The organism is Arthrobacter globiformis (assembly GCF_030817195.1).
Classification (GTDB): domain Bacteria; phylum Actinomycetota; class Actinomycetes; order Actinomycetales; family Micrococcaceae; genus Arthrobacter; species Arthrobacter globiformis_D.
Window position 1 is genome coordinate 2921249 of the sequence record NZ_JAUSYZ010000001.1, and the last position, 230686, is coordinate 3151934.

General features: G+C 65.4%; 196 protein-coding genes and 2 pseudogenes (2 of these 198 cut by a window edge). 107 read left to right on the top strand and 91 right to left on the bottom strand.

Features of this window, described 5'->3' with window-relative positions:
- The 4 genes from QF036_RS13240 to QF036_RS13255 form a co-directional block, all read left to right on the top strand.
- Nucleotides 1-5117: the 3' portion of a DUF6531 domain-containing protein gene (locus QF036_RS13240; RefSeq protein WP_307102513.1), read on the top strand. 529 nt of this gene lie to the left of the window's left edge; only the last 5117 of its 5646 coding nucleotides appear in the window; its start codon lies beyond the left edge, outside the window; the stop codon is at nucleotides 5115-5117.
- A 468-nt stretch (nucleotides 5118-5585) separates the two neighbouring features.
- Nucleotides 5586-6389 (top strand): hypothetical protein, encoded by an 804-nt coding sequence (locus QF036_RS13245; protein ID WP_307102515.1) that lies wholly within the window; start codon nucleotides 5586-5588, stop codon nucleotides 6387-6389.
- A gap of 73 nt (nucleotides 6390-6462) precedes the next feature.
- Nucleotides 6463-6792 carry a hypothetical protein gene (locus QF036_RS13250; protein WP_307102517.1) on the top strand — a complete coding sequence of 110 codons (330 nt, stop codon included), beginning with the start codon at nucleotides 6463-6465 and terminating at the stop codon, nucleotides 6790-6792.
- A gap of 796 nt (nucleotides 6793-7588) precedes the next feature.
- Nucleotides 7589-7840 (top strand): hypothetical protein, encoded by a 252-nt coding sequence (locus QF036_RS13255; RefSeq protein ID WP_307102519.1) that lies wholly within the window; start codon nucleotides 7589-7591, stop codon nucleotides 7838-7840.
- Between the two features lie 58 nt (nucleotides 7841-7898).
- Here the strand turns inward: QF036_RS13255 and arfB are convergent, their stop codons facing one another.
- Nucleotides 7899-8321, bottom strand: coding sequence for an alternative ribosome rescue aminoacyl-tRNA hydrolase ArfB (gene arfB / locus QF036_RS13260; RefSeq protein WP_307102520.1), 423 nt, complete (start codon nucleotides 8319-8321; stop codon nucleotides 7899-7901).
- A gap of 138 nt (nucleotides 8322-8459) precedes the next feature.
- Between arfB and QF036_RS13265 the strand changes: the two genes are divergently transcribed.
- The 3 genes from QF036_RS13265 to QF036_RS13275 all read left to right on the top strand — a co-directional run bounded on the left by QF036_RS13265 (nucleotide 8460) and on the right by QF036_RS13275 (nucleotide 12803).
- Nucleotides 8460-10280: a glycoside hydrolase family 15 protein gene (locus QF036_RS13265; protein ID WP_307102522.1), complete on the top strand. Its 1821-nt coding sequence runs from the start codon at nucleotides 8460-8462 to the stop codon at nucleotides 10278-10280.
- Nucleotides 10281-10557: 277 nt separating this feature from the next.
- The gene (locus tag QF036_RS13270) at nucleotides 10558-10920 is read left to right on the top strand and encodes a cupin domain-containing protein (RefSeq protein WP_307102524.1); all 363 of its coding nucleotides are present in this window, start codon (nucleotides 10558-10560) and stop codon (nucleotides 10918-10920) included.
- Nucleotides 10921-11342: 422 nt separating this feature from the next.
- Nucleotides 11343-12803 carry an MFS transporter gene (locus QF036_RS13275; RefSeq protein ID WP_307102526.1) on the top strand — a complete coding sequence of 487 codons (1461 nt, stop codon included), beginning with the start codon at nucleotides 11343-11345 and terminating at the stop codon, nucleotides 12801-12803.
- Between the two features lie 9 nt (nucleotides 12804-12812).
- Here the strand turns inward: QF036_RS13275 and ftsW are convergent, their stop codons facing one another.
- Entirely contained in the window at nucleotides 12813-14036 is a 1224-nt protein-coding gene (gene ftsW / locus QF036_RS13280; RefSeq protein WP_307102528.1) for a putative lipid II flippase FtsW, read from the bottom strand.
- A gap of 123 nt (nucleotides 14037-14159) precedes the next feature.
- Nucleotides 14160-14585: a CHAD domain-containing protein gene (locus tag QF036_RS13285; protein ID WP_307102530.1), complete on the bottom strand. Its 426-nt coding sequence runs from the start codon at nucleotides 14583-14585 to the stop codon at nucleotides 14160-14162.
- 232 nt (nucleotides 14586-14817) lie between these two features.
- Between QF036_RS13285 and QF036_RS13290 the strand changes: the two genes are divergently transcribed.
- On the top strand, nucleotides 14818-15438 hold the full coding sequence (locus tag QF036_RS13290) for a dihydrofolate reductase family protein (RefSeq protein WP_307102532.1): 621 nt from the start codon (nucleotides 14818-14820) through the stop codon (nucleotides 15436-15438).
- Between the two features lie 51 nt (nucleotides 15439-15489).
- Here QF036_RS13290 and QF036_RS13295 read toward each other — a convergent pair whose 3' ends face one another.
- The gene (locus tag QF036_RS13295; protein ID WP_307102534.1) at nucleotides 15490-16851 is read right to left on the bottom strand and encodes an aspartate aminotransferase family protein; all 1362 of its coding nucleotides are present in this window, start codon (nucleotides 16849-16851) and stop codon (nucleotides 15490-15492) included.
- Nucleotides 16852-17052: 201 nt separating this feature from the next.
- On the opposite strand from QF036_RS13295, the gene QF036_RS13300 reads away from it, so the two are divergent.
- The 4 genes from QF036_RS13300 (at nucleotide 17053) to QF036_RS13315 (ending at nucleotide 21029) form a co-directional block, all read left to right on the top strand.
- On the top strand, nucleotides 17053-17685 hold the full coding sequence (locus tag QF036_RS13300; protein ID WP_307105908.1) for a dihydrofolate reductase family protein: 633 nt from the start codon (nucleotides 17053-17055) through the stop codon (nucleotides 17683-17685).
- A 136-nt stretch (nucleotides 17686-17821) separates the two neighbouring features.
- Nucleotides 17822-18106 (top strand): DUF1876 domain-containing protein, encoded by a 285-nt coding sequence (locus QF036_RS13305; RefSeq protein ID WP_307102536.1) that lies wholly within the window; start codon nucleotides 17822-17824, stop codon nucleotides 18104-18106.
- Nucleotides 18107-18270: 164 nt separating this feature from the next.
- Complete coding sequence (locus tag QF036_RS13310; RefSeq protein WP_307102537.1) at nucleotides 18271-18864, top strand: hypothetical protein; 594 nt, start codon at nucleotides 18271-18273, stop codon at nucleotides 18862-18864.
- Nucleotides 18861-21029 carry a bifunctional polysaccharide deacetylase/glycosyltransferase family 2 protein gene (locus QF036_RS13315; protein WP_307102539.1) on the top strand — a complete coding sequence of 723 codons (2169 nt, stop codon included), beginning with the start codon at nucleotides 18861-18863 and terminating at the stop codon, nucleotides 21027-21029. Before QF036_RS13310 ends, QF036_RS13315 begins: the two co-directional genes overlap by 4 nt.
- A 1-nt stretch (nucleotide 21030) precedes the next feature.
- Here QF036_RS13315 and QF036_RS13320 read toward each other — a convergent pair whose 3' ends face one another.
- The 10 genes and pseudogenes from QF036_RS13320 to QF036_RS13365 form a co-directional block, all read right to left on the bottom strand.
- The gene (locus tag QF036_RS13320; protein WP_307102541.1) at nucleotides 21031-22113 is read right to left on the bottom strand and encodes a substrate-binding domain-containing protein; all 1083 of its coding nucleotides are present in this window, start codon (nucleotides 22111-22113) and stop codon (nucleotides 21031-21033) included.
- A gap of 161 nt (nucleotides 22114-22274) precedes the next feature.
- On the bottom strand, nucleotides 22275-23465 hold the full coding sequence (locus QF036_RS13325) for a cytochrome P450 (protein ID WP_307102543.1): 1191 nt from the start codon (nucleotides 23463-23465) through the stop codon (nucleotides 22275-22277).
- Nucleotides 23462-24136, bottom strand: a complete 675-nt coding sequence (gene bioD, locus QF036_RS13330) for a dethiobiotin synthase (protein ID WP_307102545.1) — start codon at nucleotides 24134-24136, stop codon at nucleotides 23462-23464. Before bioD ends, QF036_RS13325 begins: the two co-directional genes overlap by 4 nt.
- Nucleotides 24133-25308 carry an 8-amino-7-oxononanoate synthase gene (locus QF036_RS13335; protein WP_373460297.1) on the bottom strand — a complete coding sequence of 392 codons (1176 nt, stop codon included), beginning with the start codon at nucleotides 25306-25308 and terminating at the stop codon, nucleotides 24133-24135. Before QF036_RS13335 ends, bioD begins: the two co-directional genes overlap by 4 nt.
- An 8-nt stretch (nucleotides 25309-25316) precedes the next feature.
- A complete protein-coding gene (locus QF036_RS13340; RefSeq protein WP_373460299.1) occupies nucleotides 25317-26750 on the bottom strand; it encodes an adenosylmethionine--8-amino-7-oxononanoate transaminase in 1434 nt (477 codons plus the stop codon).
- Nucleotides 26751-26755: 5 nt separating this feature from the next.
- On the bottom strand, nucleotides 26756-26980 hold the full coding sequence (bsaP, locus tag QF036_RS13345; RefSeq protein WP_307102548.1) for a biotin synthase auxiliary protein BsaP: 225 nt from the start codon (nucleotides 26978-26980) through the stop codon (nucleotides 26756-26758).
- Nucleotides 26981-27099: 119 nt separating this feature from the next.
- Nucleotides 27100-28150: pseudogene (bioB, locus tag QF036_RS13350) on the bottom strand (biotin synthase BioB).
- A 193-nt stretch (nucleotides 28151-28343) separates the two neighbouring features.
- Nucleotides 28344-29756 carry an aldehyde dehydrogenase family protein gene (locus QF036_RS13355; RefSeq protein ID WP_307102551.1) on the bottom strand — a complete coding sequence of 471 codons (1413 nt, stop codon included), beginning with the start codon at nucleotides 29754-29756 and terminating at the stop codon, nucleotides 28344-28346.
- A 29-nt stretch (nucleotides 29757-29785) separates the two neighbouring features.
- On the bottom strand, nucleotides 29786-30586 hold the full coding sequence (locus QF036_RS13360; RefSeq protein WP_307102554.1) for a MoaF C-terminal domain-containing protein: 801 nt from the start codon (nucleotides 30584-30586) through the stop codon (nucleotides 29786-29788).
- Nucleotides 30587-30650: 64 nt separating this feature from the next.
- Nucleotides 30651-32090 carry an APC family permease gene (locus QF036_RS13365; RefSeq protein WP_307102556.1) on the bottom strand — a complete coding sequence of 480 codons (1440 nt, stop codon included), beginning with the start codon at nucleotides 32088-32090 and terminating at the stop codon, nucleotides 30651-30653.
- Between the two features lie 215 nt (nucleotides 32091-32305).
- Here QF036_RS13365 and QF036_RS13370 point away from each other — a divergent pair, with 215 nt between their 5' ends.
- On the top strand, nucleotides 32306-32923 hold the full coding sequence (locus QF036_RS13370; RefSeq protein WP_307102558.1) for a TetR/AcrR family transcriptional regulator: 618 nt from the start codon (nucleotides 32306-32308) through the stop codon (nucleotides 32921-32923).
- Nucleotides 32924-32970: 47 nt separating this feature from the next.
- On the opposite strand, the gene QF036_RS13375 is transcribed toward QF036_RS13370, so the two are convergent.
- Complete coding sequence (locus QF036_RS13375) at nucleotides 32971-34278, bottom strand: flavin monoamine oxidase family protein (RefSeq protein WP_307102560.1); 1308 nt, start codon at nucleotides 34276-34278, stop codon at nucleotides 32971-32973.
- Nucleotides 34279-34313: 35 nt separating this feature from the next.
- Complete coding sequence (locus QF036_RS13380; protein ID WP_307102562.1) at nucleotides 34314-34667, bottom strand: cupin domain-containing protein; 354 nt, start codon at nucleotides 34665-34667, stop codon at nucleotides 34314-34316.
- 118 nt (nucleotides 34668-34785) lie between these two features.
- On the opposite strand from QF036_RS13380, the gene QF036_RS13385 reads away from it, so the two are divergent.
- The 5 genes from QF036_RS13385 (at nucleotide 34786) to QF036_RS13405 (ending at nucleotide 38688) form a co-directional block, all read left to right on the top strand.
- On the top strand, nucleotides 34786-35370 hold the full coding sequence (locus QF036_RS13385) for a TetR/AcrR family transcriptional regulator (protein ID WP_307102564.1): 585 nt from the start codon (nucleotides 34786-34788) through the stop codon (nucleotides 35368-35370).
- Between the two features lie 18 nt (nucleotides 35371-35388).
- Entirely contained in the window at nucleotides 35389-35685 is a 297-nt protein-coding gene (locus QF036_RS13390) for a dihydrofolate reductase family protein (protein WP_307105912.1), read from the top strand.
- 142 nt (nucleotides 35686-35827) lie between these two features.
- A complete protein-coding gene (locus QF036_RS13395; RefSeq protein WP_307102566.1) occupies nucleotides 35828-36961 on the top strand; it encodes an amidohydrolase family protein in 1134 nt (377 codons plus the stop codon).
- Between the two features lie 38 nt (nucleotides 36962-36999).
- Nucleotides 37000-38346: a glutamine synthetase gene (locus QF036_RS13400; RefSeq protein ID WP_307102567.1), complete on the top strand. Its 1347-nt coding sequence runs from the start codon at nucleotides 37000-37002 to the stop codon at nucleotides 38344-38346.
- 126 nt (nucleotides 38347-38472) lie between these two features.
- Nucleotides 38473-38688: a hypothetical protein gene (locus QF036_RS13405; protein WP_307102569.1), complete on the top strand. Its 216-nt coding sequence runs from the start codon at nucleotides 38473-38475 to the stop codon at nucleotides 38686-38688.
- On the opposite strand, the gene QF036_RS13410 is transcribed toward QF036_RS13405, so the two are convergent.
- The 3 genes from QF036_RS13410 to QF036_RS13420 form a co-directional block, all read right to left on the bottom strand.
- Nucleotides 38685-39272, bottom strand: coding sequence for a TetR/AcrR family transcriptional regulator (locus tag QF036_RS13410; RefSeq protein ID WP_307102571.1), 588 nt, complete (start codon nucleotides 39270-39272; stop codon nucleotides 38685-38687). The genes QF036_RS13405 and QF036_RS13410 overlap by 4 nt on opposite strands.
- A gap of 242 nt (nucleotides 39273-39514) precedes the next feature.
- Nucleotides 39515-40909, bottom strand: a complete 1395-nt coding sequence (locus QF036_RS13415; RefSeq protein ID WP_307102573.1) for an NAD(P)-binding domain-containing protein — start codon at nucleotides 40907-40909, stop codon at nucleotides 39515-39517.
- A gap of 120 nt (nucleotides 40910-41029) precedes the next feature.
- A complete protein-coding gene (locus tag QF036_RS13420; RefSeq protein WP_307102575.1) occupies nucleotides 41030-41407 on the bottom strand; it encodes a cupin domain-containing protein in 378 nt (125 codons plus the stop codon).
- Nucleotides 41408-41888: 481 nt separating this feature from the next.
- Here QF036_RS13420 and QF036_RS13425 point away from each other — a divergent pair, with 481 nt between their 5' ends.
- The 4 genes from QF036_RS13425 (at nucleotide 41889) to QF036_RS13440 (ending at nucleotide 44482) form a co-directional block, all read left to right on the top strand.
- Nucleotides 41889-42299 (top strand): cupin domain-containing protein, encoded by a 411-nt coding sequence (locus QF036_RS13425; RefSeq protein ID WP_307102578.1) that lies wholly within the window; start codon nucleotides 41889-41891, stop codon nucleotides 42297-42299.
- A 58-nt stretch (nucleotides 42300-42357) separates the two neighbouring features.
- Entirely contained in the window at nucleotides 42358-42522 is a 165-nt protein-coding gene (locus tag QF036_RS13430) for a hypothetical protein (RefSeq protein ID WP_307102580.1), read from the top strand.
- Nucleotides 42519-43934: a purine-cytosine permease family protein gene (locus QF036_RS13435; protein WP_307102583.1), complete on the top strand. Its 1416-nt coding sequence runs from the start codon at nucleotides 42519-42521 to the stop codon at nucleotides 43932-43934. Before QF036_RS13430 ends, QF036_RS13435 begins: the two co-directional genes overlap by 4 nt.
- An 83-nt stretch (nucleotides 43935-44017) precedes the next feature.
- Nucleotides 44018-44482, top strand: coding sequence for a phage tail protein (locus QF036_RS13440; protein WP_307102585.1), 465 nt, complete (start codon nucleotides 44018-44020; stop codon nucleotides 44480-44482).
- 38 nt (nucleotides 44483-44520) lie between these two features.
- Here QF036_RS13440 and QF036_RS13445 read toward each other — a convergent pair whose 3' ends face one another.
- Nucleotides 44521-45108 carry an HhH-GPD-type base excision DNA repair protein gene (locus tag QF036_RS13445; protein WP_307102587.1) on the bottom strand — a complete coding sequence of 196 codons (588 nt, stop codon included), beginning with the start codon at nucleotides 45106-45108 and terminating at the stop codon, nucleotides 44521-44523.
- A 67-nt stretch (nucleotides 45109-45175) separates the two neighbouring features.
- Between QF036_RS13445 and QF036_RS13450 the strand changes: the two genes are divergently transcribed.
- Entirely contained in the window at nucleotides 45176-46114 is a 939-nt protein-coding gene (locus QF036_RS13450; protein WP_307102589.1) for a 5'-3' exonuclease, read from the top strand.
- Nucleotides 46115-46121: 7 nt separating this feature from the next.
- Here QF036_RS13450 and QF036_RS13455 read toward each other — a convergent pair whose 3' ends face one another.
- Nucleotides 46122-48278, bottom strand: coding sequence for an amylo-alpha-1,6-glucosidase (locus tag QF036_RS13455; RefSeq protein ID WP_307102591.1), 2157 nt, complete (start codon nucleotides 48276-48278; stop codon nucleotides 46122-46124).
- Between the two features lie 196 nt (nucleotides 48279-48474).
- Between QF036_RS13455 and QF036_RS13460 the strand changes: the two genes are divergently transcribed.
- Both QF036_RS13460 and ggt read left to right on the top strand, forming a co-directional pair.
- Nucleotides 48475-49716: an MFS transporter gene (locus QF036_RS13460; RefSeq protein ID WP_307105914.1), complete on the top strand. Its 1242-nt coding sequence runs from the start codon at nucleotides 48475-48477 to the stop codon at nucleotides 49714-49716.
- 67 nt (nucleotides 49717-49783) lie between these two features.
- On the top strand, nucleotides 49784-51610 hold the full coding sequence (gene ggt, locus QF036_RS13465) for a gamma-glutamyltransferase (RefSeq protein WP_307102593.1): 1827 nt from the start codon (nucleotides 49784-49786) through the stop codon (nucleotides 51608-51610).
- A 48-nt stretch (nucleotides 51611-51658) separates the two neighbouring features.
- Here ggt and QF036_RS13470 read toward each other — a convergent pair whose 3' ends face one another.
- A complete protein-coding gene (locus QF036_RS13470) occupies nucleotides 51659-52282 on the bottom strand; it encodes a hypothetical protein (RefSeq protein WP_307102595.1) in 624 nt (207 codons plus the stop codon).
- A gap of 168 nt (nucleotides 52283-52450) precedes the next feature.
- Between QF036_RS13470 and QF036_RS13475 the strand changes: the two genes are divergently transcribed.
- The 3 genes from QF036_RS13475 to hrpB all read left to right on the top strand — a co-directional run bounded on the left by QF036_RS13475 (nucleotide 52451) and on the right by hrpB (nucleotide 57761).
- A complete protein-coding gene (locus tag QF036_RS13475; RefSeq protein ID WP_307102597.1) occupies nucleotides 52451-53182 on the top strand; it encodes a hypothetical protein in 732 nt (243 codons plus the stop codon).
- A gap of 175 nt (nucleotides 53183-53357) precedes the next feature.
- Entirely contained in the window at nucleotides 53358-54887 is a 1530-nt protein-coding gene (locus QF036_RS13480; RefSeq protein ID WP_307102599.1) for an HNH endonuclease signature motif containing protein, read from the top strand.
- Nucleotides 54888-54989: 102 nt separating this feature from the next.
- Entirely contained in the window at nucleotides 54990-57761 is a 2772-nt protein-coding gene (gene hrpB, locus QF036_RS13485; RefSeq protein WP_307102601.1) for an ATP-dependent helicase HrpB, read from the top strand.
- A gap of 33 nt (nucleotides 57762-57794) precedes the next feature.
- Here the strand turns inward: hrpB and QF036_RS13490 are convergent, their stop codons facing one another.
- Nucleotides 57795-58826 carry a glycosyltransferase family 4 protein gene (locus QF036_RS13490; RefSeq protein ID WP_307102603.1) on the bottom strand — a complete coding sequence of 344 codons (1032 nt, stop codon included), beginning with the start codon at nucleotides 58824-58826 and terminating at the stop codon, nucleotides 57795-57797.
- 85 nt (nucleotides 58827-58911) lie between these two features.
- Nucleotides 58912-61041 (bottom strand): amylo-alpha-1,6-glucosidase, encoded by a 2130-nt coding sequence (locus QF036_RS13495; RefSeq protein WP_307102605.1) that lies wholly within the window; start codon nucleotides 61039-61041, stop codon nucleotides 58912-58914.
- A gap of 250 nt (nucleotides 61042-61291) precedes the next feature.
- Here QF036_RS13495 and QF036_RS13500 point away from each other — a divergent pair, with 250 nt between their 5' ends.
- Nucleotides 61292-63472 (top strand): elongation factor G-like protein EF-G2, encoded by a 2181-nt coding sequence (locus tag QF036_RS13500; RefSeq protein ID WP_307102606.1) that lies wholly within the window; start codon nucleotides 61292-61294, stop codon nucleotides 63470-63472.
- 4 nt (nucleotides 63473-63476) lie between these two features.
- On the opposite strand, the gene QF036_RS13505 is transcribed toward QF036_RS13500, so the two are convergent.
- Nucleotides 63477-64163: an alpha/beta hydrolase family protein gene (locus QF036_RS13505; RefSeq protein ID WP_307102608.1), complete on the bottom strand. Its 687-nt coding sequence runs from the start codon at nucleotides 64161-64163 to the stop codon at nucleotides 63477-63479.
- 234 nt (nucleotides 64164-64397) lie between these two features.
- Nucleotides 64398-66368 (bottom strand): alpha-amylase family protein, encoded by a 1971-nt coding sequence (locus QF036_RS13510; RefSeq protein WP_307102610.1) that lies wholly within the window; start codon nucleotides 66366-66368, stop codon nucleotides 64398-64400.
- Between the two features lie 213 nt (nucleotides 66369-66581).
- Here QF036_RS13510 and ligD point away from each other — a divergent pair, with 213 nt between their 5' ends.
- Nucleotides 66582-67604: a non-homologous end-joining DNA ligase gene (gene ligD, locus QF036_RS13515; protein ID WP_307102612.1), complete on the top strand. Its 1023-nt coding sequence runs from the start codon at nucleotides 66582-66584 to the stop codon at nucleotides 67602-67604.
- A gap of 103 nt (nucleotides 67605-67707) precedes the next feature.
- Here ligD and QF036_RS13520 read toward each other — a convergent pair whose 3' ends face one another.
- Nucleotides 67708-68328 carry an L-threonylcarbamoyladenylate synthase gene (locus QF036_RS13520; protein WP_003805468.1) on the bottom strand — a complete coding sequence of 207 codons (621 nt, stop codon included), beginning with the start codon at nucleotides 68326-68328 and terminating at the stop codon, nucleotides 67708-67710.
- A 75-nt stretch (nucleotides 68329-68403) separates the two neighbouring features.
- Entirely contained in the window at nucleotides 68404-70380 is a 1977-nt protein-coding gene (locus QF036_RS13525; protein WP_307102614.1) for an amino acid transporter, read from the bottom strand.
- 166 nt (nucleotides 70381-70546) lie between these two features.
- Here QF036_RS13525 and QF036_RS13530 point away from each other — a divergent pair, with 166 nt between their 5' ends.
- The 3 genes from QF036_RS13530 to QF036_RS13540 all read left to right on the top strand — a co-directional run bounded on the left by QF036_RS13530 (nucleotide 70547) and on the right by QF036_RS13540 (nucleotide 73803).
- Complete coding sequence (locus QF036_RS13530) at nucleotides 70547-72577, top strand: DUF4118 domain-containing protein (RefSeq protein ID WP_307102616.1); 2031 nt, start codon at nucleotides 70547-70549, stop codon at nucleotides 72575-72577.
- Nucleotides 72574-73248, top strand: a complete 675-nt coding sequence (locus QF036_RS13535) for a response regulator (RefSeq protein WP_306923446.1) — start codon at nucleotides 72574-72576, stop codon at nucleotides 73246-73248. Before QF036_RS13530 ends, QF036_RS13535 begins: the two co-directional genes overlap by 4 nt.
- 126 nt (nucleotides 73249-73374) lie before the next feature.
- The gene (locus QF036_RS13540) at nucleotides 73375-73803 is read left to right on the top strand and encodes a VOC family protein (RefSeq protein WP_307102618.1); all 429 of its coding nucleotides are present in this window, start codon (nucleotides 73375-73377) and stop codon (nucleotides 73801-73803) included.
- A gap of 36 nt (nucleotides 73804-73839) precedes the next feature.
- Here QF036_RS13540 and QF036_RS13545 read toward each other — a convergent pair whose 3' ends face one another.
- On the bottom strand, nucleotides 73840-74778 hold the full coding sequence (locus QF036_RS13545; RefSeq protein WP_307105916.1) for a LysR family transcriptional regulator: 939 nt from the start codon (nucleotides 74776-74778) through the stop codon (nucleotides 73840-73842).
- A gap of 239 nt (nucleotides 74779-75017) precedes the next feature.
- Here QF036_RS13545 and QF036_RS13550 point away from each other — a divergent pair, with 239 nt between their 5' ends.
- Nucleotides 75018-76136 carry a PrpF domain-containing protein gene (locus QF036_RS13550; protein WP_307105918.1) on the top strand — a complete coding sequence of 373 codons (1119 nt, stop codon included), beginning with the start codon at nucleotides 75018-75020 and terminating at the stop codon, nucleotides 76134-76136.
- Between the two features lie 10 nt (nucleotides 76137-76146).
- Nucleotides 76147-77595, top strand: a complete 1449-nt coding sequence (locus tag QF036_RS13555; RefSeq protein WP_003805482.1) for an SLC13 family permease — start codon at nucleotides 76147-76149, stop codon at nucleotides 77593-77595.
- A 239-nt stretch (nucleotides 77596-77834) separates the two neighbouring features.
- Here the strand turns inward: QF036_RS13555 and QF036_RS13560 are convergent, their stop codons facing one another.
- The 5 genes from QF036_RS13560 to QF036_RS13580 all read right to left on the bottom strand — a co-directional run bounded on the left by QF036_RS13560 (nucleotide 77835) and on the right by QF036_RS13580 (nucleotide 83977).
- Nucleotides 77835-80261 (bottom strand): phosphoketolase family protein, encoded by a 2427-nt coding sequence (locus QF036_RS13560; RefSeq protein WP_307102621.1) that lies wholly within the window; start codon nucleotides 80259-80261, stop codon nucleotides 77835-77837.
- Nucleotides 80262-80347: 86 nt separating this feature from the next.
- Nucleotides 80348-81100 carry a maleylpyruvate isomerase family mycothiol-dependent enzyme gene (locus tag QF036_RS13565; RefSeq protein WP_307102622.1) on the bottom strand — a complete coding sequence of 251 codons (753 nt, stop codon included), beginning with the start codon at nucleotides 81098-81100 and terminating at the stop codon, nucleotides 80348-80350.
- Nucleotides 81100-81930: a fumarylacetoacetate hydrolase family protein gene (locus tag QF036_RS13570; protein WP_307102624.1), complete on the bottom strand. Its 831-nt coding sequence runs from the start codon at nucleotides 81928-81930 to the stop codon at nucleotides 81100-81102. The genes QF036_RS13565 and QF036_RS13570 overlap by 1 nt, the downstream gene beginning before the upstream one ends.
- Nucleotides 81930-83060: a cupin domain-containing protein gene (locus tag QF036_RS13575; RefSeq protein ID WP_307105919.1), complete on the bottom strand. Its 1131-nt coding sequence runs from the start codon at nucleotides 83058-83060 to the stop codon at nucleotides 81930-81932. The genes QF036_RS13570 and QF036_RS13575 overlap by 1 nt, the downstream gene beginning before the upstream one ends.
- 119 nt (nucleotides 83061-83179) lie before the next feature.
- Nucleotides 83180-83977, bottom strand: coding sequence for an IclR family transcriptional regulator (locus tag QF036_RS13580; protein WP_307102626.1), 798 nt, complete (start codon nucleotides 83975-83977; stop codon nucleotides 83180-83182).
- Between the two features lie 49 nt (nucleotides 83978-84026).
- Here QF036_RS13580 and QF036_RS13585 point away from each other — a divergent pair, with 49 nt between their 5' ends.
- The 6 genes from QF036_RS13585 to QF036_RS13610 all read left to right on the top strand — a co-directional run bounded on the left by QF036_RS13585 (nucleotide 84027) and on the right by QF036_RS13610 (nucleotide 89544).
- Nucleotides 84027-85364 (top strand): MFS transporter, encoded by a 1338-nt coding sequence (locus QF036_RS13585; protein ID WP_307102629.1) that lies wholly within the window; start codon nucleotides 84027-84029, stop codon nucleotides 85362-85364.
- Entirely contained in the window at nucleotides 85357-86628 is a 1272-nt protein-coding gene (locus QF036_RS13590; protein WP_307102631.1) for an FAD-dependent oxidoreductase, read from the top strand. Before QF036_RS13585 ends, QF036_RS13590 begins: the two co-directional genes overlap by 8 nt.
- Nucleotides 86629-86749: 121 nt before the next feature.
- On the top strand, nucleotides 86750-87313 hold the full coding sequence (locus tag QF036_RS13595) for an HAD domain-containing protein (protein WP_307102633.1): 564 nt from the start codon (nucleotides 86750-86752) through the stop codon (nucleotides 87311-87313).
- 188 nt (nucleotides 87314-87501) lie between these two features.
- Nucleotides 87502-88731, top strand: a complete 1230-nt coding sequence (locus tag QF036_RS13600) for an inorganic phosphate transporter (protein ID WP_306923467.1) — start codon at nucleotides 87502-87504, stop codon at nucleotides 88729-88731.
- Complete coding sequence (locus QF036_RS13605; protein ID WP_307102635.1) at nucleotides 88728-88949, top strand: hypothetical protein; 222 nt, start codon at nucleotides 88728-88730, stop codon at nucleotides 88947-88949. The genes QF036_RS13600 and QF036_RS13605 overlap by 4 nt, the downstream gene beginning before the upstream one ends.
- Nucleotides 88950-88995: 46 nt before the next feature.
- Nucleotides 88996-89544, top strand: coding sequence for a dihydrofolate reductase family protein (locus tag QF036_RS13610; protein ID WP_307102637.1), 549 nt, complete (start codon nucleotides 88996-88998; stop codon nucleotides 89542-89544).
- A 54-nt stretch (nucleotides 89545-89598) separates the two neighbouring features.
- Here the strand turns inward: QF036_RS13610 and QF036_RS13615 are convergent, their stop codons facing one another.
- Nucleotides 89599-90177, bottom strand: a complete 579-nt coding sequence (locus QF036_RS13615; RefSeq protein WP_307102639.1) for a hotdog fold thioesterase — start codon at nucleotides 90175-90177, stop codon at nucleotides 89599-89601.
- A gap of 19 nt (nucleotides 90178-90196) precedes the next feature.
- Between QF036_RS13615 and polA the strand changes: the two genes are divergently transcribed.
- The 3 genes from polA to rpsA all read left to right on the top strand — a co-directional run bounded on the left by polA (nucleotide 90197) and on the right by rpsA (nucleotide 96019).
- Complete coding sequence (gene polA, locus QF036_RS13620; RefSeq protein ID WP_307102641.1) at nucleotides 90197-92995, top strand: DNA polymerase I; 2799 nt, start codon at nucleotides 90197-90199, stop codon at nucleotides 92993-92995.
- Between the two features lie 24 nt (nucleotides 92996-93019).
- Complete coding sequence (locus QF036_RS13625) at nucleotides 93020-94351, top strand: GNAT family N-acetyltransferase (RefSeq protein WP_307105921.1); 1332 nt, start codon at nucleotides 93020-93022, stop codon at nucleotides 94349-94351.
- Between the two features lie 192 nt (nucleotides 94352-94543).
- The gene (rpsA, locus tag QF036_RS13630) at nucleotides 94544-96019 is read left to right on the top strand and encodes a 30S ribosomal protein S1 (RefSeq protein WP_159632080.1); all 1476 of its coding nucleotides are present in this window, start codon (nucleotides 94544-94546) and stop codon (nucleotides 96017-96019) included.
- Between the two features lie 155 nt (nucleotides 96020-96174).
- On the opposite strand, the gene QF036_RS13635 is transcribed toward rpsA, so the two are convergent.
- Both QF036_RS13635 and QF036_RS13640 read right to left on the bottom strand, forming a co-directional pair.
- On the bottom strand, nucleotides 96175-96741 hold the full coding sequence (locus QF036_RS13635) for a type 1 glutamine amidotransferase domain-containing protein (protein ID WP_307102645.1): 567 nt from the start codon (nucleotides 96739-96741) through the stop codon (nucleotides 96175-96177).
- 88 nt (nucleotides 96742-96829) lie between these two features.
- A complete protein-coding gene (locus QF036_RS13640) occupies nucleotides 96830-97519 on the bottom strand; it encodes a YigZ family protein (protein WP_307102646.1) in 690 nt (229 codons plus the stop codon).
- 46 nt (nucleotides 97520-97565) lie between these two features.
- On the opposite strand from QF036_RS13640, the gene coaE reads away from it, so the two are divergent.
- The 3 genes from coaE to QF036_RS13655 all read left to right on the top strand — a co-directional run bounded on the left by coaE (nucleotide 97566) and on the right by QF036_RS13655 (nucleotide 102220).
- Nucleotides 97566-98801 (top strand): dephospho-CoA kinase, encoded by a 1236-nt coding sequence (coaE, locus tag QF036_RS13645; protein ID WP_307102648.1) that lies wholly within the window; start codon nucleotides 97566-97568, stop codon nucleotides 98799-98801.
- A 61-nt stretch (nucleotides 98802-98862) separates the two neighbouring features.
- Complete coding sequence (uvrB, locus tag QF036_RS13650; protein ID WP_307102649.1) at nucleotides 98863-100962, top strand: excinuclease ABC subunit UvrB; 2100 nt, start codon at nucleotides 98863-98865, stop codon at nucleotides 100960-100962.
- Nucleotides 100963-101194: 232 nt separating this feature from the next.
- The gene (locus QF036_RS13655) at nucleotides 101195-102220 is read left to right on the top strand and encodes a TerC family protein (RefSeq protein WP_307102651.1); all 1026 of its coding nucleotides are present in this window, start codon (nucleotides 101195-101197) and stop codon (nucleotides 102218-102220) included.
- 124 nt (nucleotides 102221-102344) lie between these two features.
- Here the strand turns inward: QF036_RS13655 and QF036_RS13660 are convergent, their stop codons facing one another.
- Both QF036_RS13660 and QF036_RS13665 read right to left on the bottom strand, forming a co-directional pair.
- Nucleotides 102345-103700, bottom strand: a complete 1356-nt coding sequence (locus QF036_RS13660) for an alpha/beta fold hydrolase (protein ID WP_307102653.1) — start codon at nucleotides 103698-103700, stop codon at nucleotides 102345-102347.
- Nucleotides 103693-104193, bottom strand: a complete 501-nt coding sequence (locus tag QF036_RS13665; protein WP_307102655.1) for a GNAT family N-acetyltransferase — start codon at nucleotides 104191-104193, stop codon at nucleotides 103693-103695. The genes QF036_RS13660 and QF036_RS13665 overlap by 8 nt, the downstream gene beginning before the upstream one ends.
- Before the next feature lie 87 nt (nucleotides 104194-104280).
- Between QF036_RS13665 and QF036_RS13670 the strand changes: the two genes are divergently transcribed.
- Complete coding sequence (locus QF036_RS13670; protein ID WP_307102658.1) at nucleotides 104281-105090, top strand: 4'-phosphopantetheinyl transferase family protein; 810 nt, start codon at nucleotides 104281-104283, stop codon at nucleotides 105088-105090.
- 22 nt (nucleotides 105091-105112) lie between these two features.
- On the opposite strand, the gene QF036_RS13675 is transcribed toward QF036_RS13670, so the two are convergent.
- Nucleotides 105113-106186 (bottom strand): M20/M25/M40 family metallo-hydrolase, encoded by a 1074-nt coding sequence (locus tag QF036_RS13675; protein WP_307102660.1) that lies wholly within the window; start codon nucleotides 106184-106186, stop codon nucleotides 105113-105115.
- A 458-nt stretch (nucleotides 106187-106644) separates the two neighbouring features.
- Between QF036_RS13675 and sbnA the strand changes: the two genes are divergently transcribed.
- The 5 genes from sbnA to QF036_RS13700 are packed head-to-tail and all read left to right on the top strand — an operon-like array spanning nucleotide 106645 to nucleotide 116725.
- Nucleotides 106645-107673, top strand: coding sequence for a 2,3-diaminopropionate biosynthesis protein SbnA (gene sbnA / locus QF036_RS13680; RefSeq protein ID WP_307102662.1), 1029 nt, complete (start codon nucleotides 106645-106647; stop codon nucleotides 107671-107673).
- Nucleotides 107674-107678: 5 nt separating this feature from the next.
- On the top strand, nucleotides 107679-113396 hold the full coding sequence (locus QF036_RS13685) for a Pls/PosA family non-ribosomal peptide synthetase (RefSeq protein ID WP_307102664.1): 5718 nt from the start codon (nucleotides 107679-107681) through the stop codon (nucleotides 113394-113396).
- Complete coding sequence (locus tag QF036_RS13690; protein ID WP_307102001.1) at nucleotides 113396-114403, top strand: TauD/TfdA family dioxygenase; 1008 nt, start codon at nucleotides 113396-113398, stop codon at nucleotides 114401-114403. Before QF036_RS13685 ends, QF036_RS13690 begins: the two co-directional genes overlap by 1 nt.
- The gene (gene sbnB, locus QF036_RS13695; protein WP_307102666.1) at nucleotides 114400-115467 is read left to right on the top strand and encodes a 2,3-diaminopropionate biosynthesis protein SbnB; all 1068 of its coding nucleotides are present in this window, start codon (nucleotides 114400-114402) and stop codon (nucleotides 115465-115467) included. Before QF036_RS13690 ends, sbnB begins: the two co-directional genes overlap by 4 nt.
- Nucleotides 115468-115519: 52 nt before the next feature.
- Complete coding sequence (locus tag QF036_RS13700) at nucleotides 115520-116725, top strand: LuxE/PaaK family acyltransferase (protein WP_307102669.1); 1206 nt, start codon at nucleotides 115520-115522, stop codon at nucleotides 116723-116725.
- A gap of 713 nt (nucleotides 116726-117438) precedes the next feature.
- On the opposite strand, the gene QF036_RS13705 is transcribed toward QF036_RS13700, so the two are convergent.
- On the bottom strand, nucleotides 117439-119985 hold the full coding sequence (locus tag QF036_RS13705; protein ID WP_307102670.1) for a DEAD/DEAH box helicase: 2547 nt from the start codon (nucleotides 119983-119985) through the stop codon (nucleotides 117439-117441).
- Nucleotides 119986-120102: 117 nt separating this feature from the next.
- Here QF036_RS13705 and QF036_RS13710 point away from each other — a divergent pair, with 117 nt between their 5' ends.
- From QF036_RS13710 to QF036_RS13790, 17 genes and pseudogenes are all read left to right on the top strand, one after another.
- The gene (locus QF036_RS13710) at nucleotides 120103-120876 is read left to right on the top strand and encodes a trans-aconitate 2-methyltransferase (protein WP_307102672.1); all 774 of its coding nucleotides are present in this window, start codon (nucleotides 120103-120105) and stop codon (nucleotides 120874-120876) included.
- Nucleotides 120877-120999: 123 nt separating this feature from the next.
- Nucleotides 121000-122795: pseudogene (locus QF036_RS13715) on the top strand (ABC transporter ATP-binding protein).
- Between the two features lie 30 nt (nucleotides 122796-122825).
- Entirely contained in the window at nucleotides 122826-124685 is a 1860-nt protein-coding gene (locus QF036_RS13720) for an ABC transporter ATP-binding protein (RefSeq protein WP_307102674.1), read from the top strand.
- Nucleotides 124682-125062 carry a GntR family transcriptional regulator gene (locus QF036_RS13725; RefSeq protein ID WP_307102676.1) on the top strand — a complete coding sequence of 127 codons (381 nt, stop codon included), beginning with the start codon at nucleotides 124682-124684 and terminating at the stop codon, nucleotides 125060-125062. The genes QF036_RS13720 and QF036_RS13725 overlap by 4 nt, the downstream gene beginning before the upstream one ends.
- A gap of 60 nt (nucleotides 125063-125122) precedes the next feature.
- Nucleotides 125123-128047, top strand: coding sequence for an excinuclease ABC subunit UvrA (uvrA, locus tag QF036_RS13730; RefSeq protein ID WP_307102678.1), 2925 nt, complete (start codon nucleotides 125123-125125; stop codon nucleotides 128045-128047).
- Nucleotides 128048-128196: 149 nt separating this feature from the next.
- A complete protein-coding gene (locus QF036_RS13735) occupies nucleotides 128197-128913 on the top strand; it encodes an HAD hydrolase-like protein (RefSeq protein ID WP_307102680.1) in 717 nt (238 codons plus the stop codon).
- Nucleotides 128900-129568: a lysophospholipid acyltransferase family protein gene (locus QF036_RS13740; RefSeq protein ID WP_306923501.1), complete on the top strand. Its 669-nt coding sequence runs from the start codon at nucleotides 128900-128902 to the stop codon at nucleotides 129566-129568. Before QF036_RS13735 ends, QF036_RS13740 begins: the two co-directional genes overlap by 14 nt.
- Nucleotides 129569-129649: 81 nt before the next feature.
- The gene (uvrC, locus tag QF036_RS13745) at nucleotides 129650-131779 is read left to right on the top strand and encodes an excinuclease ABC subunit UvrC (protein WP_307102682.1); all 2130 of its coding nucleotides are present in this window, start codon (nucleotides 129650-129652) and stop codon (nucleotides 131777-131779) included.
- Nucleotides 131780-131891: 112 nt separating this feature from the next.
- The gene (gene rapZ / locus QF036_RS13750) at nucleotides 131892-132815 is read left to right on the top strand and encodes an RNase adapter RapZ (RefSeq protein WP_307105922.1); all 924 of its coding nucleotides are present in this window, start codon (nucleotides 131892-131894) and stop codon (nucleotides 132813-132815) included.
- The gene (locus QF036_RS13755; RefSeq protein WP_307102684.1) at nucleotides 132815-133828 is read left to right on the top strand and encodes a gluconeogenesis factor YvcK family protein; all 1014 of its coding nucleotides are present in this window, start codon (nucleotides 132815-132817) and stop codon (nucleotides 133826-133828) included. The genes rapZ and QF036_RS13755 overlap by 1 nt, the downstream gene beginning before the upstream one ends.
- A 10-nt stretch (nucleotides 133829-133838) precedes the next feature.
- Nucleotides 133839-134819: a DNA-binding protein WhiA gene (gene whiA / locus QF036_RS13760; RefSeq protein WP_003805560.1), complete on the top strand. Its 981-nt coding sequence runs from the start codon at nucleotides 133839-133841 to the stop codon at nucleotides 134817-134819.
- Between the two features lie 133 nt (nucleotides 134820-134952).
- On the top strand, nucleotides 134953-135576 hold the full coding sequence (locus tag QF036_RS13765) for a superoxide dismutase (protein WP_076803204.1): 624 nt from the start codon (nucleotides 134953-134955) through the stop codon (nucleotides 135574-135576).
- A 261-nt stretch (nucleotides 135577-135837) separates the two neighbouring features.
- Nucleotides 135838-136848, top strand: a complete 1011-nt coding sequence (gene gap, locus QF036_RS13770; protein ID WP_003805562.1) for a type I glyceraldehyde-3-phosphate dehydrogenase — start codon at nucleotides 135838-135840, stop codon at nucleotides 136846-136848.
- A gap of 10 nt (nucleotides 136849-136858) precedes the next feature.
- Nucleotides 136859-138085: a phosphoglycerate kinase gene (locus tag QF036_RS13775; RefSeq protein ID WP_307102686.1), complete on the top strand. Its 1227-nt coding sequence runs from the start codon at nucleotides 136859-136861 to the stop codon at nucleotides 138083-138085.
- Nucleotides 138086-138181: 96 nt separating this feature from the next.
- The gene (gene tpiA / locus QF036_RS13780) at nucleotides 138182-138997 is read left to right on the top strand and encodes a triose-phosphate isomerase (protein ID WP_307102688.1); all 816 of its coding nucleotides are present in this window, start codon (nucleotides 138182-138184) and stop codon (nucleotides 138995-138997) included.
- 49 nt (nucleotides 138998-139046) lie between these two features.
- Complete coding sequence (gene secG / locus QF036_RS13785) at nucleotides 139047-139304, top strand: preprotein translocase subunit SecG (protein ID WP_003805565.1); 258 nt, start codon at nucleotides 139047-139049, stop codon at nucleotides 139302-139304.
- 152 nt (nucleotides 139305-139456) lie between these two features.
- Nucleotides 139457-139834, top strand: coding sequence for an RNA polymerase-binding protein RbpA (locus QF036_RS13790; protein WP_307102690.1), 378 nt, complete (start codon nucleotides 139457-139459; stop codon nucleotides 139832-139834).
- Here QF036_RS13790 and pgl read toward each other — a convergent pair.
- From pgl to tkt, 6 genes are read right to left on the bottom strand one after another with little or no spacing between them, the layout of a single operon-like run.
- A complete protein-coding gene (gene pgl, locus QF036_RS13795; protein WP_307102691.1) occupies nucleotides 139805-140623 on the bottom strand; it encodes a 6-phosphogluconolactonase in 819 nt (272 codons plus the stop codon). The genes QF036_RS13790 and pgl overlap by 30 nt on opposite strands.
- Nucleotides 140613-141554: a glucose-6-phosphate dehydrogenase assembly protein OpcA gene (locus QF036_RS13800; protein ID WP_307102693.1), complete on the bottom strand. Its 942-nt coding sequence runs from the start codon at nucleotides 141552-141554 to the stop codon at nucleotides 140613-140615. The genes pgl and QF036_RS13800 overlap by 11 nt, the downstream gene beginning before the upstream one ends.
- The gene (gene zwf, locus QF036_RS13805) at nucleotides 141551-143110 is read right to left on the bottom strand and encodes a glucose-6-phosphate dehydrogenase (protein ID WP_307102695.1); all 1560 of its coding nucleotides are present in this window, start codon (nucleotides 143108-143110) and stop codon (nucleotides 141551-141553) included. The genes QF036_RS13800 and zwf overlap by 4 nt, the downstream gene beginning before the upstream one ends.
- 15 nt (nucleotides 143111-143125) lie before the next feature.
- Nucleotides 143126-144760 (bottom strand): glucose-6-phosphate isomerase, encoded by a 1635-nt coding sequence (locus QF036_RS13810; RefSeq protein ID WP_307102697.1) that lies wholly within the window; start codon nucleotides 144758-144760, stop codon nucleotides 143126-143128.
- A gap of 6 nt (nucleotides 144761-144766) precedes the next feature.
- On the bottom strand, nucleotides 144767-145885 hold the full coding sequence (gene tal, locus QF036_RS13815) for a transaldolase (RefSeq protein ID WP_307102700.1): 1119 nt from the start codon (nucleotides 145883-145885) through the stop codon (nucleotides 144767-144769).
- Nucleotides 145886-145916: 31 nt separating this feature from the next.
- On the bottom strand, nucleotides 145917-148034 hold the full coding sequence (tkt, locus tag QF036_RS13820) for a transketolase (protein ID WP_307105924.1): 2118 nt from the start codon (nucleotides 148032-148034) through the stop codon (nucleotides 145917-145919).
- A gap of 516 nt (nucleotides 148035-148550) precedes the next feature.
- On the opposite strand from tkt, the gene QF036_RS13825 reads away from it, so the two are divergent.
- Nucleotides 148551-149498 carry a heme o synthase gene (locus QF036_RS13825; protein ID WP_307102702.1) on the top strand — a complete coding sequence of 316 codons (948 nt, stop codon included), beginning with the start codon at nucleotides 148551-148553 and terminating at the stop codon, nucleotides 149496-149498.
- Between the two features lie 516 nt (nucleotides 149499-150014).
- On the opposite strand, the gene QF036_RS13830 is transcribed toward QF036_RS13825, so the two are convergent.
- Genes QF036_RS13830 through QF036_RS13840 form a run of 3 tightly spaced genes read right to left on the bottom strand, consistent with a single transcriptional unit; the run spans nucleotide 150015 to nucleotide 152690 of the window.
- A complete protein-coding gene (locus tag QF036_RS13830; RefSeq protein ID WP_307102703.1) occupies nucleotides 150015-150959 on the bottom strand; it encodes a COX15/CtaA family protein in 945 nt (314 codons plus the stop codon).
- Nucleotides 150960-150966: 7 nt separating this feature from the next.
- Entirely contained in the window at nucleotides 150967-151725 is a 759-nt protein-coding gene (locus tag QF036_RS13835) for an ABC transporter permease (protein WP_307102705.1), read from the bottom strand.
- Nucleotides 151722-152690, bottom strand: coding sequence for an ABC transporter ATP-binding protein (locus QF036_RS13840; RefSeq protein ID WP_307102707.1), 969 nt, complete (start codon nucleotides 152688-152690; stop codon nucleotides 151722-151724). The genes QF036_RS13835 and QF036_RS13840 overlap by 4 nt, the downstream gene beginning before the upstream one ends.
- Nucleotides 152691-152809: 119 nt before the next feature.
- On the opposite strand from QF036_RS13840, the gene QF036_RS13845 reads away from it, so the two are divergent.
- The 6 genes from QF036_RS13845 to QF036_RS13870 all read left to right on the top strand — a co-directional run bounded on the left by QF036_RS13845 (nucleotide 152810) and on the right by QF036_RS13870 (nucleotide 157978).
- The gene (locus tag QF036_RS13845; RefSeq protein ID WP_307102709.1) at nucleotides 152810-153664 is read left to right on the top strand and encodes a helix-turn-helix transcriptional regulator; all 855 of its coding nucleotides are present in this window, start codon (nucleotides 152810-152812) and stop codon (nucleotides 153662-153664) included.
- Entirely contained in the window at nucleotides 153664-155127 is a 1464-nt protein-coding gene (sufB, locus tag QF036_RS13850; protein WP_306923537.1) for a Fe-S cluster assembly protein SufB, read from the top strand. The genes QF036_RS13845 and sufB overlap by 1 nt, the downstream gene beginning before the upstream one ends.
- Nucleotides 155127-156368 carry a Fe-S cluster assembly protein SufD gene (gene sufD / locus QF036_RS13855; protein WP_307102711.1) on the top strand — a complete coding sequence of 414 codons (1242 nt, stop codon included), beginning with the start codon at nucleotides 155127-155129 and terminating at the stop codon, nucleotides 156366-156368. The genes sufB and sufD overlap by 1 nt, the downstream gene beginning before the upstream one ends.
- 27 nt (nucleotides 156369-156395) lie before the next feature.
- A complete protein-coding gene (locus tag QF036_RS13860; RefSeq protein ID WP_306923540.1) occupies nucleotides 156396-156755 on the top strand; it encodes a non-heme iron oxygenase ferredoxin subunit in 360 nt (119 codons plus the stop codon).
- Between the two features lie 86 nt (nucleotides 156756-156841).
- Entirely contained in the window at nucleotides 156842-157633 is a 792-nt protein-coding gene (sufC, locus tag QF036_RS13865; protein WP_307102714.1) for a Fe-S cluster assembly ATPase SufC, read from the top strand.
- Nucleotides 157634-157645: 12 nt separating this feature from the next.
- The gene (locus tag QF036_RS13870; RefSeq protein ID WP_003798940.1) at nucleotides 157646-157978 is read left to right on the top strand and encodes a metal-sulfur cluster assembly factor; all 333 of its coding nucleotides are present in this window, start codon (nucleotides 157646-157648) and stop codon (nucleotides 157976-157978) included.
- A 178-nt stretch (nucleotides 157979-158156) separates the two neighbouring features.
- On the opposite strand, the gene ypfJ is transcribed toward QF036_RS13870, so the two are convergent.
- Entirely contained in the window at nucleotides 158157-159053 is an 897-nt protein-coding gene (gene ypfJ / locus QF036_RS13875) for a KPN_02809 family neutral zinc metallopeptidase (protein WP_307102716.1), read from the bottom strand.
- A gap of 60 nt (nucleotides 159054-159113) precedes the next feature.
- Between ypfJ and QF036_RS13880 the strand changes: the two genes are divergently transcribed.
- Entirely contained in the window at nucleotides 159114-160520 is a 1407-nt protein-coding gene (locus QF036_RS13880) for a class I adenylate-forming enzyme family protein (RefSeq protein ID WP_307102718.1), read from the top strand.
- Nucleotides 160513-161760 carry a thiolase family protein gene (locus QF036_RS13885; RefSeq protein ID WP_307102720.1) on the top strand — a complete coding sequence of 416 codons (1248 nt, stop codon included), beginning with the start codon at nucleotides 160513-160515 and terminating at the stop codon, nucleotides 161758-161760. Before QF036_RS13880 ends, QF036_RS13885 begins: the two co-directional genes overlap by 8 nt.
- Before the next feature lie 40 nt (nucleotides 161761-161800).
- Here QF036_RS13885 and menE read toward each other — a convergent pair whose 3' ends face one another.
- From menE to QF036_RS13915, 6 genes are all read right to left on the bottom strand, one after another.
- Complete coding sequence (menE, locus tag QF036_RS13890) at nucleotides 161801-163369, bottom strand: o-succinylbenzoate--CoA ligase (protein ID WP_307102721.1); 1569 nt, start codon at nucleotides 163367-163369, stop codon at nucleotides 161801-161803.
- Nucleotides 163370-163411: 42 nt separating this feature from the next.
- On the bottom strand, nucleotides 163412-164761 hold the full coding sequence (locus QF036_RS13895) for an MFS transporter (protein WP_307102723.1): 1350 nt from the start codon (nucleotides 164759-164761) through the stop codon (nucleotides 163412-163414).
- Between the two features lie 66 nt (nucleotides 164762-164827).
- Nucleotides 164828-165283 (bottom strand): MaoC family dehydratase, encoded by a 456-nt coding sequence (locus tag QF036_RS13900; protein WP_307102725.1) that lies wholly within the window; start codon nucleotides 165281-165283, stop codon nucleotides 164828-164830.
- 102 nt (nucleotides 165284-165385) lie between these two features.
- Entirely contained in the window at nucleotides 165386-166630 is a 1245-nt protein-coding gene (locus QF036_RS13905) for an acyl-CoA dehydrogenase family protein (protein ID WP_307102727.1), read from the bottom strand.
- 1 nt (nucleotide 166631) lies between these two features.
- On the bottom strand, nucleotides 166632-167525 hold the full coding sequence (locus QF036_RS13910) for an amidohydrolase family protein (protein WP_307102729.1): 894 nt from the start codon (nucleotides 167523-167525) through the stop codon (nucleotides 166632-166634).
- Nucleotide 167526: 1 nt separating this feature from the next.
- Nucleotides 167527-168501 (bottom strand): SDR family NAD(P)-dependent oxidoreductase, encoded by a 975-nt coding sequence (locus QF036_RS13915; protein WP_307102731.1) that lies wholly within the window; start codon nucleotides 168499-168501, stop codon nucleotides 167527-167529.
- A gap of 122 nt (nucleotides 168502-168623) precedes the next feature.
- On the opposite strand from QF036_RS13915, the gene QF036_RS13920 reads away from it, so the two are divergent.
- A complete protein-coding gene (locus QF036_RS13920; protein ID WP_307102733.1) occupies nucleotides 168624-169103 on the top strand; it encodes a MarR family winged helix-turn-helix transcriptional regulator in 480 nt (159 codons plus the stop codon).
- A gap of 22 nt (nucleotides 169104-169125) precedes the next feature.
- Here the strand turns inward: QF036_RS13920 and QF036_RS13925 are convergent, their stop codons facing one another.
- Nucleotides 169126-170553, bottom strand: coding sequence for an alpha/beta hydrolase family protein (locus QF036_RS13925; RefSeq protein WP_307102734.1), 1428 nt, complete (start codon nucleotides 170551-170553; stop codon nucleotides 169126-169128).
- 238 nt (nucleotides 170554-170791) lie between these two features.
- On the opposite strand from QF036_RS13925, the gene QF036_RS13930 reads away from it, so the two are divergent.
- Nucleotides 170792-171727 carry an alpha/beta fold hydrolase gene (locus QF036_RS13930; protein WP_307102736.1) on the top strand — a complete coding sequence of 312 codons (936 nt, stop codon included), beginning with the start codon at nucleotides 170792-170794 and terminating at the stop codon, nucleotides 171725-171727.
- Nucleotides 171728-171829: 102 nt separating this feature from the next.
- Nucleotides 171830-172135, top strand: a complete 306-nt coding sequence (locus QF036_RS13935) for a hypothetical protein (RefSeq protein WP_003798913.1) — start codon at nucleotides 171830-171832, stop codon at nucleotides 172133-172135.
- 285 nt (nucleotides 172136-172420) lie between these two features.
- On the opposite strand, the gene QF036_RS13940 is transcribed toward QF036_RS13935, so the two are convergent.
- A complete protein-coding gene (locus QF036_RS13940; protein ID WP_307102737.1) occupies nucleotides 172421-173671 on the bottom strand; it encodes an Nramp family divalent metal transporter in 1251 nt (416 codons plus the stop codon).
- Nucleotides 173672-174226: 555 nt separating this feature from the next.
- The gene (locus tag QF036_RS13945) at nucleotides 174227-174466 is read right to left on the bottom strand and encodes a hypothetical protein (RefSeq protein ID WP_307102738.1); all 240 of its coding nucleotides are present in this window, start codon (nucleotides 174464-174466) and stop codon (nucleotides 174227-174229) included.
- 423 nt (nucleotides 174467-174889) lie between these two features.
- Between QF036_RS13945 and QF036_RS13950 the strand changes: the two genes are divergently transcribed.
- From QF036_RS13950 to QF036_RS13965, 4 genes are all read left to right on the top strand, one after another.
- Nucleotides 174890-177370, top strand: a complete 2481-nt coding sequence (locus QF036_RS13950; protein WP_307102740.1) for a PEP/pyruvate-binding domain-containing protein — start codon at nucleotides 174890-174892, stop codon at nucleotides 177368-177370.
- A gap of 147 nt (nucleotides 177371-177517) precedes the next feature.
- A complete protein-coding gene (locus QF036_RS13955; RefSeq protein ID WP_307102742.1) occupies nucleotides 177518-177655 on the top strand; it encodes a hypothetical protein in 138 nt (45 codons plus the stop codon).
- Between the two features lie 113 nt (nucleotides 177656-177768).
- A complete protein-coding gene (locus QF036_RS13960) occupies nucleotides 177769-178842 on the top strand; it encodes a DNA polymerase IV (RefSeq protein ID WP_307102744.1) in 1074 nt (357 codons plus the stop codon).
- A 56-nt stretch (nucleotides 178843-178898) separates the two neighbouring features.
- Nucleotides 178899-179891 (top strand): Gfo/Idh/MocA family protein, encoded by a 993-nt coding sequence (locus QF036_RS13965; RefSeq protein ID WP_307102746.1) that lies wholly within the window; start codon nucleotides 178899-178901, stop codon nucleotides 179889-179891.
- 24 nt (nucleotides 179892-179915) lie between these two features.
- On the opposite strand, the gene QF036_RS13970 is transcribed toward QF036_RS13965, so the two are convergent.
- Nucleotides 179916-180254: a YciI family protein gene (locus QF036_RS13970; RefSeq protein ID WP_307102749.1), complete on the bottom strand. Its 339-nt coding sequence runs from the start codon at nucleotides 180252-180254 to the stop codon at nucleotides 179916-179918.
- A 137-nt stretch (nucleotides 180255-180391) separates the two neighbouring features.
- Between QF036_RS13970 and QF036_RS13975 the strand changes: the two genes are divergently transcribed.
- The gene (locus QF036_RS13975; RefSeq protein WP_307102751.1) at nucleotides 180392-180829 is read left to right on the top strand and encodes a VOC family protein; all 438 of its coding nucleotides are present in this window, start codon (nucleotides 180392-180394) and stop codon (nucleotides 180827-180829) included.
- A 3-nt stretch (nucleotides 180830-180832) separates the two neighbouring features.
- Here the strand turns inward: QF036_RS13975 and QF036_RS13980 are convergent, their stop codons facing one another.
- Entirely contained in the window at nucleotides 180833-181666 is an 834-nt protein-coding gene (locus QF036_RS13980; RefSeq protein ID WP_307102753.1) for a hypothetical protein, read from the bottom strand.
- A gap of 215 nt (nucleotides 181667-181881) precedes the next feature.
- Here QF036_RS13980 and QF036_RS13985 point away from each other — a divergent pair, with 215 nt between their 5' ends.
- The gene (locus QF036_RS13985; RefSeq protein WP_307102755.1) at nucleotides 181882-182805 is read left to right on the top strand and encodes a pseudouridine-5'-phosphate glycosidase; all 924 of its coding nucleotides are present in this window, start codon (nucleotides 181882-181884) and stop codon (nucleotides 182803-182805) included.
- 110 nt (nucleotides 182806-182915) lie between these two features.
- Here QF036_RS13985 and QF036_RS13990 read toward each other — a convergent pair whose 3' ends face one another.
- A complete protein-coding gene (locus QF036_RS13990) occupies nucleotides 182916-183821 on the bottom strand; it encodes a helix-turn-helix transcriptional regulator (protein ID WP_307102757.1) in 906 nt (301 codons plus the stop codon).
- Between the two features lie 217 nt (nucleotides 183822-184038).
- On the opposite strand from QF036_RS13990, the gene QF036_RS13995 reads away from it, so the two are divergent.
- Both QF036_RS13995 and QF036_RS14000 read left to right on the top strand, forming a co-directional pair.
- Nucleotides 184039-185019, top strand: a complete 981-nt coding sequence (locus QF036_RS13995) for an aldo/keto reductase (protein WP_307102759.1) — start codon at nucleotides 184039-184041, stop codon at nucleotides 185017-185019.
- A gap of 110 nt (nucleotides 185020-185129) precedes the next feature.
- Nucleotides 185130-185393, top strand: coding sequence for a hypothetical protein (locus QF036_RS14000; protein ID WP_307102761.1), 264 nt, complete (start codon nucleotides 185130-185132; stop codon nucleotides 185391-185393).
- A 76-nt stretch (nucleotides 185394-185469) separates the two neighbouring features.
- Here QF036_RS14000 and QF036_RS14005 read toward each other — a convergent pair whose 3' ends face one another.
- Nucleotides 185470-185943 (bottom strand): hypothetical protein, encoded by a 474-nt coding sequence (locus QF036_RS14005; RefSeq protein WP_307102763.1) that lies wholly within the window; start codon nucleotides 185941-185943, stop codon nucleotides 185470-185472.
- 395 nt (nucleotides 185944-186338) lie between these two features.
- On the bottom strand, nucleotides 186339-186605 hold the full coding sequence (locus tag QF036_RS14010; protein ID WP_307102765.1) for a hypothetical protein: 267 nt from the start codon (nucleotides 186603-186605) through the stop codon (nucleotides 186339-186341).
- A 413-nt stretch (nucleotides 186606-187018) separates the two neighbouring features.
- On the opposite strand from QF036_RS14010, the gene QF036_RS14015 reads away from it, so the two are divergent.
- Nucleotides 187019-187789 carry a DUF1206 domain-containing protein gene (locus QF036_RS14015; RefSeq protein ID WP_307102767.1) on the top strand — a complete coding sequence of 257 codons (771 nt, stop codon included), beginning with the start codon at nucleotides 187019-187021 and terminating at the stop codon, nucleotides 187787-187789.
- An 896-nt stretch (nucleotides 187790-188685) separates the two neighbouring features.
- On the opposite strand, the gene QF036_RS14020 is transcribed toward QF036_RS14015, so the two are convergent.
- The gene (locus QF036_RS14020; RefSeq protein WP_307102769.1) at nucleotides 188686-189099 is read right to left on the bottom strand and encodes a CBS domain-containing protein; all 414 of its coding nucleotides are present in this window, start codon (nucleotides 189097-189099) and stop codon (nucleotides 188686-188688) included.
- A 34-nt stretch (nucleotides 189100-189133) separates the two neighbouring features.
- Nucleotides 189134-189583, bottom strand: coding sequence for an SRPBCC family protein (locus QF036_RS14025; RefSeq protein ID WP_307102771.1), 450 nt, complete (start codon nucleotides 189581-189583; stop codon nucleotides 189134-189136).
- A 514-nt stretch (nucleotides 189584-190097) separates the two neighbouring features.
- Between QF036_RS14025 and QF036_RS14030 the strand changes: the two genes are divergently transcribed.
- The gene (locus tag QF036_RS14030) at nucleotides 190098-190859 is read left to right on the top strand and encodes a DDE-type integrase/transposase/recombinase (protein WP_307102773.1); all 762 of its coding nucleotides are present in this window, start codon (nucleotides 190098-190100) and stop codon (nucleotides 190857-190859) included.
- A gap of 495 nt (nucleotides 190860-191354) precedes the next feature.
- On the opposite strand, the gene QF036_RS14035 is transcribed toward QF036_RS14030, so the two are convergent.
- Complete coding sequence (locus QF036_RS14035; RefSeq protein ID WP_307102775.1) at nucleotides 191355-192098, bottom strand: DUF899 family protein; 744 nt, start codon at nucleotides 192096-192098, stop codon at nucleotides 191355-191357.
- Nucleotides 192099-192958: 860 nt separating this feature from the next.
- Between QF036_RS14035 and QF036_RS14040 the strand changes: the two genes are divergently transcribed.
- Both QF036_RS14040 and QF036_RS14045 read left to right on the top strand, forming a co-directional pair.
- Nucleotides 192959-195112, top strand: a complete 2154-nt coding sequence (locus QF036_RS14040) for an FG-GAP repeat domain-containing protein (protein ID WP_307102777.1) — start codon at nucleotides 192959-192961, stop codon at nucleotides 195110-195112.
- Between the two features lie 80 nt (nucleotides 195113-195192).
- Complete coding sequence (locus QF036_RS14045) at nucleotides 195193-195819, top strand: hypothetical protein (protein ID WP_307102779.1); 627 nt, start codon at nucleotides 195193-195195, stop codon at nucleotides 195817-195819.
- A gap of 689 nt (nucleotides 195820-196508) precedes the next feature.
- On the opposite strand, the gene QF036_RS14050 is transcribed toward QF036_RS14045, so the two are convergent.
- From QF036_RS14050 to QF036_RS14080, 7 genes are all read right to left on the bottom strand, one after another.
- Nucleotides 196509-197072, bottom strand: a complete 564-nt coding sequence (locus QF036_RS14050; RefSeq protein WP_307102781.1) for a dihydrofolate reductase family protein — start codon at nucleotides 197070-197072, stop codon at nucleotides 196509-196511.
- Nucleotides 197073-198025: 953 nt separating this feature from the next.
- Nucleotides 198026-198475 (bottom strand): hypothetical protein, encoded by a 450-nt coding sequence (locus tag QF036_RS14055; RefSeq protein WP_307102783.1) that lies wholly within the window; start codon nucleotides 198473-198475, stop codon nucleotides 198026-198028.
- Between the two features lie 368 nt (nucleotides 198476-198843).
- On the bottom strand, nucleotides 198844-199413 hold the full coding sequence (locus QF036_RS14060) for an RNA polymerase sigma factor (RefSeq protein ID WP_307102785.1): 570 nt from the start codon (nucleotides 199411-199413) through the stop codon (nucleotides 198844-198846).
- A 138-nt stretch (nucleotides 199414-199551) separates the two neighbouring features.
- Nucleotides 199552-200004: a DUF6278 family protein gene (locus QF036_RS14065; protein ID WP_307102788.1), complete on the bottom strand. Its 453-nt coding sequence runs from the start codon at nucleotides 200002-200004 to the stop codon at nucleotides 199552-199554.
- 122 nt (nucleotides 200005-200126) lie between these two features.
- On the bottom strand, nucleotides 200127-200564 hold the full coding sequence (locus QF036_RS14070; protein WP_307102790.1) for a hypothetical protein: 438 nt from the start codon (nucleotides 200562-200564) through the stop codon (nucleotides 200127-200129).
- A gap of 163 nt (nucleotides 200565-200727) precedes the next feature.
- Complete coding sequence (locus QF036_RS14075; protein ID WP_307102791.1) at nucleotides 200728-201732, bottom strand: hypothetical protein; 1005 nt, start codon at nucleotides 201730-201732, stop codon at nucleotides 200728-200730.
- Nucleotides 201729-202340, bottom strand: coding sequence for an RNA polymerase sigma factor (locus QF036_RS14080; protein WP_307102792.1), 612 nt, complete (start codon nucleotides 202338-202340; stop codon nucleotides 201729-201731). The genes QF036_RS14075 and QF036_RS14080 overlap by 4 nt, the downstream gene beginning before the upstream one ends.
- A gap of 265 nt (nucleotides 202341-202605) precedes the next feature.
- On the opposite strand from QF036_RS14080, the gene QF036_RS14085 reads away from it, so the two are divergent.
- Nucleotides 202606-203229: a hypothetical protein gene (locus tag QF036_RS14085; protein ID WP_307102794.1), complete on the top strand. Its 624-nt coding sequence runs from the start codon at nucleotides 202606-202608 to the stop codon at nucleotides 203227-203229.
- A gap of 137 nt (nucleotides 203230-203366) precedes the next feature.
- Here the strand turns inward: QF036_RS14085 and QF036_RS14090 are convergent, their stop codons facing one another.
- Nucleotides 203367-203819, bottom strand: a complete 453-nt coding sequence (locus tag QF036_RS14090; protein WP_307102796.1) for a DUF6278 family protein — start codon at nucleotides 203817-203819, stop codon at nucleotides 203367-203369.
- Nucleotides 203820-203954: 135 nt separating this feature from the next.
- On the opposite strand from QF036_RS14090, the gene QF036_RS14095 reads away from it, so the two are divergent.
- Both QF036_RS14095 and QF036_RS14100 read left to right on the top strand, forming a co-directional pair.
- Nucleotides 203955-204359: an RNA polymerase sigma factor gene (locus QF036_RS14095; RefSeq protein ID WP_307102798.1), complete on the top strand. Its 405-nt coding sequence runs from the start codon at nucleotides 203955-203957 to the stop codon at nucleotides 204357-204359.
- Between the two features lie 338 nt (nucleotides 204360-204697).
- On the top strand, nucleotides 204698-205375 hold the full coding sequence (locus QF036_RS14100) for a peptidase M56 family protein (protein WP_307102800.1): 678 nt from the start codon (nucleotides 204698-204700) through the stop codon (nucleotides 205373-205375).
- 104 nt (nucleotides 205376-205479) lie between these two features.
- Here QF036_RS14100 and QF036_RS14105 read toward each other — a convergent pair whose 3' ends face one another.
- The 3 genes from QF036_RS14105 to QF036_RS14115 form a co-directional block, all read right to left on the bottom strand.
- Nucleotides 205480-205605, bottom strand: coding sequence for a hypothetical protein (locus tag QF036_RS14105; RefSeq protein WP_307102802.1), 126 nt, complete (start codon nucleotides 205603-205605; stop codon nucleotides 205480-205482).
- A 41-nt stretch (nucleotides 205606-205646) separates the two neighbouring features.
- Nucleotides 205647-205874 (bottom strand): hypothetical protein, encoded by a 228-nt coding sequence (locus QF036_RS14110; protein ID WP_307102804.1) that lies wholly within the window; start codon nucleotides 205872-205874, stop codon nucleotides 205647-205649.
- 774 nt (nucleotides 205875-206648) lie between these two features.
- Nucleotides 206649-207242, bottom strand: a complete 594-nt coding sequence (locus tag QF036_RS14115; RefSeq protein ID WP_307102806.1) for a TetR/AcrR family transcriptional regulator — start codon at nucleotides 207240-207242, stop codon at nucleotides 206649-206651.
- Nucleotides 207243-207358: 116 nt separating this feature from the next.
- On the opposite strand from QF036_RS14115, the gene QF036_RS14120 reads away from it, so the two are divergent.
- From QF036_RS14120 to QF036_RS14150, 7 genes are all read left to right on the top strand, one after another.
- On the top strand, nucleotides 207359-208240 hold the full coding sequence (locus QF036_RS14120; protein WP_307102808.1) for an oxidoreductase: 882 nt from the start codon (nucleotides 207359-207361) through the stop codon (nucleotides 208238-208240).
- Between the two features lie 152 nt (nucleotides 208241-208392).
- A complete protein-coding gene (locus QF036_RS14125; RefSeq protein WP_307102810.1) occupies nucleotides 208393-209250 on the top strand; it encodes an NAD(P)-dependent oxidoreductase in 858 nt (285 codons plus the stop codon).
- A 447-nt stretch (nucleotides 209251-209697) separates the two neighbouring features.
- Entirely contained in the window at nucleotides 209698-210114 is a 417-nt protein-coding gene (locus tag QF036_RS14130) for a hypothetical protein (protein WP_307102813.1), read from the top strand.
- A gap of 895 nt (nucleotides 210115-211009) precedes the next feature.
- Complete coding sequence (locus tag QF036_RS14135; protein WP_307102814.1) at nucleotides 211010-211246, top strand: hypothetical protein; 237 nt, start codon at nucleotides 211010-211012, stop codon at nucleotides 211244-211246.
- 528 nt (nucleotides 211247-211774) lie between these two features.
- Complete coding sequence (locus QF036_RS14140; protein ID WP_307102816.1) at nucleotides 211775-212092, top strand: hypothetical protein; 318 nt, start codon at nucleotides 211775-211777, stop codon at nucleotides 212090-212092.
- A gap of 1423 nt (nucleotides 212093-213515) precedes the next feature.
- Nucleotides 213516-214070, top strand: coding sequence for a hypothetical protein (locus QF036_RS14145; RefSeq protein ID WP_307102818.1), 555 nt, complete (start codon nucleotides 213516-213518; stop codon nucleotides 214068-214070).
- Between the two features lie 387 nt (nucleotides 214071-214457).
- On the top strand, nucleotides 214458-214775 hold the full coding sequence (locus tag QF036_RS14150) for a hypothetical protein (protein WP_307102820.1): 318 nt from the start codon (nucleotides 214458-214460) through the stop codon (nucleotides 214773-214775).
- A gap of 130 nt (nucleotides 214776-214905) precedes the next feature.
- On the opposite strand, the gene QF036_RS14155 is transcribed toward QF036_RS14150, so the two are convergent.
- On the bottom strand, nucleotides 214906-216396 hold the full coding sequence (locus tag QF036_RS14155) for a hypothetical protein (RefSeq protein WP_307102822.1): 1491 nt from the start codon (nucleotides 216394-216396) through the stop codon (nucleotides 214906-214908).
- Between the two features lie 232 nt (nucleotides 216397-216628).
- Here QF036_RS14155 and QF036_RS14160 point away from each other — a divergent pair, with 232 nt between their 5' ends.
- Complete coding sequence (locus QF036_RS14160; protein WP_307102824.1) at nucleotides 216629-216820, top strand: hypothetical protein; 192 nt, start codon at nucleotides 216629-216631, stop codon at nucleotides 216818-216820.
- A gap of 93 nt (nucleotides 216821-216913) precedes the next feature.
- Here the strand turns inward: QF036_RS14160 and QF036_RS14165 are convergent, their stop codons facing one another.
- The 8 genes from QF036_RS14165 to QF036_RS14200 form a co-directional block, all read right to left on the bottom strand.
- Nucleotides 216914-217306, bottom strand: coding sequence for a hypothetical protein (locus tag QF036_RS14165; protein WP_307102827.1), 393 nt, complete (start codon nucleotides 217304-217306; stop codon nucleotides 216914-216916).
- A gap of 364 nt (nucleotides 217307-217670) precedes the next feature.
- Nucleotides 217671-218888, bottom strand: a complete 1218-nt coding sequence (locus QF036_RS14170) for a multidrug effflux MFS transporter (protein ID WP_373460300.1) — start codon at nucleotides 218886-218888, stop codon at nucleotides 217671-217673.
- A gap of 138 nt (nucleotides 218889-219026) precedes the next feature.
- Complete coding sequence (locus QF036_RS14175; RefSeq protein ID WP_444875987.1) at nucleotides 219027-220196, bottom strand: Gfo/Idh/MocA family protein; 1170 nt, start codon at nucleotides 220194-220196, stop codon at nucleotides 219027-219029.
- 65 nt (nucleotides 220197-220261) lie between these two features.
- Nucleotides 220262-221041 carry a ThuA domain-containing protein gene (locus QF036_RS14180; protein ID WP_307102833.1) on the bottom strand — a complete coding sequence of 260 codons (780 nt, stop codon included), beginning with the start codon at nucleotides 221039-221041 and terminating at the stop codon, nucleotides 220262-220264.
- A gap of 32 nt (nucleotides 221042-221073) precedes the next feature.
- The gene (locus tag QF036_RS14185; protein ID WP_307102835.1) at nucleotides 221074-221940 is read right to left on the bottom strand and encodes a carbohydrate ABC transporter permease; all 867 of its coding nucleotides are present in this window, start codon (nucleotides 221938-221940) and stop codon (nucleotides 221074-221076) included.
- 10 nt (nucleotides 221941-221950) lie between these two features.
- Nucleotides 221951-222862: a carbohydrate ABC transporter permease gene (locus QF036_RS14190; protein WP_307105926.1), complete on the bottom strand. Its 912-nt coding sequence runs from the start codon at nucleotides 222860-222862 to the stop codon at nucleotides 221951-221953.
- 108 nt (nucleotides 222863-222970) lie between these two features.
- Nucleotides 222971-224194: a sugar ABC transporter substrate-binding protein gene (locus QF036_RS14195; protein WP_307102836.1), complete on the bottom strand. Its 1224-nt coding sequence runs from the start codon at nucleotides 224192-224194 to the stop codon at nucleotides 222971-222973.
- A gap of 159 nt (nucleotides 224195-224353) precedes the next feature.
- Nucleotides 224354-225607, bottom strand: coding sequence for a Gfo/Idh/MocA family protein (locus QF036_RS14200; RefSeq protein WP_307102838.1), 1254 nt, complete (start codon nucleotides 225605-225607; stop codon nucleotides 224354-224356).
- 209 nt (nucleotides 225608-225816) lie between these two features.
- Between QF036_RS14200 and QF036_RS14205 the strand changes: the two genes are divergently transcribed.
- Nucleotides 225817-226845, top strand: coding sequence for a LacI family DNA-binding transcriptional regulator (locus QF036_RS14205; protein WP_307105928.1), 1029 nt, complete (start codon nucleotides 225817-225819; stop codon nucleotides 226843-226845).
- Nucleotides 226846-226872: 27 nt separating this feature from the next.
- Here QF036_RS14205 and QF036_RS14210 read toward each other — a convergent pair whose 3' ends face one another.
- From QF036_RS14210 to QF036_RS14220, 3 genes are read right to left on the bottom strand one after another with little or no spacing between them, the layout of a single operon-like run.
- Nucleotides 226873-227496 carry an energy-coupling factor transporter transmembrane component T family protein gene (locus QF036_RS14210; protein ID WP_307102840.1) on the bottom strand — a complete coding sequence of 208 codons (624 nt, stop codon included), beginning with the start codon at nucleotides 227494-227496 and terminating at the stop codon, nucleotides 226873-226875.
- The gene (locus tag QF036_RS14215; RefSeq protein ID WP_307102843.1) at nucleotides 227493-228218 is read right to left on the bottom strand and encodes an energy-coupling factor ABC transporter ATP-binding protein; all 726 of its coding nucleotides are present in this window, start codon (nucleotides 228216-228218) and stop codon (nucleotides 227493-227495) included. The genes QF036_RS14210 and QF036_RS14215 overlap by 4 nt, the downstream gene beginning before the upstream one ends.
- A complete protein-coding gene (locus QF036_RS14220; RefSeq protein ID WP_307102845.1) occupies nucleotides 228215-228889 on the bottom strand; it encodes a biotin transporter BioY in 675 nt (224 codons plus the stop codon). The genes QF036_RS14215 and QF036_RS14220 overlap by 4 nt, the downstream gene beginning before the upstream one ends.
- A 290-nt stretch (nucleotides 228890-229179) precedes the next feature.
- Between QF036_RS14220 and QF036_RS14225 the strand changes: the two genes are divergently transcribed.
- On the top strand, nucleotides 229180-230686 hold the 5' portion of the coding sequence (locus tag QF036_RS14225; RefSeq protein WP_307102847.1) for an ABC-F family ATP-binding cassette domain-containing protein. Its footprint extends 92 nt past the window's final position; 1507 of the gene's 1599 nt are visible here — the first part of the coding sequence; the start codon lies at nucleotides 229180-229182; the stop codon falls past the right edge of the window.

Below are 230686 nucleotides of genomic sequence, written 5' to 3' on the forward strand. Positions count from 1 at the left end.
GGTCTTTCGCGGCGAACTCCCGCGGCCTGGACGAGGGATTGTCCTCGGCCCCGGGAACCCTGGAGGGGCAGCTGTCGGCGTTTGAGTCCGGCTGCTATTGGGGACGGATCGAGGCGTCGGGAGTAGTCGCCGCTTACCGGGAGTTCCTGCGGGCCAACGAGAACGATGCACGGTGGGCGGTGACTGTCGCTGACGCGTTCGCCGCGGCCGGGGGCGAGGGAAACGTTTCCACCCTCTCGGACGCGGCGGTCAACGAGGCACTGGCCGCGGCCGGAGTCAGCGCCAGCAGGTCCGGGCTGGTGATCGACCCGCCATTGGCGGCGGGAGCACTGCCTACCAGCGGTTACGCCAATGACCCGGTGAACACGGCCACGGGCAACTTCATCGAGCCGGAAACGGATCTGGGGTTCGCCGGGGCCGCCTCGAACCTGGTGCTGTCGCGGATGTATAACTCGCTGGCGTCGGGTTTGGAGGCGCCCGGGGTGTTCGGTCCGGGGTGGGCCTCGGTCCTGGACCAGTACCTGGCGGTCTCGGATGAGGGCTGCCGGTGGGTGATGGCGGACGGCCGGGCGGTGGACTTCCCCCGCGAGGGGGACGGCTGGGGCCGCGCGGCAGGTGAAAACTACTGGCTGGCCCGGGAGCCCGTGACTGCGGCAGGCCTGGCGGAGCTGGGCTCCCTGCCGGCGGGCGCGGCCGAGGTCCTGGTGGTCCGGGATAACCAGGGCGCCTGGTGGGCGTACACCCTTGCCGGGGTGTGGCTCGGCGCCGGGTCGGGGCCGGGCCGGACGGTGTCCGTGGTCCGGGGCAAGGCGGCCGACGCCGGCAGCGCGGGTCCGGTGGCGCGGCTGGAGCATGTGCGGGGCCGCTTCCTCGAGGTCGAGTACGCGGACGGCCGCAGGGACGGCCGGGTGGCGCTGGTCCGGGCCTCGGACGGGCGCCGGGTGGAGTACGGGTATGACGACGCCGGCAGGCTCACCCGGGTGGCGACCGAACTGGGCGCGCGCAGGTACCGGTGGAACGGGCAGGGCCTGATTGATGCTGTGGTGTCGGCCGCGGGTGTTCTTGAGGCGGAGAACAGCTACGACGACCACGGCAGGGTGGTCCTGCAGGTGACCCAGCACGGGCGCCGGACCAGGTTCGCGTACCTGCCGGGCCGGGTGACGGTGGTTTCGGATGAGGACGGCACCCGCTCCAACTCGTGGATTGCCGATGCGAAGGGCCGCCTGGTCGGCGTGCTGGACGGTCATGACCTGCGCCAGTCGATGGCCTATGACGCGCACGGGAACCTGGTGTCCTTCACCGAGCGTGACGGGGCGGTCACGGTGCACGCCTACGACGGGCGGGGCCGGAAGGTCCGGACCGTGACCCCGGAGGGTGCGGACCTGAGCTACGGCTGGGACGGGCAGGACCGCATCACCACCCTGGTGACGGAGTCCGGCTCGGTCGTCTCCTATGAGTACGCCGACGACGTCTCCCGGGATCCTTCGGTGATCCGGGATCCGCTGGGCGGGCTCACCGGGCTGGAATGGCGGGACGGGCTGCTGGCCCGGGTCACGGACCCGGCCGGGGTGGCCGTCGACTTCGACTATGACGGGTTCGGGGACCTGGTCGCGACCCGGAACGCGGCAGGCGATACCGCGAGAATTGTCCGGGATGATGCGGGCCGTCCGGTCGCGGCGATCAGCCCGTCCGGGGCTACGACCCGCTTCGGCTATGACGCGGCCGGGCTGCTGGTGCGGCGCGAGGACCCGGACGGCGCCGTCTGGGCCTTCGAGCACGATTCCGCGGGGCGGACCACCGCGTTCACCGCCGCGGATGGCGGACGGACCGAACTGGAGTATGCCGCCAACGGCGAACTCGTCCGGACCGTCGACCCGCTGGGCCGCAGTATTGAGCGGGTTTTCGACGAGCTCGGCAATGTCACCGCCGCGGTGCTGCCGGACGGTGCCCGGTGGGGCTTCGCCCACGACACGCTCTCCCGGCTGGTCGGCATCACGGACCCTGCCGGGCATGACTGGGTGCGGGAGTACGACAAGGTCGGTGCCCTGACCGCCGTCGTCGATCCGACCGGGGTCCGCACGGAGGCCGCGTCGGACCGCAGGGCCGGCACGGCGACCCTGACGGACGCGTTCGCGTCCGCCACGTACAGCTTTGACGGGTACGGGCGCCCCACCCGGGTGCAGGCGGTGGACGGGTCCGCGGAGCTGGTCTCCTATGACGCGGCGGGCAACCCGGTGGAACTCGTCGACGGCGAGGGCGGCCTGACGGTCCTGGGCCGGGACGTGGCCGGGAAGATCACCTCCATTACCTCTCCCACGGGCGCGGTCACCCGGTATGAGTACGACGGGTGCGGGCGGCCCTGGCGGACCACGGACCCGGCCGGGGCGGTCACCGAACTGGCCTACGACGCCGATCAGCGTGTCATGGCCCGGACGCTGCCCACGGGCGAGGTCGAGACGTTCGAGTACGACGTGTGCGGGCGGCTCGTGCTGCACCGTGCCCCCGGGCAGGGCGTGTCCCGGTACGGCTACGACAAGGCAGGCCGGCTGACCTTCTGCCAGGACACCTGGTACGGCACCCGCCGGTTCAAATACAACCCGGCCGGGGAACTGACCGAGACCGTCAACGGCGTGGGCGGGCGGACCCGGTTCGAGTACGACGCCCGCGGGCGCCTGATCCGCATCACCGACCCCGTGGGTGGGGTGACCACGCGCACCTACACCGCCACGGACCAGGTGGAGTCGGTGACCGACCCGCTCGGACGGGTCACCACCGCCGCCTACGACCCCGCCGGGCGCCAGCTGTCCCAGACCGGCCCGGACGGGCACACCACCACCTGGACCTACGACCCGGCCGGCCGCGAAAACTCCACGTCGTTTGACGGGAAGCTGCTCGCCAGGATCGAGCGTGACCTGATCGGCCGCCGCGTGGTCATCACCGACCACACCGCCGGTGACGGGTTGGCGGTCGAGCACGAGCTCGGGTTTGACCGGCGCGGGCTGCTGACCTCCCGCACCCGCGCGAACAAGGGCCTGTCCTGGGCTTACGACGCCGACGGGCACCGCACCGCCTTCACCGACGCCAACGGAACCACCACCACCTATCGGCGCGACACCGCGGGCCGGGTCACCTCCGTCAGCAACCCCCGGCTGGGGGAGGCCGTGTTCACCCACGATGCCTCGGGGCGGATCACCGCCGCGACCGCCGGGGACCTGGTCCAGGAATGGGCCTACCGCAACGGCGCCCTCGCCGAACACACCCGCACGGACACTGCGAACCCGGGTGCCGCTGATGTCACCCTGATTGGCCGGGACGGGGACGGCCGGATCACGGGCCTGACCCGTGCCGGAGCCGTGACCCGCTACGGGTACGACGGCGCCGGGCAAATGGTCACCGCCACCACCCGGACCGGGGACCGGGACAGTTCGGCACCGGCTTCCGTTTCCGAGTGGGTGTACGACGCCGGCGGTCGGCTCTTGCGCGAAAGCACCCCGGCCGGTTCCCGGGAGTACGAGTACGACGCCGGCGGGCAGCTTCTCGCCGTCACCGAGGCTGACGGGTCCCGGACCGAGTACGTCCACGACGGGCTGGGCCGCCGCACCCGGCTCATCCGCCCCGACGGGTCCTGGACCGAGTACGCCTGGGGCCCGACCGGCCACCTGGGCGGCACCACCGACCGCACCCCCGACGGCGCTGCAGTCTCCCGGCACGAACTGTGGGTGGACGCCCTGGGCGAACTCGCCGCGGTTGATGGCGCGGAGCTGTGGTGGGACACCGCCAACCCCATCCCCACCCTGGCCGGCATCAGCGGCGGACAGGTCCTCACCCTGCCCGGCGGCGTCACCGGCATTGGCGACGCATGGACCGCGCCGGGCTGGCGCGCCGCCCGGCCCACCGACCACACCGACCCCTGGGCCCTCACCGGCACTCCCGCCCTTCCTGCTCCCGGCGGAACTGCAGGTGCCGGCGGCACAGGAACTGCCGGTGCCGTATCCGGGCTGGGCGGTGCGCTGCCCGCCGGGATCAGCATCACCGGCAACGGCGGCGTCGACATCGCGGGCCTGGAATGGCTCGGCAAACGCGCGTACGACCCCGCCGCCCGCGGCTTCCTCTCCACCGACCCCCTCGCCCCCATCCTCGGCGCAGGCTGGGACGGCAACCCCTACGCCTACGCCGGAAACAACCCCCTCAACACCACAGACCCCACCGGACTACGCCCACTCACCGATCACGAACTCAAAGCCTACGACGGCTCCACCCGCGGGGCCTTCGCCGCCGCCGGAAACTGGGTCGGAGACAACTGGGAGTACCTTGCCGGGGGTGCCATGGTGGTCGCCGGCGGCGTCCTCATCGCCACCGGTGTCGGAGGACCGGCCGGGATGATGCTCATCGGTGCCGGCGCTGACACGATCATTCAGAAAGCAACCACCGGTGAGGTGAACTGGGGACAAGTCGCGCTCAGTGGGGCACTGGGCGGCTTTGGTGGTGCGAGTATTGCGGCCCGTGCCGGGTTCACCGGAATGAAGGCGACCCTCGTGGCCGGGGCTAGTTCAGGCGGCATCAGCGGGGGCGTTCAGGGCACATACGGCTACTACACGGGACCTGGCCCCCACACTGTTTCAGGTGCCTTGGGAGCAACTGCCCAAGGAACGGTGTTCGGTGCGGCTACGGGTGGTTTCGGTGGCGCGGCTGGTCAGAAGATCAGCCAGAAAATGATGGCGACAGTCACCGTCCGTTCTGACGCGGGGACTGTGGCGATCGGTAGGTGGATGGACGGGCGTGTCATTCCCTATGCAGATACGCACGGGTACTCGTACTACACGGGCACGCCCAGTTGGATCCACGATCCAATGGACAAAATGAGGCTACGCGCAGATCCAGAGTCCCTGGCGGGGCGAGTGCTTACTCGCGCAGAGACATCCGTTGATGAGAATTTTAACAGAGCATGGATAAACACTCAGATCAATTCCGGGAAGAGAATCGTTGACATCGGCGTGGACCTGGATTCACCCTTCTACCAACTCGAACGCAACGCCGTAGACGGATATCCTAGATATTCGCAAGACTTCCAACCTAATAGTGATTTGCGTGTCCTCGAGCCTCTTGATCGACCTTGATGAGCAAATCTACAAAAGGACAATAGATGACAAAGACTCTACCGGTTCACGTAAGAGCGACGAGGGTCACGAGGAAGCGCCGTTCCCTGCTATTTGGCAGAACATACTTCACTTATGACGTCCGATTCCGCGATGGAGAAGTTCAAAACAACGTAAATCCAAATGAAGTGTTGGAGGGCGCACGTTATCCAGCTGATTATCATTCAGTCATGCGTGGCGCGGAGGCGGTGGCCGGGGACGGCGTCCCGGGCGAATGGGTGGACTATCCGTATGGCAGGCCGCTTGGTGACTGAATTCCAAGACAGGGGTCGGTAGTCTCGCAACTAAGGGTGGCTACGTCTGAAGCCAGTGACTACCACGGTGATTGAGTTCGTTGTCGATAACCCAGACCCTACGCCGGCGTTCGCTGTCGGTTGGGGTGGCGACTTCGTTAAAGATGGGTTGGGTTGGTAGGTGCGATCAGGAACGATGAACACGAAAAATAGACGGTCCCGCAAGCGCGAGTCGGGGATGAGCTACTTTGTTTTTGGCGTCGTACTCTTATGCGCGACGCTTGCCTTCGTCCTCTTCGGACGGCTTGAGGCGCCATGGCAGGCGTTCGCGGCCCTGGCCGTCGGTGCCGCGCTGGGGATATGGCTCTTCCGCTTCGGATCGCGTCACGCGTGGGTGTCGCTGCTGTGTTTATTCGGGGCGCTGGCAGTCTGCGTTGTCCTCTTTATAAATGCGGACACCGTCGGTTCTGCGGGTATCGCCTGGATCGGAGCCTTCGTCGCCGGTACCAACCTGGGTGCGGCGTGGAGGCTGGCCGCGACGAAACCGAAGGCAAGTGCTGCGCGTGCTGCAAGAGGCGCAGAAGCTGCGTGGGAAGTGGACGGCCGGGAATTCGCGCCCGTGGCGGAGGCCCGCAAAGCGGCCAGTGCTGCGCTGCGGGCCCTCGACGGGAACACAAGCGGGCACCTGTACGTCGAGCATGGGTCGGCCCGCCTTGAGGTGGCCGGCAGTGCGGGAACGGGGCTGATGTGTCATCGGAATTCCGACGTTTCCAAGGATGCCTCATGGGCGGTGTTGGTGCGGACCGACCAGGCCGCGGAGAACTCCGTGGAGGTTCCGATGGGGGACGTGAACGGTTTTATGCCGTTGCGGTTGGTTCACGATCGCCCGTCTGTCGAAGCTGCGCTTTCTGACTTTTTCAAGACCCCTGGATCGACACCGTCTGGCCCTGAATGGGTGACGGGCAATGAGGCTAGGGGCACGCGCCTCACCACGTATTAGGCGAATGCCTCCTGGACGTGCAGGAGGGCTGAGTCTTATAAGCGCGGCGTCATAAACATCAATGGGAGTTGAGGTGAAAAATATTCGGCTGGATGAGGGTGTCGCGCTGCTGTTGAAGCTGTCTGGGCACCTGGATGAGCTTGAAAAAGATGTGTCTGCAGCATGGTTCCGCCAATGCGCGGATGAATTGCAGAAAGGGTTAAGTCGGAAGCAACGGTCTGAGGCCTGCCATAGCATCCTTCATTCGCTCGACAATGGACCAGGCCGAATCCCCGACCTTTATTTCGCCCATCCTGACGGGTCTCCGGATATCGAGCGAACCGATGCATTTCTTGAAACCATTCGGGCTGTTCGAGGATTTGCACGGCAGGGCGTGCCGCCCTGGTCGTTCTTCATTGTTTGACGGAAAATTCTCGTGCCCGGCGGGCCGGGCAACATCACCAACGGCCCGCTCGGGCAGTGTTGGTACGAGCGGACCAGGCTGCGGATAACTCCGTGGAGGTTCCGATAGGCAACGTGAAGGGTTTTATGCCTTCCCTGATTCTTCTCAGCACGGCGTCATAATCGATCGACGGGAGTCGAGGTGGGAAGTACGCTCGGGAGTTATCGGTGGCTCAGTTGGGGCGCGGACTCGATTTCGCAAAATTTCTAGTTTCAGCTGATTGAGGATATGAAAGATATACAGAGTTCGTCGTCGCTTATCCGCTCTTTGCGAGGGGCCTGGGGTCTCTTGGCGCTGGCGCTGGCTTTTGCCATAGGAATATTTATTACTACTTTTTCGCTGACCAAGGGTTCTGATGGGGTGGAGATCGTTTGCCTTGGTTGTCCTCGGCCTTGCGGGGGGCGGTTTGGTCCGGGGGTTGGTTCGCGAAAATCTTGTAGCGGTATCTTTTATCGTCCTCGTTGCAGGGGAGTGCGTTTTTCTTTCTCAATTCTCTGAGCCCTGGTCGCGTCTGTGGCCGTTGTTGATACCCGCCAACGCCATTGGGATCATGGTGGGAAATATTGTTCGCTTGGCATTATCGGACAGCAGCCGCGGGGTTTTGCGTGACGTTTGGGTGATCAACGGCGCCGAGGACCTGCAGACAGATAGTGCCAAAGCAACGTCGCTGGCTGCACTGTCATCTTAGGACAGCGCGAAGGCAGGACGATTCTTCGTTGAGCGCAATGAGGCGCTGTTCGAGGCGATGGGAAGCCCGGTGACGGGTTTTATTGTGCATTGCACAGCGAATTTCCAGGATGAGAGTGAGTGGCGGGTGCTTGGTTTGGTTGACATGAAAGACCAGACCGAGATCCGGCTGCCCTCTGGCCCTGCGCACGTGCCCAGCGGGCTCGTGGTCGACCTGGAAACAGCAGGTAGGGCTTTGCTTGGCTTTTTCCATCATCGTGGTCCTGATCCGGAGCTGACGTGGAAGTCCGGGGAGGACGTGCTGGACCTGCGATTCGGCTAGCTAGTGCGGTGGACCCACCCGCTGTTCGCGGCCGAAAATTATTGCCGAGCGGACGGCGCTACTCGGCGGACGGTCGTTGTCGTTGCCGTTTCGTGGCCGCCCGTTGTTCCTTTGCGGCGAGGCGCCGGCGGTTGGAGCCGCGGGTGGGTTTTGTCGCCCGGCGGCGGGCAGCTTCGGGCGCAAGACCCTCTGCCAGGAGGTCTGCGAGCTTGGCGAGGGCGATCTCGCGGTTGCGCAGTTGGGAGCGCCGCTCGGAGGCGGTCACGGTGATCACCCCGGCGGTGATTCGTCGGCCGAGACGCGTGAGCAGCATCAGCCGTTGGCCGTCGGAAAGGGCCGTGGAGTCTCTAACGTTCCAGGAGAGCTCAACGCGGCTGTCCGAGGTGTTGACGTGTTGCCCGCCTGGCCCTGATGAACGCGAGAACCGCCAGGCGAGCTCCGACGAGGGAATCGTGAGCGCGGGCGACACCTCCAGATCCATGCATACCAGCCTTGCACAGTATGGGCGCGACCGAGGTCTTTATCCCCTCGCGGTATGTTCTTGGGCGTCTAATTCCCGCTAGGACACTTTTCTGCCTGCAGCCTAACGTGGACAAGCCGGTTGTGCTTTAGTAAAGCCATGGCTGCTCCCATTGAGGACTACGCGCTGCTGTCGGATCTCCAAACCGGGCCTCTGATCGCCCGGAACGGGAGCATCGACTGGCTCTGCTTCCCGCGGTTCGACTCCCCGTCGTTGTTTAGTTCCCTGGTGGGAGTCGAGAGTCATGGCCGCTGGCTCCTGGCTCCTCGCCAGTCCGAAGCAGCAGTGGTGGAGCGGCATTACGTCGATTCGACATTTGTGTTGGAAACAGTCTGGAAGACCTCCACGGGCCTGGCCCAGGTCACGGACTTCATGCCGGTGGGGCATACGGGTTCGTCGATTCTGCGCCGGGTCACCGGGCTGGAGGGGCAGGTGGAGATCTGCCAGGAACTCATCATCCGTCCGCGCTACGGCACGGTAGTGCCCTGGTCCAGGCGAATCCAGGACGGCGCGGCTCCCGGTGGAATGGTGCTTTTGGCCATGGCAGGCCCGGACGCCGTCGCGCTGCGGGGACCGCATCTGCCTGAGGCCCACGCGCATGGGCACTCGGGTGATTTCCGGGTAGCCGCAGGAGAGGTTGTCGACTTTGAACTGACGTGGTTTCCTTCACACCGGCCTGTCCCTCCTGCGGTCGACGTTGACGCTGCACTCGAACAGTCGATCGATTACTGGACGCGATGGGGCAGCCACTGCCGTTCAGACGGTCCTTACGGGGGCGCGGTGAAGCGTTCGCTGTTGGTGCTCAGGGCGCTGACGAATTATGAGACCGGTGGCATCGTTGCCGCGCCCACGACCTCCTTGCCGGAGGAGTTCGGCGGGCCGCGGAACTGGGACTACCGGTTCTGCTGGCTGCGTGACGCTGCATTGACGCTGGAGTCCATGCTTACCCACGGCTATGAAACTGAGGCCCTCCAGTGGCGCAACTGGTTGCTCCGGGCCCTCGCCGGCGAGCCCGAAGATCTGCAGATCATGTATGGCATCGGCGGCGAACGGGACCTGCCGGAGAGCGTCCTGGACCATCTGCCCGGTTATCAGGACTCACGGCCGGTGCGCATTGGAAATGCCGCGGTCGCACAGTTCCAGGCCGACGTCGTGGGGGAAGTGATGGTGGCGCTTGAAAGGCTCCGCCTGGCTGGCGGCAAGGAAGACCACTTCTCCTGGGCGCTGCAGCAAATCCTGCTCGGCTTCGTTGAGAAACACATCGAGGACAAAGACTTTGGACTCTGGGAAATGCGGGGAGACCCGCAATTCTTTACACATTCACGGGTCATGATGTGGGCCGCCTTCGACTGCGGCATACGTGCTGTCCGGAACCACGGCCTGGACGGACCGGCTGACCACTGGGAACACCTGCGCGGGCAGCTGCGGACGGAAATACTGCGCGAAGGATTCGACCCGGACCTCAACTCCTTCACGCAGACCTACGGCGGAGGGCAGACCGACGCAGCCTTGCTCGTCATGCCCCAGGTTGGGTTTCTTCCGTACAACGACGACCGGATGCTGGGAACCGTTGCGCGGCTGGAGGAGGAACTCCTCACCGACGACGGTCTGTTGTTGCGGTACCGCACCGAGACCGGCGTCGACGGGCTGGACCCGGGGGAACATCCCTTCCTAGCGTGTTCCTTTTGGCTGGTTGAGCAGTACGCGCGCACGGGCCGCAAATTTGAGGCGAGGAACCTCATGGACAAACTGGTGGGCTTTTCCAATGAACTGGGCCTGCTGAGCGAGGAGTACGCCACCAAGGAGGGACGGATGGCCGGCAACTTCCCGCAGGCGTTCTCGCATCTGGCACTCGTTCGGGCAGCTGATGCCATGCACGGAGTGGATCTGCTGAGCCTGGCTACCGAAGCAAAAGTCTGACTCCCCAAAAGTGCGTGCTGACCAGCCCGCCACGACTGTCCTCTCTGCGGCCAACCCAAAAGGGTGGTTTAAACCATCCCGAATAGGTGTTTTATTTGCCTGCAAATGACAGAAAGATGGATCTCAGGCCCACCCTTGGGGAGGGGGAGTGCATTTGACCGCCATATGCTGAACCCTCCAGGGCGGCTGAAGATTCAACCGCTGCCCGACTGGGCAGCGGCATCGTCACCCGCTCGCCGGAAGCTTCACCGGCGAGTGCAGCAGAAAGGCAGATCCAATGAGCAAAACCTTCCAGCCCACTGAACTCTTCAAGGGGAAACTAGACGAAGCTCCGCTCGGCCCTCCCTTGGCCGAGGTGATAGGCGACGAGATTCCAACGAGGATTGGTGTTCCCTTCACCAGCGACGACTCCCGCATCCTCTCCGGGGTCTGGGAAGCCGAACCGGGCATCTCGCGGTGGGAGTTCTTGGAGCGCGGCGAGGTCATTCACGTCCTCGAAGGGCGCATGGTGGCCACCGAGGATGGCGGCGAACCGGTCACCCTGGAGGCGGGAACCGCAGGCTTCTTCCCCATTGGGTGGAAAGGAACCTGGGAAATCCAGGAACGTATCCGGAAGTTCTTCGTGATCTTCAACGCCTAACCGGCGCCGGTTCGGCCAGCAATAAAGACACGGCTTCGGTATGTCGGTCTTGAGGAGCCGGGGTGCGGATGCGCATCCCGGCCCTCCGGCTAGTGCAAGATGGCGCTGATCTCCGCGCGGACCAGCCGCTCGGCCAGTTCGCCAAGGTCCAGGTTCAGGACGGCTTTGAGGGCGCGTGCCATGTTGGGGGCTGCTGCGAGGAATTCGGCCAGGCCCGGGTCAATGAACCAGATTTGAACAGGTTTTGGCCAAGTTTCCCTAAAGACCCCGCTGTGCGGAGGACGACGTCTTGTCGATGCCGAGGAACTGGAACAATCTCCCTTGGTTGCGGGACTAATTCGGCCGTTGGCGTAGTTATGCCGTTGGGGCCCAACAGGGCTGCGCGCACGCACCCCGCTTGGCTGACCACGGGAATGAGATTAATGACGACGACGACTGCCGAAGGAATCGGCTTCCGTTCCCGGCGGGGACCCATCCTTATTGCCCTGATGCTCTCGACAGGCCTGGTGGCGATCGATTCGACGATCGTTGCGACGGCGGTGCCTTCGATCGTGGATGACGTTGGCGGGTTCACTTCCTTTCCGTGGCTTTTTTCGGCCTATCTGCTGGCGCAGGCCGTCTCGGTGCCGGTGTACGCGAAGCTCTCGGACGTCGTCGGCCGTAAGCCGATCATCCTCAGCGGTATCGGTCTTTTCCTGCTCGGTTCGATCCTGTGCGGAGTGGCCTGGAGCATGCCGGCGCTCATCGCCTTCCGCGTGCTGCAGGGCCTGGGCGCGGGAGCAGTCCAGCCGGTGGCGATCACCATCGCCGGCGATATCTACACGCTGACCGAGCGGGCAAAGGTGCAGGGCTACCTTGCCAGCGTGTGGGCGGTCTCCTCCGTCGTTGGACCGACGCTCGGAGGCGTGTTCTCCTCGCTGGGCATCTGGCGTGGCATTTTCCTGGTGAATATCCCGCTTTGCCTGCTCGCAGGGTGGATGCTGGTCCGGACGTTCCACGAGAATGTGGAGCGCGCGAAGCACCGGGTCGACTATCTGGGGGCGGCACTGCTGACATTTTCCCTCAGCCTGCTCATCCTCGGGGCCCTCGAGGGCGGCCAGGCGTGGGCCTGGAACTCCTCCATCAGCATCGCCGTCTTTGCCGCCGGAGCTCTGCTGTTCGCTGCGTTCCTTCTCGTGGAGAGGCGGGCAGCGGAGCCGGTCCTGCCGCCGTGGGTCGTGTCCCGTCCGCTGCTGGCGACGACGGCGATGATCTCGTTCGGCGTCGGCGCGGTCATGCTTGGCCTCACCTCCTACGTTCCGACGTTCCTCGAAGGAGCCCTCCGGACCTCCCCGGTTTTCGCCGGGCTCGCCTTGGCGGCACTGACCGTGGGCTGGCCGATCAGTGCGTCCCAGGCGGGCCGGTTCTATCTCCGGATCGGGTTCCGGAGGACCGCCCTGATCGGCGTAACGGTCACGGTCATCGGGACAGCCGTTCTGGCCCTCACTGCCTCCGCACCCAACATATTGGTGGCAGCGGCAGGTTGCTTCGTCGTCGGACTTGGACTGGGACTGGTGGCGACCCCGAGCCTCATTGCCGCCCAGTCAAGCGTGGAATGGAATGAGCGCGGTGTAGTCACCGGCACAAATCTTTTTGCGCGGTCGATCGGCAGTTCCATTGGCGTCGCCGTTTTCGGGGCAGTAGCTAACGCGATCTACGCCGGTGCCCCCAATGGCGTTTCCGATCCGCAGACAATCGTGTCGGCGTCGACCGCGGTATTCCTGGCTGTCTTGGTCTGTGCGCTGCTTACCGTTGCCGCCGTCGTCGCGATGCCTGCCGCGGACAGCAAGGGCACCGCCCCGGAGGCGGCCGCCAAGGCCAATGCGGCGTCCGCACAGGACTAGGGGCCACGCTCAGCCGCTGTGCACCGCCGCTCGCTGCCTCTTCGTGCGAACCGTTTGAACAGGCTGTGGGCGGGTGACGGCCAGGATCATGCCGACGCCGGCCATCGAGGAGACCATGGCGGAGCCGCCGTAGGAGATGAACGGCAGGGGCACGCCAATAACCGGGAGCAGGCCGGTAACCATAGCGATGTTCACGACGGCCTGACCGATGATCCAGGTGATCACGCTGGAGGAGACAATGCGGGCGAACGTGTCCTGGGTCCGGGCTATGACCTTGAAAACGGCGATGCCGAGGACCGTAAACAGCATGAGCACCAGGAGAGTTCCAGCCAAGCCTAGTTCTTCGCCAAGGATGGTGAAGATGAAGTCGTTGTGGGCCTCGGGGATCCAGTTCCATTTTTGCCGGCTCTGCCCCAGTCCCACTCCCAGCCAGCCGCCGGAGGCCAGGGCGTACTGGCCGTGCAGCGCCTGGTAGCCGACCCCCTGGGAATCGTCAGCGGAACCTGCACCAAGCCACGACGAAATGCGGGATACGCGGTTACCGCTCGTGGCGGCCAGGATGAGGGAGCCGGCAGCGCAGAGAATCCCGGCGACACCGAAGACCTTCATTCGGACGCCGCCGTAAAACATCGTGGCAGCCAGGATCATCATGATGATCATGGCCGTGCCCAAGTCATGGCCCAGGGCGACAAGCCCGATAATGAGGGCGCCGGCCGGCAGGAGCAGCGGGACGACGGCGTGCTTCCACTCATGCAGCAGTGCCTGCTTGCGGGACAGGACGGCCGCTGCCCAGACGATGAGCGCGAGCTTCGCGAACTCGGAAGGCTGGACCGTGAAACCGCCGAACCCCAGCCAGTTCCGGTTGCCGTTCACGGTCATGCCCAGGGGTGTGAACACCAGGCCGAGCGCTACGACGGCGGCCCCCAGAAGCGGCCAGGCGAGCCAGCGGACGTGCCGGGTCCGTAGACGGGCCAGGCCGAACATGATGGCTATGCCGGCTGCCGTCCACATGCCCTGCTTCAGCGGAAGGTCGTAGGGGTCCCTGCCGGCCGCCACGGACTCCACCGATGAAGCGGAGGCCACTTCGATGAGGCCGAGTGCTGCCAGTACCAGCACAACCGCCAGGATGACAGGCCGCGTGCAGTCCCCGGACTCATCACCGAGCAGCCGTCCGATGCGGAGCAGAATATCGCTGCGACCCGTCGCACTGGTTTCTGGATGCTTGGCGGTCATGTAGCGATCACTTTTTCCTTCCCTCGGGTCGGCCCTGCTCCGGGCCGTTCCGGGAAGGAGAAACCCACCGGGGAGAAATCATACGTCCTGGTCGGCGGGATCCGGTGCTTTGCCGGACTTGGGTCATCCCCCGTACAGGTGCCTGCGCCGTGGCTGCCTGACCGGGGGAGCGGAACAGAACTGTTGAAGGTCGGCGACCAGCCGGAAGTACCGTTCGGATTCCAGGGCGGCGAGGGCTCTGTCGTATGCCGCTTGGTATGCGCTTCCCTGGGTGGTGTGCGGGTGCTGGAGGTGGCTGAGGGGAGCCAGGGACTCGGTGAGCCAGGCCAGCTCTGCCCGGAGCCCATCCACCGCAGCCCTGTTGAACAGCCTGCGGTCCCCGAGCGCGGACCACACCCGGCCCGCCGCGGCATTCATGGCATCTGAGGCGTCCTGTGCGCCGGACCGCACGCTGGGGTCGTAACAGAGCAGCGCCGCAACCTGATCGACAAGGAAGGATGACGCGACCGGCTCGGCTTGGTGGTGGGTTCTCTCCAGAACTTTCAGCATTTTCTGTCCTGACTTGTCCCGATGCCCGGGCCAGAGTACGGCCGGGCCCGGATGACTTCTCGCCTTCGACACCTCCCATGGTGGCCCGCGCACCTGAGACACGCATGAGAAGCCTGTGAGGGTCTTCTCACATGCGCTTTAACGCTGGACACGGTGCAGCGGCTGTCTATGCTGATGCTTGCAAGGAAGCTCACCGTGAAGCGATGGATAACGCCATGAGAAGGGTAGAGCAATGACTGAAGGTATGGGCAGGGTGGTCTGCGACATCACCGTCACAGCCGACGGATACTCGGCCGGGCTCAACCAGACTGAACAGCGCCCGTTCGGCGACGACGGCGGCGACGGTTCCGGTGACGGACTGCACGGCTGGATGTTCAAAACTCCCGACGAAAATCGGACGGAGATCGACCGGATCGTTGCCGCCAAGGCATTCATCATGGGCCGCAACATGTTCGGCCCGGTGCGAGGTGAGTGGAACCGGCAGTGGAACGGCTGGTGGGGCGATGATCCGCCGTTCCACGCCCCGGTATTCGTGCTCACGCACCACGCGCGCGAACCGCAACCGATGGACGGCGGCACCACGTACCACTTCGTTACGGACGGCATTGAGTCGGCGCTGGCCCAGGCGCGCGCGGTGGCCGGCGACGACGATGTGGCGATCGGGGGCGGCGCGACCACGATCAACCAGTACCTCGCAGCCGGCCTGATCGACGAGCTGCGCCTGCACATTGCGCCGCTCACGTTCGGCGCCGGCACCCGGCTGTTCGAGGGCGTCCCGCCGCTGAAGCTTGAGCAGGTGAGTTCGCGGGCAGCGTCACTGGTCACGCACGTGACCTACCGCGTGCTGTCCTGACCTGGTCGGCAACGCACCGGCCGGGGCAGCGACGAACCGGTGCACGCAGGTTTAGCTCAGGTACGCGTCGGCCACAGACAGTGCCTCGTCCAGGATAGCCAGGCCCGCGGCCGCATCAGGGCCGGTCACGTTGAGGGGTGGAGCGACATTGACACGGTTGCCCTGCACCAGCGGCAAAAGCCCCCTGTTCAGGCACGCCTTGGCGACGGCAACCATCGGCGCGTTGTCAGCGGGTGAGGCTCCTGCGGGCACGAGGGGCTCTTTCGTCTGCCGGTCGCGGACCAGCTCCAGGCTCCAGAGGCCTCCGATGCCCCGCACATCCCCGACGGACTCGTGCTTCTCGGCAAGCTGCCTGAGTGCTGGTCCAAGGACATCCGCGCCGAGGCGGGCAGCTGCCGCGGCGGTGTCTTCCTCGTGCATGGCGGTGATGGCGCCGACGGCTGCTGCGCAGGCCAGAGGGTGGCCGCTGTACGTCATGCCCGCCGGGTAGGGGCGTTTGGTGAACATCTCATAGATCGTGTCACTGACCAGCACACCGCCCAGCGGAACGTACCCGGAGTTAACACCCTTCGCGAACGCCAGCAGGTCGGGTGCCACACCATCGTGGTCCACGCCGAACCAGGCTCCCGTGCGGCAGAAGCCAACCATCACCTCGTCGGCGATGTAAACGATGCCGTGGCGGTCGCACAACTCGCGAACCCCGCGCAGGTACCCGGGTGGCGGCACGATGACACCCGAACTGCCGATGACCGATTCCAGGACCAGGCCGGCGATGGTCGACGGGCCTTCCAAAAGGATCACCTGCCCAAGATGGGCCAGCGCCCGCTCGCACTCTTCCTCCGGCGTCTGGGATCCGAAGGCCGACCGGTACAGGAAAGGGCCAAAGAAATGGACAGCGCCCGCCGCCCCCGTGTCCGAGGCCCAGCGGCGCGGGTCGCCCGTGAGGTGGATCGATGTGCTGGTCGAGCCATGATAGGAGCGGTAAGCGGCGAGCACCTTGGGCCGTCCCGTGTAAAGACGCGCCATCCGCACCGCATGCTCGATGGCCTCTGTCCCGCCGGTGGTGAACAGCACGTGCCCGAGATGCTCCGGTGCGACCTCCACTATCAGCCGCGCTGCCTCACCCCGGACATCGGATGCGTGGCCGGGTGCGAGGGTGCACAAGCGGTCAGCTTGCTCCTTGATCGCAGCGACGATGCGGGGATGCTGGTGGCCGAGGTTGGTGAACACCAGCTGCGAACTGAAGTCCAGGTAGCGCCGTCCGTCGGCGTCGAAGACGTGGCTGCCTGACCCGCCGATCAGCGTCGGCACCTCGCGCGGCCCCTGCACGGCCCAAGGGTGGAAGACCAGATCGTCGAGATTCATGACATGCTCCGTTGCTTGAGTGCCGGGCGGTTCACTCCACGTCTTCACCTTGGCACCTTCCTGCAGCAGTTTCCAGAGCACTTACCCTCGGTCAGGTGCGGCGCGCGGCCCTGCACTCCAGCCCGCCGGGACGGGGATTCCGCCGGCCCTTGAACGCCCGGTCGCTCCATGGATAGCATTGCCGGCACGGGCGTCGACGGCGCAGCGTCCCGGCCGGCCACTAACGTCGATCAGATTGAGGAGACGGACATGGGCGAGGCAACGGCAGAGACGTCGTCAGCAGACCTGATGGTGGACCTCATCATTTCCCTGGACGGGTACGCCTCGGCCGAGGGGTGGCCGGGCTGGTGGGGTTTGGAAGGTCCGGAATACCTGGGCTGGCTCGAGCAGGAGGGGGAGAAGGGCTACACGTTCCTCCTGGGGGCGAACACGTATCGCGTGATGTCCAGCATGTCCGGGGAGGCCGCTGCCGAGGGCTCGGGATTCTCCAAGGATGAGGGAGCCGCCCTGACCGGCCTCGAGGCCGTGCCCAAGGTGGTCTTCTCCTCCACCCTGCAGGCACCCCTGACGTGGCCCAACTCGGAGCTGGTCACGGGCGACGCCGTCGAGGCTGTGAGGGAGATGAAACGGACCGGGACCAGGCCCTTGAGCACCCTTGGCAGCCTCAGCCTCTGCCGGTCGCTGCTGACTGCCGGCCTGGTGGACCGCTTCCGGTTGGTCGTCTTCCCGGTGATCACGGGCCGCACCGGCAGGGAACGGATCTACGATGGCTATCCGGACGTCGCGCTCGAGATGGTTGACAGCAGGACGTTCGACGGCCGGCTCCAGCTGCTCGAGTACGCCCCCACCGTGCTCAACGGGCCGCCAGGGAGTCCGACCTGAGTTAATCCGTTTCAGTCCGCCATTCCCCAGCGCAGGCCTCGTGACGAGGCCTGTTCAAGGCCTTTCGGCGGAGTGTCCGCAGGGGAGTTTTCCGACCCTTGACGGCTTGCCTTGGGCTTGGCATGGTGGAATTTGGATGGAGGAGGCGACCACCATGCAAGAAAAAAGCTGGTCGGTGAACATCGCAATCGACGAACACGAAGGCCAGACGAGGGCCACGGCGCGATTGCGCGCCGGGAACAGGCCTGAACTGGAAGGTATCGGGATGGCCAGGCTGAACCCGGCAGACTCCGATTACCCCGAGATCGGGGATGAACTGGCGACGGCCCGCGCTCTGGCGGACCTGGCGCATCAGCTAATTGAGGTCACCGCGGCCGACATAGAGAAAGTCACCAAAGCCCCGGCACATCTGCGCGCTTAGCCCTGCAAAGGCTCCTTGGACGAGGGTGAGGACAAGCCTGCACGCGCCTGGAGGAAGGCCTGTGCAACGTCCGTCGAAAAAGCGATAAAGAGTCCTGTGCGTGGCTGGAACGCAGACGGCTGGTTTGAGATCCGTAAGGCCACCCGCCTACGATGTGTACCGTTATGGCGGCTTTCAGAGGTACCCCCGAGCGGTCTGGAGTGCCTGCACCCGGCCCTGTTTTCGTTGACAATTCCGGAAGGCGGCTGCGCCGTGCACGCGTGGCCGGAGTCGTCACGCTCGCTCTCGTGGCGGGATACGGGGTTCTTTTCCTGCTCGCCTTTTTCGGCGGACCAAACATCGTGGCACCGTATCTTCCGCAGCCCGTGCTGGGCGGTCCCCGTGCGGAAAAGACGGTTCCGGCTGATCCGGCGCCATCCACGTCCAAGCCGCCTGCGGCAAACTCTGGTCAGGACGGCGGGACCCTCCCGGACGCCGGGGCAGTTCCGGTTGGGCTAACGGCGACCGGTGCTCCGGCCGCGACAGCAGCTCCTGCCGCGCCAGCAGCTCCCGCCGCGCCCGGCTCCAAGGCCCAGGTATCCCAGCCAGCCAGCGCGGGACGGGCCAATGCCGCCGCGAAGCCTGCACCGGCGGCTCAGGACGCGGCCCCGCAGATGCCGGCCCCGGCGTCGACCGATTCGTCGATTGAACCCGGGAAGTCCGAAACGGCTCCGGGACAGGCCTCCCGCCCGGCTCCGACTCCGCCCCCGCATCCGTGAGCCGGCACCGTCAGGCAAGAAACTCCGTCACGGTCCGCCCGCACTGGCTGGTACTCTGCGCGGTTCTCGTCGCCGTCGCCTTTGCCTTGGTGGTGCAAGGATACCTGCACCACCTGGCCGGTATCAGCGATGATTCCATCTCCACCGTCGGTTCGGCCGCCGGCGTCCCCAGTTCCATATCCAAAGGCGGCCCGGTCATCGACGCCCGCGAAGGAAGCGTCCGCACCGTGCGCCCGCCGGACCGCACTCTCGCACTGACGTTCGACGACGGCCCGGACCCGGTCTGGACGCCACAGATCCTCGACGTCCTGAAGAAGCATCACGTCCATGCGACGTTCTTCGTGGTCGGCACGGCGGCGATCGACCATCCCGACCTCGTCCGGCGCATGGTCACGGAGGGCCACGAGATCGGGGTCCATACCCTCACGCACGCAGATCTCGGGTGGTCGCCGGACTGGCGCCAGAAACTCGAGGTGCAGGGCGCCCAGCAGGTCATAATGGGCCTCACCGGGCAGGCAGCATCCTTGCTGCGGCCGCCGTTCAGCTCCGCGAACAACGCCGTCACCGACTCGTCGTGGGCGTCGATCCGCGCCGCAGCGGACGAGGGATATCTCACCGTGCTGACCACGAAGGACAGCAAGGACTGGGAACGGCCAGGCGCTGATTCGATTGCGCGGAACCTCGCGCCATCCGGAAACCAGGGCCAGGTGCTACTCATGCACGACGGCGGCGGCGACCGCGGCCAGACCGTCACAGCACTGGACGGGCTTCTCTCGCGCCTCGACGGGCAGGGCTACCAGGTGACCACGGTCGGCGATGCGATTGGTGTGTCCAGCACACGGCAGGCCACACCAAATGAGCAGGCCACCGGGACCGCTTTCATCTGGGGCATCAGGCTCAGCGACTGGCTCGTGACGGCAATCTCGTGGGCACTCGTGGCAAGCGGGATCGTGACCTTCGTCCGGGCCGTCCTGGTCGTGGGCGCCGCCGTGAGGCACCGCCGAGGGGCACGCCGCAAGCAACTGGCCAGCAGAGCCCTGGATGGACCGGCAATTACCGAACCCGTGACAGTCATCGTCCCTGCGTACAACGAGTCGGCAGGGATCGAGGCCGCTGTGCGGTCCATTGCCGCCTCGACGCATCCCGTCGAGATTATCGTCGTGGACGACGGGTCAACGGACGGTACCGCGGACATTGTGGAGTCCCTCAGACTTCCCGGCGTGACGCTCATCCGGAAAGAAAACGGCGGCAAGCCGTCGGCCCTCAACGCCGGGTTAGCCGCCGCCGCCCACGATCTTGTCGTCATGGTCGACGGCGACACCGTCTTCGAGCCCGACACTGTCCAAGCGCTCATCCAACCGTTCGCCGATCCCAGGGTAGGCGCGGTCTCAGGGAACACGAAGGTCGCCAACCGCGGCGGCGTCCTCGGGGCATGGCAGCACATTGAATATGTCGTCGGGTTTAACCTGGACCGCCGCCTATTCGACGTCGCCGAATGCATGCCAACCGTACCGGGAGCCATCGGCGGGTTCCGCCGCGACGCACTCATCGGGGTGGGCGGCGTGAGTGACGAGACTCTTGCCGAAGACACGGATCTGACGATGTCGCTGTGCCGCGATGGCTGGCGCGTCGTGTATCAGGACGACGCGCGGGCATGGACTGAGGCGCCGGCCACGCTCGGCGCTTTGTGGAAGCAGCGGTACCGCTGGTGCTATGGGACCCTTCAGGCCATGTGGAAGCACCGCGGCGCGATCATGCAGGGTGGACAGGCCGGCAAACTCGGGCGCCGGGGCCTTGGCTACCTCCTCGTGCTCCAAGTCCTTCTTCCGCTGTTCGCACCTGTCGTTGACGTCTTCGCCATCTACGGCCTGCTCTTCCTTGACCCGTTGCGCATCGCCGTCCTGTGGCTCGTGTTCCTCGCGGTTCAGTTGCTCATGGCCGCTTACGCATTCCGGCTCGACAAGGAGCGCCTGGGACCGCTCTGGACGCTCCCGCTCCAGCAGTTCGTATACCGGCAACTTATGTACCTGGTGGTCATCCAGTCCGTTGTCACGGCGCTGGCGGGTGTGCACCTCCGCTGGCACCGCATGGAACGGTATGGCAGCCTGCGGGTCCCGCCTGTGCCCCAGAAGGAGCCGGAGGCGGAGCAAGCCCGCGGTCTATGAGTCAGTGTTGCCGGCCGGGTGGGTACTTCCCCACCCGGCCCGGCTGTCTGCTAGAAGTTGAACTTATCCACGTTGTCGGCGGTGAAGACCGTGGGGTCCCCGAGCAGGACGACGCCGTTGGCTCCGACTTCGAATTCGCCCAGGTCGCCGGCCTTGAACTTTTCGCCTTCGGCGCCGGTGATCTGGCGGAGGCGAGGGCAGCGCCGGCGTACGCGGTGAGGTAACCGAGCTTCTCGACGTCCCACAGCGCGAACGACTTCATCGTGCCGTTCTTGACGAACTCCTTGAGCTGGCTGGGGAAGCCGAGGCCGGTGAGCTGGACCTTGCCCTTGTACTCAGAGCCGGCCAGGTACTGCGCCGCGGCAGCCACGCCAACAGTGGTGGGGGAGATGATGCCCTTGAGCGTCGGGTGCTGCTGCAGTAGCGCCTGGACTTCCTGCTGTGACTTCTGGGCGTTGTCATCGCCGTAAACCGTGGCCACCAGCTTCAGCTTGGAGTACTCGGGCTTTTCCAGTTCCTTCTTCATCAGCGCAATCCAGGCGTTCCGGTTGGTCGCGTTGGCCGTGGCCGACAGGATGACGATGTCGCCGCCGTCGGCTCCGATGGCTTCGGAGATCAGCTTCACTTGGGTGGCGGCGATGCCCTCTGCCGTTGCCTGGTTGATGTAGATGTCACGGCATTCCGGGTCGGTGTCGGAGTCGAAGGTAACAACCTTGGCTCCGCCGCTGCGTGCCTCGTCCAGGGCCGAGCAGATCGCCTTGGGATCGTTGGCCGACGTCGCGATGACATCCGTTCCCTGCTGCGTGAGGGTGTTGATGTAGCTGACCTGGCTGGAGGCGCTGGCCTCGGACGGCCCCACTTCGGAGAAGACGCCCTTGAACTCGCCGACAGCTGTCTTCCCGCCGCGGTCCGTGACCGTGAAGTAGGAGTTGTTCAGCTGCTTCGGCAGGAACGCAATCTTCAGGCCCTCCTTCGGGGGTGCGTCCGGATTCGCGGAAGCGGTCGCGGTGCTTCCGCCCGCACCGCCGCTGGATCCTGAATTGACGTCCGGCTCATTCTCTCGGGCTCCGGCGGGAGCGCCCACCGGCTGTCACATCCCCTGCAGCGGATACAGCGCGACGTGAATGTCCTGCTCAACCACCCGACCCTGAGCCTGGATCCGATCCTTGAGCAGGCGGGCAGGGGCCTGCTGGGCCTTAGTTTCACGGTTTCGTCCTTCTAGCCCCCGCCCGTTTTCGCCTCCGGTCAGCCTGGACAGTTCGTTACAGTGGCGGTCCGAGGGGCCTGGAAGGACAGGAGCCGGATCCAGTCCGGTTCATGGTCCTGCAGTTGGATCCCGGGCAGCGCCGCCGCGGCTTCCTGGACGATGATGGCGGCCTCCAGTTCGGCGAGCTTGGCCCCGAGGCAGCGGTGGATGCCCGAACCAAAGACGAGGCCGGTTGAGGATCCGCGGCCGACCTGGGCCTGCGGGGACTGGCGTCCGGGCCCGGTGCCTGCCGTGATTTGGTTGCCGGACAGCTCAAGGAGTATCTCTGTCCCGGCCGGGATCCGGTCGCCGCCAAGGTCCGTGCTGTGGGCCGCCACGCGGCGCCAGGTGGGAACGGATGATTCGGTGGCGAGCACATGCCGGACAACGGACCGGGCGCCTGCTTCCGAGGACGCTTCCGGCCAGCCCACGGGCGCGGACCCCTCCAGCAGCCGGAACAGCGTGGTGCTGATCAGCTGGGTGGTGGTTTCCTGGCCGGCGATCAGCAGGAAGTAGCCGAGCGAGCACATCTCGGTCCTGGTCAGGCCATGTCCGGCCAACGACTTGAACAGGTTGCGACCCGGGGCCGCCACGGATTCGGCAACGAGCCGGCGCAGCCAGCCATAGAATTCGGCAGCGATGCGGGCCAGCTCGAGCTGCCGGTCCCCGTCCGGCCAGCCCCAGAACAGCTCCATGGAGTCAAGCCCCCAGCGTTTGAGATCGGCAAGATCCCGCACGGGCAGTCCGAGGAGTTCGAACATGATGACTGCCGGGGGAAAAGCCGCCACCGTCTGCACGAGGTCCGCGTGGCCGGACCGGTCGAGCTGGTCGGCGGTTTTCCCCGCCGCTTCCCTGGCCAGTTCCCGGATTCGCGGCTCCAGGCCGGCGACGGTGGCGGGCGTGAAGAATCCCGCCACTACCTTGCGGATGCCGCCGTGCGTGCCGGTGTCGTTGCTGGCCAGGACCGGAGGCAGCGCAAAACCCGCGCGCTGCAGCACGCGCAGGGCGGGTCCCTCCAGCGGGGTTACGGCCACCAGGGCATTGGCAGGGCTGAAATCGGCAGGCCGGTGCAGGACCTCCCGCACCGATGCCGGGTCCCGGACCACGAGATAGGGACACCTGGACCCGTCGGGGGCTTCCGCCTCAGCCAGCGCTGCCGCGGAGCCGGGAGTGACGGCCGCCGGCATCATGCGGGCACCCCGTTAAGCCAGGCGGGCGCGCCGGCACGGAAGTCAGCCGGGGACAGTTCGGACGCCCGGCCAGGAAGGGCGCCCAACAGCGGCACCCGCAGCGTCCCGAGAACCTGCCGGTTGCTGTAATGTACGGCGTCGGGTCTGACTGGCCAGCTTCCGAGCACCACACCCAGGACGTCGAGCCCGCGTGCGGACAGCGCCTCGAGGGTCAGGGCGGTGTGGTTCAGCGTGCCAAGCCCCGGCCGGGCGACGACCACAAATGCCGCCGCCAGCAGGGAGCCGAGGTCCGCCAGGGTGCCGCCGTCGGAATCCAGCTCCACGAGGAGGCCGCCGGCGCCCTCTACCAGGACGTGGTCGTGGGCGCCGGCGAGTTCGCGGATCCGCGCTGCGTGAGCAGCCAGCGAGGGCAGCGGCGTCCCATCGATGGCCGCAGCCGCGACCGGCGCCATGGGTTCCTGCAGGACGACTCCGGCCTCAGCAGTCACGTCGGCGAGCCGGACGATTTCGGCGGCGTCAGAGTCGCCGTCGGCGGCACCCGACTGGCACGGCTTGTACACCGCCACGCTGCGTCCCGTTCCGGACAGGACAGCGGCGAGGGCCGCCGTCGTAATGGTTTTGCCGACGCCGGTGTCCGTTCCGGTGACCAGAACGACGGGGGACAGGTTCATGGAAGTTCCTCCAAAATGCTGCGCAGCACTGCGCAGCTGTCGTCGATTTCTTTGGGCCTGAGGGTGGCGCGGGCGGTGAGCCGCAGCCGCGGGATCCCGTCCGGCACGGACGGCGGGCGGAAGCAGCCGACGCGGACGCCGGCACGGTGCGCGGACTCGGCGGCGGCCAAGGCTGACTCCGCGGACGGCATGGGGATGGACTGGACGGCCCCGGCTGTCCGGTCGGGGGCTGTGCCGTTTTGGCCAACAGTGCCCCGGTTGGCCAGGATCGGGGCGAGCCCGGCGGCCAGTGCGGCCGCGTTGCTGTGGACGGAGTGCGCCCGCCACGGTTCGTCCCTAATGATCCGCACCGCGGCGAGGGCCGCTGCGGCGGATGCCGGCGCCAGCCCGGTGTCGAAAATGAAGCTGCGGGCCCGGTTGAGGAGGTGTTCCCGCAGCAGGGCGGATCCCAGGACGGCTCCGCCCTGGCTGCCCAGCGCCTTGGACAGCGTGGCTGTCACGATCACGTTGGGGTGGCCGGCGAGGGCGGTCCCGGCAACGGCGCCGCGGCCGGCAAAACTGCCGCTGCCGGTGACGCCGAGGCTGTGGGCCTCGTCGATGAGCAGCACGGCATCGCGCTGTTCAGCCAGGGCCAGCAGGTCGGCGAGCGGCGCCTGGTCGCCGAGGACGCTGTAGACGGATTCGACGGCAATAATCGCCCGCGGTTCCCTGCGGTCTGCGAGTAGGCGGCCGGCTTCGCCGACGCTGTTGTGGGCGAACGATTCGGTGCGGGACCGGCTGAGCCGGAAGCCGTCGATCATCGAGGCGTGGCAGTGCTCGTCCGCCATGATCAGGGTCCCGGGACCGCCCAGCGCCGTGATCACCCCGATGTTGGCCAGGTAGCCGGAGGAGAAGACGAGCGCAGCTTCCATCCCGGCCAGCGTGGCCAGTTCCTGCTCAAGGTCCAGATGCAGCTGGGTGGTGCCGGCGACCAGGCGCGAGGAGGTGGCGCCTGCGCCCCACCGTGATGCGGCTTCCGCGGCTGCCCCGGCAACCCGCGGGTCCGTTGCAAGGCCGAGGTAGTCGTTGCTGGCCAGGTCGATGAACTGCTCGTGCGCGGCGCGGGGGAGCGGGCGGCGGACCTGGCCCCGGCGTTCGCGGACCGCTGCCTGCCGCTCGAGCCACTGGGTCATCGAGCCGCTCATGATGCGCTTCCGGCTTTGACTGGGACCCGGAGTCCAGGAACGCCGGCTTCGCGGACCCCGGCTTCGCGGACCCGGGTTTCATGGACCTCGGCGACGGCCGCGGTCATCCCCGCCGTGATCTGTGCGACGTCCGCCACCGTGCTGATGTACGGCGGCATGGTGTAGACGAGGTTCCGGAACGGCCGGACCCAGACGCCGTGGCGGATGGCGGCCGCGGTGACGGCGGTAACGTCGACGGCGTCGTGCAGCTCAATGACCCCGACGGCGCCGATGGTTCGGACGTCGCGGACGGCCCTGAGCTCCATGGCGGGGGCGAGCCCGGACGCCAGGCCGGTGCCGATCCGGCCGACGTCGGTCCGCCAGCGGCCAGTCTCAATGATGCCGAGGCTGGCGTTGGCCACGGCACAGGCCAGCGGGTTGCCCATGAACGTGGGGCCGTGCAGCAGGGCACCGGCGTGGCCGCCAGAAACAGCCGAGGCTACCTCGGCGGTGCAGAGCATGGCGGCGAGGGTCAGGTACCCGCCGGTCAGTGCCTTGCCCACGCACAAGATGTCGGGCACGACGCCGGCATGATCGGCCGCGAATAGCTCGCCGGTGCGGCCAAAGCCGGTGGCGATCTCGTCGAAGATGAGCAGCAGCCCGTTCCGGTCCGCCACCTCGCGGAGCGCTGTCAGGCATTCGGCCGGATACGCGTGCATGCCGCCGGCGCCCTGAAGCACCGGCTCGACGATGATCGCCGCCAGTTCCGCCGAGTGCAGGGCCACGAGCTCGGCAACTTCGGATGCCCAGGCCTGGACGGTTTCCGGGGTTGCCGAAGCCTCCGGCGGACGGGGTGCAAAGACGTTGCGGGCCAGCAGCCCGGGGAAGGCCGAGTGCATGCCGTCCACCGGATCGCAGACCCCCATGGCCGCGAAGGTGTCGCCGTGGTAGCCGCCGCGGAGGCTCAGGAACCGCTGCCTCCGCGGACTCCCGGCCGCGGTCTGGAACTGCACCGCCAGCTTCAGCGCCACCTCGACGGCAACGGAGCCCGAGTCGGCGAGGAACACGCGCTCCAGCCCCGGCCGCCCGGGGGCCGCAGGGGCCATGTCCACCAGCCGCTCGGCCAGTTCCACGGCCGGGGCGTGGGTGAGCCCGCCGAACATCACATGGCTGAACTTTCCTAGCTGGGCCTTGGCGGCGGCATCCAGGGCTGGGTTGCGGTAGCCGTGGATCGCCGACCACCACGAGGACATCGCATCGATCACCCCGTGGCGGGTGCCGTCTTCGCCGCGGAGCCGCAGCCGCACGCCGTCGGCCGCCTCCACCTCCCACAGCGGAAGGTCCGGTGAGGCCGGCGCATACGGGTGCCATAGCCGTGCGCGGTCCCGCTGGATGAGGCTGGTCTGTGTTGTCACGGGCGTCACGGGCGTCACGGGCGTCACGGGCGTCACCGGCGTCACGGGACCAGCATCCCGTGGCGGGAACATTCCGCGGACCAGCCCAGCGGTGTGACCTGGACCTTCATCCGGCGCCGGCAGGCGGTGCAGTAGCGCGGCGGTTCCATGGCCAGGCGTTCGCCGCACTTCCGGTGAGGGTACGACGGCGGCCCGTCGCCGCCGTCGTACGGCTCACCGCAGTGCCCGCAAAAGGCGGCCCCGCCGGTGGTTGAGCTTGGGGCCACGACCGCCGGGTTCCCTGGCTGAGGGCCCACGCCGGCGAGGGCCCCGGCCTGAGCTTGCGAAGGCTGGGAGCCGGTGGGGACTTGCGAGGTTAGGGAGCGGTTGGGGAGCGAAATCGGGTTCACAGCGTCTTCTGGAGTTCCTTGATCGGCATGTTCAGCTCGACCAGCAGGTTCAGGTCCGCCGTCGCCGGGCGCCCCAAGGTGGTGAGGTAGTTGCCGACGATGACCGCGTTGATGCCGCCGAGGAGGCCGTTGCGGGTGCCGAGGTCGCCGAGAGTCAGTTCCCGGCCGCCGGCGTAGCGCAGCACGGTCCGGGGCATGGCGAGGCGGAACGCGGCGATGGCGCGGAGGGCGTCCTTGCCGTCCATGATGCCCTGGTTTTCGAGCGGGGTTCCGGGGCGGGGGTTGAGGAAGTTCAGCGGCACCTCGTGGGGTTCGAGGGCTGCAAGCTGGGCGGCGAGCTCGGCGCGCTGTTCGAGGGTTTCCCCCATGCCGATCAGGGCGCCGCAGCACAGTTCCATCCCGGCTGCCTTGACCATGTTGCAGGTGTCGAGGCGTTCCTCGTAGCTGTGCGTGGTGACCACTTCGGGGAAGTAGCTGCGGGCCGTTTCCAGGTTGTGGTTGTAGCGGTGCACGCCCCACTCGGCGAGCTGGTCCACCTGTCGCTGGGTGAGCATCCCGAGCGAGCAGGCGATGTTGATCTCGACTTCCTCGTTGATGCGGTCGATCGCGAACTTGATCTGGTTCATGAGCTTGATGTCGGGGCCGCGGACGGCGGCAACGATGCAGAACTCGGTGGCTCCGGGTGGCCGCGGTTTCCTTCGCGGCCTTGACCAGTTCGGGGATGTCGAGCCAGACGCCGCGGACGGGGGAGTCGAACAGGCCGGACTGGCTGCAGAAGTGGCAGTCCTCCGGGCAGCCGCCGGTCTTGATGGAGATGATGCCCTCCACCTCGACGTCTTCGCCGCAGTGCCTGAGCCGGACCTCGTGGGCAAGCTGCAGGGCCGCGGGAAGGGCCTCGTCCGGGAGGCGGAGGACTTCCTCGAGCTGCGCCTGGCTGAGCCCGATGCCGTCCTCGAGGACCTGCCGGCGGGCGATTTCCAGGATGGGGAAGGTCTTTGGGAAGGTAGCGTCGCTTGTGGCTTCGCTCGCGTTTGCCTGAATCGTCATTGATGGGTCCTTTGCGTCTGATGGCTGCGGATATTCCTCCGAACTGACGCTAATTCCCCATCGGGGGCAAGATTTTGTGGGGTCCCGACAAGCAGACCGGCGGGACATTGGTCGGGTCCCACTCTGGCGGTGCCAAACAGCTAGGGCCGCCGTCGCGGGTGGCGACGGCGGCCCTCTGGTTCCGGTGGTCAAGTCAGCCGTTGATGACCTGGGGGACGCCGAGGTGTTTGAGGCCTTCGACGCCGAATTCGAGGCCGTAGCCGGATTGTTTGGCGCCGCCGAAGGGGACGCGGGGGTCGACGGCGCCGTGTTTGTTGATCCAGACGGTGCCGGCCTGGATGCGGTTGGCGACTTCGCGGGCGGCGGGGAGGTTGGGGGACCAGACGGAGGCGCCGAGTCCGACGTCGAGGGCGTTGGCGTAGTCGATGGCCTGGTCGATGGTGCTGTAGCGGATGATGGGCAGGGCGGGGCCGAACTGTTCCTCGGTGACGAGGGGGTTGGTGTTGTCGATGTCGGCGACGAGGGTGGTGGGGTAGAAGTAGCCGGGCTGGCCGGGGTCGGGGTTGCCGCCGAGCAGGATCCGGGCGCCGCTGTCGCGGGCGGCTTCGACGAGGTTGGCGACGATGTCGTACTGGGCTTTGTTTTGCAGCGGGCCGAGGACGTTGTTTTCGTCCAGGCCGTTGCCCATCGGCATGGCGGCGGCGACTTTGGTGAGTTCGTCGCAGACGGCGTCGTAGATGTCGTCGTGGACGTAGAGGCGTTTGAGGGCTGCGCAGGTTTGGCCGGTGTTGAGGAACGCGCCCCAGAAGAGGTCTTCGGCGATGGCTTTGGGGTCGGCGTCGGGCAGGACGATGCCGGCGTCGTTGCCGCCCAGTTCCAGGGTGAGGCGTTTGATGGTGTCGGCGGAGGATTTGATGATGGCGCGGCCGGCGGCGGTGGAGCCGGTGAACATGATTTTGCCGATGGCGGGGTGTTCGGCGAGGCGGGCGCCGACTTCGCGGTCGCCGGCGATGGCGGTCAGGACGTTCTCCGGGAGTTCTTCGTTGAGGACCTTGATCAGGGCCAGGACGGAGAGCGGGGTCATTTTGGAGGGTTTGACGACGGCGGTGTTGCCCATGCGCAGGGCGGGGGCGATCTGCCAGATGGTGATCATCATGGGCCAGTTCCAGGGGCCGATGGCGCCGACGACGCCGATGGGCTTGTAGTGCAGTTCGGCGTAGGTTTCGCCGTCGTCCACCACGACCTCGGGTGTGAGTTCGGTGGTGGCGGTGGCGCGGAGCCAGGCGGCGCAGGCGCTGACTTCGAAGCGGGCGTTGGGGCCGTTGAGGGGTTTGCCCTGTTCGCGGGAGAGGAGCTGGGCGAGTTCTTCGGCGGAGCGTTCGACGGCGTCGGCGGCTTTGAGCAGCGCGGCGGACCGGGCGTCGTGGCCCAGGGCCGCCCATGCCGGCTGGGCGGCAACCGCGGCGTCTACCGCGAGCTCCAGGTCTGCAACGGTGTGGACCGGCGCCTCGCCAACCACCCCTCCGGTGGCGGGATCAAAAATGGTCCGGCTGTCTTGGCCGGGCGTGGCGGTAATGCTGGCAATCAGTGAATCGTAAGTTTCCATGGTGTTCCTCGTGTAGTGGACGTGTCCGGCTAGTGCTTGTGGTTGTCCTGCGGGTATTCGGTGGTGTTCAGGACGGTGAGGCGGGAGTCGAAAGGCAGGATCACGGGTTCGGCGGCGGGCTCGTCCCAGCCGAACATCCGGCCGATGGAGCGTTGCTCGCGCAGGTCTATGAGGAGGACCGCCTCAACGGTCATCACTTTTTCGGTCCAGAAGAACAGGTAGAGGTCATCGCCAACGTCGAAGGTGAGGCAGCGGTCGGTGTCTGCGAGTCCGGCCTCGCCGCCGCGAAGGCAGTGCCAAGTGAAGGTGCCGGCGGTGAGGTAGATGTGTTCGTAGGTTTCGACGTCGCTGTAGCGGTAATAGATGCGCTTGCCGACGAGTCCGCCGGAGCGGGAATGGAGGGCCGCCGCACCTTCCACGTTTCCGTGGCTGAACCTGGTGGTGCTGCCTGTCTTGGCGCCTTCGACGATGAATGAGCTGATGGCCGTTGTGACGGCGCCGGTGTTCCTGTCGAGGACGATGGTGAGATTTTCAGCGTGGCGGTCTTCGCCCCTGACGAAGTCGATGATGAATATCCCAGGGCGCGCTTCGATCGCTTTGTACCTGGCTGCCCCCTGGTTTTCGTCGCCGTCCGCATAGGTCCATGTCAGGGAATGCGTGTCATGGAAGGTGTACGTGGTGGTATGTCCTCCTTCCTGGGGGAGGTGCAATGCCGTGCCGGTCAGGGCCGCTGAGGCGGGCAGGGTCTGGTCCCCGAATCCGTCGAGCATGGTGGCCACGGAGGGCCATTCGTTTTCGGGAACGTAGTCCTGGATATCAGTCGCGGTCATGGCTTTCCTTTGGTTGAGGCTGGGTTCTTGCTGAACGAGGTTGGTGTTTAGGAGCGTTTTGGCGTCAGACGATTTCAGAGGCGTAGTCGATTGAAGGCTTCTGGGTTCCCCGGGCTATTCCTGCGACGAGGACGAGGGGGATGCCGAGGAGGAGCCACCGGGCAACGCCGCCGGCGCCGCCGAGCAGGGCATCGTAGTTGTCCAGGGTCAGGTAGCCGATGATGATGAATGAAACGAAGGACAGGACGGGGGCGATGATGGTCACCCACAGGTTGTCGCGCATCTTCGTTCTGGCAAAGTAGACGACGATCGCTGCGGATGTCAGGAGGAGGATGCTGATGAAACCGGCGGTTCCGAGGGCGACGAACCACGCGAAGACTGTGGTGATGGGGTCGGCCCCTGAGATCAGGAAGGCGCTGATAATGGCCAGGACGACGACGCCGTTGACCAGCCCCGCGAACGTCGGGGCTCCGGTCTTGGAGACGGACGCCAGCTTTGCGGGCAGGGTCCCGGCGCGGCCCAGGGCGAAGAGATACCGGGCGAACATGTTGGCCAACCCCAGCATCATGGCGATGAAGCTGGTGACCACGAGGATTTGCATGGCCAGACTGAGCCAGGAGCCGGCACTGCTCTGAGCCAGATCGAAGATCATGCCGGCGGGGTTCCCGGCGGCTTCTGACTGGATTCGGTCGATGCCGATTGCTCCGCTGATGGCCCAGGTTGAGATCATGTAGAAGAAACCAACGAAGGCGATGACGAGGTATGCGGCGCGGGGAATCGTCTTGCGAGGGTTCACGGCTTCCTCAGCGAAGACGACTGTCGCTTCGAAGCTTGTGAAGCAGGCAAAAGCGAACAGCAGTGAGATGCCGAGCCCGGGTCCCACGATGTTGGCGCCGGTGAACCCCTCGAAGGTGAAGATCCCGAACCCGTTTTGGGCGATCAGCGAGACAACGAGAGCGGCAACGACGAGGGTTTCGCCCAGGATCAGAACGCCCAGAACCTTCAGGCTCGCATCTACACCTTTCATGGTCAGGGCGGTGGCCAGGGACAGCACGACGACGATCCAAAAGAACGGCGGGAGCCCTAAGCCCGTCAGGGTCTCGACGAGCTGCTGGGCGAAGACACCGAATTGGGACCAAAGCCCCACCTGGAGGCTGACGTATGTCAGGATCGCGATGCCTGCACCGCCGGTGGCCCACTTCGTTCCCAACCCCTTGGCGATGTAGGCGACAAATCCTCCCGCGTTGGTGATGTTGTGGCTCATCCGAAGATACCCAACGGAAAACAGGGCCACGAGAAGGGCGGCGATGACGTAGATAACGGGGGTTCCGGGGCCGCTGGCTGCGAACAGGACGGGACTCGCGCCCACAACGGCCGCCATGGGTGCGGCAGCAGCGATAGCAAAGAAGGCCACCGCGACGACCCCTAGCTTATTGGGCCGCAGGCGGGCAGAGGTGACCGTGGTGTCCAGAAAGGCGGGCATCTGTCCGGTGTGTTGATTCATAATGTATGGCTCTTTCGCCAGGGCATGGACTCGTGAGTCATGCGATGTGAGTTCGTGTGGTGCCGGCTGAAGGCGCACCCCCTCGTGCGCGTCTTCCGGCGGAAGCGACTGTGATCAGCGGTACGTGAGTCGGATCACAAGTAGAACTCTACAAGTGTTTAGTTTTAGGTGTCAAGGGTCTCAAACGGCTGGGCTGGCAGGGCTAAAATCGGCTTATGAGCCTGGATTCCCAACGATTGCCCTACGGGGATGGCCGCGACGCCCTGCTGGCGGCGGTCATTGATGTTGTTGCCCAGAAGGGCCTGCGGGGCGTGACCTATCGTTCTGTTGCCTCCCGGGCAGGTGTGAACCATACGCTGATCACGCATCACTTCGGCTCCATCGAGGGGCTGCTGGCCGCCACCCTTGAGTGGGCCGTGCAGCGGTCGATTGACGAAACTGGTCTTGCCCGCGTGGCGGATTTCGACGAGAAGTTTGCCGACGCTCTCCTGGCCTCGGTCTCCTCCGAGCCGGAACTGCAGCTTTTTCAGTTCGAGATGCTTCTCGAAGCGCGGCGAAAGCCGGAGCTAAAAGCCCTGCTGGATCGCCTGTATGACAACTACATCTCAACCGTTGAAAGGGCTCTTCGCAAGCGTTCACTCAATACGGACGATGAACTGTCCAGGGCAGTATTCGCTGCGCTCGACGGACTAATGCTCCAGTTCCTCACCTTTGGAAATCCGGAAAAGATCCGAGCCGCCGTCATCCAGGTTGGCAGACTCCTCGAACGTTCGGGCATAGCCGGCGACGCGAACGCCGCCGGCCTCTCCCCGGCTGAAAAGTACCGCCCGTAGATCGGCCCGCGGAGTCTGGCGCTTCGGGCCCTCCGCGGGCAGACAAATCAGGCGCTGCGCTCGTTCACAATGCTCCGGGCGGCCTCCAGCCCGCTTTCGATGGCGCCGTCGATGAAGCCGCCCCAGCCGTTGGCATAGTCAGAACCTGCGAACAGGAGCCGGCCGTGCGGCTGTTGGAAGCTGCTTAGGGACTCTGTCAGGAAGCCCGGCCGGTGCATGGGCCAGGTCTCCCCAGACAGCGGGTCGCGGGTCCAGTCGTGGCTGGCGACATCCAGTACTTCAAGGTCCGGCGCGAGAAGGTCAACGGCGGCCTGGACCTGCCGGAGGTCGGTGGCGTCAAGGCGTGCGGTGTCGGGTCCGAAGGCAACGAGGATGGTGTTTCCGTCCTGGTCGTATTCAGCCTGGATGAAGTTCAGCGACCATTCAGCGGCGCCAAGGGCAACGAACGGCTTCACCCCGCCCTTGACGGTGATCCAGATTTTGATCCCCGTGGAGACCTGGCCTTCGGAGATGCCCTTTTGTGCGGATGCCGGCAGGGGAGGTTCAAAAGCGATGGCGCCCATGGCGCCGAGGGGCAGGGTGCAGATCACGTGCGCTGCCTGGAACTCCTCGCCGTCGCTGGTGATGACAGTGGCGTTCCCGTCGGTGTAATTGACCGCCGAAACAGTCTTCCCCAAGCGGACGTCTGTCCCGGCGCCGATGCTGTTGATCAGTTTGCCGGTGCCTCCCTCGATCTTGAAGGTGGCGCACGCTTCGAAGTTGACCATCCAGTCGCCGTTGGTCAGTGCAACCCACCGCAAGGCCTGAGTGAAGGCGGCGTCGTCGATCGGGCCGTTGAAATTCAGCGCCCAGAAGGATTCCAGGATGTCGCGGGAATAATCCGTGAAAGGCAGTTCTGCGATTTTCTTGGCCAGGGAAGCATGATCGATGCCCTTGGCGTCGGGGTTGGTGAACGGCGCGAATGGCTGCGGAAAGTAGTCGCGCGATTGTTCCACGAGCTTCCGGTTGGGTGCATCGATTTCGTTCAGCAGCTGCTCCGGAGTGCCCTCGTGCCGGGCGCCGTCTGCCCACCAATATGCACGCTCGGGCACAGGGCTCTGAACGGTGCCGACCCCGTAGCGCTTCATTTCCGCCCAAACGTAGGGCTGGGTCCAGTGGACCCAGGTGCCGCCCATTTCGAGGGGGCGGCCAAGCCGGTCGTCCAGCCAGGTGCGGCCGCCGATCCGGCCCCTGGCTTCGAGAGCAATCACGGAAAGGCCTGCGTGGCGCAGTTCACGGGCAGCCGTGAGGCCGGCGAAGCCTGCGCCGATGATGACGACGTCGGTCTGCTGGGTGTTGTTGATGGTGTCAGTCACGGTGAGCCTTCTGCTTCAGATCTTCTTGCTGTTGGTCAGGAGTAGACGAAGAATTCGGTGGTGTCTTCAATGACGGTCCAGCGGGTTTGCGCACCTTTATTGAATGAAGCAGCCGAGCCTGGCGTCAGGTCGAAGCTTTGGCCGCCGTCGACCTTGATGTGCAGGTGGCCTTCGATGATGTGGATGGTCTCGTCAGCCTCGATCAGCAGGTCGAACGGCTCCGGGGCCTCTTCAGTGGTCACGTGCCAGAAGCCGGCGGACAGAGCCGGTCGGTCCCCGTCCCCGGGCCGGCGGACCCACTGGACCTGGCCGAGGATGAAACGCTCGTACTTCTGCGGATCAAAGGAATCGTGGACGGTGAATTCGACGGCGTTCGTGGACGTGGACATTGGGTCCTCCTGGGATCTGAGCAACTCAGCAGCTGCTTAGTTGTGTATTGGCACCATAGCTAAGCATTTGCTTAGGTTTGAAGTCAACACCCAGTTTTCAGCAGCTAGAATCGGTGACATGAGCGGGGAGAAACATGGCAGCTACGGCACGGGGCGGGAAGCTTTGCTGGCCGCGACGGTGCATGTGGTGGCGCGCAAGGGACTGCGGGGCCTGACATTCCGTGCTGTCGCCGAACACGCCGGCGTCAACAACACGTTGGTTGTCCATCACTTCGGCAAACGGGATGCGCTCATCGGGGCAGCACTCGAATGGTCCGTGCAGCAGTCGATCGGGCTGTCACAGCTGGAATTGCTGCCTGCCACCGAGGAGGAGTTCTGCCGCAGCATCCTGTCACTGATCGAAGACAACCCCGACATGCAGATCTTCCAGTACGAGATGATCCTTGAATCGCGACGGCGCCCCGAACTGGCAGGGCCGGTGCAGCACCTTTACGAAAGCTACATCGCAGCGTTCTCCGTGGGCCTGGAGCGGATCGGCTTCGGCGGACAGGAGGGTGCGGCCCAGGCCGCCTTCGCCGCGTTGGACGGCCTGGTGCTGCAGCTCCTGGCGGGCGCCAATACGAAAGGCGTCGAGACTGCGATCCGCTATCTCTGGGCCGCACTGGGCGGACACGTAAACACCCCGGCGGTCAACGCCGGCTGATATCGGCCCGATGCCGACCTGCCATGGCCGAACTCCACGCTCCTCAGCGGGGACGTCCCCGCTTCCGTCGCTGCCCTGCGCGAACAGCCCGGGGGCAACCTCGTGATCATGGGCAGTGGCCAGCTCATCCGGTCCCTGCTCCCGCACGGCCTGATCGACGAACTGTTCCTGATGATTCACCCGCTGGTGCCCGGCTCGGGGCGCCGCTTGTTCGGGCCGGATGATGAGGCGCGCCGGCTGAGATTGGTCGATTGCTCGCCCACCGCGACCGGAGTGCTGATGGCGACGTACCAGCCGGCCCAGCGGCTTTCCTGAATTGGGCGTCCGCTGCCCCGCCGGGCGACTGGCCGCCGTCGTACTTCAGCTTTAAACCGCTCCCGGCGCCGCATGGCACTCCCGCGGCATCAGACCCATACTCAATCTAAGGGTGGCCGAACACAACGAGTTGGCGGGGATCATGACTGACACCAACAACCGCAGGATTGACCTGCCCCTGATCGATCACCATTGCCATGGTGTGGTGGACACCGAACTGAGCGACCACGAGTTCAGGAGCCTGGCCACAGAATCCCACTGGCCGGGACCGGCAGGCACTGACAGCCTTGATTCGCCCTTCGGGCTGGCGGTACGGCGTCTTTGTGCCCCGATCCTCGGACTTGAGCCGCTCGTGCCAATTAATGAATACATTGCGCAGCGCAGCAACATCGGCGCCGCCGAGGCGAACAGGCTGCTGCTCCGCAGCACCGGAACATCCGAGTACCTTCTTGACACCGGCATACCGGACACGCGTCTTCTTGACCCCACCGCCATGGCGGCGTGCGCTGGTGCCCGCACCCGCGAAATCGTCCGCATTGAGACAGTGGCGGAGAACCTCGCTTCCGAGTCCACGGCGGCCGGCTTCATTTCAAAGCTCCCGGAGACGCTGACAGCCAGAAGCCGGGAGGCCGTGGGGCTGAAATCCATCATTGCCTATCGTCATGGCTTCGACATCCCCTCAGAACGGCCAACCGGGCGTGAAGCGCTCAAAGCCGCTGACGAATGGTTCCGTCTCGCCGAGACGACGGGAATATTCAGGATCACTGACCCGGTCCTGTTGAGGTTCGGGCTTTGGGCGGGCATCGATACAGGACTGCCCATTCAGCTCCACACCGGATACGGCGACGGCGATATTGAACTTTTCCGGGCTGAACCATCCCGGCTCACTCCGCTCTTCCACGCCACCCGATCGCTGGGCGTCGTTTTCATGCTGCTGCACTGCTACCCCTTCATCAGGGAAGCCGGAATCCTCGCCCAGATCTTCCCGCACGTCTACCTGGACGTGGGCCTGGTTTCGCATTACCTGGGCCCAGGTTCCGGCACAGCAGTCCGCCAGGCGATGGAAATCGCACCATTCAGCAAGATCCTCTACTCGTCGGATTCGTATGGGCTTGGCGAGCACTACGCCGTCAGCGCTGCCAATTGGCGAACTTCTTTCGCGGAGCTGATGGACGAATGGGTTGGCTCGGGCTGGGCAACCCCGAACGACGCCGAGAGAATTGCCGCGATGGTTGCCTCCAATAACGCCAAACGCGTCTACAAATTGGACGCCTAAGGCTCAAAGGCGGTCGCCTGAACAACGGGAGGAAAGCTGTGACTTCGAATCCAAAGGCAGACATGGATCTCCAGCACGTGAGGGCTCTTGTCATTTCCACCCTGGACAACGCCGGCGTCTCAAGGGTAAAAGTCCTTCCGGGACCCAAGGTCGAGGGTGCTTTCGATAATGGCTGCGGTGTCTCGGTCAGCGTCGGAGTCCTGTTGGCGTCTGACGACCATGTCACCCGGTCATCGGAAATCGATCCCATAGTCGGTGACCTGCGTGGAATGCCGGACCGCTCAGCGGTCGCCGTCGTCGACAAGGCAAGCGGCCTTGCCTGGGCGCCGGCCGACCTGGTGGACATGTATGGTGCTCCATATCCGACCTGCCAGCGCACGGCACTTAAACGTGTTGCTGCCGATTGGGGAACAGCCGGACTGGAGGTTTCTGTGGGCTTCGAGCTGGAGTTCACGGTGTTCAGCGGTACGCGGGACGCGCCTGTTCTGGCCCATGACGGTCCGGGCTATGGTGCGGCTGCCTTCCTGCAGCTGGAAGCATGGCATCTGGACGTGCTCACAGCCCTTGTGGAGGCCGGCGTTCCGGTTGAACAGGCTCACCCCGAATATGGCAGGGGCCAGGTGGAGATCGCACTCGCCCCCAGGAACCCGGTTCAGGCTGTGGATGATTACCTTCTCACCCGGTTCATTGTCGCCCGGGTTTCAGGCCAGCATGGACTGCACGTTTCCTACTCGCCAATAGCGGATTCCATTACTGCAACCAACGGATGCCACATCCATTTCTCTGCGAGGAACGGGGACGGCAACGTCTTTTACGACGCTGCAGCCGCCACGCAGATGCGCCCGGCGGGGGAGAGCATGATCGCCGGCGTGCTCGGGAGACTGGCTGAAAGCTCAGCATTGCTGGGAGGCAGCGCCCTGAGCTTGGTCCGGCTTCAGCCGGCACAGTGGGCGGGCAGTTTTATTTGCTGGGGCACGGGCAACCGCGAGGCCGCCGTCCGCTTCGTGCCCGGCCTCAAGGGCTGCGAGGACAAGCAATCGAATGTGGAAGTGAAATGCTGCGACGGCTCCGCCAACCAGTACCTTGCCGTAGCTGCGATTCTTGCAGCCGCACTGGAGGGCTTCAGGGATCAGTTGAAACTGCCGGCGGAGGTCACGGTCGACCCCGGCACATTGAGCGACGCGGAGAGGGGGCGCCTGGGCATCCGTGCCTTTGCGCCTGATATGTTCACCGCCTTGGACGATCTGGACGGCAGCAGTTTCCTCCGAACAGCATTGGGCCGTGAACTGCTGGATGCGTATGTGGCTGTGCGGCGGGGCGAGGCGGAGCGTTTTGCCAAACTCGACCGTGAGGCTGTGATCGCCGCCCTCCGCTGGCGATACTAGCTGGCGTTATTGTGGACAGGCCCACAGCCTTTGACACGGGTGCCGCATTTGCACGATTGGCCATCGAGGCGCAGAACGTCGAAGGGCTGTGCAGGCAACTGCATGCCCAGCCTCGGGTCTCGGGGGATGAAGGCGACTTCCGACGCCCTTCTTGCCGCTGGCGCTTTTGTGGTTTCGTGGCAGCAGATCGTTTCACGCAACGTCGATCCCACAATGTCCGCCGTAGTGACGGTCGGGACCATCCATGCGGGCGCCAGCCCCGATGGGATCCCGGAAGAGGCAACGGTGACAGGAACCATCCACTGGATGACGTCGCCGCGGACAGACTCTCTCCTGAGCTAGACGCCGGCCTTAACCAGGAGAGCATCAAGCACCATGAAGAAATTGCCGCGGTGGTCGGCGGCCTTCGGGTCGGTCATGTACTGAATGGCCGCTCCGTCGTAGATCATCAGAAAGGTCCGAACCAGCGTCGCGGCGTCTATGAGGCATTTATCACCGTTGCCCTGGGCAGCGGAGGTGAATAGGTTTCCCAGCTCCACTTCATAGGCGGGATAGATCTTCCCGGCCAGTGGGCTGGAGGCCGCATTGCGCGTTGCCCACAGAATGAGTTCGATTTCCGCAAGCAGGCTGCCGGGCTCTTCCTCCAGGGCGCGCCAGTAGTTTTCCGCTACTTGTTCCACAGCCTTTCGCAGTCCCAGATGGACCGGGACGTCACTGGAATAGCGGTTCAGGTTCTTCAACCAGGCCTCTGCTGCGGCGTCCATGAGTTCGCTCTTATCGCTGAAGCAATAATGGGCCGCGGCCAAGGGCGCGTTGGCCTCCTTGGCGATGGCCCGCATGGTCACATACTGGACACCTTCGCGCCGCATCAGTTCCACGGTCGCTGCAATTAACTGTTCTTTACGATCGGCTGAGGATATCCGCATGGCTCACTCTCCCGTCTCCCGGTTCTGGCCCCGCAGGGACATTTTCCTTAAGACTATTGCTTGGACAAAGGTTTCACACCATTGTCCTGAACAACTGACTGGAACGGGTGTCAGGTTGAGGAGTGCCTTCCGGAATGCGGCGGTGGTTAGACGGGCCTGCCTGGCCCCGAGCCGCGTCACTTCGGAACAGTGTTCGCGGTCCGGCGGCCAGGCAGTGCACCGCGTGCGGGCTCAGCCAGAGACTACCTGGCGGCCACGATGTCCGGGACGGTTGCGCCGTTATCGACATCCTGCGAAGGTCCATTGAGGTAGCGCTCCATGGAGTCGTCCATGGCGTTGAGCCAGCGGGTGTGGTGCTTGGTGGCCATGGTGCCGGTCACCACGGAGCGGTGGAGCATGTCTCGGTAACCCAGGATGTCGTCGTGCTTGTGGCGCATCCAGTCCTTGAACAACTGGGACACTGCGTCCAGGTCGAACGGCGGGTAGTCGGTGGCGTCGATGAGTTCCCGCAGGTAGTCCGTCTGGTAATCGGCCTCCGCGTCGTGATCCGGCAGGGCGGCCTGGCGCTCGAGCCAGAGCTGGATGTCCGCTTCACGGTCGGCAAGGGACGGCAGGTCAATCGCTCCGGTCATGACGTCGCGGGCAAACCACGCCTGCGCGTCAAACATGTTGAAGGTGTAGTACTGATCCTGCGCACCCAGGTAAAACAGATTGGTGTTCTGCTGCCACACCACGCCCTTGTACAGGTTGCCCGGGTACAGCACATTCGGCGACTTCAGCGACATCTCGCTGGGCAGGAACGGGTACTTGTGCTGATATCCGGTGCAAAGTACGACGGCGTCAAAGTCACCCTGGGTGCCGTCGCTGAAGTGGGCTGTGGGGCCCAGGAAATGGGTGACAAGCGGGCGCTCCACCGTGTTGGCAGGCCAGTGATAGCCCATCGGGGCCGTGCGGTAGCTGAGGGTGATGGATGCGGCGCCCATCTTGTGGGACTGCATGCCGATGTCCTCAGCGGAATAGCTGCTGCCAATCATGAGCAGATTCTTGCCATAAAAGCGCTCGGCCCCGCGGAAGTCGTGCGCGTGCAGGACCTCGCCCGGGAAGGTTTTGATCCCTTTGAATTCGGGGACGGCAGGAACGTGGAAGTGGCCGGTGGACACCACGAGCTTGTCGAATACGTGGGTTTCAGTGAGGTTGGTTTTGAGATCCTCAACCGTCACCGTGAATTCCTGCGTTGCTTCGTTGTAGCTGGTGTGGCGGGCGACGGTGTTGAACTTGACGTACTTGCGGACGTCCGACTTTTCCACGCGGCCCTTGATGTAGTCGAAGAGAACCTCGCGGGGCGGGAACGAAGAGATAGGGCGGCCGAAGTGCTCGTCAAAGGAGTAGTCCGAGAACTCGAGGCATTCCTTTGGTCCGTTGGACCATAGGTGGCGGTACATGCTGGAGTGCACCGGCTCGCCGTGGCCGTCCAGGCCGATCCGCCAGCTGTTGTTCCACTGTCCGCCCCAGTCGCTCTGCTTCTCGAAGCACAGGATCTCGGGGATGGCGGCGCCTTTTTGGCGTGCTGATTCAAAGGCCCGCAGTTGTGCCAGGCCGCTGGGGCCGGCACCAATGATTCCGACTCGTAATGTCATGCTTCTCTCCTCTTCCAATGGTTCGTGTGGGTCGCTGCTCTGCGACGCCGTGGTTGCGCTAGGCGGGGTGCGCAATGTGCGCGGGGGAGTGCTTGCGGTGCTGTGCTTACGGTGCTGTGCTTACGGCGCGAAGGAGCGGTGGCCGGTGAAGAACCCCAGGCCGTACTCGGGCGTCTCAAACTTGACCGTGGTGCCCTTGGGGAAGAACAGCACGTCGCGCTCCTTCGCGTGCGTGACTTCTCCTGTGGTCTCGTCGGTGAGGATGAACTCGCCGGCTACGACGACCTTCATTTCGTCGTAGGTGTATGTGTACACCAGCGGTTCGGAAGCCTTCAGCTCGAAGAAGCCGGCGCTCATGACCGACCCGGTGGGGTTGTGGAGGGAGTCGCCGATTGCGGCGACCGTGCCGGGCTCGTTCATCGGCGGCAGGCCAACGTAGCCGCCTTCGACCTTGTGGATGGATCCGGCCTTGGTAAGGGTTCCTACGAGGGTTTCCATGGGTCTCTCCTGTAAATGGTGTTGTAAGAATTTCTCTGAATTGAACAGCGTGGCGCTGATAGGGGGGCGCTTTGGTACAAAGGGCGTTGGTGCCAATGGGACTGTGTCGGGGTCAAGCCAGAACCGGGGTTGGGGCTCCAGGGGTACCGTGGTCAACGTGACATTCTCGGTGTCGAGAGGACCCGGCGGGCTCCGCGTCGAGCCTTGCCGGTGTGAAGCAAGTCACGTATTCGTGTTCCAAAACTTTCACATGGACAGCTGTCCGAGTCAAGCGTTCAAGTTGAAGATTTTCCCGGTGCGTCTGGAATGGCTCTTTCCATGGAGGTTCGTGATCTTTCGTTCGGAACCATTGACTGGAACAAGCGTCCCTGTCACTGTATTGAAATCGCCGTGACGCAGATCACGATGACGCAATCTGATTCAGATTCCCAAAAGCAATCCCGCAAAGCAGATTTCCCTACGTGAGAAACGGGTAAAGACAATGACGACAACCACCCCTCAGCCCCTGACGCCCACGACGGGCAAGGCGATCGATTTCTGGCCCGCGAAGTCGAAGAAGGTCATGAAGGACGAATGGCAGCGATTGCGCTGCAGGTTCATAAATTCTGATCCCGTGGGCCCCTGGGACGAGTTCATCCTCTCGGAATGGGAGTTGGAGGCGTGTGGCTGGGAAGACTTCCACCCCCATACCGAGACCAACTTCGTGCTGGAAGGCGAACTCCATATCGAGTGCGATGGCCAGACTGTCATCCTGAGGCCGGGCGATTCGGCACGGGTAAACCCCGGACGGACCGGCCGGTACTGGGCACCCGTCTACGCGCGCATGGTCACTATTTACGGTCCCAACCCCGACGGTGCGGAGTCACACTCCTTCCGCTACTCCGAAATCTAAGTCTTGGCCGCAGCGCCGCGGTCCACCACTACTCCAACTCCTTGAACGTGGGTACAACATGAGCACACTTAAAGAGCATTACGCAGAAGAACTGAACGCCAGACTGGCCGAGTGGCAAGCCGGCAGTCTGGAACCCCCATTCAGGTTCGCCGACATGCGGACCTTACACGCCGTCACCCTGGCTCTTCCCGTTATCGCCTTGATCCTGGGGTGGTTCCTGTGAGCCAGACCATGGACGAAATCTCCACGTCGGGAACTGAAGGATCGCTTCCGCTGCTGAGCCACGAGCGGAACTGGAGCCCCAGGGCCCTGTTCTTCAGCTCTGCCCAGGCTGCCGTGGCAACCTGGTGCTTCATCATCGGCGGCTATGTGGCCTTCTATCTGCCAGCGGCGCAAGGGTCGGTGGTGATGATCGCGGCCATGCTGGCAGGAATGTTCCTGGTATTCCTGGCCACGGTGCCGATGGCAACGCGGTACGGGCTGGAGGCTGTCCGCTCAACGCGGCCCGTTTTCGGAACCCGTGGTTCGCTCTTCACCGTCGCCCTCACCTTTCTCTTCACCATCGGGTGGGGGACCACCCTGATGATTTTCAGCGGAAAGTCCGCTGCGTTGCTGCTGGTTACTCTCGGCGTCGTCAGCGAGACTAATGAGCCAGTCGCCCAAACAGTGAGCAGCCTCATCTGCCTCCTGGTGGTGTGGGCGCTGATCAGCCGCGGCCCCGGCATTCTTCGAAGGGTCGGCGTGATCGTTGCCTGCGCGGTCCTTGCGCTCGGACTCATGGTGATCATCGTGATTGTTGCCAAAGTCGGCTGGGGTGCCCTGCTCGAGGCCAAGCCGAGCGCCGCAAGCGGCAACAAGCTTTTGGACTACACGACGGCCATCGAACTCATGCTCGCTACGGCCCTGTCCTGGTGGCCGTACGTCGGTGGCATGACGCGGTTCTCAAAGAGCACCAAGAAGTCCGTCTTGCCGGTAACGCTGGGACTTGGCCTCGCCCTCGCGGTCATCTGCCTGATTGGTCTTTACACCGGACTCGTCTTCCCGGATTCCGGCGGAGATCCACTGCCCGGGCTGCTGGATATCGGCGGCGTGTGGCTGGCTTTGCCGGCATTCGCGTTCATCATCGTTGCCAATGTCGGCACGGCGATGGTCGGCACCTACACGGCAGCGCTTTCCCTGAAGCAGCAGCCTGCCATCGACGCCCGCCTTAGCTGGAGAGGCTCGACCACGGTGGCTGGACTGACTGTGGCCGTAGTGATCGTGTTCCTGGCGGAGCCCTTCTACGCCAATTTCGGAACGTTCCTCACCCTCTCGGCCGTCGTCTTCGGCCCGCTGTGCGGGCTTCAAATCGCCGACTACTTCATCATCAGGAAGCAACGTCTGGACCTGGATGGCCTGTATAACGACGGCGCAGGTTCGGCGTACTGGTACTGGAAGGGCCTGAATGTGACGGGCTTCGTCAGCATGGGCGTTGGAATCGTCGTCTACTTCCTCCTCCTTGACCCGGTCACATTTGCCTCCGCTCCCGTGTTTGCCTTCACTACCGCTACGCTGCCGTCAACCCTGGCCACGGTAGTCGTCTATGTGCTCCTGGCACGGCTTCAGCCCAAGGCGTTCGGGCCGGTCGTGCACTAGTCCAATCCATCAGGAATCGAGAAGCAGGGCCGCGGCGCTGGACATAGGGTGAGGAGTGCGATGAACCATGACCAGGAGGGCGCATGCCATACACCGTAGACTTCCAGAACGTATCCACCGTCGGCGTGGAATCGTCCCCAGTGGCGGAACCGCTGGCAGGACTGCGTGCCAACGAGGCGCGTTACTACAAGAACAAGTACGACCACGCGTTCACCGTCAGGCCCGCCAGTGAGGCGCCGGAAACGCTCGCCTGGGTGAACCGCATCCTCGCCGACGAGCGCAACATCGTCATCTCAGCCCGTCCGCTCGAGGTTACTTCCTTCGAAGTGGACGGTTTCCGGATGGCTTATGTGTTCTACGAATCCGGTCTGGCCATAAATGTGATGTACGGCATCGAGGATGGAGCGAAGCGGGCAGTGGGTTTCAAGCTCTCGGAAGGCATGGAAATCCCGGAGGAACTCGCAGCAAGCTTCAGGTTCGCGCGCCAAAGGTCGAAGCTGGCCGGGGTGATCCGCGGCTCCTACTTCGTGATCAAGGGCGAGTACTGAGCAGCCCTGCCAAGGCGACCGGCCGCCGTCGTATCTAACTACCCGGCGGCCGGCGCCTTCGCTGCCTTGGCGGCGGCCTTTGCTGCCTGCTTGCTGGCGCGCACCTTCGTCAGCGACTCTGGGTCCACGATGTCCGCGACCGAGAGGTATGAACCCTCTTCGCCGTAGTGGCCCGCGGCCTCACGCCAGCCCGGCGCCTGGAGCCCGCACTGCTTGCCGAGCAACGCCAGGAAGATCTTGGCCTTCTGCTCGCCGAATCCCGGCAGTGCTTTCAGCCTGCGGAGCACTTCCTTGCCGTCAGGTTCATCCCGGGTCCAGATGGCAGTTGCATCGCCGCCCCACTCGCTCTGCACGGCCTCGGCGAGCGCCTGGACCCGGCCTGCCATGGAGCCGGGGAAGCGGTGGACTGCAGGGCGTTCCTTGAAGACCTCAACGAAGCCTGCCGGGTCATGATCAGCCACGGCGGCAGGACTGATGGACCCGATGCGCGTGCGGATCTTTTCGGGTCCGGCAAACGCCGACTCCATGGTCACCTGCTGGTCAAGCAGCATGCCGGTGAGCAGCGCGAAGGCGTCATCGCTGAGCAGTTTGTCGGCGGCTTCGTCGCCGGTGATGTGCAGTTCCATGCGCCCATCCTCCCACTTCCGGCCTGTGTCACGGGCATCGCGCGGCGAATCCATGTCAGGATCAGGCATGGTCAACCGACTGATGCTGCTCGACACCGCCTCCCTGTACTTCCGCGCCTTCTACGGCCTGCCCGACACCATCCGCCGCCCCGACGGCACCCCGGTGAACGCCGTCCGCGGCCTGCTCGACATGATCGCGCGGCTCACCACCGACTACGGCGCCACGCACCTGGTGGCCTGCTGGGACGACGACTGGCGTCCGCAGTGGCGGGTCGACCTCATTCCGACCTACAAAGCCCACCGCGTGGCCGAGGTGGTGGCGGGTGCGGCCGACGTGGAGGTGGTGCCGGGCGCCCTTGAGGCGCAGATCCCCCTGATCCGCCACGTGCTGGACCTCGCCGGCATCGCCGTCGTGGGTGTTCCGGAGCATGAGGCCGACGACGTCGTGGGCAGCTACGCCAGCCACGCTGACCTTCCGGTCGACGTGGTGACGGGGGACAGGGACCTCTTCCAAGTGGTCGACGACGCCCGCCAGGTCCGCGTGATCTACACCGCCCGGGGGATGAAGAACCTCGAAGTCATGACCGACGCCGTCGTGGTGGGAAAGTACCGCGTGCTCCCCGCGCAGTACGCCGACTACGCCATCCTCCGGGGCGATGCCTCGGACGGGCTGCCCGGTGTCGCCGGCATCGGCGAGAAGACCGCGGCGGCGCTGCTCCTGGAACACGGCACGCTCGACGGGCTGCTCGCGGCGGCGGCGGATCCCGGCGGCGGAGTGTCGGGCCCGGTGCGTTCCAAGCTCGCTGCGGCGGCGGACTATCTCAGGGTCGCACCCGCCGTCGTCAACGTGGTGCGCAATCTGGAGCTGCCGTCCCTCGATGAAGCGGGCGCGGAACTGCACCCCGTCACGGGCGAGGCGCGGGAAGAGCTCGAACGGCTCGCCACTGAGTGGAACCTCGGCGGCTCGGTCCGCCGGCTGCTGGAGGCGCTGGACCGGCGGACCTAGACCGCCCTCACTTACTCAGGCCGGCTTCAGCCATAAGCTCTGTCAGCCACGGCCGGTGTTCGCGGTGGAAGGTCAATCCTTCCGGCAGCCCCTGCACGGAAGGTTCGGAACCCGTGATGTTGATGGTGATCCGGCCGCCGCCCATGGGCGCGTTGGTGATGTGCAGCTCCCCGAAGGATTCGGGCAGGACCGGATCCATCCACATGCCGCCCCGGGATACGTGGGCGTCGTACCGCATCAGGCTGGTCACCAGCATGATGGGTGTGGTGGCTGCCCATGCCTGCGGGGAGCACGCCGTCGGATAGGGCACCGGCTCGGTCACCTGGTCCCGGCTGAAGCCGCAGAACAGTTCCGGAAGCCGGCCGTCCGTGTAGTCGGCCGCTTCCAGCAGGGCAGTCGCGATCCGCTGTGCTTCGTCCACGAAGCCGTAGCGCAGCAGGCCCGCCGCGATGATGGCATTGTCGTGCGGCCAGACCGACCCGTTGTGGTAGCTCGCCGGATTGTAGGCTCCCATGTCGCTGCCCAGCGTCCGGACGCCCCAGCCGCTGAACATCTCGGGTGACATCAGCCGCTCGGCCACCTGGGGCACCTTGTCCTCATCGATGATGCCGTGCCACAGGCACTGCCCCATGTTGGATGCACATGCGTCAACGGGCCGCTTGTCCCGGTCCAGGGCGACGGCGTAATAGCCGCGGTCCGGCAGCCAGAACTGTTCATTGAACTTCTTCTTCAGCTGCGCCGCCTCTTCGGTGAGCTGCGCCGCCAACGCTGCGTCACCGGCGTCGTACGCCATCCACGCCCGGGACAGGAAAGCAGAGTAGACCAGCGCTTGTACTTCACAGAGTGCGATCGGCGGCTCCGCCAGCGTCCCGTCCTCGAAGTTGATGCCGTCCCACGAGTCCTTCCAGCCCTGGTTGATGAGGCCCTGGTCGTTGAGCCGCTCATACTCGACGAATCCGTCGCCGTCCTTATCGCCGTAGTTCCGGACCCAGTCCAGCGCCAGGTCCGCATGCGGCAGCAGTGCGGCAATGGTGTCCCGGGCGAAGCCCCAGCGGCTCACCGAACCGAGCGCCATTACAAACTGCGGCGTGGCGTCGATGCTGCCGTAGTAGGCGTTCTTGCCGCCCAGCGCCAACCCGCTGGAGACGCCAAGCCGGACCTCGTGCAGGATCTTCCCCGGCTCCTCCTCGCTCATCGGATCCACCACTTTGCCCTGCCGGTCGGCCAGCGTCTGCAGGGTGCCCAAGGCCAGGGACGGATCCACGGGCAGCGCCATCTCCGAGGCCCAGAGCGAGTCCCGGCCGAACAGCGTCATGAACCACGGGGCACCCGCAGCCACCACGATCCGCTCGGGATGGGCGGGATCCTCGATGCGCAGCGCGCCAAGGTCGTCGTAGCTGCGCCGCAGGGTGCGCTCGATGGAGCGGTTGCCCATGTGCAGCTTGGGAATCTTGGCCACCCATTCCTGCCGGCGGCGGTCACTCGGGGAAAGATCGCCGGCGGCCGGGTGGACCAACGACGCCGGCGGGACCCCGCCGCCGTTGGCGGCAGGCGCCACGCTCACCCGCGAGCTCCATGCACCGCGCGGCGGGACCACCGTCCGGAAAGTAAGGGAATCGTCGGTGACCTCGGCGCCGGCCGCGTCGACGACGACGCTCTTAACGAGGTCCTGCCAGCCGGCCCTGATCACCAGGGAATCGCCCTCGGGCCGGCGGGATTCTTCCCACCGCCGCTGGACGCGGGCCTCCTTCACCTCAAAGAGATCCGCGAAGTCCGACTCCACGCTGAGGGAAACGATGCACTCGGTCTCCTTCGAGGAATAGTTCCGGATGGTGATCTCCTCGCGGATGCCTACGCCGACCTCCCGCAGGCGCTCCACGATCAGGGGGCTGTCCGCATACCCGTCAGAGCGGGGAACCCGGCCGATAAACAGCGCCCGGTAAGGCTCCTTGGTTTCCGCCGTCAGCGCCTCCAGGGGCAGGCCGTTCACGGACAGGTTCCAGCGGGACAGGATGCGGGTGTCCTCATGGAAAACCCCGTGCGGGTGCTCCGGATGGATGTCCCCGTTCGCCGAGGAGATGCAGAATGACGAACCTTCCACCAGGGTGACCGTGCCCGACCCCACAGGACCGGCAGCCGTATCAGCGTTCCAGCCAGCAGCCATGCCCGCGCCTCCTTCGACGGCTCAGGGGGTGGCGGCGCTGTGCGGACCGGAGCCGCACTGCTGTTCGCCGCCTACTCCGTTGGGCATGACGCTACGCTCGAACGCCTCCTGATAAAAGGGCCTCTGGCGGCCTCCGGTAAAGACGACGAGAATGGGTTTCGTGCCCCAACTTCGCGCCGGGACGGACAGCGAGGCGATGAACCCGGCGGCCCGCAAGGTGCAGCGCATCTACCTGACGCTGACACTGGGCAATACCCTTGCGGCGTCGTTCATCTGGGGCATCAACACGCTCTTCCTGCTCGATGCCGGGCTCAGCAACCTCGAAGCCTTTGCCGCGAACGCCTTCTTCACCGCCGGCATGGTTCTGTTCGAGGTGCCCACCGGCGTGGTGGCCGACGGCTGGGGCCGTCGCGTTTCCTTCCTGCTCGGCACCGCCACCCTGGCCGTTTCGACGCTCCTTTACTACCTGCTGTGGCAGCTTTCCGCGGCGTTCTGGGCGTGGGCAGTCGTGTCCGTGCTGCTGGGCCTGGGCTTCACCTTCTTCTCCGGCGCCGTGGAGGCCTGGCTCGTGGACGCGCTGCACTTCTCCGGTTACGACGGCGCGCTGGAAACGGTATTGGGGCGCGGCCAGATGATTTCCGGCACCGCCATGCTCATCGGGTCGGTCGCGGGCGGCGCCATCGCCCAGGCCACCGACCTCGGCGTGCCGTTCCTGCTGCGCGTGGGCGTGCTGCTGGCCATGTTCGTGGTGGCCCTGTGGCTCATGCACGACGTCGGCTTCACCCCCGAGCACTCGGCGCGTCCCCTTCAGGCGACGCGCGCCGTCCTGGCCGCCTCCATCGAGAACGGCCTGAAGAACCCGCCCGTGCGCTACGTGATGCTGGCCGCGCCGTTCACCGCCGGCGTCGGAATCTACGTCTTCTACGCCCTGCAGCCGTTCCTGCTGGAGCTGTTCGGCGACCGCGGCGCCTACGGCATCGCGGGCCTGGCAGCGGCCATCGTGGCCGGGGCCGAGGTTCTCGGCGGCTGGCTGGCGCCGCGCTTCAGGCGCCTGGTCCGCAAACGCACCACGGTGCTGATCCTCAGCGGCGCCGTGAGTGCAGTGATCCTGGTGGCGCTCGGGTTCACCCGTGAGTTCTGGGTGGCCCTGGTGCTGCTGGCGGTGTGGGCGCTGGTGGCCGAGGTGGGGACCCCGGTGGGGCAGGCCTATCTCAACGACATGATTGACTCCAGGCAGCGGGCCACGGTGCTCAGCTTCGCCTCGCTCACGGGTTCGAGCGGGGGCGTGGTGGTGCAGCCGTTGCTGGGGCGGGCCGCCGATGTTTACGGCTACTCGGCGTCGCTGGCGTTCAGCGGAGTGATCCAGCTGGCCGCTGTGCCGTTCCTGTACGCCAGCCGCCGCCAGCGCGCCGCTGCTGATGAAGCACACGGCCGTTGAGTGTCCTTCCCCGGCGGAGTAGCGTGACCTTACCGTCAACCCGCATAACACCCACCCGGGAGCGACCATGCCATACCTGAAAAGCCGAGTAGCCGCCGTCACCACGGCCCTGGCGTTGAGCGTGACGGCGGGGACCGTCACCACTCCCGCTTTTGCTGATCAGCGGGAGACCGAAAAGACCGCCACGGCCACCGGATACGGCGGCGCCGTCAGCACCGTGGACCTGGAGGCGTCCGCAGCGGCCATCGACATCCTCCGCCGGGGAGGCAACGCGGCGGACGCCGCCGTCGCAGCCGCGGCCACCCTCGGGGTGACTGAGCCGTACAGCGCCGGAGTGGGCGGCGGCGGGTACTTCCTCTTCTACAGCGCACACACCGGCCATGTGAGCACCATCGACGGCCGTGAAACAGCGCCGGCGGCCATGCCGCACGATGCCTTCATCGATCCGAAGACCGGAAAGCCGTACAACTTCACCCCCGAGCTCGTCACCAGCGGCGTATCGGTGGGCGTGCCGGGCACGCCGGCCACCTGGGAGCGCGCGCTTGACCGGTGGGGAACCAAAGACCTGGATGACGTCCTCGAGCCGGCCATCGACGTCGCGGACCGCGGCTTCGTGGTGGACGACACCTTCCGCCAGCAGACACTCGACAACAAGCTCCGCTTTGCGGCGTTCACCTCCACCAGCAAGCTCTTCCTCCCCGGCGGTGACGCGCCCGCCGTCGGCAGTATCTTCAGGAACCCGGACCTCGCGGCAACCTATCGGCTGTTGGCGGACAAGGGTACCCGCGCCTTCTACCACGGCGCGCTCGCCAAGGAGATAGCGTCAACCGTCCAGGCCCCGCCGAAGACCAGGACCACCAAGCTGCCCGTCCCGGCCGGCCACCTGACCACAGCGGACCTCGCCAAGTACCGCGCCTTGAACCAGGCGCCCACCCACGTCGAATACCGCGGCCTGGACGTCTACGGCATGGCACCGTCGAGCAGCGGCGGCACCACGGTGGGCGAGGCGCTGAACATCCTTGAGCCGTTCGACCTCTCCGGGATGTCCACGCCCAGCGCCCTGCATCATTACCTCGAAGCCAGCGCGCTCGCCTTTGCGGACCGCGGCAAGTACGTGGGGGACCCGGCCTTCGTCGACGTTCCCACGGATGCCCTGACGGACCCGCTGTTTGGCAAGGAACGCTCCTGCGAAATTGACCCGAAGGTGGCAGCCGCTAAGCCGGTGGCCCCCGGTGACGTGGCAAATTACGACGGCGCGTGCCCGGCCGCCGCGGCGGCCCCCGCCAGCGAAAAGGACACCGAGAACATCTCCACCACCAACCTGACCGTTGCGGATAGGTGGGGAAACGTGGTCGAGTACACCCTCACCATCGAGCAGACCGGTGGGTCGGGCATTGTGGTTCCCGGCCGCGGATTCCTGCTGAACAACGAGCTGACCGACTTCTCCACGGTGTACGACCCGAAGGACCCGAACCGGATTGAGCCCGGCAAGCGGCCGCGGTCCTCGATGTCCCCGACCATCATCCTCGAAGACGGCGACCCCTTCCTCGCCCTCGGCTCGCCCGGCGGCTCGACGATCATCACCACCGTCCTGCAGACGATCCTGAACAGGGTGGACCTGGGGATGAACATCTCCGATGCCATCGCCGCTCCGCGGGCTGCGCAGCGGAACGCGGCCAAGGTTACGGCCGAGCCCGGGTTCATCGCGGCTTACGGAAAGCGGCTGATGCCGTTCGGCCACGAGTTCACACCCTCGGGTGACGCGTTCACCTCGGCAGCGGAGATCGGCGCGGCCACCGCCATCGAGTTCAAGTCCGGCGGACGCCTGGTCGCCGCGGCCGAGCCGGCCAGGCGCGGTGGCGGTTCCGCCATGGTGGTCAAACCCTCGCGGTGAGAGCCGCCGTCGTCCTTTGGAAAACCAACAGTCAGGGAAGGCGAGCCGCTACGGAACGCCGTCGGCCGGGCCCGGCAGCAGCTGCCGGTTCCTGATCTGCGACGCTCCGAACTCCACCGTGAGCGGACGGATTTCCCAGGAGCCGCTTCGTTCCCGTGAACGGCCTTCCCATGAGGGGCCCTGCGGCTTTGGCTTGCCCACAGCAACGTGGGGGCGCCATCGGGGATATCTGTAGCCCAGGGCGCGGGAGCTGAGGATGAAGTCATCGGGGTTGTCCACCAGCAGGTCGTCCAGCAACTCATGGAGGGCCTGGACGAGCCCGACCTGAAAGTCCCGCACACCCTGGGGCACTTCCACCTCGAGCCCGGACACCCTGCCGCCGCCCAGCAGGACCAGCCGCTCCGCTGTTCCGGTGAAGCCCTCCAGCACGGGCAGCGCGCGCAGCCAGTCGGCGGTTTTGACGGCGGCCGCGGCGGGGTCAGTGGCGCCCTTGGTCCAGTCCGCAACGTCCGCGGCGAAGTCCTCCAGTATGCCGATGTGGAGCAGGGTCATGTGCAGGCCCTGCGGCCTGCGCAGCCCGTCCGCGTAGGCGGCCAGCTGTTCATAGTCCGCGGGTTTGGCGCCGACGCTGAGGACCGGAACCTCGACCGTGATGCGCGGAAGCCTCAGCATCCGGACCTCCCTTGCCCCTGGCCGCCGTCGGAATTCTTGCCTCTCGATCATGCCATTATGCGCCTCATAGGGTGCCCCAAGGTTTTCCCAACTTCCGGAGCCGATCATGGCCCGGGGTGCAAGCTGGATGGCTACGGAGACTAAACCGAACAACAGTGAGGACATGCCATGGGCGAGCTACGGAAACTCGGCACGATCGGAAGCCTTGGGCTGCTGCTGTCGGGCAGCCTGATTTTCGGTTCATCACAGGCCGCACTGGCGGCGACCTGCCGTCCCGGAACGGCAGTCCCGGTGAGCAACCTCGGGGGCAAGGTGCTGACTGCCACAACTTTTGAGGGCAATACCATTGCGCCGTTCGTGGCCACTCGGTCAGGCAACGGAATTGTGGCCGTGGCCAGCCCGAGGGCCCATACTGGCACGTGTTCGGTCCGGTTGCGGGCGACCGATACCATCGGGTCCGTGGCGAACATGGGGTACGGCCTGGAGGCCGGCACGAAGAGGGCCAGCGCCGACGCCTGGGTCAACATCGTGTCCGGCGGACTCCGCGGAAACAACGTTCCCTACGTGCGGTTCTTCTCCGGCGGGACGCGCATCGCCGACGTCTTCCGCGACAACGCCACGGGCACGCCCTGGCTGCGGACCACCAATCCCAACGGGACGTTCTCCTACACCAAACTTCTGGCCCGGAATATGACCCTGAACACCTGGCACCATGTGCAGATGCAGGTCAGGTCCAACGGCGACAAGTCCTCCATCGAGATCTGGCTCGACGGCGCCCAGGTGTTCTCCAACAACCGGGTTGTCCTCGGCGCCACGAGCCTGAGCAAGGTGCAGTTCGGAGCCGAGCACCCGCGCCAGATGGGCGACAGCTACATCGACGACGTCGTGGTCCGGAGGTAGGGCCGCGTTGGAGTCCGCAACTGGGTCGCAACACAGGGCGTTCCCACGGCTGGGAACGCCCTGAACTGCCACCCAGTTCTCGTTCTCCATGGGATCAAAAAAGAGTTTTCGATCCGCCCCGCATGTGGTGCACTATCCAGCCATAAATGTCACAGCCCTCTGTCATTCTGTGGGTATGGATAGCGCGGCGGTTGTGAAGACGTTGGAGGCCATCGGTGCCTCCGCTCTTTCGCTGGCTGCTGAGCTTCGCGGGGCGGCTGATCCGGGCACGGCGGGCGCGGGTCCGCAGCCGGATGGTGCGGATCCAGTGGCGGATCAGGCGGATGCGTGCCTGGACGGGCTGGCAGATCTGGCTGGGATGGAGGCCCGGCTGGCGGCCGTGAAGGTGCACCTCGCTGCCGGTTTCGCTGAGGCGGAGGAGGCCATGACCCCGCCTGACGCGTCCGTGCAGGACCGCACCGTCCGGCGGATGTCCGTGACCGCGGAGGTTGCTGGCGCCCTGACCGTCAGCGAAGGGTCGGCGGCACGGCTTCTCGCCGAATCCGCGAAGCTGAGCACGGACCTGCCGTTGACGCTGGCCGCCCTTCAGGCGGGGACTGTGTCGTGGCAGCACGCGCGGGTGATGTGCGATGAAACCGACGGGCTGGATCCGGCGGCCGCCGCGGCGTTGGAGGCGCATTTCCTGGACCCGCACGCGCCCAACCCGGCGCGGGGGTGCCCGGCCGGGGAGCTGACACCGGGCAGGTTCCGGGCCAAGGCACGGTATTGGCGGGAGCGGCATCACCCGGTCAGCATCGAGCCCCGCCACACCAAGAGTGCGAAGGACCGGCGGTTGGAGTATGTCCCGGACCGGGACGGCATGGCCTGGCTCTCGGCGTATCTGCCCGCGGACCAGGCGGCCGGGATCTGGGACCGTACCACCGCCGCCGCCCGCGCCCTGCAGGGCCCGGCAGAGTCCCGGACCCTGACCCAGTTGCGGGCCGATGTCGCCGCCGCCTGGCAGCTGGGCGGGATGGCCGAAGGAATCCCGTCCCCGGCGGCGCAAGTCCTGGTCACCGTCCCGGTATTTTCGCTGCTCGGTGCCGGCACCGAACCTGCCACGCTGGACGGGTACGGGCCGGTCCCGCCGTCCATGGGCCGTCGGCTCGTCGCCGACGGCGGGACATCATTTCTGCGGGTCCTGACCGACCCGCGGGACGGGGCACCGCTGGAAATCGGCCGCACCAGCTACCGGCTCACCAAACCGATGCGCCAATGGCTGCACCTCAGGGACGCGCGCTGCACGTTCCCGAGCTGCAACAACCACTCCCTGGACAACGACGCCGACCACATCCTGGCCTGGGCCGACGGCGGGACCACCGGCATCACCAACCTCGGCCAGCCATGCCGCAAACACCACCGACTAAAACACAACACCGCGTGGAGACCGGTCGGCGCCACTCGGGACGCACCACCGGGCTGGATCTCACCCTCGGGTCGGTCCTACCCCGCCGAATACCAGGACTGGGAACCACCACTATGGCCGGAACCGCCGCCTGGCCAAGAATGGCAATGGCTGCCGGACTGGTTGGACCAGGGCCGCCCCGAACCTCCGGAACCTCCCGACGACCTTGACGGTGTTGAGAGCCCGATGGCTTTCGACAACGTTGAACAACCGCTGCCAGTGGATCCATGGCCATACTGGTCATCATCCACAGCAGCCTAGGAAGACACTCCGCCCGTAGCTGCGGCAGCCATCGGGCCTGCCACGCAGTCGTCCAAGCCTGCCCGTGTCAGGTCCCATGCCTGCCACCGGCACAATGGAAGGGTGACTTCCGCACCTCGCCCGCAATACGCCCCAATCGACGCCCTGGGCCATTCCGCGCCGTTCAACCTGCAGGCCATCGGCTCCGGGCTGGTCTTTGCGGAGTCGCTCGGGGAGCTGGCCGGGGTGTTGCGAGAGCAGGGCGCCGGCGGAGCCGCTGTAGTTCAGGCTCCGCCCGGCACCGGCAAGACAACCCTGGTTCCCCCGCTGGTTGCAAATCTGGCACAGGCTGCCGCAGGCAACCGCAAGTCGCGCATCGTAGTGACCCAGCCGCGCCGGGTCGCTGCACGGTCGGCAGCGAGGCGCCTCGCTGACCTCGACGGGACAAAGCTGGGGGACAGGGTGGGCTACACCGTCCGCGGTGAACGGCAGGCGGGCCCGGCCACCCTCATCGAGTTTGTGACGCCGGGCATCCTGCTGCGCCGCCTGCTGGCTGATCCAGGCCTGGAGGGCACCGCCGCTGTCATCCTCGATGAGGTGCACGAGCGCGGCCTGGAAACCGATCTGCTGCTGGGCCTGCTCGGCGAGGTGCGCCAGCTGCGCGGCGACCTCATGCTCGTCGCCATGTCCGCCACCCTCGACGCGCCGCGGTTCGCCGCGTTGCTCGGCGCGGACCCCGGCGGGGAACAAGCCCAGGCGGCCGACGGCGGCGGGCCTGCTCCCGTCGTCGACTGCCCCTCCGCTCTTCACCCGTTGGAAACGGCCTGGGCGCCGGCGCCGGCGGCGCGACTGGACGGACGCGGCGTGACGCGCCTCTTCCTCGATCATGTCGCGGACACCGCCGCCGAGTCCCATGCGGAAGCCCTCGCCGCCGACCCCGGCATCGACGCCCTGGTGTTCGTGCCGGGCGCATGGGAGGTGTCCCACGTGGCCGGCCGGCTGCGCACCCGGGTGGGTCCCGGCGTCGAAATCCTGGAGCTGCACGGCCAGGTCAGCCCCGCGGCCCAGGATCGCGCCGTGTCCGGCCGCAAGCCCGGGGATCCCGCCCGGATCATCGTGTCCACGGGGCTCGCCGAATCGTCGCTGACGGTGCCCGGCGTCCGGCTGGTGGTCGACGCCGGGCTCTCCCGCGAACCCCGCCGCGACGCCGGCCGTGGCATGACCGGCCTGGTGACCGGCTCCTGTTCCCGGGCCTCTGCGGAACAGCGCGCCGGACGTGCAGCGCGGCAAGGGCCGGGGAAGGTGGTCCGCTGCTATGACCAGAAGACCCTCGGCGCAGCACCTGCGCACCAAACGCCCGAGATCGCCGTGTCCGACCTGACAGGCGCAGCCCTGATCCTCGCCTGCTGGGGCTCACCCGGCGGCCGCGGGCTTGCCCTTCCTGACGCCCCGCCGCAGGCTGCGATGGGTGACGCCGTCGAGGTGCTGCGCGAGCTTGGTGCCGTGGCGAAGGACGGCCTCGCCACCGACTTGGGCAAAGCCCTGGCGCGCATTCCCGCCGACCCCCGCCTGGGACGCGCCCTCCTGGTCGGCTCGGCGTTGCTGGGCGGAGGGTATGCCGGCCACACTGGGTCCGGGAGAACTGGGAACGCGACTGCGGGCAACGGGGTTGCGAGTAACAGGCTAGCGGCGGAGGTGGTTGCCGCCGTCGCCGGGGACCAGCGCGCCACCGGGGCCGATCTGCCCCGCCTGGTGTCCGCCCTCCGCTCCGGCAAGGATCCGGCATCCAGGCGATGGGCCGATGAGGCACGGCGGCTGGACACCCTGGCGCGCCAGGCGGGGTCCGGCGTCGGGCTTCCCTCCGTCGATGTGCCAGTGCTCGACGTGCCGGCGGGCACCGCCGAGCAGATCGGTCTGGTCGTCGCCCTGGCGTTCCCCGACCGGGTGGCCCGCCGCGTCCCCGGAGACGGGCCGGAACGCTATCTGCTGACCTCCGGCACGCGGGCCGGCCTTCCCGCCGGCAGCCCGCTTGCTGGACACGAGTGGCTGGCGGTGGCCGAAGTTGCCCGGGCGGGTGGGCGGGACGCCGCCGGGACGGGCGCGGTGATCCGCTCTGCCGCGCCGCTAACGGCGGACACGGCCGAGGCCGCCGCGGCGCACTTGCTGCTCGACTCGGTGGAGGCAACGTTTGGCCAGGGCCGCGTGACGGCCCGCAGGGAGCGGCGCCTTGGCGCCATCTCCCTCTCCTCCACGCCTGTGCGGGCGTCGGCAGGTGAAGGTCGCGCCGCCGTCGCCCGGGCTTTGGCGGAGCAGGGGCTGGGAGCCATCGGATGGTCGACGGCGGCAGATGCGCTGCGCCGCCGGCTCGCCCTGCTGCACCGGGAACTGGGCGATCCTTGGCCGGACATGTCCGAGCATGCTTTGCTGGCCCGGCTCGACGACTGGCTTGGTCCGGAGCTTGAGACGCTGGCCGGAGGGGCCGCGACCTCCGGCATTGACCTGACGGACCCGCTGCGGCGGCTGCTGCCCTGGCCCGATGCCGCCCGGCTGGGCGAGCTCGCCCCGGAATTTCTGGAGGTGCCCAGCGGCTCCCGCGTCAGGATTGACTATCCGGCGGCCGGGGATGACGGCGGCAGGCCGGTGGTGGCCGTCAAGCTTCAGGAATGCTTTGGCTGGGACCGGACGCCGCTGCTCGCCGGCGGTCGGGTGGCGGTGCAGTTCCACCTGCTGTCGCCGGCCCGGCGGCCGCTGGCCGTCACCGACGACCTTGCCTCCTTCTGGTCCGGCCCCTACGCGCAGGTCCGAGCGGAGATGCGGGGCCGCTACCCCAAGCACCCCTGGCCCGAGGACCCCTGGACCGCGACTGCGACCGCGCGGACCAATACGCGGAAGTGATTGCCGCGCGGATTGATTACCGCACGGAAGTGACTACCGCGTGAAAGTCACACCGGTCAGGCGTGAGTAGAGGGCCAGATGGGCTTCGACCATCCGCTCGGTGCTGAAACGGTCTTCGGCCTGGGCGCGTACTGCCCTGCGATCCAGGGTCCCAGCGCGCAGCAGCAGCCCGGCCAGGTCCTCCAGCGACGAGGCCAGGTAGCCGCTGACGCCGTCGTCGACGATCTCCGGCGCTGACCCCACCGGCGTGGCCACGACCGGTGTGCCGGTGGCCATCGCCTCGATCATCACCAGCCCGAACGGCTCCATCCACTGGATGGGATTGAGCAGAGCGGTGGCTTCACCGAGCAGTTCGTACTTCTCCGCGCCGCCCACCTCGCCCAAAAACTCCACGTCCGGGCCCTGCAGCGGCTTCACAACATCGCGGTAGTACTGCATTTCGGCCGGTTCCCGCATCTTCGCCGCTATCCGGAGCGGAACCCCCGCCAGCTGCGCCACCCTGATGGCCTCCACCACGCCTTTGTCGGGGCACATCCGGCCAAGGAAACACGCATAGCCGCCCTGCCCGTGGCCCACCGCAACCGCGGCCACCTCCATGCCGTGGGGGATGATGGCCGCGACCCGGTCTGCGAGCACGTTGCTGACCTGGCTTTTGGAGATGGCGATCAGGGCTGTGTCCCGGGCTGCCGCGCCATAGACGGCGGCGAATGAGGGGTTCAGGTCGCTGTGAATCGTAGTGACCACCGGCAGCCCCTCGGGTCGGCCCCGGTAGAGCGGGCCGGCGAGGGTGTGGTCATGGACCAGGTCCACCATGCCGTCCATCCCGGCGTACGCGTTGATCACGTGGCTGAGTTCCGAGGAGGTGAATCCCACGAGGTCGGGTTCGGAGGAGCGCATCCCGGGCAGCCGTTCGACCGGGCAGGTGCTGTCTGCCGCGGCGGCGAGCAGCACCTCATGGCCGGCTCGGGAAAATCCCCTGGCCAGGGCGTCGACCACCAATTCGATGCCTCCGTAACCGGCCGGAGGAATCGGATACCACGGCCCCGCAATTAAACCGATACGCATCCGCAGCTCCCGTGTTGTCCGGATGTTCTGAGACCGTCTTAACTACTGAGACCATTCAGTTGTAGGTGGGACCAGGCGCCAGCTCTTACGGTGCCATCAAACGCTCCAGCGGCGGTCGGGGCTCGCTGAGCAGGGTCACGCCCTGCGGCAGGCCCTCAATGGACCCTTCGCTGCCGGCGGCGCTCACGGTAATCCGGAAAGAGTCCATCTGCACGTTGTCCGCACGGAAGCTGCCGAACTCAGCCGGCAGTACCGGTGCCAGGCAGACCTCCCCGCGGGGAAGCAGGGGATCGAAACGCAGGAGAGTCCGCATCAGGTGCACCGGCGCGGCCGAAGCCCAGGCCTGCGGCGAGCAGGACGTGGGGAAGGGGACGGGCTCCGGGAAATCGTCCCGGGAGAATCCGCAGAATAGTTCCGGCAGGCGCCCGTCGAACTGTTCAGCGGCGTCGAACAGGCCGGTGGCAATGCGCGTGGCCTCGTCAACGAACCCGTACCGCATCAGCCCGGCGGCCACCAGCGCTGTGTCGTGCGGCCACACCGAACCGTTGTGGTAGCTGACCGGGTTGTAGGCTCCCATGTCCGAGGCGAGCGTCCGGATGCCCCAGCCCGTGAACATCTCCGGGGACATGAGCCGCTTGGCCACCAGCGGCGCTTTGTCGGCGTCGACGATGCCCACCCAAAGGCAATGGCCCATGTTGGACGTGCAGGCATCAACCGGGCGCTTGTCCTTGTCCAGGGCCACGGCGAAGTATCCCTGCTCGGGGAGCCAGAACTTCTCGTTGAACTCAGCCTTGATGTCCGCGGCCCGGGCGTTCCACTTGGCGGCGCTCTCCTCGTCGCCCAGCTGCTGGGCGAGAAGAGCGCGCCCCAGGTAGGCGCTGTAGACGTAGCCCTGCACCTCACACAGCGCGATGGGGGCCTCCGCCATCCGGCCGTCGGCGAAGTTGATGCCGTCCCAGGAGTCCTTCCAGCCCTGGTTCAGCAGTCCGTGCTCGTTGGCGCGCTGGTACTCCACGAAGCCGTCGCCGTCGCGGTCGCCGTAGTGCTCCACCCATTCCAGGGCCCGGTCCGCGTGCGGCAGGAGCGAGTCCAGCAGGTCGCCCGCCAGCCCCCAGCGCCCCAGCTCCGCCAGAAGCGACACGAACAGGGGCGTCGCATCCGCTGTGCCGTAGTACGCCTGGCTGCCGCCGAGTGCCAGTCCAGCGGTGACCCCAAGCCGTACTTCGTGCAGGATGCGGCCCGGCTCCTCCTCGGTGTCCGGATCCACTTTCTCTCCCTGCAACGAGGCGAGAGTCTGGAGGGTCCCGGCTGCCAGCTTCGGATCCACGGGCAGCGCCATGTAGGAGGACAGGATGGAGTCCCTGCCGAACAGTGCCATGAACCACGGGGCGCCGGCGGCGACGGCGGCCCGGTCGGGGTGCTCGGGGTCGAAGATCCGGAGGGCACCCAGGTCCTCCTGGCTGCGGGTCAGGACCTTTTCCACGTTCCTGTCCGTCACGGTGAGCCGGGGAACATGCTCCTCCCAGGCGGCGTAGCGCTGCGCGCCCACGTGCGGAGCCGTCTCGTGAGTGAAGGGCTGTTCCGGTCCGGCGCCGTCAACCAGGGGGGTGGTGAACACGCTGCCGGTCCACGAACCGCGGGGGGCCAGTTCGGCGTCGAACGTCAGGGCATCCTCGGTGACCGTGGCACCGGAGGCGCTGATGACCACGCCGCGGTGGATGCCGTTGCGCATGGCGTCAATCTGCAGTGCGTCTGCCCTGACCTGCCGGCTGTGCTCGGCGGACGGCACCACCTTGCCGCCTTTGACGTCAAACAGGTCGCTCAGGTCCGCGTCCACCTTGATTTGTATCCGGCAGGTCCGGGATTGTTCCGAGTAGTTGCGGACCTTGATGTCGTCACGCAGGCCGGGCCCGACCTGCCGGCTGTGCTCTACCACCAGCGGGCTCTCCACGGCACCGTTGGCCCCGCGGGGCCTGCCGACGAACACCGCCCGGTAGGGTTCCCGGGTCTGGCCGGACAGCGGTTCCAGGCCAACGCCGTCGACCGTCAGCTGCCAGCGGGACAGAATCCGCGTGTCCTGGTAGAAAGCGCCCTGGGGCTGCCCGGGAAACACGTCCCCGCTCTCGGCGGAGATGCAGAAGGAGGAACCTTCCACCACGGTCACCGCTGTCAGGCCGGATGATCCTGCACCGATATCTTCATTCCACGCACTCATCGACCGCTCCCTGGCGACTAGTCGGATGGCATGGGCCGGCCCGTGCGGCCACGTTATCCATCGTCCCCCTACCTGGATGACGCCGCAACGGGTTATTGCCTGCCGGCGGTAACGGCTCCGGAAAGCCGCGCCGCCGCGCCGCCGGACTGGCGCCGAGCGCCCGGACCCCTTGCTGATCAGCAGCTTTGGGTGTCGAATCTTCTTACTAAGGCCGCTTGGCGGCTCACGACTAGCACGCCGGGAGATGGTCATGTCGGTAAAGGGCACTAACGGCCGGGGCAAGGGTCCGGGCCGCGGCAGTTCCGATCTCCGGCGGGCGGACGCGTCAGCCGGAGCCCCGGTGGACAGGCCGGAGGGCATCCGCAACGTCGCGCTGGTGGGACACTCCGGGGCCGGCAAGACCATGCTGCTCGAAGCCCTGCTCGCAGCCACCGGGACCATCCCGCGGATGGGCTCCATCGTTGACGGCAACACGGTCAGTGATGCGGAACCGTCCGAGATCCACCAGCAGCGCTCCGTGGTCCTTTCCGTGGCGCCGCTGATTTACGACGGCGTGAAGGTGAACCTGCTGGACACACCGGGCTACGGGGACTTCACCGGAGAGCTGCGTGCCGGGCTGCGCGCTGCCGACGCGGCACTGTTCGTGGTGTCGGCCGTGGACGGGGTCGATGCCGCCACCACCGCCCTGTGGGCGGAATGCGCCCAGTTGGATACGCCCCGGGCCGTGGTGATCAGCCGGCTTGATCACCCGCGGGCGAATTTCGACGCCGCCCTGGCCGCCTGCCAGCGCGCCTTTGGCCAGTCGGTGGTGCCGGCCTACCTCCCGGTCCGCACGAACGGCAGTGTCACGGGACTGCTGGGGCTGCTGTCCGGGCAGGTCTCGGAGTACGACGGCGAATCCCCGGAGCCCTCGGTCCGTAAGGCGAGTGAGGATGAGCTCGCCGCCGCGGAGTCCGAGCGCGGCGCGCTGATCGAGGGCATCATCTCCGAGAGCGAGGACGAGTCGCTGATGGACCGCTACCTTGGAGGCGAGGACATCGACGTCGACGTCCTGGTGGGCGACCTCGAAACGGCTGTGGCGCGTGGATCGTTCTTTCCCGTCCTGGCGACGTCGGCTGAAAAGGGACTGGGGATCACGGAGCTGCTGGACATGGTGACCCGGGCGTTTCCGACACCCCTTGAGCGTGCCGTGCCGGACGTGACTGACCTTGCCGGCCAACCGGCCGGGCCGCTCTCCTGCGACCCCGACGGACCGCTGGCCGGTGAGGTGGTGCGCACCACCATGGATCCGTTCCTGGGACGGGTCTGCCTGGTGCGCGTCTTTTCCGGCACGCTGCGGGAGGATTCGGCCGTGCACGTCAGCGGCCGCGGCCTGGCCGAACGCGGGCACGAGGACCACGACAGCGATGAGCGCCTCACCCACCTCTACTCCCCAATGGGGGCAAGCCTGCGGCCCGTCCCGTACTCCGTCGCCGGCGACATCTGCGCCATCACCAAGCTGGGCAGCGCGGAAACGGGCGATACCGTGTCAGCCAAGGATGACCCGCTGCTGATCATCGCCTGGGACATGCCCGAACCGCTCATGCCGGTGGCCGTCGAGGCCGCCACCCGCAGCGACGAGGACGCCCTCGCCAAGAGCCTGGGCAAGGTGGCCGCGGGTGACCCGACCCTCCGGGTGGAACGCAACTCGGAAACCCACCAGCTCATCCTGTGGTGCATGGGTGAGGCGCACGGTGAGGTGATCCTGGACCGGCTGCGCGACCAGGGCGTGAAGCTGCAGACCGTGCCGGTGGTGACGCCGCTGCGCGAGACCTTCGCCGCGCCGGCCGCCGGGCACGGGCGCTACGTCAAGCAGTCCGGCGGCCACGGCCAGTACGCCATCTGCGACATCGAGGTGGAGGCGCTCGAACGCGGGGCGGGCTTCGAGTTCGTGGACAAGACCGTGGGCGGGGTGGTGCCGAACCAGTTCATCGGCTCGGTGGAGAAGGGTGTGCGGGCGCAGATGCAGAAGGGCGTTTCCGCAGGATTCCCGGTGGTTGACATCCGGGTGACCCTCGTGGGCGGCAAGGCCCACAGCGTTGACTCCTCGGACGCCGCGTTCCAGTCCGCCGGCGCGCTGGCACTTCGCGAGGCTGCGGCCGCCGGCCGCATCCAGCTGCTGGAGCCCGTCTCCGCCGTCACCATCAGCATCCCGGACGAATACGTCGGGGCGGTCATGAGCGACCTTTCCTCACGCCGTGGCCGGCTCACGGGCACGACGTCGTCCGGCGGGGATGCCACGGAAGTTACCGCAGAGGTTCCGGACGGAGAACTCCTCCGCTATGCGGTCCAGTTGCGGGCGCTGACTGCGGGCACGGGCCGGTTCCGCCGCAGCTACCTGCGGCACGAACCGGTCCCGGGCAACGTGGCGCCGGCGGCGGCGCACGCCTGAAATCTTAACCGGCGGGGTTGTTGGCGCGCAGGAACGCTGCGACCGGCGCCGCCAGCGAGGCACCGATGTCCTCGGCGCTGCGCTTGTTTCCGGCGACCGCAAATGAGTGGTCGCCGCCCTCGCACCACTGGAGTGTGGCCGTCGGTCCGATCCGTGACACCACGCCTTCCAGCAGCTCCCGGGTGGCGAAGGTGTCGCGTGTTCCCTGCAGGAAAAGCATGGGGGTTTCCAGCCCGTAGAGGTGCTCGTCGCGGAGCTTCTCCGGCTTGCCCGGCGGGTGCAGCGGGTAGCCGAGGTAGATGAGGCCGGCGGCCGGCATGCCTTCTGCCACGGCCATGGAGGCCATCCGGCCGCCGAACGACTTCCCGGCCGCCCACACCGGCTCTGCTTCCCCTGCGGACTCGGCCCGGGCCGCCGCTTCGGCCATGGCCGCCCGCCAGGTGGCAATCGCCGCCGGCGGCCGGTCGGGGAACTTCCGGCCCGCCTCACGGTAAGGGAAGTTGAAGCGCAAGGTGGCGACGCCGTCGTCGTTCAGCGCGTCGGTGAACCCGCGCATGAACGGATGCTCCATGCCCGCCCCGGCGCCGTGGGCCAGCACGAGCGTTGCGAACGGATTGGCCGGCCGCGCGTAGGCACCGGAGACGTGGCCTTCGCCGACGGCGATGGTGACGGGGGAATCAGCGGTGGGCATGACTCCATCATGCCTGATCCGGACTCCCTGATCCGGACGCCGGCGTCGTGATGCACAGCCCGGGCACAGGCAGGCGAAAGTCTCCTCGGGGAGAACTGGCACTTGGTTGAGCAGTACGCCGGCATGCTGCAAATCCTCGTGATAGCCGGGTGCGTCGTCCTGGCGGGTGTTTTCGTCGCCGGAAAGATCAGGAAACCGCGCAGCAAGGTGAATGCCTAGCCGGCCGGTTGGCTACTAGGCCGGCACCACCCTGAGCCAGGCGTAATCCAGCGGCCGCAGCACGAGCCCCTCGTCGATCCGGACCGGCTCGTCGGAAAACAGGTCCAAAGCCTCGGCCGCGAATCCGGACAGCGTTTCCGCCGACACCACCTGCGGACCGTCACTGAAGTTGGCCAGGGCCAGGACCACCGTTCCCTCGCCGGGCCGCTGGTAACCCAGCACAGCGGGGTTGTTCGTGGTGAACGGATCGAGCCGGGTACCGGCCAGTTCGGGGGTTGCCCCGCGGACTTCCGCCAGCCGCCTGAGACCGGCAAACACGGCGCCCTCGGGCGTGGCCGGGTCCAGGCGCTTCGCGTATCTTTCTGCTGGGAACTGCGGCCGGTGCACCCATCGGCTGTCGGTCTCGTGGCCGTCCTCCAGCGTGTAGTCGTAGTCATTGAGCTGACCCACCTCGTCGCCGAGGTAGAGCAGCGGGATGCCGCCGGTGCTGAAGGCCACCGAGTGGGTGAGCAGAATGCGGCGGATGGCCTCGGCCGAACCGTCCTCCAGGCCGCACAGCGACGCCGTGGTGCCCGAGATGCGGCAGTCGCCGGTCCGCGGGTTGTCCTGGAACGGCACCCCGCGGGCGAAGCTGCCGGGGAAACGGTTGACGTAGAACGAATTCAGGAACCGGCGGTGGTCGAAGCCATTGATGCCGAACTCGGCGGCGTCCTCATCGGCGAACGTCCAGCCGATGTCGTCGTGGCTCCGCACATAGTTCACCCAGGACGTTCCCGGCGCAATGTTGTGCCGCCGCTCAAGGGCCTGGGCGAGCAGCGACACGTTCCGCGTGGCGAGGGCTTCCCAGGTCAGTGCCATCTGCAGCGGGTTATAGGAGAGCTGGCACTCGGCTGGATCGATGTACAGGGCCACCTCGTCCGGGTGCACGATCGCCTCGGACTTGAACAGCAGCGACGGTGCCGCCAGCCGGCAGACCGCGTTGAAGGCCTGCAGCAGGGTGTGCGCCTCAGGCAGACTCTCGCACGGTGTCCCCAGCTGCTTCCAGATGAAGGCCACAGCGTCCATCCGCAGGATGTCCACGCCCAGGTTGGCCAGGAACAGCATTTCTCCCGCCATGGCGCGAAACACCTCGGGGTTGGAGTAGTTGAGGTCCCACTGGAAGGTGTGGAAGGTGGCCCAGACCCACCGGCCGTCCGGCAGCTGTACGAAGGAGCCAGGGTGGTCCTCCGGGAAGATTTCGCGCACGTTCTGTTCGAACGCATCGGGCATGGCGCGGTCCGGGTAGATCCAGTAATAGTCGCTGTAGCGCGGATCGCCCTCGGCGGCCCGCTGCGCCCACTCGTGCTCGTTCGAGGTGTGGTTGAAGATGAAGTCCACCACCAGGCTGATGCCGTTCGCCCGCAGCTCGGCGGCAAGCGCCCGCAGCTGGGCCATGGTGCCGAGCTTCGGGTTGACCTCGCGGTAGCTGGACACGGCGTAGCCGCCGTCGGACAGGGGCTCCGGGGCCAGGAATAGAGGCATCAGGTGCAGGTAGGTGAGGCCGAGTTCCTTGAAATATGGGATGCGGGCCCGGACGCCCTCCAGGTCTGCCGCATAGCGGTCCACGTAGCAGACGCCGCCGAGCATGCGGTTGGACTGGAACCAATCGGTATTGCCTTCGCGGCCGGCGTCGAGCTCCTTCAGGTCTGCAGGCCGCTCCTTCCAGGAGCGGGCGACCTCCAGTGCGAGGGCCGCCAGCTGCTCCTCGATGTCCGCCCGCGATCCGTACAGCGATCGGAAAAGCCTGGTCAGGTCGGGGAAATGGAGGTCGAAGCGCTGCTCCAGTGCGGTCCAGTCCTGGCTGCCCTGCTCCAGTCCGGCTTTCCCGGCCACTGTGCTGAACAGATGGCGGCTGTCTGCCCGGGGTGCCCCGGACGGCTGCGGCGAACCGGATTCGCCGGCGGCGGATAGTCCCTGGGCAGCGTCCAGACTCGCGGGTTCAACCATGGAACGGGTCTCCTTCGACGATGCTCTGCGCCTGGCGGCGCCCGGTGGGTTTCATCCTTACAGATGGCCCCGCCGCTGCCCAGAGAGCGGGCAGGTGTTTCTTCGGGGCCGACGCCGGGACCCCTCACGTGATCCGCCCGCCACGGATCAATGGCAGGAATTGCGGCGGGCATACTGCTGACGCCTGCGGGCCGCGCGGGGTAGGTTGTCCCCATGGCCAGTGAACAGACCACCATCAGTGTCGACGGACCGGACGGCCCCCGGGAAATGCGCATCTCCAGCCCGAGCCGTGTGCTGTGGCCCGAGCTGGGGCTGACCAAGCTGGATCTCGCACGCTACATCGTGGATGTGGGTGAGGCCTTTATCAGGGCGAATGGCGACCGGCCGGTGTCCCTCCAGCGGTTTTCGGACAACGTCGACGGCGAGCAGTTCTTCTCCAAGAATCCGCCGAAGGGGACGCCGGACTTCATCCGTTCGGTCAAGGTGGTCTATCCGAGCGCGCGCTCGCATCCCCAGCTGGTCCTGGACGAACCTGCGGCCGCAGTATGGGCGGTGCAGATGAACACCGTCGTCTTCCACCCGTGGCCCTCCCGCGCCGAAAATTCGGATAACCCGGATCAGCTGCGCATCGACCTTGACCCGCAGCCCGGCACGGACTTCGACGACGCAGTCCCTGCGGCCCTGGAGTTGAGGAAAGTGCTGTCGGAGGCTGGGCTGAACGCATTTATCAAGACATCGGGGAACCGCGGCCTGCACGTGTACGCGCCCATTGAGCCTACCCGCGAGTTCCTGGACGTCCGCCATGCCGTCATCGGTGCCGCCCGGGAACTCGAGCGGCGGATGCCGGACAAGGTGACCACGAACTGGTGGAAGGAGGAACGCGGGGAGCGAATCTTCCTCGATTTCAACCAGGCCAACCGCGACCGCACCATCGCCGGCGCCTACAGCCCGCGGGCCCTCCCGCACGCTTCCGTGTCGTGTCCCATCACCTGGGATGAACTGGAGAGCGTGAATCCAAAGGACTTCACCATCCTCACCGTGCCGGACAGGCTGAAGACGCTGGGGGACCCGTGGGCAGAGATGCATGCCAGCCCGGGCACCATCGACACACTGCTGGGGTGGTGGGAGCGCGACCTCGAGAACGGACTGGGGGAACTGCCGTTCCCGCCGGACTACCCCAAGATGCCGGGCGAACCGCCCCGCGTGCAGCCCAGCAGGGCGAAGAAGCCCGAGTAGCCGGGGGCAGCGCCCCGCCCCGGGCGTAGGCACCGCCCCGCCCGGGGCGGTGCCTACGCCCGGACTCCGCGCAACCTAGACCCGTCCCTACTCAAACCTGTCCCTACTCAAACCGCGACGGGTCGCCGGTACCGCGGCGCACCACCTCGGCAGTGCCGCCGGAGAAGTCGACGACGGTGGTCGGTTCGGAGCCGGTGTCACCGGACTCGATCACCGCGTCCACCACATGGTCCAGCCGCTCCTTGATTTCCCAGCCCTGGGTCAGCGGGTCCTCTTCGTCCGGCAGCAGCAGCGTGCTGGACAGCAAAGGTTCGCCAAGCTCCGCCAGCAGCGCCTGGACGAAGTTGTGCCGCGGAATGCGCACACCCACCGTCTTCTTCTTCGGGTGCAGCAGCCGGCGCGGGACCTCCTTGGTGGCCGGCAGGATGAAGGTGTAGCTGCCCGGCGTGACGGACTTGATGCTGCGGAACACGTCGTTGCCGATGTTCACGAACTGCCCAAGCTGGGCGAAATCCCGGCAGACAAGCGTGAAATGGTGTTTGTCGTCCAGCTGGCGGATGGAACGGATCCGGTCCAGCGCCTCCTTGTTGCCCAGCTGGGCGCCGAGGGCGTAGCAGGAGTCCGTAGGGTAGGCGATCAGCCCGCCCGATCGAAGGAGCTCCACGATCTGTGAAATCGCGCGGGGCTGGGGGTCCTCGGGGTGGACATCAAAGAATTTCGCCATGCGTTGAGCCTACGGCCCGGCCGCCGTCCACGCACGCACCCACACGCACCGCCGCGTCCAGTCAGCCCCGCCCGCTCACCCCACGTGCACCCACGGCCGCCTGGTGACCTCCGGTTCGGCTTCCCGCAGCACTTCCCGCGTGACCGGCGCGATCTCACCTTCCCCGAGGAACAGGAAGCGCAGCAGGTTCACCACGGGATTCCCCTCCGTCCAGCGGAAATAGATGTGCGGCATGAGCCCGGTGACGTCCCGGATGTGCAGGAGCACGGACGCGATGGTGTTCGGAACGACGGGCCCGTGCACCTCCAGCACCCGGTAGCCGTGCCGCACCACCCCGTGCACCTGCAGCTCGGTTTCGAAGTCCGAGGAGTCGTCAACGATCACCTCAAGGAACAGCGCCTCGTAATGGACCGGCAGGCGGCTGACCTCGATGGCGGATGTCAGCTTCTGCCGGTACGCCTCCGCGGTCAGCCTGCGGGGCTCGTGCGCGATGATCCCGATCGGGCCGCTCTCGTCCGCGGCGACGAATTCCAAGGCCGTCCGGTCGAGGCGGACGTGGGTAGCGTGCAGCTCGAAGGACCGCCCGATCCTGGACAGCAGCGAAATGACGATGATGCCGGCGATGAAGAACCCCGCGATACGGATGCCCTCGGGCCGCTCAATGACGTTCGCGACCGTCGTGTAGATGAACACCAGCGCGATCAGCCCGAAGCCGGCGGTGCGCTTCCGCTGCCGGCGGCGCCGGGCGGACAGTGCGACGGCGACTGCCGCGGAGGTCATCAGCACCAGCACGCCGGTGGCGTACGCACCGCCCTGGGCGTCGACGTCGGCCTCGAAAAGAATGGTGACAAGGAAGGCGATGAAGCCGAAAACCAGCACCAGCGGCCGGACGCCCTTCGCCCACTCGGGCGCCATCCCGTATCGCGGCAGGTACCTCGGCACCAGGTTCAACAGCCCGGCCATCGCCGACGCTCCCGCGAACCACAGGATGGCGATGGTGCTCAGGTCGTAGACCGTGCCGAACCCGTTCCCCAGGTACTGGTGGGCGAGGAAGGCAAGGGCGCGTCCGTTGGCCTGCCCGCCGGGTTGAAATTCGGCCGCCGGAATGAGGATTACCGTGGTGAGGCTGCTGGCGATGAGGAACGCGCTCATGATCAGCGCGGCCGTGGTCAGCATGCGGCGGGTTCCCTCGACGCGGCCCGCCGGGTCCTCCTCGGTGTCCGAATCCCGCCCCCGGACCTGCGGCATGACCGCCACGCCGGTTTCGAAGCCGGACAGCCCAAGGGCCAGTTTGGGAAACACCAGCAGCGCTATGGCCACCGCCAGGACAGGATTGCCGTGCGACGTCCCCAGGGCCTGCCACCAGTCACCGACGGCGGTCGGGTGGCCCAGGGTTTCGACGGCGGCTCTTGCCACCACCACGACGTTCAGTCCCAGATAAACCGCCACCAGGACGACGGCGATCCCGATCGCCTCCTTGAACCCCCGCAGGAAGACGCCAGCAAGCAGCGCCAGGAGAACGAGGGTCACCGTCACCTCCTGCCCCTGCAGCCACAACGGGGCGTAAGGATTCTGGATGAGGTGCGCCGTGGCGTCGGCGGCGGAGAGGGTCATGGTGATCATGAAGTCCGTCGCCGCAAAGCCGAGCAGCACCAGGACGAACAGCTTGCCGCCCCAGCGGGGGAGAAGCCCCTCCAGCATGGCGATGGAACCCTCGCCGTGGGAACTTTCACCCGCCACGCGGCGGTACACCGGCAGTGCCCCGAACAGAGTGACGGCCACCAGGACCAGCGTGGCCAGCGGGGAAATGACGCCGGCCGCGAGCGCGGCCATGGCGGGCTGGTAGCCGAGCGTGGAGAAGTAGTCCACGCCGGTCAGGCACATGACCTGCCACCATGCATGCTTCCGCTCGTGGGCCGTGGTCCGGCCGCCGGGTCCCTGGTGGGATCCCTTACTGTCCTGAAGGCCCAGCAGCAGCCAGCTGTGAAGCCGCTGCCTCCGGGTGCGGTGCAGCTCCGACGGTTCCGCCGGTGGGCGGCTCATGGTCGTCATGGTGCCTTTCAGCCCGGGGCACTTCGCTGCGGGCACTGCCGAACGTAGCATCGGGCAGGAGCGCCAGGACCGCCGGCAGCGGAATCTTGACGGATCCTTAACGCCGGTGTGAAGCACCCCACCGCCCGTGCCGCGTTGGCCGGCGGACAGGTGAAAGAATGGCGTCATGGCAGGGGAACGGATCGTCATTGGCCTGTCGGGAGGCCTTGAGGGGGAGGTCCTGATCCGCCGTGCCGTCAAGGTCCTGGACGGAGCCGGTGGCGGGGACCTGCTCGCCGTCCACATCCGTTCCGCGGAGGGCGCCTCGCGGGAATCAACCAGCGCCCTCGAATCACAGCGCCGCCTGGTGGTGGAGCTGGGCGGCAGTTACCACACCGTCGCCGCAGCTGACCCCGTCGAAGCACTCCTCGGGTTCGCGTCCCACGTCGGCGCCACCCGGCTGGTCATCGGCCAGTCGCGGGCACACCCGCTGTCGAGGCTTATCACCGGCGCCACGGAGACACGGATCATCCGCCGTGCAGGCGACCTCGACGTGCAGGTGGTGCCGCATCCCCTGGCCGGGCGCGGCACAGGCCGGCGGCGACAGCGGGACCTCGGCCGCGTGCGCGTCGCCGTCGGGTTCGTGCTGGCGGCCGCCGTCCCCATCCTGATGCAGCTGGCGCTCGCCGTCATCGAGCACAGCGTGGCCACCGCCGTCCTGGTCCAGCTCGCCGGGGCTGTGGCCGTTGCGCTGGTGGGAGGCCTGTGGCCGGCTGTCGCGGGTGCGCTCTGGAGCAGCCTGCTGGTCAACTACTTCTCGACGCCGCCGCTTGGTGAACTGGCCATCAAAGACCCGCAGGACCTGCTTTCCCTGGCCGTGTTCGTGGGCGTCTCGGTGGCTGTGGCCGGCGTGGTGGACAGGTCCGCCCGGCGGTCCAAGGAAGCCGCACGGGCGCGCGCCGAGGCGGCGACGCTCGGCGAGCTGGCCCGCGGAGCCACACGCGCGGAGGACCACGTGGGCAGTCTCCTGGAACAGGCCCTGGACGTCTTTGGAGTCCGCGGAGCGGCTCTCTTCAGCGGGACGGCTTCCCGAAGCGGGCTGGCTTCCGGCGGCGTGCAGCCTTTCGGTGAGGCAGCCGCTTTCCGCGACGGGGAGGGCGGGGCAGTGCGGAAGCTTCTGGCGAGTGCGGGCGAGCTGACCGATTCTGAACGGGAAGGCGCGGACTTTGCCGAGCACACTGTGGAACCGGTCGACGACGGCACCTGGCTGGTGTTGTTCGGCAGGACGGTGCCGGCTGCGGACAGCAGCCTGCTGGGCGCCTTCGCAGCGCACGTGCTGGCACAGCTGGAGCGCCGGCAGCTGGCCGCCAGCCGTGTGGAGGTGCTGCGGCTGGCCGAAGGCAACACCATGCGCACCGCCATCCTCCGGGCCGTCTCGCACGACCTCCGCACGCCGCTCGCCGGTATCAAGCTCGCCGTCGGCGGTCTCCTGCAGACCGCCGTCACGTATACGCCTGAGGAGAAACAGGAGCTGTTGGAAACCATCGACGAATGTTCGGACCGGCTGGACGCCCTGGTGGGGAACCTCCTCGACATGTCCAGGATCACGGCCGACTCGGTACGCCCCCTGATGAAGCCTGTCCGGTGGCTCGACGTCGTGCCCCCGGCGCTGCGCGGCCTTCCGCCGGGCAGCGTGCGGGTGGTGTTGCCGCCGAACCTTCCCGCCGTCGACGCTGACGCCGTCCTGCTGGAACGCGTGATCGCCAACATCGCGGAAAACGCAGTCAAGTACGCGCCCGCATCGGACGTCACCGTGACCTCGGCGTCGGGCGGGCTCAGCAGCGCCGTCCTCAACGGCCACCCGGCCGGCGAACTGCGGATCATCGACCACGGACGCGGCGTGCCGGACCGCAATGTGCCGGCGATGTTCCGGCCCTTCCAGCGCCTGGACGATCTGTCACAGTCAACCGGCGTGGGACTCGGGCTTGCGGTGGCCAGGGGATTCGTCTCGGCCATGGGCGGCAGCCTGACGGCGGAGGAGACGCCCGGCGGGGGACTCACGATGGTCATCCGGCTTCCCCTCTCGACGGGGCACGACTCACCAGGGCATGGCTCAACAGGGCACGACCCAACACGGCATGACAGGCACGACGGCGGCCCGTCCGCCGTTTTTCCCGCTGATTCTCCGGCCGTTGCTCCCCAGGAGACTGCCCCGTGACCGGTGTCCTCGTGGTCGACGATGACCAGCATCTGCTGAAGGCCCTGCGGATCACGCTGCAGGCACATGGCTACGCCGTGGAGACGGCCGCGGACGGGGAGGCGGCGCTGATTGCCGCCTCCCGCAATCCGCCCGGGATTGTTGTCCTGGACCTCGGACTGCCCGACATGGACGGCGCGGCGGTCCTCCGGGAACTCCGCCGCTGGAGTACCGCGCCGGTCCTGGTGCTCTCGGCCCGGCACGGCTCATCAGACAAGGTGGACGCCCTCGACGCCGGCGCGGACGACTACATCACCAAGCCCTTCGGACTGGAGGAGCTCTTGGCCCGGCTTCGCGCCCTCCTGCGCCGGGCCCCGGAAGCCACCGAGCCGTCCACGGTAGACACCCCGGAGTTCAGCGTGGACCTGGGACGGCGGATGGTCACCCGGAACGGAGAACCCGTGCGGCTCACTCCCACGGAGTGGAGCATCCTCGAACTGCTGGTACGGAACCCGGGGAAGCTCATCACCCAGCAGCAGATCCTGGCCAGCGTGTGGGGCCCGGCCTACGAAAAGGAAGCCAACTACCTGCGCGTCTACATGGCGCAGCTGCGGCGCAAGCTCGAGGCGGACACCGGCAACCCGCGCCATCTGCTGACCGAGGCCGGCATTGGCTACCGCTTCCGGCCCTGACCTGCACTTATGAACGGCTCATGAACTTCCGTGAACCCCTATGAAGGGGAGCCGGATTCGGGCAACATGTGTAGTGCCGGGGCGCCGCTCACCACGCGCCACATGTACACCCGAAGGAGAACCATCGTGTCCACCCTGCTCAACCCGTACATCAGCTTCCGTGACAACGCCCGCGATGCCATGACCTTCTACCAGTCGGTGTTCGGCGGTGAGCTGGCGCTCAGCACCTTCGGGGAGTTCCAGGCCAGTGAAGATCCCGCGGAGGCGGACAAGATCATGCATGGGATGCTGACCTCGGAGGGGCTCGTGCTCATGGGGGCCGACACGCCCAACTCCATGGATTACTCGCCGGGGACCAACATTTCCGTGTCGCTCAGCGGGGACGACGAGGCCGAACTGCGCGGCTACTACGACAAGTTGTCAGGCGAAGGTGGCTCAGTCACTGTGCCGATGGACAAGGCACCTTGGGGCGACATCTTCGGCATGTGCACCGACAGGTTCGGCATCGCGTGGCTGGTCAACGTCAACACAGGCGCGGCAGCTCCTGCTTCCTAGCGACGAAGAAGGCATTTAAACGGCTTCGGGGCCGGTCTAGAGGTAGTCGCCGGCCCGTTCGCGCGCAATTTCCAGCAGGGTGGACTGGAAGGCCACCTCGGCCGGGGCGTAGACCTTGTCCTCGCGCTGCGCCAGCAGAACCCGCCGCAACGGGGCAGCGGCACCCAGGCTCAGCACCTTCACGTCGGGATGCTGCAGTGCCACGGCAGTCTTGGGCACCATGGCCACACCCATACCCACGCTGACCATGGCCTGGGCTTCCTGGTAGTCGTTGGCCAGGAAGGCAATCTTGGGTTCGAACCCGGTGTCGTGGGCGGAACGCTGCAGAACCTCGACGACGGGGTGGGCCTCGGCGCGCACAATCCAGGACTCGTTGCGCAGCTCCGCCATGCTTACCTGTTCCCGGTCGGCCAGCGGATGGCTGCGGGCCACCAGGATCACGGTGCTCTCCCGGAAGACCTCTGTGACCCGGATGGAGTCGTCCCGGAACGGATTCCACGGGTAGTCCCAGAGAAGGCACAGTCCCGTAGCCCCGGACTGCAGATCTGCCACGAGTTCATCGAAGCGGGCGCTGCGCAACGAGAGGTTGATGGCCGGATAGCGCTTCTTGAAGGTCCGGATGACGATTGGCAGGAAGGATCCGGCCAGGGTGGGGAAGGTGCCAACGGTAAGCGAACCGCGTTTGAGGCCGGCAATCTGGCCCAGGTCGGACCGGGCCGCCTGCATCTGCCAGATAATCTTGCGGGCGTGGCCAGCCAGCACCTGGCCGGCTTCGGTAGGCACTACCCCGCGGGAGCGGCGGGTGAGGAGAGGCTGCCCCACCTCTTGTTCGAGCTTACGCAGCTGCTGGGAGACAGCCGAGGGCGTGTACATCATGAGGTCTGCCGCGGCCGTGATGGAGCCCTGCTCCACCACTTCCAGCAGCAGGGCCAGGCGCCTGATATCGAACAAGTCCTGGCTTTCATCGTTAAGCAACGCTTCGCCCTTCTTCGCATTTGGTTCATTCACTGTTAGGCGGCGGCCTGAACCTACGAGATGCCGCATCCGGATAGGCCAGCGAGGGGAGAGATGCAGGGAACAGCCCTCTCCTTCGCGGTGAGTTAAGCATCCCTACATCCCCCAACAATAATCCAACATTGTCTAAAAGTGTGATCTGGATCAATCTCTTCTCAGGCGCTGATAACGAAATCGAGCACGAGGAGAAGCGGTACACCATGAAGATCCAAGCCCAATGGATGCGCGGAGGCACCAGCAAGTGCTGGGTGTTCGAAGCGGAGCATCTTCAGGAGGCCGGCACCAGCCTCGATGTGCTGCTGCCGCGGCTGTTCGGCAGCCCGGACTCGCGCCAAATCGACGGCGTCGGCGGAGCCACCTCGACTACGAGCAAGGCTGTGATCCTGCACCGGCCCGTCAGCGACGACGTCGACGTCGAGTACACCTTCGCCCAGGTGGGCATCGAAGAGGCCGCGGTGGACTGGGGCAGCAACTGCGGTAACGGCTCGGCGGTGGTGGGTCTGTACGCCATCGAGCAGGGGTGGGTGCCTCCCACCGGCGACGTCACCCGGATCGTCACCCGCAACACCAATACCAACCAAATCATCGTCCAGCGCGTGCCCACCCCCGCCGGCGCTCTGGCAGCGGTTCCGGACGCCCAGATGCCCGGCGTACCCTTCCCCGGCTACGCAGTGGGGCTGGGCTTCCAGGACCCTGCCGGCAAGACAACCGGTTCCCTGCTGCCCACCGGTGCGGCCACGGATACCATCACCGCCGGTGGAACCCGCTGGACAGTGTCCATGGTCGACGCCGGAGCTCCGGTGGTGATGGTCCGCGCCGAGGAGCTCGGCCTGGACCCGGCGCGGTACGACAGCTGGCGCGCCGGTGTGGAGTTGCAACTGGATACCCTGGAGCTGATCCGGCGCCAGGCAGCGGTGCGGATGGGGCTGGTCGCCACGACAGCGGAAGCGGCGCGGGCCATCCCCAAACTCGCCATCGTCGGTGCGCCCACCCAGGCCGACCCCGGCTGCGACGCCAACGTCATGATGCTCTCCATGGGCAAACCCCACCCGGCCCTGGCCATCACCGGCAGCATCGCCCTGACCCTGGCCGCCCGCACCTCCGGCACCGTGCTGCACAGCATCACGGGTGACAGCCTGGGGAGCACGCTCCGGCTCCGGACGCCCGCCGGGGTCATCGAGACGTGGAGCGAGGAGCAGGGCAGGACGCTCCTCGTCGGCGTCGACCGCACGGCCCGCACGATCGCCACCACCATCATCCATCTCCCCGAGGACAGCGGCAGCGCCGTCGCTGCCTCCCTCGCGGGAGCAAATCGCTGAGGAGACCATCATGACCAAGACTGAGACCCGCACCATTGCCGCTGCGGGCGAGACCCGCGGCGAAGACACCAGGCGTCCCACCCGACGCCGCCGTATCCTACTGGTGGCGGTGGCCGCCGGTTTCGCGATCCTGGCGTTGATTGCCCTCATGCTGGGGGGTGACATCTTCAACCCGGCGGCCACCGCGGAACGGGAGCCCACCATGACCGCTGTGCAGATCATCCCGCTCGTCATCCTTGTGGTTATGTTCGTCGTCGCCACGAAGTGGCCGCTGAACATCGGCGTCATGGGGCTGGTCGCATCCTTCGGCGTCGGCTACTTCATGCTTGGAATGACCGACAAGCAGATCCTTGAAGAATTCCCGGCCAGCATCGTCCTGACGATCATCGGCGTCACCTACTTCTTCAGCATGGCCCAGCGGAACGGGACCATCGACATCATCGTCCGGACCTGCGTGCGCCTCGTCAGGGGCAAGACGATGCTGTTGCCGTGGGTGTTCTTCCTGATCGCTGCCGCGCTGACATCCTTGGGCACCTTCTCACCGGCCGCCGTCGCGCTGCTGGCACCGGCGGCCATCGGATTCGCCTACGAGTCGCGCATCCACCCCGTGCTGATGGGCGCGTTCATCATCAACGGTGCCCACGCCGGCGGCTTCTCGCCACTCTCGGTGGCGGGCGTACTGGTGCACGACATCGCACTGAAGAACGACTTTCCCATTTCCCAGGGCGCACTCTTCGCCGCCAGCTTCGCCGTCAACCTCATCCTCTCCGCACTGACAGTGGTCCTGTTCGCCCTCATCGGCAAACTGCGCGACAGCCACGGCGGCCAGCACGCCGACGTCGACACCTCCCGCACCGGCCGTCCCCATGGCCAGCAAATCTTCACGCTGGCCCTGATCGCCGTGATGCTGGTGTGCACCCTGGGCTTCCACATGCCCATCGGCTTTGTGGCCCTCTCCGCCGGCCTCCTGCTGGCGTTCGTGAACATCAAGGAACACCGGACCTTCGTGGGCGGAGTCTCCTGGTCCACCGTCCTGCTGGTCGCCGGAATGATCACCTACGTCTCCCTGCTCCAGCACGTGGGCGTCATCGACACCCTCGCCGAGCAGGCCCTGGCACTGGGCGCACCGCTGCTCATCGCACTGGTCCTCTGCTACGTGATCGGCGTCGGCTCAGCCTTCGCCTCCTCCACCGCCTTGCTGACCGCGTTCATCCCGCTGGCCGGCCCGCTGCTGGCCACGAGCTCGCTGAGCGCGTCCGGAACGGTGGCGGCCCTCGCGATCGCGGCCACCGTCGTGGACGTCTCGCCCTTCTCCACCGACGGTGCCCTGGTGGTCGCCAACGCCCGCGAGGACGACCGGCAGCGCGTCTACAAGCAGTTGATGATGTATGCCGGGGGTGTCGTGCTGGTCGCCCCGGCCCTGGCCTGGGCACTGCTGGTACCCACCGGCATCATGTAACCGGTCCCAACACCGCGATCTGCGGACGGACCCTCATCATCCAGAACAGCTGGAGATCCATGACTGCCGGACACACCCGGCATGCGTCGGTCCCCGACCCTGCACTCCATCGCAACAGGTAGCCCGAAGGACGGGCGCGGGACGCGGGTCCGCACGCAGAAGGCAGGGAGACGGCAACGTCTCCCTGCCTTCGCCGCAAGCCCGCGCAGCGACGCTTTTTGAGTGTCCCAACCGGCTGTTCAGGAACCTGGCGGCGACCAGACCCACTCGCGGATATCGGGCAGGTCTTCGAAGTGCTCCCTGATGTACCCGGCGTGGGCGTCCAACTGCTGGTTGCAGTGGTCGGCCAGGGCCTCCGCGCCGTCGAAATGCCGAGGCATCCGGCGGAGTGCCTCCAGTGCCAGGTGGTAGCGGCTCATCCGGTTGAGCACCACCATGTCGAACGGCGTGGTGGTGGTGCCCTGCTGGCTGTAGCCGCGGACGTGGAACCTCTCCGGGTTCGGCCGGCCGTGCAGGAGCTGGTGGAAGGAACGGGCGTAGCCGTGCCAGGCCACGATCACCTCGCCGGTGTCCGTAAACAGCGAAGTGAACGTCCCGTCGTCGAGCCCGTGGGGGTGCACGTCCCGCGGCGGAAGCACCATGGCGTCCATGACGTTCACCACGCGCACGGTGGCCTCCGGAACGTGGCGCTGCAACAGCCAGGCGGCCGCCAGTGCCTCCTCGGTGGGGATGTCGCCGGCGCAGGCGAGAATGATGTCGGGTTCAGCGCTGCTGCCATTCTCGTTGCCGGCCCAATCCCACCGGGACGCTCCTGCCTCGGCGTGCGCGTGGGCTTCCGCCAGTGTGAGGTACTGGGGATGGGACTGCTTGTCGACGACGACCAGGTTCACGTAGTCCTTGCTGCGCAGGGCGTGCTCTGCGGCCGCCAGCAGCGTGTTGGTGTCCGGCGGCAGGTAGATCCTCGTCACCTCGCCGGACAGGGACAGCACGGTGTCGATCAGGCCCGGGCCCTGGTGGCTGAAGCCGTTGTGGTCATTGCGCCAGCACGTGGAGGTCAGCAGGATGTTCAGGCTCGGCACCGGTGAACGCCACTCCAGCTCCCGGGCGTGCTGCAGCCATTTGGCGTGCTGGACGGTCATGGAGGCGCTGACCATGGCGAACGCCTCGTAGCTGGCGAAGAACCCGTGCCGGCCCGTCAGCAGGTAGCCCTCCAGCCAGCCCTGGCACAGGTGCTCGGAGAGCACCTCCATCACGCGCCCGTCCGCCGAGACGTGGTCATCCCCGTCGCTTCCGGGCAGCAGGAGGCAGCGGTCGGTGGCCTCGAAGACGGCGCCCAGCCTGTTGCTGTTGGTCTCGTCCGGGCAGAAAAGCCGGAACCGGGGGTTGTCCTCCGTCCCGGTGTAGAGGTCGCGGAACAGCTCACCCAGCGGCTTGGTGGTTTCGATGCTGGTGGAGCCCGGCCGTCCGGGGTCGACGGCATACTGCGCGAGGTCGGGAATCTCCAGCGGGACGGACGGCTGGCCGTTGGCCCAGGGTGCGGCCCCCATCCGGAGCCTGCCTTCAGGTGCCAGTGCGGCCAGTTCGGGCAGGAGCCGGCCGCCGTCGTCGAACAGCGATTCCGGCTGGTAGGAGCGCATCCACTGCTCCAGCTGCGCCAGGTGCTCCGGATCGTCCTTGACGCCGGACAGGGGAACCTGGTGCGCACGGAACGTACCTTCCACCGGGCTGCCGTCCACGGTTTCCGGGCCCGTCCACCCCTTGGGCGTGCGCAGGATGATCGCCGGCCAGGGTGCCGCCGTCGTTCGATTTCGCGTTAGATTGCGGCCGGTTCCGGTATCGCCGGAACCGGCTTCCCGGGTGTCCCGCTGGATGCCCCGGATCGAGGCATACGCATTGTCGAGCGCGGCGGCCAGGGCCCGGTGGACCTCCTCAGGCTGGTCGCCGGAGACCGTCACGGGCTCCCAGCCGTTGGCGCGCAGCAGCGCCTCAACATCTTCGTCAGACCGGCGGCCCAGGACAGTAGGGCCGGAAATTTTGGCCCCGTTGAGGTGCAGGATGGGCAGGACCCCGCCGTCCCGCACGGGGTTGAGGAAGAACGGTGCCGTCCAGGAGGCGGCGAGCGGGCCGGTCTCGGCTTCGCCGTCGCCCACCACGCAGGCGGCAATGAGTCCGGGGTTGTCCATCACCGCGCCGGTGGCGTGCATGAGTGAATAGCCCAGCTCGCCGCCCTCGTGGATGGATCCGGGCGTGGCGGGGCCCACGTGGCTGCCCACGCCGCCCGGCGTCGAAAACTGCCGTGCCAGCCGGTGCAGGCCGGCAGCGTCGCGGCTGACGTCGGGGTAGATCTCGGAGTAGGTGCCTTCGAGGTAGACGTTCGCCACCACGGACGGTCCGCCGTGGCCCGGCCCGGCGATGAACAGGACCTCGGCAGACGTATTCCTGATCAGGCGGTTCAGGTGGGCGTAGATCAGCGACAGCCCGGGTCCGGTGCCCCAGTGGCCCAGCAGCCGCGGCTTGATGTGTTCCGGCCGCAGCGGCTCCCGAAGCAATGCATTGTCCTGGAGGTAGATCTGGGCCACCGTCAGGTAGTTCGCCGCGCTCCAGTAGCGGTGGAGGAGGTCCAGTTCGTCGTCCGAAATTGCCCCGTTTGCCCCGGCCATGCCCATGAATGTGCCTTCCGTCGGATCCGTTCCCGCGCTGACGGGCACAGTCTACCCCGGCGTTTTGGCCGCCCTCAGATCCACATTGGGCCTCAGATCCACTTCGGGGCGGCGGGAACCTCGGACAGCACCTCCGTCCCGAGGGCGGCGGTGACGCCGCTGGCGCCGCGGCCGGTGGCCCATTCGACGACGGCGGGCAGGGGACCGGTGATGATCGTCGGGTCAGGGGCGCTGGTGTCCCCGAACGTCAGATCGGTGCCGCTGACCTTGATGAACAGTCCAGCGTCGGTGCCGCGGGTTTTCCAGGCGCCGGTGATGTCCCGCAGCAGCCGCTCCAGGACCGGGGCGGGGATGTCGTTGAAAGTTGCCCCGTTGCTGAGGTCGACGGCGTGGATCCAGACTTCGCGGGTGCGCATCCAGACGATTTCCGATGCCGGGACGGTGCGGCCCTGGACGGTCTTCACTTCGTTGGCCCAGTCCCGGTCCGGCAGGTCGCGCCATTCGACGGACAGGTGCACGGCGGAGTGGTCGAAGAGGTTCCGCAGGGCGATCGGGGAGAGGGTGGCGCCAAAGTTGATCTCGTGGTCCCGGACCTCGGTGGAGGGATACATGGGTGTCTCCACCCCGGTGCCGGCCCATTCCGCCAGGCGGGCGATCGCGCGGGCGTTGTAGCCGACGTGGGCCACGACGTGACGGCGCGTCCAGCCGGGAAGGAGGGAGCCGCCGTCGAGCTCTTGGTCGGTGAGTTCGTTGAGTTTGCGGGCGAAGAACGCGGTGCCCCGCCGGGCCTGCAGGAGTTCTTCCTGCAGGCCCGGGTCGGTGGCGAGGTCGGTGCGGGCGACCATCAGGCCTCCTTGACCACGCGGTTGGTCAGCTGGCCCAGGCCATCAATGGTGGTGACCAGGGCCTGGCCGTCCTGCAGGTAGCGCTTGGGGTCCTGGGCGTGCCCCACGCCGCCGGGGGTGCCGGTGGCGATCACGTCGCCGGGGTTCAGCGTGATGATGGTGGAGATGTAGGAGACCAGATATTCGGGGGTGAAGACGAGGTCCCCGGTGGGGGTCTGCTGCTGGATGTCGCCGTCCACGGCGGAGGTCATGAGGGGCCCGGCGGTGAATTCGTCCTTGGTGACGAGGGCGGGGCCGAACGGGGTGGAGTTTTCCCAGGTCTTGCCCTGCAGCCACTGGACGGTGCGGAACTGGTAGTCGCGCATGCTGATGTCGTTCAGCACGGAGTAGCCGGCGATGTGGTCTGCGGCGTCGGCTTCGCTGATCCGGCGCCCGGTTTTGCCGATCACGACGGCGAGTTCGGCTTCCCAGTCCACCGTGTCGGATTCCTGCGGCAACGCGAGGTCGTCGTTCGGGCCGATCAGGGATTCGGCGTATTTGGCGAACAGGGTGGGGTGTTCGGGGACTTCCCTCCCCATTTCCTTGATGTGGTTCCGGTAGTTGTGGCCCACGCAGATGATCTTGCCCGGGGCCGGGACAACGGCCTCGAGGTCGGCGCCGTCGAGCGCGTGCGTTGCGCCGTTGGCCGCGTGGGCGATCGACTCCCAGGCGGAGTCTTTCAGAAGGGCGCCGACGTCGGTGAACCCGTCGATCTCGGTCAGGGTGTTCCCGTCCTGGCGGACGGCGACCGTGCTCGTGCCTTCGGGGAGGCGGAGGGTGAGGAGTCTCATTACTTGTTGCGTCCTTCGGTGTAGGTGCGGTTGAAGTTCAGTCGTTCAAAGATGGGGGCGTCGCTGAAGCGGAACAAATCAAATTCGGATTCGGCCTGCAGGGACCATTCCTGCCAGGACGGGACGACGAACAGGTCGCCCTTGGCGAGGTTCCGGGTTTCGCCGTTGAGAATGACGGTGCCGGTGCCTTCGAAGACCTGCCACACACTGGAACCGACCTCGCGCAGGGGCTCGGTGGCGGCGCCGGCGCGGAGCCGGTGGAACTCGGCGCGGATGGTGGGCATCACGTCCCCGCCGGTGGTCGGGTTCGAGTACCGGATGGCGGCGTGGCCCTGGGACACCGTGGCCGGGTGGCCCTCATCCTCCAGCAGCAACTGCTCGCGCAGCGCGGCGTCGGTGTGTTCCCACCGGTATGCGGCGATGGGGGAGTTGGTGGTGTCGTCCAGCCCGGACAGCGGGCGCAGGCCCGGGTGGGCCCAGAGCCGCTCGGAACGGGAGATGTCCGGGGTCGCCTCGTCGGTGACGCGCTCGGTGCCGAACTCAAAGAACCCGGCGTCGGCGTAGTGCACGAACGGGATGTCCAGCCCGTCGATCCAAGCCATCGGCTCATCGGTGTCGTTGTGGTGGCCGTGGAAGTTCCAGCCCGGTGTCAGCAGGAAGTCGCCGCGGGACATCCGTACCGGGTCCCCGTTCACCACCGTCCAGACGCCCTCGCCCTCGACGACGAAGCGGAAGGCGTTCTGCGAGTGCCGGTGCTCCGGCGCTGTCTCGCGGGCGCCGAGGTACTGGATGGCCGCCCACAGCGTCGGTGTCGCGTAGGGCGTGCCACCCAGCCCCGGGTTGGCGAGGGCTATGGCCCGCCGCTCGCCGCCTCGCCCGACCGGTACCAGGTCACCGGCGCGGGCAGCCAAGGGGTAGAGGTCGTTCCAGCGCCACACATGCGGGACAGCCTTCGGCGAAGGAACCATCGGCATCAGGTCACCAATCTCCGTCCACAGCGGGATCAGGTTCTCCGACTCGAAGTCCTTGTACAGCTGCTCCAGCTGCACGGCCTCCTCCGGGGTCGGCTCCGGGGCCACATGGGCGGCGGCAACTGATGCGTGGGTCGTGGTCTCGGCGCTGATGGACACGGGGGCCTCCTCGGTGAGTGCGAATACGTCTGGGCGCACTACCGAGACTAGGGAAGCTGCGGCTGTCATCCCCAGCATATTCTGGCATGCAGAATTTTGAGCCTGCCCGCTCGTTTCCGTCAGCCGGGCTCGGCGGGGTTGGCGGCGATGTCGATCTCCAGCTGCCGGCGCGTTTCCAGCATTGCCCGCACCAGGCCGGCGTCGAAGACGGTGCGGAACCTGGTCACCGGCGTGGCCACGGTGATCGCGCCCACCACCTCGCCCTTCCCGTTGTGCAGGGCCATGCCGAGTGCGCTGATGCCCTCCTCCGTTCCCTCGAAGTTGGCCGCGAAGCCGTTGCTGCGGATGGTTTCCAGCTCCCGCAGGAACGCCGGGTACTCGGCGTCGGGAATGCTGTCCCCGCCAATCTCGGCATTCTGGCTCCGGAAAAGCTGGTCAATCAGTGCCGGCTCAAGTTCGGCGAGCATGGCCTTGCCGCCCGATGCCCGGTTCGCCGGTAATACGGTTCCCTGCCTGTCGCCCACGCGAAGGGCGCTGGTGCCTTCGACCGTCTCCAGGAACCGGACCTTGGTGCCCACACGGATCATGAGGTTCACGGTCTCGTTGAGGCGGGAGCTCAGCAGTTCCATGTGGGGGCGTGCCACGTTGCGCAGCAGCCGGGTCCAGGTGACACCCGCCGGCCCCGCCCCCATCGCAGGTCCGGGGACGTAGCGCCGGGTCTCGTCCTGCACGGCGAAGCCCCGGTACACCAGCATGGCCAGGAGGCGGTGTGCCGTGGAGGGCGCCACGCCAAGTTCGCTCGCGGCGTCCTTGAGCCGCAGGCTGCCCCCGTCCCGCAGCAGTTGCAGGAGCTGCAGCGCGTTGTCCACGGCCTCGATCGAATACGTGGGTTTCCTCCTGAGCGGTGAATTCTGCATGCCAGAATTGTATTGGAGCGACGCCGCTTCAGCCATGAGAGTTGGTGGCATGAATCACACACCTTCCGCTGCAGCGCCGGAGCGGTCAACGCCGGAGGCAGCCCTCCCGCCGGCGCCGGCGCCCCGTTTCTCGAAACAGTCCGCCCTGGCCGTGCTTGTCTGCTGGCTGCTGGTGGTTTTCGACGGGTACGACCTCATCGTCTACGGCACCGTCCAGTCCTCCCTGATCTCCGAAACCGGCTGGGGACTGAGCAAGGCCACCGCCGGAACCATAGGATCCATGGCCTTCGTCGGCATGATGATTGGGGCGATCTTTGCCGGCCGGATGGCTGACTCCTGGGGCCGCCGCCGCACCATCCTGGGCTGCGCCGTGGTCTTTTCGGTCTTCACCATCCTGTGCGCTTTCGCTCCCAACGCCGCCGTGTTCGGCGCCCTGCGGCTCCTCGCCGGCATCGGACTCGGTGGCCTGGTGCCATCGGCCAACGCCCTCGTTGCCGAGCTGGTGCCCGCCAAATGGCGGTCCACCGTTGCCACCCTGATGATGTCCGGTGTCCCGATCGGCGGATCCATCGCCGCGCTCGTCGGCATTCAGATGATCCCCGTCTTCGGCTGGGAATCAATGTTCCTGATGGCCGTGCTTGCCCTGGTGATCGTGGTGCCGCTCGGACTGAAATACCTTCCGGAGACGCTGGCACCGCTCAGCGCCACTGCCGGCACAGCCAGCAAGGCCGCAGGCAGCGGGCGCACGGGCCAAGAACCGTCCGGCTTTAGTTCCCTGCTTCGCGCCCCCTACCTGGGGATCAGCGTGCTGTTCGCCGTAGCGACGATTGCCACCCTTTTCGCCTGGTACGGGCTGGGCACCTGGCTGCCCAACCTCATGCAGCTGGCCGGTTACAACCTGGGCTCCGCCCTGACCTTCGCCCTGGCCCTCAATCTCGGGGCGGTGGCCGGCTCGGTCATCACGGCCTGGGCAGGCACCCGCTTCGGACCGATCCCGACGGCGATCGCGGCCGCCGCTGTCGCCGCAGGAGCGCTGGTGGTCCTCGTGCTCGGGCCGCCTGTCGGCGTCGTGTACTTCATGCTGGTCCTCGCCGGCGTCGGCACGCACGGCACGCAGTGCCTCATCATCGCTGCCGTCGCCAGCCACTATCCGGACCATCTGCGGGGGACTGCGCTGGGCTGGGCGCTCGGCACCGGCCGGATCGGCGCCGTGGCCGCACCGCAGGTGGGCGGCCTCCTGCTGGCCGCCGGGCTGGGGGTCAGTTCCAATTTCCTGGCCTTCGCCGGAGCAGCCGCCATCGCGGCGGTGCTGCTGGCCGCCGTCGGCCTCAAACTCAAGTCAAAACTCTCAATTTCACCTTCACCAACAGGAGCAATCAATGTCTGAGCACGCCCCGTCCACCGATGTACCGTCCACCGATGTCCTCGTCATCGGAGGGGGAATGGCCGGCCTGGCCGGAGCCCTCGGGCTGCGTGAGAACGGCGCCAACGTCACCCTCGTGGAGCGGGCGCCGGAGTTCGGCGAGGTGGGCGCGGGGCTGCAGATGGCCCCCAATGCCTCCCGCGTCCTCCGGCGTTGGGGCCTGCTGGAAAAGGCGCTGGAAATCGGCGTCCAGCCCAAGCACCTGGTCTTCCGCGACGCGATCACCGGCGAGGAGCTCACGCGGCAGACGCTCGGCGGGGAATTTGCCGAACGCTACGGTGCGCCGTACGTCGTGATCCACCGCAGCGACCTGCACCGGGTCCTGCTCGAAGGCTGTGAAGCTGCCGGCGTGAAGCTTGTCAACGATGTCATGGTCGAGAGCGTTGAAACCGTCAACGGCCGGGGCGTGGCGCACACCGCGGCCGGTGTGGACTACGAAGCCGACGTCGTGATCGGCGCCGACGGACTCAAGTCCACCCTGCGTCCGCTCGTGGCCAATGACGAGCCGGTCTCGTCGGCCTACGTCGCCTACCGCGGCACCGTGCCCATTACGGAAAACACGCCGAAGGCGGACCTGGAGGACGTCATCGTCTACCTCGGACCGGACTGCCACCTCGTGCAATACCCGCTGCGCAAGGGCGAACTGCTGAACACTGTGGCCGTCTTCAAGTCCCCTTCCTTCGAACGCGGCGAAGAGCAGTACGGGGGAGTGGACGAGCTCGAGGCTGCCTACAAGGACTGCGTCCCGGCCGTCCAGGATGCGCTGAAAAACCTGGGCACCAGCATGCGCTGGCCCATGTACGACCGCGATCCCATCGAAAACTGGGTCGCCGGCCGGATGGTGCTCATGGGAGACGCCGCCCACCCGATGCTGCAGTACCTCGCCCAGGGCGCCTGCCAGGCGCTCGAGGACGCGGCCGTGCTGCAGGATGCCAGCAACGGCACGGTGTTCACCCCCGACGGCGTCAACCCGGCAGGCTGGGATGACGCCATCCGGGAATTCAACAACCTCCGCGCCGGCCGCACAGCCCGGGTCCAGCGCACCGCCCGTATCTGGGGCGAATCCTGGCACGTGTCCGGACTGGCCCGGACGCTGCGCAACCTGCTGTTCAAGAGCCGGCAGGACAACAACTTCCAGTACAACGACTGGCTGTACGGCCAGGACGGCGACGGCGTTCCGGCCGCAGCGGTTCCGGCGTCGTCCGTGCGGGCAACGGTTCCGGCGTAGGGACCGTACTGGGCAGGGCCGTGCAGTCTGAAAGCCCCGTGCAGTCCGAAAGCATTGCCCCGCCCGGCGGGCGTTCCGTAGCGTTGGGTCCATCGCCGGTAACAGGCGTGGGAGGGATGCCGTGGGAAATGCCGCGCCGAATGGGGACCCAGCGCTGAACGGAGGCCCTGGGGCCAGGGTCACCCTGTACCTCGACGTCGACGGCGTCGTGTGCCCGTTCGGCCCCACGGGAACCACGCCCTGGGGCTCAGCCTGGCACTATGCCTACGCCGGGATGCTGGAAGTGGCTTACGCGGCGGAGCTGGTGGCGGCCCTGAACCGGCTGTCGCTCTGGCCCGGGCTCCGCTGCGTCTGGCTCACCAGCTGGGAGGAACTGGCGCCTGCGGTGCTCTGCCCGGTCACCGGACTGGAAGGAGGCTCGTGGCCGGTGCTGACCGCCGACGGGGCCGGAAGCGGCGCGGAGTGGTGGAAGCTGGAAGCCATCCAGGCGGATGTGGGCAGGAACACGCCGGAGCGGATCATCTGGGTGGACGACCAGCTCGCCTTCGAGGGCCGGGCGCAGGCGTGGGCACGGATCCTTGGCCGGCGTGCCTTGCTGGTCTCGCCGGATCCCCGGACCGGCCTGTCGCCGGGCGGACTGGAAAGCATCCGCGCCTTCGTCCGTCGCCTGGACCGGCAGGTGTGAGCGCCCCTGGGCGTTGCAGGTTGGACCTCGCCTGCAGGGCGCGTACCATCGATAAGGTTTCAAGCCCGCCCTGCAGCTCCGCTACCCCCACCCTGAGACGTTTCCTAAAACACCGGGTGAACTATGCTGTGCAGTGCAGGCAGGGGAAGTGGAACTGCTGAACGTAGACTCTGCAGATTGGGCAACAGGTGGACATCACCTTCATGGTGGCGCTGGTCATTGCGCTGGCATTATTTTTCGACTTCACGAACGGTTTCCATGACACCGCGAACGCGATGGCCACCCCCATTGCCACCGGTGCCATCAAGCCGAAGACTGCGGTTGCCCTCGCGGCGGCCCTCAACCTCGTTGGCGCGTTCCTGTCCACGGAAGTCGCAAAAACGGTGTCGGGCGGCATCATCCGCGAAGGGTCCGGCGGGGTCCAGATCACCCCCGACATCATTTTCGCGGGTCTGATGGGCGCCATCCTGTGGAACATGATCACCTGGCTCAAGGGGCTGCCCTCCAGTTCATCCCATGCGCTCTTCGGGGGCCTCATCGGGGCCGCGGTCGTCGGCATCGGCTTCCAGTCCGTCAACCTCGAGACGCTGCTCCAGAAGGTCATTCTGCCCGCCGTGTTCGCTCCGGTCATCGCCGGACTTGTGGCCTACGTTTGCACCCGCATCGCCTACGCGCTGACGTCCCGGCATGATCCCGAGACGGGCAGCAAGCTGACGCAGAAGCGCGGCGGCTTCCGGAACGGCCAGGTCTTCACCTCCAGCCTGGTGGCGCTGGCCCACGGCACAAACGACGCCCAGAAGACCATGGGAATCATTACCCTGGTGCTGATCGCGGCGGGAACGCAGGAGCCCGGCTCGGGCCCGCAGCTCTGGGTGATCGCTGCCTGCGCGCTAGCCATTGCCATCGGCACCTACGCCGGCGGCTGGCGGATCATCCGGACCATGGGTGCGGGACTGACCGAGGTGAAACCCGCCCAGGGCTTCGCAGCCGAGTCGAGCACGGCCTCCGCCATTCTGGCCTCTTCGCACCTCGGCTTTGCCCTGTCCACCACCCAGGTGGCCTCCGGATCTGTGATCGGTTCGGGAATGGGCCGCCGGGGCACCACGGTGCGCTGGGGCATGGTGGGACGGATCGCCGTCGGCTGGCTCTTGACCCTGCCCGCTGCTGGCATCGTGGGAGCATTGACTGCGCTGCTGGTGAAGACCGGCGTTGCCGGTGTGGTGATCGCGGCCGTGGCCGGCACAGGGGCGGTGCTTTACATGTTCCTGGTATCCCGCAAGTCCCAGGTGGGCCATCACAATGCCGTGGAGGTCGAAGAAGCAGGGCAGGCAGTCCGCTGGGCAAAGAAGAAGGCCCTCGCCAGGGCACGCGCCGCCGAGCGCGCCAAGAACAACAACCCGAAGGGCCCGCAGCGATGAAGTGGCTGGAACTCGTCACCGTAGCCGGTGCCACCCTGGTCGCGGCAGTGACCGTTGTGGTCCTCTATTCCCTCGGCGTCAGGCTTACTGCCATCGCCGGTGACCGCCAGGTTGCCGCGCCCGGCTGGGTCAAGTACGTCTCCTACGTCTGCTTCGGTCTCTGTGGACTGGCAGTGCTGTTCGGGCTCTACCTCATCATCCCGTACTTCAGCAGCTAGCCAGCCGCCTCTGGGAAGAGGGAGCCGGACTGGCTAGGCTGGGCGCATGCCCAGCGTCCAGTATTACGTCGCCTCCTCCCTCGACGGCTTTATCGCCACCGCAGACGACGATCTTGCCTGGCTTTTGCAGTTCGACGGCTTCGAAGGCGGCAAGGAAAGCTACGAAACCTTCATGGCCGGCGTCGGCTGCATCGTCATGGGCGGGACCACCTACGAGTGGCTGATGGAACACGAACCCGGCAACTGGCCCTACCCCGGCACGCCCTGCTGGATCTTCACGCACCACGAGTTCAGCGCCCCGCCGGGCGCAGACATCACGTTCGTGCGCGGTGAGGTGACCGAATTCATCGACGATCTCTGGCGTGACGCCGGCGGCAAAAATATCTGGTTGGTGGGCGGCGGCGAGCTCGCCGCCCAGTTCGCCGACGCCGGCCTGCTGGACGAACTGATCGTCTCGGTCATCCCCGTGGTGCTTGGCGGCGGAAAGCGGCTGCTTCCCCTCGTCCAGGGCCCGACGGCGCCACTTGAGTTGCAGGAGGCACGTCCCCAGGGGCGGGGGATCGTGGAGCTCCGGTACAGCTGGCCTGCGCGCTAGCTTCAGGGCGCGCTCGTCGTCTGTCTAGGGTCTTTCTGTCTGCGGTTTTTCTGCCTACCGGCCCATGTCCCGGATGAGGTTGGTGATGCGTGCCGTGGACAGCCTGCGCCCCTGCTCGTCGGTCATCACGATTTCGTGGGTGGTCACCGTGCGGCCGAGGTGAATGGCCGTACAGGTCCCGGTCACCGTGCCGGCGGAAACGGCGCGGTGGTGCGTGGCGCCAACCTCGATGCCCAGCGCCTGGCGGCCGGGACCGGCATGCATCCCGGCGGCAAACGACCCCAGTGTTTCGGCCAGCACCACGTGTGCGCCGCCATGCAGGATGCCCGCCACTTGGGTGTTCCCCTCCACCGGCATCGTGGCCACGCAGCGTTCGGGGCTCATCTCCAGGAACCGGATCCCCATCTTCACCACCAAGGCACCGATGCCGTAGTCGGCAAGCCAGCCGTGGAGGTGTTCCGGGACGCCGGCGGCAAACAGCTCTTCCCTGAACTCTGCTTCCGCGGTGGCTTCCACCGCAGCTGGCGCTTCAACCGCGGCAGGCGTTTCGCCGGCGGAGCGTGCTTCCGCCGTCGGGCCGGCCTCTGTGGGGCTGGCCTCACCGGCGGGCCCGGGCGTGAAATTGTCCATCATGGCAACTAGGCTGGCACCTGTGAGTGAAACAACCAAACCGGCCCCAATTCCGTCCACAACCCAGACCCTTCAGGACATCGAGGTGTCCTCGCCGGACGCCCCGTCGGTGTCGGCCACCGTGGCCCCCGTTATTCCCCTGACGGAGCAGCCCCGGCTTCTGGTGCTGGACGGGCACTCCATGGCATTCCGGGCCTTCTTCGCCCTCCCGGCCGACAAGTTCTCCACTGCCCGGGGCCAGCACACCAACGCGATCCACGGCTTCACGTCCATGCTCATCAACCTGATCAAGGAGCAGAAGCCCACCCACATCGCGGTCGCCTTCGACGTCTCGGATGACACCACTCACCGCAAGGCCGAGTACAGCGAGTACAAGGGCGGCCGCAACGAGACGCCCCGGGAAATGAGCGGCCAGATCGACCTCATCGACCAGGTCATGGGTGCGTGGGGCATCAAGACCATCAAGATGCCCGGCTACGAGGCGGACGACATCCTGGCCACGCTCGCAGCCATGGGTGAAAAGGCCGGCTACGAGGTCCTGCTCGTGTCCGGCGACCGTGACGCGTTCCAGCTCATCACCGACAACGTGTTCGTGCTGTACCCGAAGAAGGGTGTCAGCGACATCCCGCGCATGGACGCCGCCGCCGTTGAGGCAAAGTACTTCGTCAGTCCCTCCCGCTACTCCGACCTCGCGGCCCTGGTAGGCGAAACCGCGGACAACCTGCCGGGCGTCCCCGGCGTCGGGCCCAAGACAGCAGCCAAGTGGATCAACCTCTACGGCGGCCTCGAAGGCGTGCTGGAACACCTCGATGCCATCGGCGGGAAGGTGGGGGACTCGCTGCGCGCCAACGTGGACGCCGTCAAGCGCAACCGGAAGCTGAACCAGCTGCACACCGACCTTGACCTCCCGGTGACGCTGGACGAACTGGCTGATCCGCGGCCGGACCAGCAGGCGCTGGAGGAGCTCTTCGACGAGCTCGAATTCAAGACCATCCGCACCCGGCTCTTCGATCTTTACGCCAGCGAGGCCCCGGCGCCGGAGCGCGAAGCCCTGGAGACCAGGGACTTCACCACGCTGACGGACGCCGGCGCGCTCCGGGCCTTCCTCGAGGCCGGGGCGGGTCAGCGCTCTGCCCTCGCTGTGGACGTGCTGCCCGGCCGGATCGGTGAGGACGCGGACGCCGTCGCGATCGTGCGCGACGATGCCGCGGCCTACGTGGACCTCACCACGCTGGACGCCGAGGCGGAAAACGTGCTGGCCGGGTGGCTCCGGGACGCGGGGTCCCCGAAGGTGACGCACGGCTACAAGGCGGCGCTGAAGGCACTGGCGAACCGCGGGTTCGGCCTGGAGGGCGTGGTGGATGACACGTCCATCTCCGGCTACCTCATCCAGCCCGACCGCCGCACCTATGAACTGGCCGAACTGGCCCAGTTCCACCTGAACATCCACATCACGCCCGAGGCCGCCAAGGCGGGCCAGCTGGAACTGGCATTCGACGACGACGCCGCCGCGGCGTCCGGCGCGCTGGTCCAGGTGGCCGCCGTCGTCCACAAGCTGAGCCGGTACTTCGAATCGGAACTGAAGGAACGCAAGGCCGAGGACCTGCTGGCCACGCTGGAGCTGCCGGTGGCCCGTGTCCTGGCGGACATGGAGACGGCCGGCATCGCCGTCTCCCTGGAGCTGATGGAGGAACAGCTGGCGGATCTGGCCAGGGTGATCGACGACGCCCAGGAACAGGCATTTGCCGCGATCGGCCACGAGGTGAACCTCGGTTCGCCGAAGCAGCTGCAGACCGTCCTCTTCGAGGAGCTGCAACTGCCCAAGACCAAGAAGATCAAGTCCGGCTACACCACGGACGCCGCTTCCCTGAAGAACCTGCTGGAGAAGACCGGGCACGAATTCCTGGTCCAGCTCATGGCACACCGTGAATCCGCCAAGCTGCGGCAGATGGTGGAGACACTCAAGAAGTCTGTGGCGGAGGACGGGCGCATCCACACCACCTACGCCCAGAACGTGGCCGCCACCGGGCGCATCTCGTCCAACAACCCCAACCTGCAGAACATCCCGATCCGCAGCGAGGAAGGCCGCCGCGTGCGTGGCATCTTCGTGGTCAGTGACGGCTACGAGTGCCTGCTGTCCGCCGACTACTCGCAGATCGAAATGCGGATCATGGCGCACCTGTCCGGGGATGCCGGACTGATCGAGGCCTACCGCGAGGGGGAGGACCTGCACCGCTTTGTCGGCTCGTCCATCTTCCACGTGCCGCCGGCTGAGGTCACCAGCGCGATGCGTTCCAAGGTCAAGGCCATGTCCTACGGCCTGGCCTACGGTCTGACGTCCTTCGGGCTGTCCAAGCAGCTTGAGATCTCGGTGGACGAGGCCAGGAACCTGATGAAGGATTACTTCGACCGGTTCGGTGCCGTGCGCGACTACCTCCGCGGCGTGGTGGACCAGGCCAGGGTGGACGGCTACACCGCCACGATCGAGGGCCGGCGCCGCTACCTGCCAGACCTCACCAGCACGGACCGGCAGCTGCGCGAGAATGCCGAACGCATTGCCCTGAACTCGCCCATCCAGGGTTCCGCCGCGGACATCATCAAGCGCGCCATGCTGGGCGTGCATTCGGAACTCGCCGCACAGGGGCTGAAATCACGCATGCTGCTGCAGGTCCATGACGAACTGGTGCTGGAGGTGGCCAGGGGCGAACGTGAGGCAGTCGAAAAGCTCGTCACGGAGCAGATGGCCGCCGCCGCTGAACTCAGCGTTCCGCTGGAAGTCCAGATCGGCGTCGGCACCAGCTGGTACGACGCCGGCCATTAGCCTAGGCTCGGGATTGTGCCTGATCTGAGCGCTGACTATGAAATCCGCCGGTTCCAAGCGGCGGCCAAAGACGATCCTGCCTACGAGGAGTCGGTTGCCTGGATGCGGGCGGTAGCTTTCGGCTTCCACGAAGCCCGGCGCAGCGACGAACGCGTGGACACCAGCATCGAGCTGCAGCGCACGGACCACCGCGTCATGACCGGCGTGTACCAGACAGGAACTGTTGCCGGTCACTCGCTCGGCGCCGATGTACCCGTAGCCACCTTCGGCACAATGACCAAAACCCTGAACATCGGGTTTGGCAGGCTGCTGGATACCCGGCTGGTGACCGCCGTGACGGTCCGGACCTCCCACCGGCGCCGGGGCCTGCTGCGCCGCATGATGGGGGAGGACCTCGCCCTGGCCCGGGCGGAAGGCCTCGCGATGGCAGCCCTCACGGCCTCCGAGGCCTCGATCTACGGGCGGTTCGGGTTCGGCGTCGCGACGTCCGAGCAGTCCGTGAAGGTGGACACCACGGCGCGTTTCAGGCTCAACCACACGCCGGTGGGCAGCGTCGAGGTTGCCGACCCCAAGGTTCTCCTGGAGCTGGCTCCGGGAGTCTTCGACCGTGTTCACCGCAGCACGCCCGGATCGATCGGCCGGCATGAGTTCTACCGGCAGTTCGCCTCGGGTTCAGTCAGCCGCGACGGCGGCGAGGACCCGAAGGTCAAGGTGGCGCTGCACTACGGGCCAGGCGGCGACGTGGACGGCTACGTCTCCTACAGGTTCGCCGGCTGGTCCAGCGCCCCGTACACGATGGAAGTCGTGGACCTGGTCGCGGCGACCGCGGCGGCGTACCTCGAGCTATGGCAGTACCTGGCCGCCATCGACCTCGTGGAACGCGTCACCTGGGAGGAAGCGCCGGTGGATGACCCGCTGCGGTGGGCCCTCGAGGACGCGCGCTGTGTGGAGGCGTCGGCGGCGCGGGACATGCTTTGGCTGCGGATCCTGGACGTGAAGCAGGCGCTGGAAGCCCGGCACTATCCGGCTGACGGCCGGTTGGTTCTGAAAGTCAAGGACCCCCTCGGACTGACCGGAGGCACCTTCGCCCTGGCAGTTGATGGCGGCAACGCCGTCGTCACGGCCGCGGAGGACGGCGCGCCGGACTCCAGTGTGCCGGATCTCAGCGTGCCGGACCTCAGTGTGCCGGACCTGGAGCTGGATGTGGCGGCGCTGTCCGCCATCTACCTCGGTGGGGTCAACCCCGTGACGCTGGCGGCCTCGGAGCGCATTCTGGAGCACACGCCGGACGGGGCGTTCCGCGCCGCCCGGATGTTCGCCGTCGAACGTGCGCCACACTGCCTGACGCATTTCTAGCGCTTTGACCCCGCTTCGCGCTTGCCACTAGAATAAACGGGCGTGTACTACGTGCACGTTTTTTATTCAATCCACAAAATCAGGATGACCAGGCACTTCCCTGCGAGGTGCCCGCACCTGCGCCTGCGTTCCATAACGCAGGCGCGGCGGTTTGCCTGACCGACTAACTATCCACAACGGAGCCCCTACTACATGACCATCACCTCCACCGAGAAGCCCGGTACCCCCGTAGTCGCGATCAACGACATCGGTACCGCTGAGGACTTCCTCGCAGCTGTCGACGCGACCATCAAGTACTTCAACGACGGAGACCTCGTCGAAGGTACCGTCGTCAAGGTCGACCGCGACGAAGTTCTGCTCGACATCGGTTACAAGACCGAAGGTGTCATTCCCTCCCGCGAGCTGTCCATCAAGCACGACGTTGATCCCGGAGACGTCGTCTCCGTTGGCGATCAGGTCGAAGCCCTGGTGCTCACCAAGGAAGACAAAGAAGGCCGCCTGATTCTCTCCAAGAAGCGTGCTCAGTACGAGCGCGCCTGGGGCGACATCGAGAAGGTCAAGGAAGAAGACGGTGTTGTCACCGGTACCGTCATCGAGGTTGTCAAGGGTGGTCTTATCCTCGACATCGGTCTGCGCGGCTTCCTGCCCGCATCCCTCGTCGAGATGCGCCGTGTGCGCGACCTTGCTCCGTACATCGGTCAGCAGATCGAAGCCAAGATCATCGAGCTGGACAAGAACCGCAACAACGTTGTGCTGTCCCGCCGTGCATGGCTCGAGCAGACCCAGTCCGAGGTCCGCTCCACGTTCCTCAACAAGCTGGAAAAGGGCCAGGTCCGTCCCGGCGTCGTTTCCTCCATCGTCAACTTCGGTGCCTTCGTGGACCTGGGCGGCGTAGACGGCCTGGTTCACGTTTCCGAGCTGTCCTGGAAGCACATCGACCACCCGTCCGAGGTTGTCGAGGTTGGCCAGGAAGTCACCGTCGAGGTCCTCGAAGTGGATCTGGACCGCGAGCGTGTCTCCCTGTCGCTCAAGGCTACGCAGGAAGACCCGTGGCAGACCTTCGCCCGCACCCACGCCCTCGGCCAGGTTGTTCCGGGTAAGGTCACCAAGCTCGTTCCGTTCGGTGCGTTCGTTCGCGTCGAAGACGGCATCGAAGGCCTCGTCCACATCTCCGAGCTGGCTGTCCGCCACGTTGAGCTGGCCGAGCAGGTTGTCTCCGTTGGTGACGAGCTGTTCGTCAAGGTCATCGACATCGACCTCGAGCGCCGCCGCATCTCCCTCTCCCTCAAGCAGGCTAACGAGGGCGTGGACGCCGACAGCACCGAATTCGATCCCGCTCTGTACGGCATGGCCGCTGAGTACGACGAAGAGGGCAACTACAAGTACCCGGAGGGCTTCGACCCGGAGTCCAACGAGTGGCTTGAAGGCTACGAGAACCAGCGCGCAGCCTGGGAGCAGCAGTACGCTGACGCCCAGACCCGCTGGGAAGCACACAAGAAGCAGGTTGCCCAGCACGCTGCCGACGACGCTGCAGCTGCAACGTCCGGTGACAGCGACTCCGGCACCACCAGCTACTCCTCCGAGCCGGCTGCCACCGATTCCGGTGCAGGCACGCTTGCTTCGGACGAGGCTCTTGCAGCACTGCGCGAGAAGCTGACCGGCAACTAATTGCCCGCTGCTTAGTTGGCCTGTGCTTATTTGGCCTGTGCTGGCTGAACGCCAGCACAGCTGAACAGCAGTAAGAAGGTGGCCGTCCCCGAAAGGGGGCGGCCACCTTTTTGTTGCCGGCACTTGTGTTGTGCAGGCTGCCTGGATTGGCGGTGTCAGGCGGTCTGGCCGGCGTGCTCGCCTTCGGCGATCTCCTCCAGCACCTTGTTGTTGAAGGCGGGGAGGTCTCCCGGGTTCCGGCTGGTCACGAAGCCCTGGTCAACCACGACGTCCTGGTCGCTCCAGTTGGCGCCCGCGTTCCGAAGGTCCGTGGCCAGCGTGTGGTACGAGGTGAGGTTCCTGCCCTTGACGACGCCCGCATCGATGAGCAGCCACGGGCCATGGCAGATGGCGGCCACGGGCTTGTGCTGTTCAAAGAAGCTGCGGGCAAACGCCTGCGCGTCCTTGTCCACCCTGAGGTGGTCGGCGTTCACCACGCCGCCCGGAATCACCAGAGCATGGAAGTCCGAGGCGTTGGCGTCCTTAAGGGTCAGGTCGACGTCGAAGGTATCGCCCTTCTCGACGCCCTCAAAACCCTGGAGTTTTGCGCTCTTCGGTGCCACCAGGACAGGCTCGCCGCCGGCGTTTTTGACGGCGTCCCACGGACTGGTCAGTTCAATCTGCTCCACGCCGTCCGTCAGCAGGAACGCTACTCTCTTGCCGGTGATGTCGTGCTCTGACATAGGTCCTCCTTTTCCGAGTGATGCCTTACAGGTCCACCCTAGGAAGGCAGAAACTCATAAGCAAGCTGATTATTCGTTCGGCCGGCCGTCAGTGCGGGACGTCAATCCACTCCGTGCCCTCGCGCTGGAGGGCCGCGCTTCCGGCGGTCAAGGCGGCCAGCCGGTCGGCGGCCGCCGCCAGGTCATCGGCAGCATCCGGCAGGGCGAGCCGCAGCACCGTGGACTGGGCTTCGTAGCCGGTTTCCGCCATCGCGTAGCCCGCGCTGCGGAGATCGTTCTCGAGCCGCCCGGCCGCGGCGTGCGGCACCCGGACGGCACAAATGCGGAGCCGCCTGCGTTGCACCAGCGGAGCCAACTCGAGCGCCGTCGAGACGGAATCGGAGTAGGCGCGCACCAGCCCGCCGGCTCCCAGCAGTATCCCGCCGAAATAACGCACGACGACGGCACTCACGTCGCTGAGGTCCGTCACCCCGGCGGCAGTTTCCCGCCGGAGAAGGGCCTCCAGCATGGGGATCCCGGCCGTGCCCGAGGGTTCGCCGTCATCGCTGGAACGCTGGATGTCCCGGTCCGGCCCAAGCACGAAAGCCGAGCAGTGGTGGCGTGCGTCATGGAACTCGCGGCGGAGTTCGGACACCAGGGCGCGGGCATCTTCTTCGGTCGCCGTGCGGCGCAGCACGGTGATGAACCGGGAGCGCTTGATCTCGATCTCGTGGAGGAATCCGTCCCCCGCAGCCAGGGTGGTGTACGCGGACTGCCTGCTTTGTGTCGTCTCTGTCACTGATGGAACTGCCTCTTCTGCCACCGGTTCAGTTTAGTCTTGGGGAGTGCTGAAGATTGGGTTGACGGGCGGCATCGCCTCGGGGAAGTCGCTGGTGGCAACACGCCTGGCGGAGCTGGGGGCTGTGCTCGTCGACGCCGACGCGATCGCCCGCGAAGTCGTGGAACCGGGCACTCCGGGCCTGGCCGCCGTCGTGGACGTGTTCGGCCCTGAGATCCTCGACGGCGAGGGCCGGCTCGACCGGCCGCGCTTGGGTGCCATCGTGTTTCAGCAGCCGGAACGGCGTGCGGAGCTCAACGGCATCGTCCATCCGTTGGTCCGGGAGCGCGCCGCGGCGGTGATAGCGGCCGCGCCGGAGGACGCGGTGGTGGTGCAGGACATCCCGCTGCTGGTGGAAACCGGACAGCAGAGGAACTTCCACCTCGTCCTGGTGGTGGATGCGCCCGAGGCTGTCCGGCTGCGGCGCATGACCGAGCACCGCGGAATGACTGAAGCGGATGCCCGTTCGCGGATGGCCGCCCAGACGTCCCGGCAGGACCGGCTCGCCGCAGCGGATGTGGTCCTCACCAACTCGGGCACGCGCGAGGAGCTGCTGGCGGCGGTGGACGGGCTGTGGAACGGGCGGCTGCTGCCGTTCGCGCGGAACATCAGCCAGGGCGCAGTGGCCGCCCGCAGCGGCGCGCCCGTCCTGGCCGCGCCGAACTCCGACTGGCCGCGCCAGGCTGCCGGGCTGGCCGAGCGGCTGAAGGTCGCGGCGCCGGAGGACGTCCTGGCTGTGGACCACATCGGGTCGACGGCGGTTCCCGGCCTCGAGGCGAAGGACGTCATTGACCTGCAGCTCGCGGTTGCGGACCTCGCGACGGCAGACCGGATTGCGCCCCTGCTGGGTGCCGCGGGGTTCCCGCTCTGGCCGGGCATCCTGATGGACAGCCCTCACGGACGGCCCGATCGTGCTGCCTGGTCCAAGCGCCTGCACGGCAACGCCGATCCCGCGCGTCCGGTAAATCTCCATATCCGGGTGGCAGGTTCACCGGGCTGGCGCTTCGCCCTCTGCTTCCGCGACTGGCTGCGGGCCGACCCGGCCGCGCGGGAGGAGTACGCAGCGGAGAAGCGCCGGGTGGCAGCCCTGCACGCCTCCGACGCCAACACCTCCGGCTATGCCGACGACAAGGAGGCATGGTTCCGCGATGTCGGGGCTCCCGGAATGGAACGGTGGGCCGAAAGCAGCGGCTGGCAGCCGCCGTCGTACGTTTCCACCTCCGCCAACGCGGCCCAGGGGTGACAGGTACAGCCCAAAGCTGAATCAGGGGTTTGCTGTCAGTGGCTGGCGGTAGATTAGACGCATGAGTCTTGCGCAGGAGATCAACCGCGTCGTTGCCCCCTTCGAGGTCATCAGTGAGTTCCAGCCGGCCGGTGACCAGCCGGCGGCCATCGCCGAACTCACCGAACGCATCAAGAACGGTGAAAAGGACGTGGTCCTGCTGGGCGCCACGGGCACCGGCAAGAGCGCCACGACGGCGTGGCTGGTGGAGCAGGTGCAGCGGCCCACGCTTGTGATGGTCCAGAACAAGACCCTCGCGGCCCAGCTGGCCAACGAGTTCCGCGAGCTGCTGCCCAACAACGCGGTGGAATACTTCGTCTCCTACTACGACTACTACCAGCCCGAGGCCTATGTGGCGCAGACGGACACCTTCATCGAGAAGGACTCCTCCATCAATGAGGAAGTGGAACGGCTTCGCCACTCAGCCACCAACGCCCTGCTGACCCGCCGCGACGTCATCGTGGTGGCCACGGTGTCCTGCATCTATGGCCTCGGCACACCCGAAGAGTACATCGCCGGCATGGTCACTCTCCGCAAGGGTGATGAGATGAACCGCGACGACCTCCTGCGGAAATTCGTGTCCATGCAATACGTGCGCAATGACATGGACTTCCACCGCGGTACCTTCCGCGTTCGCGGCGACACCGTGGAAATTATCCCGATGTACGAGGAACTGGCCATCCGGATCGAGTTTTTCGGCGACGAGATTGAGAACATCCACACGCTGCATCCGCTGACCGGTGAAGTGATCCGGGACGAGGAGGAAATGTACGTCTTCCCGGCCTCGCACTACGTCGCCGGACCCGAGCGCATGGCCAGGGCAATCAAGCGGATCGAAGACGAACTTGCCGACCGGCTGCAGGTCCTGGAAAGCCAGAACAAACTCGTCGAAGCCCAGCGGCTGCGGATGCGCACCACGTACGACCTCGAGATGATGCAGCAGATGGGCTTCTGCAACGGCATCGAGAACTACTCCGTACACATTGATGGCCGTGCCCCCGGTACGGCTCCGCACTGCCTCCTTGACTATTTCCCCGACGACTTCCTGCTGGTGATCGATGAATCCCACGTCACCGTCCCGCAGATCGGCGCCATGTACGAGGGCGACATGTCCCGCAAGCGGAACCTGGTGGACTTTGGGTTCCGCCTGCCCTCCGCCATGGACAACCGTCCACTCAAGTGGGACGAATTCCTCCAGCGCGTCGGCCAGACCGTTTATTTGTCCGCCACTCCCGGAAAGTATGAACTCGGCAAGGCTGACGGCTTTGTCCAGCAGATCATCCGGCCCACCGGCCTGATCGACCCTGAAGTGGTCGTCAAGCCGACCAAGGGCCAGATAGATGACCTGCTCGGTGAAATCAAGACGCGGACAGAGAAGAATGAACGTGTCCTGGTCACCACGCTCACCAAGCGGATGGCGGAGGACCTGACCGACTACCTGCTGGGCCACGGCGTGAAGGTGGAGTACCTGCATTCGGACGTGGACACGCTGCGGCGCGTGGAGCTGCTCCGCGAACTCCGGATGGGAACGTTCGACGTCCTGGTGGGCATCAACCTGCTCCGAGAAGGCCTGGACCTGCCCGAAGTCTCACTGGTGAGCATTCTGGACGCCGACAAGGAAGGCTTCCTGCGGTCGTCCACCTCGCTGATCCAGACCATCGGCCGTGCCGCACGTAACGTCTCCGGACAGGTGCACATGTACGCCGACCGCATCACGGACTCCATGGCCCACGCCATCGAGGAGACCAACCGGCGCCGCGCCATCCAGGTGGCGTACAACACGGAAAGAGGCATCGATCCGCAGCCGCTGCGGAAGAAGATCGCCGACATCACTGACCAGCTGGCCAAGGAAGACGCCGATACCCAGGAGCTGCTCAACAACAACCGCCTCGTTAAGGGCGCCAAGCGCGGTAAGTCCGCCGCCAAGGGCGCGGCCACCGTCCGCGCCGACGGGCTGGCAGCGGCACCTGCGGAGGACCTGGTGGGGCTGATCGAACAGCTGACCGAGCAGATGCACGGAGCGGCCGCCGAACTGCAGTTCGAAGTGGCTGCCCGGATCCGCGACGAGGTTTCCGAACTCAAGAAGGAACTGCGCCAGATGCAGTCGGCCGGGCACGCCTAGCCGGACATCACCAGGCGACGCCGGTACGGGGCCACGCCGTCATCTGGCGCGCCGGGCGCCGCCTCTAGGGTAAAGTTGAGGTCACGTAGGGGAGTATCCCAAGCGCTACGAACGTCAACACGCAGGGCACAGATGCCCTGCCGGGCGTAGCGGGCAGCCACATCAGCACCAAGTGCACAGGTTCGCCGGAGAGACTTACACCGGTTTTTTGTACCCTGCGAAAGGCATTTTTGTGGAACTTCCCGTCTGGTTCGAGGTCGGCTCGTTCGTCGTCCTCGGCATCATCCTCCTTATGGACCTGCTTCTGGTAGTGCGCCGTCCGCACGAACCCTCGATGAAGGAAGCCGGCCTCTGGGTGGCCTTCTACGTGGCACTGGCCCTCGTGTTCGCCGGTGCCATGTTCATGTTCACGGGACCCGAGTACGGCAGCCAGTTCGTGGCCGGCTGGGTGACTGAGTACAGCCTCAGCATCGATAACCTGTTTGTCTTCATCATCATCATGGCCCGCTTCTCGGTGCCGCGTAAGTACCAGCAGGAAGTGCTGATGGTGGGCATCATCATCGCGCTGATTCTGCGCGGCATCTTCATCATGCTCGGCGCCATCGTGATCGAGCAGTTCAGCTGGGTCTTCTACATCTTTGGCGCCTTCCTGCTGTGGACCGCCTGGAAGCAGGCGCAGGACGAGGGCGAAGACGAAGAGGACAAGGAGAACGCCCTCATCAGCAAGCTCCGCAAGGTCATCCCGATGTCCGAGAAGTTCGACGGCGGCAAGCTGCGCACCACGGTGGACGGCAAGAAGGTCTTCACCCCGATGGTGATCGTCTTCATCACCATCGGCATGACCGACCTGCTGTTCGCCGTCGACTCCATCCCGGCCATCTTCGGCCTGACGCAGAGCGCCTTCATCGTCTTCACCGCGAACATCTTCGCCCTGATGGGCCTGCGGCAGCTGTACTTCCTGCTCGGCGGCCTGATGAACCGCCTCATCTACCTGAAGCACGCACTGTCCATCATCCTGGCCTTCATCGGCGTCAAGCTGATCCTGCACGCCATGCACGTCAACGAACTGCCGTTCATCAACGGCGGCCACCACATCGAATGGGCCCCGGAAATCCCGACGTATGTGTCCCTCGCGGTCATCATCGGCACCATCATCATCGCCGTCATCGCCAGCCTGGTGAGCTCCGGCGCGCAGAAGGCCAAGCTGGACGCCCGCCTCGAGGAGGACGCCCGGAAGAGCCTGAGCGACGTCGACTAGGTCCTCCTGATCCGTTTCGGCAGAAAAGCAACCCCGGCCACCTGATGGCCGGGGTTGCTTTGTCCTGAGGCTTTGCGTGGGGCAGGCTTTGTTCGTGGGGCTTAAGTGTGCGTTCGCGCTGGACTCAGCGGGCGGCGCGCACCATGCCGAGCAGGCGCCCGAAGATGGCCTCACCGTCGTCGGCGATGCCGTCGTGGTGGAACTCTCCGGTTTCCCAGGTCTTCAGCTTGCGGACAGCGGCGGCGGTTTCCAGGGAGAGCCCGTGGTCCACGTAGATATCGTGGCGGTAGACGGCGGCGGCCGCCGGCACGATGTTGGCGGCCAGTTGGGCCGTGTCGTAGAGCGGCTTCCAGTCAGCCTTGGCCGCCAGCAGTTCCGCCACCTCCTTGAGGGGACTCAGGGCGGGATCCTGCTCGAAGTACCAGGGGTAGACCATCTCGCCGGTCAGGAGTATCTCGGCAGCGTCCGGGCTGAACTCCGGGAACTCCTCGAGGACCCGCCAGGCCGCCCAGCCCGTGGCCGGGCCCTGGCCGTAGATGGATTCGTGCATCAGCGCGTACAGGGGGTTGGCTGCGCGCGAGACCAGGGTGCGGACCTGCTCCAGGAACGGGTCGGAGAGCCGGGGACCCTCGCGCGTCGCTACGAAGGCGTCCTCCAGCAGGTTGTGCAGGTTGTCCACCCGGGTATTCCCGCCGAAGAAGGATCCCACCATCTGGAACCTTTCCACGGTGAGGGGGGAACCGTCCGGGAGGTGTTCGGCCGTGCTGCGGAGGTGATTGGTGACCCGGTTTACGGTTTCCCGGTCCTCGGGGTACCAGCCGAAGTACTCTGCGTTGCGGGCTGCCACCCGCTTAAAGGTCTCGCGGTAGACCCGGTCGGGGGATCCCGTCAGCGGGGCAAGCCCGCCGGTGATCAGCACCTCGCGCAGGCCGGTGGGCGCGAACGACAGGTAGGTGAGCGCGCAGAAGCCGCCGTAGCTCTGCCCGTAGACGGTCCACGGTTCCGCACCGAGAGCCTGGCGGATGAGCTCGGCGTCGGCAACGATCGAGTCGGCCCGGAAGTGCTCGAGGTACCTCGCCTGCGCCGCGGCATCCCCGCGCAGCGGCAGGGTGTTGCGGTCAATGGGGGAGGATAGCCCGGTTCCCCGCTGGTCCAGCATCAGGATGCGGAAGTCCTTTGCGGCTGCCTTGCTCCAGCCGCCCAGCGACGCGAAGCGGTTGCCCCGCCCGCCGGGGCCGCCCTGCAGGTACAGCAGCCACGGCAGGTCGGCCGCCTCGGCCTCGCTGTGCTCGGCGGACACGTACTCGCGGGCGAAGACTGTGATGGTCTCTGCCCCGTCTTCCCCGTCCGGGGCGGCAAAATGGTCCAGCGGAAGCGTGAAGTAGTGTTCCGCCGTGCGCATGCCGCGGAACTTGTGCCGCGCGCGGACTGTATGGACCGGGTCCTTGCGCACAGCGGTGTCCAGCGTTGCCTCAGCCATGGACACCGACCTCGCTGCGGCTGCCGAATTCGGCCAGCGCCGTTCCGGTCAGCCGGAACGTGGACCATTCCTCCATGGGGAACGCACCGAGCTTCCGGTAGAAGTTGATGGACGGTTCGTTCCAGTCCAGTACACTCCATTCGACGCGCGCGTAGCCACGTTCGACGGCGGTCGCCGCCAGGTGCTGCAGGAGCGCCTTCCCGTGGCCCTCGCCGCGTGCCTCAGGGGTGACGTAGAGGTCCTCCAAGTAAATCCCGTGTACGCCCTCCCAGGTTGAATAGTTCAGGAACCAGAGTGCGAAGCCACGCACCTCGCCAGCATCGTTCTCGGCCATATTGGCGTACACGCGCGGGTCGCTGCCGAAGAGCACCTCGGTGAGCATCTCGGGGGTGTTGCGGACGGCCTCCGGCTCCTTTTCGTATGCTGCCAGCTCGTGGATCAACTGCAGGATTACGGGAACATCGGCGGGTGTGGCGGGACGGATTACACTCATGAATCCGAGCTTACTGCGTCCGGGCTTGCCGGATCAGGCCAGCGGCATGCCGGCAGGATGCCAGCTGCGTATAGGCTGTTGATTCCAATGACCTATCAACAGCGCAGCGACCCCTCCGGAGAGGGTGGGCAAATGGCGGCAGGCCCGGATACTGACCGGCTTCTGGCCGCTGTGAAGCTGTCCGGCGTCGACCTTCGCCAGGCCGACATTTTGGAGGAGAGCGAGCGTCAGCGGGCGGCGTTGTTCGACTCGGGGATCCAGCGGGACAGGTTCCTGGCCGGGCGCATTGCGTTGCGTCGCCACGCCGCCCAGGTGGCGGGGACCGGGGCCGGAGCACTGCGGGCCGACTACGTCTGCCGGGAGTGCGCCCGGGACGACCACGTGCATGGAATGCCCAGGTACCGGGCCGGCCCGTCCGGGCAGACCGTCCTGGCGAGCCTGAGCCGTGCGGGGGACTGGTGCCTGCTGGCAGCGACAACCGACGAACAGGTGCTGGGAGTCGGCGTGGACCTCGAGGACAGCACCGCCGCAGGTTTCGAGGGGTTTGGAGCGGTTGCCCTCTCGGAGCGCGAGCGGGAATACCTTCACCGCGTCGAGCCGGCGCTCCGGCCGGCTGTCCAGACAAACCTGTGGACGCGCAAGGAGGCAGTACTGAAGGCGCTTGGCAGGGGTTTGGCCGTCGTCGACCCGGCTCTCGTGGACGTTGCCGGTTCCGTTCCCCTGCTGCCAGGCCAGGTGGCGGGAACGGGTGGGCCTCTGATGGCGGTTGAGCCTCCGGTGGGGCGCCGGAAGGGCCGCCCTCCTCGCTGGGTGGTCGATGCTGTGGATCCGGGTTCAGTGGGGCTGCCGCTTTCATTCACTGCAGCAGTGGCACTTGTCGTGAAGCCTCGTAGTTAGCTGCAGCCCCTTGCAACTACTCTTAATCAGGGCGGGCCATCATCGCGAAGGCAACCGTGACGTAGCCCAGGGCACCCGCCATGTCGTGCAGCAACTGCCGGTCGATGTTTGAAATGTCGTCGCAAGCCCTGTGATAGCACGGATCGTGCTCGTCGTTCTCAACGCCGCCGAACTTTTCGACCTGTTCTGCCGTCTTCCCGTCTTCGTCTCCGGTGAACAGACCTCCCGTGGGGATGCCGGCTTTCAGGAAGGGGTCGTAGTCGGAGTCGCCATCTTCAAATTCCGTGGGCTCGGTCGCCAATCCGTTCTGCGCGAAATAGTCCAGGAAGGTGCGCTCGATTACGTCCGAGCCGGCCGGACCGGCAACTCCGAAACTTGAGCCATCACCGTCGTGGACGAACCGTCCGCCGTTGGGCGATGCGACCATATCCAGATTCAGGTTCAGCATGGTCTGCGTGTTTTCCTTGTTGCTGAGCGAGTCCACGTAATGCTTGGAGCCCAGCAGGTCCACCTCTTCGGCGCCCCAGAAGGCAAAACGCACCCGGTTCTTCGGCTGAATGCCCGTTTCGGTTATCCAACGGGCTGTTTCAATCATGGCTGACACGCCGGTGCCGTTGTCGTTGATCCCGGGTCCGCGGCGCACGGAGTCGAGGTGCCCGCCCACCACGATGGTCTGCGCCGGATCACCCGCAGTATCCGCGAGGATGTTGAAGGTCTGCACGTCCGCCTCGCGGTCGTCGTCCCGGTAGGTGAATACCTGCCTCACCGGCTTGTAACCGGCGGCGCGCAGCTGTTCCTCAACGTAGCGGCCGGATGCTTCGTAGCCGGAAGTGCCCGACGCCCGGTTTCCACCCGCCCCGTCGGCAATTTTTTGCAGCGCCTCAAGGTGCTTCATCAGGTCCCTCTTGGCGAACGCCGCGTTTACCTGGCTCGCTGCCGCCTTTGGCGCGGGCGGGACCGTCTCCGGCACTTGCGTAGGCACTGGCGTGATCGTAGGCCGTGGTTCCAGAGGCGATTCTTCCGCCGGTACAGTCACAGCTGGCGGCGCCTCAAGCGGCGCCCTCGCGGCCGGCGCTGAACAGGCCTGCAGCAGCATTGCGATCCCGGCGACGACGGCGAAGGCCTTGGTCTTTTGCATCCGGCCTCTTGAGCGCAACGCGTCCATGATTGAAAGCTACCGCTGCCTTGAGGAGCCCGGAAGGTCTTTGACAAGAGTCAGGTAGAGCTCTACCTAATACCGGGCCGGGTGCGAGTAAGTAGGTACTAAGAGTGGTAATTATGCAGGTACTCAAGGTGGTTGCGGTGGGCCACGAAACCCGCCTAGTGTCGAAGCAGCAGGTTTGAAGGCTCATCCGGGAGTATTCGCGGTGGGAAGCCAGGTATTCGCTGCTGGGGAAAATAGCTGGGGCCGCAGTGTTCCATATTCGCCGCTCTGCGCGGCTTTTCTTGAAAAGTGAAACGGGCGTGACACCGATGTCCGCCATCCTTCACGCACAAGTGGGCAGGAACATTCCCTAACCCTGACCTAGCTCATGGCAGGGAACGAGGGAAAACATGACGATTATCAAGGATCCGCACGTGTTCAACGAGCAGAGCCTGTTCGTCGATCTGGAAGGCGTGCTGGGCTGCCGCCTCTTTCTGAAGATCGAGGGGTTCAATTTCGCCGGCTCAATCAAGCTCAAGCCCGCGCGGGAGATGGTTGAGCGCGCCGAGCGTGAGGGGCTGATCGGCCCCGGCTCCATCCTCGTGGAGTCCTCCTCAGGCAACCTCGGCGTCGCGCTCAGCATGATCGCCGCCAGCAAGGGATACCGCTTCGTGTGCGTGATCGATCCGCGCTGCAACCCGGCAACCCGGCAACTCATGGAATCGCTCGGCGCACAGGTGGACCTGGTCACCGAACCGGATCCCGTCGACGGCTTCCTCGGAGCCCGGCTCAACCACGTGCGGGACCTGTGCGCGTCCGACGAGCGGTACATCTGGCTCAACCAGTACACCAATCCCGGCAACTGGGGAGCGCACTACCGCTGGACTGCCCCCGGAATCTCCAATCAGTTCCCCGACCTGGACGTGCTCTTCGTGGGAGCCGGGACAACGGGGACCCTGATGGGTTGCGCGCGGTACTTCCGTGAGCACCGGCCCGATGTCCGGATTATCGCGGTCGACGCCGCAGGATCGGTCTCTTTCGGCGGCCAGCCGGCCACCCGCCTGATCCCGGGACTCGGCATGAGCGTGCGGCCGCCGCAGCTCGACGAGTCCTTGATCGATAACGTGGTGATCGTCGAAGAACTGGACACGGTGCGCGCCTGCCACCGCCTCGCGGCGGCCGGCTTCATGCTCGGTGGCTCCACCGGGACCGTGGTCCACGGCGCCATGTCCTGGCTCGCCGACCACAATGCCCAGGACCTGACGGCGGTGGCCATCTCCCCGGACATGGGCCGTCCCTACCTGGACACCATCTACAACCCCGACTGGGTGCACGATCATTTCGGGGCCGCAGCGCTAGCAACCACCGATTTGACAGAGGCTCCGGGCCGACGATACGACTCGGTGTCGGAGCCACAGCACCCAGCACCCGTACTGTAGTGAAAATGCGTCTCGACAACCTGCAGGGCGCTCCGCGTTCCACATCTCCCATCAGTCCCCCCATTCCCGAGACAACTGCGGCTCCGGCCGGGAACGGCTCTCCAGCCACTCCTGCCACGGGTACGGCCGTTGCCTTGGAGCGCCGGCTGGCGGAACTGCTCGCATCCGTGGTGAAGAAGGACGACGTCCCCGTGGACGCCAACTTCTTCTACGAACTAGGCGCGGACTCGCTGGTGATGGCGCAGTTCTGCGCCCGCGTGCGCAAGCAGCCGGACTTGCCTGCCGTGTCGATCAAGGACATCTACCAGAACCCCACGATCTCGGCGCTGGCCGCATCCCTGGCACCGCCGGAAGAGGCGACGGCGACGGTGCAGGTGCAGGACCGGCTGGCCGAGGTGCTCGCCGGCGTGCTGGACGTCGAGCACATACGGGTGGACGCCAACTTCTTCCTCGACCTGGGCGCGGACTCGCTGGTCATGGCGAAGTTCTGCGCCCGGGTGCGTAAGCAGCCGGACCTGCCAGCCTTGTCCATCAAGGACATCTACCAGAACCCAACGATCTCGGCGCTGGCCGCGGCCCTGGCACCGGCGGAAGAGGCGACGGCACAGGTGCAGGTGCAGGAGCGGCTGGCCGAGGTGCTCGCCGGCGTACTCGGCATCGAGCAGGTCGCGGTGGGCGATGACTTCTTCCATGACCTGGGCGCGGACTCGCTGGTCATGGCGAAGTTCTGCGCCCTGGTGCGCAAGCAGCCGGACCTGCCCCAGGTATCCATGAAGGAGATCTACAGCAACCCGAACATCTCCGCGCTGGCAGCGGCATTGCAGGTTCCCCCGCAAAAGGACAAGGAGCCGGAGACCTCGCCAGCGGTGGCCTCCGTGCCGGAGACGCCGGCGCCCATGGACGCACGGACCTGGGAGTACGCCATGTGCGGCGCACTGCAGGCACTCGTCTACATCTGCTACTGCCTGGGCGCCGGCCTGCTCACGGTCGTGTGGTACCAGTGGGTTTTCCCTGACACCGGGCAGGCCAACTACAACTGGCTCGCCCACGGGATCAGCTTCCTGGAGATCTACCTGCGGTCGACCGCCTTCGCAGCGGCGGTGTTCGCGCTGATGTGCATCCTGCCGGTAGTGGGGAAGTGGATTATCATCGGGCGCTTCCGCCACCAGGAGATCCGCATTTGGAGCCTTGCCTACTTCCGGCTCTGGCTGGTCAAGACCCTGATTCGGACTTCCCCCCTGCTGTTGCTGAGAGGTTCCCCGCTGACGACCTTTTACCTGAGGGCCATGGGAGCAAAGGTGGACCGGAACGTCACAATCGTAACCAACCGGCTTCCTGTTGCCACCGACCTGCTCACCATCGGGGAGGGGACGGTGATCCGCAAGGACGTCATACTCAACGGGTACCGGGCCCACGGCGGCGTCATCCAGCTCGGTGCGGTGACGCTGGGCCGGGACGTGACCGTCGGCGAGGGCAGCGTGCTGGACATCGACACGGCAATGGGAGACGGCTCGCAGTTGGGCCACCGGTCCACCCTGTACACCGGCCAGTCCGTGCCCGCGGGCGAGCATTGGCACGGTTCCCCCGGCAGGCGCACGGATGTGGACTACGCCACGGTCGAGCCGACGCCTTACCGGCCGTGGCGCCGTGGTTGGTTCGCAGCGTCCCAGCTCATCGGCGCGGTCGGATTGGGACGCATCCTGCTGGGGCAGGTGGTCATTCTGGTCATTCTGGCGAATCCGGACATAGCGGCGCTTCTGGAGCCGCAGTCCCCGGCGTTCACCAGTTGGAACTTCTACGGCGAGGTTCTTTTCTACGCAGGCCTTTCTGTGTTCGGTGGAACGATCGCGTCATTGCTCATCGTCACCACCGTGCCGCGTGCGTTCAACCTCGTTTTGAAGCCCGACACGGTGTATCCGCTTTTCGGGTTGCAGGACGCGGCGGCCCGGGCTGTGGCGAGACTGACCAACAACCGCATACTGGGGCAGTTGTTCGGCGACAGCTCCTACATCGTGAACTACGTGGGGGCCCTCGGCTACAAGCTGGGAAAAGTCCAGCAGACCGGCTCGAACATGGGCACAGTGTTCAAGCACGACAACCCGTATCTTTCGAGGATAGGTACCGGCACGATGATCGCCGATGCGGTGTCGTTCATGAACACCGACCACTCGGCGACGTCATTCAAGGTGAGTGAGGCGGCGATCGGCGCCCACAACTTCCTCGGCAATGCCGTGCACGTTCCGGCCGGGGGCAGGACCGGGGACAACTGCCTGCTCGCGACCAAGGTGATGGTTCCCGTCGACGGGCCGGTGCGCCATGATGTGGGCCTGCTTGGTTCCCCAGCGTTCGAAATCCCCCGCTCGGTCCTTCGCGACGCCCTGCCCGAAGAACATGCCAGCCGCGCCCAATTCCGCCGTGACCTCGCGGCCAAGAACAGGCACAACCTGCGCACCATGGCCCTCCTGATGCTTGCCCGGTGGTTGTACGCCTCGCTTGCAGTCCTGGAGACGTTTGCCGGCCTCGTGCTGTCGAACCACTTCGGTTTCCTTGCCTTGAGCGGGTCCTTTGTTGTGCTGCTCGTGGTCGGCTTGCTGGTCCCCATTGGCATCGAGAACCTTGCGAGGGGGCTCCGGCCGCTCCAGCCCCGGCTCTGTTCCATCTATAACCCGTACTTCTGGTCGCACGAGCGGTACTGGAAGCTGATGGCCGAGAGCCGCTACATGCTCATGCTCAACGGTACGCCGTTCAAGGCGCTGGTCTGGCGGCTGCTGGGCATGCGGATCGGGTCCAGGGTGTTTGACGACGGTTGCGGAATCCCCGAGCGGACCCTGGTGACGATCGGCTCCCGCTGTGCCCTGAACGCCGGGACCACAGTCCAGTCCCACTCCCAAGAGGACGGAATGTTCAAGTCCGACCGCATCGTCATTGGTGACGATGTCACGCTCGGCGTCTCCGCGTTTGTCCACTACGGAGTGACCATCGAAGACCGTGCCGTTGTCACCGCAGACTCCTTCGTGATGAAGGGGACGACCCTCCCCCCGGGAACCGTGTGGGGCGGCAACCCGGCCGAAGAGGCCCCAGTCCCCGCCACGTCCCCCCTCGCGCTGGAAAGGGCCCGTATCATGACCACCACCTCTGCGCTGACCTGCCGCACCGCCGCCGACCGCTCGTCGGGCCCGGGCAACGGCCGGACCGCCCCCGCGGGTGCAGCGCCGACGGCGATTCCCAGGTGGACGCAGGAGCGCCAGCCGGGTCAGGGGCGGATCGAAGTGGCTGTGCCTGAGGACCTGCGCCAGGCCGTGCTGATACTGTCCCGCATGTTGGACGCGACCCCTGCATCGATCTGGATGGCAGCTCATGCAAGGGTGCTCCAGGCGTTGTCCGGCGAAACAGAGGTCACGACCGGCTGCCAGGACGCGTCGGGGACCTGGCCCTGCGAACTCAATCTGGGACTAGGCTCATGGCATGCGCTGGTCTCCTCGGCGCGCATCCGGCAGGTCCAGGCCCACGCCGAGCGGGCCGGGGGGCCGCAGGCTTCCGGGACGTACGAGGTGGTACTCAGCACAGACCATGACGAGGATTCCGAGCTCGCGGAGGGCCTCGTCCTGGGAGTGTCCCTCCGTGGCGCCGCAGGTGGCGAAGCGTTGAGCCTGCGCTACCGCCGCGACGTCCTCGACGAGGACGCAGCCCTCCGGATCGCCGGCTATCACCTGAGCGCAGTCCGTCATCTCGTCGCCGACCCCGAGTCGGACCCTGACGACGTTGATCTCGTCGGTCCCGAGGAGCGGCGCCTGCAACTGGAACAGCTGGCCGGACCCGAGCGGCCCCGGCCGCAGCGGCGTTTCCACGAGCTGTTCGAGGAGTGCGTCCGGCAGCATCCCGAACGTATCGCGGCGGTCCAGGACGCGCGGGAGTGGACGTACGCGGAGCTGAACGCCCGCGCCAACCGGGTCGCCCGTGCCCTGCTCGCGCGCGGGTTGCGCGCGGAGGACATCGTGGCGGTCGTCGCCGAACGGGATCTGGAGTGGATGGCCGCTGTGATCGGCATCCTCAAAGCCGGAGGCGCATACCTGCCGATCGAGCCGCACTTCCCGGCCGACCGAATCGCCAGAACGCTCACGCGGGCCGGGGCCCGGGTAGTGCTCACCGAAGGCGGCAGCAGCACCACGCTCGATGAGGCACTGGAAGGAATGCCTGCAGTGATGAAGCTTCTGTTCGAGGACATCGAGGCCGAGGGGCACCCCGCCGACGACCTCGGCATGGAGATTCGTCCCGATCAGCTGGCTTACGTCTATTTCACCTCCGGGTCCACTGGCGAGCCGAAAGGTGCGATGTGCGAGCACGACGGGATGGTGAACCACCTGTACGCCAAGATCGAGGACCTGGGGATCCGCCCTGGGGACGTCGTCGCCCAGACCGCCCCCCAATGCTTCGACATCTCGCTGTGGCAACTGGTCTCGGCGCTGCTCGTCGGCGGCCGCACACTCATCGTCGGGCAGGACCGCATCCTCGACGTCGAGCGGTTCATCGACACGGTGGAACGGGGCGCGGTGGCGGTCTTCCAAGTCGTCCCGTCGTATCTGGACGCCGTGGTGGCGTACCTGGGCGGCAAGCCTCGCGCCTTGCCGCATCTTCGCTGCGTCTCGGCGACAGGGGAGGCTTTAAAACGTGAGCTGGTCCGCCGCTGGTTCGACGTGATGCCGAACGTCAAGCTGGTCAACGCCTACGGGCTGACGGAGACCTCCGACGACACGAACCACGAAGTGATGAGTGCAGCGCCCGCGGGCGGCTCCGTGCCACTGGGCCCGCCAATCCCGAACGTCCGGATCCACATCCTCGACGAGCGGCAGCGGCTTGTGCCGCTTGGAGCGCCGGGTGAGATCGCCTTCTCCGGGGTGTGCGTGGGCCGCGGCTACATCAACGACCCGGAGCGTACTGCGCAGGCCTACTCCACCGATCCCTATGTGGACGGCGCGCGGCTCTACCGGGCTGGGGACTACGGCCGCTGGTCCCCGGACGGCAAGCTGGAGTACCTGGGCAGGCGGGACAACCAAGTCAAAATCTCCGGGTTCCGCATCGAGATCGGTGACATCGAGAACGCGCTGCTGCGGGTTCCCGGCGTCCGCGACGGCGCCGTCGTCGTAGGCGAGGGCGCCGGGCAGTCCAAGTTCCTCGTTGCGTTCTACTCCGGCAATCTGCCGCTCGAGGTTGACGAAATCCGCAGCGAGATGGCCGCGCGCGTACCGGGCTACATGGTTCCGTCGGCGTACAGGTGGCAGGAGAGCCTGCCCCTGACCGGCAACGGAAAGATCGACCGGAAGGCTTTGACCCGCATGGCGCTGGAGGTCGTCCCCGAGGCCGGCATCGCCGGGGAAGCCCTCTCGGCGACGGAGCAGCGGCTCGCCGAGGCATGGGCGACGGTGCTCGGCCTGCCGGTGGGCCGGATCGGTGGGCAGGACTCGTTCTTTGCGCTGGGCGGGACTTCGCTGTCCGCGGTGAAGCTCGCCGTCCTGCTCAAGCGCGCAGTGTCGATCAAGGACATCATGCAGACGCCCATCCTGGCGGACCTGGCGACCCTGCTTGAGGCCTCGTCCCTGGCGGACGCTGCCGTTCCGCCCGCCCCACGCGCGGCGGGATCCGCGGCGGAGCCCGACTCGATGGCCCCGGTGGGAGGACCGGTTGGCCACTCCCACCAGCTACCCATGAAACGAAAGGACCTCTGATGTCGTCTCCTACACCCAGGATCCAGTTCGACGTGGAACTCCAAGCCGGTCAGGCGCCGATGCTCACCGTCGAGGATGGCCACGACCCCGTGCGGTGGGCCGAACAGAACCGTGAGGCGCTGCGTGCGGCCGTGGATGAGCACGGCGCCGTCCTGGTCCGCGGTCTGGGCCTCCGAGATCCAGCCGAAGTGGCCGATGCCTTCCAACGGCTGGTTTCTGGTGGCCTCATGCCGGACCGGGAGGCGTTCGCCACCAGGCAGCCCTACTTCGACGGCGTGTACTCATCCCTCACTTGGCCCGCGAACCAGCCAATGTGCATGCACCATGAGCTCAGCTACGCGCTCGAGTTCCCCGGACTGATGCTCTTCGCCTGTCTCCAGGCACCCAGCGTCGGTGGGGTGACCGGCGTGGCGGACGCCCGTGCGGTGCTCGATGCCATACCCGCGGACATCGTCCGGCGTTTCGAAAACGAGGGGTGGCTGCTCGCCCGCAGCTACAACGAGGACATCGGCGCCTCCTATGAGGAGGCGTTCGGGGTCTCCGACCGCGCCGACGTCGAGAACTACTGCCGGGCGCACGAGATCGAGTTCGAGTGGCAGCCCGACGGGGAGCTGCGCACCCGGCAACGGCGCCCCGCCGTGGTCCGGCATCCGGTGACCGGCCAGCGCTGCTGGTTCAACCAGGTGGCGTTCCTGAGCGAATGGACGATTGCGCCCGAGGTGCGGGAGTACCTGGTGGACGTCTACGGTCCCGACGGGCTGCCCTTCAACACCCGCTTCGGCAACGGCGAGCCGATCGGCGAGGAAATCATTGCCCTCCTGAACGAGGTCTACGAGGCCCACACCCTTCGAACCCCCTGGGAGGCAGGGGACCTCATGCTGGTCGACAACATCCGCATGGCGCACAGCCGCGAGGCCTACGAGGGACCTCGGGAAATTCTTGTCGGCATGGCGGAGCCGCGCAACATTTTCGATCTCGATACGCACACCCAGGACGGTTCAAGATGACAGATCTAGCCACTTCCCCAGTCGCAGCGGCCGGAGAGCCGAAGACAGTTCCGCCCTTCGCGGTCATTCCAGGGGCCCAGGTGCAGCAGGTGCTCCAGGGACGGGAAAAGCAGGTCATCGAGCTGGTCGAGCAGACCTACCTGGTGCATGCAGCCGGAGATTCGGTGAACCCCCCGTCTTACTTCCTGCGCTTCCCGGACCGGCCCACCTCGCGCATCATCGCACTGCCGGCCTCGATCGGCGGACAGGTGGCGGTTGACGGCATCAAGTGGGTCTCCAGCTTCCCGAACAACGTGTCGTCGGGGCTTCCGCGCGCATCAGCGGTGTTGATCCTCAACAACCGGGTGACGGGCTACCCCTTCGCCTGCATGGAGGGCTCCATTATCAGCGCCTCCAGGACGGCTGCATCGGCCGCCGCGGCGGCCGACTGGCTCAGCCGGGGCCGCGGGCGTCCAAGAAGGATCGGGTTCTTCGGCGTTGGCCTCATTGCCCGTTACATCCACACCTTCCTGAAGGCCACCGACTGGTCCTTCGACGAGATCGGGGTGTTCGACCTCTCGGACGAGAGTGCGGAGGGTTTCAAGGGCTACCTTGAACGCAGCGACACCGGAGCCCGGGTGACCGTGCACGACGGCCCCGAGCAGCTGATCAAAAGCAGCGACCTCGTCGTGTTCGCCACGGTGGCGGGCCAGCCGCACGTGCACGATACGACGTGGTTCGACCACAACCCGCTGGTGCTGCACGTGTCCCTGCGCGACCTGGCCCCTGAGATCCTGCTGGCCTCGACCAACATCCTCGACGACGTCGACCACTGCCTGAAAGCCGGGACGTCGCCCCACCTCGCGGAGCAGATGGTCGGCAACAGGGACTTCGTGGACGGCACCTTGGCTGACGTCATGGAAGGCAAGGTCTCGCTGGCGGATGACCGCCCCATCGTGTTCTCGCCGTTCGGCCTGGGCGTGCTCGACCTGGCAGTGGGTAAGTACATCTACGACGAACTTGCCAGCAGCGGCCAACTCCGGGTGGTCGAGGATTTCTTTTCGGAGTTGCGTCGGTACGGCTAACCCTGCGGCGCAAACCGCATTCATCGATTCGCACTCAATGAGGAGTGACACAATGCTCTCCCTACCGCAGATGCTGGGGAATGTGTCCAAGGCATACGTCCAGTCCCCTGAAGACTGGGCACGGTCGGTCACCGACGTCCTGCGAGACGCCGCGATCTATCACCAGGCCGGAAACGGCTTCTACCGCGCCCAGTGTGACGCGTTGGGAGTCGATCCCGCCACGATCAACGACATCAACGACCTGCAATCCCTGCCACTGTTGCCGGTCGGCATGTTCAAGCGTCCCGACGCCCAGGTGCTGCTCACCTGCTCTCTGGCCGACGTCGAGACCGAAACCCGCTCCAGCGGAACCCGCGGTGTCCCGTCCGTCGCCCCCCGCAACAGCGAGACACTGACCCTGGCGCTGGTCGCCCTGATCGGGACCTACCGGGCGTTCTTCAGCCTGTCCGGGGGCGCGGGACTTTTCTTGAACCCGTCGGACCCCGAAGCCTCGGAGATGGGACTGCTCAAGGACTTGAACATCCTGAACAGCGTCTTCGACCACCACGCCTATCTCGTTGCCAACCAGGCGTTCGACGCCGGGGAGGCCCTGGAGCACCTGCGCCGGTGGGAGGGACATATGACACGCCACATCATCAGTCCGCCGTTCCTCGTCGGCCGGCTCCTCCAGTTCCTTGAGCGGGAGAATGTCAATGTGCGCTTGGACCCATACAGCATGATCATCACTCTCGGCGGCTGGAAGCGGCACACGGCCGAGGCCATCCCCGACGAAGACTTCCGGGAGCGGTGCCACGACCTGCTCGGCGTGCGCGCGGTGAACGTGCGCGACATGTACGGGATGATCGAGTCGAACATGCTCGCTGTCGAATGTCACCTGCATCGCAAGCACGTTCCGCCGTGGTGCTACATCTCCATCCGGGACCCTGGCCAGAGCGGCAAGGAGCTCGCCCCGGGGGAGACCGGCGCCATCGCCGTACTGGACGCCCTCAGCACCAGCTACCCCGGTTTCCTCCTCACCGACGACATGGGCGACATCGAGACCGGCACCTGCGGGTGCGGCAGAACCGGCCAGGTCATCAACTTCCGCCGGCGGGGGCAGGGCGGTCTTGGCCACTGCCCCGTCAGCATCGAGCGCTACCTCGGTTCGGGCACCACCGCCGGGGCCGAGGTGGCGGCACCGCAGGGCCCTGTCATGGTGATGGAAGGGACAGGCCCATGGAAGCGCCGTCATCCATCGCTGGAACCCGCCCGTTCCTGAGTACAGCCACCGCCCAGCAGGAACCGGTACCGACGATGGTCAGTCAGATGTATGAAGTGACGACGGGCAGCAGCACGCCGCCCGCAGTGCCGACGGATCCGGCTGCGAACGTGCGGGCCGGCGTTACAGTCTATTTTCTCGGCGGCGAGCAGAACCTGCTCTACGTTGAGGTCAACGGGCAGTGGGTGGAATACATCAAATCCGCCCCGCCGTCTGAGGATCAAAAGCCGGTAGCTCAAGCGCCCCCGACCCAGCCAATTCCTCACACGGATACAAGCCAAAGCCCTAATGCATGGCTTGGCCCTGTCCACTGGGCCGGTTACACCTGCCATAGTCCCGACGAATTGACGCGGGACCGTAAGCGCCGGGTCTACCATGACCCGGCCGCCAGGCCGGACCTGTTCCCTGCTTTTGACGGGCAGCCGCCCACCCAGCCCCTGCCGGTCTTGGAGCTGACCGGCGACCCGGAGGACCCTGCACCCTGGCTCGATCCCGATACAGGGGAGCGGTTCTCCTCCGACCGGGCAAGCTTGGTCCTGAGACTTTTGAGGTACTGCCCTCGAAAACCGTTTACGACTCCCGCTGTTTGGTAAGACACTTCGCCGGACTCTCGAATGAGGAGGGCGGCGGAGCCCTTAGGTTCGAGGACGAGCTGCAGGACGAGGCCCAGGCCAGCTGACAGCGCCGGTTCCGTCAGCGCCGGTTCCCCAGGCTCAAAGGCGGTTGACCGCGGTGACCCGGACCACAGCAGTGCCCGTCTCATCCGAGGCAGCCAGGTCCACCTCGGCGGAGATCCCCCAGTCGTGGTTCCCGGCCGGGTCATCGAAGATCTGCCGGACCTTCCAAACGCCGGGCGCCTCGGTGATGATGAGCAGCCCGGGCCCCCGGGCGTCAGGGCCGGTGCCGATGTCGTCGTGTTCGTCGAAGTAGTCGTCCAGGACGTCTTCCCAGCGATCCGCATCCCAGCCGGCGTCGCCGTCGAGCTCGCCCAGGGCAGCGGCGTCCTCGTCGGCAAAAAGCTCGACCCGCCGGAACATCTCGTTGCGGACCATGACCCGGAAGGCCCGGATGTTGGACGTCAGGGACGGCGGCGGGGGAGGCGGGGCATCGTGCGGCGTCGGGGCGGCACCGGAAGTCAGTTCCTCCCACTCGTCCAGGAGGCTGGAATCCACCTGGCGCACCAACTCGCCGAGCCAGGAGATCAGATCCTCGAGGTCCTCCCGCAGCGCATCCTGCGGCACGGTCTGCCGGAGTGCCTTGAAGCCGTCCGCCAGGTACCGCAGCACGATGCCCTCGGATCGGGCAAGGCCGTAGAACTGCACGAACTCGCCGAAGTTCATCGCTCGCTCGTACATGTCCCGGATGACCGACTTGGGAGCCAGCTCAAAGTCGCCCACCCACGGGGCTGCCTTGCGGTACACCTCGAAGGCCTCGCCCAGGATTTCCGCGAGCGGCTGGGGATAGGTGACCTCGTCAAGCATGGCCATCCGCTGCTCATACTCGATGCCGTCGGCCTTCATGGCGGCCACGGCCTCGCCGCGTGCCTTCTTCTGCTGCGCAGAGAGGATCTGCCGTGGCTTCTCAAGTGTGGCTTCAATTACTGAGACCACGTCGACCGCGTAGGACGGCGATTCCGGATCCATCAGGTCCAGCGCGGCCAGGGCAAACGGGGAAAGTGGCTGGTTCAGGGCGAAGTTCGGCTGCAGATGGACAGTCAGGCGCACCGTGCGGCCGTCCGCCCCCTGTTCAGCAGCCGGGATGCGCTCCACCACCTCGGCCGCGAGCAGCTCCCGGTAGATCCCCAAGGCCTTCTTCATCAGCCGGAGCTGGGAGGGACGGGTTTCGTGGTTCTCGGTGAGGAGCCGGCGGGCCGCGGCGAACGGGTCGCCCGGACGCTCCATGAGGTTCATGAGCATCGCGTGGGTCACGGTGAAGCTGGAGTTCAGCGGCTCGGGCACGGATTCCACGAGCCGGTTGTAGGTGGGCTGGCCCCAGGACACGAACCCCTCCGGCGGCTTCTTCTTCACCACCTGGCGCAGCTTGCGCTGGTCATCGCCGAATTTCGCGGTGGCCTTGGCCATCGCCTTGACGTTCTCCACCACGTGCTCGGGGGCCTGCACCACCACGGTGCCGGCCGTGTCATAGCCGGCACGGCCGGCCCTCCCGGCAATCTGGTGGAACTCACGGGAGTTAAGCAGGCGGGTGCGTACGCCGTCGTACTTGCTCAGGGCGGTGAGCACGACGGTACGGATGGGCACGTTGATCCCCACGCCCAGCGTGTCCGTACCGCAGATGACCTTGAGCAGGCCGGCCTGGGCCAGCTGCTCCACCAGCCGGCGGTACTTGGGCAGCATGCCCGCATGGTGCACGCCGATGCCGTGCCGGACGAGGCGGTTCAGAGTCTTGCCGAAGCCCGCCGCGAAACGGAAGTTCGCGATGAGCTCGGCGATCCTGTCCTTTTCCTCGCGCGTGCACACGTTGATGCTCATGAGCGTCTGGGCGCGCTCGATGGCCTCCGCCTGGCTGAAATGCACCACATAGACCGGCACCTCCTTGGTGCCCAGCAGTTCTTCGAGGGTCTCGTGGACCGGCGTCTCGCGGTAGTAGTAGTGCAGGGGAATGGGGCGTTCGGCCGAGCTGACGGTGGTGGTCGGCCGTCCCGTGAGTTCGGTCATGCCGGCCTCGAACCGGCTGACGTCGCCCAGCGTGGCGGACATGAGGAGGAACTGTGCCTGCGGAAGTTCCAGCAGCGGAACCTGCCACGCCCAGCCGCGCTGCGGATCGGAGTAGAAATGGAACTCGTCCATGATCACGGCGCCCAGTTCGGCCGCCGCGCCTTCGCGCAGGGCGGTGTTGGCCAGGATCTCGGCGGTGCAGCAGATGATCGGGGCGTCCTGGTTCACCCCGGAGTCGCCGGTGATCATGCCGACGTTCTCCGCCCCGAAGATCTCGCAGAGGGCGAAGAACTTCTCGGACACCAGGGCCTTGATGGGGGCCGTGTAGTAGCTACGCTCGCCGCGGGCCATCGCCTGGAAATGCGCGGCAACGGCGACCAGGGACTTGCCGGATCCGGTGGGCGTCGCGAGGATCACGTTGGCGCCCGAGGCCAGTTCCATGATCGCCTCGTCCTGGGCGGGGTAGAGCTGCAGGCCCCGGCTTTCAGTCCACTCCACGAAGCGCTCGTACAGCGTGTCCGGGTCCGCGACGGTTCCGGTCGTGATCCGTGCGGAGGGGGCGGGGAGCTGTTCAACGAGTTTCATTGCCTTCCAGCTTAGTGCCAGCGCGTCCCTGAACGGTTTCGGTCCGGTCCGGCGCTAGGCTCACTCTGCCAGGACAAGACTTCAACGACCTAGCTTCAACGAACAACCGGAGGCCATGTGTGGGATCCCGCCAAATACGTCCAGTTTGGGGACTACCGGCAGCGTCCGTTCTTTGACCTGACCGGCCGCGTCCTCCCCGACGCCCCGCGGCAGGTGGTGGACCTGGGCTGCGGTCCCGGCAACCTGACCGCCACGCTCGCGGCCCGCTGGCCCGATGCGCGGGTGGTGGGCCTGGACTCCTCCGCCGAAATGCTGGCCACGGCCGAACAGCACCGGCAGTCCGCGCCGGGACTGGAGTTCAGGCTCGGGGACATCGTTTCCTGGGTGCCCTCCGCGGACACCGACGTGGTGGTGAGCAACGCGGCGCTGCAGTGGGTCCCCGGGCACCCCGAACTGCTGGCGGGCTGGCTGGAGGCCCTGAAGCCGGGCGCGTGGTTCGCACTCCAGGTGCCGGGCAACTTCACGTCCGCGTCCCATACCCTGATGCGTGACGTCGCCGAGTCGCCGAAGTGGGCCGGGAAGCTTGCCGGCGTGCTGCGCCACGATGAGGCGGTGGCGCACCCCGCACGCTACCTGGAGATCATGCTCGACGCCGGGTGCGCGGCAGACGCGTGGGAAACCACCTACCAGCAGATACTCACGGGCGAAAACCCGGTGCTGGATTGGGTGCGCGGCGCCGGCCTGCGGCCCGTGCTGGCTGCGCTGTCGGCGGACGATGCCGCCGAGTTCGAGGCCGAATACGGCGCCCGCCTGGCCGAGGCCTACCCGGCTACGCCGCACGGCACGGTGTACCCGTTCCGCAGGATCTTCGCGGTGGCCCGCAAGCTTTAGGGCAGCCGCTCCCGCCGCGCGGGCAATGTCCCGCGCGGTCCCATGTGATCTGGCTTACAATGGCCAAGCGGCTATTGGGGGCCTGCCCAGGCTCCCGTACGCCTTGGCGATGGAGGAGGCGCGGTGCTGATTGGCTTAATGCTCCGCCTCCTCGGCGAGCACCGGCCCGCTGTCTGGGCGATCATCGTGCTGCAGGTGGTGCAGACGGCAGGAAACCTGCTGCTGCCGACGCTGAACGCCAGCATCATCGACGACGGGATCCTCGCCAACCAGCCCGGGGTAATCCTGGGGCTTGGCGGCTGGATGCTGGTGCTCACCGCCGTGCAAGCCGCAGCCGCCCTCGGTGCCGGGTACCTTGGGGCTGACGTCGCCATGAAAATCGGCCACCGCCTGAGACGGGAGCTGTTCTCCCAGTCCAGGTCCAGGCGATGTCGTCCCAGGAGGTCGGGACTTTCGGCACCCCCAGCCTCGTCACCAGGGCCACCAACGACGTCCAGCAAATCCAGACCTTCGCGGTCCTGGTCTTCACTATGCTCGCCGCCGCGCCGGTCATGGGCATCGGGGGAATCATCCTGGCCGTCCAGCAGAATGCGGCCTTGTCCTCCGTCGTAATCTTCATAGTCCCGGTGCTGGTGCTCATCATGTACTTGATCGTGCGCCGCCTTATCCCGCTCTACCGGCAGGGCCAGGCCCTCATCGACGGCATCACCCGGATCCTCCGCGAACAGATCATTGGCGCCAACGTCATCAGGGGTTTTGTCCGGCAGAAACATGAGGTTGCCCGTTTCACGGAGGCCAACAGGCGGCTGACCAGCAACAACCTTCAGTCCGCGCTCCTGGTCGCGGGCATGCTCCCGATGATCATGATCGTGGTGAACCTCTCTTCGGTGGCCGTGGTCTGGTTCGGTGGGCAACTGATCGGCAGCGGCAACATGGAAGTGGGCGCCCTCACGGCCCTCATCGCCTATATCCTGCAGATCCTGCTGGCAATCATGATGGCGATGTATGTGTTCAGTACCGCACCGCGCGCGGCCGTATGCGCCGAGCGGATCCAGGACGTGCTGGACGTCACACCGGCACTGGCTGTGCCCGCCGCGCCCTGGCCCGACGCGGCGGGGCCCATCGCGGAGCCGGCAACTGGGTCGCCGGCAAACGCGGAGCCGGCAACCGCGGACGGCGGGGGAGTGGAGTTCAGCCACGTCTGGTTCGCCTATCCGGGGGCAGAGTCCCCGGTCCTGGCCGACGTCTCTTTTACTGCCGGACCGGGCACCACCACGGCCATCATTGGTGCGACCGGCAGCGGCAAGACCACGCTCCTGAATCTCCTGCCGCGGTTCCTGAATGCCACCTCAGGTGAAATCCGCCTCGGCGGAGCTGACATCCGTAACCTGCCTGCTGACCGGCTTCGGGAACGGATTTCGCTGGTGCCGCAGCACTCCTATCTCTTCTCAGGCACTGTAGCGAGCAACCTGCGGATGGCCTCGCCGGATGCCACGGAGGACGCCCTGTGGAAGGCCCTTCGGTTGGCACAGGCCGACGGCTTCGTCCGCCTGCTCCCGGACGGCCTTAATGCCGCCGTCGCCCAGGGCGGGGCCGGGCTTTCGGGCGGGCAGCGGCAGCGCCTCTGCATTGCCCGCGCCATGCTCCGCACCGCGGACCTTTACCTGTTTGACGACAGTTTTTCCGCCCTGGACTATGCCACCGAGGCTGCAGTCACCCGGGCGCTGGAGCCCGTGCTGGCAGCAGCAACCGTGCTCATGGTGGCCGAACGCATCCCGACCATCATGGGTGCGGACCGGATCCTGGTGCTCGAGGAAGGCCGGCTTGTCGCCCAGGGAACCCACGCTGAACTGCTGGTCTCCTCGCCCACCTACCGGGAGATCGCCGAGTCGCAGCTGGCCCTCGATGAGCAGCCATGAGAACCGGGCAGCCATGAGGGGCGGGCGCCCATGAAGGGCACGCACGCCGCCGAACGCAAAACGGGCAGTTTCCTGCCGGCGGCCACACGGCTCCTGGGCTTGCTGCGCCCGTTCAAGGGCAGGATGGCCCTGGCCGTCGCGGCGACCTGCGGCTTCGCCGCCCTCAATGTGGCAGCTCCGAAGCTCCTTGGTGACGCCACCGACGTCATCGTCGACGGTTTTATGCACGGCACGTTCGACGCCGGCAAGCTGGCCGCGCTGCTCGCCGCGGTGTCGCTGATGTACGTCGGGACCTCGGTCTTCAACTGGGTCCAGGGAGCCCTGACCGCCCAGACTGTGCAGCGGCTTGTTTTCGGCCTTCGCGCCGCCGTCGAGGACAAACTGCACCGGCTGCCGTCCGCGCACTTCCACGAGCAGGCCAGGGGCGATGTCCTCAGCAGGGCCACCAACGACGTCGACAACATCTCGCAGGCGCTCAACCAGCTGCTCACGCAGCTGATCATGTCCGTTCTGATGCTGTGCGGTTCGCTGGCCATGATGCTGTGGATCTCCCCGCTGCTGGCCGCCATCGCCCTCTTGTCCGTGCCCCTGTCCACGCTGATAACGGTGTTCATGGCGCGCCAGTCCCAGGCCTATTTCACCGCCCAATGGGCATCCACCGGGGAGCTGAACGCCCATATCGAGGAGTTCATCACCGGTCACGAGGTGATCAAGGCATTTGGGCAGCAGCAAACGGTGTCGGCCATCTTCGGCCGCGGCAACGACCGGCTGGCCCGCAGCAGCGCCCGCGCCCAATTCGTCTCCGGAGCCGTGCAGCCGCTCATGGTCTTCGTCGCCAACCTCAACTATGTTGCGGTGGCCGTCGTCGGCGCCCTGCAGGTGGCGGCCGGCGGCATGACGATCGGCGGCATCCAGGCGTTCATCCAGTTCAGCCGCCTCTTCACCCAGCCGATGGGCCAGATCGGCGGCATGCTTACCCTCATGCAGTCCTGCGCAGCCTCAGCGGAACGGGTCTTCGCCCTCCTGGACGAGCCCGAGATCCCCCGCGAGGACCAGGCTCTGGCCCGCCAGGAAAACCTCCGCGGCCGGATTGATTTCGAGGACGTCACCTTCGCATATACCCCGGGGGCGCCGGCCGTCAGCGGGCTGTCGTTCTCCGTCCTCCCGGGCCAGACCGTGGCCATCGTGGGCCACACAGGCGCCGGCAAGACCACCGTGGTGAACCTCCTTATGCGCTTCTATGAGCTCGATTCAGGCCGCATCACGATCGACGGTACGGACATCGCCACGGTGCCTGTGGACTCGCTGCGGTCCAATTTCGCCGTGGTCATGCAGGACGTCTGGCTGTTCAGCGGCACGGTGCGCGACAACATCGAATACGGCTGGCCCGGGGCGGATGATGACCAGATACTGGCAGCAGCCGAGGCCAGCCACGTGGACCACTTTGTGCGGTCGCTGCCCGCCGGTTACGGCACGGTCCTGCGGGACGACGGCGATTCGCTGAGCCAGGGCCAAAGGCAGCTGATCACCATCGCGCGGGCCCGGCTCGCCGACCGCAGCGTCCTGATCCTGGATGAGGCAACAAGTTCCGTTGACACCCGGACCGAGGTGCAGATCAAGCTCGCGATGAACCGGTTGAGGCAGGGCAAGACGAGCTTCATCATTGCCCACAGGTTGTCCACCGTGCGCGACGCTGATCTAATTCTCGTCATGGATCACGGACGCATTGTTGAACAGGGGACGCACAGCAGCCTGCTGTCCGTGGACGGCCATTACCGGCACCTGTATGAGGCCCAGTTCCGCGGGGTGGACCGCGAACTCGGCGCCATCCGCCGGCACCACGGCAGGCACGCCGCCGGCCAGCAGCGCTACCGGGAGTCCGGCCTGTGACCGCCGGCGATGCCTTCCCGGGGCGGTGGAAGCCGAACACCGGCAGCTCCGTGGCCCTCTTTGAGCAGCTGCGGCTCCACGTGATCGAACAGGCGGACCAGGGAAAGCTTGCCCCCGGCACGCGGCTGCCGGCAGTGCGGGCCCTCGCCGGAACCCTCGGCGTGGCACCCCACACGGTGGCCCGGGCGTACAAGGAACTCGAAGCTGCGGGCGTCGTCGCCACCAAGGGCCGCAACGGGACGGTGGTCTGCGCCCGCGACGAGCGTTGGGGGGCTTTGTCCGAGGCCGCAGCCGATTATGCCGCAGCCGCCAAATCCCAAGGCGCAACTTTCGCCCAGGCGGTGCACCTGCTGGCGGCTGCCTACGACGCTGAGTAGCGGGGGTGGCGTAGCACACCCGCGTGGATATTCGAAGAAGTTTTCGACTAGCATTAGTGGGTGCCTAAAGCCGTAGCTGAAGAAACCGCTGTTGCCCCCTCCGCCGTCGTCCCCCTGAGCCCCGCCAAACCGGAGCGCCCGGATCTGTCCCGGCTGGTGGTTAAGGGCGCCCGCGAGCACAACCTCCGCAACGTCGACCTCGACCTGCCCCGCGACGCCATGATCGTCTTCACGGGTCTGTCCGGCTCCGGAAAGTCGTCCCTGGCCTTCGACACCATCTTCGCCGAAGGCCAGCGCCGCTACGTCGAATCGCTCTCCGCGTACGCCCGGCAGTTCCTGGGCCAGGTGGACAAGCCCGACGTCGACTTCATCGAGGGCCTGTCGCCGGCGGTCTCGATCGACCAGAAGTCCACGAGCAAGAATCCGCGCTCCACCGTGGGCACCATCACCGAAATTTACGACTACATGCGTCTCCTGTGGGCGCGCGTGGGCCGTCCGCACTGCCCCGTCTGCGGTGAACCCGTCATCAAGCAGACGCCGCAGCAGATCGTTGACCAGCTGCTCGAACTGGAGGACGGCACCCGTTTCCAGATCCTCGCCCCGGTGGTGCGCGGGCGCAAGGGTGAGTTCGTCGACCTCTTCAAGGAATTGACGGCGAAGGGCTATTCCCGCGCCCGTGTCGACGGCGACCTCGTCCAGCTGAGCGATCCACCCAAGCTGGGCAAGCAGTTCAAGCACACCATTGAGGTGGTGGTGGACCGGCTCGTGGTCAAGGAAGGCATCCGGCAGCGCCTGACGGACTCCATCGAAACGGCGCTTGGCCTCGCTGAGGGGCGCGTCCTGGCCGACTTCGTCGACCTTGAATCCGACGACCCCCACCGCACGCGTGCCTTCTCGGAAAACCTGGCCTGCCCCAACGAGCATCCGCTGGCCATCGATGAGATTGAGCCCAGGTCCTTCTCGTTCAACAACCCATTCGGCGCCTGCTCGGCCTGCAGCGGCATCGGCACCCGGCTGGAAGTCGACGAGGACCTGATCATTCCCAACCCGGAGCTTGCGCTGGAGGACGGGGCTATCGCGCCGTGGTCCCTGGGCGCCGCCACCACCGAGTACTGGAACCGTTTGCTCGACGGGCTCGCCAAGGAACTCGGGTTCTCCATGACCACGCCGTGGCAGGACCTTCCGGCCGACGTCCGGCAGACTGTCCTGCACGGCAAGGACCACAAGGTTGTGGTCCAGTACCGCAACCGGTTCGGCAGGGAGCGCAAGTACAGCACCGGCTTCGAAGGCGTGGTGCAGTACGTGCACCGCAAGCACACCGAAACCGAGTCCGACTACGCCAGGGACCGGTACGAGGAGTACATGCGGCAGATCCCCTGCCCGGCCTGCAACGGCGCGCGGCTGAACCCGGCGTCGCTCTCGGTTCTCATCAACGGCAAGTCCATTGCCGACGTCGCGCGGCTGCCCATGCGCGAATGCGCAGCATTCCTGGACAACCTCGTGTTGACCGGCCGTGAGGCCCAGATCGCCCACCAGGTCCTCAAGGAGATCCAGGCCCGTCTGACCTTCCTGCTGGACGTGGGCCTGGAATACCTGAACCTGGAGCGCCCCTCCGGCACCCTCTCCGGCGGCGAGGCCCAGCGCATCAGGCTCGCCACCCAGATCGGCTCCGGCCTCGTGGGCGTCCTGTACGTCCTGGACGAGCCCTCCATCGGGCTGCACCAGCGGGACAACAGGCGCCTGATTGAGACCCTCACCCGGCTGCGGGACCTGGGCAACACCCTCATTGTGGTCGAGCACGACGAGGACACCATCCACGAGGCGGACTGGATCGTGGATATCGGCCCGGGAGCCGGCGAGCACGGCGGGCAGGTGGTCCACTCAGGGTCCTACGAGGCACTCCTGCAGAACACGAAGTCCCTGACCGGGGACTACCTCTCCGGCCGGAAGAGCATCGACCTCCCCAAGAAGCGGCGCAAGTACGACAAGAAGCGAGAGCTGAAGGTGGTCGGCGCCCGCGAGAACAACCTCGTCAACGTTGATGCCGCCTTCCCCCTCGGCCTGTTCACCGCCGTGACCGGCGTCAGCGGCTCCGGCAAGTCCACTCTGGTCAACGAGATCCTGTACAAAGTGCTGGCCAACAAGCTCAACGGCGCCAAGCAGGTGGCCGGGCGCCACCGCACAGTCCAGGGCCTCGAGCACCTGGACAAGGTGGTGCACGTGGACCAGAGCCCCATCGGCCGCACCCCGCGCTCCAACCCGGCAACGTACACCGGCGTGTTCGACCACATCCGGAAGCTCTTCGCCGAGACCACCGAAGCCAAGGTCCGCGGCTACATGCCCGGACGGTTCTCCTTCAACGTCAAGGGCGGCCGCTGCGAGGCCTGCTCCGGTGACGGCACGCTCAAGATCGAGATGAACTTCCTGCCGGACGTCTACGTCCCGTGCGAGGTCTGCCACGGTGCGCGCTACAACCGCGAGACCCTCGAGGTGCACTACAAGGGCAAGACCATCGCCGACGTCCTGAACATGCCCATCGAGGAGGGTGCCGAGTTCTTCGCGGCGTTCTCCCCGATTGCGCGCCACCTCAACACGCTCGTGGACGTCGGTCTCGGATACGTCCGGCTGGGCCAGCCCGCTACCACGCTGTCAGGCGGCGAGGCGCAGCGCGTCAAACTGGCAGCCGAGCTGCAGAAGCGGTCCAACGGCCGCAGCGTCTATGTCCTCGACGAGCCCACCACCGGGCTTCACTTCGAAGACATCCGGAAGCTGCTCATGGTGCTGCAGGGCCTCGTGGAGAAGGGCAACACTGTCATCACCATCGAGCACAACCTCGACGTCATCAAGAGCGCCGACTGGATCGTGGACCTGGGCCCTGACGGAGGCTCCGGCGGCGGCCGGATCGTGGCCTCTGGCACCCCCGAGCAGGTCTCCAAGTCCTCGGAGAGCCATACCGCAAAGTTCCTGGCCGAAATCCTCGGCTAGCAGGGCCAAAGCCGGACGCCCACCAAGAAAGGCGGCCCCCAGGACAACTGGCGGGCCGCCGTCGTCGTTAAACTACTCGATCGTGGCCGAAGTATTCTTCGAACGGCATACGAGTTTGAGCAGGCGTGCCATCATGAGAAACTAAGCCGGTGACTTCAACAACAGTGCCCGTGATCTTCGACCTGGACGGCACTCTTGTCGATCCGGCCGGCGGGATAACAGACGGAATTGCCGCGGCCCTCACCGAACATGGCCTTGCTGTCCCAAGCCAGGACCTTCTAGACGCGATGGTGGGTCCCAAGCTGAGCGATTCCCTGCTGAACGTCGCGGCTGTTCCGCCGGCCATGCTCAGGGCGGTCATCCGGACCTACCGGATGCATTACCTGGACTCCGGCATTTCCCAGAGCCGCCTGTACCCGGGCATCGTTGACCTGCTGGACGGCTATGTCGCGGCGGGGCGGCCCGTCGCGGTGGCGACGCAAAAGCCGGAAGCCCTTGCGCACATCGTGCTTGAACACCACAAAATCGCTCGCCGGTTCCTCACCATCAAAGGCTCAGCCGCGGATGAGACCGCGGCTGCGGCCGGTCCGGTCGGCAAGAGCGGCATCATCGCCGCTGCCATGACGGCCCTCGGAACGCAGCATGCCGTGATGGTGGGCGACCGTGCGCAGGACGTGGCCGGAGCGTTGGCCAACGGACTCGACTGCATCGGCGTCAGCTGGGGTTTTGCGCCCGACGGCGAACTGGAGGCAGCTGGAGCGGTGGCCGTCGTGCACGACACCGCCGGCCTGTGCGCCAAGGTCGAGGAGCTGGAGAACGTCCGTGCCGCAGCCCTGAGCGAGGTGCGCAACGATGGAGCTGTTTGACGGCGTCCGCTGGACGACGCGGACCCTTATCTCCGGTACCTGCCGGCCGACCGTCATCGGGCTGGAGAACGTGCCCAAGGACGGTCCCTTCATTGTGGCGCCCAACCACCTCTCCTTTCTGGACAGCGTGATTGTCCAGGCGCTCATGCCGCGTCCCGTGGCTTTCTTTGCCAAGGCGGAGTACTTCACCACCAAAGGCATCAAAGGCCGCGTGATGAAGTCCTTCTTCGAGGCAGTCGGCTCCATCCCGGTCGAACGCGGGGAACAGGCCGCAAGCGTGCAGGCCCTTAAGACACTCCTGGACATCCTCGAGGACGGCAGGGGCATCGGCATCTACCCCGAGGGCACCCGTTCCCGTGACGGAATCCTCTACCGGGGCCGGACCGGCGTCGGCTGGCTGGCCCTCACCACCGGCGCGCCGGTGATCCCGGTGGGACTTATTGGTACCGAGAAGCTGCAGCCCGCTGGCCGCAATGCAGTCAAGCCCCAGCACTTCACCATGAAGGTGGGGGAGCCGATCTACTTCGACAAGACCGGGCCGGACCATTCCCTCCCCGCCCGGCGCCAGGTGACCGACCGGATCATGGACGCTATTGCCGAGCTCAGCGGCCAGGAGCGCTCCACGAGCTACAACCAGAGCAAGGTCATCGAGTAGGCCGCTCCCTCGGAGGGGCCGGCCGTTCCTTCACGATGGCCTGCGGCAATCCGCAGCCCCTCAGCTCAGTAGACTGGAAACGTGGCAGATCCATCGAGTTATAGACCCCAGACGGGTGAGATTCCGACCAATCCGGGTGTTTACAGGTTCAGGGATCCCCATGGGCGGGTTATCTATGTCGGCAAGGCCAAGAACCTCCGGTCGCGACTGAACTCGTACTTCGCGAACCCGGCAGGGCTGCTGCCCAAGACCCACGCCATGGTGTACGCGGCCAGCAGCGTCGAGTGGACGGTGGTGGGCAGCGAACTTGAATCCCTGCAGCTGGAATACACCTGGATCAAGGAATTCAAGCCGCGGTTCAACGTGGTTTTCCGGGACGACAAGACGTACCCCTACCTCGCCGTCACCATGGGCGAGAAGCTGCCCCGCGTGCAGGTCATGCGCGGCGAGCGGCGGAAGGGCACCCGGTACTTCGGCCCCTACACGGCAGGTGCCATCCGGGAAACCATGGACACCCTGCTGCGGGTCTTCCCGGTGCGGAGCTGCAGCGCGGGGGTGCTGAAGCGGGCCCAGGCCAGCGGCCGGCCCTGCCTGCTGGGCTACATCGACAAATGCTCGGCCCCCTGCGTCGGCCGCGTCACCCCTGAGGAACACCGCGCCCTGGCCGAGGACTTCTGCGCCTTCATGGGCGGCGAGGCCAAACGGTTCATCGCCCGGCTCGAAAAGGAGATGGGGGCCGCCGTCGCCATCCTCGACTACGAACGCGCCGCCCGGCTGCGCGACGATATCACCGCCCTCCGGAAGGTCTTCGAGCGGAACGCCGTGGTGCTCGCCGAAGACACCGACGCCGACGTGTTCGCCCTGCACGAGGACGAGCTCGAAGCGGCCGTCCAGGTGTTCCACGTCCGGGGCGGACGGGTCCGCGGCCAGCGCGGCTGGGTGGTCGAAAAGGTGGAGGACTTCACCACTCCCGACCTCGTCGAACACCTCCTCCAGCAGGTCTATGGCGAGGACGCCGAGGTCCAGGGCAGGCTTCCCCGCGAGGTGCTGGTGCCTGTTGAGCCGAGCAATGCACAGGACCTGGCCGTGTGGCTGGCCGGCATCCGCGGAGCCAAGGTGGACATCCGCGTTCCGCAACGCGGCGACAAGGCCGCCCTCATGTCCACGGTCCGCGAAAACGCCGAGCATGCGCTCCGGCTCCACAAGACCCGCCGGGCCGGCGACCTCACGGTCCGGTCCCAGGCGCTGCAGGAACTCCAGGAGGCACTGGAGCTCCCCGTCCCGTTGCTGCGCATCGAGTGCTACGACGTCTCCCACGTCCAGGGCACCAATGTGGTGGCCTCCATGGTGGTAGTGGAGGACGGGCTGCCCAAGAAGTCCGACTACCGCAAGTTCTCCATCACCGGGGCCGCGGCCACGGACGACACCGCTGCGATGCACGACGTCCTGACGCGGCGCTTCCGGCATTACCTCGTGGACAAAACGGCCCAGGTTGAAGCCGCCGAACTGGTCGCCACCCCGGCAGTCGCGACTGCCGGTACGAATGGGGCGGCCCCGGCCAACGGGGCGGCCCCGGGTGCGGCCGCGACGAGCGACGGGGCGGCCCCGGGTGCGGCCGCGACGAGCGACGGGGCGGCACCGGGCGCCGCGGCCGCGGACGCCGCGCTGTCCGACACCACCACGCCGGCCCCGCGGGCAAAATTCGCCTACCCGCCCAACCTTGTTGTGGTGGACGGCGGCAAGCCGCAGGTCAACGCGGCTGCCCGCGCCCTCGAATCGCTGGGCATCGACGACGTGTACGTGGTCGGGCTCGCCAAGCGCCTCGAGGAGGTCTGGCTGCCGGACAGCGACTTTCCGGTCATTCTGCCCCGCTCCTCGCAGGGCCTCTACATGCTGCAGCGCATCCGCGACGAGGCCCACCGGTTCGCCATCTCGTTCCACCGGCAAAAGCGCGGCAAGGCGATGACCGTCTCAGCGCTCGACGGCGTACCCGGGCTGGGCGATTCCAAGCGGAAGGCCCTGCTCGCCCATTTTGGCTCCGTCAAGAAGATCAAGGCGGCATCGGCGGAGGAACTGACAGCTGCCAAAGGTGTTGGGCCGGCGCTGGCGGCGGCCATCGTCACGCACTTCAGTCCGGGCGGAGCCGGCGGCGACTCGGGTGACACCGTTCCGGCGATCAACATGACCACCGGGGAAGTGCTGGAAACTTAGCCCGCGCCCCGAAACTTGGTTAGGGTAAGTACGGGAAATCGGCGTGTGCCGCAAACAGCAACCGCGCAGGAACTGCGCGCTGGAAGCAACAGCAGGAATGGGGCTGGAATTAATGGCAGAGTCGACGGCGGAGTCCAGTACCGAGGAGGACGGACTGACACCGGTCAAGCCCGCCGAAGCGGAACTGCTCATCGTGACCGGAATGTCCGGCGCAGGCCGCAGCACCGCCTCCGATGCGCTGGAGGACCACGGCTGGTACGTCGTCGAGAACCTGCCGCCGCAGATGCTGGGGACGCTCGCCGAACTCGTGTCCCACGCCCCGCAGTCCATCCCCAAGCTTGCCGTGGTGATGGATGTGCGCAGCAAGGCGCTGTTCGCGGATATCCGCGCGGCCTTGCGGGCCCTCGCAGCCAGCGGTGTCACCTTCCGGGTGCTGTTCCTCGACGCCAGCGATGACGTCCTGGTCCGCCGCTTCGAGCAGGGACGGCGTCCGCACCCGCTGCAGGCCGGCGGCAGGATCCTGGACGGCATCGCCGCGGAGCGTGAACTCCTCAAGGAGCTGCGCGACTCCTCGGACCTTGTCCTGGACACCTCGTCCCTGAACGTGCACGGGCTCGCCACGGCGATCACCGAGCTGTTCACGGACACCGGCCCCATCGCGATCCGGCTGAACATCATGAGCTTCGGCTTCAAGTACGGCCTGCCCGTGGACGCCAACTACGTGGCCGACGTCAGGTTCATCCCGAACCCGCACTGGGTGCCCGCGCTGCGGCCGCACACTGGCCTGGACCAGGACGTCAGCGAGTACGTCCTCGGCGCCGAGGGCGTGCCGAACTTCGTGGAACGGTACGTCCTCGCCCTGGAACCTGTCCTGGAGGGCTACCGCCGCGAGAACAAGCACTACGCCACCATCGCCGTCGGATGCACGGGCGGAAAGCACCGCTCGGTGGCTGTCGCCATGGAGCTCTCGAAGCGCCTCGCACAATATCCGCGCGTAACTGTGACCACGACTCACCGGGACCTGGGCCGCGAGTAATGGGCGTTCTTACCGGCCCGCTGCCCCTGATTCCGCCGACCGGGCTGACCGGTTCCCAACCGGCCAAGGGGCCTACCGTCGTCGCGCTTGGCGGCGGCCACGGTCTTTCGGCCTCCCTCTCGGCGCTGCGCCTGCTGACGTCCGAACTGACTGCGGTAGTCACCGTGGCGGACGACGGCGGGTCCTCCGGCCGTCTCCGCGAGGAGTACGGCGTCCTTCCGCCCGGTGATCTCCGGATGGCGCTGTCCGCCCTGTGCGATGACACCGACTGGGGCCGCACCTGGCGCGACGTCATGCAGCACCGGTTCCGGTCCGCCCGCGGCGGCGCCTCCCTGGACGAGCACGCCATGGGCAACCTGCTGATCGTCACCCTCTGGGAGCTGCTCGGCGACGCAGTGGCCGGGTTGAAATGGGCCGGTGCCCTGCTCGGCGCCCGCGGACAGGTGCTGCCCATGTCCACGGTTCCGCTCACCATCGAGGGCGATGTCCGCGTAACCGCCCCGGACGGCAGCAGCACTGTCACCACCATCACGGGCCAGGCGCGCTGCGCCGTGGCGGGCTCGCTGGAGAGCGTCCGGCTGCTTCCCGAGCAGGCTCCGGCCTGCGTCGAGGCCCTGACCGCGATCGAGCTTGCCGACTGGGTGGTGCTGGGCCCGGGCTCCTGGTACACGTCCGTGCTGCCGCACCTGCTGCTGCCGGAAATGCGGCAGGCACTCTGCGATACACCGGCCAAGCGCTGCCTCACCATGAACCTCGCCATGGACACGAAGGAAACGTCCGGCATGTCCGCCGCGGACCACCTTCACGTCCTGCGCGACTACGCGCCGGAGTTCAGCGCGGACGTGGTCCTCGCGGACCCGGCTTCGGTTTCGGACCTGGCCGAGTTTGAACGGGCAGCGGGGATGATCGGCGCCGAGGTTGTCTTGGGTAGAGTAGGGGCTTCGGGCCGGAGACCGGTCCACGACCCCTTGCGGCTGGCTACGGCCTACCAGGATATTTTCGGGAATAGTTAGGAAAGGTGCCATGGCACTGACAGCATCAGTCAAGGAAGAACTCTCCCGCCTGGACATCAAGAAATCATCAGTCCGCAAGGCTGAGGTCTCGGCCATGCTCCGCTTCGCCGGGGGACTGCACATCATTTCGGGCCGGATCGTCATCGAGGCCGAGGTGGATCTTGCCTCCACCGCCCGGCGCCTGCGCGCCGCAATCGCCGAGGTCTACGGGCACCAGAGCGAAATCATCGTCGTCTCCGGCAGCGGCCTGCGCCGCGGCAGCCGTTACGTCGTCCGCGTCGTCCGCGACGGCGAGGCGCTGGCCCGGCAGACCGGGCTCCTTGACGGCCGGGGACGGCCGGTGCGCGGGCTGCCGTCCGTCGTCGTCAACGGTTCAGCGGCGGACGCAGAGGCGGTGTGGCGCGGCGCCTTCCTGGCGCACGGCTCACTCACCGAACCTGGCCGGTCCTCGTCCATGGAGGTCACCTGCCCCGGTCCCGAATCCGCCCTCGCGCTGGTCGGCGCGGCGCGCCGACTGGGGATCCAGGCCAAGGCCCGGGAGGTCAGGGGAGTGGACCGCGTGGTAATTCGCGACGGCGACACCATCGCCGCGCTGCTCACCCGGATGGGCGCCCATGACGCGCTGATGGTCTGGGAAGAACGGCGCATGCGCAAGGAAGTGCGGGCGACGGCGAACCGGCTCGCCAACTTTGACGACGCCAACCTCCGCCGCTCCGCGCAGGCCGCCGTGGCAGCCGGCGCCCGGGTGGACCGGGCGCTGGAGATCCTCGGCGACGACGTCCCGGACCACCTGAAGTACGCCGGCGAACTCCGGGTGGCCCACAAGCAGGCCAGCCTCGACGAACTTGGCCGGCTTGCCGATCCGCCCATGACGAAGGACGCCATCGCCGGGCGCATCCGCCGGCTGCTGGCCATGGCGGACAAACGCGCCTCGGATCTTGGCATCCCGGGCACGGATGCCAATGTGACGCCGGAAATGTTGGACGAGTAAACGGCGCCCATAGAATCAAGACCAGGTGGCGGCTGTTGCCGCCATCGGAGTTTTCCGGATGACCCGTCATCCGGGATGCACAATCCGAGAGTTAGCAAAACCGGACAAACTGTCCACGACATTGGAGGATTTTGTGACCGAGTACGTTCTGCCCGAACTCAGCTACGACTACGCAGCGCTCGAGCCCCACATCTCTGCACGGATCATGGAGCTGCACCACAGCAAGCACCACGCCGCGTACGTGACGGGCGCCAACAACGCGCTGGCCCAGCTGGCAGAGGCGCGCGAAAAGGGCGACTTCGCCAACATCAACCGGCTTTCCAAGGACCTGGCCTTCCACACCGGCGGCCACGTCAACCACTCCGTGTTCTGGAACAACCTCTCCCCGGACGGAGGCGACAAGCCCGAAGGTGAGCTCGCCGCGGCCATCGACGACGCCTTCGGCTCGTTTGATGCCTTCCGTGCGCAGTTCTCTGCCGCCGCCCTCGGCCTGCAGGGTTCGGGCTGGGGTTTCCTAGCCTACGAGCCCATCGGTGGCAACCTCGTCATCGAGCAGCTCTACGACCAGCAGGGCAACGTCGCGCTGGGCACCACCCCGCTGCTGATGCTGGACATGTGGGAGCACGCCTTCTACCTGGACTACGTCAACGTCAAGGCCGACTACGTCAAGGCGTTCTGGAACATCGTCAACTGGGCTGACGTGTCCGCCCGCTTCGCTGCGGCCCGCGCCAACGCGACGGGTCTCATCACCCTCTAAGTGTGATCCGGCGTACACAAAGCAGTAACAAACTTCACATTCGGCGACTTTAGGGCCGAATTGTGGACGGTCTGCCCCCGCACTTGCGGGGGCAGACCCACTTAAACGTAAGATGGATCACGGAAGGCGGTTAGCCTTCAGCAATGAGGCTGGTCGCCCTCCGATCTGAAAAATATCTCTGCCCAATGGCGTGCGGGATCTGTTAGTTGGCTTGAACGCCCGCTTACTAGTTGTGCTTCCAAGGCACAAAGGAGACTAAAAGTGACCACCCGTATTGGTATCAACGGCTTCGGCCGCATCGGCCGCAACTACTTCCGCGCAGCACTTGCTCAGGGTGCGGACCTTGAGATCGTTGCCGTCAACGACCTCACCAGCCCCGAGGCGCTGGCCCACCTCCTCAAGTACGACTCCGTCGGCGGGCGCCTGGCCGAAACCATCGAGGTCAAGGAAGGCAACCTGGTCGTCAACGGCAACGCCATCAAGGTCCTGGCTGAGCGCGACCCCGCCAACCTCCCGTGGAAGGACCTGGGCGTTGACATTGTCATCGAGTCCACCGGTTTCTTCACCAAGGCAGCTGCCGCCAAGAAGCACATCGAAGCCGGCGCCAAGAAGGTTCTGATCTCGGCCCCCGCCTCGGACGAGGACATCACCATCGTGATGGGCGTTAATGACGGCCTGTACGACCCCGAGAACCACCACATCATCTCCAACGCTTCCTGCACCACCAACTGCCTCGGCCCGCTGGCCAAGGTTGTTAACGACGCCTTCGGCATCGAACGTGGCCTGATGACCACCGTCCACGCGTACACCGCAGACCAGAACCTGCAGGACGGCCCGCACAACGACCTCCGCCGTGCCCGCGCCGCCGCCATCAACATGGTCCCCACCTCCACCGGTGCCGCCAAGGCCATCGGCCTGGTCCTGCCGGAGCTCAAGGGCAAGCTGGACGGCTACGCCATCCGTGTTCCGGTCCCCACCGGCTCCGCCACCGACCTCACCGTCACGGTCTCCCGCGAGACCACCGTCGAGGAAGTCAACGCCACGCTCAAGAAGGCCGCAGAGTCCGACGAATGGCAGGGCATCCTGACCTACACCGACGCTCCGATCGTCTCCTCGGACATCGTCGGCGACCCCGCCTCGTCCATCTTTGACTCCGGTTTGACCAAGGTCATCGGCAACCAGGTCAAGGTTGTTTCGTGGTATGACAACGAATGGGGCTACTCAAACCGCCTTGTGGACCTCACGGAGCTCGTAGCCGCAAAGCTGGGCTAGGGTTAGCTACATGACATCTCACACCCTCAACGAACTGATCGCTGAAGGTGTCCGCGGGCGGTACATTCTGGTTCGAAGTGACCTGAATGTGCCGCTCGACGGCTCTACAGTGACTGACGACGGCCGCATCCGGGCCTCACTGCCAGTACTGGGAAAGCTCACGGACGCCGGTGCCCGCGTGCTGGTAACAGCCCACCTCGGCCGCCCCAAGGGCGCCCCTGAAGACAAGTACTCGCTCAAGCCGGCGGTTGCCCGCCTGGCCGAGCTGGCTTCCTTCCCGGTCTCCCTCGCGGATGACACGGTGGGCCCCTCGGCCAAGGAGAAGGCGGCTGCGCTGCAGGATGGCCAGGTCCTGGTACTCGAAAACGTGCGGTTCGACGCACGCGAGACCAGCAAGGACGAAGCCGAGCGCGGCGCATTCGCCGACGAGCTGGTGGGACTCACCGGTGAAAACGGCGCTTTCGTGAACGACGCCTTCGGCGCTGTGCACCGCAAGCACGCCAGCGTTTACGACGTCGCCACCCGGCTCCCGTCGTACCTCGGCGACCTTGTGGGTACCGAGGTGGAAGTCCTCCGCAAGCTCACCGCAGACACCCAGCGACCCTACGTTGTGGTGCTGGGCGGTTCAAAGGTTTCGGACAAGCTCGCCGTCATCGACAACCTGCTCGGCAAGGCCGACACCATCCTGGTGGGCGGCGGCATGCTGTTCACCTTCCTTGCAGCCGAGGGCCACAAGGTCGCCGGCAGCCTGCTGGAAGAGGACCAGATCCCGGTCGTCCAGGACTACCTCAAGCGCGCAGCCGACGCCGGCACGGAATTCGTGATCCCCACTGACGTCGTTGTTGCAGCCAAGTTCGCAGCCGACGCCGACCACGAGACGGTCAGCGCCGACGCTATCGAAGGCAGCAGCTTCGGGGCGCAGGGCATCGGCCTGGACATCGGACCCGAGTCCGCCGCGGCGTTCGCCGAGCAGATCAAGGGCGCCAAGACGGTGTTCTGGAACGGACCCATGGGCGTCTTCGAGTTCGAGGCGTTCTCCGCAGGCACCCGGGCCATCGCCCAGGCGCTGACGGAGACGGACGCGTTCACGGTGGTCGGCGGCGGCGACTCCGCGGCTGCGGTGCGCACGCTCGGCTTCGCCGATGACCAGTTCGGACACATTTCCACTGGCGGCGGCGCCAGCCTGGAATACCTTGAAGGCAAGGAACTTCCCGGCCTCAGCGTTCTGGACCGCTAAAGACCCCGCAGCCGGCAGGGCACCTTCCGCACCGCGAAGGCGCCCTGCCGGCTGTTCACATGATCAGCACATTTGACCGGCATTTTTGGAGAACACGTGACTACGTCAACCAACGGCACCTTTGACCGCACGCCTTTGATCGCAGGCAACTGGAAGATGAACATGGACCACGTCCAGGGCATCACCCTCCTGCAGAAGCTGGCCTGGACACTGTCCGACGCCAAGCACGACTACAGCCGCGTGGAAGCCGCTGTCTTCCCGCCCTTCACCGACCTCCGCGGGGTGCAGACCCTCGTCCAAGGCGACGAACTGGACATCGCCTACGGCGGCCAGGACCTGTCCCAGTTCGACTCAGGCGCCTACACCGGGGACATCTCGGGCCAGTTCCTGAACAAGCTCGGCTGCAAGTATGTCCTCGTCGGCCACAGCGAACGCCGCACCATCCACGCTGAGTCCGACGAAGTCCTCAATGCCAAGGTCAAGGCGGCCTACCGGCACAACGTCATCCCCGTCCTGTGCGTCGGGGAAGGCCTTGAGATCCGCCAGGCCGGCACTCACGTCCAGCACACGCTGGACCAGCTCCGCGCCGACGTCGAAGGCCTCACCGCCGAGCAGGCGGCCGAGCTCGTCGTCGCCTATGAGCCCGTCTGGGCCATCGGCACCGGCGAGGTTGCAGGCCCGGAGGACGCCCAGGAAATGTGCGCCGCGATCCGTGCCGAACTCGCCGAACTGTTCGACGCCGACGTGGCCGCCAAGGTCCGCCTGCTGTACGGCGGTTCGGTCAAGGCCAGCAACGCTGCCGCCATCCTCAAGGAACGCGACGTCGACGGCGTGCTGGTGGGCGGCGCCAGCCTTGATCCCGCTGAGTTTGCTAATATTGTCAAGTTCGAGAGCCACCTCGTAACGGACTAGTCCGTTCATCTGGCGCGCTCCCGCATCCACCAACTTTGGAAAGGCCGTCGTGGACGTTCTTCATGTGATTCTGCAGATCCTGCTGGGCATTACCAGCCTTCTGCTGACCCTGCTCATCCTGCTCCACAAGGGACGCGGCGGCGGCCTGTCGGACATGTTCGGCGGCGGAATGAGCTCGGGGTTGTCCTCCTCCGGTGTTGCTGAGCGCAACCTGAACAGGTTCACCATCATCCTTGGCGTCACGTGGGGCGTTGTGATCATCGCCCTTGGCCTCCTCATGCGCTTCACAGGTGTCGCTGACTCCTGACGCTGTCTCAGCCGCCCAGCACGAAAAGCCCGGCCCAGTCAGGATCTGTTCCTGATTGGGCCGGGCTTTTCGTGCCGCCAGGGCGAACTGCAGACTAAACTGTCGCTATCGGATCTAACGGCAGCGCCGCCATTAGCAGCGAGGGAGTTCCCATGGTGCATTCCTCTTCAGGATTCCGCGGTACCCGCGTGGGTGTCATCCAAGGGGCCGGATTGAAGAACCAGGGGGATGACCCTCTCGGGGAGCCCCTGCCGCGTATTTGTGTATCCTATTGGTGCGCCATGGGACATGAGACGCGGCCTGTTTTTCTTAAGTTGCCAGACGACCAGATTCCGGACGTGTGGGACTGCCGCCAGTGCGGCCGGCCCGCGTCGCGCAATCCCGGTGCCGTGGTGCCCGGCGAAGCCCCGGAAGACGGCTTCAAGACCCACCTGGAATACGTTAAAGAGAGACGCTCCAGCCAGGACGCCGAAGACGTTCTGGCTGGAGCGCTGCAGCGGCTAAGAGCCAGCCGGCGCCTTCCTGACTAGCTGTTCAGGAACGCGCGAGGCCGCGTTTTCGTCGATCAGCCACAGCGTCCGGGACCGGCCTGCGGGACCGGACGCGGGCACCTGGACGGGATTGGCCCCGGCCAGGGCCAGGCCCACCGCACCGGCCTTGTCCTCGCCGGCGACCACCATCCACACCTCCGCGGCGGTGTTGATCGCCGGCAGGGTCAAGGAAATGCGCTCGGGCGGCGGCTTGGGGGAGTTGCGGACCCCCACCACAGTAAGCTGCTTCTCGCGGATGCCGCCCTGCTCCGGGAACAGGGACGCCACGTGCGCGTCAGGACCCACACCGAGCAGGACGACGTCGAACCGGGGAAGCCTGCCCGGCTCCTCAGGACGGTCATCCGAGGCATCCGCGGCGTGCTCGGAAGCTGCCGCCTCGCTGAGGCGGCGCGCGTAGTCCTCAGCGGCCTGTTCCGGTGATTCAAAGTCATCAGTCGAGCCGGGCACGTGGACCCGCGCGGGATCAACATCGATGTGCTTCAGCAGCGCCTCCTGGGCCTGGAACGCATTGCGGTCCGGGTCCTGGGAGCCCACAAAGCGTTCGTCACCCCACCAGAAGTTCACCTTGGCCCAGTCCACGGCCGGCGCGGCCGGCGAATCGGCCACGGCTTTCAGCGTTCCGATGCCCACCGTGCCTCCGGTAAGCACCACCGTCGCTTCACCGAATCGGTCCTGCACATCCACGAGCTTGGTGATCAGGCGGGCCGCAATGGCGGCCATGAGTACGGAAGAGTCAGGATGGATGCTTACTCTGGGCTCAGCGCTCACTGGGACGGACACTCCTTAGATTGGTACGGGGCAGTCCAATAGTAATCACTTCGCCGAACACTTCGTCGGGGTCGAGGCGGCGCAGTTCTTCGGCGAGGCAGTCGCGGAGGCTGCGCCGTGGCAGCGAGATCCGTTGTGCGGGTTGGCCTGGTTGGGTGAGTTCGGCGATGGAGAGTCCGGGGCGGAAAAGTTGGACGTCGCCGCCGGGGCGGGTGAGCCGGACCCGGCGGATGCCGGTGCCGGCCGGGTCGGCGACGATCGTGACCGGGGCGTCCAGGGACAGGGTGAGCCAGGCCGCGAGCAGGATGGTGCTGGGCGAGTCCGAGGCGCCTTCGACCGCGACAGCGGTGACGGGCGAGGAGTCGGCCTGGTCCAGGACCGCGGCGAGCTGGATGCGCCAGTTCGTCAGCCGGGTCCAGGCGAGGTCGGTATCGCCGGCCTTATAGGTGTTCCGGATGTTCTCCAGGGCCACCTGGGGTTCGGCCTCGTTCGCCGAATCGGTGATGCGGCGGTGTGCGATGCGTCCGATCGAGGTTTCGGACGCGTTTTTCGGTGCCCCGTGTGGCCACCAGGCCACGATCGGGGCGTCGGGCAGCAGCAGCGCGGCGACGAGGGACTCGCTTTCCTCGGCGAGCTCACCGAAGCCGCGCAGCACGATGACCTCGGACGCGCCGGCGTCACCGCCGACCCGGATCTGCGCGTCGAGCCGGTTCGGCGCGGACGAGCCGGCGTCGGCGAGCACGATGATCCGGCAGGGGTGTTCGCGGCTGGCCTCATTGGCCGCCTCGATCGCTTCTTCCTCGAGCCCGGATTTGGTGACCACCACGAGGGTCAGGACGCGGCCAAGGGCGATCACGCCGCCCTGCTCGCGCAGGGACTGGATCTTCTTGGAAACGTTCGAGGTGGTGGTGTTCGGCAGGTCTACGATCATGGCCTTCTCCAGGTGCGTCCGTCGCGGGCGAGCAGCTCGTCAGCCGAGGCCGGGCCCCAGCTGCCGGGCGCGTACGGCTCGGGCTGTTCGCCCAGGCCGGCCCAGTACTCTTCGAAGGGGTCCAGGATCTTCCAGGACAGCTCCACTTCCTCGTGCCGCGGGAACAGCGGCGGCTCACCGAGGAGCACGTCCAGGATCAGCCGCTCGTAGGCTTCGGGGCTGGACTCGGTGAACGAGTGCCCGTAGCCGAAGTCCATCGTCACGTCCCGGACCTCCATCTGGGTGCCGGGGACCTTGGACCCGAACCGGATCGTGGCGCCCTCGTCGGGCTGGACCCGGATCACCACGGCGTTCTGCCCGAAATCGTCGTCGCTGTGGTCCCGGAACAGCAGGTTCGGTGCCCGCTTGAACACCACCGCGATTTCCGTCACCCGGCGGCCGAGCCGCTTGCCGGCGCGCAGGTAGAACGGCACCCCGTTCCAGCGCCGGGTGTTGATGTCCACCCGGATCGCGGCATAGGTTTCGGTGGTCGAGTCGGCCGGGATGCCCTCTTCTTCCAGATACCCCTGGACCTGCTCCCCGCCCTGCCAGCCGCCCGCGAACTGCCCGCGCGCCGAATGCGTGGACAGGTCCTCCGGGAGCCTCACCGCAGCCAGGACCTTTTCCTTCTCCGCCCGCAGGTCATCGGCGTTGAAGGAAATGGGCTCCTCCATCGCCGTCAACGCGAGCAGCTGCAGCAGGTGGTTCTGGATCACGTCGCGGGCCGCACCCACGCCGTCGTAATACCCCGCCCGGCCGCCGGTGCCAATGTCCTCGGCCATGGTGATCTGCACATGGTCCACGTAGTTCGCGTTCCACAACGGCTCGAACAGCTGGTTCGCGAAGCGCAGCGCCAAGATGTTCTGGACCGTCTCCTTGCCCAGGTAATGGTCGATCCGGAACACCGCGTCCTGCGGGAACACCGATTCGACGATGTCGTTCAGCTGCCGGGCGGATTCGAGGTCGTGCCCGAACGGCTTCTCGATGACCACGCGCCGCCACTTCTCGCCCTCGGCTTGCGCCAGGCCGTGCTTGGAGAGCTGCCGGCAGACCTGCTCGAAGGCCTTCGGCGGGATCGAGAGGTAGAACGCGTGGTTGCCGCGGGTTCCGCGGTTCTCGTCGAGTTCCTTGATCGTCTCGCCGAGCCGCTCAAACGCCGAATCGTCGTCGAACGCGCCCTGCACGAACCGGATGCCCTCGGAGAGCTGGTTCCAGACCGCCTCATCAAACGGGGTCCGTGCGTAGGACTTCACGGCGTCCTTCACCTCCGCGGCGAAGTCCTCGTTGTCCCAGTCCCGCCGGCCGAAACCGACCAGCGCGAAGCTGGGCGGCAGCAGGCCACGGTTGGCGAGGTCATACACGGCCGGCATGAGCTTCTTACGGGCAAGGTCCCCCGTGACTCCGAAGAGCACAAGCGAGGACGGTCCGGCAATCCGGTTCAGCCGCCGGTCCCGCGGATCCCGCAAAGGGTTCCCGGACCGGACCGCTGACCTCTTGCCGTTCAAAGTATCTGGCATGGTTTATTCGGTGCCTTAGCTCTCAGTGGCGGATGCTGCCTTGCTGGCCAGCGACGAAACGATCTCCTGCAGCTGGGCCACGCCCGCTGCGCGGTCGGTGAGGTGCAGGCGCAGAACGGGCCGGCCGTGCTCGCCCAGCACCTGGGCGTCACCGGCAGCCTGGGCCGCGATCAGCTCGCCGAAGGTGAACGGACGCTCCGGAATGGCGAGGTCCTGCGCGGACGCCGCGGTGACCTGCAGGAAGACACCGATGGCGGGGCCGCCCTTGTGGAACTGGCCGGTGGAGTGCAGGAAGCGCGGTCCCCAGCCGAAGGTGACCGGACGGCCGCTCACGGCGGCGAGGTCGTCCCGGACGCCCTCGAGCTGCGCGTAGGCCAGGCGGTCGAAGTAGGCCTGGACGCTCAGGTAGCCGTCGCCGCCCAGCTGCGCCAACAGCGCAGCAACAGCATCGGCTGCCGTGGCAGCGTCGCCCAGCCACTCGCCGCCGCGGACCTCGATCGCGCCGTCGACGAAGGCAGCCGGTGTCGGTTCCGGCTGTGCGTCCAGCAGTCCGCGGGCAGCCACCTTGGCGGCTTCGACGTCGGGCTGGTCAAACGGGTTGATGCCCAGCAGGCGCCCGGCCACAGCGGTGGCGAATTCCCACACCATCATCTGCGAGGCAAGCCCGCCGGCAATGGCAACTTCGTTCTCGCCCAGTTCGACGTCGGCATCCGCGCTGACGAGCCGGACCACCAGGACGTCTTCAGCGCCGGAGCTAACCTCCGGAGCGTTCGGCCCGGCGACCACCGGCAGGATGCCGGTGCCGAGCTTGCCCGTAGATTCGGCGATGAGCTGCTCGGCCCAGTCAGCGAATCCGACGATACCGGAGCCGTTCTCCGCGATGACGACCTTGTTGCGCAGCGGGTTGGTGCCGCCGAGCACTGCACCGAGGGCGAGCCCGATGTTCTCGGGTGCGTCCTCGTTCAGGATCTCGGCGGCTTCCTCTGCCTCGTCCAGCAGGGCAGCGATGTCCACGCCGGCCAGGCCGGAGGGGACCAGCCCGAACGCCGTCAGGGCCGAGTACCGGCCGCCCACGTTCGGGTCCGCGTTGAACACGGCACGGTACCCGGCGTCGCGGGACGCCTTGTCCAGCGGGGAACCGGGATCGGTCACCACGATGATGCGGCTCTTGGCATCGAGGCCGGCCTCGGTGAAGGCGTGCTCGAAGATCCGGCGCTGCGAATCGGTTTCCAGGGTCGAACCGGACTTCGAGGAAACCACGATGGCGGTTTCCGTCAGACGGTCCGCGAGGGCAGCACCGACCTGTTCGGGGTCGGTGCTGTCCAGCACAGTCAGCTCGACGCCAGCGGTGCCGGCGATGACTTCCGGAGCAAGGGAGGACCCGCCCATGCCGCAAAGCACAATCCGGGTCACCCCCTCGGCCTTCAGGGCATCCCGGAGTTCCAGGATGCCGTCCACCAGAGGCCGGGAGACGGTGGCCGCCTCGACCCAGCCAAGGCGGATGGCCGACTCGGATTCCGCATCTGAACCCCACAGGGTGTGGTCCTTGGCGAAAATGCGCGTGGCGACGCGGTCTTCCACGAGGGCGGGCAGGTGCTGCTCAAGAGCCTTCCGGGCGGCACCGGTGGCGTCGTAGCTGAGTGTGCTCATTGTGGACTAGGAAGCCTTCCGTGCAGTGGCGAGGGCACCTTCAACATCGGCCAGCAGTTCCTTCCAGCTGGCAACAAACTTGTCCAGGCCTTCGGATTCCAGCAGGGCGACGACCTCGTTATAGGAGATGCCGAGGGCATCGAGGGCGTTGAGGGTGGCGTTCGCTTCATCGTAGCCGTTGGTGACGGTGTCGCCCGTGACCACGCCGTGGTCGAACGTGGCGTCCAGGGTCTTCTCCGGCATGGTGTTCACGACGCCGGGGGCAACGAGCTCGGTGACGTAGAGGGTGTCCGGGTAGGCCGGGTCCTTCACGCCGGTGGAGGCCCACAGCGGGCGCTGCGGCAGGGCGCCGGCCTCTGCCAGGACTGCCCAGCGTTCGGTGGAGAAGAGCTCCTCGTACACCTGGTAGGCCAGGCGGGCGTTGGCAACGCCGGCCTTGCCCTTGAGGGCCTTGGCTTCCTCAGTGCCGATGGCGTCCAGGCGCTTGTCGATTTCGGTGTCCACGCGCGAAACGAAGAACGACGCGACCGAGTGGATCTTGGAGAGGTCGTGGCCGTTGTCCTTGGCCTGCTCCAGGCCGCTCTGGAAGGCGTTGATGACTGCCCGGTAGCGCTCCAGCGAGAAGATCAGGGTCACGTTCACGCTGATGCCCTCGGCCAGGGTTGCCGTAATGGCTTCCAGGCCCTCAAGCGTGGCCGGGATCTTGATGTGGACGTTGTCGCGGTTGACCTTCTTGTAGAGGTGCTTCGCTTCGGCGATGGTGCCGGCGGTGTCCCAGGCCAGGCGGGGGTCCACCTCGATGGAGACACGGCCGTCGACACCTTTGGTGGCGGCGGCGATCGGGGCGAAGAGGTCGCAGGCGTCGGCGACGTCCGTCGTCGTGATCTCGAAGATGGTCTCTTCGATGGAGGCGCCTGCAGCGGCCTCCTTGGCGATGACGGCGTCGTAGTCCGTGCCGGAGGTGATGGCGGCGTGGAAGATGCTGGGGTTCGTGGTGACACCCACAACGTTCTTCTCTTCGATCAGCTTCTGCAGCGTGCCGGTCTTCAGGCGGCCCCGGGAGAGGTCGTCGAGCCAGATGGATACGCCGGCGTCGGAAAGCTGCTGGGTGGGAGTGCTAGTCATTTCTAATCTCCTTGAACTGTGGGGGAGTCTGTCAGGACTGGAGTCCGGCGAGGGAATCCTTGGCGGCGGCGGCAACTGCTTCTGCCGTGATGCCGAATTCCTGGAACAGACGCTTGTAGTCGGCGGATGCGCCGTAGTGCTCGAGGCTGACGGAGCGGCCGGCGTCGCCGACGAACTCGCGCCAGCCCTGGGACAGGCCGGCTTCAACGGAAACGCGGGCCTTGACCGCAGCGGGCAGGACAGCCTCGCGGTAGGCGGCGTCCTGCTTGTTGAACCACTCGACACACGGCATGGACACCACGCGGGCGGCGATGCCTTCGGCCTGCAGGGCTTCGCGGGCCTGGACGGCCAGCTGGACTTCCGAGCCGGTGGCGATCAGGATGACCTGCGCATCCACGGTCTGGCCGTCCTTGGATGCCTCGGCCAGCACGTAGCCGCCCTTGGCGACGCCTGCTGTCGAACCGAAGGTGTCGCCCTCAGCTGCGCCTTCGCCACGCTCGTAGGTGGGGATGTTCTGGCGGGTCAGGACGATGCCGGCCGGGTTCTCGTGGTTCTCCAGCATGGTCTTCCAGGCTGCCGCAACCTCGTTGGCGTCGCCCGGACGGACGACGTCGAGACCCGGGATGGCGCGCAGCGAAGCGAGCTGCTCCACCGGCTGGTGCGTCGGTCCGTCTTCACCCAGGCCGATGGAGTCGTGCGTCCAGACATACAGGGACGGCACGCCCATCAGGGCGCCGAGGCGGATGGCGGGACGCTGGTAGTCGCTAAAGATCAGGAACGTACCGGAGAACGCGCGGGTCTTGCCGTGCAGGCTGATACCGTTCACGATCGACGCGGCGGCGTGCTCGCGGATACCGAAGTGCAGGACGCGGCCGTACGGGTTGCCGGACCAGGCGTTGGTCTGCTTGCCGGCGGGAACGAACGACGGTGAGCCTTCGATCGTGGTGTTGTTGGACTCTGCGAGGTCGGCCGAGCCGCCCCAGAGTTCCGGCATGACCGGGCCGATGGCGTTCAGGACCTTACCGGAGGCGGCGCGGGTGGACACGTCCTTGCCGGCCGGGAAGACCGGGAGTGCGCCGTCGAGCTCTGCGGGGAGCTGGCGGGCCTCGACGCGCTCCAGCAGGGCAGCGGCCTCGGGGTTGGCGGACTGCCAGGCGGCGAAGGACTCTTCCCATTCCTTGCGGGCGTGGGCACCGCGGTCGACGACGGCGCGGGCGTGGGCCAGTACTTCCTCGTCAACTTCGAAGGACTTCTCGGGGTCAAAGCCGAGGACGTTCTTCAGTGCTGCCACTTCTTCCGAACCCAGGGCCGAGCCGTGGATCTTGCCGGTGTTCTGCTTCTTCGGGGCCGGGTAGCCGATGATGGTGCGCAGCGAGATGATGGACGGCTTGGAGGTCTCGGCCTTGGCGGCCAGCAGCGCGGAGTAGAGCTCCTGGACGTCTTCCTTGTATTCGCCGGTCTTGGTCCAGTCCACGCGCTGGGTGTGCCAGCCGTAGGCTTCGTAGCGCTTGAGGACGTCCTCGGTGAAGGCGATGTCGGTGTCGTCTTCGATGGAGATGTGGTTCTCGTCGTAGATGACCACGAGGTTGCCGAGCTCCTGGTGGCCGGCGAGGGAGGAAGCCTCAGAGGTCACGCCTTCCTGGAGGTCACCGTCGGAAGCGATGACCCAGATGGTGTGGTCGAACGGGCTCTCGCCGGCGGGAGCATCGGCGTCGAACAGGCCGCGCTGGCGGCGCTGGGAGTAGGCAAAGCCCACGGAGGAGGCCAGGCCCTGGCCCAGCGGGCCGGTGGTGATTTCCACGCCGGCGGTGTGCTTGTATTCGGGGTGGCCCGGGGTCAGGGACCCCCATGTGCGCAGCGCCTCGAGGTCCTTCAGTTCCAGGCCGTAGCCGGAGAGGAACAGCTGGATGTATAGCGTCAGGGACGTGTGGCCGGGGGAGAGGACGAAGCGGTCGCGGCCGATCCAGTCCGGGTTCTGCGGGTCGTGCCGCATCAGCTTCTGGAACAGCAGGTAAGCGGCCGGAGCCAGGCTCATCGCGGTGCCGGGGTGGCCGTTGCCTACCTTCTCCACGGCGTCGGCGGCCAGGACACGCACAGTGTCAACGGCGCGCTGGTCGAGGTCGGTCCAAGTCAGTTCTTGCTCTTTCAAATGTGCCACGTAACCGGGCCCCTCTCTGTGTTAACGGCAAGCGGTAATGACACACAGCGGCAGGGCATAATTGGTGCCCGCTGCATTTGCGCCTACCAGCCGTTCACCATTGAAACGTTGATCTTCATTCAGTCGCCGGACGGGATGGAATGCGGTTTCTTCCCCGTCTTCCAGTGTGCGCTGATCTGCAGACAGCTTAGCTCTATTCCACACTTCGAGCGGCCAAAATCTCACCAATTGGACGCAATTTCTCTTTTGTGAATCACTCGTGCCGTGAGGCTGCGTTAATGTGATTGAAGCAAGCACGAACGAATCATTTTCAGTGATTTCCCGTCACACACCGATGCCAGCGATCCATGCGGGACCGCGGTATGATATCGGGAGGCCACCGGCGGACAGGGCGGGCTCAAGTGCGCACATGACAGCCCCGCCACCGCCGTTGAGGGATCGGTCCGGACCGCGTGTCCAGACGGGCCGATCAGATAAACAGCCAGACAGAAACAGAGTGACTGCCACGTGAGCACAACAGATACGCCGCTGACCTCTTCCCGGGTCCACGGAAGAGCCGGACTAGCCCGCAAGGCCAAGGCGTACCTTGCACTCACCAAGCCCAGGGTCATTGAACTCCTGCTGGTCAGCACCCTGCCCACCATGATTTACGCGCAGCGCGGCTTCCCGTCCCTCGGCCTCATCATGGCCACCCTCGTGGGCGGCGCGTTCGCTGCCGGCAGCGCCGGTGCCTTCAACTGCTACATCGACCGCGACATCGACAAGCTGATGCACCGCACCGAGAAGCGCCCCCTGGTTACCGGCGAGGTCACGCCGCGCGAGGCCCTGATCTTTGCCTGGCTGCTGGGCGCCGCCGCCATCGCCATCCTCTGGTTCGGCGCGAACCCGCTCTCCGCCTGGCTCGGACTCGGCGCCATCGTCTTCTACGTGGTCATCTACACCATGATCCTCAAGCGCCGCACGGCACAGAACATCGTCTGGGGCGGTGCCGCGGGCTGTTTCCCGGTGCTGATCGCCTGGTCCGCCGTGACCAACACGGTCGAGTGGCCGGCCATCGTGCTGTTCATGGTGATCTTCCTCTGGACCCCGCCGCACTACTGGCCGCTGTCGATGCGCTACGGCGAGGACTACCGCAACGCCAACGTGCCGATGCTCGGTGCCATCGCCGGTGCAAAGGTCGTGTCCGTCCAGGTGGTCCTGTACGCCTGGGCTATGGTGGCCTGCTCGCTGCTCATGATCCCGGCTGGCAATGCGGGCTGGGTCTACACCGCCATCGCCGTCCTGGCCGGTGCCTGGTTCCTGTACGAGTCCCATGCCCTCTACAACCGGGCGCAGGGTGGGGACCTCTCGGACAAGGGCGCCATGAAGGTCTTCCACGGCTCCATCAGCTACCTGACGCTCCTCTTCATCGCGCTGGCCGTCGACCCGTTCGTCGGCTCGCCGATCATGGGCTAACCCAGCACCCCCCCAACGCGTCCTCAGGTCCTGCGGGTTTTCCCCGGACGCTTCCTCACATCCTGCCGGTTTTCCCCGGACGCTTCCTCACATCCTGCCGGTTTTCCCCGGACGCTTCCTCACATCCTGCCGGTTTTCCCCGGACGCTTCCTCACATCCTGCAGGTTTTCCCCGGACGCTTCCTCACGTCCTGCCGGATGCAGAAACGCCCCTTCACTTTATGAATGGGGCGTTTTCCTTGCCGCAAGCGGCCCACTTGAGGAAGCGTCAGCCGAAGGGCCTGTCAATTATTCGGTGTAACTGTGGCGGCTTCTTTCAGTTCCTCATCCACCGCATCGATTGCAGCGGTTGTCACATCCGTCACTGCGCTCTCCTTCTCCCTCGGGAATTACACCAGAAAATGCACAGTCTCGCCGCAAGCGACGTGACCTGAGGAAGCGTCAGGGGTGAAGCGACGAAAGGTGAGGACGCGTCGGGAATGAAGCGACGGGACCTGAGGACGCGTCGGGAATGAAGCTACCCGACGGGGCTGGAGCGGGCGATGTCGGCGGCGTTGGTTGCCACGGCCATCAGCAGGGCCGCGCCCAGCATGTGGGCTCCCACGAGCAGCGCCGGGATGCCGTTGTAGTACTGCGTGAAGCCAATGACGGCCTGGAGCACGGTGACGCCGAGCAGCATCAGCACGGCCGTCCGGAAGATACCGGAAATGCCGCGGCGGAATACAAAGTACACGGCGAGCAGCGTACCGGCCGTGACCAGGTAGGCGGGCACGGCATGGATGTGCGAGAACAGGTCCCAGTCCAGGTTGTTGCGGGGCGCATTGGCGTCACCCGCGTGCGGTCCGGCGCCGGTAACCACAACGCCCAGCATGACGGCGATCGCGGAGAAGAGCGCGACGGCGGTCATCACCGGCCGCAGGACCCCCGGCAGTGAAGCGAGCGGACGGGTCCGGAATCCGCCGGTCCTTCCGTAGGCCCGGTTGACCAGCAGCGTGGCGAAAACCACCAGCGCCATGGACACCAGGAAGTGCAGGCCCACCACCCACGGGTTCAGCTGGGTGAGCACGGTGATCCCGCCAATGATGGCCTGCGCCGGGATGCTCGCCAGCAGGCCCAGGGCCAGCAGGAACAGGTCCTTGCGCTCCTTGCGCAGGTTCCACAGGTAGACCAGCATGAGCGCTGCGACAGCGGCCAGGGCGAACGTCAGGAGGCGGTTGCCGAACTCGATGAAGCCGTGGATGCCCATCTCGGGGGTATTCACCAGGGAATTGTTCGTGCACCTGGGCCAGGTGGGGCAGCCCAGGCCCGAGGCGGTCAGCCGGACGGCGCCGCCGGTGACCACCAGGACCGTCTGTCCGATCAGGGACAGCACGGCCAGGCGGCGGACGGTCGAATCGACGGTGACGGGCAGCTTGGATGCCAGGCGGCCGACGAACTGGGGGAGGCGCGAAGCCGTGCTCACTTTATTCTCAATTCCATTTGAACCAGCGGATGGCTGCTGCGCCGGCGAGAACCGTCCACATCAGCAGGACAAGGACAGCGTTACCGTTCACGGCGCCATGCAGGAGCGCGTCGCGCAGGCCTTCGCCAAGGGCCCCGGAGGGCAGCAGGTGGACGGTGTCCTGGGCGAGTTCCGGCAGCCGCTGCATGGGGATCACGATGCCGCCCAGGGCGCCGAGGAGGATCCACAGCAGGTTCGTGATGGCCAGCGTGGCCTCGGGCCGGACAGTGCCGGCCACCAGCAGGCCCAGGGCGGTGAATGCGGCAGCCCCGAGGACAAGCAGGCACAGGCCGGGCAGCACGCCCAGCGGATTCGGCTGCCAGCCGAGGGGAAAAGCGACGGCGCCCACGATGACCACCTGGATCACCAGGACGGCCAGGACCGCCAGGATCTTCCCGGCGATGAGGCCGACCCGTCCCAGCGGCGTGGTGGACAGGAACCGCAGCACGCCATACCGGCGGTCGAAGCCGGTGGCGATGCCCTGACCGGTGAACGCCGTGGACATGGCACAGAGCGCGAGGATGCCGGGGACGGCAACATTGACCCGGCTATCCCCGATGCCGTCGAGCAGCGGGGTGACCGTCAGTCCGATCAGGGCAAGGAGCGGCAGGACTACGGCCAGGATCAGCTGCTCGCCGTTCCGGAGCATGGTGGCGGCCTCGTATTTGCCCTGCAGCAGGATCCGGCGGAGCAGGGGAGCAGGCGCGCTGCCCGTGGCTGTCGTCATCGGATTTCCCTTCCGGAAATGTCAAGGAATACATCTTCGAGGCTCCGGGCCTCCATGCTCAGCGAGCCCGGCATGATGCTGTGGTGTGCCCACCACGCCGTCAGCGCGGCAAGGTCCTCGGGGGTCAGCGCCCCGGTGGCCGTGTAGCTGCCGGAGCGGGTCTCGCGGATCTCGATCTCGGCAGGCAGCACGTCGGTGAAGTCCAGCCCCGGCAGTGCCTCGAAGTGCAGGGTCCGGATGTGGTCCCTGTGGGGCGTCTCCGGCATGTTGTGCTGGAGCAGCTGGGCCACGGTGCCCTCCGCAACATTCCTGCCGGCGTCGATGATGTAAACGTAATCGGCCAGGCGCTGCGCATCATCCATGAGATGGGTTGTGAGGATGATCCCCATCCCGCCATCCCGGAGTTCGGCGATCAGTTCGAAGACCAGCTGGCGGGATTGCGGGTCCAGCCCGGCACTCGGTTCGTCCAGGAACAGGACCTCGGGGTTGCCAATCAGGGCGGCGGCGAGGGCCAGCCGCTGCTTCTGTCCGCCGGACAGCCGGCGGACATTGGTCCGGCTAAAGGTGTCGATGCCCAGCCGCTGCACCAGCTCATCCAGCGGCCTGGGATTGCGGTACATGCCGGCAATGTGGCGGAGCAGGGGAATCGGACGGGCCGACGGCGGGAGGCCGCCGTCCTGGAGCATGACGCCGACGCGGGCGCGCAGTTCCGCACCGGCCGTGCCGGGATCGGCGCCAAGCAGCGTAATCGTTCCGCCCGTGCGCCTTTGGAGCCCCTGGGCGCATTCGATAGTGGTAGTCTTGCCGGCACCGTTGGCTCCGAGCAGCGCCGTGACCTCGCCGCGGCCGGCAACGAGTGAGACGTCGCTCACCACCCTGAGCATCTTGCCATCGAGGGTGGGGAGCGGACCGACGTCCTTGATGAGCCCGTCGATGGTCAATACGGGGGATTTGGGGGATCGCACCCCAGCATTCTACGTGAAGTAGTACTGTCACCGGTGAGACGATGGACCGGGCCCGCGGGTTGCCGCAGGTCAGCCTTGCCTTACTGGAAGGCAGCAATAAATTACGACATGATTGTGTTGTGTATTCCATGACCAATACCACTTCCGCGCCTTTGGCCGGGCAGAGCGCGCCAACCGGTGCGCTGCGCGGTGGCCAACGTGCTGCCCTGGCATCAGTGCCGGCCGCGGCCGACACTGACGAGCGCACGCGCGACCGCGTTCTCAGCGCCGTCCTGGAGCACGGGCCGGTCAGCGCCGCGGAACTGGGCGACCTGCTCGGGTTCACCCCGGCCGCCGTCCGCCGCCACCTGGACCACCTGTCCCGCGCGGGCGTCATTGAGGTCAAGCGCGTTGCACGCGCAGGAGCCGGTGCCGGCCGCCCCGCCCGCCGCTACGTCCTCAGCTCCCAGGGCCAGTCCTCACTGGGCGACGACTATCTGAACATTGCCAGCCTGGCGCTCAAGCAGCTCGGCGCGGTGGCGGGGGATGAAGCCGTCCGCCAGTTCGCCGTCGAGCGTTTCGCGGAGATGGAACGCCGCTACGCCCCTGAGGTGGAAGCGGCCGGAACGGATATCACCGCCCGCGCACAGGCCCTGTCCGCCGCCCTGTCCCGGGACGGCTTCGTCGCCTCCACTGCCTCGATCGAAGCCAAGGCCCCCCTGCCCGCCGCGCTGTCCAGCGTCCAGCTGTGCCAGGGCCACTGCCCCATCCAGCAGCTGGCCACCCAGTTTCCCGTCTTCTGCGACGCGGAAACGGAAATGTTTTCGCGCCTCGTCGGTGTCGATGTCCGCAGGCTTTCCACGCTCGCACGCGGCGGACACGTCTGCACCACCCACATACCTACAGGCCGTCCGGCCATATCGGTGGCGGAGGCCGCCGGCAGCCAACCGGACAACCTGAACGAAGTATCCAACCATCTGCAAGAAAGGCCGTGATGACGGACCAACTATCAGAGAAGACGGTTGCCGAGACTGCTGTGATTTCGGAGATTCTGGAAAAGAATCCCGAGCTCCACGGAATCGGCACCTACGAGTACGGCTGGGCCGACAAGAACGACGTCGGTGCCAACGCACGCCGTGGCCTCAACGAGGACGTCGTCCGCGACATCTCGGCCAAGAAGAGCGAGCCGGAATGGATGCTCGACCTTCGCCTTAAGGGTCTGAAGTACTTCGACCGCAAGCCCATGCCCACCTGGGGTGCGGACCTCTCCGGCATCGACTTCGACAACATCAAGTACTTCGTGCGCTCCACGGAGAAGCAGGCCGCCACCTGGGAAGACCTTCCCGAGGACATCCGGAACACGTACGAGAAGCTCGGCATCCCGGAAGCGGAGCGCAGCCGCCTGGTATCCGGCGTGGCAGCCCAGTACGAGTCCGAAGTGGTCTACCACCAGATCCGCGAGGACCTTGAGGCCCAGGGCGTCATCTTCCTGGACACGGACACCGCGCTGCGCGAGCACCCGGAGATCTTCCAGGAATACTTCGGCACCATCATTCCGGTGGGCGACAACAAGTTCGCCTCGCTGAACACGGCCGTATGGTCCGGCGGTTCCTTCGTGTACGTGCCCAAGGGCGTGCACGTCGACATCCCGCTGCAGGCCTACTTCCGCATCAACACGGAAAACATGGGCCAGTTCGAGCGCACGCTGATCATCGCGGACGAGGACTCCTACGTCCACTACATCGAGGGCTGCACCGCCCCGATCTACACCTCGGACTCGCTGCACTCCGCCGTCGTGGAAATCGTGGTCAAGAAGGGCGCCCGCGTCCGTTACACCACCATCCAGAACTGGTCCAACAACGTGTACAACCTGGTGACCAAGCGCGCGATCTGCGAAGAAGGCGCCACCATGGAGTGGATCGATGGCAACATCGGTTCCAAGGTCACCATGAAGTACCCGGCCGTCTACCTCACGGGCGAGCACGCCAAGGGCGAGACCCTGTCCATCGCGTTCGCCGGCGAAGGCCAGCACCAGGACACCGGCTCCAAGATGGTCCACATCGCGCCGAACACCAAGAGCTCCATCATCTCCAAGTCCGTGGCCCGCGGCGGCGGACGCGCGGCGTACCGCGGCCTCGTCCAGATCCGCGAAGGCGCCAAGCACTCGGCCAACACGGTGCGATGCGACGCCCTGCTGGTGGACACCATCAGCCGCTCGGACACCTACCCTTACATCGACATCCGCGAGGATGACGTCCAGCTGGGTCACGAGGCTACTGTCTCGCGCGTTTCCGAGGAACAGCTCTTCTACCTCATGTCCCGCGGCATGCGCGAAGACGAAGCCATGGCCATGATCGTGCGCGGCTTCATCGAGCCGATCGCCCGCGAGCTGCCGATGGAATACGCCCTCGAGCTGAACCGCCTCATTGAACTCCAGATGGAAGGATCCGTCGGTTAATGACTGCCGAAATTACTACTGAAAAGGCCCGCATCGGAGCGCCTTCCATCGCAGGCTTCACCGAGGAAGGCGAGGGCCTGGTTTCCGCCAAGGTGGACCACAGCCACAACCACGGCCTCACCGTGATGTCCTCCCGCGCCGAGCGCCTCACGAGCTTCGACGTCGCTGACTTCGCGCTGCCCACCGGCCGCGAGGAAGAGTGGCGCTTCAGCCCGGTCCGCGGGCTGGCCAACCTACTCTCCGACGCAGCGTCGGACGGCGAAGCGGCCGCGTTCACCGTGGAAGCCCCCGAAGGCTATGTCCGCGGCAGCCTGGCACAGGGAGCCGCCCCGCGCGGAACCGTGCTGACCCCGGCCGACCGGGCCGCCGTCGTCGGCTCAGCAAACACCGACGAGGCCCTGCACGTGGTCATCCCGGCGGAAGCCGAACCGGCTGAGCCGGTGCGGATCCTGGTCCACGGCGCGGGCGCCGGCCGCCGCTCCAACGCACACTACGTGCTGGAAGCCGGGGCCAACTCTCGCAGCGTGGTGATCCTGGAGCACACCGGTGCCGCCGACCACAACGGCAACCTGGAAGTCATCGTTGGCGAGGGCGCAAAGCTCACCGTGATCTCGGTGCAGCTTTGGGAAGACGACGCCAAGCACCTCGCACAGCACGACGCGCAGGTGGGCAAGGACGCTGTGTACAAGCACATCGCCGTGTCCCTCGGCGGATCCATCGTGCGCCTGAACTCAAACGTCCGCTTTGCGGGTGAAGGCGCCGAGGCCGAGCTGCTGGGCCTGTACTTCGCCGACGCCGGGCAGCACCTGGAGCACCGGTCCTTCGTTGACCACAACGTGGCCAACTGCAAGTCCAACGTGCTGTACAAGGGCGCCCTGCAAGGCAAGAACGCGCACACCGTATGGGTCGGCGACGTCCTGATCCAGAAGCAGGCCCTGGGCACCGACTCCTACGAGAAAAACCAGAACCTCGTGCTGACGGACGGCTGCCGGGCCGACTCTGTTCCGAACCTCGAGATCGAGACTGGTCTCATCGAGGGCGCCGGACACGCGAGCTCCACCGGGCGTTTTGACGACGAACACCTGTTCTACCTCATGGCACGCGGCATTCCGGAAGAGGTTGCGCGGCGGCTTGTCGTGCGCGGCTTCCTCAACGAGATCATCCAGCAGATCAAGGTCCCGGCCCTCGAAGAGCGCCTGACCGAGGCTGTTGAGCGTGAACTCGCCGCGACCGAGAATTAAGCAGCCCCGGAAAGTACAGGACAACGGATGACTGAACAGCCAAAGGGCGAGCTCGTCTGCAACGTGAACGAGATCCAGCCCAAGCAGGCCCTGCGGATCCTGATCGATGACTTCCCCGTCGCGATCGTCAAGGACTCCATGGGAGAGATCCACGCTATCGGCGACACCTGCTCGCACGCGGACATCTCCCTCTCGGAGGGAGAGGTCGAGGGCTGTGCCATCGAATGCTGGGGCCACGGGTCGCAGTTCGACCTGCGCACCGGCGAACCTCTCCAGCTGCCGGCCTACGACCCCGTGCCCGTGTTCGCGGTGGAGATCGTCGGGGACGAGGTCTACGTGGACTTCACCAACGTCCTCAACGGCGCCGAAACCCCGAACTTCAGCTAGCCCGGCCTGTACCAGAACTAAACAACTTCCAGACCAAAAGACCGCACCGCCGCCCCAACGGCGCGGTGCAGAGGAGAACAAGACACATGTCTACTCTTGAGATCAAGGACCTGCACGTCAGCATCGACACCGAGCAGGGCACCAAGGAGATCCTGAAGGGCGTCAGCCTGACCATCCGCACCGGTGAGACCCACGCCATCATGGGCCCCAACGGTTCGGGCAAGTCCACGCTGGCGTCGACCATCGCCGGCCACCCGCGCTACAACGTCACCGGCGGCACCATCACGCTGGACGGCGAAGACGTCCTCGCCATGAGCGTTGACGAGCGTGCACGCGCCGGCCTCTTCCTTGCCATGCAGTACCCGGTGGAGGTTCCCGGCGTCACCATGACTAACTTCCTGCGGACTGCCAAGACCGCCATCGACGGCCAGGCGCCGGCGCTGCGTACGTGGACCAAAGACGTCAAGGCCGCCATGCAGCAGCTGCGCATCGATGCGGACTTCGCGCAGCGCAACGTCAACGAGGGCTTCTCGGGCGGCGAAAAGAAGCGCGTGGAGATCCTCCAGCTCGAGCTCTTCAAGCCCAAGTTCGCCGTGCTTGACGAGACCGACTCCGGCCTGGATGTCGACGCCCTGAAGATCGTCTCGGAAGGCGTCAACCGCGCCCACGCCGAAGGCAACATGGGCACCATGCTCATCACGCACTACACGCGCATCCTGCGCTACATCAAGCCCGAGTTCGTCCACGTCTTCGTTGACGGCCAGATTGTTGAAGAAGGCGGCCCGGAGCTCGCCGACCGTCTCGAAGAAGAAGGCTACGACCGCTACGCCAAGGGCGCGGGCGCAGCCTCGATCGCTGCCGCCGCAGCCCAGGCCTAGTAAGGACACGCCATGACAGAAATCGACGCAGCCCGGACCGGGCTGGAGGATGTCGAAGAGGCACTCAAGGATGTCATCGACCCCGAGCTCGGGGTTAACATCGTGGACTTGGGGCTGCTGTACGGCCTGAAGTACTCGGAGGACGACGGCGCACTGCTGATCGACATGACCCTCACCACGGCCGCCTGTCCGCTGACCGACGTGCTCGAGGAGCAGGTCGGCAAGGCGCTTGACGGCGTCGTGGACGAGTGGCGCCTGAACTGGGTGTGGATGCCGCCATGGGGTCCGGAGCGGATCACCGACGACGGCAAGGACCAGATGCGGGCCCTCGGCTTCAACATCTGAAAATCACGGCGGCCGGTCACCTTCCCAGCGAAGGTGGCCGGCCGCCGTCGTTCCCCACCGGCCCCTAACCTCGCAAGCTCGGCCAGGGAACCCCGCCGGCGTGGGCCCACCTCATCGATTGCTCCATAAACGCCCTTCTGACCGTTCAAAAGGGCACTTACGGAGCAGTCGGTGGGGGTTAAAGTGTCGCGGCGCTGAACGTGTCACACTGGTTGATGTCGCCGGTTTTGTAGCCCTGGTAGAACCACTTCTGCCGCTGCGCGCTGGACCCGTGCGTCCAGCCCTCGGGATTGACGCGGCCCGTGGCGGCCTTCTGGATCCGGTCATCGCCGACGGCGGAGGCAGCCGACAGCGCGTCGTTCAGGTCCTTCTGCGTGAGCGGCTCAAGGAACGGCTTGCCGGTCTTCGGGTCCTTCTGCGTGGTGGCGTACCGCGTCCAGAGCCCGGCGTAGCAGTCGGCCTGGAGCTCCACCCTGACAGCGCCGGAATCCGCGCCCTGCGGATCCTGCTGCGCCTTGTCCAGATCTCCGAGGATGTTCTGGATGTGGTGGCCGAACTCATGTGCCACCACGTATTCCTGGGCCAGCGGGCCGCCCGAGGAGCCGAAGCGGGTCACGAGGTCTTGGAAGAACCCGGGATCGAAGTAGGCCGTGGTGTCCGGCGGGCAGTAGAACGGGCCCACCTCGGACGTGGCCGTGCCGCAGCCGGTGCGGGTGGCGCCCTCGAACAGCACAGTCTTCGGCCGCGGGTACTTCACGTTGTAGTCGGCGAGATAGGCCGGCCAGAACACGTTGAGGCTGTTCACCGTCCCGGCAATCCGGCAGTCGAGGTCCTTGTCGGCGTCGGAACCCAGCTTGCACTGAGTGAGGGCCGTTCCCGTGCTCTGGGCGGGCTGTTCCTCGCCGGTGCCCAGGAGTCCGCCCAGCAGCTGCGGGTTGATACCGAACAGGGCCGCAAGGAGCAGGACGACACCGCCGCCGATGCCTCCGCCGATCTTTGTTCCGCGGCCAACTCCACCGCCGCGCCGGTCTTCCACCTGTGATGGGTCCAGCTCGACCCCGTCATTGAAACTCATGTTGTCACAATAGTCTTTGCCACAGGGCCGTGGCCGGTTCAGGCCGGTAAAGTTGGTCCGATGCCTTTTCTCAACAACCTTCAGCGCTGGGCCGACGAACGCCCCGACGACACCGCCGTCGTCGTGGCCGGAAAACGGCTCAGCTGGGCCGAACTGCGCGACGGTGCGCAGGCCGCTGCAGCCCGCAGCACGGCTCCGGTCACAGTCCTCGCCCAGCCCAATTCCACCCGGTTCGCGGTTGATTTCGCCGCTGCCGTAGCCGGTGACCGCCAGTGCGCGGTCCTGGACCCCACGTGGCCAGAATCGCTGCGGGACGAGATCGTTCAGCGGCTCGGCAGCGGGGTTAATCCCGTGCCTGGGAACGCCGGCATTGAATTGGCGGACGGGGATCCAGCGGCCTCATTCCTCATCGGCCTGACCTCCGGCACCACCTCCGTGCCCAAGGCGTTCACCCGCTCCCGGCGCTCCTGGCAGCAGTCCTTCGAAGCCTCCATGGAGTTTTTCGGGCTCAGCCAGCAGGACAAAACCCTGGCGCCGGGTCCGCTGGCTGCCAGCCTCAACCTCTATGCCCTGGCCGAGTGCCTCTACGCCGGCTCTGAGTTCCACACGCTCGAGTCCTTCGACGTCGGCGATGTCCACGCCGCCATCACCCACGACGGGATCACCCGGCTGGTGCTGGTACCCACCATGCTGCGGCTGCTCAGCGAACGCGGCCTGCTGGGCTGCGTGGACGCGTCAGGCGTCCGGACCATCATCTGTGCCGGCTCGAAGCTGGATGCGCGCACGCTCGAGGCGGCCCGCCGGTGGGCCCCGCACGCCACCATCTTCGAGTACTACGGCGCGTCGGAGCTGAGTTTCGTCTCCGGCGCGGGGCTTGCCGCGGGGGAACCGTTCGCCGCCGGAAGCACCGCGATCGGCCGGCCGTTTCCGGGCGTCGAGGTGCGCATCCTTGACGACTCCGGGGCCGAGCTGCCCGACGGGGCGGCAGGCAACATCAGTGTCCAAAGCGGCATGGTCAGCAACGGCTACCTCTGGGGCGACGACGGCCAGGCGCTGCGCTGCTTCGACGGCTGGTTCACCGTGGGGGACCAGGGCTACCTGTCCGGCGGGGTGCTGCACATCCTCGGTCGGCGGGCTGACATGATCATCACCGCAGGCAAGAACGTTTACCCGCACGAGGTGGAGCTGGCGCTGTCCTCGGTGCCGGGAGTCGCGTCGGCGATTGCCGCCGGCATGGACGATGACCTCCGCGGCCAGCGCGTGGTGGCCGGCATTGTCCCGTCCCATGGCGGGGTTACGGCGACGCAGCTCAAGACCGGCCTGGAGGACGTCCTGGCCAAGGACAAGCGGCCGCTGCAGTACTACGCCCTCGACGAGCTTCCAGTGACGGACCGTGGAAAGGTCAGCCGCCGGCTCCTGCTCGACTGGATCGCAGCCCGCGACAGCCGGGTCCGGCACCTTGTCTAAGAGCACCGAGCCCAGCCCGGGGCCCGGATGCCGGGGCTTCCAGCTCCCGGACGACCGGCAGCCGGTGATCATCGCCGCGCTGCGCACACCCGTCTGCCGGGCGAATGGCGCGCTAAAGCACCTGCGCTCCCACGAGCTGCTGGCCCCGGTCCTCACCGCACTGCTTGCCGAAACGGGAGTGGACGCGGGTGAGGTCGCAGACGTCGTCATCGGCAACGCGGTGGGTGCCGGCGGCAACGTCGCGCGGCTCGCGGCCCTTGAAGCCGGCCTGCCCGTCACCGTTCCCGGCCTTACCGTCGACCGGCAATGCGGCTCCGGCCTGGACGCCATCGTCCTCGCCTCGCAGCTTGTCGCCGCCGGTGGCGGCACCTACCTTGCCGGCGGCGTCGAAAGCATCAGCACAGCGCCCCTTCGCGCGCACCGGGACGACGACGGCGAGCCCGCCTTCTTCAGCCGCGCCCAGTTTGCGCCGCACAGCCACGGCGACCCGGACATGGGCGTCGCGGCCGAGAATGTGGCACGGGAGTATGGCATCAGCCGCGCCCGGCAGGACGAGTTTGCGCTGCGCAGCCACCGCAGGGCAGTGGCCGCGCAGGCCAAGGGCACGTTTGCCGGTGAGACCGTGGCGCTGCCGGCTGCTGCTGGATCAGGGCCAGCCGCTTTGGGCGCAGTGACCACCGACGACGGTCCGCGCCCCAAACTCAGCGAAGCCCTCATGGCCCGGTTCCCCGCAGCGTTCGTGGAGTCCGGGACCGTCACCGCCGGAAACTCGTGTTTCGACGCGGACGGCGCCGCCGCCGTCGTCATCACCTCCCTGGCCAGGGCCCGGGAACTGGGCGCTGCCGACGGGCTGGCCGTGCTGGGCACGGAGACGGCGGGAGTGGAGCCGCAGCTGCTGGGCGTAGGTGCCGCAGCGGCCGCCTCAAGGCTGCTGGCATCGCAGGCAGTGGACGCCGCGGACGTGGACCTCGTGGAGTTCAACGAGGCCTTCGCCTCGCAGACCCTCGCTTGCCTGGACCACCTGGGGATTGACGCCCTCCGGGCCAACGCCGACGGCGGTGCGCTGGCTCTGGGGCATGCCTACGGCGCGTCCGGGGCGGTACTGGTCACCCGGCTCCTGGCGCAGGCCCGCCAGGAACCGGGCCAGATAGCGGCAGCCCGGGAACGCCTCGCCCTGGCGATGATCAGCATCGCCGGCGGCATGGGCACCGCGGCGCTGCTCCGCCACATCCGGCTGTAGACGGGACGGAAGCAGCCAAGAACCACCGGGGACCGTAGCGCTACAGAGCCGCCGGGTCCGGGAACAGTTGCTGCCGGAGGTCCTTCTTGCGGATCTTCCCACTGGCCGTGCGCGGCATGTCGTCGACGAACACCACCGTCTTGGGGATCTTGTAGCGCGCGAGCCGGCCGTCGAGGTGTGCCCGGACCTGCTGTTCGGTCAGGCTGGCACCCTCGCGGACCACCACAACGGCGCGCGGCACTTCACCCCATTTGTCGTCCGGAACACCGATCACCGCGACACTCCCCACGGCGTCGATCTCGGCGATGGCCTGCTCCACCTCGGCCGGGTAGATGTTCTCGCCGCCGGAAATGATCATGTCCTTGAGCCGGTCCGAAACAAAGACAAACCCGTCCTGGTCCCGGTAGCCCATGTCTCCGGACTTGAACCAGCCGCCGTCGGCGTAGGACCCGGCGGTGGCGTCCGGCCGGTTCCAGTATTCGCGGATGACATTGGGGCCCTTGATCTGGATTTCGCCCACGGTGCCCTGCTGGACCGGACCGCCGGCGGGGTCGGCGATCCGCACTTCGGTGAAGAAGTGCGGCAGGCCGGAGGAGCCTGCCTTGTCCCGGGACCGGGAGGCGGGCAGGGTGGTGGCACCCGGGGCGGTTTCCGTCATGCCGTAGCCGTTCGAGAAACGCAGTCCCCGGGCCTCGTAGGCTTCCAGGACCCGCAGGGGGACGGCGGACCCGCCGCAGGTGAGCTTGTTCAGGGAGGTGATGTCCGACGTCGGCCATTCCGGATGCTCGCAGAGCATCTGGTAGGTGGTGGGCACCCCGCTGATGGTGGTCACCCGGTGGCGTTCGATGAGCTGCAGGGTCCGCTGCGGATCGAACCTGGGCTCGAGGATCACGGTTCCGCCCTTGAGCAGGGTGGGCAGGACACCCATGTCCAGCGACGCCACGTGGAACATCGGGGAGATCATCAAGGCAACGTCGGTGGAGGCGAAGTCGAAATCGGTGATGACGTTGATGCAGTTCCAGGTGATGTTTCCGTGCGTGAGCAGGGCGCCTTTGGGGTTGCCGGTGGTTCCGGACGTGTAAAGGATCATGGCGCCGTCGTCCAGGGTGACCGGCTCGTCCATGGGCTCGCTGCTGCCCGATGCCACGACGGCTTCATAGTCCTCGGCTGCTGCATGCGCGTTGGGCACGGGACCGTTGCCAACCCCCGTGCCATCCCCGACGGCGATAAGCCGTCTGAGCGCTGTCCCCTCGGCAGCCGCCCGGGCCAGGGTACCCAAGTCCCCGGCGTAGACCAAAGCGGCGGCGGAGCAGTCCTCCAGCTGGAACCTGATTTCCGGCGGTGCGAGCCGGGTGTTCAGGGGAACGAAGATCGCGCCCAGCTGGCCGCACGCGAAGAGGGTCTCCAGGAAGGCGGGGTGGTTCTCGCCGAGGTAGGCCACCCTGTCGCCCCTGGCCACGCCGCGGTCCCGCAGGGCGTTGGCGAGCCGGCAGCTGCGGTCGGCGAACTGTTCATAGCTGAGTTTCCGGTCCCCGGCGATGAGCGCCGTCTTGTCCCCGGATTTCGGGCGGCGCCGTTGCAGCCACGAGCCGATGCCAAAATTTTCCATCGAGCATCCTTTCTTGTCTCAAACTAGTCCTTGCGCGGCTGCTTAGAGCCGGGCGGACTCCAAATCGTTGTTCTTGGGTTCCCGGGTAAGCAGGATGAAGATGATGGACACCACGGACATTCCGGCCAGGTACAGGGCCACGGAGCCGGTGTTCTGGCCCGAGTCCTTGAAAATCTGCGCCACGATGCCGGGCGTGAAGCCCGCACCCAGAAGCGTTGCAAGCTGGTAGCCGAGGGACGCGCCGGTGTAGCGGGAGGTGGTGGCGAACTGTTCGGAGACGAACGCCGCCATGGGTCCAAACAGGGTGGAGTGGATCATCAGCCCGATAGTGAAGGCCACGAAGATCAGGAAGATGTTGTTCGAGGACAGCAGCTGGAACATCGGCACGAGGTAGAGGATGAAGAGGACCAGCCCGCCGATCATCACCGGCCGGCGGCCCAGCCGGTCCGAGAGCCTGCCGCCCAGGACCACGAACGCAATGGAGATGAGCGAGGCGGCGGCGAAGGCGTACAGCACGCCCTGCCGTTCGGCGCCCTTGGAGACGGCGAAGGTCACCGAGAAGGTTGCCATCACCACCTGCAGGGCAAAGCCGGCGGCTCCGGCGAGCATGGTGAAGACCAGCGTCCGGGGGCGGCGCAGGACCTGCAGCAGGGGAAAGCGCGCGGCCGCGGTGCCGGTGGAGTCCTTGCTCTTTGCCAGCGCTTCCTGCTCGATGGCCGCCCTGAAGATGGGGCTCTCGGAGACCTTGAGCCGGACGAACATCCCGACGATCAACAGGACGAACGAGAGCAGGAACGGCACCCGCCAGCCCCAAGAGAGAAACTGCTCGTTGGGCAGGGCGGCGAAGGCGCCCATGATGAGGGTGCCCAGGACGGCTCCCGAGGGTGCGCCCGCGTTGACGAAGGAGGCCGCGAAGCCGCGCCGTCCGGACTCGGAATGCTCCAGTGCCATCAACGCCGCTCCGCCCCATTCGCCGCCCACGGCGATGCCCTGGAACACGCGGAGGATCACCAGCAGGACGGCGCCCCACGGGCCGGCCACCGAAGCGTCGGGAATGACGCCGATCAGGGTGGAGGCCACGCCCATGACCGCCATGGAAACGATCAGCATCCCCTTGCGGCCCACCCTGTCACCGAAGTGTCCGAAGATGATGCCGCCGAGGGGCCGGGCCACATAGCCGGCGGCGAAGGTCCCGTAGGCGGCCACAACGCCCACCCAGTCGTCGAGCCCGGAGAAGAAGACTTTAGGGAAGACCACCGCGGCGGCGGTGGCGTAGAGCAGGAAGTCGTAGTACTCGATGGTGCTGCCCAGATAGCTGGAGGCGATGACGGTGCGGGCTTCCCTGCGCCGGGCCGTCACATCCATGGTCTGAAGCTGCGAAGTTTGGGACATCGTTGTTCCTTACTGCACGTGCGGGTGGGGGGAGGTTTACAGAAGCGGGCTACTTGTAGGAACGGCTTACTTGTAGAAGCGGGCGAGGAATTCGGCCACGACGGCGGGGCGCTCCTGGCCTTCAATCTCGATGGTGTTGGACACCTTGATCTGGGCGCCGCCCTTGACCTCGGTAACCTCGGCGATGGTGGCCCGCATGCGGATCCGGGAACCCACCTTCACCGGGGACGTGAACCGGACCTTGTCCAGGCCGTAGTTGACCTTGGTGGTGACGCCGTCGACGTCGAACAGCTCGCCCCAGAACGGGATGATGAGCGAGAGCGTGAGGAAGCCGTGCGCGATCGGGGCGCCGAACGGGCCGTCCTTGGCGCGCACGGGGTCCACGTGGATCCACTGGTCGTCGCCCGTGGCGTCGGCGAATTTGTTGATCTGTTCCTGGGTGATTTCGCGGTATTCCGTGACGCCGAGGTCGGTGCCGGCGAGGGTGAGCAGTTTGTCGAAGTCGACGACGAGGTTGGGCATGTGATGCCTCCTTGGGTGATGGTTTTCGGTTGCTTTGGGGTTGCGGAAGTCCGACGGCGGTGCGGTGCTGCCGCCGTCGGGTTTGGGTTGGTGGTGCTTCAGTTAGCGGGTGAAGGCACTTTCGCCGGTGAGGGCGCGGCCGATGATGAGGGCGTTGATGTCGTGGGTGCCTTCGTAGGAATAGACGGCTTCGGCGTCGGCGTGGAAACGGGCGACGTCGGCGGCGAGCGTGATGCCGTTGCCGCCCACCACTTCGCGGGCCAGTGCGACGGTGTCGCGCATGAACAGGCTGGTCTGCATCTTGGCCAGGGCGGAGTCCTGGTCCCGATAGATGCCCTTGGCCTGCTGTTCGGTCAGCCGGACCACGAGGGACAGGCTGGCCGTGATGTTGCCGAGCATCCGGGCGAGCTTTTCCTGGACCAGCTGGAAGGAGCCGAGCGGGCGGCCGAACTGGCTGCGCCCGGTGACGTACCGGAGGGCCGCTTCGAATGCCCCGGCCTGGATGCCGGTGGCGATCCAGGCGACGTCCGAGCGCATCGCCCGGAGCATCGCTGCGACATCGCGGAACGAGTTCACGTTGTGCAGCCGCATGGCTTCGGGCACGCGCACGCCGTCGAGCGTGATGTGGGCATTCTGCATCATCCGCAGCGAGGTCTTCCCGTGGATCTTTTCCAGGGAGACGCCGTCCGCGGTCCTGTCCACGACGAAGGCTTTGACCTGTCCGTCGGCGGTGTCGCGGGCGAACACGGCAAGGACGTCCGCGGTAGAGGCACCGCCGATCCAGCGCTTGGCACCGTCCAGAATCCAGCTGCCGTCGCTTTCCCGGCGGGCCGTGGTGGACAGGCCGCCGGCGATGTCCGAGCCGTGCTCGGGCTCGGTCAGGGAGAAGACGCCTTTGAACGAGAAGTCGATGACCTTCGGCATCCACTCGGCCTGCTGCTCCGTCGAGGCGCCCACCCGGATGGCGGTGCGGAACAGGCCCGCCTGGGCGGTGTACCAGGTGGCCAGCGACGCGTCAGTGCGGGCGAGCTCGAAGATCCGGAAGCCCTGGTAGATGCCGCGGGCGGGCGCCTGGAATGGCTCCATGAGATTGAGGTCGATGAGCGGCTGCGCCAGCTGCTCCGGGAATTCGCCGCGCTCCCAGTAGTCGGCCAGCAGGGGCTTGGCCTGGCGGTCCAGGAAGTCCCGGAGCCGTGCGAGGACCTGGCGCTCCTCGACTGTGAGGAGCGCTTCGGCGTCGTACCAGTCAGCCACCGCGTAGAGCCGGTCCTGCGCTGCCGTCCCGCCGTCCTGCCCGATGTCCTCTTGCGTTTGGGCACCTAAGGCGGCTGCCGCCGTCGTCGTCATCTCAGGCCCCCAAACCGAGAAGCCGGACGGCGTTGTGCTTGAGGATCTTCGGCCGCACCTCGTCCTTCAGGGGCAGGTCCGCGAAGGCACCCAGCCACTTCTGCGGCGTGATGAGCGGGAAATCAGTGCCGAAGAGGACCTTGTCCTGCAGGAACGAGTTGGACGCCTTCACCAGCGACTCCGGGAAGTATTTGGGCGACCAGCCGGAGAGGTCGATGAACACATTCGCCTTGTGCGTGGCGATGGAGTTGGCCTCGTCCTGCCAGGGCACCGAGGGGTGGGCCATGATGATCTGCAGCCCCGGGAAATCTGCGGCAACGGCGTCCAGCAGCAGCGGGTTGGAGTAGGCAAGCTTGATGCCGTATCCGCCGGGCAGCCCGGCGCCCATGCCGTTCTGCCCGGTGTGGAAAATGGCGGGCAGGCCAAGTTCCTGGAGCGTTTCCCAAAGCGGGTAGAAGCGCTCGTTGGAGGGGTCGAAGCCCTGCAGGCTGGGGTGGAACTTGAAGCCCCGGGCGCCCAGTTCAACGCCCTGGTGCTTGGCGCCGGCGATCGCGTCCTCGCCGGTGCGGGGGTCGACGCTGCCAAAGGGGATGAGGACGTCGTTGTTCCGGGCGGCGCCGGCGATCAGTTCGGGAATGCTGTTGGGCTCGTGCTTGAGCTGGGTCCGCGCGTCCACGGTGAAGACGACGGCGGCCATGTTCAGTTCGCGGTAGACCTCGGCGATGCGGTCCAGGGACGGGGTGCGGTCCTCGGCCTTGAAGTACTTCGCCGAGGCCTCGGTCAGGGCTTCAGGCAGGGAGCCGTGGCCGCAGCTGTCCACTTCGAGGTGAACGTGCATGTCGATCGCGTCGAGCTTTGCAGCATCGATGCCCGGTTCATAGCGGGTGGTGGCCATGTCAGCGGACCTGCGCCGGTTCGGGCTGGACGGGTTCGGGCTGGACCGGCCGGGACTCGGGCTGCAGCTCTGCCGGGAGCGGCAGGAACTCCTCACCAACGCTCTGCAGGGTTTCCTGGTTGAAGAGGGTTCCGGCCTTCCCGCGCAGCGCCTCGTAGCTCCAGCCGCCGTCGCGGTATTCGGTGGTGGCCGCGGTCGGGTGCGTCCAGACCTGCAGGCGGTCCCCGCCCGCGCCGATGGCCTGGCCGGTGATGCCGGCGGCCTCGTCGGAGGCAAGGAAGGCAATCAGGCCGGCCACGTCGTCGGCCGTTCCGAAGCCCAGGTCGTGGCGGAAGAAGGACGGCATGGTCTCCCCGCGCTCGTCCGCCTCCACAGCCTTCTGAAAGTAGGGGACTGTCTTGGTCATGGCGGTGGCGGCCACCGGGATGACGGCGTTGGCGGTGACGCCTGCCTTCTTCATTTCCAGGGCCCATGTCCGCACCATGCCGACGATGCCGGCCTTGGCAGCCGCGTAGTTGGTCTGGCCGAAGGTGCCGCGCTGGCCGGTAGGGGAGCCGATGGTGATGATGCGGCCGGAAACGCCATTTTCCTTGAAGTAGGCGAAGGCCTCGCGGACACAGGTGAAGGTGCCGCGGAGGTGGACGTTGATGACGGCGTCGAAGTCCTCGTCGGTCATCTTCAGCAGGCTCTTGTCGCGGAGGATGCCCGCGTTGGTGACCAGGATGTCGAGGCGGCCAAAGGCGTTGACCGCGGCCTGGACCAGTTGCTTGGCAACCTCCGAGCTGCCGACGGGAGCGACGACGGCGGCCGCCTTACCGCCGTCGGCCTCGATGGTCCGGACGGCTTCCGCCGCGACGTCGGCGTCAACGTCGTTGATGACGACGGCGGCGCCTTGGCGGGCGAGTTCCCGGGCATAGGCCAGGCCCAGCCCCCGGCCGCTCCCTGTGACGATTGCTACTTTGCCTGACAGGCTCATTGCTGCTCCTTTGCTAGCCGATCGTGCATCCTTGCCTCCGGCATGGGATGCTGTTCTGTATCAATGAAAATCTGGATAGTTGAAAATGTCAATGATTAATTTCGTTCATTATTGGAGGATCCATGACTGAGACGGTGACGGGGCAGCCCGCCCCCGCGGCGGACAAGCTTGTTCCGGCCTCCATCAGCAGCGACGCCGGCTTTCTCCTGGCGAAGCTCCATGCCGCGGGATCGGTGGTTAATAATCGGGCGCTGGAGGAGCATGACCTCAAGGAGCGCTCGTATTCAGTGCTGGCCCTGGCCGCGAGCGGCCTTGAACCGAGCCAGCGCGAGATGGCTGATTTTCTCAGCCTGGACCCCAGCCAGATCGTCTCCCTGGTGGATGACCTGGAGAAGCGCGGCCTGGTGCTGAGGGCGCCCGGCCGGCAGGACCGGCGGGCCAAGATCGTGACGGCGACCCCCGAGGGGCAGAAGCTGTTCGCCGCAGCTACGAAGTCGACCCGCCGGGCCGAGTCGGAGGCGCTGGACCGACTGGACCGGGAGGAAGTGGCCGAGCTGAAGCGCCTGCTCCGCAAGGCGCTGTGGCCCAGCCTGGAGGGATAGCGGAGCAGGCGCTCACGGACCCTTACTGTCCGGGCGTCCAGTCGCGATCGTTGATGAACTCGGCCGGGCGGAATTCCACGTAGTTGGCGCCGTCCAGTTTCAGCGACGTTGCGGTCGCCTGCAGATCGGCGGTGGTGGCCCCGGAGTCCCAGTGGCCGGTTTGGAGCCGCTGGTCCATGGCGTCGATGGCGGCCACATTCTCGGCCACTGTGAAGTTGCAGTGCCCTGCCCGGCTGACGAAGGCCTGGCGGAACAGGGCGTTTTTGCCCGCCTGACGAACTGTTTCTGCGTACTCTTCCTGGTATTCGATGGGGGCCAGGAGATCCACCGTGGTGTGGGTGGCCAGCAGCGGCACCTGAAGCTCGCCGGTGGGGGTGGAGGTCCGGAGCATCCACTGGAGACCCTGACTGCTGGGCTCGATGTCGGCGTTGGCCGTGAGCGTGGAAAGGTCGCCGTTCAGGTTCAGGCCGGCCTTGCCGTACATGTGCTCCACCAGTTGGCGCTGAGCTGAGGACTGCAGGAGTTTTGAGTAGTCGACGCCCGCAGTCCAGCCGCTGTCGCCACCGGCGGCGTTGACGATCGCGTGGCGCCGTTCGATCACCGTGGGGAGTGTGTCGAGGACCAGCTTTCCCTGGGCCGCTGCCAGCGCGTCCGGGCTGTTCGCGTCAACCCCGTCGAGTTCGGTAGGGGTATTCAGGAGCGCGGCCACCAGTGCGAGCCTTGCCCGGCCTTCCGGGGATGCGCTGGCGTGTTGCAGGGCTGCTTTCAGCGCGGCAATGGTCTCGGCAGACTCCTCCGGGGTGGTGAAGCCGGTGAGGCGGATGTCCTGCCCGGGAAGGAGAAGTTGCGCCGCAGCGTAGGCCGCATCGAGCTGGTAGTTGTTCAGCGCAACGCCGCCGCCCACCAGGCCGCAGGTGCTGACGGCGCCGTCGATGCCGGAGTCCGGGATTTCCGCCATCATGCTCGTCACGAGGCCTCCCATGGACCGTCCGACGGCGATGACCCGGCCTGCCTTGCCGAAGTGCTCCTCGAAAGCTGCCAGGGTGCCGAGTTGGTCCTGGGCTGCGGTCTGGAGGGCCCAGCCGGTGGTGGCGTAGGACGAGGACGCGACGGCGTAGCCCCGTGCCACCAGCTGGCTGGCCGTGGGGGCGAATCCTGCGTCCCAGGCGGGGTTGGCAGGTCCCGGGCGGAAGCCATGGGCAAAGAGGACCAGCTTCCCGTTCCAGTTCGCAGGCACCTCGGCCCGCCACGCTGCCCCGCCCGGAAGGATACCGGTGGGGACGGCGGGGGTTGCTGTCGATGGCGTGGCTGCCGCGAGCGACGGCGCCGAAGCATCCGCGCGCGGCTGGGCTGCCAAGGCGGCCGGGGATGCGGAGGCTGCAGCGAGGAGGGCGGCAAGGGCTGATGTCGAAGCGATGGTGCGGCAGCTTTGGCGCAGTGTACGGGTCATTCGGGCAACCTCTGTCAGTCGAAGTAAACTTGAATCGGACAACTAATGCTTATCTTAATGATTGATATTGTCAATGAATTTACAATTCGGCCAACTGAACTCCGACCAACCGGTCGTCAAAGGCCGCCATCGGGCGTCCTTCGCCGCGGGCCTGGGCATGTACCATCGCTGGTTTACGTGCTGCTGGTGAACCTGCTGTAGCTGTCTCCAGCCGGGCTGGTCTCGTAGTGTTTGGTAAATGACGGGGGAACGCACGGGGTGGGTCGAAGTACCGGGGGCCGATATCTACTGGGAGGCTTGGGGGAATCCCGCGGGAATTCCCGTACTCTTCCTCCATGGTGGACCTGGCGCCCCCTTGGGCCGGGGATACCGCATGCTGCATGATGCTGCACGGTTCTGGACCATTGGGCTTGACCAGCGCGGTTGCGGTAGAAGCAAACCGTTCGTGCAGGACGACCTGGCCAATTTGTCCGCGAACACCACACAGGCCCTGATCGACGACATCGAAGCCGTCCGCAGGCATCTTGGGGTGGAAAAATGGATCGTTACCGGGGGCTCCTGGGGAAGCACTCTGGCCCTGGCCTACGCCCTCGAACATCCCACTAGCGTGCATGGAATCGCCGTAGCGGCGGTGACCACCACAAGCCGTGATGAAGTCCAGTGGATTACGGAGGGCGTGCGGCGGATCTTCCCCGAAGCCTGGGAAGAGTTCGCGGAGGCAGCCAAATGCAGGCCAGGGGAGCGGGTCGTGGAGGCGTACGCCCGCCGCCTCGCCGGCGAGGACCGGGAGGATGCCGAGGCGGCAGCTCTGGCTTGGGACCGATGGGAATCGACGCACATTTCCCTGGATCCGCTCTGGCAGCCAGGCGCCATGTTTGATGACGTCCGCGAGCGCATGACCTTCGCCATCCTGGTCACGCACTACTGGTCCCATGACGCCTTCCTCTGTGGCGAACAGACCATCATGGATAGGATTCACCAGCTCAACGGGATCCCCGGCTATCTCATCCACGGTCGGCGCGACGTAAGCGGGCCCGTCATCACGCCCTGGAAACTTCATCAGCGCTGGGCAGGCAGTCGGCTCATCGTCATCGAGAACGAAGGGCACGGTGGCCCGGAATCGGTGGCCGCGCTTGTCGACGGCGTCAAAGAAATCGCTGCTGGTCTGCCCTAAGCGGATAGACAACGGGGCCTAACAGAACCGGACATCGTGTTTTAGGCTTACTCCACAGCTCGCGCCTGTCCGTCGCGTGCTGAATGAAGAGAGGGAGAACCTATGCAGCCGGACCTTGGCCAGCGCGCCGCGAACGAGCACGCCGACGCGGCACAGTCCCTTCTTTCCGCCGCCGAGCAGGCCCTCTCAGGCGCCGATGTCGACGCCGAACTGCAGATCAGGCTGGCCCAGGCGCATGCCACCCTGGCCCTCGCATTCGAAACGCGCGCCGCGGCCTATGACACACGGACTGCCGCGTACGTCGGATATCTGGCGACGTTGAAATCGGAAGCTCGATCGGACAAGAAGCAGCACGCCGCCGTCGTCGCGAAGCTTGTCCGCGACCGCCTCGGCTTCGAAGCCGAGTAGGCGGCGGCCCAGGGCGAGGCCAAGGAGGCTCCCGTGGCGGCCATGTGGTGGAAAAGCCTGTTCCCAGTAATCATCGGCGCCCTGAAGGAACCGAATCGGTAAGGAGTGCGAAAAGAGCCGAAGGCCAATACACTGATTGGCCGTCTCCGCGTAGTCCGGAAGCGCCGCCGTCGACTGCGTGAGGGAGCGGCCGGCGAAGTCAGTGCGGAACCCGCCGGGCGTGAGAGTGGCTGTTAGTACACGTAACGGCAGTGCCTCCCACGGCGCGGCGCGCCTTCTTGACGGTCAGGACCCGCCGAGCACGGTCAGGACGATCAACAAGCAGTTCAGCCCGACGATGAGCGTGGCGCTGGTCCAGCCCGCGATCTTCAGTGGGGTCGAATCAGTGTGGATGCCCATGACCTCGCGCTTCCCGGTGAGCAGGATCAGCGGAATCAGCGCGAACGGGATGCCGAAGCTGAGGAGCACCTGGCTCAGGACCAGCGCCAGCGTCGGCTCGATGCCCGCGCCGAGGATCACCAGCGCCGGAATCAGCGTGATCACGCGCCGGGTCAGCAGTGGCACACGGACCTTCAGCAGACCGCCCATGATGGTGGCGCCGGCGTAGCAACCGACGGAGGTGGAGGCCAGCCCCGAGGCAAGCAGTCCGATGGCGAACAGGACGCCGATCGCCGGGCCCAGTGCCGACGTCACGGCCGCGTGCGCGCCGGCGATGGTGTCGGTCCCTTCGACGCCGCGGAGGCTCGAGGCTGCCAGGAGCAGCATGGCGATGTTAACGACGCCGGCCAGCATCAGGGCGCCGGCCACGTCGAACCGGGTGGCCCGGATCAGGCGGGTCCTGACGGCAGGGTTTTCGGAGAAGCCGTGCCGGTCCCGGGCGAGGGCGGAATGCAGGTAGATGGCGTGTGGCATTACGGTGGCGCCGAGCATGCTGGCGGCGAGCAGGATGGTATCGGTTCCCTCGAAGCGCGGCACCAGGCCGGACAGTGCGCTGCCGGCGTCGGGCGGATTGACGAACAGGCCGGACACGAACCCGACGGCGATCACGCCGAGCAGAGTCAGAATGGCCACTTCAAACGACTTCTGGCTCCGGTTCGACTGCAGCGAGAGCAGCAGCATCGACGCGAGTCCGATGATGATCCCGCCGGCCAGCAGCGGAAGTCCGAACAGCAGGTTCAGTGCGACGGCACCGCCGATCACCTCGGCCATGTCTGTGGCTCCGGCCACAATCTCCGCCTGCGCCCAGTATGCCCGCCGGCGGCGGGTTCCCAGCCGCTTGCCCAGAATCTCGGGAAGGCTCATGCCGGTGGCCAGGCCCAGCTTGGCGGATTGGTACTGCACCAGCACGGCCATGGCGTTGGCTGCCACCAGCACCCAGACCAGCAGGTAGCCGTAGCTCGCCCCGGCCGTCAGGTTCGCCGCAACGTTACCCGGGTCGACGTAGGCGATGGCCGCCACGAAGGCAGGACCCAGCAGCAGCAGGCGCGACCATACCCGTGCCGGGGCGGTGCGTTCCGCAAGGGTCGAAACAGCCATCATTGATCCTCGTCATTGGGGGTGCCGATAAGACGATGGTAACCGAAATTTAGGCATACCGAAAAGTGGGGCTTAGGAGTTCAGACGAATGCTGGATTTGATTGGGGCACAGCCAAAATCATCAACACTACTTCGGCAATGAACGACGGCGGTGGGTCTACTTACACTTTCGTCGTCCCCGCCCGCACTACTAGCGGCCAAGCGACGGTCACGGCAGTGCCGTACAACATTGACTGGTGCGACGACACCGGCAGGAACAACCGGGCGGCGGGGGCCGCCGTCGTTCTCCTGCAGCGGGCATCGTGTGTATTCCTTGCCGTTCCCGGGCGGCTCTGTGGTCGGCCCGACTTCCGGAGGGGAAGCGTCAATAGAGGGTACGTGCCTCCTGGTCTGCATGCCCCGGCCAACAAGTTCGTTGGCCGGGGTAGTTCCAGATGTGGACTCCGCCGCGGAGGGTTCTGCTTCAGGCGGGGCCGGTGAGGAGCCGGAGAGCATTGCGGCAAGGGCCGCTATGAGCGACCACTTGCGCTGCCCGGTCATGGATTCGTTGTGGACCTATGCGCGTTTGCCGGTCGCTGCCCCGGCCGCTTTGCACTTGGCCCTGAGAAAGGACTGCTCTGCTTGTGACAGTTGGTGTTCGCCGTGCTGGTCCTGGGCGACGTGGCCGCCCGAGACCTGGTGAACCACATTTGCCACGGTGCGCGGAAGAACCACGCAACCGGGATTTTCAATGAGCCACTTCTTTGTGGGCTCATCAAGTTCATTCCACCACTCATCAATCGGCCGTTGGCCCATGACGTGCTCCTCGGATTTGAGACCCTACATAAATTGGCAGCGGCCGCCCCCGGCTTACGCCTCAGGACCCCGCATCACGTGCAGAAACCACCAAACACACAAGCCTAGGTACGCATGACCCACCTGCCCCCAATCGCGGCACTGGCCCGACGACACCCCGTTGTCCCGTCCCGGGCACGGCGCTGTGCACGGGTTGTCGACAGGAATTCACGAATCTCTGAATTGGTAATCAGTATCGAGTGTGGTCCCGATGCAGGGAGGGGTCAAGGGGTACCCGTAACGTCGCGCAACCCGTCGACGAAGCCTTTCTTAGTGGTCAAACACTGTACGCGGAAGTGACGGGGGAGTAGCTTTTACACGTCCGGATGGCCGTGCGGCGTCCGCCAGCGAAGACCCTGCTGCCACCGCCACGAGGAGCCCCGGATGACACGAAAGACAACCGGCCCCCTCGCTGAATTCGGCCAGACGGACCTCGCCGCCGCCGGCGGGAAGGGTGCCGCCTTGGGCGAACTGGTGCGGCAAGGGTTTCCGGTGCCCGAGGGATTCGTCATCACCACCGACGCCTACCGGTTGCTTCTCGCCGAGACGGGGCTCGGGCCAGCTCTGGACGGCATGGATCACAACATGCCCGACGGCGGCGCCCTCCGTGCGCTGTTCGCGCACGTTGGCATGCCGGCAGCTTTGCGGGTGGAGATTGGCGAGGCATATGCGGCTCTGGGCGGGGGCGCCGTCGCAGTGCGTTCCAGCGCCACCACCGAAGACCTTCCGGGGGCGGCGTTCGCCGGCCAGCAGGACACGTTCCTGAACGTCGTTGGCGAGGAGGCGGTAGCTCAAGCGGTTTCTGACTGCTGGGCGTCCCTCTGGACCGACCGGGCCATTGCCTACCGGCGGCGGCAGGGAATCGACCCCCGCGAGGTGGCGATAGCCGTCGTCGTCCAAAAGATGGTGCCGGCCGACGCCGCTGGTGTCACGTTCACGGCGAATCCGGTCACGGGTGAGCGCAGTGAGATCGTTGTGGACGCCAGTCCGGGCCTGGGGGAGGCGGTGGTCTCGGGAAGGGTGACGCCCGAACACTACGTGCTGGACCGCGCGGGCAGGATCCGCAGCTTCCGTCTTGGCGGCGGCGAGGTGGTGATCAGCCCGGACGCCGGCGGCGGCACGCGGGAGCAGCCCGGCAGCCGCAGCCGGGTTCCCACCCTGGCCGATGTCCAACTGCGGGAGTTGGCTGACCTGGGCCGCAGGGCGCAGGAGCACTTCGGCCGGCCGCAGGATATGGAGTGGGCGCTGGCCGGCGGCCAAATCCATGTCCTGCAATCGAGGCCCATGACAGCACTGCCGCCGCAGCCGTTGCGGCTCAACGCGATCCAGCGGCGGGTCGGGCCGTTCTTCATCGACATGTTCCAGGAACGGCCCTACCCGTTGGATGTGTCCGGCTGGATGGAGCAGGGGATCCTGGCCATGCTGCACCGGATGGCCGGCAGCGTTGGAGTACAGTTTCCCGGGGTCGAGGAGCTGCTGCCCGAGGAAGATGGCGTGGTGGTCCAGCTCGTGCCCCCGTCCCCGCGGCTAACGCCCCGCGTTCTGGCCGCACCGCTGACCCTGGCCCGCCGCGCGAGGCAGTTCAAAATGGCCGACTGGAAGAACGATTCCCGGTTCATCACCTTCCTGGAGCAGGTGGATCGGCTGAACGCACGGGACCCCGAACCCTTGCCCTGGTCCGAGGTCGTGGGCGTTGCGCGGGGGTCCTTCGCCACGATGCGGGGCATCACCGACCTGCGCAGCTCCTATATGCCCGGCATATTCCTGCCCATGCTTCGGCTGCGCCTGATGCTCGTGCTGCTGGGCAGGACGAGGCTGGCCTCCGCCCTGATCGCGGGTGCGGAAACCGTGACGAGCCAGGCGAACCGGTCCCTGGAGCAGCTGGCCGGGATGGTCCGTGCGGATCCGCGGCTGGCCGGCGCCTTTGCATCATCCGACGGGGCGGCCTTGCTGCAGCTTGTGGAGCAGGACCCGGCGCACGCTGCCTTCCGCGAGGCGTTCGCTCAGTTCCTGCGCGAATACGGGAACCGTGAAACCGTCAGCGTTGTGCTGAGCAGTTCACCCACCTGGTCCGATGCACCCGAGGTTGTGCTGGGGCTCGTCAAGGCGCTCCTGGGCCAGCGGCCCCGCACGGCTGACCAGACCGGCGCGGCGCTGGCGGAGCTGAAGCGCCATCCGCTCCTTCGATTCAGGCGCATCCGCCGGCACGTGCTGGCCGCCGTCGACGATGCCCGGGCAGGCATGGCGTTCCGCGAGGACAGCCACTTCTACGCCACCAAGGTCATCCCGCCCATGCGCCGCGCGTACCGGGAGCTTGGCCGCCGCCTCGTTGCCGCCGGTGTCATTGACTACGTCAGGGATGTCTACCACCTGCGGTTTGAGGAACTGGAGGCAATAACGGACGACGGCGGCGCGCTGCCGGCTTCCGTCCGGCAGCGATACTGGCCGCTCGTGCAGGCCAGGGCGGCCAAACGCCGCGAACTCGAGGGGATTCCGCTGCTGGACACGGCGCTGCTGTTCAGGAACCGCCGCAGTGCTGCCGGCGTGCTGGTCTCCGGTACGCCGGCCAGCCGCGGCCGTGCGGAGGGGCCGGTGAGGATCATCAGGGGACCGGCCGAGTTCGGCCTGCTGCGCAGCGGCGACATTCTCGTTTGCCCCTACACGAACCCGTCCTGGACGCCGCTGTTCCAGCGCGCGGCCGCCGTCGTCGTCGACATGGGAGGGCTCGGCTCCCACGCGGCCATTGTGGCGAGGGAGTACGGAATCCCGGCTGTCATGGGGACCGGCACAGGCACGGGCATCCTGGCCGAGGGGCAGCGCGTCATCGTGGACGGCAGTGCCGGTACGGTCATCGCAGTCGATTAGCGGCCGAGCACGACGGCAACCAGATTCGCCGTGGTTGGCCGTGCCAGAAGCGCCACAGACAAGACCTTCGCCGATCTTGCCCGAAACTTTCGCCGATCTTGCCCGAACGGCGTGAGCATGAATACGAGGCTGAGAGGGGTGAACATCATGGCTGACGACAAAGAAGTGCTGGACTGGGTCTCTCCCCGCAGACAGCGGGAGATCGACAACCAGGCCGCGTTCCTGCGCTTCCTCCTGGAGCGTGAAGAAGCGATTGCTCAAGAGGGCGAGAAACTGTATGGGTGATTGACGGCCCCAATCGCGATCGCCTGGAGTGAAAGTAGCTGAAGAGGCACAATTGCCAAGGTCATAGTGGTCGGCGGCCTCGTCGTCGTACTTCTTTAGGGCAGACTGATGGCATGAGCGGAATCCGGTGGGTGCTGCACGTCGATCTCGACCAGTTCATCGCGGCGGTCGAAGTGCTCCGGCGGCCGGAGCTTGCGGGCAAGCCGATCATTGTCGGCGGTCGGGGCGACCCCACGGAACGGGCTGTGGTGTCGACCGCATCCTACGAAGCCAGGGTGTTCGGCGTGGGTTCCGGAATGCCCTTACGCATTGCAGCCCGGAAAGTGCCAGACGCTGTGATCCTGCCCGTCGATCACGAGGCCTACCTGGCTGCGTCTGAAACTGTCATGGCTACCCTCCGCGCGCAGCCCGGCGCCACCGTCCAGGTGCTGGGCTGGGATGAAGCCTTTATGGGCACTGAAACAGACAATCCGGAAGCCTACGCCCGCCAGGTGCAGGCTGCTGTCCTTGAGCGAACGCAACTGCATTGCAGCGTGGGCATCGGCGACACCCTGGTCCGGGCCAAGGTCGCCACCGGTTTCGGCAAGCCGGCCGGCGTCTTCCGTCTCACTGCGGGGAACTGGCTCGAGATTATGGGCAGCCGGCCCACCAAGGACCTGTGGGGCGTCGGAACCAAAGTGTCGGGCCGGCTGGCCAAACTCGGCATCAACACGGTCGCGGAGCTCGCCGCATCCGACCCCCAAGACCTGGTCCCGGAGTTCGGCCCCAGGATGGGTCCCTGGTACTCGGAGCTCGGGCGCGGGGACGGCGCCAGCGTGGTGGACGACACCCCGTGGGTTGCCCGCGGGCATAGCCGGGAGACCACTTTCCAGCACGACCTGACCGAGCCCGCCCAGGTGGACGATGCCGTGCGGGAGCTGACCGCGCGTGTCCTTGAGGATGTTGTGGCCGAAGGGCGGCCCGTGGTTGGGCTGACCCTCAAGGTTCGGTACGCGCCGTTCCTCACCAAGACCCACGCGAGGAAGGTTCCCGAGACATTCGACCGGAACGAAATCCTCGCGCGGGCCTTGGATCTCGCATCCGCAATCGAAGCGGGCCGTCCGATCAGGCTCCTGGGCCTCCGGGCCGAAATGGCAATGCCTGACGATGCCCGAAAGGGACATACGCCGACGCGCGGTGGTTGGTGACGCCGTCGCTCTTGTCCTTTACCCGTCGGGTAGGTTTGTGAAAAAAGGAGAGGTCAATGAGCGAGAAACTGCGTTGGGGCATCCTGGGCACCGCCCGCATCGTCCGCAAGACAATTCCGGCGCTGCAGGAAACGAAAAACGGTGAGGTCGTAGGCATCGCCTCCCGCACCGAGGAAAAGGCCAAGGAGTACGCCGACAAGCACGGCATCCCACAGGCGTTTGGCTCTTATGAGGCGCTGCTCGCTTCCCCGGACATCGATGCTGTCTACATTCCGCTGCCGAACGCACTGCACCTCGAATGGATTCTGAAATCCTTGGACGCGGGCAAGCACGTCCTCTGCGAAAAGCCTTTGGCGATGAGCGCCGCCGAATGCGAGGAGATTGCACGCAAGGCCGACCAGACCGGGCTCAAAGTCCTGGAAGGCTTCATGTACCGGTTTCACCCGCGTTTCGAGAAGCTGCAGGAGCTGCTCGCGGCTGATGCGGTGGGCAAACTGACATTTATCCACGTCGGCCACTCCTTCGATGCGGGCGGGGACGACAACATCCGCTGGTATTCCGGGCTCGGCGGCGGCGCGCTTTTCGATACGGGGTGCTACTGCGTCAACGTAAGCCGGATGGTCACGGCGCAGGAGCCGAGTGGAGTCGCCGCCTATGGCAACTACCGCGACGCCAGCGACGGAGGTCTAATTGACACCAGCATTGCGGGCATGTTGCGCTTTCCCGGCGCCGCAACCGTGCTTTTTGATACCGGAGTGAATCTCGAGCGCCGCAACTTTTTGGAAATCACGGGCACAGAAGGCCGGCTCTACCTCGACAATCCCTTTGGGCTCCTGGAAGAGGACTCGGTCCTGGAGGAGCATCACTTCGGGCAGGACACGATCTATCACGAGGTCAAGGGCGAGAACCACTTCGTACGGATGGGCGAACACTTCGCAGGCAGCGTCCTAAACGGTACGCCGCTCCGCTACGATCTCACGGACGCGGCCAACAACGCGCGGGTGTTGGAAGCTCTCGACGGGGCGGCTCGGAACCAAGAGGGCGTCTGAACCAAGAGCACATCCGGATCCCGGCTAGCTCTCCGGGTCGTACGCGAACTCGCGGAGCTCCTGTGCGCAACGGCAGGCCACCGCGATCTTTCTCGCCCACCCGACCGCGTCCTCGCGCGTCGGCAGCTCCAGCACGGTGAATCCACCGTTGAGTTCGGAGCCCGGATAGATCTCGGTGCTCACCGACCCGTCGGCGGAGACCAGCACGGGATCGACTTCCTCCTGGATCCCGCCGCCGAATACGTAGACGCCGGCAGCCTTCGCCTCCTCGATCACAGCGTGGGATTCGGCCGAGACGACCGGGAACTCCTCGTCGGTGAGCACCATTGCTTCGCTGGGGAAGGAGATGAGGTATTTGGTCATGCCTCGATGGTGCCCCGCAAGCGCGCCGGATTGCAACGGTTGTGGATGTGCCTCAGTGCCCAATCGCTCCCGGGCTTGTGAAATCGAGTCCCGCCCGCCACTGGAGCTAATTGGTCCGCCTTGGTAGCTTTCAAGGCATGGCCATCAAACTTGAGAACGTCGGGATCGCCGTTCGCGACCTGGAAGCAACAATCGCCTTTTTCACCGATCTCGGTCTCACAGTCGTGGGCCGTGACACGGTCAGCGGGGAGTGGACCGATACCGCCGTCGGACTTGATGGCAACCACGCCAAGATTGCGATGCTCCAGACCCCAGACGGTCAAGGCCAACTTGAGCTCTTCGAATACATCCACCCCAAAGCGATCGAGACGAACCCAACTCGTCCCAACGAGATCGGCATGCACCGCGTCGCCTTCTCGGTCGACGACATCGATAAGGCCCTTGAGGTAGCTGCGAAGCACGGATGCCATCCGCTACGCGGCGTGGCGACGTACGAGGACCTCTACAAACTCACGTACCTCCGAGGCCCCAGCGGAATCCTCGTGATGCTCGCCGAGAAACTGAACAAAGACTGACACTCAGGCCTTGGCGAGCGGCAACACCAGCATGTAGCCGGTTGGCATATCACTGCTCCAGCGTCGCGGTTCGCGGACGACGAACTGCGTCGCCAACTGCTTGGGGGTGAGCAGGGCGTTGGGCGCTGGGGACGGTCCCCACCGCTCGTCGCCGTACGGGTAGAGCGGATCTTGGACGCGGACGCCGGTGACCGAGAACTCCGGGAACTGGTCGGGATTGCCTAGTGACGCGAAGCCGCTCATCACCCATACGTGGCGACCGCGCCACATGACCAGCCCGACCGGACGGCCAGTGTCAGCGATGGCGCGCGCCGCGGTCCGCAACGCTTCCTCGTAGTCAGCGATGCTGACGACGGCGTAGGGTCCCATCCCGACCTTGGTCAGCACCTTCGCCCAACCCAAGGGGTTGGCACCGTTGAACGAGTTGGACGACCGCGCCCGGGCCATCTCCCACAGCTCGCCCTGCTGAACGCGATCGGTCCACGTGCCGGCAGCCGTTTTGTCGATGAGATTGTGCATAATCTGGATGCTCGCCGCCACACACCATTCAAAGGTGTACTGGGGAACGAAGTCCCCCTCCTGGTAGAGGTTGAGGGCGAACGCCCCGGGTACCGGGGTCGGCCTGGGAACCGATGTCGGGGTGGGGGACGGGGTCCGGGTGGGGGACGGGGTCCGGTGAGGAGCGGGGACGTCTTCGCGTGCGGCGGGCGGGGCCGACGAAGTCTGGATCGGTCGATCGGTGGCCACCTCATCGAGTCTGATAGCGGGCGCGCAGGCCGAGAGGAGGGTCGCTAGGGTGACGAACCAGGCCAGGATACGGAGCTGGGCACCGACCATGATCGACCCATTTTATCCCGTCGCGGTACAGAATGCGTCGCTCAGGGGATGGCTGGGGCTTTCCTTCAGACATTTCCTCAGGAAATCGGAACTCTCATAGAGCCACACTCCGATTCAGCTTGAGCAGCGACCGCAGCGTTGATTCTTGTTGTTGGTTCTCGCGTGCGGGACCCTTGGTGGGTCAAGTCAGATCACGTTCTACAGGGAGACCAGCCGTGTCATCCACCCACACCAGCGGGGCGTTCCACGTCTCAGGGCAAGTGGCCGCAGCCGTTGCTGGAGGGCGCCCTGTCGTCGCTTTGGAATCGACCATTTTCACTCACGGCCTTCCCCGCCCGCGCAATCTCGAAGTTGCCTTGGAAGCCGAGGAACGCCTCCGCAGTCAGGGGGTCGTTCCTGCAACGATCGGTGTCTTCGCCGGTGTCCCGACGGTGGGGCTCAGCCGTGAGCAGATCGCCTCGCTCTCCAATGACGGGGGAGTGAAGAAGGTCAGCCTCCGCGATCTTCCCGTAGCCGCTGCTCTTCGGCTCCGCGGCGGCACCACCGTCGCAGCGACGGCGTTCCTGGCACACCGCGCCGGGATCAAAGTGTTCTCAACCGGTGGTTTGGGTGGAGTTCACCACGGTGCTGCAACATCCTTCGATGAATCTGCCGATATGACTACCTTGGCTACTACCCCGATCATCGTCGTCAGCGCCGGCGTGAAGTCCATCCTGGACGTCGCCGCCACCCTCGAACGGTTCGAAACGCTCAACATCCCGGTCATCGGCTACAGGACCACGAAGTACCCTGGCTTCTACGTTTCCGACTCGGGGTTTGAAATCGAGTACGCGGTCAACACTCCCGATGAAGTTGCAGCAGTCTGCAGCGCACGCGATGACCTGCACATCGCATCGGCCATCCTGTTGGCAAACCCGATCGCAGAGGACAAGCAGTTCCCTCCGGCCGAGCTTGACGACATTCTCTCCCGGGCGTGGGCGCAGGCACAGAAGAACGGGATCACCGGCAAGGACACCACACCGTTCCTTTTGGACTTCATTCAGCGCGCTACGAACGGCCGCAGCGTGAATGTAAATGTCGATGTGTACCGCAGTAACGTATCCCTCGGGGGCGAAGTCGCCATCGCGCTGACCCGCTAAACCAGAGGAATGTCATGTTAGGTGTGGTCAGGATCTTGTTGAAGATGTGATCGTATGGCCTGAAGGTGCCGTCAGCCTTCGCTTGTGACGAGATTTTTAGGATGGCAGCATCAATTTCCGAGGGTGTGGTTGGTGGCTGCTTCGTCGTTGGCTTTCAACTCGACGCTGTTTGTGGCGGCCCAATTCGCCAGCAGCTGCAGTCCGTCGTGGGAGGGGGAGCCTGGCTCCGCGGAGAACACGAGCATCTGGAGGGTTCGGTCGGAGGCCAGGTCCAGCCCGAGGTAGTTCAGGTCGAGGTCGCCAACGACGGGGTGGTGAATGCTTTTGATGCCGCTGCGGTGTTCGCGGACGTCGTGCGCTCCCCAGAGTTTTCGGAAAAAGTCGCTGCGGGTTGAGAGTTCGCCGACGAGGTCGCTGAGCTGGCGGTCGTAGGGGGAACGGCCCGCTTCGACCCGGAGGAGGGCGACGATCTGGCGGGTGTTGGATTCCCAGTCCCGGTAGAACGTCTGTGCCCTGGCATCAAGGAAGGCGAAGCGTGCGGCGTTCACGGGCTGCCGGGAGTCCTCGAACATCTCTGAGAAGAGAGCCCGGCCAAGGCGGTTGGTGGCCACTGCGTCCAGCCGGCCGTTTTGCACGTACACCGGGACGGTGGACATCGCGTCGATGGTCTGCTGCAGTGTCGGGTTGATCTGTGTTTTGCGTGCCGGGCGCCTGCGCCCCGGGTGGGCACCGGCGTTGGCTGAACGGATGAGCTCGTAGAGATGCGAGTGCTCGGCCTCATCCAGTTGGAGCGCCCGGCTGACCCCATCAATGACGGCCTCCGACGCTCCCTTGGCATTGCCGCGTTCCAAGCGTTTGTAGTACTCCGAGCTCATGCCGGCCAGGAGCGCCACTTCTTCCCGCCGCAGGCCAGGGACGCGGCGCCGCCCGCCGAAGTCAGGCAGGCCCACTTGCTGCAGGGAAAGCTTGGCCCGCCTCGAGACGAGGAACTGGCTGAGATCGTCGTGGTTGTCCATGGTGTCGAAGGTACTCCACCTCGAGCCCGCTAGCGGGTCCCTGCCAGGGAACCTCTAGGTAGGGTCTCGTTAGCCCACGCGCTGACCGGTTGACTTGAATCATCAGCCGCCCCTGTGGGCCGGTTAGGACCTGGGAAGACATCATCGCAGATCCTCGATTGCTGAGCCTTGGGCCATGCCCAGTCCCAGGCTTGCAACCACACCGAAAGGAACCAACATGAAGAACGCGCGCCTCGGAGAGCTGGAAGTCTCCGCTATCGGACTCGGCGCCATGACCATGGCTGGCATCTACACCAGCGAGGGCGCACTGGATAACGCGGAGTCGATCCGCACGATTCACCGTGCACTCGATCTCGGGGTCACCCACATCGATACAGCGGAGATCTACGGGCCTTTCCTGAGCGAAGAGATCGTCGGGCAGGCGGTCAAGGGGCGCCGCGACCAGGTCAAGATCGCCACAAAGTTCGGCCTGGTCTCACACTCCAACGGCGGCCCCGGCATGATCGACAGCAGCGCGGCGAACGTGAAGGCCGCCGTCGAGGGCTGCCTCAAGCGCCTCGGCACCGACCACATCGACCTGTACTACCAGCACCGGGTCGACCCGGACACCCCGATCGAGGAAACCGCAGGCGCCGTTGCTCAACTAATAGCCGAGGGCAAGGTGCTGCACTTCGGGCTCTCAGAAGCCTCCCCGGAGACCACCCGGCGGGCACACGCAGTACAGCCGGTCGCCGCCCTGCAGACCGAGTACTCTCTCTGGACCCGCGACGTGGAGGAGCAGATCCTGCCGCTGCTACGTGAACTCGGAATCGGCTTCGTCCCGTACTCACCGCTCGGACACGGGCTGCTGACCGGTCAAATCCGCTCGGTGGACGACTTCGCCGACGACGACTGGCGCAAGACCAACCCGCGGTTCACGGGCGAGAACTTCCGCCGAAACCTCGCGATCGTCGACGAAGTGAAGGCTATCGGCGCCGAAATCGGCGCGACCCCCGCACAGACAGCCCTCGCCTGGCTGCTGACCCGCGGGAACGACATCGCCCCGATCCCCGGCACCCGTCGGGTCTCCCGTGTCGAGGAGAACACCGCTGCCGACGGCATCGAACTCACCGGCGACCAGCTGGAGCGGCTGAACACCCTGCGGCCTGCCGCAGGTGAACGCCACGACGAAGCCAACATGGCCTCGATCGACCGCTGATCCCTGGCCGGGGTGTCCCGCCAAACAATCCCGGTTCCAGTGGGCAACAAACAATGCTGGTTCAATAAGACGCCTCCAAAACCTGGATGATTCCTTTGGAGCATGCATGCATGCTGACGCTGGTCGCCAGGGCAGCCAGGATTTTTAAGACCTTCACCCGCGGGGACCTCGAGGAGAGCCTCGACGCCGTGGTCAGCCTGCGCACAAGTTCAGAGATGGCCGGCGCAGTCCGGGTCGCGTCCTATTGCCGAGGCCTTGAGACGGCACTGAAACACGGCCAGAAAAACGATCTGGTAGCTGTACAAACAAAGCTGTGTTTGGCCGCTTTGGATCAAGAGCACGTCCACGATGCTGAGGATGCGAGGTGCCGATAAAGGACCGACGACGGAGCCGACGGGCAGGGGGGACACCGGCCAGCAGTCCGCTGCCGGCCGGTGCACCCTCAGTGTTTTACATGACGGCTTGCGGGGGAGGGGTTAGGGAGGTTGGCCCTGCTGTTGCAGCTTCGGGCGCTGGTGCAATTTCCGGCTCGGGGACCGAGCGCATGACCCGCCACGTCGCCACTCCACCGCCCACGGCCGCCAAAGCGGTCAGGATGAACCACCAGAGCATCCTGGTTGTCTTCTGCGGAGGCTGCGCTTGTGCTGGCGTCTCAGTCACTGGGATAAGTTTCGCTATCCGCTCGTGGAGCCGGGGGGTGGCTGTTTCTACCCTGCCGGCGAGTTCATCGGCGATGGTCCGCAGGCTGTCCTGCAGGCGTGGTGACGCTGCCTCCAAGCCGGTGTCGATGCCTGTCAGGGCACGGCGAAGTGCAGCTTCAATGCCGGGGGTAGCCCATTCCCTGCCCTTGGCCAAGCGCGTGAGGAGGGCTTCCTGGAGATGGCGGGCCTGAGCCGCCCGGTCGATCTGGTCAGAGGTGCGCACAAGAGACTCCTAGGTCGGGTAGGTGGAGCTAAAGCTTATGGCCTTGGCACTTGGCCTGAACACCCTTGAAATCCCATGGGCCTGTATGGCGAGAGAAAAGACACGCTCCTTTAGGACTGCTGCGGCGTACGGGCCCCTTACCGCAATGCATTCAACCGCCTCCACCGGGGCAGGAACTATTGGCCGTTCCGGCGCAATTCGCAGCGATACAGCCTCTGGCGGGTGATACCAAGGTCAGCGCAGAGGCCGCTGACCCTAGGGTTAGGTTGGTCCATGGACGCCAGGTGGCGAGACGGAGTTTGGCGGAGGTCATTCTTGTAGGGACGCTCGCGGTTGCGGCCGTGGGCGCGAGCAGTAGCGAGGCCAGAGAGGGTCCATTCGGAGACCCAGAAGTCCTAGGGCCGTGGAGTTGGGGCAGGGCCGAAAAAGCGCAGTTCAGATCCTGCTGAGGTGGCGTGGCGGGCTTTGTCCAAGATAAAGTCCCGGTCCTCCTGTGCCAGCAGTGACCCGCCATGCAGGTCTCGGTCCACGGGTTCGGCGATCTCCCTGCAAATGATGGCGGCTATAGTTCGCGGCAGGATTGCGGATCCTGGATTGTCGGTAAGCCATTGCTGTGTGGAGGGGCTGAGCTTGTCCCAGTTCCCCCTGATATCCATCTCCATCGATGTTTCCTTTCAAGGCTGGGCGTGCCACATTGCCGGATAAGGGCGAGTGGATTCCGCCCAGCCTACGTCCCGAGAGCGGCCAGGGAAAGAGCGCCCGGCGGGTTGGATCAGACAAACTGGTCTTGCGTGAATCTTGCGGAGAATTTGAGCGGCTTTTGAGGCATTGCAAGACTGCGTGACATCCTGCCGGAAAAAAGCGAGGGTGCTTACTAATTTGGATGCGTTAGATTGCCTCCACCAGCAGGCCTTAGGCGCCTGTGCCACGGCGAGCCGCCGTGGCACGATAAGCGTGTGCGGTGCCAAGCAGCACGGCACAGGTATGCAGGCGCGAAGGAACGATCATCAAACGGGAACTCAAAAAGGCGGCCGACAAAACCGCTGACAAAGCCGCCAGCAAAACCGTGGAAGTCATGAACTCCAAGCCCCTCGGAATTCTGGCGCGTTGCGGATTTGCCGTCAGCGGCGCGCTCCACCTCCTAATTGGCCTTATTGCCTTCGGTGTAGCCGCAGGCAGCAGCGGTCACGCGGACGTCACCGGGGCGGTCGCCGCACTGGCCAACCAGCCAGCCGGTCCGCTGCTCCTGTGGTGCAGCTTCGCGGCATGCGTATCCCTGGCACTCTGGCAAGCCGGCGACGCCATTTTCGACTTCGAACGCCTGCCAAGCAAGCACAAGACCGGCAAGAAACTCAAAGCGGACGCGCAGGCGGCCGTTTATACCGCCATGGCCTTCATGCTGGCCGCTTTCGCCCGGGGCAGGGACCAAGACGACGGGGAATCCGCCAGTGACCTGACGGTCAACCTCATGAACGCGCCAGGCGGCGTCCTGCTTCTGGTACTGATCGGAGCGGGAGTGGCCATCCTCGGCATCATCTACGCAATCCGCGGAATCCGGAGATCCTTCCAAAGACACATCAACCTGCCGCCCTCACCCGCCGGGCACAAAGCCATCACCGCCCTGGGCATAACCGGATACGTGTCCAAGGGTGTTGCCCTGTTCGCGACAGGACTGTCGGCGCTCATCGCCACGGTCACCGTCCATCCTGAGCAGGCAGGGCTCGACGCCGCGCTCCACGCCCTGCGCGAACAGCCTTACGGGGCGTATGTGGTGGCCGTCGTGGGCGCAGGCCTGGCCTGCTACGGGCTCTTCACGATCGTACGGGCGCATCTGGCCAAGATGTAATCCTCTCCGGGCAGGGCCAAAGACTTCCCTCCGTTTCGAGGCAGCGGCAGTGTGCCGCTGGGCGGTTGCTCCAGCCGTCCTCAAGAAGCCGCCCCGAGCCGCATGCAGCAACGGGGACACAGAACCGAACTTTGCGGGGCGGGCGGCGGCTGGGGTTAGGCAGTCAGGTCCCGGAGGGTGGACCAAGGGCCAACTCCGCCCGCCCCGCTGCAAGTATCGCGCTTCGCCTCGGAACAACCATGGAACCGGCTTGGGCAGGTAAGGGTTGCGTCCCCCCGCGTTCCTTTCCCAACGTTGCCCCACCCTTTTCCCGAGCTTGCCTTCACTTATGCCCCAGCGGCACGGTTCGGTTACTGGGGCATCGTCAGGTAGATCGAGCTTTCGTCGGGCACAAGGGCACCAATGGCCGGGCGTACTGGGACCGACGACGGAGCTGGGGGCCAGCTGGCATGGGGGACACCAGCCGGCAGTCCGCCGCCGGCCGGTTAAAAGTTTACGCCGATAGCCGTTGAGACGCCCTCCGATGCCCGCCAAAACTGGGGCCGGCGGATCATCTGGCAACCCAGCCTCTCGGCAAGCTCCGTCGAGGTCTTCGGCGGGCTGCTGCGTCTCAGTAGTCGTTCCCCCGTCGCAGTCGCCCTCTCCCTGCGGAGCGGTGAAACGACAAAGGCGGGCCGAGACCTCTATGGAACGGCGGACCAAGGCTCACACCATGAAGCTTTGAGGCGAAATCCTGCTTGCTGCAGGCGTGTTTGTCCCTCAGGCCGCCCCAGCACTGCCCTTTCAATGAACTTTATCGATGAATCCGCCGACGGCGAGGCCAGATGCCATCCGCGACCGATAAGAACCCCTCCCGCCCCTGATCACCTCCAGAGGCTCGCCGTCGGGTGGGTTTCTTAGTAGGAGATGAAGGCGACGAGTTCCCCGACGCGGTCCTCGGGGTAATTCCGGGCGATGTCGGCCTGGCTGAGCATCCCCACCAGGTCGTGCCCGTCAATCACCGGCAGCCGGCGCACCTTATGGTCCTGCATCGTCTTGATCGCCTCTTCGATCGAGTCGTCAGCGCCGATGGTCACCGGCTTGCCCTGGCCAAACTCCCCGGCGGTGGCGGTGCGCGGGTCTCCGCCGTCGGCCAGGCAGCGGATGACAATGTCCCGGTCGGTCAGCATGCCCTTGAGCCGGTTGTCTTCCCCGCAGATCGGCAGGGATCCGACGTCCAGGTCTTTCATTTTCCGTGCAGCCTGTTCCAGGGTTTCGTTTTCGCCGACGCATTCAGCGCCGCCGGTCATGATCTCGCGTGCGGTGGTCATCGTATGCTCCTCTGTCCTGTTGGGTGGGTTGGTTCTAGTGGACCTCTCCGCGCCAGGCGCCGGTTTCGGTGCCTCTGGCTTCGATGAAGTCCTTGAAGCGGCGCAGGTCCGCCCTGACCTGCATGTTGTCGAACCCCAGCGCGGCCCCGGCCTTCTCGGTGAAGGTGTCTGGTGCCCATTCCAACCGGACCCACACCCGTGTCATCCCGGTCTTTAGCGGTGTGAAGGCCACGGCGCCGGCGTGCGACTCACCGTCAGTGCTGCGCCAGGCAATCCGCTCATCGGTGCGTTGTTCAATGATTTCGGTGTCGAATTCCCGTTTTACCCCGCCGATGTTCACCACCCAGTGATTCGTCCGGTCGGTGAGTTGGGTGACCGAGTCCACCCCAGACATGAAATTGGGGAAAGACTCGAACTGGGTCCACTGGTCATACGCGGTGCGCACCGGGACCTCGACGTCAATGGTTTCTTCGACTGTTTGCATGCTCTCCTCCTGATCAAGGGGCGGGCTGCCAGAAGCGGACAGCAGCAGCCCCTAACGCAAGAGTCCGGCTGCCACCGTTTCTACCGACGGTAGGCCCGCGGATTACCTGTGTCCATACCTCGCGTTGACTCGTAAATAACCTCCGCGAAGGGGGATACGTTGCCTCATTAATAATTTTCCGCTTGGGTTGGCGGTTGCCGGGGTGGGTGGATGGGGGCTACGCCGGGTGGATGGGATTGACGATGGCTGAGCGCAAGGCCGTGACGAGGCATCTGGCGAGGTCCTATCGGGCTGGTGACAGGGGCCGGAAGGGAAGGATCCTGGACCAGGTCGTTTAGCTGACCGGCGGGCACCGGGATCATGCCGGGGCGGTGCTGCGGCATGCTTTGGACCCTCCGCGGCCAGGCCGGTCAGGCCCGGCCGGGCATCGGTATACGGGGCGGATCTGCAGCCCGCACTGGTGTTCTGCTGGGCGGTGCTGCGCGCTCCTGCCGGAAGGCTGCTGGCTGCGGTGATGCCCGAACTCGTCCCGATGGTGCGCGACGAGAAGGCGCTGGACATTACGGATGCCCAGGCAGGATTGCTGGGACGGATGAGCGCAGCCACGATCGACAGGCGCCTGGCCGGGGAACGGGCCAAGCTGCTGCCGCGGGGCCGGTCCCACACCAAACCCGGATCGCTGCTGAAGTCCCAGATCCCGATCCGCACCTGGGCGCAGTGGGATGACGCCGTGCCCGGCTTTGTGGAGATCGACCTGGTCAGCCATGAGGGGTCGAACAGTTCCGGACAGTACTGCTTCACGCTCACGGTCACGGACATCGCCACCGGCTGGACGGTGAACAGGTCCGTGCCCAACAAGGCCCAGAGGCATGTCTTCTTTGCCCTCCAGCAAGCCATCTCTGCCTTCCCGTTCCCGGTGGTCGGCATCGATTCGGATAACGGAGGAGAGTTCATCAACAACGATCTTTTCGACTTCTGCCAGGAACAACGGATCACTTTCACCCGCTCACGTCCCTATAACAAGAACGACGGGGCGCACGTCGAGCAGAAAAACTGGTCGAGAGTCCGTGAGCTGGTTGGCTACCTGCGCTACGACACGGCCGCGGAACTTGAGCTGCTGAACCAAATCTGGGAGCTGGACCTTACCTTCACCAACTACCTGCTTCCCCAGCAGAAGCTCGTATCCAAGACCCGTCACGGGGCCAAGGTGACAAAGATCCATGACGCCGCCGGCGACCCCGCACCGGCGCGCGGCCGCCGATCCTCATACCGATAGGAAGGCGGCAACCCGGATGAACGCCGAATACCGGACAGTCAGGCCGGCGGCGCTGTCCCGGCAGATCCTGGCCCTCACCGGGCAACTCGAAACTCTCGCCACCGCCAAGCAACCAGCGCCCATCAAACCGCCAGTCAACGAGGACTGCAACCACCGACCCAACCGGAGGTTTTCCAATGACGCAACGTATGCCCCTTCGCGGAGGTATTGACATGAGGCAACAGGCCCCTGACTGTCGGCTGGAGCCAAGCGACAAGTGGACAAAACCGGCGTTGCCGACGGCTCGAAAACGCATCTCACCATGATCCGTCTAAGCATGAGTTCGTCGAGGACTTTCTGAGTCAGAATGGCCTAATGAGGCAGCTCGGATCTACGCGAGTGAGCACTTCGAGTCAGGACGCTCGGCTGCAGTGATCATGGGCGTGCCGGCTGGCGTCTCATGCGCCAGCGGTCAAAGGCATCGCCAATGTGGACGAAGCGTGGTCGGGCGAAGGCTCAAGGGCAGCAGGGGTATTCGATCTGCTCATCCGCGGCAGGTCGTCCGGCTGGGGTCAGGTCGAACAGCGTCCACAGCGGCTCGACTGTCCCAAGGTGCCGCGGATCCTGGCCTGAGTCGGCGGGCTCGAAGAGCAGCTCGGACGCCCAATGTAGCCGGATCGTTCCGTCCGGCTCGCGTTTGAAGACGGTCATGATCGGTTCCGGCTCCCCGTTGGGGTTGTCGCCACCGTAGTGGCGGCGAAAGTCATTGTGAGCGGCCGACAGGAGCTTTATGTGCTTCCATCCCTTGTCCCGGGCGAAGGCGGCCACTCGTTCAATCGGTGCGCGTGCGACGACCATGAGATTGCCACCCAGGCCCTCGAAGTGCGGCATCGTTCCTTCCCACGTGTCGATGAGGGCCGTGCAGGAAGGGCATGGGCCGTCGCGAAGAGGTAGGTCGGCCGTGACGCCGAACGGAGGGCCGGGTCGGTCGTCCGTGCTGTGGCGGGGAAACATGTAGTGGTAGAGCATCAAAGTGTCGTGGACCCCAAAGAGTGCCGACATCTTCACCGTTTCCGGCACCCCATCTGGGCCCATCCGATCGAATGTGTAGTCCTCCCGCACCTGCCCTCCGGGCGGCAGTGCCCGCAGCTCCGCTGCGACGGCTTCCATCTGCCTCCGAAGCGCCAGTTCGCGTTCAAGCAAGCTGTTCCGCGCGGCACGATAGTCGGGGGTTTCATTAGGAAAGGCGATGCCCACCACGAAACGTTCCTCTCTTAGACCAGGCCGTCACCCTCAACCTACTCCACACCACGCCTGCCGCTCGAATGTTCGTCAGAGGTGTGTGCTCGCCAGGACGTTCGTAGAGCTCCCGCCCCTATAGAGGGCGTCCGCTGGCGCGGCCGGCTGTTGGGTGCTGCCGGTCCGTCGCAGAGCTTCGGCCCGTCATCACCTGGCTTTTCTATACGATGCACCGTCGCCAAATTGCGCATTGCCAGTCCTGGGGCGGTACTGCTTGCCTCTAGGGACGCTGTTTCAGCACGAGGCCGATGAGGCAACGGATGTACGTCCGGTACGTCATGGTTTTCTGTGCATTTGGGTTGGGGCCGTAGTGCCCTGTCGCAGAGCTTCGGACCTCTGGCTCTGGTTGCCTAGGTGCTTTAATGGCGGCTTTCCTGTTTAGCCAGCCTCCGTCGGCCACAGCTCCGCAAGCTTCGCCAGCAGCCAAAAACAACGGGGGAGAGGGGAAGCTGGCCGGTCACCTGAGCCCGCCCCACCCGCCGAATCCTCAGCAAAGGACATAAAACCATGAACGACGCAATCCGCATCTCCAGCCCGGCCGACATCCTCGGTTTCATCCCGCACTCCCTCGGGTTCCCACGGGGCTGGTCAGGATGGCATAGCCACGTTCCTGCTGGTTTAAGACGATTCTCGCACCCCTCAAAGTGGGGCCGGTCCAAGAAAATGCCAAGCTTTTTACAAGTTGCCAGGCTGAATATATTCCGAGGGTGTACACGAAGTTGCCAGGACTACGGCAGCACGGCGCTTTGGTTTCTCGTCTCCAGTCGGGATGTTGCACAGGGACGGGCCTAGGCAAACGACTTCATTGAGTGGTAAGGCTGGTGACCAACCCTATGCAGGACGACGTGGGCTACACATTTTTTTGCGCCGACGGGCGCGGCAAAGGCTACTGGATTTCCTGGCTCGCTGTAATGCGGGGAGGGGGTCGCCCGTCTGTTCTTCGTCTGCACGGGTTGCGGAATCTGCGGCTTCAGGCTCTGCTGGCTGCGCTGCTGATGGCGCTGGGTGCTCTGGTGGTGGCGCCCGTGCCGGCGTCGGCTGCTGAAGGTGACGTTGGGGTTCAGGGTCCGTCGCATACGGGGACGGGCACGCCGACGGGTACGAAGCGGCAGACGAATGCGTTGTGGTTCAACGACGGGATCTGGTGGGGGAACCTGTGGGACACGGCTAGCTCGGATTTTCATATCTTCCGCTTCAACGCCGCGACGAGCTCGTGGGTCAACACGGGTGTGACGACGGAGACGCGGGCGAACACCCATCATGACGTGCTGTGGGACGGGACAACGCTGCATGTGGCGAGCTACCGGTTCGTCAACGACGGTCTGCCGGCCGAGCCGAACTTCCCGTCGACGATGCGGCGTTACAGCTACAACGCGAGTACGAAGACGTACTCGCTCCTGAGTTCTACAAACATCAACAACCACCGCGTTGAGACCCTGTCCATCGACAAGGACTCGACCGGCCGCGTGTGGGCCACATGGCAGCAGTCGAACCGGATCTATCTGAACGTCACCGGCACGAATGGCGTGACCTGGGGGACGCCGTTCCAGCATCCCGCGTCGTTGGCCAACGTGTCCGTGGACGACAATTCGGCCCTGATCGCGTTTGGACCGGGCAAGATGGGTCTGATGTGGAGCCGGCAGCTCGGTGACGCCAACGACGGCATGTACTGGAGCTCCCACGTCGATGGAGCGGCGAGTACCACCTGGACCACGCCTGTAGCGGCGGTGAAGGGACAGCGCAGCGGCGATGACCACATGAATCTGAAGTGGCTGGACTCCTCAAGTGGTCAGGTTTTCGGCGCCATCAAGACGTCGTTCACGTCGGCGTCTGAGCCCCTGATCCAGCTCTTGGCATTCAACGGCACGGCATGGTCGGCGCACACGATCGCGACTGTAGCCGAGTGCCCGAACCGCGTGATCGTCATGATCGACGAAAGCACGCAGAGGCTGCGTACCTTCGCCACCTATCCGAAACCGAGCGGCACGACGAACGCCGGTGTCTGCACCAGCTCCGGCGGTGCGATCTACGAAAAGTCCACGCCGCTGGACAACATCAGCTTCACCACCACGAAGACGGCCCGCATCGTGGACGCCGACCAGTACGTGCACAACGTGACGTCGACGAAGCAGAACCTCAACAGTACAGCGCGGGGCACGGCCAACAGCGGCCTGCTGTTGCTCGCCGATGTGAACGCCACCAGCCGGTACTGGCACTCCTACGACCCCAGCGGCGGTGCTATCAGGCCGTCCATCCGCAGCGCAGCGGACGTCGTCGCTGCCGGTACCGACGGTGTGCTGTGGAACTACCCAGCAACCGGCCGGGGCGGATTCCAGACCCGGCAAAAGATCGGCGTCGGCTGGTCCGGGTTGAACAAAGGGTTCGTGACGGACTGGAACAGCGACGGCGTCTTCGACATCATCGCACAGTGGACGGACGGCCGGTTGAGCTTCTACCCCGGAAGGCCCGGCGGCGGATTCGCGGCCGCCCGGGCCATCGGGACTGGCTGGGGCGACTACCACGTCACTGCCGGCCGCTGGCGCACAAGCGATAGGTATCCGGGAATCCTGGCTTATGACGCCGCAGGGACCCTCTGGTACTACGGCAACAAGGCCGGATCATTGCTGGCGCCCCGTATCAGGACCGGGATCGGGTGGGGAGGCCTGTACCTCAGCATGACCGACTTCGACCAGGACGGGGCGCAGGACCTCCTGGCCAAACGCACAGACGGCAGGATGGTGCTCTACCGCTCAACCGGAACCGGCGGCTTCATCCCAGAAGCTAGACGCACAATAGGCACCGGATGGAACAGCATCAACAGCATCACGGCAGTCGAGGGATTCACCACAGGCGGTCACGGACTCATGACCCGGCTCAGCGACGGCCGCCTCGCCCGCTACCCCTTCAGCAAAGGTACCTGGGCTGCCCGCACTATCGTCGGCATCGGCTGGAGTAACTACAACATCTTCCGCTAGAACCACCAGAGCTGGGACGATACCCGGACCCGGCGGCACTGGAGGAGTCTAGGCTCTGCTTACTAAATCTAAGGGGAGAAATGAATACTTCTCGGATTGCAGCCGGAACTGCCGTCTTGGTGCTATTGCTCACTGCCTGCTCCGGCCCGCAGCCACAAGCAACACCGACAGCCTCAGTTGCCACAGCATCGACGCCTACCGCAACACCTGTCCCCACTCCGACCGCTACCAGCCAAGAGAACGAACGCGGACAGCTGATCCAGAAGATTGGCGAAGCGGTCACACTCTATACCAACGGATATGACGCCCCTCCCACGCTGACCTTCAAGGTTACATCCATCAAACCGATCAAGTGCGATGCACCCTCCGCAACTCCGCCAAAAGGCACTGCCATCGCGGTTGCAGTTGAGCTCGCCACCTCCCCAACGTTTTCAGGACCGCCGCAAGTGAATGGCCAGGCAGGGAGGATCAGTTTCCACCCGTACTACTGGAGAGGCTACGTCCCCAGTGGCACCCCGATGAACACTGTTAAGTCCTCCGTCCAGCACGACTGCCTTGCCGACACGACAACACTTTTGCCTGATTCCTTTGGCAAAGGCGAAAAGCTGACCGGGCTAGTCATCCTTGATGTGACGACGCCGACCGGTGAAGTAGCCTTCGATCCATACGGCGGCGGAGGTTGGGTCTGGAAGTACCCCGCAGCATGATCCGCCAATCCGAGGCGCACGTCTAACCTCGGGGAAGCGGAGGCTTCCCGCCGCCGGTTCACCCTTTGTCGTTGCAAACCTCGGCACGCCCCTTGCAGGACGACTTGCAGCAGCGGGGCACTTACGACCGCCGAAATGAGTCCTCGCCGGCGACTACGGCATCCCGTGTTCAGGTACCTTCGCCCAGCCGCTCTTCCCAGAATCCGGCACTGTCGCCACAGATTCCGATCAAGAGTTCTTTGCCAACCAGAATATGAGAGCGATCCTGCTGCTGCAGTTCCCCCAATTTCCGAGGTATCCCATCGATACTGAGGCAGTTCTGATGGGACCGGAGATAAGTGGCCACGCCCCTTCAGAGATGCCGGGCACGGACGTACTCCCCTTGCGCACCCAGCCCAGCCCCCACGATGACGTTCAGGCATTCGATTGCGTCCGTCGCCCCCTGCGGTCTGCATGCCTTCGTCAGACTGAGGCACACCCTAGCCGGACATCAGGTGACGGGTCGGAAAGCGTCAGGCGCGACAGTGGCAGACCAAGCATGACACTTTCGATCCGCCCCTGGGGGCAGCGTTAGCATATGAATTCGCACCCGTGGCGCCCACCGGACTTAAAAGGCGTCCGATAAGGGGAAAACAGCGCCACGAGATCCTTGGGTGGCCCGAGGCCCGCGCTGATTCGACGTCGGGCACTCAGCGCCTGGTCTCGTACCTGGTCAGGACCACACCGTCGGGAAACGTCCGGGTCTCCGCCAGGCTCAGGTTCACCCATTTGTCCAGGGCGGTGAAGAACGGCGTGCCGCCGCCCACCAGGACTGGATGGGTGACGAGCGCGTACTCATCGATCAGCCCGACCCGCATGGCCGCCGCGGCGAGTGTGGCACCGCCGATGTCCATGGAGCCGCCGCCGTCGGCCTTGAGCCGGGTGATCTCGGTGACCGCGTCGCCGGTGACCAGGCGGGTATTCCAGTCGACCGTGCTGGTCGTCGAGGAGAACACCACCTTCGGCATGTCCCGCCAGCGGCGGGCGAACTCGATCTGCGCCGGTGTGGCGCCAGGCTGCTGGTCGGCGGTCGGCCAGTGGGAGCTCATCGTCTCCCACAGTTTGCGCCCGTACAGCGCCAGGCCCGTCGCCCCCACCCGCTCGGACCACCATTGGAACAGCTCGTCGCTTGGTACGCTCCAGCCGAGGTCGTCGCCGGGCGCGGCGATGTAGCCGTCCAGGCTCAGGTTCATGCCGAAGGTCAGTTTGCGCATGGCGTCAGTCTCCCGTGAGTCGGTATTCGTTGTACAGACCAGCACGGCGCGGAAAAGTCATCGGTCAGGCCACACCGAGGGCCAGTTGACCACCGTGCCAAGCAGATGCTCCGGACGGAAAGGATCCCGCACTGGTACCGGTAGGCAATCAACGACCTGGCGGTGATTTCTGAACGGACGACTAACCCGCAGTCCGCGACAGCCGTTCCGCGAACCGCTCCCGGAATGGTTTTGATGGACTGGCGCAATCGACGCTAGTGACCCGAGCGAACGCGATGGCCTGCAGCGGGACTGCAGGCCTCAGAGTTTGCGATCCGATCTTCCTGAGAACTGACTGATGAGCTTGTGCAGTACCTTTTCATACTCTGCCCGCTCGAATACGAACGTCCTGACGATCTCTACGGGTTCCATTGACGAGCCGAAGATGTCGTCCCACCCGAAGTCAGACCAAGTGACAGTTTTGTCCGTGATGCTGATACGGGTGCTGTAACCTCCGCAGCCAGGGTCTCCACATTGGCAGTACAAGAGCCATGTTCGTCCGTTCCTGTCCGCTGGCAGTGGGCCGCCAAGAAGTTGCCTCAGTTGATCCCAGGACGCCTCAGGGTGATCCGACGAGAGCAGGGGGATCCTGCGATCGGGATCATCTGCCTCGGAGGTTCGGTCAGGGCGAGCAACGGTAGGCCGTCTATGTAGATTTCGTGAAAGGGCGCGGACTTGGACTTCCTGCCGTCGGCGGAACAATCGGAACCTCGACTCCGTCCACTTCAGTTCATTCTCAACGACAGCCAGCGAGTTGATCAGCTTCTCCACAAACTTAGTTCCCAACTCTGAAGCCTGCGCGGGCTCTGACAGTGTCCCCGCTGTGGGAACCAAGAACGGGACGGTTTCCCACATCTTCAAGCGAGAAATGCAGCGGGGTGCCTATTCGAACGATGGACACCTCGCCACATTACTCAGAAGTTGAGTAGCTGCGTTTCAGTGGAGCCATCTCTGTAGGTCACGTCAATGGGCACGCCGTGATCGGAGGCATTCTGCAGGTCGTTGCCGGGTAGCCAGAAGGCGAACTGGCCCTTCGCGACGGTTGCAATCACCTCTTCCTGGGCAGAGCTGGTGTAGGAAATCGCAGCAACTTCAGCTCCCACGCGACCCGACGCGATCGAGAGGGGCTTGTCTGCGATTGATCCAGTTCCGAGCTGAGTGGCAGCTATACCTCGTGCAGGCAGTGCCGCCGCGTTCCCAGGTTTTCCGACAGAGCCGAACATCCCCTTGCGGAACCAGGGTGCCGTGGCGTCCGTGGTGCACGTCGCTTCAAAACCGTCCGGACCGCTGAGGACTACAGTCACCCAGGCTCCCCGCCGCTCGGCAATGGCGACTTCCGCTGCTGAAAGTTCCGTTGAGTACATACCGCCGCCAACATCTCGCTTTGAATTGCGGCAATCTGCGACAGCCTTGTCACGCTCTGCGCCAATGAGTGTCCCAGGTGCTGGGGTCCACGTGGCGAAGGCCGGGTCACCCCCTGAAAGTACCGGCATGATGAGGAACCCCGCCGTGACTGCTGCTGCCAGGCCTCCAAGAGTGACGGCTCGTCGTCGGCGGTTGGCTTTAGCTTTGGCCGGCTCGTAGCCTCCCAATCTGTTGTTGGATGCACTGGAAACTGGCTGAGAGGCGAGTATGCGGTTCAGGTCGGCTTGCGCCCGGGAGGGGCTGGGCAGTGAGCTTTGCTCTGCTGCGTCCATGGAACGCAGAAGTGTGTCGAGGTTCTGATCACTTTTCATAGCGTTGACGCCTTTTCAGATGATGCCGCCGAAATATCGGAAGCAGGGTGGGGAAGGTGGTCGAGGAGGAGCCGCAGAGCCCGTCTCGCGCGGGTCAATCTCAGACGGAAAGCCACGGGCGAGATCCCCAAGACTTTGGCTGCCTGCGGCGCGGCCAGGTTCTCAAAGACGGCGAGTCCCAGGGCCTCCTGATGGACTTCAGAAAGAAGCGCCCAGGCGCGGCCTAAATCGATGCGACTATTGACCAGATCAGCATGAGAGGTTCTGAAAACGTCTGGTGCTGTTTCAGCGAGCCGGACGCCTAGCGATTGACGTCGTCGTTCTCCACGTTGAGCGTTCAACATGAGATTCCGCGTGATTCCGAAAACCCAGGCCCGGGTATCACTCTCTTGCGCCGGCGCTTCGGAGAAGCGCCTCCACACCACAAGAAATGCCTCAGCGACCACGTCCTCAGCATTTGCTGGGTCCGTGCGACGCTGAACGAACTTCAGCAGGTCGGCGTATGAGGATTCGTATAGCGACCGGAAAGCGTCGGCCCTGTCAGGGGCCCTCGATAAATGGCTCATACCCTATACCTGTCCGCCACCTGCCTAAGTGTGTCGCAAATGGTTCAAGGATTCTGACACGCACCTACCCAGGGGCGAGTCAAGGCACGCTACGAAGGGTTGTAGCAAGCTCTCTCAGGTCGTCAGAAGAGGAACCCTCTACGGTTCTTGCCTGACGAGTTCGAGGACGTGGGCATAGTTTTGTTCGAGGGTGGGCTCCGGGGTAGTCAGGCGCCGTAGCGCGACTCGGACGACGTCGACGGCAACTTTTCTGCTGACACGAACCAGGGGGTATCCCTCCTCGACTACTTCCCAGTGGGCGCCGGGAACAGTGTGCGTGAGGAGACCTCCGTAGAACATCCCGATAGGGCGGGCAAGATCGGCCGGCAAAGCATCATTGATGGCTTGATCAAGAGTGGCGAGGCTTTCTGCTTTGCGTGGCAGTGTTTGACCTCGCGCTTGGAAATAGCTGAGGAGGTTGTCGTATCCGTCGACGTTAGTTGGCGGGGGTAGCACGGCGTCCGAAGTGACTGGCTTATATTCTGCGTATCTTCTCGGCATTCCCGCTGGCAGTTTCTGCAGACGTTCGTCGGGATCTTCGGGGCTGCTCATGCGGCTCATCCTAAGCACACCCATTTCGCGTTGGTCGGATTACCGGGTGCCGAACCTCAACGGGAACGCCCTCCCAAAGAAGACGTTGGGCAATAGTCGGTCCGAGCCGAGATCCCGGACGCTCAGCCTTGGCGGCTTCGGGTTTTTTGACTGAACATGGCGGAGACGACGGCCCCGAGCGTGGCGATGATTGCGAAGGCTCCGAATACAACCGTGGCCATTGTGCCCCCAGTAACCACAACGCCGGCCAAACAGAGCAGGACAACATAAGCGAATAGGACAACAGGTCCGTTCGACAGGCTCAAACGAGTTTGAATACGTTCAACCCTCGCGGGGCGGGGAGTCGTGACTGCGCTTGGACTCGGGATTCCATAGCCGGGCTTACTCTTCGCGGACTTTAGCAGGAAGGCAATCACCCAGCCGGCGGCCAGCAAGCCCAGAAGGATGAGAGATGTTGCTGCGCCGCTGCGGAACATGAACTCTAAGATGCCCGCACAGCAAACAACTGCGGTGAGGATGCCAATGGTGAGGAGATCCTTCTTGATTCGTTGCATCGGCATTTTGGCTTCCCGCGGGTCATCCATCAATAAGGGCACATCGCTTGCACTTCATAACAGCATGAATCTGTTGATCTGGCGATACGATTCATCCTTCGCTTTTCACGAACCTCAGGCGGTCACTACTGATCCACTAACGGCACAATGAACGACAGTCCCTCGGACGTCATTGAGGGGTGGAGTCGACGATTCGGTAGTCGATGGCGGTGTGGCCGACGACTTCATTGGAGCCGAAGCCGAAGGCTGCGTAGGTCATGATGGTTCGTTCGCCGATGACCAGCCCGGTACTGGGGTCGATGATCATCTCTGCCCTTTGTCCGGCGCGGAGTGGTTCTGTCCGCCCGATCGCTATGCCGACCTTGCCGTCAAAGTTGGCCTGTTCGCTGGCAGTGACCCCGGGGATCAGGGCCAGCGCCTTATAAAGACCTGCGCGCAGGTCAGCAGGAATGAGTCCCATCCTCAGAATGTCGGTGATACGCACGAAATTGTTCTCGTCCCGCGAGGCTGAACCTCCCTGGTACTGGGAGTTGAAATGGTCGTACAACGCCTGCCCGTCACGCGGCAGAGCGTCCAGCTCCTTCTCAGTCATCAGGTTCCACGGACCTCCATAAAAATATCCGTCCTTGGCCCGGATTACCTCTATTCCCGTGGGCACCGGGCCCGCGTCCCCCCAGTCGCGCCGGAGCACCCAGTCCTCGTCGGGGGTGCCGGGCACGTAAACGTCGACGGTCTGCACGTTCATGCGGTGTGTCATATTTCCCGATTCATCCACGCCAGTAACACCCCAGTTGGCGTGCGTGTGGACCAGCAGGTATTCGCCCGGTTTCGGCACGGGATCGACGAAGGTCATCGACTGCTCCGCAACTGCCCGCAGGACCCCCGCTGCATGTGCGCTTTGCGCCGTAATGCTGATTTGCCCGACAACCAGCGCTCCGACTGCTGCTGCCGCCGCTGTGAGCAGGACCCGCCGGGTCGGGTGGGGACGGGTCGGCGCGGCGGGCCTCAGCGGGACCAGGGACTTCGCGATCTGGCGGCTGCGGGGGCTGTGGCGGTGCGTTGTTTTCCCGGGCCTGTACCGGATGGGGTCCTCAGCGCCGGCAAGGGTTGGCAGTTCGACGAGCTGCCTGCGTAGCGCTTCACGCCTGTCGGCCTGGAACTGAGATGCGTTCATGATGTTCTCCGTCCAAGAATTGCCTGAGCGTCAGGCTCTTGTTCATGCACTACTTGGCTGTACAGGGTCCCGAGCCGGGATTTCGCCCGATGGAGCCTGGACTTCACCGTTCCGTCCGCAACGCCGAGGGCAACCGCAGCTTCTTTTGATCCCAGGCCCTCAATGACACACAAGGTCAGGACGTCGCGCTCTGGCGATCTTAGTTTCGCGAAAGCTTTCCGAAGGGCAGAGGACTTGATTCTGGATTCGTCAGCTTCGGCAATGCCGTCGGCAATATCGGCCGCATCCTGCGGCGGCGGGAGCTGGTTGAGGAAGTGCCTGTAGCGGCGTTGCTGTCGAACGTGGTTACGGAGGGTGTTGTTCGCCGTGACCAACAGCCAGGGCAGTATCGACTCGTTCACCACTCGGACATTGGCTCGTCGGCGCCACGCCTCATAGAAAACCACGGCGGTGACATCCTCAGCCACGTGAGGCACGCTCAGCACTTTCAGAGCATGACGCCACACCCGGTCATGATGGCGGTCGAAAAGAACACCGAAGGCATCACCGTCACCGTTGACAACCTGGGACCACAACACCTCGTCCGAGACACCCAATTCCTCGCCCATACCCCATAGTGTCCGCTCACCCCGATCGGTTCCATGATTCGACGATTGAATTTCGGTAAAGGCATTTGAGGCCCGTACTACGGCGACGTAGCCGCAGAGCGGCCGGCGTAGGGGTTAATAGTGCGGCCGGCACCGACGCTTCTTGGTGCATTCGGGGAACGCTGAGAGCGACAGCCATAGTGTGGGCTAAGCCTTTGCCTGCCTTGACAGGCCGCTATAGCGGGCGAATAGTTCGTCTAAGGGACTCACGGACGAGGCACGGTAGATGGAAGTCTTCAGACCCTTGGTGCTGGCCTTCCTCAGTTGCGCCCTTTGCGTTACCGGGTGCACGGGCCCCGACGGACCAGCCCCAAGGCTAACGGCGCCAACGAACGATACAACCCAGACCAGTCAGAACATCCGGATCTACTCTGACCCCGTTTTCAAGGGCGCTCCCACAGGGGAGCTGAACGTCCTGGCGGACAGGGTAAATGAGTACGCGATGGCTCATCCAAAGGTTTTCTCCGGGACCTACTTCGCCTCGGATTACTCGAAGGTATACGTCGGGGTGGCCAAGCCGGATGATCCGGCCGCATTGGCGTATGAAGAGCTGGCAACGAAACTAGATCCCGGGCGCCAACGAATTGTCACGGCGGACGCTCGCTGGTCCTGGTACGAACTTGATGCCCTCAAAGACCTCCTCGCGAAGAAGTATCTTATGCAGGGCAAGGGGGGTATACAGTCGGTGGGACTCAATACAGCAATAGACTCAGTAGTCGTCGGAGTACTGAGAAGACCTTTCGACCCGGCTCTGACGGACAACCGGACAGTAATCGAAATCGCCCGTCGCTATGGGGACATGGTCGTGTTCCGTGAATCGTTGGGCCCGGTAACCCTCGACGCCAAGTAACAAGTAATTCCCGGCCTTTCCAGCAGGCAAAAGGCTCAGCAGTGGGCCGGCGCATCTTCCTCCGACCAATGTCACGAATCAGAGCCGTCCTCCGGCAAGCAGTTCTGCTCTCCACTGAGCGCACCCCAGGGAACCCTCTACGGTTCTTGCCTGACGAGTTCGAGGACGTGGGCATAGTTTTGTTCGAGGGTGGGCTCCGGGGTAGTCAGGCGCCGTAGCGTGACTCGGACGACGTCGACGGCAACTTTTCTGCTGACACGAACCAGGGGGTATCCCTCCTCGACTACTTCCCAGTGGGTGCCGGGAACAGTGTGCGTGAGGAGATCTCCGTAGAACATCCCGATAGGGCGGGCAAGATCGGCCGGCAAAGCATCATTGATGGCTTGATCAAGAGTGGCGAGGCTTTCTGCTTTGCGTGGCAGTGTTTGACCTCGCGCTTGGAAATAGCTGAGGAGGTTGTCGTATCCGTCGACGTTAGTTGGCGGGGGTAGCACGGCGTCCGAAGTGACTGGCTTATATTCTGCGTATCTTCTCGGCATTCCCGCTGGCAGTTTCTGCAGAGGTTCGTCGGGATCTTCGGGGCTGCTCATGCGGCTCATCCTAAGCACTCCCATTTCGCGTCGGTCGGATTACCGGGAGCCGAACCTTGACCGGACATTTTTGGTGCTTTCAATTTTCTTTGTGTTGGTGTGTAACCTTTTAGGCTGTCGCGGACAATACAGGGCATGGGGAACGTTGAATCCGATGATGAGGGGCTGTGGTCTCGCAGCATCAAGGGCGATGGCGAGGCCTTCAGGGTTTTGTACACCTGCCACAGGGACAGGGTCTTCCGCCATGCCTACCGGCTTTCCGGGGACCGGCAGGATGCCGAGGACGTCATGGCCACAGCGTTCCTTGAACTGTGGAGGCTCCGGGCCAAGGTGCGGGTCGTGGACGGATCCATCCTTCCCTGGTTGCTCGTCACGACGACGAACACTGCACGCAACAGCGGGCGGGCGGCGCTCCGGTACCGCCGGCTCCTGGACTCCCTCCCCAGAAGAGAGGAAACGTCCGATCCCACCGGCGAAGATCTCTTTCTCGGCTACCAGGACGCGCTCGATAAGGATCTCGCCCGGGCCCTCGGGCTTTGAATGCCGAGGATCTGCACCTGGTGAGCCTGGTGGTTTTCGAGGACTTCACCATCGCCGCCGCTGCGCCGTCCTTAAGCTGACACCCGGGTCGGCCAAGACCCGGATGCACCGGGCGCGCCAGCGCATGAAAACCGCGCTCACCGGTACACATTACGTCCCCACCCCGATCACGGTTTTGGAAGGAGAACGGTCATGAACGAGCTTCGCGTCGATGACCGGTTCAGCAAGGCACTGGAGGCAGAACTTGTTGCATTCGGGTTCAGAAAGCTTCGCCTGCCCGTGCACGGAAGCGCACCCGGATGTGGCTGGGGGCCGGTGTCCTAGCGGGGGCCGGGATTTTGGGCGGGGTCGGTGCTGCGGCGGCCGGCCTGTTCGTTATTCCCGGGTCCCAACAGGTCACGCCGCTGTCCACTGCCGTGGTCGAGATCCGCGAGGGAACGGCAACCATTGAACTCGGAGACCCGCCAGCGGGAACCACGGGGATTCAGGTGGAGCTGAACTGCCTGACCCCTGGCCGTTTCGAGTTCCAGGACGGTGCCTACACTGTTTGCGAGGCCTCGGCGGTCGGGACGCCCCAGGGTTGGAGCGGTTACACGCTTCCTCTCACTCCTGGGTTGAACAGCGTCACGGTCAAAGCCGATTCTGGATCACGCTGGCGGTTGAGCGCCAAGTATGTGAACAGTGAAACGACTGATTGGGCAGTCAACGCGGACGGCAACTCCTATGGTGCCGAAAATGAAAAAGGAACGCCCGACCTCACCGCCGTTATAGCAACCAACGGGGTTCCCGGGTATGTGTACACGAGTGAGCTCGAAGACGCGACCGGTACTGCTGCTATTAAAACCTTCAAAACCAGGGAAGAGGCACTTGCCTGGCAAGAAGCCCGCCGCGGCAAAACATTCTCGGTCCCGGTCTACGACTCCACGGGTAAGACAGTAGTTGGTGAATTCGTCATCAGCGACGGCCAAGGGCAAATCACAGACAGGATTGTCCCACCCGGCAAGCCCGCGCAATAAGAACTTCTCTCACCACCCTGTTGGAGGAACCCTGAGCGGGCGGAAGCACGATTAGCCGGAAGACCCCAGAGAACAGACGGAGGGGAGCGGCGCCAAGTTGGAATTTACTTCTTGTATCGCCGATACATCACGAGCGCGACGCCAGCGAGGATAACGGCGATTATTGCGGTGACGATGAATACCCACAGGACGTCGCCGCTTCCGTCGTGTGACGGTAGGAGCGTTCGCATATTTTGGTGTGCCTTCCGGTGAGGGCCCTGACGATGGTGTCTTAGGTACCAGCAGCGGTGCTGTAGATGACGATAGCGGCGCCCGCTATTGCCATGAGGATGGCGCCAATGCCGAAGTACTTTGGCGTCCCTATAGCTGATGACATCTCACCCGGTTTACCCAAACGCTTGTTCCAGCCTCTGTTCATTTGGGAAACTCGCTCGCGCTGCCAGAACATAAGAACCCCAACAACCATGGCGATCAGTCCGACTATTCCTGTAGATGTCATATCGGCTCATCGTCCTTCGTAAAGTCGGGATGCCTGAACCTTATATTCCAGAGGCCCTTTAGGCCCATACCCTGGGGGCCTCAATTCGGTGCCCATAGACAGGTTGCCGCTGGACGGTCATAACTAGCGTCAGAGCTGCCAATCCGGCCAGGGAACCGCTAACGGAATGGTTCTAATGACCTAGACCAATTAAGAGAAATCAGCCGAGGGCTGTGGCCAAGGCGACAGTGTTATCTCTGGAGAAAGCAGATGCCAGTTCCCGTCTCCCTAAAGGACCAAGGAGTCGTCTGGACAAGCCACTGCCGCGAAGATCGTTTCACAGGACTTGGGGGTTACCCCCCATCCATGATGGATAGGAATCCGTCTCCGGGCTCGACGGATCAGGACGCCTTTCCAGTTCATCGCGTTCGCGTCGTGCGGCAACTGCGAGTGGCGCAAGAGCAGCGGCCAAGAGCAACCCAATGATGACTGTAGACGGCCAGAAGCCGAGCCAGTCGCGCGTGAGCGACCCAGCGACTAGGGCGATCACGAGAAGCAAGAAGGCTGCCCGCACAAGGCGCTTCATTTTCGGTGTGCGGTTCCCCGCGTCTGTGCTCATGCCTCACCGTACCGATTCAGCTTCTCAAAAACGATCGGTTTTTGAGAATATCAGCGGTGGGGGAGCGGGCGGCTGGACGGGACACGTTTGTGGACGATTGCCGGTGACTACAAAGCCTGGGATCTTCGAATGGCGACGCCTGTAGCCCGGCGCCGTATTAGCCGAATGTTGTCGGTTTAGCCCTGCCTCGGCGGCCCTTCGTCGGCTGCGCTGCCCTCTGTGATGGCCGCGATCGTGCGCACAATGTAGCGTCGCAACTCTGCCGGGGCGGGCTGGTGCTCGTCCGGTGCCATCCCGAAGGGAAAGGCTGGGGACCACGAGGTTGCCAGTGCCATGATCGTCGTCATGAGGTACGGGGCGGAAAACGCGGCGCTGATTTTCCCGTCCACCTGCGCCTGGGCGACCGCTGCGACTTTCGCATTGTGGGAGCCGGCGCGGCCGGCAGGGAGTTCGACCGATTTTTCGAGAGTAGACCAGGCCAGGAGCCTCAGGAGCTCCGGGTTTTCCATCGAGAAGTCGAACACCCGCCCGGCGAAGGCTGCCGGGTCCTCGGGCGTGAACGGCATGTCCTCGTACACGCGGGCCAGGTTCCGCTCCAGGACCGTCGTAAACAACGTCTCCTTGTTGTCGAAGTAGATGTAAATCAGGTTCTTGTTGCAGCCGGCCGCCTTCGCGATGCGGTCAACCCGCGCTCCGGCTACCCCGTGCGCGGAAAACTCGCCCAGTGCTGCTTTCAGGATGCGCTCCTTAGTGGCTTCTGCGTTCTGCATGGCATTTCCTCTCGTTCCCACCAGTCTACTTGACTAACCGGTTAGACAGAGCTCATACTTTAGCTAACCAGTTAGTTAGTCCTGCTGCTGGTACCCCTTTGAAAAGGAAAACAGTCATGACAACCACACCCGGTGGAACCCTTACTCTCGCCGACGACCTCACCATCAACCGGGTCGGCTACGGCTCCATGCAGCTGACCGGCCCGAATGTGTTCGGCCAGCCCAAAGACCGTGACCAGGCGCTTGCTGTGCTCCGCACTGCCCTCGAGCTCGGCGTGAACTACATCGACACCGCCGACTTCTACGGACCTGGCGTGACCAACGGAATCATCAAGGAAGCCCTGAGCCCGTACGCCAAGGACCTTCACATCTTCACCAAGGTCGGCGCGCTTCGCGGCCAGGACGGCTCATGGATTCCCAACACCGAGCCGGACTCACTGAAAGAGCAGGTCTACTCCAACCTCGAGAACCTTGGCCTGGACGTCCTGGACGTCGTTTACCTGCGGCTGGGCTCACACGATGGAACGACCGATGATTCCATCGCCCGCGAGTTCACAGCCCTGGCCGAACTGCGGCAGGAGGGCGTTATCAAGCACCTGGGCCTCAGCGGCATTTCCGATGCCCAGTTGACGGAGGCACTGACCATCGCCCCGGTCGTTGCCATTCAGAATCTTTACAACCTCGTTAACCGTGAGGACGACGCACTCGTCGCCCGTGCCGCCCGCGAGAACATCGCCTTCGCGTCCTTCTTCCCGCTCGGCGGCTTCTCGCCGCTACAGTCCGATGTCCTCACCGCCGTCGCAACCCGGCTCGGCGCTACCCCGCAGCAGACAGCCCTGGCCTGGCTCCTGCAGCGCTCCGCGACCTCCGTTGTGATCCCGGGAACTTCATCAGTTGCCCACCTGCGCGAGAACATGGCCGCTGCCGAGCTGGTGCTGCCGGCGGACGCTGTCGCCGAACTCGACGCAATCGCGCCGGTCGAGCTGGCCCGGGCCTAGGGGCCGGGGCACCTGCCCGATCATCACGGATGCCGCACGTGTGGGGTGCTTGGACCAGCAGCACCCCACACGCCCCGGCATTTCTGCTACTCATCGACGTTGGGCGATCCGCCCCTCTATACAGACCCTCATTTATTCCAGATCGGAACATCATGACCACAACGCAAAGATCAGCCCATCCAACCGTTGGGTTCGTTGGGCTCGGAGACCAGGGGGCGCCGATAGCCGCCGCCATCGCCGACGCGGGCTATCCGCTGCAGGTATGGGCACGCCGTCCGGCCTCGCTCAAAGCACTCACCGGCGTCCCCTTCACCGCACATGCAACCGTTGCCGCACTGGCCGCCGCCAGCGACATCGTCGCCCTCTGCCTGCCTGAGGACTCGGACAACCTCGAAGTGGCCACAACAGGAGGCCTGCTTGCACACATGCGGCGCGGCTCAGTCCTCGTCAACCACGGCACCGGCACCCCACGGGCAATGCAGCAGCTCGCTGAACTTGCCGTCCCCTACGGCATTGAAGTGGTCGACGCCCCCGTCAGTGGGGGCCGCGCCGTCGCCCTCGCGCGTCAACTCACAACGATCGTCGGCGGGCAGGAAGCCGCGGTCGATCGGCTGCGGCCAGTCTTCAACACGTTCTCCAAACGGGTGATCCATATCGGAGCCATCGGTTCCGGGCAGTCCGGGAAACTCTTCAACAACACGCTCATGATGATGAACCACCAGAACCTCATCGAAATCCTCGCCCTCGCGGAGGAACTCGGGCTTCCCCTGACCCCGTTGCTTGAAGTCTTCCGCTCAGGATCGGCCACGAGTTTCGCCCTTGAAGCGTTTGGGCCGGCGATCACCGTTGAGAACTCGGCGCACCTCACAGGACTCGAACTCATCGACATGGACCTGTTCTCCACGGCCACAGAAGCGGTTGGCAGTGCCCGTACCAACGTCGTCCGTCGAGCCGTCGCCGGCGCTAACGGCCTCTCGGGGCTCGCCGCGCTCATCGAAGATAAACGCTAGAACCCCTCTCTGGCTAAGCGGTTCAGACCAAGACCTGCCAACTGCACCGCGAAGGCCGGGATCGTTACCGTGTCCGGACCAGCCGGGACAAGGCCCGCAACACTTCGGACCCCGCGCACGCGGCGACAGTCTATTCGCGTAGCTTATGACGATTACCACGGGAGTAGTAGTGACCGGGGTTGGGTTTCTCGCTCGTGACTTCCGGCGGGCGGGCCGGTTCCTGACACGCACAGCCGAACGGACTACCCGAGGCAACGCGCCACTTTAATGTTCCAGAGCCGAACGCCGAACGGGACGAAAACGGGCCGTCCCCCGTCATCTGGCCCAGACGGCGAGCGGTGCATGAGAATGCGGCATTCGACGGCAAGCTAACAACGAAGCAAATCCGCCTTGCCCTGCTCCCGTAGATCGTTCCTCGCTATTAGGCTTTGAAGACCGAGCGTCAGCGTGGATAGGGAACCAGATTGTCGTGGTGATCAGGTAACTGATGGAAGGAGCGTCATCAAAACGATCCGGGGGATCAAGCGGCTCCTGAGCGAACTGCCTCAACCCGCGCGGACCTTCTATTGGTGCTTCTACGCGATGTTCCTTGTGACCTTCGTTCTCGGGGCAGCAACCCGGATGAACTGGGTGGCTATTGGATTTAGTGGAGCCGGCCTTTCCTTATTCCTGTTCGGACTGTACGTCTTCCGAGACATCAACGACACGGCAAGCACCTGGTCGAGAATCTACAAGGAAAGTCGCGGAATCAAGCCAGAGAGCTTTACGTTCGCCGACGTTCCGACGATTAGAGCCATGGGATTTATGCACATGATCGCGGGCTTATTTTTCGTTGTAGGTGGGATCGGTTTTGCCTCTTCCTAGACGAGGACGGAAGGAGATAACGCTTTCCCGTCCTCGCATCGAACGGCCCGGGAAGACCTGTATCAACGGGTGAGGGCATCCTTTGGCCAGATCGACTGCTGTGAGCGCAGGGCCGTCTGCAGCTGATGATGACGACCGGCCACGGCGGCGCCAAGCTGGCGGGTCTTACCTCGTTGGCCGGTCGTCATGCCGAACGCTGAACGGCACATCCAAGCGTTGCGTAACGAGCAGAGATGCATTCAAGCTATGTCTGTCTCGTTTTAGTTCCAACTGGAGGGACTCAGTAGTGTGCCTTTTCGACTGCGCGTAGCTTCATGGCATGGGGAAATATACATCGCTGGCGCAGGCGGGGCTCTTGGTGGTTGTACTTGGATCCGGCTGCGGCATCGTTCCGGGCGGTGGCGCTGAGACGTGCGTCGACTGGGTCCGGTTTGAATCCCCTCAAGACCAGTACGACCAGGCCGGCATCGTGCTGATCGGTAGGTCTGTGGGCGAGGACGGTGAAACCAGTCTTTACGGTTACAGGGCCACGACTCACCGGATAGAAGTCGAACGGGTACTTAAGGGTGACCCTGGTGCCGGGAGTCTTCGCGTCTCCTCCACACCCCAGACGTGTACTGGGGGCGAGTCCTTTCCGGACGGCGACCCAGTCGCGACCGATCAGCGAGTCATCATTTTCGCTACCCAGCAGGGCACTGAATGGTTCACCCTGACGCCCGCTCAAGGAGTCCTGCCCTTTCAGCAGGGGAAAGAATTTCCCTTTCAACCATCCGTTACTCCACCTGCAGCACCGCCGGCTAAGACGAGCCCTTCCATCCACGCCATTACTCCACTTTCGAACCGGCTCCCTACGGACAGCTCGCCGGCTACGGGCGAGGTAGTTCCATGGACCCTGGTGAGAATCGACAACGAGAAAAACCGCATCTACATCTCAGCAGGATCGGTCGGATGTTTGGTGCCGTCTGTGGTGCACCTTCAGGAGACGCCGACGGAAATCGTCATCGCGGTCACCGGCGCGCCCTCCTCGGCATCGTCCGGTAGCCCGTGCACCGCGCAAAAAGTGACCCTCGTCGGTTACGTTCCGCTCGACAGCCCGGTCGACGGACACCGAATAGTGGGAAACACGGCGTAGGAGGAAGGGCCGTTATGCTCACCCCAAGTCTCCTTGGCGAACCTGTAAAGGGACCGTTTTCCACGCGAGCGGGGGTCACGACCGGCCATTGTGGAGAACGGTTGTTTTGAAATCGGGGTGCCCGCTTGGAGCTAGTGGCGGCTCCCCCTTGTCGAGATGCAGTCTTCCACCTCATGGGCAGTCATTCAGGAGCTCCTGCTGAAGGAGAACAAAGGGTACCGGTCGACCAAGTACTCAATGGGCTGGAAGTGCATCCGCTCGAACAGGGCGAGACTGCGCTGGAGGCCTTCATCCTCCTGAAGTCCTGGATCGGGACGGCGACATTTCGTGGTCATACCGAACGACTAATCGACTCAGTCGCGAGGAATTGCTTGGTGCGCTAACCGTTCAGGTGGATGTACTGCGGAAGTCGCTTCGCGATGAATGGGACGACGACTAACGGCGACTTGCATCCGCGGCTTCATAGGTGGCGCGGTTGCCGCCCTAATCCGAACCTCTACCGGGGGTGATTCCTCTTAGAATGACCGCATGGATGCCAGAACTCAGGAGTACCGACGCCTGCGCCGAGAGGTAACAGCGTGCGTCAACGCTCATGACCTTTTCGGAGTCTTAGACGATGCGCCGCCCGACGAATACGACCCCGAAATCGAAGACTTCACGCGCCTCATCGCCAAAGGCGAACCCGTCATTCCAGAGCTAGTCGCCGCTGTCTGCCAGAAATGGTTCGGCGACAGCAAGGAAGCGCCAGAACCACCCACGCCACGAATCACGGCACTCGCCAACGACCTCAGAACCATTCAGCGCGAATATGCTTCCCGGCCGCCAGGTACACGATTGACCGACTGAGACTGAGCGAACTCGATTCGACATCGCATCTCGGGGAAGCTTCTTCGACAGGGGTTACCGGGATGCGCAATTCACCCCATTAGCGAACGCTCTCCGGACACTTTCGGAGAATCATGTGCACGTGGTTCACCAGCTCTGCTATTCGCCGGCCGAAGGGGTGTTCGTGCAGGTCGGCCAGGGGGACAAGTCGTTTCTGCCATCCCCGAGATTTGATAGCTCCGTCGTGTCTAAGATCGTTCTTAGCGGGTGTACGAGTTCATTCATGCTGCGGAAGGTTCCAGATGGGCGAGTTGATATTCGGGCTTGTGCTCCTGGCCGGCTATCCTCGGTGCACTTCTCACTCGTAGGGCGGATCGCAGGAGGTTGCAGCTCATGGAAGCGGTTTCGCCTAATGCTGAACATCCCGGTGTGATCAAGTACGCCAAAACGAGTCGATTGCTATACGTCGCGTTGTGCGTGGTTGTTGGCGTGGGTTTCCTAGTTTTCGGCATCGTCAATCTGCTCTCATGAGACCCGCCATCCGCGCCGTGCGTAGGAGCACTTGAGTATGCCGTCGTATCTTCCAGGCGTCTTCGTCGTCCTAGCCGGCCTTGCCATGATTGTCGGCAGGAAGCCTCTGTCGCTGATGCAATATGCGGCGTTGAAACAGGCCCGCGTCGTCCGTGCTAATCGTGATCGGACCCTTGCTCTACTGCGGTGGATCATCATTGGAGGAAGCATCATGTCCATCGGCTTCGGTGTCTTCCTAGCCTTCAACCCCCTCATTGCGTGAGCAGATAGTCAAAAGGGCCAGAGGGGAACGCTGACCGGACAGGTGAAGGTTTGAAGTGGACACCAGGCCACGTAGACATGCGGGCGGAGCGCCCATAGAGTCGATATTGATCCAGTACGTGGCAGGGACTGGATATTGGAATGGGTTCTCATGATTAGCGCGCAAGTAGTTCTAATCCTCATCATCATCGTTGGCGCCCTGATGATGGTTCCCCTCGCCATATTCGATTCCCGTCACCCACGTCAGGAAGGTGAGACTCTGGGTTCCCGCCGGATCGCGCTTATTAGCCTGGCATTCACGGGCATCATACTGGACGTAGGTCTAAGCGCAGCAATGATTTCAATGTTGAGCTCCGGGAAGTAAAGGCCCGTGATCCCGACGCCCAGCTGCTAGGACTCGCGCCATTTGGGAACCCCTACGGATGCATTTGAAAACGGTTCTCGTGATCCTTTTCAAAGAGTTGACCCATGGCTGGAATCAAAGCCATCGCGCCGAAAAGAATCTCCGACTGAGTGGAACCAATTCGCTGAATGTTGCCCGCTGCCCGCAGAAGCCGCAAGTGCCTTTGTCAAACTGGTGACCTTACCAAGGTAGACAAGGGGCAGGCGCCTGCCTGCAGACAACATTACTGAGCCGGGCCTAAAGTGTGGCATGGCCGCACGTAAATCTAGGATCAAGCGTTTGGCAGCGTATGGCCTCGGCTATGTCATTGCCGCAGCTTTGGCTTCGATCTTCCTGATGGTGCTCAATGGGCGCCAGCCCGACTCAATTCCCCTATTCTTTGTCACCTTGATGGCTGTGTGGATGGTTGCGATAGCGGTGACCTTCACGGTCAATCGGCTCAGGTTCAAACTATGGCGGCGGCGGGGCTGGACGGAAGTCTGGGTTCGTTCGCCTGAGCCGTTACCCGGCGGTCTGGCCAACAGCTGGGTGCGGGGATTGATTTCAGTTCGCGCACCGCTTGTGGACTTCGTGACAGATGAGTCCCGGGAGGGCATTTGGGTCAAGCCTGCGACCTTCCTCGTCAACGGCCGCATGTCTCCAGACCGTAGGCAGCTGGAGGTGCGGGACTATGTGGCAGTCAACTTCGGTCCAGGCCTCCGAGTGGTCTCACTCCAAACGACGTACGGACCCATTGACGTGGCCGGATACCCAGAAGCCTTAAACCAGTTCGAGGCTGAGCTGTTCGGGTCCGCAAACCGCTAGTCGGACCCCGATACCAGAACCCTTCACGGCACAAGCCGCTAGGTCTAGTCCATTTTCCTCGGGCAACGTTTGACGGGACCTTTTCGTAACCCTGGCTCCGATCGGTTGCCGCTGCATACCAAACTGGCTCCGACATGATTAGCTGCACCTGACGGTAATCAACGGCGGTAGCAAGGAAACGGCATGGCAGGAAGACGCGAGTACCGATCCGGACGGCGGTCGGCCCCGCCGCAACTCCGGATCGGGCAGATACTGTTGGCGTTCGTGGAGGCGGCATTCCGGCTGCTTTCAGGCGATTGGGACTCATCCTCATTCAGCCCAACGTACTCGCCGGGCCAACCACATCCGGCTTCCCGGAGGAAAGTGCCCGTCAGCTGGCGAAAATCCGTGAAACTCGCGGTCTCAGAACCCTTGGTATCGGAATCCAACGAATGGTCGGAACATCGCGTTGGGCTCATAGCCAGCGGACAAAAAGCCGGCAGTTATATCGCTGTTCAACCCGCGGAACATGACGGATGGGATCTTCAGATCTCCCGGGGGCGCAACAGTCAAGGCATCAGCGACGCCTACCAACGCATCGATGATGCACGGCTGCAGACTCTATTAGTGGAGTGGAATGTTCGCTGGCTCCCCGTGGGGATCTACGCAGATGCCGTCACGCAGCGATTCTTCCGCAAGGCAATGATTGCCGAGGAAGACCTGTAGCAACATCCGCGAGCACCAACCGGCAAACGCCATCACCCGTTTCGCCCGGGAACCACAGGCGGATTCTCCGCTTGTGGAACCCTTTACGGGCCGGTTTTCGACTCAACCGACAAGGCCGGCTTTCTGGCCTCTATTCTTCGGGAAAGGACCGGATGATCTCGGGCGGGAATGCTTCGAGTAATTGCCTCCTAAGCTTTTTGCCGGCTTTCCACTCATCCATGTTGAGGTCGCAGCTTCTGCCTCGTTGGTCCATCAGTGAGATGCAGCCGCAGCTGCGGTCACCGACGACGGCGACGTCGGCCAAGGAGATTGACCTCGTTTTGCCGGAAGTCTGAGTCATCAGGTGTGTTGGGGTAAGTGTCAACGTCGTGCTGGTGGACTTATGTCGCCACGTTGGATGCTCAGCGTCACCTTCTGCTGCAGACTGATGATTTTTCGGGTCTTTGCTCCGCTGCCAGATTTCATAGCGATCTATCGCCAGCCCTAGGCTTTCGGCCTCTTTTTTGGAAAGCTTCATCGACTTATCGAATGCGACGATCAGCGAACCGATACTGGTTCTTAGGATCTTTGTGAGTTCGACGGAACTGATGGCTGTCGCCCGGTCGAGGAGTTCCTGCCGGTCCCGACTGCGCCGTCCGAGCAGGGCGTCGATTGCCAGTTGGTCCAGGTAGTCCGGGGGAACGTAATCGTCCCATCCCAATTCGGCAGTCACAGCGTGCCGTGCGGACTGGACGGCAGCCTCGCTGAACCCTGCATCTACAATGCCGCGCAGGGTGTCGACGCCTTCCCTGAGAGCCGGGATGCTGTTCTGCCGGACCGGATCAAGAATCAGATCGAGTTGGCTCTGGTCGGTATCGATCGCGGTTGTGAAGTTCTCTACTGAATAGATGATTCCGGCTGCATGGCGAAGCCGGGTCAGGAGTTCGTATCGCAGTGATTCACAAAGGAGATCGGCATCGTGTGATGGCACCAGAAGAGACAGCGCGACGCCCTGCTTCCGTGACCTGATCAGTGTCGGAGCCGTGATGAGCGGTGGATCCTGATGATGAATGACGGGCTTCCCCGATGGCAGACGGATGTCCAACGTGGAGGGCAAGGGGCCCGTGAAGGTGAGGGCCGCATTGGCGGCGGTTAACCAGCGGCAGGCCCATTCGGTGGTTTCAGCTTTGGTAAGGCCGGCGGTGGCCGGTGCCCCGAATTGCGCGGTGCCCACGCCGCCCGGCCCGTACCGGTAGGTCAGCAAGCCGCTGGAGACAGAACTGAACTTGTGCGGATCTTCTGCCTCGAGGACGGACTTTTCAAGTGCGATAACTTCATCTGTTACGCCTTCGAAAGTTGATACCGCGGCCGCGATCGCATTGAGGAAACCGGCGACATCCTCTGGCCTGCCCAGCGCGTAGAACTGGAGCGATTCGGTGGTCACGGTACCGCCGTGCACCACCGTTGCGGGCTGCGCCATGCGCAAAAGCGCGTGCTCAACAAGATGAGTGATTCCGGCAAGCGTTGGTGGTTCATCGCGCATTCCGACGCCGAATATCAAGGTGCCAGTGCAGAGACCTTCCCGGTCCAGCCAGAATGAGGTAATCCCATTGTGGGAGCTCGTGTTTACCGCCTGCATCATGGGTGACAGTCTTGCAGATCGAATCGATCAATCATTTGCCAGGTGCAACGGCGAATAGCTGCCGCCGGGAAGCGGTTCACCATCCACGTGAGGAACCCTTACGGGGACGGGTTTTCAACGCGAAATCCCCTCGTTTCCGCGTGTAGTCTTTCCCTTCATGGGAAGTCATTCAGGAGCCCCGGCTGAGGGAGAACAAAGAGTACCGGTCGAGCAAGTACTTAACGGACTCGAAGTGCATGCCCTCGAGCCAGGCGAGACTGCGCTGGAGGCCTTCATCCTCCTCAAAGTTCTGGACCGAGACGGCGACGTTGCATGGTCATACCGAACCACTAATCGACTCAGTCGTGAGGAATTGCTTGGGGCGCTAACCGTGCAGGTGGACGTGCTGCGCAAGTCGCTGCGCGATGAATGGAACGACGACTAAGGTCAAGTGGCGGCTCGGCTTCAAGGGTGGTCCGGTGGCTGCCCTAAGCCGAACCTGAAGCGGGCTCGGTGCAGGGGCGAGTCTGGGCAGGCGTCAAGCTTTCTTCGAGCGATGCCTTATCGAGAGTGACGCCATGAGGAAAATGAAAACTAGTCCGAATCCAAGGACCTCTGCGACGGCCCCGTTCAGTGCCTGTACGAACAAATACACGGCCATAGCAGCAATAGTGATTGCACCAATGATGTGCGATGCGACGCGGTACTTCTCATCTCGAGGCTCCTTATGCCGCGCAAAAGCGACCAGCCAGATGAGTTGAGCCACGAACATAGCAATACACGTGATGCTGACAGGCGAGATATTTCCTGTTCCCGGTGTCCTGTCATTGCTTAGCTGGATTACCAAGCCAATCAGGCTCCCGGCGGTAAGGGAAAGGGCGGCTAAAAGTCTGGAATCCACTCCACGGCCGACGGATGCTGTTGGCGTCATGGTTTGAATATGGCAGCGACCCGGATCGATAGCAACGGCTAAGAGTGTTGAAATCGTCCCGCAAGAGGGCTGTCCGCACAACGTCCCGTAAGCCAGTACCCACACCTACCCTTTCGCCCCTTCCACGAACGCTGTGCGGAACGGATCGCCGGGTTGAGCCAGTCAATCCAAAACCGGTTTGCCTCCCTGCTGATAGGTGAGAGGCAGACGTGAGCCATTTATGGCTTCGACAGCATTGTCGATTCGGTGTTTTTCATTCTCCGTTAGGGCGCGCCAGAAGGCGGAAAAGAAGGCCGGTTCCTGACATTTGGATAAACTAACGCTCCCGAGGCAGACGCCGGTTCATCCCGCCGTCGGGCGCGCCCTAACGAACCTCAGCGCGCGCCCGAACAAGCCCAAGGCAGGCCACCGCCGCCGCGACGGACACCACGGTAACCACGCCGAACGGAATTGCGTTGTCCGCACCGCCGATGCCCACCAGCGGTGCGGCGACGCCGCCGAAGGCGAACCTGGCGAGGCCCAGCAGCGACGACGCGGTGCCGGCAATGTCCGGATAACCTTTCAGCGCCAGGGAGGTTGCGGGCGGGCTGACCGCCGCCACGCCGCCAACCATCGTGAAGAGGGACAGGATCACGGCAATCAGGGGCAGGTGCAGGAGCGCGGTCACGAGCAGTCCGAGGGAACCGGCCGTAGCCATCGCCAGCCCGATCACCAGCGTCGCTTTCTCCGACCACCGTTCGGCCAGCCGGCCGCCAAGGAAGCCAAAGATCATGAACCCCAGGGAGTTCAGGCCGAAGGCGAACGAGTAGCCCTGCGGCGACAGCCCGTAGATGCCCTGCAGGACAAACGTGGCGCCGCTGAGGTAGGCAAAGATCGCAGAATACGTAAAGCCCGTGATCAGCACGGCGCCGATGAACACGCGGTCCGCCAGCAGGCGCCGGAAATCCTGCAATGTGTGGGCAATCCCTCCTGCCGCCCGCCGCTCAGCCGGAAGTGTCTCCTTGAACACCACCAGGCAGGCCACAAGAATGACCACGCCGACGGCGGCAAGAAACAGGAAGATTCCACGCCAGTCCGTCACTGTGGCCAGTTGCCCGCCGATGACGGGACCAACGATCGCCGCCAGTCCGCCGAGCACAGTCAGGCGGCCGTAGTAGCGGAGGAGCTTGGCGCCGTCGTAGACGTCCCGCCCTGCAGCCTGCGCGATCACAATGCCCACAGCGCCGGCCAGGCCCTGGACGAACCGAGCAGCGATCAGCGTCTCCACGGTGGGGCTGACGGCACAGAGAACGGACGTAACCGTGTAGGCGGCGACGCCGATCAGCAGGGGGAGCCGGCGGCCGAAGCGGTCCGACAGCGGACCCGCAATCACCTGGCCGATGGCCAGACCGAGCAGGCATGCCGTTATGGTCAGCTGCGCTGTCGACGTGGAGCTTCCAAGCTCCACCGTCAGCGCCGGCAGGACGGGCAGGTACAGGTCCATGGAAATCGGACCGAAGATGGTCAGCAGGCCAAGGACAATTGCCAATGGCCGTCCGACCGCCTGTTCGCGCGTGGTCACCGGAGCGTCGGTCACAGTCACGCTGCCTCCGTTCAAGGGGTAAAGGGCTGCCGCCAGTTCGACGGCGGTGATGGGGTGCCCTTCCAACTAACCAGCGTTTTACAACATTGTGGGAGTCCTTGCTGGTACCCCCTCCACGAGGGACTCCCACCACACCGCCTACCCCAGCACCGTGGAAACAGCCTGCCCTGAATAGCCAGCCCGCTCCAGGGCCTCGAGCGGCGATGCCCACGAGGCCAGGACATCCCTGGCGGCAGGGACCTGCTCGACGGCGAGCGCGTGCCGGTGCGCGTCGTCGAGGACGTCCCGGACGAGCACCTTCTGCCCGGTCTGCGAAGACTTCACGGCCGCCTCGACCATGGCCAGGCTCAGGACGTTCGCATGGATTTCGCCCGCGGGAACCTCACCTGTCCGCAGGCACCGGACGAATTCAGCCAACGCCCCGGCAATCTCTTCCGGGGTCCCGCCCTCCGCAACCAAGGAATCCGGCGAGGAAGAAGCAGAATCCGGCAGGCTGCCGTCGTCCGCCCCAGCACGGGCCCCGGCACGGGCCCCGGCCCCAGAAACGGCCCCGGCAACATGCTCCGCGACCGGCGCCGCAGTGCCGTCCCACGCCGCGGTGCCGTTGGCCCCGTTGATCCGCCAGCTGCCGTTCCACGAAGTTTCCAGCCCGTCGGCGCACCAGCTTCCGGTGTAGACGAAGCGAGTGCCTCCGTCCATCTCGAAGACGGCCGTGGCAGCGGCGTCCCCGGTGTACCAGCTCCAGCCGGGGTTGAACTCCTCGCAGTACACAGAAACCGGGTTCCGGGCGAGGACGTACCGTGCGGCGTCGAACGCGTGGATGGCCATGTCCACCAGGAGCACGTGCTCCATCTCCTCGCGGAAGCCGCCGAAATGCGGCGCCTTGAAGAAGTCGCAGGTCAGCAGCCCGATCTCCCCGAGCCGGTCAGCCTGCCGCTTGAAGGCAGCGAGCGTCCGGAAGTACCGGCGGGACTGGCTGATCATCAGCAGCTGGCCGGTTGCCTCGGCCACCGCGGCCAGGGAGAGGGCTTCTGCGACGGTCGGCGCCGCTGGCTTCTCGCACAGCACCGGCAGCCCGAGGAAGTGCGCCTCGACGTTCACCGGATGGTGCGCGGCCGGGACCGTCACGTTCACCACCGCCTGCGCCCCGACGGCGCCTGCCAGCTCGGTCAGACTCGTCCCCACCGGTACGCCGCCTAGGCCCAGATCGGCCAGCGCGTCACGTGCTGCCTGAGGGTTGAGGTCCACGACGCCGGCCAGTTCGACGTCGGCCGACGCACCCAGCAGCCGCAGCCAGGCCCGGCCCATCCCGCCGGCCCCCACCTGCACCACGCGGACGGGTGCCGAAGAATCAGGCACAGTAGCGAAGCGGCTCAATTGGCCATCGCCCCCTCGTAGCTGTGGCCGGTGTAGAACGCCTCGGTTTCGTACCGGAGCAGGACCGGGTCGGTGCGTTCGGGCCGCACGGTGCGGGCCCATTCCACGCCGTTGGCGATGACCCTGCGCACGTCCTTGTGATGGTAGACGGGGTAGTCCTGGTCGCCGGGGGAGAAGAAGAAAATCTTGCCGTAGCCCCGCTTGAAGGTACACCCGCTGCGGAACACCTCGCCGCCGGAGAAGGTGCTCAGGAAGATCAGCTCGTCGGGGGCGGGGATGTCGAAATGCTCCCCGTACATCTCCTGCTCCGGAATGATGAACGGGTGCGGCACGCCCTGCGCGATGGGATGCGTCGGGTCCACCGTCCAGACAATCTCGCGGTCCCGTTCCGAGCGCCAGCGCAGCGTGCAGGTGGTGCCCATGAGCTTGCCGAAGATCTTCGACCAGTGCCCGGAGTGGAGCACCACAAGGCCCATGCCGGCCAGCACGTGCCGGTGGACGCGCTCCACCACCTCGTCCGCCACCTCGCCATGGGCGGCGTGGCCCCACCAGACCAGGACGTCCGTGTTGCGCAGCCGCTCCTCGGTGAGGCCGTGCTCGGGGTCGTCGAGGGTCACGGTGGCCACCTCGGTCCGCGGGCCAAGGTTCTCCTCGATGCCCTCACGGATGGTGGTGTGCATGCCGTCCGGGTAGGTCTCGGCCACGTGCGGCTGGTGCTGTTCGTGGCGGTTTTCGCCCCATACGGTGACGCGCAGGGGAGTGTGGTTCTCAGTCATGAAGGGTTCCTTAGGTTCGAAAGAGGAATGGGCTATTTGACGGCGCCGCCTGTGGCCCCTGCCGCGATGTACTTCTGCGCCAGGACCAGCAGCACGATGGCCGGCAGTGAAGACAGCACCGCCGTGGCCATCACTGCACTCCAGTTGGACACCTGGGTGCCCAGGTACTGGTAGATGCCCAGCGTCACGGGCCGCACGTCCTCCGTGGTGGTCAGTGTCAGGGCGAACAGGAAGTCACTCCAGGAGAAGAGGAAGGCGAAGAGCCCGGCGGTGATGAGCGAGTTGCGGCTGATGGGCAGCACGATCGAGACGAACGCCCGGACCAGCCCAGCGCCATCCACCCTCGCCGCCTCCACGATGCTGGGCGGGATCCGCATCATGAAGGCCCGCATGATCAGGATCACGAACGGGATGGCGTGGGTCGAGTCTGCAAGGATCAGCCCTGGGATGGAGTTGAGCAGGCCGAGGTCGTTGTAGGCCGCGTAGAGGGCGTTGGCGATCACGATGCCGGGGATCATCTGTGAAATGAGGATCGCCAGCAGCGCGGCGTTGATCCAGCGGAACCGGAATTGCGCCAGCATGTACGCGGCTGGGGCCGCGACGGCCAGGCTGAACACCACCGTGCCGAGCGAGATGACCAGGCTGGTCAGCAGGTTCGGGCCCTGCTGCGCGATCGCCTTTTCATAGCCCTCGAAACTTGGGTTCAGCGGCAGGAAGTCCGCGGTGAGGGTGTTGCCCGATGGCTGCAGGGATGCGTTGACCATCCAGTACACCGGGAACAGCATCACCGCGAGCATCAGAAGTCCGACGGCGGTGTGCCCCAGCTTGGGCCGGTTGGCCTTCCGCGGCCGCAGCCGGGCCGGCACGGAGCGGGCCGTCGTTATATCCAGGGTTGTCATGGTGGTCCTCTTACTCGTCGACCGCACGGCGGTTCATGCGGAGGTAGACCACCGCGAACACCAGTGAGATCAGGATCAGGATGTTGCTGAAGGCAGCGCCGACGCCGAACTGGAAGTTGACGAACGACTCCTGGTAGGAGCGCACGGCCAGGGTCTGGGTGGCGTTCGCCGGCCCGCCGTTGGTCAGGCCCAGGATGATGTCCAGGACCTTGAGCGTGTAGACGACGCCGAGCACCAGGACCACGCTGGCCACCGGCCGCAGGTTGGGCCAGGTGATGTGCCAGAACGCCTTCCAGCCCGTTGCGCCGTCCACCGCGCCCGCCTCGTACAGTTCCTCGGGAATCTCCTGGAGGCCGCCATAGAGGAGGGTGACGTTGAAGGGAATGCCCACCCAGATGTTCACCAGGACCACGGCCAGCAGCGCCACCGACGGGCTGGTCAGCCAGGGGACCGGTTCCTGGATGACACCGAGGTTCCGCAGGAACGCGTTGAGGATGCCGCTGTCCTGGTCCAGCATCGACCGCCACGTGGCACTCGAGACGATCAGCGGCAGCAGCCACGGCAGCAGCAGCATCGAACGGAGGAAGCCGCTCAGCGGGAACCGCCGCTTGAAGAAATTGGCCAGGGCCAGGCCAATGACAAACTGGCCGGCGATCGAACCCAGGGTGAACAGTGCCGTGTTGAGCATCGCCGGGGCGAAAAGGCTGCTCCCGACGGCGGTGGCATAGTTCGCCAGGCCAACCCAGGGTGCCTCTCCGGTGAAGAAGGTCCGGGTGGTGTACTCCTGCAGGCTCATCACCACGTTCTTCACCACGGGGTAGCCGAAGAACAGCAGGAGGAAGAGCGCAGCGGGCGCCAGAAAGAGGGCCTGGACCAGGTGCTCCCGGCGGAAGCCCCGCCGTCGTCGGTCCCGTTCTGCCATGCCCGCGGTGGCGGGGGAGAGGTCTCCCGGCGCCCGGCTGGTTGTCAGTGTCGGCACGGCTCCGGCTCCTCTCCGTAATGCATGCTGGGTGTTTGGCTCATCCCGGGCCTACTTCGCCTCGGCCTTGGTGAAGGCCTCCTGTGGGGACGCCTGGTCGGTCAGCGCCAGCTGGATCGCGGTGTACATGACCGTCGCCGTCTTGGGCCATTCCTTGCCCAGCTTGCCCGTCCGCGACTGGGCGTTGGCCACCTGCTCGGTGAACGCGGCCATCTCCGGAACGGCCTTCACGTACTCACCCGCAAGGGCGGTCTTGGTGGGCACCGTGAAGCGCTCCTTGGCCAGGGCCAGCTGGTTCTCGTCGCTGCTGATGCATTGCACGAGCTCGGCGGACTTGGCCTGCTTGGCCTTGTTGCCGGTCTGCGGCACCGTCCAGACCTCGCCGCCCAACGGAGCAACGGGAGTCTGCCCCTGTCCGTTGACGGGGACCTGGACGGCCGCCCACTTGATGTTCGGTGTCTTGGCCAGTGAGGGGATCTGCCACGGGCCGTTGATCATCATGGCGGCCTTGCCGGCGGCAAACTGGTCCCGCACATCCGCCTGGCTCCAGTTCACCACGCTCTTTGATGCGGAGCCCGAGGACACCAGGCCGTCAATGAAGCCCAGTGCCTCCGCCACCTTGGGGCTCTTCAGGTCGGTTTCCTCCCCGCCGTTGGTCCACATGAAGGGCAGGAACTGCCAGCTGCCTTCGTAGGTGGCGATCGCGGAGAACGCCAGGCCGTAGCGGTCGCCGGTGGTCAGCTTTTCCGCCGCCGCCTCCAGCTCATCCCAGGTCTTGGGTGGCTGGATGCCGGCAGCGGTGAGCATCTCCTTGTTGTAGAACAGGCCCAGCGTGTTGGCGGTGGGGGCCAGGCCATACACCTTGCCCTCGTACGTGGCGGCGTCGAGCATGCCCTGCGCAAAGCCGGAGGTGTCCACGCCGAAGTCGTCCAGCGGGGCCAGGCCCCCGGTTGCAGCGATCTCCTGCACGTCGGGGTTGTCCAGCATCAGCACATCTGGCAGGGTCCGGGAGGATGACCGCTGGAGGACCTTCTGGATGAGGTCCTTGCCGGGAACGGTCTCGCGCTTGAGGGTCACGCCCAGCTGCTCGGCGCACTTATCCAGCGCGCCCTGGATGTGGGTCTTGTCAGGTTCGTTGTTGTAGTAGTCAAGGACGGTGAGCGAGTCGACCTTCTCATTGGGGGCGGACTGGCTGCTGCCCCCGCCGCAGGCGGTGAGGGCGAGGGGTGCGATGGCGGCCATGGCCATCAGGCAGGTGAGGGATGCTTTCTTCATGAGGGGGCTCCTTTGCCGTGCTTGGGTGGTTGGGGTGTTCGTTGGTTGCGGTGGTTCCGGTGATTCAGTGGTTCCGGGCGCAAGGGATCGTCCGGGCGGCCTCCGGCCGCTGCGGCTGGCTGGGTTCCGGTGGTTGGTCCTGTCAGGAACGACGGCGGGCTACGCGCCGGCCGTTACGTCCTGCCACTGGGCGTTGTTGGCGGCACTGGTTTCTGCGGCGTCGAGGAGGCGCTGGATCTGCAGCCCCTCCGCGAACGAGGGCTCCGGCTGCTCGCCGCGGGCGATGCACCGGGCGAAGTCGGCTGCCTGATGAACGAAGGCGTGGTCGTAGCCGAGTCCGTGTCCGGGTGGCCACCACGCCCCGGCGTACGGGTGATTGGGCTCGGTGACAAGGATCCGGCGGAAGCCAGCCGACTCGGCGGGGTCAGTGTGGTCATGGAACCAGAGCTCGTTGAGGTCTTCGAAGTCGAAGGCCAGGGAACCGAGTGAGCCGTTGACCTCAAGCCTGATGGCGTTCTTGCGGCCGGTGGCGAAGCGGGTTGCCTCGAACGTGGCCAGCGCCCCTTCGGCTGTCCGCCCGATGACGACCGCGGCATCATCCACGGTCACTGCGCCCCGTTCAGCCTTGTCCGGGCCTTGCGCTCGCAGGCCGGATGATGTCACCGGGCCGGATGATGTCTCCAGGTCTGGCAGCGCCTGAAGTCCCGACGACGAACCGGCGAGCGGCCTGGTCTTCACGAACGTCTCCGTCAGAGCGCTGATCCCCGCCAGGTGGTGGCCGGTCACGTACTGGGCGAGGTCGATGATGTGTGCGCCGATGTCGCCGAGCGCACCCGAGCCTGCTTTGTCCTTCTCCAGGCGCCAGACCAGCGGGAAGTCCTCGTCCACGATCCAGTCCTGCAGATACGAGGCACGGATATGGCGGATGGCGCCGAGCCGGCCATCCCGGACCAGCTCCCGTGCGTAGGCGAGTGCCGGTGTCCGGCGGTAGCTGAAGCCGACCATCGCAAGGGCCCCCAAGGCCTTCGCCTCCTCCGCCGCGAGGGCCATCTTCTCGGCTTCCGCCAGCGTGTTGGCGAGGGGCTTTTCACAGAGCACGTGCTTGCCGGCCTGGAGCGCGGCGATGGCAATCTCTGCGTGCAGGTTCCCGGGAACGCAGATGTCGACCGCGTCGATGTCCGGGTCCGCCACGAGGGTCCGCCAGTCGGTCTCCACCCGGCCGATGCCGAACTTGTAGGCGAAAGATTGGGCTGCTTCCTGGTCGCGGCCGCAGACTGCTGCGAGCACGGGTACCACGTCCAGGTCGAAGAACCTCGGTGCCGTGGTCCAGGCCTGGGCGTGGATGGAGCCCATGAACGAGTAGCCGATGAGGGCTATCCGCAGCTTTCCCGGCTCTGATCTTGTGGACGTCATCGTCCTCCTGTCGAAAAGTAGGTTCGTGCAGATCGGCAGTTAAGCGGTTAACTCAGCAGCCAAAGTCCGGCACGGCTTCAATGTGTCGGGGGATGTCGGAACAACTCTGCATCCCGCGGCGAGGGGTTGTCAAGGAAAAAGTTAACCGCTTTACTGGAGTCCTGTCCGGTTCCCCGAGTCTGAGCTGAAAGAGGCGCGCTGTGCCCACCATGAGAGACGTTGCGAGGCTGGCGGACGTCTCGATCGCCACGGTGTCGTTTGTCATCAACGACACCAAGCCGGTTGCCCCGGCCACCCGTGCCAGGGTTGAGGAGGCCATGCTGCAACTGGGCTACCGCCGGAATGCCCTCGGGCGCGCGTTGGCCAGCAAGCGCACCCGGATCATTGCCCTGCTGTACCCTGCGCTGCAGCGGCGCCTCAGCGAGACCGCCGTGAAGTTCTTCACCAGCGCGACCCAGACGGCCAAGGACCTCGGCTACAACCTTGTGCTGTGGCCCATCAGCAACGACGCAGAAGAGGTTGAGGAGCTCATCTCAAGCGGCTTCATCGACGGGGTCCTGCTCATGGAAGTGCAGCTGGACGATGCCAGGGTGGAGCGGCTGCAGCGTTCCACGTTGCCGTTTGCCCTGATTGGACGGACGCGGCATCCGGAGGAACTGCCGTACGTGGACGTCGACTTTGAGAATTCCATGGTCGAGGCCGTCTCCTACCTGCAGGGGCTCGGACACAGCCGGCTCTGCTTCGTTGACAGCGGCGGGGCCGAGCATGCCCTCAGCGGCTACGGCCCCGTGGTGCGGAGCCGGGCAACCTTTGCCGCGGAAGTGGAGCGCCGCGGGCTCGAATCAGTCCACCTCTCCTGCGAGGAGTCGCCGATATCAGGTCAGGGCGCCGCCGAAAAGCTGCTCAAAACAGCCCCGGACACGACGGCAGTGATCCTCATGAACGACAACGCGTCGTTCGGCTTCCTGAACGGCCTGAACAGGCGCGGCATCGACGTACCCGGGGACATGTCGGTCCTGCTGATCGGCTCAACGCCGGACGGGGCCGCAGCAACGGATCCCCGGCTGACCGTCCTCACGCTGCCCAGCACGGAGCTGGGCCGCATGGGCGTCGAAACGCTCGTGGATCAGCTTGAGGAACGGGGCGGTCCCATGCGCCAGGCCGTGGTGATCTGCCGCTTCGAGGAAGGGCAATCGACGGGGCCGGCCCGGCGGGCGCCGTCGTCCGCGGCAAGCTGAGCCCGGTGGGCTGAGAACCGGAAGCTGCTAGTCTTCCGGCTCGCCCAGCCCGCGGGCGGCCAGCGCCTCGCCGGTATGGCGGGCATACGCAACGGTGGTAATGAATACCGGCAGGACGAGTGCCCGCGGGTTGCGTTCCAGTCCGCGGGCACGCGCCGAATCCCGGACGTCAGCGAAGGCCCCGGCAATAAAGGGAATGCTCCGCAGCATAATGGCGATGGTCAGGGCAAAGCGCTCGGGGTCCGCGCCGAAGCGCCGGAACGGGCGGGCGAGGGAAACCACTCCGTCGAGCAGGCGGTGCAGCGGCGTGGTGGCGGTCAGCAGGGACGCCGCCACGACGCACAACAGGATGTTCAGGACGATCCGCGCGGCAACAGGCCCGCCCAGCTGCCACCACTGGAACGCTCCGATGACCAGCAGGATGGGCAGCAGCGGCCGCACCGCGCGGAAGAGGCGCACTGCCCCGGCGCCGCTCAGCAGGAACAGTATGCACATCACAAGGAGGGCTCCGGCGGCCAGCCGCCAGTCGACGATCAGGAACGAGGCCATTCCGCAGGCAAGGACCAGCAGGAACTTCAGCCACAGCGGCATGCGGTGGATCAGGGACGTGCCGGGCACGTAGTTGGCGAGCAGGAAGCCGTGGCCCCTCACCGGAAGTCCCCGCCTGACAGGCTCCGGGCAGACAGCGAGCGGTAATGCTCGACGGCGGCGGCAGCACCGCCGTCGTACGCTATCCGTCCGCCTTCGACCACCAGAACCCGGTCCATGTCCAGGGCCAGTTCCAGGTCATGGGTGGACATGACGATCTGCTGGCTCAGGCCGGCGAGGGTCCGGCGCAGCAGCTCGCGGTTCCGGAGGTCCAGCAGGGTGGAGGGCTCGTCCAGCACCAGGACGTCCGGCTCCACCGCCAGCACGGACGCGAGGGCGAGAAGCTGCCGTTCGCCGCCGGAGAGTTCATAGATGCTTTGGTCCGCCAGCGGCAGGAGCCCGAACCGGTCCAGGGCGGCCGCCGCCTTGTCCCGGCGCTCCTTCCCGTGCCGCACCGAACGCCGGAGGGAGAGCTCAACGTCCTCACGCCCGGTGGGCATGACCAGCTGGGAGAGGGGATCGGTGAAGACGAAGCCCACCTGCTGGCGCACGGTGCGCACATTGCGGACCGTGTCGGCGCCGTTGACGGTCACGGTCCCTTCGGTGGGCGTCAGGAGGCCGTTGAGCAGGCGAAGCAATGTTGATTTTCCAGAGCCGTTGGCTCCGATCACACCGATCCGATCCTCGGTGAGCTCCAGGCTTATGTCCTGCAGCAGGACCTTGGGGGCAGGGCGGCCGTCGACGGCCACGCTGACCCCTGCGCTCCTGAGGGAGATTGTGCTCACTGTTGTGCGGAGGCTTCCGGCTTGGAGGCTGCCGGCGTGGCGGGCTGCTGCGGGAGCTTCCGGACGCGGCGCACCAGCAGGTCGGGGAAGGCCTTGTGCAGGGCGATGGCCACCGCAACGGCGAGGACGTTCTTGATGATGTCACCCGGGTAGAAGGGGAGATCGGCCAGGAACGCCTTGGCGAAGTCCAGCTTGGCGTTGACCATCATGCCGGCGATGCCCAGTCCGTGGATCAGCACAATGCTGGCGACCATCGCGGCGGCGAAAAGGAACACGGCGCGGAACTTCACCGTGCGGCGGATGATGACGGCAGCCATCCAGCCCACCGCCGCGGCGGCGAGGGGGAACGCGATGATGTAGCCGGCCGACGGTCCGGCCAGGATCCCCAGCCCGCTGCGGCCGCCGCTGAAAATGGGGAGTCCGGCGAGCCCAAGCAGGGTATGGAGGCCGACGGCGGCGAAGGCGCGGCCGGGCCCGAGGACGAGCCCGGTCAGCATGACGGCAAGTGTCTGGAGGGTAATGGGAACGCCGAGGCCGCCCACTGGGATGGCGGCAACCAGGGCTGACGCCGCCACGAGCGCGGCGAAGACGGCGATGAGTCCGAGGTCGGTGGCGTTCCAGCGGTTGCGCTTTGCCGGCTGCAGGGTGCCGGCGGAATGGGTCTGGGTCATGGGAGGTCCTGTCGGAGGGGTACAAACAATTATCGGCTGGTGTTGACGTTACTGGCCCGGGAGTAGCCGCATTTTGTTGCTGTTCTACAAGAGGGACTGCCCGGGGTCTAGTCGTGGGTACAAATTCTCCCTCCTCCGGGCGGTGACCACGTGTTCTGGCCGGGTGGCGCCGGACGGTAGACTTGAACCGGCCGTTCTCCCGGCTGGCATCCCCGGCGTTCCTACTTTTCGCCGTGCGGCATGTAGCCCGCGTGCTGCGGCATTCCCTGTTGTGAAAGGCCTTACCTGCTTTGATTACCGTCCAGGATCTTGAACTGCGCGCCGGCGCCCGCCTCCTTATGGACCAGGTGAGCTTCCGGATCGACAAGGGAGACAAGATCGGTCTGGTCGGCCGCAACGGTGCAGGCAAGACCACGCTGACCCGGGTACTCGCGGGAGAAGGGCTGCCCGCGGCCGGAAAGGTCACCCGCACCGGCGAAATTGGTTACCTGCCACAGGATCCGCGCACCCCGGACATGGAGCAGCTCGCGCGGGACCGCATCCTGTCGGTCCGCGGCCTGGACGTCGCCGTCGGCAAGCTCCGAGTGGCACACGAAGAGATGGCCAGCGACGACGCCGCCGTCCAGCGCAAGGCGATGAACCGCTATGACCGGCTGGAATCCGAATTTCTGGCGGCCGGCGGCTATGCTGCCGAAGCCGAGGCTGCAGCGATCTGCTCGAACCTCGCCCTCCCGGACCGCCTGCTGAACCAGCCCCTCAAGACCCTGTCCGGTGGGCAGCGGCGCCGTGTGGAGCTCGCCCGCATCCTGTATTCGGATGCGGAGACCATGCTCCTCGATGAGCCCACCAACCACCTCGACGCCGACTCCATCGCCTGGCTGCGTGACTTCCTGAAGAACCACCAGGGCGGACTGATCGTGATCAGCCACGACACGGAACTGCTCGAGGCCACCGTCAACAAGGTGTTCCTGCTGGACGCGAACCGCGCCCAGATCGACTTCTACAACATGGACTGGAAGCGCTACCTCCAGCAGCGCGAAACCGATGAACGCGCCCGCAAGCGCGAACGCGCCAACGCTGAGAAGAAGGCCCAGGTCCTGTTCGACCAGGCCAACAAGATGCGGGCCAAGGCCACCAAGGCTGTCGCCGCGCAGAACATGGCCAAGCGCGCCGAACGCCTGCTCAAAGGGCTGGAGGCCGTGCGCGAAAACGACCGCGTGGCAGCCCTCCGCTTCCCCGACCCGTCGCCCTGCGGCAAGACCCCGCTCACCGCGGACGGGCTCAGCAAGTCCTACGGCTCCCTCGAAATCTTCACCGACGTTGACCTCGCCATCGACCGCGGCTCCAAGGTGGTCATCCTGGGCCTCAACGGTGCCGGCAAGACCACCCTGCTGCGCATGCTCGCCGGCGTGGACAAGCCCGATACCGGTGAGGTCATCCCCGGCCACGGCCTAAAGGTGGGTTACTACGCCCAGGAGCACGAAACGCTCGACGTCAACCGCACCGTTCTCGAGAACATGCGTTCCTCTGCGCCGGACATGAAGGACGCTGAGGTCCGCGGTATCCTGGGTTCGTTCCTGTTCTCCGGCGACGACGTCGACAAACCTGCCGGTGTTCTCTCCGGCGGCGAGAAGACCCGCCTGGCCCTGGCCACCATCGTCGCCTCGAGCGCCAACGTGCTGCTCCTGGATGAGCCCACCAACAACCTGGACCCCGCCAGCCGCGCGGAAATCCTCGGGGCCCTGCGGAACTACTCCGGCGCCGTCGTGCTGGTGAGCCACGATGAGGGTGCTGTCG

Bases quoted from the DNA above. Each gene is read 5' to 3' on its own strand.
- QF036_RS13580 (WP_307102626.1), bottom strand. From the start codon at position 83,977: ATGCAGAATTCACCGCTCAGGAGGAAACCCACGTATTCGATCGAGGCC.
- QF036_RS13270 (WP_307102524.1), top strand. From the start codon at position 10,558: ATGAGCAAAACCTTCCAGCCCACTGAACTCTTCAAGGGGAAACTAGAC.
- QF036_RS13470 (WP_307102595.1), bottom strand. From the start codon at position 52,282: ATGCTGAGGCTTCCGCGCATCACGGTCGAGGTTCCGGTCCTCAGCGTC.
- QF036_RS14000 (WP_307102761.1), top strand. From the start codon at position 185,130: ATGCTGACGCTGGTCGCCAGGGCAGCCAGGATTTTTAAGACCTTCACC.
- QF036_RS14045 (WP_307102779.1), top strand. From the start codon at position 195,193: ATGAATACTTCTCGGATTGCAGCCGGAACTGCCGTCTTGGTGCTATTG.
- QF036_RS13940 (WP_307102737.1), bottom strand. From the start codon at position 173,671: ATGGCTGTTTCGACCCTTGCGGAACGCACCGCCCCGGCACGGGTATGG.
- QF036_RS13510 (WP_307102610.1), bottom strand. From the start codon at position 66,368: ATGGTTGAACCCGCGAGTCTGGACGCTGCCCAGGGACTATCCGCCGCC.
- arfB (WP_307102520.1), bottom strand. From the start codon at position 8,321: ATGGATCTGGAGGTGTCGCCCGCGCTCACGATTCCCTCGTCGGAGCTC.
- QF036_RS13955 (WP_307102742.1), top strand. From the start codon at position 177,518: ATGGCTGACGACAAAGAAGTGCTGGACTGGGTCTCTCCCCGCAGACAG.
- QF036_RS14165 (WP_307102827.1), bottom strand. From the start codon at position 217,306: ATGACGCCAACAGCATCCGTCGGCCGTGGAGTGGATTCCAGACTTTTA.
- QF036_RS13755 (WP_307102684.1), top strand. From the start codon at position 132,815: ATGGGCGTTCTTACCGGCCCGCTGCCCCTGATTCCGCCGACCGGGCTG.
- QF036_RS14115 (WP_307102806.1), bottom strand. From the start codon at position 207,242: ATGCAGAACGCAGAAGCCACTAAGGAGCGCATCCTGAAAGCAGCACTG.
- QF036_RS13675 (WP_307102660.1), bottom strand. From the start codon at position 106,186: ATGCTGCTGCAGGCCTGTTCAGCGCCGGCCGCGAGGGCGCCGCTTGAG.
- QF036_RS14110 (WP_307102804.1), bottom strand. From the start codon at position 205,874: ATGACATCTACAGGAATAGTCGGACTGATCGCCATGGTTGTTGGGGTT.
- sbnA (WP_307102662.1), top strand. From the start codon at position 106,645: ATGACGATTATCAAGGATCCGCACGTGTTCAACGAGCAGAGCCTGTTC.
- QF036_RS13415 (WP_307102573.1), bottom strand. From the start codon at position 40,909: ATGACATTACGAGTCGGAATCATTGGTGCCGGCCCCAGCGGCCTGGCA.
- QF036_RS13385 (WP_307102564.1), top strand. From the start codon at position 34,786: ATGAGCGGGGAGAAACATGGCAGCTACGGCACGGGGCGGGAAGCTTTG.
- QF036_RS13700 (WP_307102669.1), top strand. From the start codon at position 115,520: ATGCTCTCCCTACCGCAGATGCTGGGGAATGTGTCCAAGGCATACGTC.
- QF036_RS13565 (WP_307102622.1), bottom strand. From the start codon at position 81,100: ATGGTCGCCCGCACCGACCTCGCCACCGACCCGGGCCTGCAGGAAGAA.
- QF036_RS13525 (WP_307102614.1), bottom strand. From the start codon at position 70,380: ATGACGACCATGAGCCGCCCACCGGCGGAACCGTCGGAGCTGCACCGC.
- QF036_RS13410 (WP_307102571.1), bottom strand. From the start codon at position 39,272: ATGCGGATATCCTCAGCCGATCGTAAAGAACAGTTAATTGCAGCGACC.
- QF036_RS13905 (WP_307102727.1), bottom strand. From the start codon at position 166,630: ATGACGACGACGGCGGCAGCCGCCTTAGGTGCCCAAACGCAAGAGGAC.
- QF036_RS14155 (WP_307102822.1), bottom strand. From the start codon at position 216,396: ATGATGCAGGCGGTAAACACGAGCTCCCACAATGGGATTACCTCATTC.
- QF036_RS13980 (WP_307102753.1), bottom strand. From the start codon at position 181,666: ATGGTCGGTGCCCAGCTCCGTATCCTGGCCTGGTTCGTCACCCTAGCG.
- QF036_RS13325 (WP_307102543.1), bottom strand. From the start codon at position 23,465: ATGATGCCGGCGGCCGTCACTCCCGGCTCCGCGGCAGCGCTGGCTGAG.
- QF036_RS14175 (WP_444875987.1), bottom strand. From the start codon at position 220,196: ATGGGCCGGGCCTGGCTGCGGCTGCTGGGTGCGTCGGCCGACGTCGAA.
- QF036_RS14025 (WP_307102771.1), bottom strand. From the start codon at position 189,583: ATGCAAACAGTCGAAGAAACCATTGACGTCGAGGTCCCGGTGCGCACC.
- QF036_RS14125 (WP_307102810.1), top strand. From the start codon at position 208,393: ATGACCACAACGCAAAGATCAGCCCATCCAACCGTTGGGTTCGTTGGG.
- ypfJ (WP_307102716.1), bottom strand. From the start codon at position 159,053: ATGAGTTTCAATGACGGGGTCGAGCTGGACCCATCACAGGTGGAAGAC.
- QF036_RS13585 (WP_307102629.1), top strand. From the start codon at position 84,027: ATGAATCACACACCTTCCGCTGCAGCGCCGGAGCGGTCAACGCCGGAG.
- QF036_RS13945 (WP_307102738.1), bottom strand. From the start codon at position 174,466: ATGGGCCAACGGCCGATTGATGAGTGGTGGAATGAACTTGATGAGCCC.
- QF036_RS13720 (WP_307102674.1), top strand. From the start codon at position 122,826: ATGAAGGGCACGCACGCCGCCGAACGCAAAACGGGCAGTTTCCTGCCG.
- sufD (WP_307102711.1), top strand. From the start codon at position 155,127: ATGACTGCCGAAATTACTACTGAAAAGGCCCGCATCGGAGCGCCTTCC.
- QF036_RS13420 (WP_307102575.1), bottom strand. From the start codon at position 41,407: ATGGAAACCCTCGTAGGAACCCTTACCAAGGCCGGATCCATCCACAAG.
- rapZ (WP_307105922.1), top strand. From the start codon at position 131,892: ATGGCAGAGTCGACGGCGGAGTCCAGTACCGAGGAGGACGGACTGACA.
- QF036_RS13275 (WP_307102526.1), top strand. From the start codon at position 11,343: ATGACGACGACGACTGCCGAAGGAATCGGCTTCCGTTCCCGGCGGGGA.
- QF036_RS13550 (WP_307105918.1), top strand. From the start codon at position 75,018: ATGAAGATCCAAGCCCAATGGATGCGCGGAGGCACCAGCAAGTGCTGG.
- QF036_RS14015 (WP_307102767.1), top strand. From the start codon at position 187,019: ATGAACTCCAAGCCCCTCGGAATTCTGGCGCGTTGCGGATTTGCCGTC.
- QF036_RS14060 (WP_307102785.1), bottom strand. From the start codon at position 199,413: ATGAGCCATTTATCGAGGGCCCCTGACAGGGCCGACGCTTTCCGGTCG.
- QF036_RS13660 (WP_307102653.1), bottom strand. From the start codon at position 103,700: ATGGCTGAGGCAACGCTGGACACCGCTGTGCGCAAGGACCCGGTCCAT.
- bioD (WP_307102545.1), bottom strand. From the start codon at position 24,136: ATGAACCTGTCCCCCGTCGTTCTGGTCACCGGAACGGACACCGGCGTC.
- QF036_RS14050 (WP_307102781.1), bottom strand. From the start codon at position 197,072: ATGCGCAAACTGACCTTCGGCATGAACCTGAGCCTGGACGGCTACATC.
- sufB (WP_306923537.1), top strand. From the start codon at position 153,664: ATGACGGACCAACTATCAGAGAAGACGGTTGCCGAGACTGCTGTGATT.
- rpsA (WP_159632080.1), top strand. From the start codon at position 94,544: ATGACCATCACCTCCACCGAGAAGCCCGGTACCCCCGTAGTCGCGATC.
- QF036_RS13355 (WP_307102551.1), bottom strand. From the start codon at position 29,756: ATGGAAACTTACGATTCACTGATTGCCAGCATTACCGCCACGCCCGGC.
- QF036_RS14085 (WP_307102794.1), top strand. From the start codon at position 202,606: ATGGAAGTCTTCAGACCCTTGGTGCTGGCCTTCCTCAGTTGCGCCCTT.
- QF036_RS13365 (WP_307102556.1), bottom strand. From the start codon at position 32,090: ATGAATCAACACACCGGACAGATGCCCGCCTTTCTGGACACCACGGTC.
- QF036_RS13570 (WP_307102624.1), bottom strand. From the start codon at position 81,930: ATGAGACTCCTCACCCTCCGCCTCCCCGAAGGCACGAGCACGGTCGCC.
- QF036_RS13305 (WP_307102536.1), top strand. From the start codon at position 17,822: ATGGAGGAGGCGACCACCATGCAAGAAAAAAGCTGGTCGGTGAACATC.
- uvrB (WP_307102649.1), top strand. From the start codon at position 98,863: ATGAGTCTTGCGCAGGAGATCAACCGCGTCGTTGCCCCCTTCGAGGTC.
- QF036_RS13860 (WP_306923540.1), top strand. From the start codon at position 156,396: ATGACTGAACAGCCAAAGGGCGAGCTCGTCTGCAACGTGAACGAGATC.
- QF036_RS14030 (WP_307102773.1), top strand. From the start codon at position 190,098: ATGCCCGAACTCGTCCCGATGGTGCGCGACGAGAAGGCGCTGGACATT.
- QF036_RS14095 (WP_307102798.1), top strand. From the start codon at position 203,955: ATGGGGAACGTTGAATCCGATGATGAGGGGCTGTGGTCTCGCAGCATC.
- QF036_RS13775 (WP_307102686.1), top strand. From the start codon at position 136,859: ATGACATCTCACACCCTCAACGAACTGATCGCTGAAGGTGTCCGCGGG.
- QF036_RS13560 (WP_307102621.1), bottom strand. From the start codon at position 80,261: ATGGGCATGGCCGGGGCAAACGGGGCAATTTCGGACGACGAACTGGAC.
- QF036_RS13590 (WP_307102631.1), top strand. From the start codon at position 85,357: ATGTCTGAGCACGCCCCGTCCACCGATGTACCGTCCACCGATGTCCTC.
- QF036_RS13335 (WP_373460297.1), bottom strand. From the start codon at position 25,308: ATGACCCAGTGGCTCGAGCGGCAGGCAGCGGTCCGCGAACGCCGGGGC.
- QF036_RS14090 (WP_307102796.1), bottom strand. From the start codon at position 203,819: ATGAGCAGCCCCGAAGATCCCGACGAACCTCTGCAGAAACTGCCAGCG.
- QF036_RS13505 (WP_307102608.1), bottom strand. From the start codon at position 64,163: ATGCCCACCGCTGATTCCCCCGTCACCATCGCCGTCGGCGAAGGCCAC.
- whiA (WP_003805560.1), top strand. From the start codon at position 133,839: ATGGCACTGACAGCATCAGTCAAGGAAGAACTCTCCCGCCTGGACATC.
- QF036_RS13245 (WP_307102515.1), top strand. From the start codon at position 5,586: ATGAACACGAAAAATAGACGGTCCCGCAAGCGCGAGTCGGGGATGAGC.
- QF036_RS14220 (WP_307102845.1), bottom strand. From the start codon at position 228,889: ATGACCCAGACCCATTCCGCCGGCACCCTGCAGCCGGCAAAGCGCAAC.
- QF036_RS14180 (WP_307102833.1), bottom strand. From the start codon at position 221,041: ATGACTGAGAACCACACTCCCCTGCGCGTCACCGTATGGGGCGAAAAC.
- QF036_RS14120 (WP_307102808.1), top strand. From the start codon at position 207,359: ATGACAACCACACCCGGTGGAACCCTTACTCTCGCCGACGACCTCACC.
- QF036_RS13555 (WP_003805482.1), top strand. From the start codon at position 76,147: ATGACCAAGACTGAGACCCGCACCATTGCCGCTGCGGGCGAGACCCGC.
- QF036_RS13265 (WP_307102522.1), top strand. From the start codon at position 8,460: ATGGCTGCTCCCATTGAGGACTACGCGCTGCTGTCGGATCTCCAAACC.
- QF036_RS13480 (WP_307102599.1), top strand. From the start codon at position 53,358: ATGGATAGCGCGGCGGTTGTGAAGACGTTGGAGGCCATCGGTGCCTCC.
- QF036_RS13425 (WP_307102578.1), top strand. From the start codon at position 41,889: ATGACGACAACCACCCCTCAGCCCCTGACGCCCACGACGGGCAAGGCG.
- QF036_RS13610 (WP_307102637.1), top strand. From the start codon at position 88,996: ATGCCCAGCGTCCAGTATTACGTCGCCTCCTCCCTCGACGGCTTTATC.
- QF036_RS13915 (WP_307102731.1), bottom strand. From the start codon at position 168,501: ATGAGCCTGTCAGGCAAAGTAGCAATCGTCACAGGGAGCGGCCGGGGG.
- QF036_RS13520 (WP_003805468.1), bottom strand. From the start codon at position 68,328: ATGGCGAAATTCTTTGATGTCCACCCCGAGGACCCCCAGCCCCGCGCG.
- QF036_RS13835 (WP_307102705.1), bottom strand. From the start codon at position 151,725: ATGACGACAGCCACGGGCAGCGCGCCTGCTCCCCTGCTCCGCCGGATC.
- QF036_RS13500 (WP_307102606.1), top strand. From the start codon at position 61,292: ATGTCGGTAAAGGGCACTAACGGCCGGGGCAAGGGTCCGGGCCGCGGC.
- QF036_RS13615 (WP_307102639.1), bottom strand. From the start codon at position 90,177: ATGATGGACAATTTCACGCCCGGGCCCGCCGGTGAGGCCAGCCCCACA.
- QF036_RS13810 (WP_307102697.1), bottom strand. From the start codon at position 144,760: ATGAGCACACTCAGCTACGACGCCACCGGTGCCGCCCGGAAGGCTCTT.
- QF036_RS13690 (WP_307102001.1), top strand. From the start codon at position 113,396: ATGTCGTCTCCTACACCCAGGATCCAGTTCGACGTGGAACTCCAAGCC.
- QF036_RS13665 (WP_307102655.1), bottom strand. From the start codon at position 104,193: ATGAGTGTAATCCGTCCCGCCACACCCGCCGATGTTCCCGTAATCCTG.
- QF036_RS14070 (WP_307102790.1), bottom strand. From the start codon at position 200,564: ATGCCGATGCAACGAATCAAGAAGGATCTCCTCACCATTGGCATCCTC.
- QF036_RS13530 (WP_307102616.1), top strand. From the start codon at position 70,547: ATGGCAGGGGAACGGATCGTCATTGGCCTGTCGGGAGGCCTTGAGGGG.
- QF036_RS13440 (WP_307102585.1), top strand. From the start codon at position 44,018: ATGCCATACACCGTAGACTTCCAGAACGTATCCACCGTCGGCGTGGAA.
- QF036_RS14020 (WP_307102769.1), bottom strand. From the start codon at position 189,099: ATGACCACCGCACGCGAGATCATGACCGGCGGCGCTGAATGCGTCGGC.
- QF036_RS13950 (WP_307102740.1), top strand. From the start codon at position 174,890: ATGACACGAAAGACAACCGGCCCCCTCGCTGAATTCGGCCAGACGGAC.
- zwf (WP_307102695.1), bottom strand. From the start codon at position 143,110: ATGCCAGATACTTTGAACGGCAAGAGGTCAGCGGTCCGGTCCGGGAAC.
- QF036_RS13970 (WP_307102749.1), bottom strand. From the start codon at position 180,254: ATGACCAAATACCTCATCTCCTTCCCCAGCGAAGCAATGGTGCTCACC.
- QF036_RS13310 (WP_307102537.1), top strand. From the start codon at position 18,271: ATGGCGGCTTTCAGAGGTACCCCCGAGCGGTCTGGAGTGCCTGCACCC.
- sufC (WP_307102714.1), top strand. From the start codon at position 156,842: ATGTCTACTCTTGAGATCAAGGACCTGCACGTCAGCATCGACACCGAG.
- QF036_RS13370 (WP_307102558.1), top strand. From the start codon at position 32,306: ATGAGCCTGGATTCCCAACGATTGCCCTACGGGGATGGCCGCGACGCC.
- QF036_RS13960 (WP_307102744.1), top strand. From the start codon at position 177,769: ATGAGCGGAATCCGGTGGGTGCTGCACGTCGATCTCGACCAGTTCATC.
- ggt (WP_307102593.1), top strand. From the start codon at position 49,784: ATGCCATACCTGAAAAGCCGAGTAGCCGCCGTCACCACGGCCCTGGCG.
- QF036_RS13935 (WP_003798913.1), top strand. From the start codon at position 171,830: ATGCAGCCGGACCTTGGCCAGCGCGCCGCGAACGAGCACGCCGACGCG.
- QF036_RS13490 (WP_307102603.1), bottom strand. From the start codon at position 58,826: ATGCGTATCGGTTTAATTGCGGGGCCGTGGTATCCGATTCCTCCGGCC.
- QF036_RS13460 (WP_307105914.1), top strand. From the start codon at position 48,475: ATGAACCCGGCGGCCCGCAAGGTGCAGCGCATCTACCTGACGCTGACA.
- QF036_RS13870 (WP_003798940.1), top strand. From the start codon at position 157,646: ATGACAGAAATCGACGCAGCCCGGACCGGGCTGGAGGATGTCGAAGAG.
- QF036_RS13405 (WP_307102569.1), top strand. From the start codon at position 38,473: ATGAAGGCGACTTCCGACGCCCTTCTTGCCGCTGGCGCTTTTGTGGTT.
- QF036_RS13450 (WP_307102589.1), top strand. From the start codon at position 45,176: ATGGTCAACCGACTGATGCTGCTCGACACCGCCTCCCTGTACTTCCGC.
- QF036_RS13285 (WP_307102530.1), bottom strand. From the start codon at position 14,585: ATGCTGAAAGTTCTGGAGAGAACCCACCACCAAGCCGAGCCGGTCGCG.
- QF036_RS13380 (WP_307102562.1), bottom strand. From the start codon at position 34,667: ATGTCCACGTCCACGAACGCCGTCGAATTCACCGTCCACGATTCCTTT.
- QF036_RS13670 (WP_307102658.1), top strand. From the start codon at position 104,281: ATGACCTATCAACAGCGCAGCGACCCCTCCGGAGAGGGTGGGCAAATG.
- QF036_RS13800 (WP_307102693.1), bottom strand. From the start codon at position 141,554: ATGATCGTAGACCTGCCGAACACCACCACCTCGAACGTTTCCAAGAAG.
- QF036_RS13930 (WP_307102736.1), top strand. From the start codon at position 170,792: ATGACGGGGGAACGCACGGGGTGGGTCGAAGTACCGGGGGCCGATATC.
- QF036_RS13300 (WP_307105908.1), top strand. From the start codon at position 17,053: ATGGGCGAGGCAACGGCAGAGACGTCGTCAGCAGACCTGATGGTGGAC.
- QF036_RS13965 (WP_307102746.1), top strand. From the start codon at position 178,899: ATGAGCGAGAAACTGCGTTGGGGCATCCTGGGCACCGCCCGCATCGTC.
- QF036_RS13790 (WP_307102690.1), top strand. From the start codon at position 139,457: ATGGTGCATTCCTCTTCAGGATTCCGCGGTACCCGCGTGGGTGTCATC.
- QF036_RS13635 (WP_307102645.1), bottom strand. From the start codon at position 96,741: ATGTCAGAGCACGACATCACCGGCAAGAGAGTAGCGTTCCTGCTGACG.
- QF036_RS13705 (WP_307102670.1), bottom strand. From the start codon at position 119,985: ATGAAACTCGTTGAACAGCTCCCCGCCCCCTCCGCACGGATCACGACC.
- QF036_RS14195 (WP_307102836.1), bottom strand. From the start codon at position 224,194: ATGAAGAAAGCATCCCTCACCTGCCTGATGGCCATGGCCGCCATCGCA.
- QF036_RS13900 (WP_307102725.1), bottom strand. From the start codon at position 165,283: ATGCCCAACCTCGTCGTCGACTTCGACAAACTGCTCACCCTCGCCGGC.
- QF036_RS13685 (WP_307102664.1), top strand. From the start codon at position 107,679: ATGCGTCTCGACAACCTGCAGGGCGCTCCGCGTTCCACATCTCCCATC.
- sbnB (WP_307102666.1), top strand. From the start codon at position 114,400: ATGACAGATCTAGCCACTTCCCCAGTCGCAGCGGCCGGAGAGCCGAAG.
- QF036_RS13880 (WP_307102718.1), top strand. From the start codon at position 159,114: ATGCCTTTTCTCAACAACCTTCAGCGCTGGGCCGACGAACGCCCCGAC.
- QF036_RS13605 (WP_307102635.1), top strand. From the start codon at position 88,728: ATGAAGTGGCTGGAACTCGTCACCGTAGCCGGTGCCACCCTGGTCGCG.
- QF036_RS13740 (WP_306923501.1), top strand. From the start codon at position 128,900: ATGGAGCTGTTTGACGGCGTCCGCTGGACGACGCGGACCCTTATCTCC.
- QF036_RS14190 (WP_307105926.1), bottom strand. From the start codon at position 222,862: ATGGCAGAACGGGACCGACGACGGCGGGGCTTCCGCCGGGAGCACCTG.
- QF036_RS14145 (WP_307102818.1), top strand. From the start codon at position 213,516: ATGGCCGCACGTAAATCTAGGATCAAGCGTTTGGCAGCGTATGGCCTC.
- QF036_RS13995 (WP_307102759.1), top strand. From the start codon at position 184,039: ATGAAGAACGCGCGCCTCGGAGAGCTGGAAGTCTCCGCTATCGGACTC.
- QF036_RS13290 (WP_307102532.1), top strand. From the start codon at position 14,818: ATGACTGAAGGTATGGGCAGGGTGGTCTGCGACATCACCGTCACAGCC.
- QF036_RS14010 (WP_307102765.1), bottom strand. From the start codon at position 186,605: ATGGAGATGGATATCAGGGGGAACTGGGACAAGCTCAGCCCCTCCACA.
- QF036_RS14080 (WP_307102792.1), bottom strand. From the start codon at position 202,340: ATGGGCGAGGAATTGGGTGTCTCGGACGAGGTGTTGTGGTCCCAGGTT.
- QF036_RS13920 (WP_307102733.1), top strand. From the start codon at position 168,624: ATGACTGAGACGGTGACGGGGCAGCCCGCCCCCGCGGCGGACAAGCTT.
- QF036_RS13360 (WP_307102554.1), bottom strand. From the start codon at position 30,586: ATGACCGCGACTGATATCCAGGACTACGTTCCCGAAAACGAATGGCCC.
- QF036_RS13455 (WP_307102591.1), bottom strand. From the start codon at position 48,278: ATGGCTGCTGGCTGGAACGCTGATACGGCTGCCGGTCCTGTGGGGTCG.
- QF036_RS14055 (WP_307102783.1), bottom strand. From the start codon at position 198,475: ATGTACTCAACGGAACTTTCAGCAGCGGAAGTCGCCATTGCCGAGCGG.
- tal (WP_307102700.1), bottom strand. From the start codon at position 145,885: ATGACTAGCACTCCCACCCAGCAGCTTTCCGACGCCGGCGTATCCATC.
- QF036_RS13975 (WP_307102751.1), top strand. From the start codon at position 180,392: ATGGCCATCAAACTTGAGAACGTCGGGATCGCCGTTCGCGACCTGGAA.
- QF036_RS13395 (WP_307102566.1), top strand. From the start codon at position 35,828: ATGACTGACACCAACAACCGCAGGATTGACCTGCCCCTGATCGATCAC.
- QF036_RS13430 (WP_307102580.1), top strand. From the start codon at position 42,358: ATGAGCACACTTAAAGAGCATTACGCAGAAGAACTGAACGCCAGACTG.
- QF036_RS13925 (WP_307102734.1), bottom strand. From the start codon at position 170,553: ATGACCCGTACACTGCGCCAAAGCTGCCGCACCATCGCTTCGACATCA.
- QF036_RS13910 (WP_307102729.1), bottom strand. From the start codon at position 167,525: ATGGCCACCACCCGCTATGAACCGGGCATCGATGCTGCAAAGCTCGAC.
- QF036_RS13895 (WP_307102723.1), bottom strand. From the start codon at position 164,761: ATGTCCCAAACTTCGCAGCTTCAGACCATGGATGTGACGGCCCGGCGC.
- QF036_RS14205 (WP_307105928.1), top strand. From the start codon at position 225,817: ATGAGAGACGTTGCGAGGCTGGCGGACGTCTCGATCGCCACGGTGTCG.
- QF036_RS14185 (WP_307102835.1), bottom strand. From the start codon at position 221,940: ATGACAACCCTGGATATAACGACGGCCCGCTCCGTGCCGGCCCGGCTG.
- QF036_RS13475 (WP_307102597.1), top strand. From the start codon at position 52,451: ATGGGCGAGCTACGGAAACTCGGCACGATCGGAAGCCTTGGGCTGCTG.
- QF036_RS14140 (WP_307102816.1), top strand. From the start codon at position 211,775: ATGGATGCCAGAACTCAGGAGTACCGACGCCTGCGCCGAGAGGTAACA.
- QF036_RS14075 (WP_307102791.1), bottom strand. From the start codon at position 201,732: ATGAACGCATCTCAGTTCCAGGCCGACAGGCGTGAAGCGCTACGCAGG.
- QF036_RS14065 (WP_307102788.1), bottom strand. From the start codon at position 200,004: ATGAGCAGCCCCGAAGATCCCGACGAACGTCTGCAGAAACTGCCAGCG.
- QF036_RS14200 (WP_307102838.1), bottom strand. From the start codon at position 225,607: ATGACGTCCACAAGATCAGAGCCGGGAAAGCTGCGGATAGCCCTCATC.
- ligD (WP_307102612.1), top strand. From the start codon at position 66,582: ATGGCCAGTGAACAGACCACCATCAGTGTCGACGGACCGGACGGCCCC.
- QF036_RS13990 (WP_307102757.1), bottom strand. From the start codon at position 183,821: ATGGACAACCACGACGATCTCAGCCAGTTCCTCGTCTCGAGGCGGGCC.
- QF036_RS13445 (WP_307102587.1), bottom strand. From the start codon at position 45,108: ATGGAACTGCACATCACCGGCGACGAAGCCGCCGACAAACTGCTCAGC.
- QF036_RS14105 (WP_307102802.1), bottom strand. From the start codon at position 205,605: ATGCGAACGCTCCTACCGTCACACGACGGAAGCGGCGACGTCCTGTGG.
- menE (WP_307102721.1), bottom strand. From the start codon at position 163,369: ATGGAAAATTTTGGCATCGGCTCGTGGCTGCAACGGCGCCGCCCGAAA.
- QF036_RS13495 (WP_307102605.1), bottom strand. From the start codon at position 61,041: ATGAGTGCGTGGAATGAAGATATCGGTGCAGGATCATCCGGCCTGACA.
- ftsW (WP_307102528.1), bottom strand. From the start codon at position 14,036: ATGACCGCCAAGCATCCAGAAACCAGTGCGACGGGTCGCAGCGATATT.